The sequence below is a fragment of the Rheinheimera sp. genome (genome assembly GCF_036782235.1).
Classification (GTDB): Bacteria; Pseudomonadota; Gammaproteobacteria; order Enterobacterales; family Alteromonadaceae; genus Pararheinheimera.
On sequence record NZ_DAIPZL010000007.1, the window covers coordinates 1 to 161,861 of the forward strand.

Annotated in this window: 146 protein-coding genes, 2 tRNA genes and 1 riboswitch; of the genes, 74 read left to right on the forward strand and 74 right to left on the reverse strand. The window is 47.4% G+C overall.

Translation table 11 applies throughout. The features are described 5' to 3' along the window. Positions 1–274: 274 nt before the first annotated feature. From lon to ppiD, 3 genes are all read left to right on the forward strand, one after another. Positions 275–2,671, forward strand: coding sequence for an endopeptidase La (lon, locus tag V7P87_RS09530; protein WP_333797230.1), 2,397 nt, complete (start codon positions 275–277; stop codon positions 2,669–2,671). 211 nt (positions 2,672–2,882) lie between these two features. After that, complete coding sequence (gene hupB, locus V7P87_RS09535; RefSeq protein WP_031565609.1) at positions 2,883–3,155, forward strand: nucleoid-associated protein HU-beta; 273 nt, start codon at positions 2,883–2,885, stop codon at positions 3,153–3,155. Positions 3,156–3,358: 203 nt separating this feature from the next. After that, positions 3,359–5,275 (forward strand): peptidylprolyl isomerase, encoded by a 1,917-nt coding sequence (gene ppiD, locus V7P87_RS09540; RefSeq protein ID WP_333797231.1) that lies wholly within the window; start codon positions 3,359–3,361, stop codon positions 5,273–5,275. Between the two features lie 175 nt (positions 5,276–5,450). On the opposite strand, the gene V7P87_RS09545 is transcribed toward ppiD, so the two are convergent. Genes V7P87_RS09545 through pspF form a run of 6 tightly spaced genes read right to left on the reverse strand, consistent with a single transcriptional unit; the run spans position 5,451 to position 11,842 of the window. After that, a complete protein-coding gene (locus V7P87_RS09545) occupies positions 5,451–6,236 on the reverse strand; it encodes an ATP-binding cassette domain-containing protein (RefSeq protein ID WP_333797232.1) in 786 nt (261 codons plus the stop codon). Next, a complete protein-coding gene (locus V7P87_RS09550; RefSeq protein ID WP_296296518.1) occupies positions 6,229–7,227 on the reverse strand; it encodes a peptide ABC transporter ATP-binding protein in 999 nt (332 codons plus the stop codon). Before V7P87_RS09550 ends, V7P87_RS09545 begins: the two co-directional genes overlap by 8 nt. Continuing rightward, entirely contained in the window at positions 7,227–8,120 is an 894-nt protein-coding gene (locus V7P87_RS09555) for an ABC transporter permease subunit (RefSeq protein WP_296296517.1), read from the reverse strand. Before V7P87_RS09555 ends, V7P87_RS09550 begins: the two co-directional genes overlap by 1 nt. Before the next feature lies 1 nt (position 8,121). Then, on the reverse strand, positions 8,122–9,141 hold the full coding sequence (locus V7P87_RS09560) for an ABC transporter permease (RefSeq protein ID WP_333797233.1): 1,020 nt from the start codon (positions 9,139–9,141) through the stop codon (positions 8,122–8,124). Continuing rightward, on the reverse strand, positions 9,141–10,748 hold the full coding sequence (locus V7P87_RS09565; protein ID WP_333797234.1) for an ABC transporter substrate-binding protein: 1,608 nt from the start codon (positions 10,746–10,748) through the stop codon (positions 9,141–9,143). The genes V7P87_RS09560 and V7P87_RS09565 overlap by 1 nt, the downstream gene beginning before the upstream one ends. Next, entirely contained in the window at positions 10,745–11,842 is a 1,098-nt protein-coding gene (gene pspF / locus V7P87_RS09570; RefSeq protein WP_333797235.1) for a phage shock protein operon transcriptional activator, read from the reverse strand. Before pspF ends, V7P87_RS09565 begins: the two co-directional genes overlap by 4 nt. A 184-nt stretch (positions 11,843–12,026) precedes the next feature. On the opposite strand from pspF, the gene pspA reads away from it, so the two are divergent. The 15 genes from pspA to V7P87_RS09645 all read left to right on the forward strand — a co-directional run bounded on the left by pspA (position 12,027) and on the right by V7P87_RS09645 (position 26,048). Beyond that, positions 12,027–12,695: a phage shock protein PspA gene (pspA, locus tag V7P87_RS09575; RefSeq protein WP_296296510.1), complete on the forward strand. Its 669-nt coding sequence runs from the start codon at positions 12,027–12,029 to the stop codon at positions 12,693–12,695. 25 nt (positions 12,696–12,720) lie between these two features. After that, entirely contained in the window at positions 12,721–12,963 is a 243-nt protein-coding gene (gene pspB / locus V7P87_RS09580) for an envelope stress response membrane protein PspB (protein WP_296296508.1), read from the forward strand. After that, positions 12,950–13,360: an envelope stress response membrane protein PspC gene (gene pspC / locus V7P87_RS09585; protein ID WP_296296505.1), complete on the forward strand. Its 411-nt coding sequence runs from the start codon at positions 12,950–12,952 to the stop codon at positions 13,358–13,360. Before pspB ends, pspC begins: the two co-directional genes overlap by 14 nt. Before the next feature lie 45 nt (positions 13,361–13,405). After that, positions 13,406–14,782 (forward strand): YcjX family protein, encoded by a 1,377-nt coding sequence (locus tag V7P87_RS09590; RefSeq protein ID WP_333797236.1) that lies wholly within the window; start codon positions 13,406–13,408, stop codon positions 14,780–14,782. Beyond that, entirely contained in the window at positions 14,779–15,798 is a 1,020-nt protein-coding gene (locus V7P87_RS09595; protein ID WP_333797237.1) for a YcjF family protein, read from the forward strand. The genes V7P87_RS09590 and V7P87_RS09595 overlap by 4 nt, the downstream gene beginning before the upstream one ends. 132 nt (positions 15,799–15,930) lie before the next feature. Next, positions 15,931–17,136, forward strand: coding sequence for a methionine gamma-lyase (gene megL / locus V7P87_RS09600; RefSeq protein WP_333797238.1), 1,206 nt, complete (start codon positions 15,931–15,933; stop codon positions 17,134–17,136). 176 nt (positions 17,137–17,312) lie between these two features. Then, the gene (gene phhA / locus V7P87_RS09605; RefSeq protein WP_296296499.1) at positions 17,313–18,104 is read left to right on the forward strand and encodes a phenylalanine 4-monooxygenase; all 792 of its coding nucleotides are present in this window, start codon (positions 17,313–17,315) and stop codon (positions 18,102–18,104) included. A gap of 43 nt (positions 18,105–18,147) precedes the next feature. Further along, on the forward strand, positions 18,148–18,489 hold the full coding sequence (locus V7P87_RS09610; protein WP_333797239.1) for a 4a-hydroxytetrahydrobiopterin dehydratase: 342 nt from the start codon (positions 18,148–18,150) through the stop codon (positions 18,487–18,489). A 148-nt stretch (positions 18,490–18,637) separates the two neighbouring features. Further along, positions 18,638–20,200, forward strand: a complete 1,563-nt coding sequence (gene tyrR / locus V7P87_RS09615) for a transcriptional regulator TyrR (RefSeq protein WP_333797240.1) — start codon at positions 18,638–18,640, stop codon at positions 20,198–20,200. Between the two features lie 217 nt (positions 20,201–20,417). Then, complete coding sequence (hppD, locus tag V7P87_RS09620) at positions 20,418–21,491, forward strand: 4-hydroxyphenylpyruvate dioxygenase (RefSeq protein ID WP_260656244.1); 1,074 nt, start codon at positions 20,418–20,420, stop codon at positions 21,489–21,491. Beyond that, positions 21,484–22,623 (forward strand): homogentisate 1,2-dioxygenase, encoded by a 1,140-nt coding sequence (locus V7P87_RS09625; RefSeq protein ID WP_333797241.1) that lies wholly within the window; start codon positions 21,484–21,486, stop codon positions 22,621–22,623. Before hppD ends, V7P87_RS09625 begins: the two co-directional genes overlap by 8 nt. Before the next feature lie 64 nt (positions 22,624–22,687). Beyond that, positions 22,688–23,710, forward strand: a complete 1,023-nt coding sequence (locus V7P87_RS09630; protein WP_333797242.1) for a fumarylacetoacetate hydrolase family protein — start codon at positions 22,688–22,690, stop codon at positions 23,708–23,710. Between the two features lie 85 nt (positions 23,711–23,795). Further along, positions 23,796–24,434 (forward strand): maleylacetoacetate isomerase, encoded by a 639-nt coding sequence (gene maiA / locus V7P87_RS09635; RefSeq protein ID WP_333797243.1) that lies wholly within the window; start codon positions 23,796–23,798, stop codon positions 24,432–24,434. A gap of 199 nt (positions 24,435–24,633) precedes the next feature. Further along, positions 24,634–25,812 carry an HDOD domain-containing protein gene (locus tag V7P87_RS09640; RefSeq protein WP_333797244.1) on the forward strand — a complete coding sequence of 393 codons (1,179 nt, stop codon included), beginning with the start codon at positions 24,634–24,636 and terminating at the stop codon, positions 25,810–25,812. After that, complete coding sequence (locus V7P87_RS09645) at positions 25,809–26,048, forward strand: hypothetical protein (RefSeq protein ID WP_333797245.1); 240 nt, start codon at positions 25,809–25,811, stop codon at positions 26,046–26,048. The genes V7P87_RS09640 and V7P87_RS09645 overlap by 4 nt, the downstream gene beginning before the upstream one ends. 172 nt (positions 26,049–26,220) lie before the next feature. Here the strand turns inward: V7P87_RS09645 and V7P87_RS09650 are convergent, their stop codons facing one another. Both V7P87_RS09650 and gloB read right to left on the reverse strand, forming a co-directional pair. Further along, a complete protein-coding gene (locus V7P87_RS09650) occupies positions 26,221–27,816 on the reverse strand; it encodes a lytic transglycosylase (protein ID WP_333797246.1) in 1,596 nt (531 codons plus the stop codon). Between the two features lie 130 nt (positions 27,817–27,946). Continuing rightward, positions 27,947–28,726, reverse strand: a complete 780-nt coding sequence (gene gloB, locus V7P87_RS09655) for a hydroxyacylglutathione hydrolase (protein WP_296296481.1) — start codon at positions 28,724–28,726, stop codon at positions 27,947–27,949. Between the two features lie 62 nt (positions 28,727–28,788). On the opposite strand from gloB, the gene V7P87_RS09660 reads away from it, so the two are divergent. Beyond that, entirely contained in the window at positions 28,789–29,523 is a 735-nt protein-coding gene (locus V7P87_RS09660; RefSeq protein WP_296296480.1) for a class I SAM-dependent methyltransferase, read from the forward strand. Between the two features lie 59 nt (positions 29,524–29,582). On the opposite strand, the gene V7P87_RS09665 is transcribed toward V7P87_RS09660, so the two are convergent. The 3 genes from V7P87_RS09665 to V7P87_RS09675 form a co-directional block, all read right to left on the reverse strand. Then, the gene (locus tag V7P87_RS09665) at positions 29,583–30,029 is read right to left on the reverse strand and encodes a YaiI/YqxD family protein (RefSeq protein ID WP_333797247.1); all 447 of its coding nucleotides are present in this window, start codon (positions 30,027–30,029) and stop codon (positions 29,583–29,585) included. Further along, on the reverse strand, positions 30,013–30,597 hold the full coding sequence (locus V7P87_RS09670) for a GNAT family N-acetyltransferase (RefSeq protein ID WP_333797248.1): 585 nt from the start codon (positions 30,595–30,597) through the stop codon (positions 30,013–30,015). Before V7P87_RS09670 ends, V7P87_RS09665 begins: the two co-directional genes overlap by 17 nt. 311 nt (positions 30,598–30,908) lie before the next feature. Continuing rightward, positions 30,909–31,442: a DUF2058 domain-containing protein gene (locus V7P87_RS09675; protein WP_260656233.1), complete on the reverse strand. Its 534-nt coding sequence runs from the start codon at positions 31,440–31,442 to the stop codon at positions 30,909–30,911. A 148-nt stretch (positions 31,443–31,590) separates the two neighbouring features. Here V7P87_RS09675 and V7P87_RS09680 point away from each other — a divergent pair, with 148 nt between their 5' ends. Continuing rightward, positions 31,591–32,916, forward strand: a complete 1,326-nt coding sequence (locus V7P87_RS09680) for a DEAD/DEAH box helicase (RefSeq protein ID WP_333797249.1) — start codon at positions 31,591–31,593, stop codon at positions 32,914–32,916. A 285-nt stretch (positions 32,917–33,201) separates the two neighbouring features. Further along, positions 33,202–33,414 carry a cold-shock protein gene (locus V7P87_RS09685; RefSeq protein WP_031565533.1) on the forward strand — a complete coding sequence of 71 codons (213 nt, stop codon included), beginning with the start codon at positions 33,202–33,204 and terminating at the stop codon, positions 33,412–33,414. Between the two features lie 214 nt (positions 33,415–33,628). On the opposite strand, the gene dinB is transcribed toward V7P87_RS09685, so the two are convergent. Next, entirely contained in the window at positions 33,629–34,684 is a 1,056-nt protein-coding gene (gene dinB / locus V7P87_RS09690) for a DNA polymerase IV (protein WP_333797250.1), read from the reverse strand. A gap of 278 nt (positions 34,685–34,962) precedes the next feature. Between dinB and glyA the strand changes: the two genes are divergently transcribed. The 10 genes from glyA (at position 34,963) to V7P87_RS09740 (ending at position 45,267) form a co-directional block, all read left to right on the forward strand. Continuing rightward, the gene (gene glyA, locus V7P87_RS09695) at positions 34,963–36,216 is read left to right on the forward strand and encodes a serine hydroxymethyltransferase (protein WP_333797251.1); all 1,254 of its coding nucleotides are present in this window, start codon (positions 34,963–34,965) and stop codon (positions 36,214–36,216) included. Positions 36,217–36,284: 68 nt separating this feature from the next. Further along, positions 36,285–36,737 (forward strand): transcriptional regulator NrdR, encoded by a 453-nt coding sequence (gene nrdR, locus V7P87_RS09700; protein WP_260656230.1) that lies wholly within the window; start codon positions 36,285–36,287, stop codon positions 36,735–36,737. 3 nt (positions 36,738–36,740) lie between these two features. Beyond that, the gene (gene ribD / locus V7P87_RS09705) at positions 36,741–37,862 is read left to right on the forward strand and encodes a bifunctional diaminohydroxyphosphoribosylaminopyrimidine deaminase/5-amino-6-(5-phosphoribosylamino)uracil reductase RibD (protein ID WP_333797252.1); all 1,122 of its coding nucleotides are present in this window, start codon (positions 36,741–36,743) and stop codon (positions 37,860–37,862) included. 2 nt (positions 37,863–37,864) lie between these two features. After that, the gene (locus V7P87_RS09710; RefSeq protein WP_333797253.1) at positions 37,865–38,515 is read left to right on the forward strand and encodes a riboflavin synthase; all 651 of its coding nucleotides are present in this window, start codon (positions 37,865–37,867) and stop codon (positions 38,513–38,515) included. Between the two features lie 48 nt (positions 38,516–38,563). After that, entirely contained in the window at positions 38,564–39,673 is a 1,110-nt protein-coding gene (ribBA, locus tag V7P87_RS09715; protein WP_333797254.1) for a bifunctional 3,4-dihydroxy-2-butanone-4-phosphate synthase/GTP cyclohydrolase II, read from the forward strand. A gap of 158 nt (positions 39,674–39,831) precedes the next feature. After that, the gene (ribH, locus tag V7P87_RS09720) at positions 39,832–40,296 is read left to right on the forward strand and encodes a 6,7-dimethyl-8-ribityllumazine synthase (RefSeq protein ID WP_260656226.1); all 465 of its coding nucleotides are present in this window, start codon (positions 39,832–39,834) and stop codon (positions 40,294–40,296) included. Between the two features lie 9 nt (positions 40,297–40,305). Beyond that, entirely contained in the window at positions 40,306–40,719 is a 414-nt protein-coding gene (gene nusB / locus V7P87_RS09725) for a transcription antitermination factor NusB (protein WP_260656225.1), read from the forward strand. 28 nt (positions 40,720–40,747) lie between these two features. Next, positions 40,748–41,707 carry a thiamine-phosphate kinase gene (thiL, locus tag V7P87_RS09730; protein ID WP_333797255.1) on the forward strand — a complete coding sequence of 320 codons (960 nt, stop codon included), beginning with the start codon at positions 40,748–40,750 and terminating at the stop codon, positions 41,705–41,707. Continuing rightward, complete coding sequence (locus V7P87_RS09735) at positions 41,707–42,183, forward strand: phosphatidylglycerophosphatase A family protein (RefSeq protein WP_333797256.1); 477 nt, start codon at positions 41,707–41,709, stop codon at positions 42,181–42,183. The genes thiL and V7P87_RS09735 overlap by 1 nt, the downstream gene beginning before the upstream one ends. Before the next feature lie 27 nt (positions 42,184–42,210). After that, complete coding sequence (locus V7P87_RS09740; RefSeq protein WP_333797257.1) at positions 42,211–45,267, forward strand: diguanylate cyclase; 3,057 nt, start codon at positions 42,211–42,213, stop codon at positions 45,265–45,267. A 156-nt stretch (positions 45,268–45,423) separates the two neighbouring features. Here the strand turns inward: V7P87_RS09740 and dxs are convergent, their stop codons facing one another. The 3 genes from dxs to xseB are packed head-to-tail and all read right to left on the reverse strand — an operon-like array spanning position 45,424 to position 48,445. After that, entirely contained in the window at positions 45,424–47,295 is a 1,872-nt protein-coding gene (gene dxs, locus V7P87_RS09745) for a 1-deoxy-D-xylulose-5-phosphate synthase (protein WP_333797258.1), read from the reverse strand. Between the two features lie 15 nt (positions 47,296–47,310). Then, complete coding sequence (gene ispA, locus V7P87_RS09750; RefSeq protein WP_333797259.1) at positions 47,311–48,198, reverse strand: (2E,6E)-farnesyl diphosphate synthase; 888 nt, start codon at positions 48,196–48,198, stop codon at positions 47,311–47,313. Position 48,199: 1 nt separating this feature from the next. Beyond that, entirely contained in the window at positions 48,200–48,445 is a 246-nt protein-coding gene (gene xseB / locus V7P87_RS09755) for an exodeoxyribonuclease VII small subunit (protein WP_333797260.1), read from the reverse strand. A 190-nt stretch (positions 48,446–48,635) separates the two neighbouring features. On the opposite strand from xseB, the gene pomA reads away from it, so the two are divergent. The 3 genes from pomA (at position 48,636) to thiI (ending at position 51,980) form a co-directional block, all read left to right on the forward strand. Next, positions 48,636–49,406 (forward strand): flagellar motor protein PomA, encoded by a 771-nt coding sequence (pomA, locus tag V7P87_RS09760; protein WP_333797261.1) that lies wholly within the window; start codon positions 48,636–48,638, stop codon positions 49,404–49,406. An 8-nt stretch (positions 49,407–49,414) separates the two neighbouring features. After that, complete coding sequence (locus V7P87_RS09765) at positions 49,415–50,380, forward strand: flagellar motor protein MotB (RefSeq protein WP_333797262.1); 966 nt, start codon at positions 49,415–49,417, stop codon at positions 50,378–50,380. 136 nt (positions 50,381–50,516) lie between these two features. Next, positions 50,517–51,980 carry a tRNA uracil 4-sulfurtransferase ThiI gene (gene thiI / locus V7P87_RS09770; protein ID WP_333797263.1) on the forward strand — a complete coding sequence of 488 codons (1,464 nt, stop codon included), beginning with the start codon at positions 50,517–50,519 and terminating at the stop codon, positions 51,978–51,980. Between the two features lie 42 nt (positions 51,981–52,022). Here thiI and V7P87_RS09775 read toward each other — a convergent pair whose 3' ends face one another. Both V7P87_RS09775 and V7P87_RS09780 read right to left on the reverse strand, forming a co-directional pair. Beyond that, positions 52,023–52,919 (reverse strand): ketopantoate reductase family protein, encoded by an 897-nt coding sequence (locus tag V7P87_RS09775; protein WP_333797264.1) that lies wholly within the window; start codon positions 52,917–52,919, stop codon positions 52,023–52,025. Continuing rightward, entirely contained in the window at positions 52,919–53,293 is a 375-nt protein-coding gene (locus V7P87_RS09780) for a VanZ family protein (RefSeq protein ID WP_333797265.1), read from the reverse strand. Before V7P87_RS09780 ends, V7P87_RS09775 begins: the two co-directional genes overlap by 1 nt. A gap of 171 nt (positions 53,294–53,464) precedes the next feature. Here V7P87_RS09780 and V7P87_RS09785 point away from each other — a divergent pair, with 171 nt between their 5' ends. Together V7P87_RS09785 and V7P87_RS09790 are read left to right on the forward strand one after the other, a co-directional pair. Further along, entirely contained in the window at positions 53,465–53,947 is a 483-nt protein-coding gene (locus V7P87_RS09785) for a YajQ family cyclic di-GMP-binding protein (RefSeq protein WP_296296433.1), read from the forward strand. A gap of 84 nt (positions 53,948–54,031) precedes the next feature. After that, a riboswitch (cobalamin riboswitch) is annotated at positions 54,032–54,267 on the forward strand. A 35-nt stretch (positions 54,268–54,302) separates the two neighbouring features. Further along, positions 54,303–56,150 (forward strand): TonB-dependent receptor domain-containing protein, encoded by a 1,848-nt coding sequence (locus V7P87_RS09790; RefSeq protein WP_333797266.1) that lies wholly within the window; start codon positions 54,303–54,305, stop codon positions 56,148–56,150. A gap of 122 nt (positions 56,151–56,272) precedes the next feature. Here V7P87_RS09790 and msrA read toward each other — a convergent pair whose 3' ends face one another. Then, on the reverse strand, positions 56,273–56,809 hold the full coding sequence (gene msrA, locus V7P87_RS09795; RefSeq protein ID WP_333797267.1) for a peptide-methionine (S)-S-oxide reductase MsrA: 537 nt from the start codon (positions 56,807–56,809) through the stop codon (positions 56,273–56,275). Between the two features lie 261 nt (positions 56,810–57,070). On the opposite strand from msrA, the gene V7P87_RS09800 reads away from it, so the two are divergent. The 3 genes from V7P87_RS09800 (at position 57,071) to V7P87_RS09810 (ending at position 59,406) form a co-directional block, all read left to right on the forward strand. Beyond that, positions 57,071–58,105, forward strand: coding sequence for an NAD(P)/FAD-dependent oxidoreductase (locus V7P87_RS09800; RefSeq protein WP_333797268.1), 1,035 nt, complete (start codon positions 57,071–57,073; stop codon positions 58,103–58,105). Positions 58,106–58,195: 90 nt separating this feature from the next. Continuing rightward, a complete protein-coding gene (locus V7P87_RS09805; protein WP_333797269.1) occupies positions 58,196–58,918 on the forward strand; it encodes an SDR family NAD(P)-dependent oxidoreductase in 723 nt (240 codons plus the stop codon). A 110-nt stretch (positions 58,919–59,028) separates the two neighbouring features. Then, positions 59,029–59,406, forward strand: coding sequence for a PH domain-containing protein (locus V7P87_RS09810; RefSeq protein ID WP_296296423.1), 378 nt, complete (start codon positions 59,029–59,031; stop codon positions 59,404–59,406). A gap of 154 nt (positions 59,407–59,560) precedes the next feature. On the opposite strand, the gene V7P87_RS09815 is transcribed toward V7P87_RS09810, so the two are convergent. The 8 genes from V7P87_RS09815 to V7P87_RS09850 all read right to left on the reverse strand — a co-directional run bounded on the left by V7P87_RS09815 (position 59,561) and on the right by V7P87_RS09850 (position 69,364). Next, on the reverse strand, positions 59,561–60,262 hold the full coding sequence (locus V7P87_RS09815; protein WP_333797270.1) for a DUF5610 domain-containing protein: 702 nt from the start codon (positions 60,260–60,262) through the stop codon (positions 59,561–59,563). A gap of 40 nt (positions 60,263–60,302) precedes the next feature. Then, a complete protein-coding gene (locus V7P87_RS09820; RefSeq protein ID WP_333797271.1) occupies positions 60,303–61,277 on the reverse strand; it encodes a cobalamin-binding protein in 975 nt (324 codons plus the stop codon). A gap of 5 nt (positions 61,278–61,282) precedes the next feature. Continuing rightward, positions 61,283–61,915, reverse strand: a complete 633-nt coding sequence (gene cobO / locus V7P87_RS09825) for a cob(I)yrinic acid a,c-diamide adenosyltransferase (protein WP_333797346.1) — start codon at positions 61,913–61,915, stop codon at positions 61,283–61,285. A gap of 37 nt (positions 61,916–61,952) precedes the next feature. Then, a complete protein-coding gene (locus V7P87_RS09830; RefSeq protein ID WP_333797272.1) occupies positions 61,953–62,942 on the reverse strand; it encodes a FecCD family ABC transporter permease in 990 nt (329 codons plus the stop codon). Then, complete coding sequence (locus tag V7P87_RS09835; RefSeq protein ID WP_333797273.1) at positions 62,939–63,724, reverse strand: ABC transporter ATP-binding protein; 786 nt, start codon at positions 63,722–63,724, stop codon at positions 62,939–62,941. The genes V7P87_RS09830 and V7P87_RS09835 overlap by 4 nt, the downstream gene beginning before the upstream one ends. Positions 63,725–63,958: 234 nt before the next feature. Further along, complete coding sequence (locus V7P87_RS09840; RefSeq protein WP_333797274.1) at positions 63,959–65,014, reverse strand: nitrate- and nitrite sensing domain-containing protein; 1,056 nt, start codon at positions 65,012–65,014, stop codon at positions 63,959–63,961. A gap of 178 nt (positions 65,015–65,192) precedes the next feature. Further along, on the reverse strand, positions 65,193–68,303 hold the full coding sequence (locus V7P87_RS09845) for an efflux RND transporter permease subunit (protein ID WP_333797275.1): 3,111 nt from the start codon (positions 68,301–68,303) through the stop codon (positions 65,193–65,195). Between the two features lie 2 nt (positions 68,304–68,305). Then, complete coding sequence (locus tag V7P87_RS09850; RefSeq protein WP_333797276.1) at positions 68,306–69,364, reverse strand: efflux RND transporter periplasmic adaptor subunit; 1,059 nt, start codon at positions 69,362–69,364, stop codon at positions 68,306–68,308. A 225-nt stretch (positions 69,365–69,589) separates the two neighbouring features. Here V7P87_RS09850 and V7P87_RS09855 point away from each other — a divergent pair, with 225 nt between their 5' ends. From V7P87_RS09855 to V7P87_RS09870, 4 genes are all read left to right on the forward strand, one after another. Beyond that, entirely contained in the window at positions 69,590–70,258 is a 669-nt protein-coding gene (locus V7P87_RS09855; protein ID WP_333797277.1) for a DUF2982 domain-containing protein, read from the forward strand. 63 nt (positions 70,259–70,321) lie between these two features. After that, positions 70,322–70,657, forward strand: a complete 336-nt coding sequence (locus tag V7P87_RS09860; RefSeq protein WP_260656198.1) for a hypothetical protein — start codon at positions 70,322–70,324, stop codon at positions 70,655–70,657. A gap of 113 nt (positions 70,658–70,770) precedes the next feature. Next, positions 70,771–72,432 carry a DUF342 domain-containing protein gene (locus tag V7P87_RS09865; protein ID WP_333797278.1) on the forward strand — a complete coding sequence of 554 codons (1,662 nt, stop codon included), beginning with the start codon at positions 70,771–70,773 and terminating at the stop codon, positions 72,430–72,432. 178 nt (positions 72,433–72,610) lie between these two features. Next, a complete protein-coding gene (locus V7P87_RS09870; protein WP_333797279.1) occupies positions 72,611–73,303 on the forward strand; it encodes a DUF2884 family protein in 693 nt (230 codons plus the stop codon). A gap of 92 nt (positions 73,304–73,395) precedes the next feature. On the opposite strand, the gene V7P87_RS09875 is transcribed toward V7P87_RS09870, so the two are convergent. The 12 genes from V7P87_RS09875 to V7P87_RS09930 form a co-directional block, all read right to left on the reverse strand. Beyond that, complete coding sequence (locus V7P87_RS09875; RefSeq protein ID WP_333797280.1) at positions 73,396–74,478, reverse strand: succinylglutamate desuccinylase/aspartoacylase family protein; 1,083 nt, start codon at positions 74,476–74,478, stop codon at positions 73,396–73,398. Continuing rightward, entirely contained in the window at positions 74,478–75,383 is a 906-nt protein-coding gene (rimK, locus tag V7P87_RS09880; protein WP_296296399.1) for a 30S ribosomal protein S6--L-glutamate ligase, read from the reverse strand. The genes V7P87_RS09875 and rimK overlap by 1 nt, the downstream gene beginning before the upstream one ends. Positions 75,384–75,493: 110 nt before the next feature. Further along, positions 75,494–76,843, reverse strand: coding sequence for a magnesium transporter (gene mgtE, locus V7P87_RS09885; protein ID WP_333797281.1), 1,350 nt, complete (start codon positions 76,841–76,843; stop codon positions 75,494–75,496). Between the two features lie 157 nt (positions 76,844–77,000). Beyond that, on the reverse strand, positions 77,001–77,966 hold the full coding sequence (locus V7P87_RS09890; RefSeq protein ID WP_333797282.1) for a magnesium transporter CorA family protein: 966 nt from the start codon (positions 77,964–77,966) through the stop codon (positions 77,001–77,003). Positions 77,967–78,188: 222 nt separating this feature from the next. After that, the gene (locus V7P87_RS09895) at positions 78,189–80,039 is read right to left on the reverse strand and encodes a DUF885 domain-containing protein (protein ID WP_333797283.1); all 1,851 of its coding nucleotides are present in this window, start codon (positions 80,037–80,039) and stop codon (positions 78,189–78,191) included. Positions 80,040–80,121: 82 nt separating this feature from the next. Further along, positions 80,122–81,324, reverse strand: a complete 1,203-nt coding sequence (hemW, locus tag V7P87_RS09900) for a radical SAM family heme chaperone HemW (protein ID WP_333797284.1) — start codon at positions 81,322–81,324, stop codon at positions 80,122–80,124. Beyond that, positions 81,321–81,929 (reverse strand): RdgB/HAM1 family non-canonical purine NTP pyrophosphatase, encoded by a 609-nt coding sequence (rdgB, locus tag V7P87_RS09905; RefSeq protein ID WP_333797347.1) that lies wholly within the window; start codon positions 81,927–81,929, stop codon positions 81,321–81,323. The genes hemW and rdgB overlap by 4 nt, the downstream gene beginning before the upstream one ends. Positions 81,930–82,020: 91 nt before the next feature. After that, the gene (locus tag V7P87_RS09910; RefSeq protein WP_333797285.1) at positions 82,021–82,452 is read right to left on the reverse strand and encodes a DUF4426 domain-containing protein; all 432 of its coding nucleotides are present in this window, start codon (positions 82,450–82,452) and stop codon (positions 82,021–82,023) included. A gap of 2 nt (positions 82,453–82,454) precedes the next feature. Then, positions 82,455–82,754 carry a DUF167 family protein gene (locus V7P87_RS09915; RefSeq protein WP_333797286.1) on the reverse strand — a complete coding sequence of 100 codons (300 nt, stop codon included), beginning with the start codon at positions 82,752–82,754 and terminating at the stop codon, positions 82,455–82,457. Continuing rightward, positions 82,751–83,296: a YggT family protein gene (locus V7P87_RS09920; protein WP_333797287.1), complete on the reverse strand. Its 546-nt coding sequence runs from the start codon at positions 83,294–83,296 to the stop codon at positions 82,751–82,753. Before V7P87_RS09920 ends, V7P87_RS09915 begins: the two co-directional genes overlap by 4 nt. 115 nt (positions 83,297–83,411) lie before the next feature. Next, the gene (proC, locus tag V7P87_RS09925) at positions 83,412–84,230 is read right to left on the reverse strand and encodes a pyrroline-5-carboxylate reductase (protein WP_333797288.1); all 819 of its coding nucleotides are present in this window, start codon (positions 84,228–84,230) and stop codon (positions 83,412–83,414) included. Continuing rightward, the gene (locus V7P87_RS09930; RefSeq protein WP_333797289.1) at positions 84,223–84,924 is read right to left on the reverse strand and encodes a YggS family pyridoxal phosphate-dependent enzyme; all 702 of its coding nucleotides are present in this window, start codon (positions 84,922–84,924) and stop codon (positions 84,223–84,225) included. The genes proC and V7P87_RS09930 overlap by 8 nt, the downstream gene beginning before the upstream one ends. Positions 84,925–84,984: 60 nt before the next feature. Between V7P87_RS09930 and V7P87_RS09935 the strand changes: the two genes are divergently transcribed. After that, a complete protein-coding gene (locus V7P87_RS09935; protein WP_333797290.1) occupies positions 84,985–86,037 on the forward strand; it encodes a type IV pilus twitching motility protein PilT in 1,053 nt (350 codons plus the stop codon). Positions 86,038–86,048: 11 nt separating this feature from the next. Beyond that, entirely contained in the window at positions 86,049–87,176 is a 1,128-nt protein-coding gene (locus V7P87_RS09940) for a PilT/PilU family type 4a pilus ATPase (RefSeq protein WP_296297456.1), read from the forward strand. A gap of 117 nt (positions 87,177–87,293) precedes the next feature. On the opposite strand, the gene V7P87_RS09945 is transcribed toward V7P87_RS09940, so the two are convergent. Genes V7P87_RS09945 through rsmE form a run of 5 tightly spaced genes read right to left on the reverse strand, consistent with a single transcriptional unit; the run spans position 87,294 to position 90,276 of the window. Beyond that, complete coding sequence (locus V7P87_RS09945; protein WP_333797291.1) at positions 87,294–87,578, reverse strand: DUF1653 domain-containing protein; 285 nt, start codon at positions 87,576–87,578, stop codon at positions 87,294–87,296. Beyond that, positions 87,559–87,984: a Holliday junction resolvase RuvX gene (gene ruvX / locus V7P87_RS09950; protein WP_333797292.1), complete on the reverse strand. Its 426-nt coding sequence runs from the start codon at positions 87,982–87,984 to the stop codon at positions 87,559–87,561. The genes V7P87_RS09945 and ruvX overlap by 20 nt, the downstream gene beginning before the upstream one ends. Beyond that, the gene (locus tag V7P87_RS09955; RefSeq protein ID WP_260656181.1) at positions 87,984–88,553 is read right to left on the reverse strand and encodes a YqgE/AlgH family protein; all 570 of its coding nucleotides are present in this window, start codon (positions 88,551–88,553) and stop codon (positions 87,984–87,986) included. Before V7P87_RS09955 ends, ruvX begins: the two co-directional genes overlap by 1 nt. A gap of 12 nt (positions 88,554–88,565) precedes the next feature. Next, a complete protein-coding gene (gene gshB / locus V7P87_RS09960; RefSeq protein WP_333797348.1) occupies positions 88,566–89,525 on the reverse strand; it encodes a glutathione synthase in 960 nt (319 codons plus the stop codon). Between the two features lie 22 nt (positions 89,526–89,547). Beyond that, complete coding sequence (gene rsmE / locus V7P87_RS09965; RefSeq protein ID WP_260656180.1) at positions 89,548–90,276, reverse strand: 16S rRNA (uracil(1498)-N(3))-methyltransferase; 729 nt, start codon at positions 90,274–90,276, stop codon at positions 89,548–89,550. A gap of 93 nt (positions 90,277–90,369) precedes the next feature. Here rsmE and V7P87_RS09970 point away from each other — a divergent pair, with 93 nt between their 5' ends. Together V7P87_RS09970 and V7P87_RS09975 are read left to right on the forward strand one after the other, a co-directional pair. Beyond that, on the forward strand, positions 90,370–91,251 hold the full coding sequence (locus tag V7P87_RS09970) for an ABC transporter ATP-binding protein (protein ID WP_260656179.1): 882 nt from the start codon (positions 90,370–90,372) through the stop codon (positions 91,249–91,251). Positions 91,252–91,388: 137 nt separating this feature from the next. Beyond that, the gene (locus tag V7P87_RS09975) at positions 91,389–92,408 is read left to right on the forward strand and encodes an ABC transporter permease (protein ID WP_333797293.1); all 1,020 of its coding nucleotides are present in this window, start codon (positions 91,389–91,391) and stop codon (positions 92,406–92,408) included. A 69-nt stretch (positions 92,409–92,477) separates the two neighbouring features. Here V7P87_RS09975 and V7P87_RS09980 read toward each other — a convergent pair whose 3' ends face one another. Further along, on the reverse strand, positions 92,478–94,061 hold the full coding sequence (locus tag V7P87_RS09980; RefSeq protein ID WP_333797294.1) for an AbgT family transporter: 1,584 nt from the start codon (positions 94,059–94,061) through the stop codon (positions 92,478–92,480). On the opposite strand from V7P87_RS09980, the gene V7P87_RS09985 reads away from it, so the two are divergent. Continuing rightward, complete coding sequence (locus V7P87_RS09985; RefSeq protein WP_333797295.1) at positions 94,052–94,291, forward strand: hypothetical protein; 240 nt, start codon at positions 94,052–94,054, stop codon at positions 94,289–94,291. The genes V7P87_RS09980 and V7P87_RS09985 overlap by 10 nt on opposite strands. Positions 94,292–94,346: 55 nt before the next feature. Here the strand turns inward: V7P87_RS09985 and metK are convergent, their stop codons facing one another. Continuing rightward, positions 94,347–95,498 (reverse strand): methionine adenosyltransferase, encoded by a 1,152-nt coding sequence (metK, locus tag V7P87_RS09990; RefSeq protein WP_260656176.1) that lies wholly within the window; start codon positions 95,496–95,498, stop codon positions 94,347–94,349. Positions 95,499–95,838: 340 nt separating this feature from the next. On the opposite strand from metK, the gene tkt reads away from it, so the two are divergent. From tkt to V7P87_RS10040, 10 genes are all read left to right on the forward strand, one after another. Continuing rightward, the gene (gene tkt, locus V7P87_RS09995; protein ID WP_333797296.1) at positions 95,839–97,836 is read left to right on the forward strand and encodes a transketolase; all 1,998 of its coding nucleotides are present in this window, start codon (positions 95,839–95,841) and stop codon (positions 97,834–97,836) included. Positions 97,837–97,893: 57 nt separating this feature from the next. Further along, positions 97,894–98,946, forward strand: a complete 1,053-nt coding sequence (gene epd / locus V7P87_RS10000) for an erythrose-4-phosphate dehydrogenase (protein WP_333797297.1) — start codon at positions 97,894–97,896, stop codon at positions 98,944–98,946. Then, complete coding sequence (locus V7P87_RS10005) at positions 98,933–100,114, forward strand: phosphoglycerate kinase (RefSeq protein ID WP_333797298.1); 1,182 nt, start codon at positions 98,933–98,935, stop codon at positions 100,112–100,114. The genes epd and V7P87_RS10005 overlap by 14 nt, the downstream gene beginning before the upstream one ends. A 120-nt stretch (positions 100,115–100,234) precedes the next feature. Then, a complete protein-coding gene (fba, locus tag V7P87_RS10010; protein WP_333797299.1) occupies positions 100,235–101,299 on the forward strand; it encodes a class II fructose-bisphosphate aldolase in 1,065 nt (354 codons plus the stop codon). Positions 101,300–101,537: 238 nt separating this feature from the next. Further along, positions 101,538–102,311: a DUF3450 domain-containing protein gene (locus V7P87_RS10015; protein ID WP_333797300.1), complete on the forward strand. Its 774-nt coding sequence runs from the start codon at positions 101,538–101,540 to the stop codon at positions 102,309–102,311. Positions 102,312–102,317: 6 nt separating this feature from the next. Further along, positions 102,318–103,682, forward strand: a complete 1,365-nt coding sequence (locus V7P87_RS10020) for a MotA/TolQ/ExbB proton channel family protein (protein ID WP_333797301.1) — start codon at positions 102,318–102,320, stop codon at positions 103,680–103,682. Further along, positions 103,682–104,206, forward strand: coding sequence for a MotA/TolQ/ExbB proton channel family protein (locus V7P87_RS10025; protein ID WP_260656169.1), 525 nt, complete (start codon positions 103,682–103,684; stop codon positions 104,204–104,206). Before V7P87_RS10020 ends, V7P87_RS10025 begins: the two co-directional genes overlap by 1 nt. 13 nt (positions 104,207–104,219) lie before the next feature. Then, positions 104,220–104,621 carry an ExbD/TolR family protein gene (locus V7P87_RS10030; protein WP_333797302.1) on the forward strand — a complete coding sequence of 134 codons (402 nt, stop codon included), beginning with the start codon at positions 104,220–104,222 and terminating at the stop codon, positions 104,619–104,621. Position 104,622: 1 nt separating this feature from the next. After that, the gene (locus V7P87_RS10035; protein ID WP_333797303.1) at positions 104,623–105,243 is read left to right on the forward strand and encodes an energy transducer TonB; all 621 of its coding nucleotides are present in this window, start codon (positions 104,623–104,625) and stop codon (positions 105,241–105,243) included. Between the two features lie 2 nt (positions 105,244–105,245). Next, a complete protein-coding gene (locus tag V7P87_RS10040) occupies positions 105,246–106,502 on the forward strand; it encodes a tetratricopeptide repeat protein (protein WP_333797304.1) in 1,257 nt (418 codons plus the stop codon). Between the two features lie 196 nt (positions 106,503–106,698). On the opposite strand, the gene prsR is transcribed toward V7P87_RS10040, so the two are convergent. From prsR to V7P87_RS10055, 3 genes are read right to left on the reverse strand one after another with little or no spacing between them, the layout of a single operon-like run. Beyond that, complete coding sequence (gene prsR, locus V7P87_RS10045) at positions 106,699–108,093, reverse strand: PEP-CTERM-box response regulator transcription factor (RefSeq protein ID WP_333797305.1); 1,395 nt, start codon at positions 108,091–108,093, stop codon at positions 106,699–106,701. 25 nt (positions 108,094–108,118) lie between these two features. Beyond that, positions 108,119–110,155, reverse strand: coding sequence for an XrtA/PEP-CTERM system histidine kinase PrsK (gene prsK / locus V7P87_RS10050; protein WP_333797306.1), 2,037 nt, complete (start codon positions 110,153–110,155; stop codon positions 108,119–108,121). Continuing rightward, on the reverse strand, positions 110,148–110,897 hold the full coding sequence (locus V7P87_RS10055) for a S1 family peptidase (RefSeq protein ID WP_333797307.1): 750 nt from the start codon (positions 110,895–110,897) through the stop codon (positions 110,148–110,150). Before V7P87_RS10055 ends, prsK begins: the two co-directional genes overlap by 8 nt. 150 nt (positions 110,898–111,047) lie before the next feature. On the opposite strand from V7P87_RS10055, the gene V7P87_RS10060 reads away from it, so the two are divergent. The 4 genes from V7P87_RS10060 (at position 111,048) to V7P87_RS10075 (ending at position 115,054) form a co-directional block, all read left to right on the forward strand. After that, positions 111,048–111,905, forward strand: a complete 858-nt coding sequence (locus V7P87_RS10060) for a patatin-like phospholipase family protein (protein ID WP_333797308.1) — start codon at positions 111,048–111,050, stop codon at positions 111,903–111,905. Between the two features lie 84 nt (positions 111,906–111,989). Further along, the gene (locus tag V7P87_RS10065) at positions 111,990–112,850 is read left to right on the forward strand and encodes a PEP-CTERM/exosortase system-associated acyltransferase (RefSeq protein ID WP_333797309.1); all 861 of its coding nucleotides are present in this window, start codon (positions 111,990–111,992) and stop codon (positions 112,848–112,850) included. Positions 112,851–112,881: 31 nt separating this feature from the next. Then, positions 112,882–113,781 (forward strand): ThiF family adenylyltransferase, encoded by a 900-nt coding sequence (locus tag V7P87_RS10070; protein ID WP_333797310.1) that lies wholly within the window; start codon positions 112,882–112,884, stop codon positions 113,779–113,781. A gap of 379 nt (positions 113,782–114,160) precedes the next feature. Next, on the forward strand, positions 114,161–115,054 hold the full coding sequence (locus tag V7P87_RS10075; RefSeq protein WP_333797311.1) for a PEP-CTERM sorting domain-containing protein: 894 nt from the start codon (positions 114,161–114,163) through the stop codon (positions 115,052–115,054). 775 nt (positions 115,055–115,829) lie between these two features. On the opposite strand, the gene prsT is transcribed toward V7P87_RS10075, so the two are convergent. Both prsT and V7P87_RS10085 read right to left on the reverse strand, forming a co-directional pair. Next, positions 115,830–118,589, reverse strand: coding sequence for an XrtA/PEP-CTERM system TPR-repeat protein PrsT (gene prsT, locus V7P87_RS10080; RefSeq protein ID WP_333797312.1), 2,760 nt, complete (start codon positions 118,587–118,589; stop codon positions 115,830–115,832). Positions 118,590–118,677: 88 nt separating this feature from the next. After that, positions 118,678–118,914, reverse strand: a complete 237-nt coding sequence (locus V7P87_RS10085; protein WP_333797313.1) for a phosphopantetheine-binding protein — start codon at positions 118,912–118,914, stop codon at positions 118,678–118,680. Between the two features lie 162 nt (positions 118,915–119,076). Between V7P87_RS10085 and V7P87_RS10090 the strand changes: the two genes are divergently transcribed. From V7P87_RS10090 to V7P87_RS10110, 5 genes are all read left to right on the forward strand, one after another. Continuing rightward, positions 119,077–120,678, forward strand: a complete 1,602-nt coding sequence (locus tag V7P87_RS10090; protein ID WP_333797314.1) for an acyl-CoA ligase (AMP-forming), exosortase A system-associated — start codon at positions 119,077–119,079, stop codon at positions 120,676–120,678. Positions 120,679–120,707: 29 nt separating this feature from the next. Continuing rightward, positions 120,708–121,913: a pyridoxal-dependent decarboxylase, exosortase A system-associated gene (locus V7P87_RS10095; RefSeq protein WP_333797349.1), complete on the forward strand. Its 1,206-nt coding sequence runs from the start codon at positions 120,708–120,710 to the stop codon at positions 121,911–121,913. A 70-nt stretch (positions 121,914–121,983) separates the two neighbouring features. Then, on the forward strand, positions 121,984–124,260 hold the full coding sequence (locus V7P87_RS10100; RefSeq protein ID WP_333797315.1) for a VanZ family protein: 2,277 nt from the start codon (positions 121,984–121,986) through the stop codon (positions 124,258–124,260). A gap of 84 nt (positions 124,261–124,344) precedes the next feature. Beyond that, positions 124,345–124,902, forward strand: coding sequence for a GNAT family N-acetyltransferase (locus tag V7P87_RS10105; protein ID WP_333797316.1), 558 nt, complete (start codon positions 124,345–124,347; stop codon positions 124,900–124,902). Positions 124,903–124,966: 64 nt separating this feature from the next. Continuing rightward, complete coding sequence (locus tag V7P87_RS10110) at positions 124,967–126,115, forward strand: hypothetical protein (protein ID WP_333797317.1); 1,149 nt, start codon at positions 124,967–124,969, stop codon at positions 126,113–126,115. A gap of 60 nt (positions 126,116–126,175) precedes the next feature. On the opposite strand, the gene V7P87_RS10115 is transcribed toward V7P87_RS10110, so the two are convergent. Genes V7P87_RS10115 through V7P87_RS10125 form a run of 3 tightly spaced genes read right to left on the reverse strand, consistent with a single transcriptional unit; the run spans position 126,176 to position 128,720 of the window. After that, complete coding sequence (locus V7P87_RS10115; RefSeq protein WP_333797318.1) at positions 126,176–127,141, reverse strand: hypothetical protein; 966 nt, start codon at positions 127,139–127,141, stop codon at positions 126,176–126,178. Positions 127,142–127,143: 2 nt separating this feature from the next. Continuing rightward, positions 127,144–128,022, reverse strand: coding sequence for a hydrolase 1, exosortase A system-associated (locus V7P87_RS10120; protein ID WP_333797319.1), 879 nt, complete (start codon positions 128,020–128,022; stop codon positions 127,144–127,146). After that, positions 128,019–128,720: a glycosyl transferase gene (locus V7P87_RS10125; protein ID WP_333797320.1), complete on the reverse strand. Its 702-nt coding sequence runs from the start codon at positions 128,718–128,720 to the stop codon at positions 128,019–128,021. The genes V7P87_RS10120 and V7P87_RS10125 overlap by 4 nt, the downstream gene beginning before the upstream one ends. Positions 128,721–129,013: 293 nt before the next feature. Here V7P87_RS10125 and V7P87_RS10130 point away from each other — a divergent pair, with 293 nt between their 5' ends. After that, the gene (locus V7P87_RS10130) at positions 129,014–130,177 is read left to right on the forward strand and encodes a DegT/DnrJ/EryC1/StrS family aminotransferase (RefSeq protein ID WP_333797321.1); all 1,164 of its coding nucleotides are present in this window, start codon (positions 129,014–129,016) and stop codon (positions 130,175–130,177) included. On the opposite strand, the gene V7P87_RS10135 is transcribed toward V7P87_RS10130, so the two are convergent. From V7P87_RS10135 to V7P87_RS10230, 20 genes are all read right to left on the reverse strand, one after another. Further along, positions 130,178–131,203 carry a GNAT family N-acetyltransferase gene (locus tag V7P87_RS10135; protein ID WP_333797322.1) on the reverse strand — a complete coding sequence of 342 codons (1,026 nt, stop codon included), beginning with the start codon at positions 131,201–131,203 and terminating at the stop codon, positions 130,178–130,180. It abuts the gene before it with no gap. A gap of 141 nt (positions 131,204–131,344) precedes the next feature. Further along, entirely contained in the window at positions 131,345–132,277 is a 933-nt protein-coding gene (locus V7P87_RS10140; RefSeq protein ID WP_333797323.1) for a polysaccharide deacetylase family protein, read from the reverse strand. After that, entirely contained in the window at positions 132,267–134,075 is a 1,809-nt protein-coding gene (locus tag V7P87_RS10145; protein WP_333797324.1) for an asparagine synthetase B family protein, read from the reverse strand. Before V7P87_RS10145 ends, V7P87_RS10140 begins: the two co-directional genes overlap by 11 nt. 246 nt (positions 134,076–134,321) lie before the next feature. Then, entirely contained in the window at positions 134,322–135,743 is a 1,422-nt protein-coding gene (locus V7P87_RS10150) for an MBOAT family O-acyltransferase (protein ID WP_333797325.1), read from the reverse strand. Further along, positions 135,740–136,846 (reverse strand): SGNH/GDSL hydrolase family protein, encoded by a 1,107-nt coding sequence (locus V7P87_RS10155; RefSeq protein ID WP_333797326.1) that lies wholly within the window; start codon positions 136,844–136,846, stop codon positions 135,740–135,742. Before V7P87_RS10155 ends, V7P87_RS10150 begins: the two co-directional genes overlap by 4 nt. A gap of 26 nt (positions 136,847–136,872) precedes the next feature. Continuing rightward, complete coding sequence (locus V7P87_RS10160) at positions 136,873–137,829, reverse strand: glycosyltransferase family 2 protein (protein WP_333797327.1); 957 nt, start codon at positions 137,827–137,829, stop codon at positions 136,873–136,875. Further along, positions 137,819–138,724: a polysaccharide pyruvyl transferase family protein gene (locus tag V7P87_RS10165; RefSeq protein WP_333797328.1), complete on the reverse strand. Its 906-nt coding sequence runs from the start codon at positions 138,722–138,724 to the stop codon at positions 137,819–137,821. The genes V7P87_RS10160 and V7P87_RS10165 overlap by 11 nt, the downstream gene beginning before the upstream one ends. A 13-nt stretch (positions 138,725–138,737) precedes the next feature. Continuing rightward, on the reverse strand, positions 138,738–140,171 hold the full coding sequence (locus tag V7P87_RS10170; protein ID WP_333797329.1) for a lipopolysaccharide biosynthesis protein: 1,434 nt from the start codon (positions 140,169–140,171) through the stop codon (positions 138,738–138,740). Between the two features lie 33 nt (positions 140,172–140,204). Beyond that, complete coding sequence (locus tag V7P87_RS10175; protein WP_333797330.1) at positions 140,205–140,966, reverse strand: hypothetical protein; 762 nt, start codon at positions 140,964–140,966, stop codon at positions 140,205–140,207. After that, entirely contained in the window at positions 140,963–142,303 is a 1,341-nt protein-coding gene (locus V7P87_RS10180) for a putative O-glycosylation ligase, exosortase A system-associated (protein ID WP_333797331.1), read from the reverse strand. Before V7P87_RS10180 ends, V7P87_RS10175 begins: the two co-directional genes overlap by 4 nt. Before the next feature lie 79 nt (positions 142,304–142,382). Continuing rightward, positions 142,383–143,666: a phenylacetate--CoA ligase family protein gene (locus V7P87_RS10185; protein ID WP_333797332.1), complete on the reverse strand. Its 1,284-nt coding sequence runs from the start codon at positions 143,664–143,666 to the stop codon at positions 142,383–142,385. Between the two features lie 74 nt (positions 143,667–143,740). Beyond that, positions 143,741–144,865, reverse strand: coding sequence for a glycosyltransferase family 4 protein (locus V7P87_RS10190; protein ID WP_333797333.1), 1,125 nt, complete (start codon positions 144,863–144,865; stop codon positions 143,741–143,743). Further along, positions 144,855–146,063 carry a TIGR04063 family PEP-CTERM/XrtA system glycosyltransferase gene (locus tag V7P87_RS10195; protein ID WP_333797334.1) on the reverse strand — a complete coding sequence of 403 codons (1,209 nt, stop codon included), beginning with the start codon at positions 146,061–146,063 and terminating at the stop codon, positions 144,855–144,857. Before V7P87_RS10195 ends, V7P87_RS10190 begins: the two co-directional genes overlap by 11 nt. A gap of 11 nt (positions 146,064–146,074) precedes the next feature. Continuing rightward, positions 146,075–147,964, reverse strand: a complete 1,890-nt coding sequence (locus tag V7P87_RS10200) for an XrtA/PEP-CTERM system amidotransferase (protein ID WP_333797335.1) — start codon at positions 147,962–147,964, stop codon at positions 146,075–146,077. 1 nt (position 147,965) lies between these two features. Continuing rightward, positions 147,966–149,165 (reverse strand): TIGR03088 family PEP-CTERM/XrtA system glycosyltransferase, encoded by a 1,200-nt coding sequence (locus tag V7P87_RS10205; RefSeq protein ID WP_333797336.1) that lies wholly within the window; start codon positions 149,163–149,165, stop codon positions 147,966–147,968. A gap of 4 nt (positions 149,166–149,169) precedes the next feature. Beyond that, the gene (gene xrtA, locus V7P87_RS10210; RefSeq protein ID WP_333797337.1) at positions 149,170–150,666 is read right to left on the reverse strand and encodes an exosortase A; all 1,497 of its coding nucleotides are present in this window, start codon (positions 150,664–150,666) and stop codon (positions 149,170–149,172) included. Then, positions 150,663–151,874 (reverse strand): TIGR03087 family PEP-CTERM/XrtA system glycosyltransferase, encoded by a 1,212-nt coding sequence (locus tag V7P87_RS10215; protein WP_333797338.1) that lies wholly within the window; start codon positions 151,872–151,874, stop codon positions 150,663–150,665. Before V7P87_RS10215 ends, xrtA begins: the two co-directional genes overlap by 4 nt. 3 nt (positions 151,875–151,877) lie before the next feature. Then, positions 151,878–152,909 carry a FemAB family XrtA/PEP-CTERM system-associated protein gene (locus V7P87_RS10220; protein ID WP_333797339.1) on the reverse strand — a complete coding sequence of 344 codons (1,032 nt, stop codon included), beginning with the start codon at positions 152,907–152,909 and terminating at the stop codon, positions 151,878–151,880. 35 nt (positions 152,910–152,944) lie between these two features. Continuing rightward, entirely contained in the window at positions 152,945–153,793 is an 849-nt protein-coding gene (locus V7P87_RS10225) for an XrtA system polysaccharide deacetylase (protein ID WP_333797340.1), read from the reverse strand. A gap of 4 nt (positions 153,794–153,797) precedes the next feature. After that, on the reverse strand, positions 153,798–155,204 hold the full coding sequence (locus V7P87_RS10230) for a TIGR03013 family XrtA/PEP-CTERM system glycosyltransferase (RefSeq protein ID WP_333797341.1): 1,407 nt from the start codon (positions 155,202–155,204) through the stop codon (positions 153,798–153,800). A 184-nt stretch (positions 155,205–155,388) separates the two neighbouring features. Here V7P87_RS10230 and V7P87_RS10235 point away from each other — a divergent pair, with 184 nt between their 5' ends. From V7P87_RS10235 to V7P87_RS10250, 4 genes are read left to right on the forward strand one after another with little or no spacing between them, the layout of a single operon-like run. Further along, the gene (locus V7P87_RS10235; RefSeq protein WP_442967953.1) at positions 155,389–156,018 is read left to right on the forward strand and encodes an XrtA/PEP-CTERM system exopolysaccharide export protein; all 630 of its coding nucleotides are present in this window, start codon (positions 155,389–155,391) and stop codon (positions 156,016–156,018) included. 22 nt (positions 156,019–156,040) lie between these two features. Further along, positions 156,041–157,633, forward strand: coding sequence for an XrtA system polysaccharide chain length determinant (locus V7P87_RS10240; protein ID WP_333797342.1), 1,593 nt, complete (start codon positions 156,041–156,043; stop codon positions 157,631–157,633). After that, complete coding sequence (locus tag V7P87_RS10245; protein WP_333797343.1) at positions 157,630–158,559, forward strand: XrtA-associated tyrosine autokinase; 930 nt, start codon at positions 157,630–157,632, stop codon at positions 158,557–158,559. The genes V7P87_RS10240 and V7P87_RS10245 overlap by 4 nt, the downstream gene beginning before the upstream one ends. Then, positions 158,540–160,198, forward strand: a complete 1,659-nt coding sequence (locus V7P87_RS10250) for a hypothetical protein (RefSeq protein WP_333797344.1) — start codon at positions 158,540–158,542, stop codon at positions 160,196–160,198. The genes V7P87_RS10245 and V7P87_RS10250 overlap by 20 nt, the downstream gene beginning before the upstream one ends. Positions 160,199–160,259: 61 nt before the next feature. Here the strand turns inward: V7P87_RS10250 and V7P87_RS10255 are convergent, their stop codons facing one another. Then, positions 160,260–161,303, reverse strand: coding sequence for an XrtA/PEP-CTERM system-associated ATPase (locus V7P87_RS10255; RefSeq protein WP_333797345.1), 1,044 nt, complete (start codon positions 161,301–161,303; stop codon positions 160,260–160,262). A gap of 314 nt (positions 161,304–161,617) precedes the next feature. Between V7P87_RS10255 and V7P87_RS10260 the strand changes: the two genes are divergently transcribed. Together V7P87_RS10260 and V7P87_RS10265 are read left to right on the forward strand one after the other, a co-directional pair. After that, positions 161,618–161,693: transfer RNA gene (locus tag V7P87_RS10260), tRNA-Ala, on the forward strand. A gap of 13 nt (positions 161,694–161,706) precedes the next feature. Further along, positions 161,707–161,782: transfer RNA gene (locus tag V7P87_RS10265), tRNA-Glu, on the forward strand. Positions 161,783–161,861: the final 79 nt, after the last annotated feature.

The window sequence follows — 161,861 nt, forward strand, 5'->3', positions numbered from 1 at the left end:
CCCCCTTCTAGGGGGCCTTTTGCAAAGCCACCTCCTATGGAGGTGGTTTTTTACTCTGAACTCTGCACAACAAGTCTATCTCAGCAAAGCAGATTTTTTGCTATCCAAATGACCCCAAGGCGGCTTTGCTGCGTAAAAAAGCTTAGTAGCTGGGCAGTTGGCTGAAAACACAGATGTTTTCCATGCTTTTTTTAAACTGTGCATTGAAGTCACAATGAGCGCCCCCATATACTTTGTTAATCACGCCTGCAGTAATTAATTCGAGAGAGACTAAATGACAGAAGCAACAGTCGAACGTTTGCACATGCCGGTTTTGGCGTTACGTGACGTTGTCGTCTATCCCCACATGGTGATCCCATTGTTTGTCGGGCGGGCGAAATCTATTAAATGTCTTGATGCCGCCATGGACAACGAAAAACAAATTTTCCTGGTCGCGCAAAAAGACGCCACGCTGGATGATCCGGCAGAAGCCGATTTATTCCGTGTTGGTACAGTCGCCACTATTTTACAGTTATTAAAGTTGCCGGATGGCACAGTCAAAGTGCTGGTCGAAGGCGGTCGCCGTGCCCGGCTGGTTGATTTTACCGAAACCGAAAATCTGTTTATGGCGAATGTGGAGGTCATTCCAACGCCGGAAATGGACAGCCGTGAACAGGAAGTATTCGTGCGTTCTGCGGTCAATCAGTTTGAAGGTTATATCAAACTGAATAAAAAAATCCCGCCTGAAGTTTTAACGGCATTATCCGGTATTGATGACGCAGCGCGTCTGGCCGATACCATGGCGGCTCATATGCCGCTCAAGGTTGAAGACAAACAAAAAGTGCTGGAAATCATCGACGTGACAGAACGTCTTGAATTCCTGATGGCGATGATGGAAAGCGAAATCGACATTCTGCAGGTTGAGCGTCGCATCCGTGGTCGTGTCAAAAAACAGATGGAAAAAAGCCAGCGTGAGTATTATCTGAACGAGCAGATGAAAGCCATCCAGCGTGAACTGGGTGAGCTGGACGATACGCCGGACGAGTTTGAAGCCATCAACCGCAGAATTGAAGCGGCGCAGATGCCGGAAGAAGCCAAAAACAAGGCATCAGCTGAGCTCAACAAACTGAAAATGATGTCACCAATGTCGGCAGAAGCCACAGTGGTGCGCTCTTATATCGATTGGTTAACTCAGGTGCCATGGAAACAACGCTCCAAGGTGAAAAAGAACCTGGCTTTGGCTGAAGAAATTCTTAATGCAGACCACTATGGCCTGGATAAGGTCAAAGAACGTATTCTGGAATATCTGGCGGTACAACAGCGGGTCAATAAACTTAAAGGGCCAATTTTGTGTCTGGTTGGCCCACCGGGCGTGGGTAAAACCTCACTGGGTCAGTCTGTTGCTAAAGCAACGGGCCGTAAGTATGTGCGCATGGCGCTTGGTGGCGTGCGGGATGAAGCGGAAATCCGTGGTCACAGACGTACTTACATTGGTTCTATGCCGGGTAAAATTATCCAGAAAATGGCGAAGGTAGGCGTTCGCAACCCGCTGTTTTTACTAGATGAAATTGACAAAATGGCATCAGACTTCCGCGGCGACCCTGCAGCAGCCTTATTGGAGGTGCTGGATCCGGAGCAAAACTCAGCTTTTAGCGACCACTATCTGGAAGTCGATTATGACTTATCAGACGTGATGTTTTTTGCCACCAGTAACAGCCTGAATATCCCGGAAGCGTTATTGGACCGGATGGAAGTGATTCGTTTGTCGGGTTACACCGAAGATGAAAAGCTGAACATCGCCAAACAGCATTTGATCAATAAACAAATTGAACGTAATGGTCTGAAAAAAGGTGAGCTGACCATTGAAGACAGCGCCATTATCGGCATTATTCGTTATTACACCCGTGAAGCCGGGGTACGGAGTTTAGAGCGGGAAATTTCAAAGTTATGCCGTAAAGCCGTCAAACAAATTCTGCTCGGCAAGAGTGGTAATAAAGTGGTGGTGAATCAGGCCAATCTCGAGGAATTCCTCGGGGTGCAGCGCTTTGACTACGGCAAAGCGGAAGATAGCAACCGCATTGGTCAGGTAACAGGCCTGGCCTGGACTTCAGTGGGCGGTGATTTACTGACCATTGAAGCCGCTGCTGTGGTGGGTAAAGGCAAGCTTACCCACACAGGTTCACTCGGTGATGTGATGAAAGAGTCGATTCAGGCGGCGATGACAGTGGTCAGAAGTCGTGCTGAAACTTTACGTATTAATGAAGATTTTTACGAAAAACGCGACATTCACATCCATGTGCCGGAAGGCGCCACGCCAAAAGATGGTCCAAGCGCAGGTATTGCGATGGTCACAGCATTAGTGTCGGCCTTAACAGGCAATCCGGTGCGGGCTGATGTGGCCATGACAGGGGAGATTACGCTGCGTGGTGAAGTGTTACCAATAGGTGGCTTAAAAGAAAAATTATTGGCAGCACATCGTGGTGGCATTAAACGCGTTTTAATTCCTCACGATAACGTTCGGGATTTAAAAGATATTCCGGATAACGTCAAAGGGGATATCGAAATTTGTCCGGTGAAGTGGATTGATGAAGTGCTGGAGTTGGCATTACAGGAACCACCAACGGGTATGTCCGTGTTAAATGTGGAAAAAACCAGCGTAAAAGCTAAAAAAAGCCAAAAAAATGTGGTTTAGGGGCTTTTCAAACGCTCAGGCTGTGCTAATTTAGGGGCAGTTTCGTTGCAGCCCTTGTGTGACAAGGGCTGGCGGGACACCAAGAAATTTTCAAGTCCATTGTATTAGTGCTTGCAAGCGTTTCCGATGCTTGATATAACAAAGCCGACATTACAAGAATGTATTTACAATCTGGTTGTAGAAAATAATAACAATTGAAGGGGATGATATTGTGAACAAGTCTCAACTTATCGACAAAATTGCTGCTGGTGCAGACATTTCTAAAGCGGCAGCGGGTCGTTCTCTTGACGCGTTCATCGAAGCCGTTACTGAAGCTTTAAAGGAAGGTGACTCAGTTGCGCTGGTTGGTTTTGGTACTTTTGCAGTGCGTGAGCGTGCAGCCCGTACTGGCCGTAACCCACAAACTGGCGAGACGATCCAAATCGCTTCTGCGAAGATCCCTTCTTTCAAGCCAGGCAAAGCGTTAAAAGACAGCGTTAACTAAAACCTGAATGCTGTACCGGCGCGCTGGTACAGTAGCTAAGCTAAAAGAACAGTAAGGCTTGTATGACAAGCTGAAATGATAAGTGAGTTAAACCTTAGCGCGCATATCGACAGTTCCGTTACAGCTTCTATAAAAAAGGCGCATCTGTTAAGATGCGCCTTTTTTTTAAGCCCGTCATTGCCGTTAAAAGAGATGAAGCAAGCATGTTAGAAAAGATCAGAGAAGGTTCAAAAGGGATTGTTGCTCAGGTCATTCTGGGCCTGGTGATCCTGACATTCGCCGTGTCCGGCGTTAGCAGCTATTTTGCGAACAACAGCGATCAGTCTGTTGCAGTGGTCAATGGCGAAGAAATCAGCCGCGCTAAGTTTGAACAGAGTTATCAGAACGAACGTGCCAGAATGCAGCAACAGTTTGGCGATATGTTTTCATCGCTGGCCGCTGATCCTGAGTACATGAATAATTTCCGTAATTCAGTGTTAGAACGTTTAATCGACGAAACGCTGCTGAAGCAGCAGGCAGATGCACTCGGATTAAAAATCAGCGATACGCTGCTGAAAAAAACCATTACTGAAATGACCGAGTTTCAGGTCGATGGTGTATTTAATAACGAACGTTATAACGCGCTGTTACGTCAGAATAACCTGACACCAAATCAGTTTGGTGACATTCTGCGTGAACAATTTGCCCGTAATCAGTTGATGGTGGGTCTGGCTGGTTCTGAATTTGCACTGCCGGGTGAATTAAAAACCCTGATGACGTTACAACAGCAAAACCGTGACATTGAATATGTCACACTGAAAGCCAGCGACTTTGCCGCTAAAGTAGAAATTACCGATGAAAAGCTGAACGAATACTATCAGCTGAATCAAGCCGTTTATGCCACACCAGAGCAGGTGTCATTGCAGTATGTTGAGCTGAACAGCAGCGATTTGGCAAAAGCTATCGAAGTGTCTGATGCCGAGGTAACTGCTTATTACGAAGCCAATAAAGACAGATACCAGACTGAAGAGCGTCGTCGTGTCTCGCATATCCTGCTGGAAGCGGCTGAAGAAGATGCAGCAGTAAAAACCAAAGCGGAAGCGCTGTTAAAAGAGATCCAAGCCGGCGCTGATTTTGCCACAGTGGCCAAAGCTAATTCTGCTGATACTGTTTCTGCGGAAAACGGTGGTGATCTGGACTTTATCAGCAAAGGTGTGATGGAAGCTGAGTTTGAAGCAGCTGCTTACGCAATGGCAAAAGTAGGTGATCTGAGCCCTGTTGTGAAAACCTCTTTTGGTTATCACATTATCAAACTGACTGAAATTGAAGCCGCGCAAGTGAAGCCTCTGGCCGAAGTACAGGATGCAATTAAGCAGACGGTACAAAAAGAAAAAGCGGCTGAGAAGTTTGCTGAACTGCAGCAAAAGCTGGCTGAAGTAAGCTTTGAAGTGGCGGATAATCTGGAAGAAGCAGCAACTGCGGTAAATGCTAAAGTGCAAGAGCTGCCACTGTTCTCACGCGATACTGCCAAAGCGCCTTTTGCCGTACCAGCTTTCCTCGATAAAGTATTTAACGAAGAATTTATTGCTTCAGGCACCAACAGCGATGTGATTGCTCTAAGTGATGAACATGTGGTGGTGGTTCGGCTGGTTGAACATCAAAGCGCCAAAACCAAATCTTTTGATGAAGTAAAAGCCGAAGTGGTTAAAGCTGTGACAGCTGCAGAAAGCAGCAAGCAGGCTAAAGCCAAAGCAGAATCGTTGCTGGCAGTGTTTAACGAAGGCAAAGATTTACGTGCTCAGTTAACTGCAGATGGTTTAAAACTGGAAGTGTCAGCTGCCACACCACGTTTTGGCGGTGCTTTAGATGCACAAATCCGTACCAAAGCCTTTGAGCTGGCAAAACCTGTTGAAGCTAAGCCGATGTCGGTAGGGGTTGCAGAGTTGAGCTCTGGTGATGTTGCACTGGTTCTGGTCACTAAAGTGACTGAAGTTGCCGCTACCACAGAACCTGCAGTGGCAGAGTTGCAGCAGTTTGCCCAGCAAATGGGGCAGTCACATTTTGGTGCTGTACAGCAGGCGTTAAAAGCGCAGGCGGAAATAGTCCGTAAGCTGCCGGCTATGACCAGCGAAGATTTATAAGCGAGAGCTTATCAAACGAAAAACCGCCGTCAGGCGGTTTTTTTTCGGCTGTATAAGCCTGGCAGGGGATTATCACACACTTTGACAGGCCCTGACTGAGCGTTAAGCACCTTACAGCAGCGATGGCAGGGGTTTTATCTCCTTTAGCTGCTGCAGGCTTTTTTGTCAGTCAGCATTAATACTGCAAGCTGTTGATGAGTTTTCGGCTGTAGTCATGCTGTGGGTTGTTAAATACGTCGTTGGTCTGGCCATAATCCAGACTTTGCCCCTGGTGCAGTACCAATGTTTGGTCGGCAATATGGCGTACCAGCCGAAGCTGGTTGGTGACCAGCAAATAAGCCAGGCCGGTGTTCTGCTGCAGCTCCAGCAATAAATTGACGATCTGTGCGCGTAGGGAAGGGTCCAGGGCGGTCAGCGCTTCATCGAGGATCAGGATTTTCGGATCCAGGATCAAGGCCCTTGCCAGCGCCACCCGTTGTAGCTGTCCGCCGGAAAACATATGCGGATAATAGTTACCATGCTCGTTCAGCAGACCCAATAACTTCAGGGTGTCGGAAATTTTCTGCTCCCGTTGTTCCTCACTGAGCACAGTGCTGTATTTTAAAACATCATGCAGAATGTCGGATATCTTCTGATTTGGATTCAGGGAGCGGGCAGCATCCTGAAAAATATAGCGGATTTGATGGTTTGTCTTATGAAAATCACGGCAATTGACCACCTGACCTGCCAGTGTGATTTCACCGCTGTCCGGTTGTTCAATACCCACCAGTAGTTTGGCTAAGGTACTTTTGCCAGAGCCGGTTTCACCGACCACGGCCAGAGTTTCACCTGCTTTTAGGGTAAAACTGATATCACTTAATGCCTGAATGGTTTTATGCCGGAACAGTCCCAGTGCTTTTTGGTAACTTTTACTCAGATGACTGACCTTGATCAGATCACTGCTTTTTACCTGATCACTCATCTGCTTGCTCCTGCATTGGAAAATGGCAACTGTAATAGTGGTTTTGCAACCGCTCCAGCACAGGTGTTTTGACACACTCTTTACGGGCATTGGGACAACGTGGCCCAAGCCGGCAGCCAATAGGTAAATGTTGTAGTGTTGGAATACTGCCATGCAGAGCATACAGCTGTTGTTTAAAACCAAGCTCAGGCTGGAACTCAGGCACACTTTTAATCAGCGCATGGGTATAAGGGTGCAGCGGATGTTTTAGCAAGGTAGCGGTGTCGCCGGCCTCCACCAGCTGACCACAATACAACACACTCAGAGTGTCGGTATTGCGCGCTACAGTTTCAAGCTCGTGGCTGATCAGCAAAATAGAGGTGCCTTTGAGCTGATTAAAACTGGCAAGCAGCCTGAATAGCTGCGCCTGAGTGGTGCTTTCCAGCGCAGTTGTCGGTTCATCTGCTATCAGTAGTTTTGGGCTTTTGGCAATCGCCATCGCTATCATGATTTTCTGACAAACACCTTCCGACAACTGATAAGGGTAGCTGTTGAGCACTGCCGCATGGTCGCGGATCCCCACTTTGTGTAATAACGCAATGGCTCTTTTATTACGGGCATAACCACGCTGCCACCAGGACACACCTTCGAGCTGATGATCCGGGATAGCCTCAGCCAACTGTTCTCCAATAGGAGAGGTTGGATCCATGCTGCGGCTTGGCTCCTGATAAATCATCGCTATATCACGGCTGATAATACGGCGCTGCTCGTCGTAAGATAACCTGAGTAAATCCTGACCACACCAGTGAAAACGATCAGCCGATATTTTCCAGCGCTGATGCAAAACACCCATAATGGCTTTGGCGATCAGGCTTTTCCCTGAGCCAGATTCGCCAACCAATCCACGGATTTCACCTTCGCGTAACGACAAATTTACCCTGTCCACAGCCCGCACCAAACCATCCGGTGTTTCCAGCTCCAGCGTTAAATTGCGGATATCCAATAATTGCATCAGTTTTCCCGCCGTTTTTTCATCGCAACCCGCAGGCCGTCGCCTACCAGATTAACCGCCAGTACCGTGACAAAAATTAATAAACCTGGCAGTGCAACTGTCCAGGGGGCCAGATAGATGGAGTCCAGCGAGTCGGCAATCATAGCGCCCCATTCGGCTGTCGGAGACTGGGCGCCAATACCAAGAAAGCCAAGCGCCGCTATATCCAGCACTGCGGTGGAAAGTGCCATAGTGCCCATCAGCACTAATTGCTCCCAGGTATTGGGTAAAATCACGGAAAACAACAATTGTCGTTGATTGGCGCCATCAAGCCGGTAGGCCGTGACGTAATCCTGTTTTAGCTGTTGTGCGATAGCGTTGCGTACACCATGGATAAATTGCGGCAGCAGTGCCAGCATAATGGCCCAGATAGTATTAAGTAAGCCAGGCCCCAGCACCGCCACTATGACGATGGCCAGCAGCAACGAAGGAATAGTCAGGGCTAAATCTAACAAGTGGTTAAAAATACTCGATTTAACCCCTTTGCTCATGCCGGAGAGTGCCCCAAGTACCAGGCCAACCAACAAAGAACCCAACACTGCCAGAATGGCCAGGCCAAAGGTGTAACTGGCCCCCAGCATCAGTCTTGACATCAGGTCGCGGCCCAAATCATCGGTACCCAGCGGATAAGACACCATACCTGAGTCCTGCCAGGATGGTGGCAGCAGCAACAGCTGAGAATTCTGCAGGTAAGGGTCATGGGGTGTTAAAAAAGGCGTCAGCACCGCAAGTGCCAGCAAAATAACTAATAACACCAGGCCAAAAAACGCAAAATGTTGTGGTGCAAAGTGCTTCCACAATAACTTTAGCGGGCCTTTGTTGTGTTCCTCGTAATACAGCCGGAGTTTTTTCATATCAGAACTTCCTGGCCAGAGGGTTAAACAGCGTATGCATAATTTCCGTCAGCATGTTCACCAGGATCACCAAAGACGACACCAGCAGCACACCGCCTTGAATAGCTGGGAAGTTACGCTGATAAATACTGTCGATCAGCCAGCGGCCAATACCTGGCCAGGAGAAAATCACCTCGGTGATCATGGCAAGGGTGATCAGGGTGCTAAATTGCAGGCCCACCTGACGGGTCACTGGCAGTAGCGCATTGCGAAGGCCATGAGTGTACAACACCTGTAACCGGGTTAATCCTTTGGCTCTGGCGGTTTTAATATAGTTTTGATCCAGGACATCCAGCATCGAATCCCGGGTAAAACGGATCATCACTGTAGTGGGGTAGGTGGCAAGCACCACAGCAGGCAATAACATATGGCGGATAGCGTCCCACAAGGCCTGCTGCCGGTAACTCTGCTCGGACAATAAAATATCCGGCAACATAAAACCTGTTACGGTTGGAATTTCATACAAAACGCCCAGCCGGCCTGAGGTTGGTAACCAGCCAAGGCTTAATGAAAACACCATAATCAGCAGCAAAGCCCACCAGAAAATAGGCACTGAAAAACCAATCAGCGCCAAAGTGGAAATCACTTTATCCAGCCATTTATCTTTGCGAACCGCTGCGATAATGCCAAGCGGAATACCGACCAGCAAAGACAAAAACAGTGCATAAGCAGCCAGCTCAAGGGTGGCCGGCATCACCTGTAGCATCTCGGTTAACACATTCTGCTGGCTGGAAAAAGATAAAGCCCATTGACCTTGCAACAAACGTTGTACAAATAACAAATATTGCTGCAGATAACTCTGATCAAGCCCCAGCTGCCTGGTCAGCACCACTTCATCCGCCGGACTGATATTGCGCAGACCGGTAAAGTTTGACAGCACCTCACCGGGGAACAAATAACCCAGACTAAACGCAAAAATAGTCAGGGCTACAAAGACAAAAGCAAGTAAAAACAAACGCCTGAACAGGTAATGTAAAATCATCAGTGTTTTCCTGCCATTGCAAAATTAACGCCGCCATAAGGGTTAATGGCAACGCCGCTGACATTGCTGCTGCGCACCTGAAAACGCTTGGAATGGGCAATCGGCATCAGCGGCATCTGTTGTGCCTGATACTGCTGTGCCTGCAGATAAAAGGCCCGCCGTTCATTTAAATCTGCGGTATTCACCGCTTGTTGCAGCAGATTGTCAAAATGTTCGTCACACCAGTTGGCTCTGTTACTGCCAGACACTGCTGCAGCACAGCTTAATAATGGCCGTAAGAAGTTATCCGGATCGGCATTGTCGGCCGACCAGCCAATCAACACCGAGTCATGTTCAGCCTGAGTCAGTTTGCGTCTGAAGGTGTTCCATTCATAAGAAACGATCCGGGCTTTGACCCCAATCTGCGCCAGATCGGCCTGCATCAGTTCCGCCATTTTTAGTGCATTGGGGTTATACAACCTTTGTACCGGCATAGCCCAGATATCCAGACTAAATCCTTTGGCAAAACCCGCTTCTGCCAGCAGGGCTTTGGCTTTTTCCAGGTTGTAGGCTTCGGTGAGCTGCGGTTTTTGATAAGCCCATGAATTGGGAGGCAATAAGGAATCAGCCTGTTCGGCCTGACCAAAGTACACCGCCTGCAGAATATTCTGTTTATTCACAGCCAGTGCCAGTGCCTGGCGCACCTTTACATTATTCAGCGGTGGTTTTTGTGTGTTAAAAGCCCAATAACCCACGTTCATACTGGTTTGCACATCCACCACAAAATCCTGACGCTTTGACAATAGTTCCAGCTCTGCCAGTCGTGGAATAGGTGCCACATCACATTCATGGGTTAATAATTTGGCCACTCTTTTGGTGCTGTCTGGCACTATATCAATCACCAGTTGTTGCAGATTAGAGCCCTGGCGCCAATGCTGTGGATGGCGGTAATAACGAATTAAGACATCTTTTTGGTAGTGCCGGAAGAAAAAGGGTCCTGTGCCTACAGGCAGATGGTCAAGATCCGGCAGTTTATTTTCTGCCTGAAGCTTAGCGCCATATTCGGCCGACAACACAGCGGCAAAGTCTGTTGCCAGAGTCGACAAAAACGAACTGTCAGGTTTATTCAGACGAAACTCAACTTCGTACGGGGAAATCGCCTTGACTTCAGCCACCAGCTGGCGCCATTCCATACTGTCAAAATAAGGATATTCAGTGGCGGTCTGATGAAATGGATGTTGTGGCAACAAAATACGGTTAAAGGTAAAAACAACATCATCGGCATTAAGTGTGCGGCTGGGCTTAAAATACTCAGTGTGGTGAAAAACCACGTTTTCCCGCAGCTGAAACCTATAACTTAAGCCATCGTTGCTGACCAGCCAGCCGGTGGCCAAACCCGGCAGCAATTCGCCGGTTTGGGCGTTAATATCCAGCAACCTGTCATACAAATGCTGGCTGATGGCATCAATAGTAGTGCCTGAGGTAACCAGTTGCGGGTTAAAGCTTTCGGGTGAGCCTTCAACACAATACACCAGACCGGCACCGCCAGTATCATGAGGATCTGGCTGACAAGCGTTGGTGAGCAGGCTCGTCAGGCAGACTAAAGTCAGACGCTGGTAAATATTCATTGTTGACTGTCTAACAGTTTGTATTTTTTCATATAACCACGCAGCTGATGATAAGTCAGGTTCAGTGCTTCTGCCGTTTTTTTCTGATTGTACTGACAAGCCGCCAGCGCCTGTTTAATGAGCGTCACTTCAAACTGTTCCGACAGCTGTTTAAAGTCCTGGGTTTGTGAAAAATCAATCACATTTTGTGCTGGCGCCGGCTCGCGGCTTGGCGGCGCGGCATTATCCACCGAAGCCGGAGTTTTGGCTACTGCCACAACTTCGCTGGCAGTACTGACTCTGTCATTGGTTCTGACTCTGCTGAGGGGTCTGAACGGCGATTCAAAAGGGTCAAATAAAATCTGGTGCACCGGCACATAAGGGTTGTTGCTGCGATAGACACTGCGTTCCACCACATTTTTCAGCTCACGCACATTGCCCGGCCAGTCGTAGTCAAGCAGCATACGTTTGGCTTTTTCGGTAAAACCGCTGAAAAGCTCAAAATTAAGTTCCCGTGCCATGTTAATGGCAAAATGTTCGGCCAAAAGCAGAATATCTTCGCGTCGCTCGCGCATGGGCGGCAGGGTGATCACATCAAAGGCGAGGCGGTCTAACAAGTCAGCGCGAAACTCGCCGCGTTCAGCCATGCCGGGCAAGTCTTCGTTGGTGGCGCATATCAGTCGCACATCAACCTTAATAGGTCTGCTGCCACCAACCCGCTCAAATTCACCATATTCAATGACCCGCAGCAGTTTTTCCTGTACCAGGCCAGGTGTGTTCGCCAGCTCATCCAAAAACAGGGTGCCAAAGTTGGCTCTTTCGAACCGGCCTTCATGCCTTTTACTGGCGCCGGTAAAAGCACCGGCCTCGTGACCAAATAACTCACTTTCCAATAAGTTTTCATTCAGAGAAGCGCAGTTCAGTGTCAGATAAGATTGATCCCAGCGCTGGGATAAATAGTGCAAACGGGCTGCTATCAGCTCTTTACCTGTCCCCCGTTCGCCAATGATTAATACGGGTTTATTCAGCGGTGCTATTTGTGAAACCTGATCCAACACGTTTAAAAAACTGTTGGCTTGTCCAATAAGATTGTCCTGTTGAAGTGACCTGCCCATATCCCTGCTACTAATTGGTTAAATTTGCTAATTAGTAGTCTATTTCAAAATGAGCTTTTTCAGAAGAACTATCGAAAAATAAATAAATCTCAATAAAAACAAGTGGATATAACTTTTTTGCAAGTTGGCAAGAAACCTGAATAAGTAAAAGCGTAAAACACCGACAATTAATGAGGTAACTATCATGGGTATTTTCTCTCGCTTTTCAGACATCGTGAATTCAAACATCAACGCTTTATTAGATAAAGCGGAAGATCCGGAAAAAATGGTGCGCTTAATTATTCAGGAAATGGAAGACACACTGGTTGAAGTGCGTTCAACCTCAGCTAAAACCATCGCTGAGAAAAAAGAACTGCAACGTGTGGTGAACCGCCTGGAAGAAGAAGTTGCCGACTGGCAGGCAAAAGCTGAACTGGCTTTGTCAAAAAATCGTGATGATTTAGCCCGCTCTGCACTGGTGGAAAAACAAAAAGCAGCAGATCAGGCAACTGCAGTGACTGCAGATATCGCCAATCTGGATGCGCATGTCAGCAAATTACAGGACGAAGTCGCACAGCTGCAGGAAAAACTGGCTGATGCGAAAGCCCGTCAGAAATCGATGCTGATGCGCCAAAAAACAGTGGCTTCAAGATTAGAAGTTAAAAAATCGTTAGACAGCAACCGCTTAAACGATGCAATGTATAAGTTCGAGCGTTATGAGCAAAAAATTGACACACTGGAAGCTCAGGTTGAATCTTACGACTTAGGTAAAAAAACCTTGCGTGATGAATTTGCCGAGCTGGCCGCTCAGGACAAAATTGACTCAGAACTGGCTGCATTAAAAGCAAAACTGAATAACGACAATAACGCCTGATTATCAGGCGTTTGGGAGTACCAACATGGAAATTAACGAGTTTATTGGTATACCACTGATCCTGTTTATGATCTTTGTGGCACCAATCTGGGTCATCATGCACTATCGCAGCAAAAACAAAATGTCTGAAGGTTTGTCAGACAGTGAGTTGGCGCAGCTCAATGACCTGTCGAGCAAAGCGGAAAAAATGGCCGACCGTATTAAAACGCTGGAAGCCATTCTGGACGCAGAGTCGCCAAACTGGAGACGTGAGCATGAGCACAGTTAAAAAAGAATTGTTGCGGGATGACCGCAACGGCAAAATCGCCGGCGTCTGCGCCGGTATCGCCGACTACTTTGGCTGGGAGCTGTGGTTAGTCCGGGTGGTGGCACTGGCATCTGTGTTGCTTGGTTTTGGCAGCTTTTTACCAGTGTTGTATTTTGTCGGTTGGATAGTGCTGGAGAAAAAATCGGTGGCGGAGGCCCGAAAAGGTACGCCTCCTGTGCCAAAAGTAGACAGACCGGTCGAAGTGAAAACCCGGATCTGGCAACGGGGTGAAGCACCAAAACAAGCGCTGAACCATTTGCAGCAGCAGTTTGACCATATTGAGCAAAGACTGCGTGTGATGGAGCGTTATGTAACTTCGAGTAAATACCAGTTAAACCGCGAGTTTAACCGGCTCTGACAGCCACCTTCGGGTGGCTCCCATCTGGCGGCATCGGGAGGGCAGATGCAGATCTGGCAAGAGTTCCAGCAGCAAAGTCAACAATTTACCAAACGTGTATTTAATCGTCATCTCAGGCTCGGTGTCACAGGTTTATCAGGTGCTGGCAAAACAGCTTTTATTACCAGCCTGGTGAATCAGTTGACAGCACCTGTCGCCTCAGTGCAACTGCCGTTTTTCTCGCCATTTATCCAACAACGATATCTCGGCGGTCGCATTGATAGTTTGCAAAACATGCAAACCCCCCGTTTTCCTTATGAAAGCAATCTGCTGCAGTTACAGCAAGGGCAGTGGCCCGCTTCGACCAGCAGCTGGAGTCAGTTGTCGCTGAACCTGCGTTATAAAGCTGCCGGTGGTCTGGCAGCACAGCTCACGGATTATCGTTCGTTGCAACTGGATGTGGTGGATTATCCCGGCGAATGGCTGCTGGATTTGCCGATGTTGTCGCAGGATTACCAAAGCTGGTGCCAGTTCAGCTGGCAATTGTTTGAAAAACCACACAGGGCTGCTCTTGGCGCTGAGTTTGCCGCTTATTTGGCACAGCTCGATCTCAACGATGACTCCGAACAGCAGTTACAACAACTTACTAATAGATACAGTGAGTTATTGCAGAAATTTCGCAGCGAGAGTCATGCTTGCCTGTTGCAGCCTGGCCGGCTGTTGTTACCCGGCGAGCTTGCTGGCACGCCGCTGTTGCAGTTATTGCCGTTATTACCGTCGCAGTTGCAGCAGCCATCAAAATTATTAAGCCGGTTGCAGCAACATTACATCAGCTATCAAAAGCTGGTGATCACACCGTTTTATCAACAATATTTCGCTGGCATTGACCATCAGGTGGTGCTGGTGGATTGTTTATCTGCTTTAAACGCGGGTTATGACGTATTGCAGGAACTGCAACAGGCGTTAATGCTGATTCTGCAAAGTTTCCAATATGGTCCGACTGGTTGGTGGCGGCGTTTGTTTAAACCGCGCATCAGTAAGGTGTTATTTGCCGCCAGCAAGGCCGATCAGCTGACACCGGAGCAACATAAAAATCTGACCTTATTGCTGCAGCAGTTGTTGCAACAGCCGCTGCAGGATAGCCGTTATCAATATTGTCAGTCTGAGGCCATGGCGCTGTCAGCTGTGGTGTGTAGCGAATTTGGGCAGGTACAGACGCCAGAAGGAGCGCAGCCTTGTTTGCGGGGCATTGCCGCTCACAGTGGCGAAACTATAACGCTGTTCCCCGGTGAAGTGCCCTGGTCTATGCCGTCACCCTTGTTGTTTGCGCATCACCAGTTTGCTTTTCCGGCTTTTTTACCAAGACCAATGCCACAACAGGTGTTGCCGCATCTACGTCTGGATCAGGCACTGGAGTTTCTGATTGGAGACCATATGACATGACCGAACTAAAAAAAGCCGTGGTATTTGATGAAGCCGCTTTTAGCGCGCTGCAGGCAAAAGCGCCTGAGCAGCAGGCTTTGGCGCCGGCACAACAGTTTGAGCAAGCCGATTTTGCCACTGAAACCGCAGCGCCAGACAGCATTGAACCGCAGAAAACCTCAACACAACAGTTGTTTTGGTGGGGCGGCGCCCTGGCAAGTCTCAGTGTGCTGGCGCTATGGCAGTGGGGAACTTTTGTCGCCGACAGCTGGCAAGCCGGATTATTACAAGGCTGTCTGGTGTCGGCACTGACCTTTTTCAGCGCTGCACTGCTGGCCCGCTTTGGTTATCAGCAGTGGCGGCTTGGCCGCACTTTGCAGCAACGGCAACAATGGCGTTTGGCAACACAGCGGCTGGAGCAGTCAGTGCAGTTTGGTGAAGCCATGCCAATGTGTCAGCAGATCCAGCAAAGTATGCAGCAACAAGCCGTTGTTGACCCCTTGTGGCAACAGTTTAAGCAGCAGCACAAAGCCGAGTTTAGTGATGCCGAAGTGCTGAAGCTGTTTGACACTACTGTGCTGACGCCTTTAGACACGAAGGTAGAACAACAAATCCGTCAGGCTGCGATGCAAACCGGTGTTGCAGTGGCGCTGAGTCCCTTTGCGCTTGCTGATATGTTGCTGGTGCTGTGGCGTGGCAGTTTGATGCTCAGAGAAATTTCGTTGTTATATGGCGCTCCAATGGGCAAGCTGCGCAGTCTGCGCATGATAAAAAAATGCATCAAAACGTTGTTTTTTACCGGCGCCAGTGAGATGGCCATTGATGTTGGCAGCGATTTACTGGGCGCTGAACTTACCGGAAAGTTATCGGCGCGGCTGGGGCAGGGCGTACTTGCTGCTGTGCTGGTGGCAAGGCTTGGCCGTTTTGCCCAGCAGGAACTCAGGCCCTTACCGGCCAAAACCACAGAGCCCATGCTGCTGCGCCAAATTGCCAGCGATTTATTGAAAAAACTCAAACTAGGGACAACTGCAAACTAATTTTTACATCAGCGCATTTTTCACCATTGGATTTGCTGTAAATGCAGACAGACAGATGTCTGCATGCCTTGTGCTCTATATAACTAATTTGCTTTGATTAAAAATAAATCATCTAAGGCAGTATTTTTTGTTATGAGCAGTCAACAGCAGTTTAAGCACGCAGAAACCCAATGTATCCATGCCGGTAAAGTCAAAGACGCCCAATATGGCGCACTTGCTACCCCTTTATACCAAACCTCTACCTTTGTGTTTGACAGTGCCGAGCAGGGCGCTGCACGCTTTGCCGGTGAAGAGCCGGGTTTTATCTACACCCGGCTTGGCAACCCAACCACCCGCGAGCTGGAGTTAAAAGTTGCCGCCCTTGAGGGCATGCAGGATGCAGCAGCCACTGCCACCGGCATGGGTGCAGTGGCCGCTGCCACTATGGCGTTTTTGCAGCAGGGTGATCACCTCATTGCCAGTAAAGCAATTTACGGTTGTAGTTTTGCGCTTTTTAATCATCAGTTTGCCCGTTATGGCATTGAAGTCAGTTTTGTCGATATGACCGACCATGCCGCTGTGGCCGCTGCACTGAAGCCAAACACCAAAATGTTGTTTGCTGAAACGCCAATCAACCCGAATCTGGTGGTGTTGGACCTGGAGTTTTTAGGCAGTTTTTGTAAAAAATACGGCATTATATCGGTAATTGACAACACATTCCTGACGCCTTTATTGCAGCAACCAGCTCGATTTGGCATCGATATTGTGCTGCACAGCGCCACGAAATATCTGAACGGTCATGGTGACTTGGTGGCCGGTATTATTGTGTCTGATGCAGAAAAAATTCAGACCATTAAGCTGACCACGCTCAAAGATATGGGCGCAACCATCAGTCCGCATGATGCCTGGTTAATTATCCGAGGTTTAAAAACTTTGTCGGTACGGATGGAACGTCACTGCGCTAATGCGCAGCGTGTGGCGGAATATCTGGCTAAACATCCGGCGATAGACCAGGTGTATTACCCTGGATTACCCGAGCATCCCGGGCATCGTTTTATCGGTAAACAAATGAAAGCTGCAGGTGGAGTTCTTGCCTTTGAACTAAAAGGCAGCCTCGACGATGGCCGTTATTTTATCAATCAATGTCAGCTGCTGAGTCTGGCGGTCAGTCTGGGAGATGCGGAGTCGCTCATTCAACATCCGGCGTCTATGACCCACAGTCCTTACACTGCAGAAGAACGTCATGCAGCGGGCATCAGCGATGGGCTGATTCGCATTTCGGTAGGCCTTGAACATGTGGAAGACATTATTGCCGACCTGGAGCAGGCCTTGGTAAAGATGCAGCAACAGCAGAAATAATCGTTATTAATCAAAGGTATATTTTTTGATTTTGCATTTGCTGTAAAAAATTAATTACAAAGCTGCAGTGCCGATTTTGCCACCAATGATTAACAGCCGGATCCCAATCATCTAGGATCCGGCCATCAAAGCCCGCCATCAGAGTCCCGGGCAGAACAGAATCAACAGGTCGTAACATGAGTAAATATGTGTCAAAACAATCGGACGCCAATGGTTTTATCGCCTGGTCGGACGAAGAAAATGAAATCTGGAGTGCACTGATCAACCGTCAGTTGTCCTGCATTAAAGGCAAAGCCTGCGATGAATATATGGCGGGCCTGGAAAAACTTAATTTACCCACAGACCGCATCCCGCAACTGGAAGAAGTGAGTAAGGTATTGCGTGCCACCACAGGCTGGGAATGTGCTGAAGTGCCGGCGCTGATTAGTTTCGACCGCTTTTTTGAATTGCTGGCCAATAAAAAATTTCCGGTAGCAACTTTTATCCGCAGCAAAGAAGAATTTGATTATTTGCAGGAGCCGGATATTTTCCACGAAATTTTTGGCCACTGTGCCATGTTAACCCATCCGGATTTTGCTGAATTTACCCATATCTATGGCAAGTTAGGCCTGGCTGCGAGCAAAGAAGACAGGGTCTATCTGGCACGTCTGTACTGGTTCACCATAGAGTTTGGTTTATTACAAACCGACGATGGCCTGCGTATTTATGGCGGTGGTATTTTATCCTCTCCTGGCGAAACCCAATATGCCATGCATTCTGATATACCAGAGCGTAAAACACTGGATGTCATTGACGTGCTCAGAACGCCATACCGTATTGATATCATGCAACCTATTTATTTTAAAATTAATAAGATCCGTGACTTATTCGACATCGCTCAGCTGGATCTGATGGCGCTGGTGCAACAGGCAAGAGCCCTTGGTATGCATGCGCCTAAATTTGAACCCAAACAGAAAAAAGCCAGCTAAGCGCCGGTAATGACAAGATCAACAAGGACAACAGAGAAGCACCATGACTGAATTAGCTGTAATGAAATGTGAAGCCTGCCGCGCTGATGCACCAAAAGTATCTGATGCTGAATTACCTGAACTGATGCGTCAGTTGCCGGATTGGGTGCCGGTGGTACGAGATGGCATTTTGCAACTGGAGCGCAGCTACAAGTTTAAGAACTTCAAGCTAGCCTGGGCTTTTCACAATAAAGTGGCGCAAATGGCTGAAGAAGAAGGCCATCATCCGGCGTTGCTGCTGGAATGGGGCAAGCTGACTGTCACCTGGTGGTCGCATTCAATCAAAGGCCTGCACAAAAACGACTTTATCTGTGCCGCCAAAACCGACCAGTTATTGGCCGACTAAGGCTTTTATCAGCAATAAATAAAGCTGCTACGGCAGCTTTTTTATTGCCTGCAGCAAATTGTTCACAATAGTTTACAAAAATACTGGTCTGCCTTGCGCAGTATGCCGTATCATGAAGTATCCCCATCAGTAAAAGGTGTGAGAGACAATGCGTTTAGAGATCCACTGTCAGGACCGGCTTGGCATAGCGCAGGAAGTTCTGAATATTCTGGTGCATTATCAGATAGATTTAAGAGGCATCGAAGTTGACCCTGTGCTCGGACGGATGTATGTCGCTTTTCCGACCGTTGATTTTGAAAAGTTTCAGGAGCTGATGGCAAAAATTCGCCGTATTCCCGGCGTGGACGATGTCAAAACTACCGCATTTTTGCCTTCAGAGCGTGAACATAACGAATTATCCACTTTGCTCAAAACCCTGCCCGATGGCGTGATTGCTATCGACACCAAAGCCAATGTCACCATTATTAACGAAGCCGCATTACAAGCTTTGTCGGTAAATGCTGCCGATGTCGCCGGGCAGTCGCTGATGAACATGGTCAAAGGTTTTAACTTTTTACGCTGGCTGGAAAGTGACGATGTGCTGGCGCAAACCCGTCGGCTTGAGCTGCACGGTAAAAGATTTATCGCCGATATTCTGCCAGTGATGGTACCGGATGAATCTGGCCATGAGATTTTGGCAGGCGCTGTGATCAACCTAAAATCTGAAAGCCGGTTAGGCGAGCAGATGGTCGTGTTTAAAAAAGGTGATCAGGAAAGTTTTAACAGCCTGCAGGCCACCAGCAATGTGATGCGGCGTGTGGTGCGCGAAGCAAAAAAAATGGCTCAGCTCGATGCTCCTATTTTGATTGTGGGTGAAACCGGCACAGGCAAAGAATTGTTAGCAAGGGCCTGCCATGCGGCAAGCAGCAGAGCGGGTAAACCTTTTTTAGCGGTGAACTGCGCTGCTATGCCCGATAATGTTGCTGAGTCTGAGCTTTTTGGCTATGGCCCTAATGCCTTCCCCGGCACTGTTGAAGGCAAAAAAGGCATTTTTGAACAGGCCAATAAAGGCACAGTGTTTTTGGATGAAGTAGGGGAAATGTCCCGTGAGCTGCAAACCAAGTTGTTAAGGTTTTTGCAGGATGGCAGCTTCCGCCGTATTGCCGATGAAAACGAAGTGCGGGTTGACGTGCGGGTGATTTGTACCACGCAAAAAGATTTACCCGGTATGGTGCAGGAAGGCACTTTCCGCGAAGACTTGTATTACCGGCTGAACGTGTTAACCCTGGCCTTACCACCGCTTCGGGAGCGCAAACAGGATATTCTGCCGCTGGCGGAAGCTTTTATCAGTCGTTTTTCTGCCAGGTTGGGTCGTAAAGCACCACGGTTAACCGAGGACTGTGCGCAGTTTATTCAGCAATACCCATGGCCTGGCAATGTGCGCCAGCTGGAAAACGCGTTGTATCGTGCCGTGACCTTGCTTGAAGGGTATGAACTGGATAAAGAACAACTGCAGCTGCCGAGCTACACCAATGACTTTGGTTATCTGGAAAAAGACTTTGATGGCACTCTGGATGAAGCGGTAAAACGTTTTGAAGCCAATTTGCTGCGTAAGTTGTTTCCGGCTTACCCAAGTTCACGGCAATTAGCGAAAAAACTCGGGCTTAGCCATACTGCTGTGGCTAATAAACTGCGCGAATACGGTATTAACCGAAAGAGCGTAAAAATTTAATTACGCTTTGTGCGGTAATCTGTACTCTGATGGCGCCGGGATCCCATGATTCCGGCGTTTTTTTTACTGATTTCGGGAAAGTCGGTATTTCGTATAGCAAAGCGTACAAAACAGCTGTTTTTGCCGCTTTTACCCATCTGCAGCCGAACCCTTCCATTTTTAGCGGATAGCTTCAAGATATAAGGATAAAACAAGACCTTATCTTTGGAGTATGCTGATGTTTGACCCTATTAACCCTTTAGGAACCGACGGTTTTGAGTTTGTTGAATACACTGCAGCAGACGCAGAAGGCATCAACAAGTTAAAACAACTATTTGCCTCTCTCGGTTTTACTGAAGTTGCCCAGCATCGTTCGAAACAAGCCTGGTTGTATAAACAAGGTGATATCAATTTTATAATCAACGCCGAACCTAATTCTCAGGCTGAAGCTTTTGCCCGCGAGCATGGCCCAAGTGTTTGTGCTATGGCATTTCGGGTGAAAGATGCGGCAGCTGCACTGAAACATGCAGTCGCCAATGGTGCTAAAGAGTACAAAAACCAAATTGGCCCTATGGAGCTGAATATTCCGGCTGTGTATGGCATTGGTTCAAGTCTTCTGTATTTTGTGGACCGTTACGGTCAAAGCTCGGTGTATGACATCGACTTTAAATTTTACGACAACTGGCAGACCGAAATGTCGGCACATGGTGTTGGCCTGGAAGTGCTGGATCATCTAACCCACAACGTGCGTCGTGGTAATATGAATCTTTGGGCTGGTTTTTATGAAAAAATCGGTAACTTCCGTGAGATCCGTTATTTTGATATCGAAGGCAAGCTGACCGGCTTAGTGTCGCGTGCTATGACTGCACCTTGTGGCAAAATCCGTATTCCAATCAACGAGTCTTCAGACGATAAATCACAAATTGAAGAATTTATCCGTGAATATAAAGGCGAAGGTATCCAGCACATTGCATTAACCACTGAAGATATCTACAAAACAGTACGGACTTTGCGTGAACGTGGTATGGACTTTATGCCAACGCCCGACACTTATTACAACAAAGTAAATAGTCGCGTTGTTGGGCATGGTGAAGACGTGGACATGTTGCGTGAGCTGCGTATTCTGATCGACGGCGCGCCGGAAAAAGACGGCATTTTGCTGCAGATCTTCACCAAAACTGTGATTGGCCCGGTGTTCTTCGAAATTATCCAGCGTAAAGGCAATGAAGGTTTTGGTGAAGGTAACTTCAAAGCCCTGTTTGAATCCATTGAAGAAGACCAAATCCGTCGTGGAGTACTGGCAGATGCGTAAGTGGGCGTCCTTTCCGATTAAAGAAGGTAATGTGTCGCGTCAGGCACATGCCGACTTCCCTGAGCAGGCGATTTATGAGCGGGAAACCGGCCGCAGTGGTTTTTTTGGTCCGGCGTCACATTTGCATCATACCCATGCGCCAACCAGCTGGAGTGACTGGCAGGGGCCTTTGCGGCCACGGCTGTTTAACTTTAACCAGATTGGCGAAGATCAAAGCAATTCGCCGTGGTTAGTTCCAGATCTACTGCACAATGCCCATTGTAAAATGCGCACCTGGCGTATCAGCGAACCGATGGATTATCTGGTGCGTAATGCCGACGGTGACGATCTGCTGTTTATTCACGAAGGCAGTGCCGAGTTTTATTGTGACTATGGCCATTTAACTTTGCGTGATGGCGACTATGTGGTGATCCCAAGGTCGACCATGTGGCGCCTGGTACCAAATGAGCCTTTGTTTGTGCTGATGATTGAAGCGACCAATGATTCATACCAGCTGCCGGAAAAAGGTCTGGTGGGTAATCATGCCATTTTTGATGCCGCTATGCTGGATACACCAAAAATTGACGACGCTTTTAAAGCCCAGTACAGCGAAGTGGAAACCAAGGTTCAGATCAAACGCCATAATAAAATCTCGACAGTGACTTTCCCCTTTAACCCCTTGGATGCGATTGGCTGGCACGGTGATTTATCGGTGATACGCATTAACTGGCGGGATATCCGGCCATTAATGAGTCACAGATACCATTTGCCGCCATCAGCGCACACTACTTTTGTGGCCCAGCGTTTTGTGGTTTGTACCTTTGTGCCAAGGCCGATTGAAAGTGACCCAGGTGCGTTAAAAGTGCCGTTTTATCATAACAATGACGATTATGATGAAGTGCTGTTTTATCACGCCGGCGACTTCTTCAGCCGCGACAATATCGAACGCGGTATGGTGACTTTCCATCCGGCCGGTTTTACGCATGGCCCACATCCAAAGGCCTTCCAAGCTGGCCTTGAGTACCGGAAAAAGTTTACTGACGAAGTGGCGGTGATGCTGGATACACGCGATGCGCTGGAAGTAGGTCCAGCGGCTGAAGCGACGGAAAATCCGGATTATGTGAACAGCTGGAAAATTAAACCTGCCACCTGATTAAAATGCAGCCTGAAATCCGATTTCAGGCTGCCATCTCACTGAATTGATAGGAAATGTAGTTATGAAATTAGCCAGTCTGAAAAATGGCAGTCGTGATGGTCAGTTGGTGGTGGTCAGCCGCGATTTAAAAAAGGCAGTGGCGGTGCCACATCTTGCTGCCACTATGCAATATGCGCTGGACCACTGGTCAAGCCTGGCACCGGCTCTGGCCGAAGTTTATCAGGGCCTGAATCAGGGCTCAGTGCAAAACGAGTTTGTGTTTGACGAAGCCGCTTGTGAGTCGCCATTACCCCGCGCTTATCAGTGGGCTGATGGCAGTGCTTATGTGAACCATGTTGAACTGGTGCGCCGCGCCCGTAACTCTGAAATGCCACCAAGTTTCTGGACAGATCCGCTGATGTATCAGGGCGGTTCAGACGACTTTATCGGTCCACGAGATCAGATTGAAGTCGTATCTGAAGACTACGGTATTGATTTTGAAGGTGAAGTGGCCGTGATCACCGGCGATGTGCCCATGGCATGCACGCCGGAGCAGGCCGCCAGTCAAATTCGTCTGGTTATGCTGGTCAACGATGTGTCATTGCGTGGTCTTATTCCAAATGAACTGGCTAAAGGTTTTGGATTTTTCCAGTCCAAACCCGCTTCGGCCTTCAGCCCTGTTGCTGTGACCCCGGACGAGTTGGGTCAGCACTGGCATGACGCTAAACTGCATTTACCTCTGGTGTCGCATTTAAACGGCAAACTTTTTGGTAAACCCAATGCCGGTGTGGATATGACCTTTAACTTTGGTCAGTTGGTGGCGCATGCCGCCAAAACCCGTAACCTGGGTGCAGGCGCTATTATCGGTTCAGGCACAGTATCAAACAAGCAGGGCACTGACTATGGCACTTCGATTGACGAAGGTGGTGTTGGCTACAGCTGTATTGCAGAAGTGCGGATGATTGAAACCATTCGGGATGGTAAACCGGCCACAGCTTTTATGAAGTTTGGTGATCGCATCCGCATTGAAGTGCTGGACGAGCAGGGGCAGAGTGTTTTTGGTGCTATTGATCAACAAGTTGTGGCTTATCAGCCAGGCAGCTGAAACACAAAGATCAATAATGCAGACAAAAAGCTACTCTAGATGGGTAGCTTTTTGTTATGTGCGGTTTTTATTGCAGGAGCATGTTATGGAATTTTACAGTTACTGGCGTTCATCGGCAGCCTACCGGGTGCGTATTGCCCTGGCTTTAAAGGGCTTGCAGCCCGATACCCGTTATGTGCATTTGTTAAGAGAAGGCGGCGAGCAGCGTAGTGCCGATTATCAGGCGCTGAATCCGGCGCAACTGGTGCCCGTGCTGGTGGATGGAGATTTAAAACTGAATCAGTCGCTGGCCATTCTGGAATATTTGGAAGCGCTACACCCAACACCGGCCTTATTGCCCAAAGATTTAAAGCAGGCGATGCAGGTGCGCGCCGTGGCGCTCGATATTGCCTGTGACATTCATCCACTAAACAATCTGCGGGTGCTGCAGTATCTCACCGGGCCACTTGGGCTGAGTGAACAGCAAAAACTACACTGGATCCAACATTGGCTGCAGCAAGGTTTACAGGCACTGGAACTGCGTTTACAAAAAACCGCTGGCAGCTGTTGTTTTGGTGATGAAGTCACCTGGGCGGACATTTGCCTGATCCCACAGATGTATAATGCGGTGCGTTTTAGTCTGGATTTATCTGCATATCCAACCTTAAAACGGATTTATCAGCACTGCACCTCGTTGCCGGCTTTTATGAAAGCCTCACCTGAGCAACAACCCGACGCACAGTAATAAGCACATTTGCAGCGGCCAAATGGAGCGAGTGACCGCTGCTTTTTATCAGGATCTGCAGTGTAAAACAGGCTGGCATCCGGCCCTGACTCTGTGTTACAACAACAGTACAGTTGTCGTCGCAGCAAAGACTCTTAGCCGCATTGTCAGTTGAAGTTGGCTACAATCAAAAGAGTCCCGCCTTTGCCGGAGTTTCCTAGTGAATCAAGAACCCACTCAGGCTTTTGTAGCCATCCTGGTCGTGCCGGATCCGCTGGCGCAAGCCTCGCTCAGACATTTGCTGCAACAGTATCTGCCGGACTGGGTGTGTCATTATGTTGCAGATGCCAAAAGCGCCCGGCAATTACTGAAAACCGAGACCGTCACATTAGTGCTGACCGAATGGCTACAGCCGGAAGACAGCGGCGATTTGTTACTGGATTTTTGTTGTCGCCACAGTCCGGCAACAGTGCGGGTGCTGTTGTCGGATAAAAACACCGACACCTTATTATTGGCGACCAACCATGCAGCACAGCTCCTGCTGTCGTCACCGGTCAGCGATCAACAATTTATCCAGCTGTTTTTGCGGGTGCAGCAACTGTATAGCGGCAATTTTACTGCGCATAGCCGTTACCAGCTTGGCCAGATTTATTCGCTGCCGGTGCAACAGAATCACTATCAGACCTTGCTCCAGCTGTTAAATGATGGAAATAGCAGTACCCATGCACTGGCAACGGCTATTGCCCGTGAAGCGCCACTGGCAGCAAGGTTGGTACAAATTGCCAACTCCGCTTACCTGGGATTTAGCCGCCAGACCGTCGATTTGGCTGAAGTGGTGGTGCGTTTAGGTCGCTCCCTCATCAAAGCCGTGGCTTTTGCCGTGCAGTTGCATAGTCAGTATGAAGGTAAGATCCGCTCTGACTTGCATCAGCAGTTATTGCATGAGTCTTTTGAACTGGCCGGAATGGCAAGTCAGTTGGCCAAAACCCAGCAAGGCGGAGCAGCCCTTGCGGACAAGGCGTTTTTAGCCGGATTATTACAGGTGCTGGGACCTTTGGTGTTATTGTCGGCGATGCCGGTGCAATTACAGCATCTCACTGCAGAAGATATGTTTCAGGAGGGGATCCCTGATCACTGCCTGATCAGTGCTTATTTGTTGTTATTGTGGGGATTTGACCAGGATATCTGTGATGCCGTGATGTACCGGCTTAGCTTAAATGAAGTCGCAGAGCCTGGTTTATTACAAACCATTTTGCATCTGAGTTCTTATGTACTGATGTTTCGGCGTCAGCAACAGGACGACAGTTTGCCAACGCCTTGCTGGCACGCTTTGGCGCAGTTTAAACTGACTGACACCTTTTGCCGTTTACAGCAGCAGGTGACGGAGCCTGAGTTATGAAAGTTGTCTTACCAAAAAAATGGCTGAATGCCACCTTGTTTTATGTTGGTTGTGTGGGGCTTGTGCTGCAAGTTGCCGCAGCTTTGACCATTTGGTGGCACAGTTATGATCATCCCGGCATGCCCTGGTATATCTGGCTGGCACCTGTGATGCTGATTTGCTGGGGTTTGCTGCCGGCATTGCAATTGCAAAATGAGCATCCCGGCAAAAATGGTGAAGTCAGGTTAAAAGTTTAGTCCATCAGTCATTGGTTCTGATGTTTGGGGATTTTTAGTGGAAGTGATAAGCAAAGCCTGATGCTCAGATGCTGTTATAAAGTTGAGCCTAAAACCCAGGTCATTTGATCGGGTTCAAATCTCCAGATGTTAGCTTCGGGACAATAGCTTGCCCATCTCCCCAGTGTTGTGGTTATCTGACGCCTGACACTTTCAGTTTTTGTCCAGGTTGTAAGGTGCTACTTTCGCGCAGTGCATTCCAGCGGATTAAATCAGCAAGTTTAACTTTGTGTTTTCTGGCAATTTTATCCAGCGAATCACCACTTTTAACGATATAACTGGCTGTGTTTTCGTTTTTGTCTTTGTTCTTGCTGTTTTTGGCCAGGCTGATATTCGCTGTTGTCGGGATCAAAATCTTTTGTCCGGGTTTTAATGCTGAGCTTTTGGTTAACTTATTCAGTCTGGCAAGCTCCATTAAATCCACTTTGAACTCTCGGCTTAAATCCCAAAGATTATCCCCGGCTTTTACCTGATAAGAGTGGTGCTGTGACGGTTTTTTACCACCGGTTTTTTCGCTACCCAGATTGTCTGAGACCGCAAAGGAATCTGCTGAAGAACTGATGCCAGGTAAAGTCAGTTTTTGTCCTATTTGCAGTTGATCTGAGCTGAGTTGATTGGCTTGTCGCAGTGCTGTGACAGTGAGCTGATGACGTTTGGCAATGCTGCCAAGGCTGTCACCGGCTTTTACAGTGTAACTTCCTGTTGTTGCTGCAACTTTTTGTAATTTGAGCTGCCCGCTTTGGCTGTTAAACTGCGCCACTTTATCCAGCGGTAACACCAGTGAATAAGGACCGCCAGGCGCAGTGGTGCTTTTTCGAAAAGCCGGATTGAGTTTCCGAAGTTCAATTAAAGATAAGCCGGCCAGACTGGCTGCCTGAGCCATGTCCACCGGACCTTTGATGCTGGCAAAACCTATGCTGGGTTTGTTGGCAATATAACCCCAACGCACATCGTATTGTTCAGGCTTTTGCACCAAATCAATCAGTGCCAGCCATTTTGGCATATAGATAGTGGATTTTCTGGGCAGGTTCAGTGACCAAAAATCAATAGGCTTTCCAGCTTGCTGATTGCGCCGGATGGCTCTTTCGATAGTACCTTCGCCTGAGTTGTATCCGGCCACTGCATTCAGCCAGTCCTGACCTAATAGTTGATACAGATATTTCAGATAATCAAGGGTAGCTGCAGTGGATGCAATCGGATCTTTACGACCGTCATACCATTCATTGCGTTTGAGGCCAAAGTTTCGCGCTGTTTGCGGCACCATCTGCCATAAGCCTGCCGGGGCACCGGCTTGCGCCAGTGGATTAAAAGAACTTTCTACTATCGGCAATAATGCCAGTTCAACCGGCATCTTGCGTTTTTCCAGCTCAAGCACAATGTGATATAAAAAGGGTTCTGCTCTTCTGGACACTTCATCCAGCAGTTTTTGATGCCTTTTATAAAATGCGCGTTGTGCGCGGATGTCCGCATTGTCCGGCACTTTAATTTTGACTTGATGGCCAATCCGTTGCCAGACGGTGTCAAACTGAGAAAGTTGATGCTGTGGTGCTGCGGCAGAATAATCATCTGAAGTCGCAGGCTCTGCTGGTGTTATGTTATCCGCAGTGGCTGTATCTGATAGGGTCATATCTTGTTGCGGCTGTTGCGACGAAGTAGACACAGGGCGGGCCGCACAACTGACCAAGGTCAGCACCATCATCATCAACAGAATTTTTTTAAACACAACCATCAGCGAGCTACCATTTTTAATGCAAGTTAACTGTGGCGCCGGCCACTGCAAATACCGCCTTGTTCCCGCAACCAGGCTGCGACAAAAAGATCGGTATGTTACCTGCTCTTGAGGTGAATGCAAGTTTGGCTTAGTACCGATCTTTCCATAACCTTAAAAAACGGAATAAGTCGGCGCCGTTCTGTTGCTGCCAACGCTGTTGTAATGCCGGAATTTCACAGCGCAAATAAGGATTAATTTGCCGCTCTTTCTCAAGACTGGTCGGCAGTGTTGGCTGATTGGCAGCACGCCTGGTTTCACACCAGACCCGGTGTTCGACTATCGCGTTGTTGTCTGGTTCCACTTCCTTAGCAAATTGCAGATTGGCCAGGGTATATTCGTGGGTGCAATAAATTTGTGTGTTGCCTTGCAGTGTGTTGATTTTTCCAAGTGACTGGTACATTTGTTGATGTGTACCTTCAAATAAGCGGCCACAACCAGCGCTAAACAGTGTGTCGCCACAAAAAAGCACCGGCTCTTGTGCCTGAAGCTGACAAAAATAAGCAACATGGCTCAGCGTATGGCCAGGCACCGCCAACACGCTAAAAGTTAATTGCAGCTCTTGAACCACAAACTGCATCGTATCACTGACAATATGGCAATTTTTTAACTGATGCCTGGTTTTGTCGCGCTCACCGGCACTGATATACACTGCTAACTCAGGCCAGTGTTGTTGCAAAGCAGGAATGCCGTCCACATGATCCCAGTGATGATGCGTGACCAGAATGGCCACAGGCTCCAGCTGATGAGCTGTTAAAAAAGCAGTGACCAGTTCGGCGTCACCCGGGTCGACCAGTACAGCTTTGCCCTGGTGATGCAAACACCAGATATAGTTATCTTTAAATGCAGCTATGGCAGTGATATGGTACATCTGATTGATCTCTTTAGATTATTTTGTAATTCACCTGGTTTGGTAATAAGGGCGCCAGCACGATGAAACCTGCATTAAGCCGACATATCCCTGCCACAGTGCCGTTGCGCTGGACTGATTTTGCCAGTGGCAAGGCACTTTCGCAGCAGCTCGAAGCGCAGTTTAACTTGTGGTGGCCGCGGATCTTTGGTTACCACTTGTTAAAAGTTGGCGATCTGAGTAGTGCCCTTGATACCAGTGCCTGCAGCATTAAGCACCAGATCAGGCTGGCAACTCAAGCTGAACTCGCCACTGTCATGGCCGATCCTGATGATCTGCCCTTTATCGAACATGCAGTGGATGCCGTATTGCTGGCACATTGTCTGGAATATACACAAGATCCACATCATGTGATCCGTGAAGCTCACCGGGTGTTGATGCCGGACGGCTATCTGCTGTTAAGCGGCGTTAATCCTGTGAGTCTCTGCGGGCTGTTAAAACTCTGGCCCGGCCTGCAACATCGTTTACCCTGGACAGGACGTTTTTTTAGTATGGCGAGGGTCAAAGACTGGCTACATTTGCTTGGATTTGAGGTTTTGTACGAACAACGGCTGTTTTGCAGCAGCATGTTGTCGGAGAAAAACAATTTACCGGCCTTTAAACTGTGGGCAGAGCATCATTTACATTATTTTGGTTCAGCTTATGTGCTGGTTGCCCGTAAAAGAACCCTGCCGCTGACGCCGATTAAACCCAAATGGCAGCTCACCAATAGTTTTAACCCTGCTGTTAAAGGGGTAAGTGCAAGGCAACAGAGTTAACAGGCTGTTTCCTCTTGCTTGAAAAGTTGTTGCCTGCGGTGCGATGGGATAGTGTGAGCTTAACGCTTGCTGCTTAAATACTTATCCAGCGCATTACCAAATTTTTGTTTGTCTTTATTGTCCAAAGCGGCCGGGCCGCCACTGAGCATACCACTGCCGCGCAGCTCTTCCTGAAAATTACGCAGTGTCAGACGCTCACCAATATTATTTTTATCAAGCACGTCGCCTCTGGGAGTGATCACCAAAGCGCCTTTGGCAATAGCAGCTGCTGCCAGCGGAATATCCTGGGTGATCAACAAGTCATTGGGCAAAATGTCGGCGGCTATTTTATTATCGGCAACATCAAAACCAGAGGGCACATGTATAGCTTTAATCAGCGGACTTTTGGGCAGTGGTATAGGGTGGTTTGACACAAAAATCAGTGCTGTTGAGGTTCGTTCACTGGCACGGCATAACATATCGCGGCACACCTTGGGGCAGGCGTCAGCGTCAATCCAAATGGGCATGAGAAGGCTCCTGCATCTGTGACTCTTTTACACAATGCACCAAAGATCCTGAGGCTGTTGCTTTTAACTGCCATTGATTGGCGCTAAGCAGGGTTTTGGCTTGTTGATTATTCAGCTGCATAAATCGTAAATCCGGATGGCTGCTGCCCGGCTGTGGTTGTTCAACAAAACCCAGTTGCTGATAACAATGTGCGGCCAGCTGGTTGTGTTTAAACACAAACAATGAAAAATCAAGTTTGGGGTTTTGTTGTAATGCCCTTGCCATTAAGGACAGCAACAACACATAACTCAGTTGTTTGCCACGATATTGTGGTAACACCAGCAGGCGCGCCAGATGGTGTTTGCCAAAACGATCACAAATCTGACCAAAGCCCAGAGCTGTACCCTGTTGACTGAGTTGATAACTTTCAGTATCGGGTTTGTGTAACTGATGCAAAAACTGCAGTTTATTCACCGGGTAAACAAAACCCTCGCCACCCCATTGACTAAGCGCCGCTGCGCTATCAAAACAGCGGCTCAGGGCCAGGCAATCATCAATAGTGGCACTTTGCAGCAGATAATCCGACATGCTCAGAGTCCCCCACTGGCCCAGAATTGGTAGAGAACAGCTGAGACAGTTATCAAGAACAGCAGACAGGTCAGATACCAGCTCCAGCGATAGAAGGGCTGCTGATAAAATTTTTTGTCAGACCAGATCCAGCTCAGCAGTACCCAGGAAATAACGGCTGACAGTGCAAATACCAGTTGAAAGTTGTTATTTACAACGCTGAGCAATGTTGACACAGTGCCGGTCAGGGCCAATAACAGCCAAGACAACACAGTGATCTTCTTTTTATGGTGATTCAGAGCTGCATCTCCGTGCTGGTTCAAACCTTATGCTTACCACATTAAATCATCAGGGATCTTAAAGTCGGCATAAGGGTCGTCTTCCGGCAGCTGTTCATCCTGCTGGTTGAGTACCAATACAGCTTCAGGCAAGCGCTGTTGCACTTTTTCTGCGATCTGGATAGGGATCAGGTGATACTGTTCACCCACTTTAGCGATGGCAATTAAACCTTTGACCAGTTGCTGTTGTACTTTTTCACTGACGTAAATACGCTTCACCAGAGTACCGTCGGTAAAGTTAAAGGCAATTTCACCTTTATGCGGCAGACTGTTTAACTCAACAATTTGTTTCACCTGAGCGGCAAGTGCTTTTTTAGCGAGAGCTTCAGTTTTTTGCCGGTTCAGTTCCTGATCTTTGGCAATCTGAGCCTGCCTGCTTTGTTCGGCAAGAATTGCGGCTTCATTTACCACAACACCGTTTTTACCGGCCTGAACCCGCTCTTTGTGTTTTTCTTTTTTGATGGCATTGAGTTTTTTTGCATTACCCAGGCCAGCCTTGAGTAGCTGTTCCTGCAGAGATTTACTCATGGTCAATATCCTAAAAATCCGGAGAGGGCTTTATTGTTTCATGTTCTCTGCAAGTTGCAAAGTGGCGCAGTGCCGGTACAAATGCTGACGAGGTATCTGCATTTCGGTTATGCTATGCATGTTTTTTTATTCATAAAGAGAGTCTGCTTTGCCATTTCGCGATTTAAAACTTGACCCACGGATCCTCCGTTCTATCGAACATCTGGGTTTTACCCAGCCAACGCCTATCCAGCAGGAAGCTGTGCCTGCGGTGATGGTCGGTAAAGACTTAATTGTTTCGTCAAAAACCGGGTCAGGTAAAACGCTGGCATATTTGCTGCCAATGATGCAGCGCCTGTTAAAAAGCCGGCCTTTGTCACAAAAAGACGCCAGAGCTTTGATTCTGGCGCCCACCCGCGAACTTGCTTCACAAATTTATGCGCAGTTGCGTCTTTTTGTGGCCAACACCAGACTCAGCAGTGCTTTTATTGTTGGTGGTGAAAACTTTAACGATCAGGAAAAACTGTTAAAGCGTCAGCCCGATATTATAGTGGCAACACCTGGCCGTCTTGCTGATCATCTTGAGCATAAAAGCTTTTTTATTCAGGGGCTTGAAATGCTGATCCTGGATGAAGCCGATCGGATGCTGGATTTGGGTTTTATGCCACAGTTAACTGCCATCCATAAAGCGGCCAATCACAGATTGCGTCAGACATTAATGTTTTCGGCAACTCTCGATCACGCAGATGTCAACGAACTGGCATTATCATTATTAAAAGACCCATACCGGGTTGCACTTGGTGCAGGTTATGATCCGCACAAAGATATTCAGCAACTATGTTATTTCGCTGACAATCTGACGCATAAAGAAGCCTTGCTTAAGCACTTTCTGGCGACAGAACAAATCAAACAACTGATTGTATTTACTGCAACAAGAGAAGATACCGACAGATTAGCGCTTGTGGTTCAACAGGCTGGTTTTGCGGCTGTGGGTCTGAACGGCAAATTAACTCAGGCACAGCGCAACACTGTAATGCAGGCTTTTGCCACGAATAAATATCAGATTTTAGTCACTACGGACGTTGCATCCCGCGGCCTGGATTTGTTGCAGGTTTCTCATGTGATCAATTTTGATATGCCTAAACATCCTGAAGAATATGTACACCGTATTGGCCGTACCGGGCGGGCGGGACAACAGGGCAAAGCCCTGTCTTTGGTCGGACCAAAAGACTGGGATAGTTTTGTCCGTATTGAGCAGTTTTTACGCCGGCCATTAGAGATGGCTGTGGTTGAAACATTACCTGCTAAATTTGATGGTGCTAAGGCAAAACAAGCGGCACCTGCTGCTAAAAAGGTTGCTCCAGCAAAGCCAAAACGCAAAAAAGATGCGGCAACAATAACTTCATCCACAAGCGCAACTGCAGCTAAAAAGTCGCCGAAGTTTTTCCAGGGTGGGGATGATGGTTCAGCACCAATGAAGAAAAAACAAAAATAATCAAAGGTGTTTGTTTTTTATTCATTAAATGGTGCTACACTCGAGAAGTTATCAGCTCAAAAAACAGACGAGTATGGTAGCAACATATTGTTTGTTAAGCCTGTCTTACAAGCAATGGGTGCGGTCAGAATGCAGGGAATTTATTTTCTGCTCGAACAGCAATACCTATTGACCCGGTTATGAGGTTCACTGATAATGGGGTTGTAATATGTACTAGCTCGAACGTGGCCGGTAATATTTAAGTCGCCAGTTGTATGGCAAATATAGTTAAAGTAAGAGAATGTTATGTCACAATTAATTTCCGGTACCGTTAAGTGGTTCAACGAAGATAAAGGTTTTGGTTTCATCGAGCGTGAAGGCGGCAAAGACGTTTTCGTTCACTTCCGCGCTATCAACGGTACTGGTCGTCGTACTCTGGTAGAAGGTCAGAAAGTGACTTTCGAAGTAACTGAAGGCCAAAAAGGTCCTCAGGCTGAGAACGTAACTGTAGTTGCTTAATAGCAATATATAGTCAAAGTTTCTGTAAAGAGCCGGCTCAAGTAGCCGGCTTTTTGTTGGCTGTTATTTACGTAAAACGCAGTAGTTTTGAATATGTGGCAAATTCAGACATCTCCCCAGTTAAAACCAGTACTTGTTTATGGTGCGTCTTGTGGATAACCAGTTGTTTTATCAGTAAAAGAATAATGCGGGTAGGTCAAAGGCGCGAAACCAACTATTCCCAGTGCAAATCGAGTTGCGCTTGTTGTGCCGGTGATTTTAACCCGACATGAACCCCGACTAATCTGACCGCTTTACCTTCTCCCCGTTGCCAGGCTTCTGACAGCAGTTGTTCCAGCAGGGGTAAATCCAGTTGATGATGTTGTCTTTCGATGGTGGTCTGGCGAAAATCCTGAAACTTCAGTTTGATGCCAATTTTCTGGATATGGTTCTTGGCGTCACAACGTAATACTCTTTTGTGTAGTTTTTCATACAGTGTGTGCAACCATTGTTTACCTTGTAACTCTTGTTGCAGATCCTGACTAAAAGTGTGTTCTACCGCGATAGATTTGCGTTCACGCTCGGTTTGAACTTCGCGCAAATCATTACCCTTACTGCGCTCAATCAACACCTCGGCAAAACTGCCAAACTCTTTGATGAGAATTGGTAAACTCATTTGCTGAATATCACGGCACAAGTGAAGCCCTAACTTAGCCAGCCTTTCTGCAGTTTTCTGCCCAACCCCGGGAATTTTGCGCAGCGGTAGGTGTTCAACAAAAGCTGTTACTTTGTCAGGCGGCAGCACAAAAAGGCCATCGGGTTTATTTTCATCACTGGCAATTTTGGCCAGGAATTTATTTGGCGCCACTCCGGCTGAGGCTGTTAAGCCGGTTTCATGAAAAATAGTACGCCTGATATCTTCTGCAATCAGCGTTGCTGAACCTGAAAACAGTTTGCTGTCAGACACATCCAGGTAAGCCTCATCCAGCGAAAGCGGCTCTACTTTATCGGTGTATCTATGGAAAATGGCCTGAAGTTGTGTGCTGACCATCTTATATTTTTCCATATTCCCAGGCACCAGCTTCAGTTGCGGGCAGAGTTTGAACGCCTGGCCTGTTGGCATCGCAGACCTGACGCCAAAAGCGCGGGCAGGGTAGTTACAGGTGCTGATCACTCCTCGTTCGGTGCGGCTACCGCCTATTGCCAGCGGAATATGCCGCCATGCCGGGTTATCGCGCATTTCAACAGCGGCAAAAAAACAGTCCATGTCGATATGAATGATTTTACGCATTCTGAGCCACAACTTTTAGATATCTGTATATGCATACAGTTATTTTGTGCTGATTTATAAAACTGTCAAGACAAAAAAATAAGCCACTGAAATTTAGCCATTTTCAGATAGTGGATCTGACCCGATGCTGTGACGTATTAGTTAATCTAATGCAAGTTGGATGGATGGATGGCCATTTTAACAGTGCAAGCCGGCGTATTTCGATGTATGATGGCGCCCAGTTTTTTAGTCCGTTGATCCACAACTTAAAAAGCCTTTGTGCCGCCGCAGGAGTAAGCATGTTAAAGCGTGATATGACCATTGCCGGTTTTGACCCGGAATTAGCCAAAGCCATTTCCGACGAAACGCAACGTCAGGAACAGCATATTGAACTGATCGCCTCTGAAAACTATTGCAGCCCTCGGGTGCTGGAAGCGCAGGGGTCGCAACTGACCAACAAATATGCCGAAGGCTATCCACACAAACGTTATTACGGTGGTTGTGAGTTTGTTGATATTGCTGAAGATTTAGCTATTGCCCGTGCAAAAGAGCTGTTTGGTGCTGATTACGCCAATGTGCAGCCGCATTCAGGATCTCAGGCCAATGCTGCGGTATTTCTGGCTTTATTAAATGCCGGCGACACTATTTTAGGCATGAGCCTGGCCCATGGCGGTCACTTAACACACGGTGCTTCGGTCAGTGCTTCAGGTAAATTGTACAAAGCTGTGCAATATGGCCTGCATCCGGAAACTGGTGTTATTGATTACGACCAGGCAGAAGCTTTAGCCCTTGAGCATAAACCAAAACTCATCATCGCTGGTTTTTCTGCTTATTCAGGCATTGTGGATTGGCAGCGTTTCCGTGACATCGCCGACAAAGTGGGTGCTTATCTGATGGTGGATATGGCGCACGTTGCTGGTTTAGTGGCAGCTGGTTTATATCCAAATCCAATTTCAGTGGCTGACGTTGTCACCACCACCACTCACAAAACGCTGGCAGGCCCGCGTGGTGGTTTAATTCTGGCGCGTAAAAACGAAGAAATTGAGAAAAAGCTCAATTCAGCCGTATTCCCAGGTGGCCAGGGCGGCCCGCTGATGCACGTGATTGCAGCCAAAGCTGTGGCTTTTAAAGAAGCATTACAGCCTGAATTTAAACTGTATCAACAACAAGTGCTGAAAAACGCTGTCGCTATGTGTGACGAGTTTAAAGCCCGTGGCTACAAAGTTGTGTCAGGTGGCACGCAGAACCATCTGTTCCTGCTGGATTTGATCGACAAAAACGTCACGGGTAAAGATGCTGATGCAGCGCTTGGCCGTGCTCACATTACTGTGAACAAAAACTCAGTGCCAAATGACCCACGTTCTCCTTTTGTGACTTCAGGTTTACGTATTGGTACACCAGCTATTACCCGTCGTGGTTTTGGTGAAATCGAATCCCGTCTGGTTGCTAATTATATTTGTGACGTGCTGGACAATATGGGTGATGAAGCTGTGGTTGAGCGTGTAAAAGGTCAGGTTACTGAACTTTGTGCCCGTTTCCCGGTTTACGGCTGATTTGGCAAGCCGAAGTTAAAAAGTGATAATATGGCCGCAATTGCGGCCATTTTTTTAAGGAACACCCAGTGTTTTGTCCATTCTGCCGTGCAGACGACACCAAAGTCATTGATTCCCGCCTGGTTGCTGATGGCCATCAGGTCAGAAGGCGGCGCGAATGTGGTGCCTGTCATGAACGTTTTACCACCTTCGAAACCGCTGAGCTGGTGATGCCACGTATTATCAAAAGAGATGGTTCACGCGAACCTTATAACGAAGATAAGTTGCGCAGTGGTTTACAACGTTCTTTAGAAAAACGCCCGGTGCCAACCGAACAGGTTGAGCTTTTGATCAGTAAAATTGAGTCACAACTGCGCGCCACAGGCGAGCGGGAAGTGCAGAGTGAACTGATTGGTCAGCTGATCATGGACGGGCTGGTGAAACTGGACAAAGTAGCTTATGTGCGTTTTGCATCAGTGTACCGCTCCTTTAAGGATATCCGCGAGTTTGGTGAAGAGATTGCCAGGCTGGGGGATGACTAACGGATGTTTTCTGCAGCTGATGAAAAGTTTATGCACAGGGCGCTGGAACTTGCCGCCCTTGGTCGTTACACCACATCCCCAAATCCAAACGTTGGCGCTGTGCTGGTCAAAGAAGGCCAGGTGATAGGTGAAGGTTATCATCGCCAGGCCGGCGGTCCTCATGCCGAAGTGTTTGCACTGCGTGAAGCCGGCGAGAACGCCAGAGGCGCTACTTGTTATGTCACGCTGGAGCCCTGCAGTCATTATGGCCGCACGCCGCCTTGCGCCTTAGCACTTATCGAGGCCGGAGTCAGCCGGGTGGTGGTGGCGATGACAGATCCAAATCCACAGGTCGCCGGGCGTGGTATTACAATGTTACAGCAGGCGGGTATTGAGGTGCACACCGGTTTACTGGAAGCGCAAGCCCGTGCGCTCAATCCAGGCTTTTTACACAAAATGCAGTATCAGCACCCTTATGTACAGCTAAAACTGGCTGCCAGTATTGATGGCAGGACTGCACTGAAAAACGGTGCCAGTAAATGGCTGACAGGCAATGAAGCCCGCGCTGATGTGCAGCATTTGCGGGCACAAAGCTGCGCTATTTTATCAACTGCCGAAACCGTGCTTTGTGATGAGGCGCTGCTAAATGTGCGTGCCGACACTATCACGCCGCTGGAAAACGGCAGCCTGCGCCAGCCGCTTCGGATTATTCTTGATCAGAAATGCCGTTTAACAGGCGTTGAACCCTTGTTTTTGCAGGGGGGCAACATCATCTTGTTGCATCAGCAGCATCAGAACTGGCCTGAGTTACAGTTGCCAGCAGCCGCACAGGTACAGCGTCATGGCATCACTGTAGGCCAAGACGGCCGTTTTGACTTAGCGGCAGTGATGGCCTTTATCGCCACTTTGCCGGTTAATCTGTTGTGGGTTGAAGCCGGAGCGCAATTAGCCAGCAGTTTGTGGCAACAGCAACTGGTGGATGAGCTGGTGTTATATCAGGCGCCCGTGCTATTGGGGCCTGACGCGAGGCCTATGTTGCAGTTTGCTGAACTGACAGAAATGTCACAGGTACCAAGGCTCAATTGGTTTGAGATACAACAGTTTGGTTGCGACCTTCGTTTACGCGCCAAAGTGAAAGGACAATAACAATGTTTACCGGAATTATTGAAGCGACCGGCACTTTGCTGCAAATAACACCCAAAGGTTTGGATGTCAGCGTAAAAATTCAGAGTCAAACGCTGGATTTTTCCGATGTCAAACTGGGGGACAGTATTGCCAGCAATGGTGTTTGCCTGACAGTCACAGCTTTTGGTGCCGATTGGTTCAGTGCCGATTTATCCACTGAAACACTGAAGCGGACTTTGTTTGGCAGCTACAAAACCGGTCAGCGGCTAAATCTGGAAAAAGCGCTGTTGCCAACGACCCGTTTGGGTGGTCATCTGGTCAGCGGCCATGTTGACGGTTACAGCAGTGTCAGCCGCATTGAAAAAAGCGGCCGTGCCTGGCAAATTTTTATTAAAACCCCGCCAGAGCTTGCCCGTTATATTGCTGAAAAAGGTTCTATCACTGTGGATGGCGTGAGTCTGACCGTGAACGAGCTGCTGGCAGACGAATTTCGTTTAACCATAGTGCCGCATACGGCGCAGCAAACCACGTTAGAGCAGCTCGAAGCGGGCAGCAAAGTGCATCTGGAAGTAGATTTGCTGGCCCGATACCTTGAACGATTAATCACCGGCGCAGCTGCACCGGTTAAGTCCGGCGTGAGTCTGGAACTGTTACAACAACGCGGCTTCCTCTGAGCCTACAATCTGAGCCAACAACAGGGTGAAAACCCTCTTAGGTGAGTTATGCAATTAAATACGCCTGCTGAAATTATTGAAGATATTCGTAACGGTAAAATGGTCATTCTGATGGATGACGAAGACCGTGAAAACGAAGGTGATTTAGTGATGGCGGCCGATTATGTCACCCCGGACGCCATTAACTTTATGGCCACTTATGGCCGCGGCCTGATTTGTCTGACCTTAACCCGCGACCGTTGTAAGCAGCTGAACCTGAGTTTGATGGTGGACAAAAACAAATCGCAGTTTGCCACCGCTTTTACGTTGTCGATTGAAGCGGCAGAAGGTGTGACCACCGGCATTTCAGCGGCCGATCGTGCCCGCACTGTCAAAGCAGCAGTAGCCCGTGATGCGAAAGCGTCAGACATAGTGCAGCCTGGTCATATTTTCCCGTTAATGGCGCAGGATGGTGGTGTACTGGTGCGCGCCGGTCACACTGAAGCGGGTTGTGATTTAGCCAGACTGGCTGGTTTAGAGCCGGCCTCAGTGATAGTCGAAATCCTGAATGACGACGGCACTATGGCGCGCCGGCCAGACCTTGAAAAATTTGCTGCCAAACACGGCATTAAAATTGGCACCATTGCTGATTTAATTGAATACCGTAACCTGAACGAAACCACTATTGAAAAAGTGGCCAGCTGTAAATTACCGACAGCTGTGGGTGAGTTTGATTTAGTGACCTTTCGCGACACTATCGACAATCAAATTCACTTTGCGTTGGTCAAAGGTGAGATCAACCCTGAGCAGCCCACTTTAGTCAGGGTACATTTGCACAATACTTTCAGCGACCTACTGCTTGCAGATCGCGCAGCCAACCGCAGTTTTTCCCTGCACAGCGCAATGAAACGTATTAATGCCGAAGGCGGTGTGCTGGTGCTCTTAGGTAAACACGAAAGTACCGAAGAACTGATGGCAACAGTGCAGGCGTTTGAAGCTGAAGACAAAGGTGAAAAACCGGTCAGTGCGCCCTGGAAAGGCACTTCACGTAATGTGGGTGTGGGTTCACAAATTCTGGCCAGCCTGGGCGTGCGTAAAATGCGTTTATTAAGTCAGCCAAAACGTTACCATGCGCTGTCTGGTTTTGGTCTGGAAGTGGTGGATTACGTTTCGGAATAACAGCTATTTGTGCTGTGAATACAAAGAAACACTAGTCGGATGAGGCCGTTGTTGTGTTATCATATGCGGCCTTTTTTACCATCCGTATGAAATGATGTTGGCTATCAACGGCCATGTCCTTGCGATAACGCAAGGTTTAACAATAACGAGGATTACCCATGCAAGTGATTGAAGCTGGTTTAGCTGCCAAAGGTAAAAAGTTTGCCATTGTGGTGGCACGTTTTAATAGCTTTATCGTGGAGAGTCTGCTGGAAGGCGCAGTTGATACCTTAAAACGGGTGGGCGATGTTGCCGACAGCGATATTACCGTCGTGCGGATCCCTGGTGCTTTTGAGCTGCCACTGGCCGTACAAAAAGTGGCGCAAAGCGGCAAATACGACGCAGTGATTGCGTTAGGTGCTGTGATCCGTGGCGGCACGCCGCATTTTGAATATGTCGCCGGTGAATGTGTTAAAGGCATTGCTCAGGTGTCGATGCAACACAATCTGCCGGTTGCTTTTGGTGTACTGACAGTTGAAAGCATTGAGCAGGCGATTGAACGTGCTGGCACCAAAATGGGTAACAAAGGTGGCGAAGCCGCTATGTCTGCCCTTGAAATGGTTAATGTGTTAGCACAAATCTAGGATTTTTTGATGAAACCAAACGCACGTCGCCAGTCCCGTTCGCTGGCAGTCCAGGGGGTTTATAGCTGGCAAGTCAGCAAAAACCCAATTGGCGATATTGAACAGCAATTACTGCTGGAGCAGAACACTAAACATCTGGATGTAGGTTATTTTCAGGACATTCTGCGTGGTGTAGCTGTGAACTATGCCGTGCTGGATGAAGCGGTAAAACCTTTTATCGACCGTCCTTTTGAAGAAATTGACCTGGTGGAAAAAGCGATTTTGCGTGTGTCGGCTTATGAACTGAAGTTCCGCCTGGATGTGCCTTACAAGGTGGTCATCAATGAGGCGATTGAGCTCGCCAAAGCCTTCGCCGCCGACGACAGTCACAAGTTCGTCAACGGCATCCTCGATAAAGCAGTGAAGCTACTGCGACCAAATTGATGGAGAGCCGGCGAAAGTCGGCTTTTTTATGGGCGAATTTGAACTCATATCCGAATGTTTTAGTCAGGCAGGCCGCAGCAGAGCCGACGTTGTCCTTGGTGTGGGTGACGATGGCGCAGTAGTGCAAATCCGCGAAGGCTTTGATCTGGTGGTGACCACAGACACTATGGTGCAAGGTGTGCATTTTTTCCCTGATGTAGACCCGCGTGCGCTTGGCCATAAGCTGGTGGCGGTGAATGTCAGTGATTTGGCGGCCATGGGCGCCGAGCCTTGCTGGTTGTCGCTGGCCATTAGTTTGCCGGAAGTCAACAATACCTGGCTGCAGGCTTTTGCCGAAGGTTTAAGCGAAACCGCAGATTATTACAATTGCCAGTTGATTGGCGGTGATACCACCCGTGGCCCGCTGACCCTGACGGTGATTGCCAAAGGTTTGGTACCTAAAGGTAAAGCCTTAACCCGTGCCGGCGCTAAAGTGGGTGATTATATTTATGTTACCGGTACCCTGGGTGATGCCGCTTTGGGGTTAAAACTGGTGCAGGATCAGGTGGAAGTCAGTAAAAAACACCGTGCCCATATTCTGCAGCGTTTTCATTATCCAACAGCCCGGGTGGCCTTGGGTCAGGCGCTTCGCACTATTGCCAGCAGCGCTATGGATATTTCTGACGGTTTATGTGGTGACTTGCCGCATATTCTGAAAAGGTCGAAAGTGGGTGCCACTGTGGATGTGAATAAGATCCCGATGTCGCAGGCTCTCAAAGACAGTTGTGACTGGCAACAGGCGCTTCAGTGTGCTTTATCCGGTGGTGAAGATTACGAACTGTTGTTTACCGTGCCGGAGGATAAAAGGGGCTCACTGGAAGTGTTGTTATCCCCTTATGGTGTGCCTGTAACCTGCATTGGCCGTATTACCGGTGTGGCCGGAAAACTGGAACTGCGCCAGGGGGATCAACCTTTTGTCTACACGCATCAGGGATACCAGCACTTTTAATGAAAGCACATCCGTTTTTGCTGCATAAATGGCAACATTGGCTGGCGCTAGGGTTTGGCAGTGGTCTGTCGCCCAAAGCGCCGGGCACCTTTGGTACTTTGGCGGCGTTGCCTCTGGTGTGGCTGCTGGCGATGATATCGCCGCTCTGGGCTGCTGTTGCTATTGTTGCCGCTGCGTTGCTCGGTGTGTATCTGTGTGAAATGGTCAGTCGTGATATTGGCACTGAAGATCACGGCGCCATTGTGTTTGATGAAATTGTCGGTTTTGCCATCACGCTTTGGGCTGTGCCTTTTAACCTGCAAAATGTGCTGGTCGCTTTTGTGTTGTTCCGGCTGCTGGATATTGTCAAACCCTGGCCAATCCGTTGGTTTGACCGCAATGTGCACGGCGGTTTAGGTGTGATGATGGATGATATTGTCGCCGGAGTGCTGGCCTGCCTGCTGCTTCATAGTGTATGGTTACCGCTTCAATTGTAAAAACCGGTTAACCTGCTGCAGGTCGTTATGAATTCTGCCTCTTTGTTTTTGTTATTACTGCTTTTTTTCTCCGCAAGTCTCAAGGCGCAACAGCCGCAGTCTATCTACGATTACGATATTAAACAGTGGACTGCTGCTGATGGTTTATCCAATAACTCAGTGCGGGCTGTGACTCAGGATCAGCAAGGCTATTTATGGATAGGCACCTTAACCGGCCTGAACCGCTTTGACGGCAATAGTTTTGATGTTTTTACGTCGCAGGCCAACCGCCACCTGGTCAGCAATACCATTACCCGCTTATTAACCGACAGTAACGGTTATATCTGGGTGGGCACCCGCTCAGGCTTATCCGGTGTGAACAGCGCCACCTTAAAATTTGACCGTTACCCTATTCTCGGGGAAGTTACCGCCATAGTTGAAGTTGCACCGGACGAAATCTGGGTGGCCGCTGACAATCTGTTCCGTGTGAAAGAAGGCAAAATCAGCCGGGTGGAGCAGGTAAAAGAGCAGGTGAATCAGCTTGAAGTGACGCCAACCGATGTCTGGATCAGCAGTAGTAAATTTTTATATAAAATCTCCAGGGCAGGGCAGCTGGATAAACTGACACTGCCGCCGGACTTAGCTCAGCACCCGGTTTATGATTTGTTGTGGGAGCACGACAGCCTGCATCTGGCCACAGAACAAGGTTATTACCACGTTGGCGCCGATCAGCAGTTTCATCGTTGCCCTTTGCCGCAGCGCGATTCCAAAGCAGTGTATAAGCTGTTTCATGATAAACAGCAGGGTGATTGGGTATCAGGTTACAGCGAGTTATTCCACCGCCATCAGGGCCAGGACTGGCAGGTGATCAGCCGTGATGAGCTTGGCAGTTCCACTTTATTTACCGACATTTATCAGGACCGGCAGCAAAACGTCTGGCTTGGCAGTTTTGGTGACGGCATTTACCGTGCATCCAGAGGTAAAATTAACCGTATTGTCGGTAAAAACCAGCCTGATGAAGTGGTGCGCAGTGTTGCCGCGGCTGACGATGGCCGTTTATTGCTGGCATTACAACAAGGTCTGGGATTTCTGGATGCCAGCCAGCAGTTTTCTGCTATTACACTGCCCCACAACATCAGCCTTGGCACAGTGCAGGATATGCAGCAGGACGGCGAAAGCTGGCTGCTGGCCAGCGACAGCGGCGTGTACCGGCTTAATGTGCAAAGTGGCGAGCTGAAGCTACTGGACCCTCAGTTACAGGGGGTAAAATCCCGGGTGGTTAAACCCAGAGTGGCCGGTGGTTTCTGGATTGGCACCAGTGCCGGTATTTATCAGTATCAGCACGGTGAATTAAAAGTTTTTGCCGCCAATAACGAGCTTGAATCCACTGTTATTACCTATATTGCCGATCAGGGCGATAAACTTTTGATAGGCACCACCAGAGGTGGTTTTCAGTATCAGGGCGGTAAATTGTTGCGCATAGGCCTTGGCAGCCCGCTGTACAACGCTTATGTCAGCAGTTTGTTGTGGCGCAAAGACGGAACCTTGCTCGCCTCGACCATAGACGATGGCTTGTTTATCCGTCAGTTTGACGGAAAATGGCTGCAGTTTGATACCGCCAATGGTTTGCCCTTTGAACCTATTGTCAGTTTGTATGACGATATCCAGTCGGGTTATGTCTGGGCCAGTACCCTCAAAGGGATTTTCCGTTTTCATCCGGCCGATCTGGTACGTAACGATCAGAGCAAATCGTTATTTGAACAGGTGTTAACACCTTACGATCGCCAGCTTGGCACCGCACCTGGCCGTTGTTGTAACGGCACGGGTCATAGCAAAGTGGCAATGCTGGATCAGCAGCTGTATTACCCCACCTTAAAAGGCCTGGTGTCGGTGCCGCTGAATTTTAAAGGCGGTCCAACGACTACCAGCAGGCCGATGCTGCAGCAGGTGCTGTCACAGCAGCGTAGCTATGAAGTGCAGCCTGCGCAGAGCCGCCAGGTGATGGCCACCGACGAGCGCAATTTAACGTTACGTTACACGGCTGTTGATTTTTTAACACCAACAGCGCTGGAGTTCCGTTATCAGCTCAAAGGTTTTGATGCCGGCTGGCATTATGTCGGCAGCAGACGTGAAGCTATTTACACCAACCTGCCGCCTGGCAGTTATCAGTTCCAGCTGCAAAGCCGGCAAAGTACCCAAAGCTGGGAGTTGGCGCAGAACACCGAACTCGAGTTGGTGATCCCTAAACGTTTTGACGAAACCATTATTTATCGTGGACTTTGGCTGTTGTTGGCTTTGATCATTCTGTATGGTTTGTTCTGGCTTGGCCGGCGCAATAACCAGCTTAGGGAAGCGTCTTTAACCAAACTGGTGAAACAACGCACGCAGGAGCTGGAAAACAGCAATACCAAACTCAATGAACTCAATGAGCAGCTGTCGCAGTTGACCCATAAAGATCCGTTAACCGGCCTTCGTAACCGCCGTTTTATGTTTGAACAGTTGCCCAAGGACATAGAGCATTATCAGCGCAACCGCGAGTCGATGCTGGCGCAAAACAAATGTATTGCACTTATTCATCTGGATTTGGATAACTTTAAGCATATCAATGACAAATATGGCAACAGTGCCGGCGACAGTGTACTGCAGCAAATCAGTGGCTTGCTTATTCGTGAAACCCGGGGTTCGGATTATGTGGTGCGGTACGCCGGTGAAGAATTTATGCTGGTGCTCAGAGACGTACCGCAGGATCTGGTCAAGGAGTTTGCGCTTCGGTTAAACGAGCTGGTGGCGCTGGAGTCGTTTTTACTGCCGGATGGCAGGGCAGTGCGGCTCAATTGCTCTATTGGTTATGCTTTGTATCCGCTGGATTTGTTAGGCGGTCAGCTGATTGGCTGGGAAGTGTCATTGCAACTTGCTGAGTTGGCGCTGTTTCATGTTAAACATGCCGGGCGTAATGGGGTGGCAACTATTTTGTTTGACCAGCAGGTGGATGCTTTTGAGTTTGAAGACAGTAACCATATTGAAGCTCAGGTCGAAAAATTCCTGGCCGGCAGTGTGGCATGGTTTGATTTAACTTTGTGTAAAGTGGGTAAAGCCAATCCCTAAACTGGCAAAATGCCAGGCTGGCGTCGCAGCAAGCTCAAGGCAGAGCAGCGATAAAACGTCCATCACATAATTTACAGTGTTTGATGAGTCGCAAAGATAAAAAAGCCCGGTTAAAAACCGGGCTTTTTGGCAAATTGCGTGTTGTTTTAGTCGGCTTTATGCAGACTGTGGCGCAATAAACTGCTGAATACGCGACAGGATCCCGGCGCTATCCAGGCCAAGCTCTGCATACAACTCTTCCTGCGAGCCGTGACGGATAAACTGATCGGGTAACCCCAGATTCAGCAGTGCATAAGGCAAGCGCAGCGCAGCCACAGCTTCATTGACCGCAGAGCCGGCACCACCTGCGATAGCATTGTCTTCCAGCGTCACCAGTGTCTGGTGGTTAGTGGCCAGTTGCTGCAGCAGTGGTAAATCCAAAGGTTTGACAAAACGCATATCGACCAGAGTAGCATCCAGTGTTTCAGCAGCGGCCATGGCTTGATGTAGTAAAGGGCCAAAAGCAAGAATGGCGATGTTTTTGCCCTGGCGCACAGTGCGGCTCTGGCCTACAGGCAGCAAAGTCATGTTGTTTTGTGCTTCTGTGCCGTTGGCATAACCACGCGGATAACGTACTGCAGCCGGGCCTTTATGCATATAGCCTGTGTACAGCATCTGACGACATTCATTTTCATCCGAAGGCGCCATGATCAGCATATTCGGGATAGCCCGCATATAACTTAAGTCAAAAGCGCCCTGATGGGTGGCACCATCGGCACCAACAATGCCGGCGCGGTCAATGGCAAAGAGCACATCGAGATTTTGCAAGGCCACATCGTGTATAAGCTGGTCATAACCGCGCTGTAAAAAGCTGGAATAAATAGCCACCACAGGTTTTAAACCGTCAATGGCCATACCTGCGGCTAAAGTCACCGCATGTTGTTCGGCAATAGCAACATCAAAATATCTGTCCGGATAGGTTTTTGAAAAACGGACTAAATCTGAACCTTCGCGCATGGCTGGTGTAATAGCCTGCAACTTGGGATCCAGCGCCGCCATATCACAGACCCAGTTGCCAAAAATATTGGAAAAATTCGGCTTGCCGGCTTTTTTCGCCGGTGTGCCCTGGCTACTTGGGTCAAATTTGCTGACGGCATGATAACCAATAGGGTCCTGCTCGGCGGGGGCGTACCCTTTGCCTTTTTTCGTCACGACATGCAGCAATTGCGGGCCTTTGAGCTGACGCATATTACGGATGGTGTCGACCAGCGTCACTACGTCATGGCCATCAATGGGGCCTATGTAGTTAAACCCCAGCTCTTCAAAAAAAGTACCTGGAGTCACCATGCCTTTAAAATGTTCTTCGGCGCGGCTGGCCAGTTCATGCAGCGGCGTGCCGCTTAAAATCTTTTTGCCGCCTTCACGCAGGCTGGTATAAAAGTTACCCGATAAAATCCGGGCAAAATAACGGTTTAACGCGCCGACGTTTTCGGAAATCGACATTTCGTTGTCGTTTAAAATCACCAGCATGTCGGGTTTGACTTCACCGGCATGATTCAGCGCTTCAAACGCCATACCGGCGGTAATGGCTCCATCCCCAATTACAGCCACTACTTTGCGGTTTTTCTGTTCTGCTTTGGCGGCAATGGCCATCCCCAAAGCTGCGCTAATTGAGGTGCTGGAATGGCCAACGGTTAAAGTGTCGTATTCACTTTCTTCACGGCATGGAAATGGGTGTAAACCATTTAACTGACGAATGGTCGGCATGCGGTCGCGCCGGCCGGTCAGAATTTTATGCGGATAAGCCTGATGGCCCACATCCCAGATCAAACGGTCAAAAGGTGTGTTATAGACATAATGTAAGGCAACCGTCAGCTCAATAGTGCCCAAACCTGATGCAAAATGGCCACTGCTCTGGCTGACCGATTTTAACAAATAGTCACGCAGCTCGTGGCTCAGTTTGGCTAGCTGCTCTTGTGGCAACTGACGCAACTCTGCCGGCAGATTGGCTTTGGCTAACAGTGGGTAATCAAGAATATCGGGCGCCATAAACTAAAACCTTGGTCAAAAGCTGCGTGCAATTACGTAATGGGCAAATGCGCTGAGTTGTTGGGTGTCATAAGGTAACACAGAAAGCGCGTCTTTGGCTTGTGCAAAGAGTTGCTGCGCCTTGGCTTTGGCAACTTCTAAACCAAGCAAAGCCGGATAAGTGGCTTTATTGGCTTGTTGATCCGAGCCCTGGGGTTTACCCAGAGTGGCGGTGTCACCTTCGATGTCGAGAATATCGTCCTGTACCTGAAATGCCAGGCCCAAAGCTCTGGCATATTTCACCAGTGCGGCCAGTTCAGCTTCATCGCGTTTGGGGCTGCATAACCAGGCCATCTGTACTGCTGATTCAATTAATGCGCCTGTTTTCAGTTGATGCATGGCTTCAAGCGCTTCAACAGTCATGGCTTTGTTGGTATGGGCAAGGTCTATCGCCTGACCACCACACATACCGTTATAACCAGAATGCAGTGCCAGTTGCTGCACCATCAACAGCCGCTCTTTAAAATCCACCTGCTGATAGGGGTGGGCAGAGAGTACTTCAAAGGCAATGGCCTGCAGCGCGTCGCCGGCCAGAATGGCGGTGGCTTCGTTAAAAGCTTTATGGCAGGTTGGGCGACCACGGCGTAAGTCGTCGTTGTCCATGGCCGGTAAGTCGTCGTGGATCAATGAGTAGGTATGCAGACACTCCAGCGCCATGGCCGGTGCATCCAAATCATCCAGTGAAGCGCCCAGCATCTGGCCACAGCTGTACACCAGAAAAGGCCGTATTCTTTTGCCACCGGACAACAGACTGTATTGCATGGCCTGCAACAACTCAGCATCAGTATTGACTCTGGACTGCAATAGCGCAGCCATTTTTTGCTCCACCCTTTGCTGGTAGAGCGGTAACAGAGGTAACGCCACGTTATTCTCCTGCGGCCGGGGTAAAGGCAACCAGCTGCTCGCTGTTATTTTGTTGCAGCAGCATTTGCACTTTTTGTTCAGCAGTTTGCAGCTGTTGCTGGCTGGCGCGTGCCAGGGCAACACCCCGTTCAAATTGTTGCAGCGCATCATCAAGCGATAGATCACCTTGTTCCAGCTGCTGCACAATAGTCTCCAGCTCGGCGATCATCTGCTCAAATTGCTGCGGATTTGCTTGCTTTTTACTCATAATCCGGCCTTTTTAAAAGTGTGCGCAAAGTTACCTCAGAGCTTGGCTATGGTCAATCAGAATGGCGGTGGCGGCAACTAAATTTGAGTGACAACTTAAATATTTTTAAGCATTTACTGCTATTGGTCGATAACTCACTATAAGCTAAGATAAAACTGATATTTGGTTTGTACTTTTCGGGAGATTCGATGTGGATTTAGCAACCGTCATAGGTTTAGTTGCCACTATTGGCATGATGGTCTGGGCTATGTACCTGGCTGCTGCCGGCAATCTGGTGATGTTTTATGATTTTGTCTCCATCGTGATCGTTTTTGGTGGCACCGTCACAGTCATTATTACGAAATTTACTTTTGGTCAGCTTGGTGGCTCTTTTAAAGCCGCCGGAAAAGCTTTTATGTTTAAAAGTGAAGCACCAGAAGAACTGATTGAAAAAGCTGTGCAGTTGGCTGACTCAGCCCGAAAAGGTGGTTTTTTAGCGCTGGAAGAAGCAGAAATTCCCAATCCTTTTATGCAAAAAGGCATCAATATGCTGGTTGACGGCCATGATGCCGATGTAGTGCGTGGTACTCTGGAAAAAGACATTGACCTCACCTACAACCGCCACGGCCTGTATATCTCTATTTTCAAAAATATGGGTGACCTGGGGCCGGCAATGGGCATGATAGGTACTCTGGTGGGCCTGGTGGCGATGTTGGCCAATATGTCAGACCCTAAAGCGATAGGCCCCGCCATGGCCGTTGCTTTGTTAACAACTTTATATGGTGCAATTTTAGCGAACTGTCTCTGTATCCCCTTGGCCGACAAAATGGCCATCCGCAACGAAGAAGAAAAAATCAATAATCAGTTGATTCTGGACGCCATTATGGGGATTCAGGACGGTCAGAACCCAAAAGTGATTGAAGGGGTGCTGCGTAATTATTTAATGGCGGCAAAACGCGAAGCCAAAGCTGAAGCTGAGTAGGAGCGGATATGGCTGACTGTCCTAAATGTCCACCGCCGGGATTGCCCGCTTATATGGGTACCTTTGCCGACTTAATGTCTTTGTTAATGTGCTTTTTTGTGTTGTTGCTGTCTTTTTCCGAGATGGACGTACAAAAGTTCAAACAGCTGGCAGGGTCTATGGCTTTTGCCTTTGGTGTACAAAATAAAATTGAGGTCAAAGACATCCCCAAAGGCACCAGTGTGATTGCCATGGAATTTCGCCCCGGCCGGCCTGATCCAACGCCCATAGACACGCTACAACAACAAACTGTGGATATGACCCAGCAAACGCTGGAGTTTCAGGCCGGTGAAGAAGATTCAGCCGGCGGACGGCAAGAACAGCGCGAAGACAAAACCGGCGGTTTAAGTGACAGTCCGGATGAACAAAGCCAGGCCCAACCGGAAACCGAAACTGCGATGATGCAGGAACAGGTGAACGAAATGGTGAAAAAAATTGCAGAGCAGATGGAGCAGCAAATTCAGGATGGTGCAGTTGAGCTGGAGTCGCTTGGGCAGCAAATTATTATCCGTATTCGTGAAAACGGTTCATTTCCGTCCGGTTCCACTTTTTTGCAGCCACGTTTTAAACCTATAGTGCAGCAAATTGGCGCCATTTTAAAAGATATCCCGGGTGAAATTACCGTGTCTGGCCACACCGATAACGACCAGGTGTCGGATGAGCTGAACAGCAACAACTGGGAGTTGTCGGCAAAACGCGCAGTGTCGGTGGCCACTGAATTGTTAGAAGGCACAGGCCTGGAAAAAGACCGCCTTGTGGTGGTTGGGCATGCCGACACCAGACCTCTGGTGCCCAATGACACTGAAGCCAACCGCAAGCGTAACCGCAGGGTAGAAATTTCTATTATGCAGGGGAAAGCCAAAGAGTCGGCGCCTATTCAGTTACAGCCCCAGACGCCACCAGCCAGTCAACCGGCCCAGCCAAAACAAAACTGAGCACGGCAGCACATCCTTTTGATGTGCTGCCTCTTGTTGTTTTAGACCCAGCGCCGGGCAGCACCTTAGACAAATCTCTGCCGTTTTTAAGCAATGGCGTTATAATGCGCGCCAGTTTTTTGCCGGCAGCCCAGTTATGATTGAATTTATTGTTAAGTTACACCCTGAAATCTCCATCAAAAGTAAGTCGGTGCGTAAGCGCCAGACCATGCTGCTGGAACAAAATCTGAAAACCATTCTGCTACAACTGGACCCGTCCATTGTGGTGCGTAATCTGTATGACCATTTAACTGTGATGTCGCCACAAGGCGATGAGCTGCTTGCACAAAAAATGGCCGAACAGCTGCAATGTATTCCCGGCATAGTGCAGTTTGCCCAGATGCAGTCGTCAGAATTTAGCTCACTACACGATATTTTTGAGCAGGTGCTGGCGGTGTACCGTGACCAGCTGCATGGCAAAACCTTTTGTGTGCGGGTGCGCCGTCAGGGCAATCATGAGTTTTCCTCTATTGAAGCCGAACGTTATATCGGCGGTGGGCTCAACCAGCATATTCCAACAGCACAGGTGAAGTTAAAGCAGCCGGACGTGACAGTGCTGGTGGAAGTGCGCAAAGAAAAACTCATTATTGTGCGCCGTGCTTATCAGGGCATGGGCGGTTTCCCGCTGCCATCGCAGGGTGATGTATTGTCGCTGATTTCCGGCGGTTTTGACTCGGCAGTGGCCAGTTATCTGATGATCCGCAAAGGCCTTCGCACCCACTATTTGTTTTTTAATTTAGGTGGTGCCGCCCATGAAACCGGGGTGCGGCAAATGGCCTTTTATCTGTGGCAAAAATACAGTTTGTCACACAAAGTGAAGTTTGTTTCTGTTGATTTTGCCCCTGTGGTGACTGAAATTCTGGAAAAAATTGACAACGGCCTGATGGGCGTTGTGCTCAAACGTATGATGATGCGGGCTGCAACCACTGTCGCCGACAGCTTGAATATTAAAGCTGTGGTGACAGGCGAAAGTATTGGTCAGGTGGCCAGTCAAACCATCGTCAATTTAAACGTCATTGACCGGGTCACTGAGATGCTGATCCTGCGCCCTTTGGTGTATCAGGACAAACAGGACATTATTGATATAGCCCGGGTTATTGGCGTGGAAGATCTCGCCAAAACCATGCCGGAATATTGTGGTGTGATCTCCAAAAGCCCGACCATTAATGCGGTGCTGGCCGATGTCAACGCTGCCGAAGCGCGGTTTGATTTTAGTATTCTGGAAAAAGTCAGTCAGGACGCCAAGGTGCTGGATATCCGCACTGTGGAATATCAGGCCGGCCAGCAGGTGGCCACCATCGACACCGAAGCTGTGTTACCTGAAGGCGCTGTGGTGATTGATGTGCGTGCACCGGATGAAGCTGAGCGCAACCCGCTGCAACTGGCTAGCCATCAGGTGATAGAGCTGCCGTTTTATAAAATAGCTTCGGGTTTTGCCGAGCTTGCCAAAGACAAACAATATTATCTGTATTGTGACCGTGGTGTGATGAGCCGCTTACAGGCGCTGCTACTCAAAGAGCAGGGTTATCAAAACGTGGCTGTGTATAAAAAAGACAAATAACAGCGTTTTGTCACAACAGCCTGTGGTGATAACGGGCTGTTGTTACAACTGCCAGGGCGCGAGCTTTGCCGCCAGCGCCTGATAAAGCGCCTGATGCTCCGGCATCGCCAGCTGATGTGCTGTTGCCTGCTGCAATAAATAGCCGGTAATAGCACCAAGCTCGGTGCGCCGGCCTGCGCTAACATCCTGTAACATCGAGGAAAAGTTTTGTGCTGTATTGCTCTGCACTTGTTGCACCAGCTGATACAGCCTGTCCCCGCTAAAAAGCTGCCCACAGGCAGCCGCCACTTGCACAAACTCAGCCAGCAAAAGTTTGATCTGCGCCTGATACTGAGGTTGGTTTAATTCACCATTGCGGCATTGATGTAAAGCAGTGAGCGGATTAATCACACTATTGACCGCAAGCTTTTGCCATAAATAGGGCTGAATGTCGTCGACCAGTGTCAGTGGAGACAATGCCTGGGTGAGTTCAGCCGCTATCGGAGCCTTGCAATTACGGGCGGCGTCATTACAGGGCGCCAATATGGTGCTGCCCTGGCCACTGTGAATAACATGCAGCGCATGAGGTTTATAAGCGCCATGACTGGTGCTGGCAAACCAAAGTCCCTGGCCTGGTTTGAGTAAAGCGGCCACAGGTTCCAGCGTGCCCATGCCATTATGGCTAAGCACCAGCTGCGCCTCGTCTGTTAAATGGGGTAATAAAGTGTGCACCACAACAACAACGTCATAGGCTTTGACCGGCACCAGCACTTTGCTATAAGGGCCCTGGCTGGCATTTTGCAGCTGCATGGCAAAGTCGCGGCCACCGGCACTAAAACGATAACTCAGTGGCTGTGGTGTTTTTTGCCATAACAAAACGCTCTGGGCGCTGAGTAACCATCTGCTGGCCGCCAATAAGCCAATAGCGCCTTTACCCACCACCAGCCATGGCGCTGACATCAGCGGGCTCCTTCTGCTGGAGCCTGTTGAAAACGGCGCCACAGCGGCAGTTGCCACAACAGCAGTGCCAGTGCCAGACCGCCAAGATCAGCCAGAAAATCCCACCAATCGCCAAATCTGGTGGTGAAAAAGTGCTGCGCCAGCTCAATGGCGCCGCCGTAAATACCAAGCAATAACAAACCCGTGAGCACACGACGATAAAAACTAAGTTGCCACAGCAACATCAACAACAGAAAAATCAGGCCATGCATCAGTTTGTCATTGGGCATCCAGCCTGAGGGTAGGCCACTGACGTCTTTTAAAAATCCATAACTGCACACAACCAGTGCAAGCAAAAACAACAGACGAAAAAACCAGGGGCGATCAGGCAACATAAAAAATCCCGCAGAAGAAAAACGGCAAGGCTCGGATTATACGACCATTTTCGCTATAATCCAGCGCACCATAACCAGAGCTCATTGCAACGGGCGATGAGCAGAAGCCAAAGCGTGGATCTGATGGTGCCGCTTTGGGCCGGATCTGATTGAATTTTAAGGAGAGTCCCGATGCCTTCATTTGATATTGTTTCTAAAGTTGATTTGCAGGAAGTGCTGAACGCAGTGGACAACGCCAACCGTGAGCTGGACACCCGTTTTGATTTTCGTGGCATCAATGCCAAATTTGAATTAAAAGACAAACAAGTCAGCATGAGCGCCGAAGCCGAGTTTCAGCTGCAACAGATGAAAGAAATTTTTCTGGCCAAAGCGGTGAAACGTAACCTTGATGTGCGTTCATTTAAAGAAGAAGATGTGGTGCATTCCGGTAAGACTTACAGTCAGTTATTGTCGTTAAAACAAGGGATTGATCAGGATATGGCGCGTAAAATTGTCAAACTGATCAAAGAAAGCAAATCCAAGGTACAAGCTGCTATTCAGGGTGATGAAGTGCGGGTGTCTGGTAAAAAACGCGATGATTTGCAAGAAGCCATCGCCCTTATTCGTCAGGCCGACTTGGGCCAGCCATTCCAGTATCAGAACTTTCGCGATTAAAAATCCTCCGCACAGCCCTGGCTGCTGTGCGTTCTGGGAATAGCCATCTGGATTTCTATTGACAATCCGACCGCGGCCGCTACACTGTGGCCGCGTTTTTCAGGTGCTGTTGAAGCTTTGCTTGCAACAGTGAAACGGGAATCTGGTGAAACACCAGAGCTGCCCCCGCAACGGTAACATCATCAGCAATTTTGCTGTTTGTCTTTCACTGCCACTGTCTTTGGATGGGAAGGTATAAGACGAGCTGGGTGAGTATTGGCTTTAAGCCATACCAGCCCGGATGCTGCAGCCCGGAGACCGGCCTGAAAATTCATTCACCCAACAACACGCGGTGGGCGTGTCATCTGGAGTTTTCATGTTGAAGTTATCTGTACTGACCCTGGCTGTGGTCAGCTCTTTTGCCGTTGCGGCACAAGCCAACCCCGTTCAAACCAAAGCTGTTCAAACCAAGTCCGTTCAGACTAAAGCCGTCCAGGCCAAGGCTGTGGATGCAGAGCTTGAACACATCAGCATTTATGCCAATCGTCAGGCAAAAGCAGTCGCCGAAACCTTAAGCAGTGTCACTGTGATCAACAGGGATGAAATTATCCGCCGTCAGGTGCGTGATTTACCTGCGTTATTACAGCAAGTTGCCGGTGTCAGTGTGGCACGGGACGGTGGCCGTGGCCAAAACAGCAGTGTGTTTATCCGCGGTGGCAGTAGTGGTCACACTCTGGTGTTGTTAGACGGTGTGCGTATTGGCTCCGCGACTTTGGGTTATCAGTCGCTGGCCATGGTGCCGGTGGCATTAATTGAAAAAATCGAAATTATCAGAGGCCCCAAGGCTGCCTGGTATGGCTCTGATGCCTTAGGGGGTGTCATTGCTATTACCAGCCGTCAAGGCGACAAAACCGAGTTTAACGCCACTTTAGGCAGCAATAAGCTGGCGGAAGTCGGCTTGTCAGGCAGTCAGAAAAACGGCGACCTGACCTTATTTGGCAGCCTTGGCACTGCGATGGGCGACGGTTTTTCCGCCAAAATAGGCGGTGATCCGGATGATGATGGTTTTGAGCAAAGTTATCTTAATGCCGGTGCAGAGCTGCAAAGCAGTCTGGGTTTGTGGCGCTGGCAGTCGCAGCTAAACGACGGTTATTACGAATTTGACAGCGACTACGGTGGTGACAGAGCCGATACGCAGCAAGACTCGCATCAGCTGGACTGGAGCCTGAGTCAGGGCTCGCCGTCACATCAGCTCAAACTGGCGCACAGTGTCGACAGCGACATCAGTTATGGCCTGCAAAGCCCGGAGTCGTTGTTTAAAACCAAAAGAGATGAAGCGGCTTATCAGCTCAGTTACGCTTTATTCACGGATTGGACTTTATTAACAGGCGCCAGCTGGTATCAGGAGCAGGTGCTGAAAAACGCGCCGAATTATTCGGCCGATAGCCGCAACAACCAGAGTGTGTTTGCCGGTTTTGCTTTTGATAACAATCAATATTTGTTTGACGGTGCTGTGCGCCATGACAACTTCACCAGCTACGGCAATAAAAACACTTATCAGTTCAGCGCCGGTTATCATCTGAGCACTGATTTAATCGCCCGTTTTAGTCAGGGTAGCGCTTTTAAAGTGCCGACCTTTAACGACTTATACTGGCCAAAATACGGGAATCCGCTGTTAAAACCGGAAGAGTCGTTATCCCGTGAGTTGGGGCTGAATTATCACTACCACCAGCTGAGCCTGGATCTGGTGTTGTTTGATCGCGACCTGACCAATCTGATCCAACGGGGTCAGCAAAACACCAATGTGCTGCTGGCCAGCATTCAGGGGGCGGAGCTGAGCGCTGCTTTTGCTATCGACGATTTTGAGCAGCGCTTAAGCTACGGTTATCTTGATGGTAAAGATGAAAAAACCGGCCTGAAGCTGGTAAAACGTCCGGCGCATAAAGTCAGCTGGCTCAACAGCAAAAGTTATCAGGACTGGACTTTTAGTACCGAAGCTTTGTATCAAAGCCGCTCTTTCTCCGGCAAAGACTGGCAGGGCAAGCTGCAACCCGAGCTTGGCAGTTACCTGATTTGGAGCTTTGGTGTGGCTTATCAGTGGCAACCTGGTATCACCCTTCGTGCCAAGGTCGACAACCTGTTTGATAAAACTTATCAGACCAACCTGGGTTATCGTCAGGCCGGGCTGGAGTTTGTGCTGGGTGTACAAATGCTGGCGTTTTAACGCGGCCTAGCGCTAAACATCAGCGACACATCAGCGAAAAGCAAAACTAAAGCCGGGACCCTAAGGTTCCGGCTTTTTTTTGCAGCGGCAACAAAGCCGGTTGCAGCGGATCTGGTTGTGTCTTAGGCCTTTAACAAAGGTGCATATTGCTGGCGGAATTTTGCCAGTTTAGGCAACACCAGAAACTGACAATAAGGCTGCTGTGGATTGGCCAGCGCATACCCCTGATGGTAATTCTCCGCCGGATAAAAAGTGCTGAGTTTTTCCAGAGAGGTGACTATAGGTTGCTGATACACGCCTTGTTGTTCAAGCCTTTTAATGGCCGCTTTGGCACTTTCAAGCTGAACTTCATCAGCATAAAAAATCGCCGAGCGGTATTGAGTGCCAACATCATTGCCCTGACGGTTCAGACTGGTCGGGTCGTGCAGGAAAAAAAACAGCTCAAATATGGTTTGCAGTGAAATCACGTCCGCATCAAATTCCAGCTGTACCACTTCAGCATGACCGGTGTTGCCGCTGCAAATATCCCGGTAACTGGGATTTAAACTATGGCCGCCCATATAACCGCTGGTCGCCTGATGCACACCTTTGAGCATATTAAAAGCCGCTTCCACACACCAAAAACAACCTGCAGCTAAAGTGATATTTTGTGTTGTCATCTTTTTTCCTGCGCTAAAAGATTTGATCTGCAATTTTTATTTTGCCGTAGTCTAATCAGATTAACAGCAATCACCAACAAAGGCTGTAACAAGCAGCGCAGACCGGGTTGTCAGTACTGGCATTGTGGCCTGTACTTTGAGTGATCAGCAACAAGCCACTGCCAACATCAGCAAAAGTGCGCAGCTGGTACGCAGCGACGACAGATAAAGTTCAGTACCAGAACCAGGATACCCCCTGAGCGTGCCAACCAGGAGTCAGGTGTGAAAATTGCAATTATTGGGGCCGGCGTCAGCGCAGCAGCGGCCTGCAAAGAGCTGACAGCACAAGGCGCTACAGTTACTGTGTTTGAAAAAGCACGGGGGCCGGGCGGACGGATGAGCAGCAAAAGAGCACTCGCCGGTAGTTTTGATTTTGGCGCTCAGTATTTTACTGCACGCAGCCAGGCGTTTTTGGCTCAGGTGCAACAATGGCAGGCGCAAGGTCTGGTGCAGCGCTGGGAATTTGTGCCTTATCAGTATCAACAGGGTCAATTAAGACCCTCACCCGATGATGAAATCCGCTATATCGGTACTTCAGCCATGCATCAGATGCTGGCAGGGGAATTTGCAGGCGCCACACTATACACCGGCTGCAAAATTAACGAGCTGAGTTATATCTGCAGTAATGTCAGCAGCCAGAGTACAGGACAGTGGCAGCTCTGCTCTGAACAAGGTGAATGTTTTGGTGGTTTTGACGCGCTGCTGCTCACTTGTCCGCCGGAGCAGGCCAAACAGTTGCTGGAAGGCGCGCCTTTGTCACTGCAAATTCCGGAGCAGGCTTTGTCACCCTGCTGGGCCGTATTACTTGAATTGGCCAGTCCCACTCATCATGCCGCTCAGGGCATTTTTGTCCAGCAGGGCAAAGCACGCTGGATAGCCCAGCAATCGGCCAAACCGGGACGGCACAGTGCCAGATTACAACAAGAAGTAGCACAATCACCGGAGCAGTGGCTGGTGCACTTATCGGAAGACTGCAGTGCCGCTGAGCTTGAGACTATGCCGGAGCAAATCAGTGCGCTGGCCGCTGCCGAACTGAGCCGGGTGCTGGGGACGCAAGTACAGGTGGCTGCGGCACTTTGTCATCGCTGGTTATATGCCAGTTACAACAATAGGGTGCCACCTTGTGGTGTATTATTTGATAAAAAAATGCAGCTGGCGCTTTGTGGTGACTGGACTCTGGGAGGCCGGGTTGAAAACGCCTGGTTATCCGGTGTGGAAGCCGCCTGCAAACTGCTTGGCAAAGCGCACCACACCTGAACCTGCAGCTTCAAAACACATCACAGATGTTAAACAATACAGCCTATATCAGCCCTTGAGCAAAAAATCAGCAGGCAGGAATAACACCAGATGCAACAAAGACGTTTATTAGTGCTTGGCGCCAATAGCGCCATAGGCCAGGGGTTGCTGAGTTATGCAAAGCAGCAGGGCGCTTTAGTCGCCGGTGTTAGCCGAACGCCAGCGCCCGAAAGCGTGATGGTGGACGACTGGTTAGTGCTCGAGCTCCAGCAAGGTGAAGCTGCTGCTGTGTTAAATACTGTAGTTGCCGATTTTTGCCGGCAATTTCAGCCCACAGACATTTTTATTTGCCATGGTGTTTTACAGCAAGACAGGTTAAAAGCCGAAAAAACCATCCGTCAGCTGGATGAACAAGCAGCCTTGCACAGCTGGTGGGTCAATTATCTGTTGCCGGCTTTACACCTGCAGGCTTTGTTTGGTTATCTGCAACAGCATCCCTGCCGGGTGTTGGTACTGAGCGCTAAAGTCGGCAGCATCAGCGATAACAGTTTAGGCGGTTGGTACAGCTATCGCAGTGCCAAGGCGGCGCTGAATATGCTGGTGAAAACCTTGTCGATTGAACTTAGCAGGCTCAAAGCGTCAGCTCTTGTGGCTGCGGTGCATCCGGGCACCACTGAATCTTTATTGTCGGCGCCTTTTTTACGCAATATCCCGCCATCTCAGCTACAAACGCCGGCACAAACCGCGGCACGGTTATGGCAGGTTGCGACAGAGCTACAACCACAGCAGCATGGCAAGCTGCTGCACTGGGATGGTTCCGTTTTGCCTTTCTAGCGGTGGAGAGCAGGAGTGGGTGCTGGCTGCGCGGCTTGCAGAACTAAAGCTTGCTGCAAAGCGGTGGAGTCTCTATGCTGGTTTTTTCGCAACAAAGCAGGAGCAAAAACATGGGGATCCTCAGTGGTTTATTAGGCAATGCTGCCGAAATTGATGTTGCCGATGTGGAACAGGAGTTAGCCAGTATTCTCGCCGAAGGCGAAAAACTGGAGCAGGTTTTTAAAATCATCCGTGATCTGATAGTTTTTACCAATAAGCGGCTGATTTTTATTGATAAACAGGGGCTAACCGGCTCGAAAAAAGAATACATGTCGGTACCTTACCGCTCTGTGGTGCGTTTTGCGGCCGAAACCAAAGGCCATTTTGATCTGGAGTCAGATTTAAAAATCTGGTTAAGCAGCACAGAGCAGCCCATCAGTAAAACTTTTAATAAAGACGGCAATATTATGGCGGTGCAAAAAGCGCTGGCTACATATGTCTGTCGTTAAAGGCCTGGTTTGCCGGTTCGCCCATATGCTGCTTGTAACCGGGCAGCCAAGCGGGTTGGACGATAACAACATGCGGCTCAGCTGCTTAAACAAAGCAATAAAAATGCCGCAATCAAGCGGCATTTTTATTAAGTCTTTCTGACGCAAGGCCTCTTCAGTTTGTCCTATTTGTTCTCAGCGGTTCAGATGTTGCCGGTGTGCTGTTCTCTTTGGCTTTTTCCAGCGTCAGCTCTTTAAAGCTGGTTAAACCTTGTTGGATCAGCGTATAGGTGCTGTCGATATCTTCTTTGACTTTGCCCTGTAACTGTCCCATGCCATCAAGTACTTCCCGGGCTTCAGCAAAACCTTTGTCTATACCACCGCCAATTTTTTCCATAAATTGGCTCAGGGCATCTTCTTCAGTTAGGTCTTTGTTCTGCTGCCGGAACTGCTGATAAAAATTGGTGGCAAAAGCCACTATCCGATCCGCCGTTGCCTGTGGCGAGGTATCCTGATCCTGGGCATAAGGATTATTGCCAACACCGGGTTTATCTTTGTTGCGTGCTTCTGTGGCTCTGTCTGAGGCCTGCTCCGGCAATGGTGGTTTTTCACCATCGTTTTTCAGGTTTTTATTCACTGCGTTCAGCACAGTGCGGTACAACAAACCCAGAGATTTGTTGTCGGATTTTAAGCTGATATCAAGCTGACTTTGCAAAATAGTCTGATTCAGCTCCTGCCGGTTAGCGCGCGACATTTCGGCGCCAGTGGCCGGCCGGCTCAGTTCTGTCTGCCCCAGCTCTTTGGATTTGTCAGCTTTGTCATTTTTAATAACGTCATTACCACTGGCGTTGCTTGCAATATTAGGTTGGATCTTCATGTCGGGCCGCCTTGTTGGGTTTAGTTACACTATAGCCAGCTTATCGGCCGGCCCCTGGCAAAACTTGAGCATAAAATTGCCGGCTTTTTTCAATGTATTGGCAAAGCTCGCGCACACCGCCGAGGGTTCTTAAGCTGGCCCTGTGTAATAAATCGCTGTTGGGCTTGGCAAATTGTTGATATTCAACTGCTTTTACTGACGAAAATGCCTGCCAGTTAAATAAAGTACGGGGTTCATTTTCTGAGACCGGCTGAATAATTAACCAGGGGTTAGCGTTTAATACCTGCTCGGCACTGACTTGCGGGTATGGATTTGGGCCATCTGGCAGCACGTTTCGGGCCCCACAAATGGCCAGATGTTGCGCCGGCCAGGCTTTGTTGCCAATGCTCGACAGTGGGTTGTCCCAGATTTCGTAAAATACCGCCAGCTGTTGCTGCTGACTGTATTTTGTTTTTAATGCCTGAAGTTCAGCACGAAATTGTCCGGCAAGCTGCACTGCCTGTTGCTGACGGCCAGTCAGCTCGCCGAGCCTGAGTAAATGCAGCGCTATATCATCCAGCGTTTTGCTTTCAAAACTTTCAAGCTTTAAGCCAAGCTGTTGTAACCGCTCAATATCGGCAGCCGGCGTACCGCTTTGCCAGTACAACACCAGATCAGGTTGCAGACTGATGATGCTTTCCAGTGATAAGCCGGCATAATTGCCGACTCTTGGCAAAGCCCGAGCTGCTTCCGGGTAGTCGGCATGTTCGCTGGCGGCGACGATCTGGTCACCAGCGCCCAGGCTATATAAAAGTTCCACCAGATCCGGTGCCAGTACTATCAGCTTTAACTGCGAGGCGGGTTTTGTTGTTGAAGACTGCGTTGCAGATTCGGTTGCGGTATTGGCTGCAACTGGGCACGCAATCAACAACAGCATCAGTATTGATGTCAGCAATAAAGCTGGTTCTGTGAATAATGCCGGCAGCCTGAGCAAAGCCTGCGATTTGAATAGGCGGGCAGTAACAGTGTCAGTCATCGATGTCACCAGTCTATGCCTTGTTGTACTCGAATACCGGCGTCAAAAGCATGTTTAACCGACTGCACTTCACTGACAGTATCGGCCAGTTCAATCAGGCTGCGATGACAACCGCGCCCTGTAATCACCACATGCTGGCCCTGCGGGCGTTTATTTAGGGCATCAAGCACCTCATCCAACACAATATAGTCGTAGGTCAGCATATAGGTCAGCTCGTCCAGCAGCACCAGATGAATGGCCGGGTCCTGCAGATATTGTTTGGCTTGTTGCCAGACGGCTTGTGCTGCTGCCATATCCAGCGCACGGTTTTGAGTTTCCCAGGTAAAACCTGTGGCCATCACCGCAAAAGGGACACCATGGCTTTGTAATAAATCACGTTCGCCACAGGCCCAGCTGCCTTTAATAAACTGAGCGACCGCAGCGCGCATGCCATGGCCAACAGTGCGGCACACCATGCCAAAACCAGCGGTGGATTTACCTTTGCCATTGCCGGTGATCACCAACAGCAGGCCCTTGTCCTGAGTGGCTGCGGCAATTCGTTCATCCACTTTTTCTTTCAGTTTTTGCTGGCGCTGTTGATGGCGCTGCGCTTTTTGTTCAGTATCGCTACCGCAATCTGCAGCTGCACACTGCTGCATAGTGTTGTCAGAGTCGGTTCCGGTCATCATTTGGCTCTTAACCGCGTCTGCGGCTTAATAACAATAAAAAAAACAGGCTGCCGCAGGCAGAGGTAATGACCCCGAGCGGTAATTCCTGACTAGGCAGCAGAGTACGGGCGCCAGCGTCCACCCAGATCAGAAAAATGCCGCCACAAAGGCAGCTGCCAACAAACAAGCTTAGTGTTTGTGAGCCAAACAGCATCCGCACCAGGTGGGGCACCATCAGGCCAACAAAACCGATACCGCCACAATAAGCGACAATACTGGCAGTCAGGGCAGCTGTCAGCAGTAAAAATAACAAGCGCAAGGGTTGTACCGGTACGCCCAGACTTAATGCCGTTTGATCCGACCATAACATGGCGTCGAGCTGGCGACGGAATAACACAGCCAGCAGCAGACACAACAACAGGCAAGGCAAAATAAACCACAGTGGCTGATAACTGGCACGTGACAGGCTGCCCATCAGCCAGAACATCACCCTGTTGGCGGCAAATGGGTCATGCTGGTACAACAGCAGGGCAGTGACGGCACTGAATAAAAAACTAACCGCCACACCGGCCAGAATAAAATGATCAAGCTGCTGCCAGCGTGCCAGCAGTGCCAGCGCCAGCACCAGTGCGATGGCAAGCAAAGCACCGACAAAAGCCGCCAGCGGCAATGCGATCATCGACGCCGGAAAATACAGGCTGGCGACAGTAGCCCCAAGACCGGCACCGGCAATAACACCAAACAGATAAGGGTCTGCAAGCGGGTTACGGCTTAAATGTTGTAACAAAGCACCACTTAATGCCAGGCCAGCGCCTGCGACAAAACCGAGCAATAACCGTGGCAGGCGCAGCTGCCATAATAACTGCCACTGCAGAGGCTCTGTGCATTCGCTGCTCACACACAACCAAAGTTGCAGCCACTGCAAACTGACACTGCCGGTATTTAAACAAAACATAAAACTGCCGCCGGCAAGCAGCAGCAATAACAACCAACGCTGTGGCAGCAGAATGTTTGTCATGCACAGACTCCGGGCGCAAAAGTCAGACGCGGTTTGCCATCAAATGGATTGATATCCACCAGACAAGGACGACCAAATACGGCACTGATCAAAGGAGCGGTCAACACCTGTTGTGGTGTACCCAGCGCCACCACTTTGCCCTGATGTAACAGCAGCAGGCGGTCACAATAACTGGCGGCCAGATTTAAATCGTGAAAACTGGCAATCAAACTCAGTTGCAGCGAGCTCACCAGTTGCAGCAACTGGTGCTGATACTGAATGTCCAGATGATTGGTGGGTTCGTCCAGTAACAGTAGCGACGCTCTTTGCATCAGTACCCGGCCAAGCTGGGCACGCTGTAATTCACCACCGGACAAACTGACAAGCAATTGGTGCTGTTTGGCAACAAGACCCACTCTGTCCAGACACTGTTGCAGCAGGTCCAGATCTGTCTGATTATTGGTTTGCCAGAGTTTTTTATGTGGCAGCAGGCCAAGGAACATCAGCTGTGCAACTGTCATGGCCTGGGCTTGTTCAGTTTCCTGCGACAATAACGCCAGCTGCCTTGCTTTTTCCGTTCTGCTGTATTGCTGTAATGCTTTGCCGTGCAGCAGCACTGTGCCTGTTGTCGGCTGATAAAAACCCGCCAGCAGTTTTAATAAGGTGGATTTACCTGCACCATTGGGGCCAATAAAGCCTAAACGTTCACCAGCCCTGAGCTCAAAACTCAGGGGTTCTAAAGTCCAGTCACCTTGCCAACAAAAACTCAGTTGCTGACAACTCAACACTGTTTCAGTGAGCATGCGTAGCCCGCAGGTAAAAAAATCTGTGAGGCGGCTGAGATTCCAGATTGGCGAAGCGGGTCATGGCTTTTTTTTTTAATCGGCTGAGGATGGCTGGCAGTCTAACAAAAAATCATTATCAAGGCACGGACAGCACAATGAAATTCACATCAGAACAAGGTGTTGGGACAACTTGCCGGCAGCATTGTTCAGAGCGCGGCCTGGTTCTTGTTCTTTACCGTGCCTAGTAGTGTTTTAACCCTGCTCAATCTGGTGCTGAAAAACGCCTGGCAAGCTTTGTTGTGGCTGTTGATTTGCTGTAGTGATGTTAAGCCTATGCATCCGCCACAGGATAAGCAGTAGCAATAACAGCATATACTTTTGATGTAACTTCAGTTGTTGTACTGCCTGTTGTCCAGTTTGCCGGGCAGTGGCAAGCTCCTGTTGCAGCAAAACCTGAAGTTCCAGTTGCAGTTGATACAGTTGATTGATGTTGTCACTCGACAGGGAAAACCACAAAGCCGGAGCCACTGAAAATTGCTGGTTCAGAGCTTGTTCCCGCACTTTAGTTAATTGCCGGTAGGGCAGCTGTTGTTGCCAGTTTTGCCACTGCTGCAGCACAGCCGCAGGACTGAGTTCTTCAAATGTACTTTGATGATCCTGAAGTTCGTTGATGACAAACACATAATTTTGATATCTGGCTGCGCTCATTTCCTGCTCTGCCATGGCAATATGCAACATGGCGCGCTCCAGGCCTGAGCGTTCAATCATTTCGGTCAGTTGGCTGATGGCGCTGCTGTGTTGCTGCCACTCCAGCGCGCCGTCTTGTTGCAGCAACTGAACATATTGCAGCAGAGGTTTGATGATAGCGCTGTATGCTTTAATTATCACGGCACCATCGGCCGGAGTCGATTCCAAACCGTTGTATAACACCTGCTGGCGCAGTGCAGTTAACGGATTTTGCGCCAATAACCGCTGCATTGCCGACAGTTCAGGTATAGTCTGCTGTTGTAACGCCACTGTCAGATCGCGCCAGGCGGCATCGGTCAGCAAATATTGAATATGTAGCGCAGGTTTATATGGCAAAGAGGGGGTCACCTGACCTGCACTTAAGCCACGTTCAGTTTGCAGGTTACGGATAAGCCTCTGTACAGGTTCAACCCAGGGAAGTAGCTCTGTGGTTTGTCTATGCTGAAGTTCCTGCTGTTTGTATTGCTGCCACCAGGTCAGCGTCAGTAGCAGATAAACACAACACCACAATAAAGCCAGCCAATAAAGCCAATGCACCCGGTTCAGCGGTATAAAAGCCATCCCTGTTATCCTGAAAATACGTTCCTGTGCAAAGCATAGTTTGTGCCTGAAATATATCCAGTCTTTTGTCAAAGATGGCGGGGGGCTTTAATCACTGAGCCCCCTGAAAGCAGCACAAAAGATAAAAAAACGGCAGGGGGTTAGCCTGCCGTTTTAGGGTGACACTCTTGTCAGCATTTTAAGATGGCTGTTCAGTGTCTGACGCGCGTTGCAGCGCCTCCAGTTCGTTGCTGATACTTTCCGGCGAGCGGGTATTACGCGCCAGAGCTACATAGGCCACAGGTACCACATACAAGGTGAGTAAAGTGGCAAAACCAACACCGGCACAAATTACCATACCTATCACCATCCGGCTTTCAGAGCCTGGGCCTGAGGTAATAATCAGTGGAATACTGCTCATGACGGTGGTAAAGGCGGTCATGGTAATTGGACGGAAACGCTGCACTGAAGCCTGTTCAATGGCCTGCATAAATTCAACACCGGCATCACGCAGCTGATTGGCAAATTCAACAATGAGAATGCCGTTTTTGGCGACCAGACCGATAATCATCACCAGACCGATCTGGCTGTAGATGTTTAGTGTCATGCCAGCCAGATACAAACCACCCAAAGCACCGGCCAGGCCAAGTGGCACCGTTAGCATGATCACCAGCGGGTGAACAAAACTTTCGAACTGCGCCGCCAGTACCAGGTAGGTGATGATGAGCGCCAGTGCAAAAATTAATATGGTGGATTCACCGCTGTCTTTAAACATCAGCGACTCCCCCTTGTATTCAATACCCACATTACCATCAATTTCGCTGCGCACTGTTTCTTCAAGGAAAGTCAGCGCTTCGCCCAGACTGTAACCGGGCGCCAGGTTAGCGGAAATCGTAATGGCGCGCATTCTGTTATAACGATTCAGCGTCGACGAAGTAGCCTCTTCGGTGAGCGTCACCAAGTTATCCAGTGGAATAAGCTGATTAGAGCCGCTGGAGCGCACATAAACGTTGGAGATATTGCCGGGTTTACTGAAGTCTTCGTCAGCGCCTTCCAGAATCACGTCGTATTCCTTACCACGGTCCAGGAAAGTGGTGACACGACGTCCACCCAGCATAGCTTCCAGTGCTCGGCCAACCACACCCACTGAAATCCCTAAGTCGGCAGCCCTCTCGCTGTTAATTTCCACCAGTACCTGCGGTACTGTTTCTTTATAGTCGTGATCAAGCATCAGCAGATTCGGGTTTTGCTGCGCTTTTTTCAGGACTATATCCCGCCATTTAGCCAGCTCATCATAGGTATTACCCTGCAGGACAAATTGTACAGGACGGCCACCACCACCTCGGCCACCGCTTAAACCACTGCGCTGGTTAATAAAAGCACGTACATCAGGCAAGGCATTCAGTTTACCGGCAATTTCGGGCAGCAGCTCTGCGGTGCGGCGCTGGCCGTTGTGCCAGTTTTCGCTGCCGACAATGGCCATACCGCCGGTGTTGCCAAAACCTGGAACCCGGATAAGCAGCCTGTTTAACTCACCTTTTTCGTAGTAGGGCAGCAGAATATCTTCAATCAGCTTCATGTTTTTGCTGTTGCTCTGATAACTGGCGCCTTCCACCGGGCTCATCATGACAAAAAAGGTCCCTCTGTCTTCAGCGGGAGCCAGTTCTTGCGGGATCAGTTTTAATAAATAAGCGCTGGCAACAAAACACAGTAACAATAACAGCATTGTGGGCCATTTCTGCACTGTCACCTGTTGCAGCTGACGGCGATAACCATGTTCAATTTTGCTAAATACTTTATGGATGAGAGCGCTGAAGGCACTTTCTCTTTTGTCGTGTTTAAGCATCTTGCTGCAGAGCATGGGTGTCAGCGTTAAAGCCGCAACGGCAGAGAAGGCCACTGCAGCGGCAACGGCGAGCGCAAATTCAGTAAAAAGTTTGCCCAAATCCCCCTGCATAAACACCAGCGGCACAAAAACTGAAATTAGTACCAGGGTAGTGGCTACAACAGCAAAACCAACTTCCCGTGCGCCTTTGTATGATGCCAGTAGTGGATGTTCACCCTGTTCAATACGGCGGTAAATGTTTTCTAGCACCACGATAGAGTCATCCACCACCAGACCAATGGCCAGTACCATTGCCAATAACGTCAGCAGGTTAATTGAAAAGTCCAGCGCATAAAGCACAGTAAAAGCACTGATAAGGGCGACAGGCACTGTGACGGCCGGAATAAAAGTGGCGCGCAGGTTGCCAAGGAAAGAAAAAATGACCACCACCACCAGCACCAGCGCTATACCCAGCGTGACGTACACCTCACGGATAGATTCGGCGATAAAGACTGACGAGTCGTAACCCGGCTCTATGGTCGTTCCCGGGGGGAGAGTGGCTTTGATACGCTCGGCTTCTGCCCGGGCGGCTTTCACAACATCCAGCGTATTGGCTTTGGACTGTTTGATAATGCCGATACCCAAGACGTTCTTGCCGTCGCTTCTAAATTCACTTTCTTCGTTTTCGGAAGCCAGTACCACCTCGGCCACTTCACCTAAGCGCACCAGATAGTTGTTTTCACCCTTTTTCACAACAAGGCGGTTAAAGTCTTGCTGGGTTTTATAGGTACGCACCACCCGCACAATAAAGTCGCGATCCTGAGATTTGATATTGCCGGCCGGTAGTTCAACGTTTTCATTACGTAGTACGTTTTCAATGTCCTGGACTGTAACTCCCCGTGACGCCATGGCGTCTTTGTCGAGCCACATTCGCATCGCATATTTACGTTCACCACCAATCTGCAGCCGTGCTACCCCATCGACCACAGAAAAACGCTCAGTAATAAAACGGTCAGCGTAGTCGGTGAGTTCCAGATTGGTCATGGTTTCACTACTGAGTAAAAACCAGGCAATGGTGTCATCGTCACTGTTAGCCTTAAAGACTTCCGGTGGTCTCGCCTGATCCGGCAGATTGTCCATCACCCTGGAAATTCGCTCGCGCACGTCGTTGGCTGCAGCGTCAATATCCCGGTTGATATTAAACTCAATAGTGACATTGGAGCGGCCAACCCTGCTGTTGGAGCTGATGTTTTTAATGCCTTCCACGCCGCTGATCATGTCTTCAATCGGCTGGGTGATTTTCGATTCAACAATTTCGGCAGAGGCGCCCGGATAGTCGGTGCTGATAGTGACTACTGGTGAATCGATGTCCGGGAATTCACGAAGTGGCAGCATACTGAAACAAACCACACCAAAAATCACCAGCACCAGATTCACCACAGTGGCAAATACCGGCCTTTTTACGGAGACGTCAGATAACCACATGATTATTGCTCCAAGCGGCTGATGGTGACGCCAGGACGCAATTTTTGCGTGCCTTCGGTGACAATTTCATCCCCTTCGGCCAAACCTGATAACACCTCGACACTGCCCGGGATGCGTTCACCCAGTTCTACTTCGCGCTGTGTTACTTTGTTTTCTGCGTCGACCACAAACACATAATGTTTGTTTTGCAGTGGCACTATGGCTTTTTCCGGAATTTGTAACACCTGACTTTTCGCCAGTTCTACCTGAACATTCAGCAGCATGCCAGGGCGTAGTTTAAGCGACTGATTGGCGACCACACCATGCACTTTGATGGAACGGGTTACAGGGTCGAGTCTTGGATCCAGTGCTTTAATTTCACCGGCAAATACTTCGTTACCATAAGCTACGTTGGTAATGCGAAGCGCAAGGCCTGGAGTTAAACTCGCCATATAACGCTCGGCGACATTAAATTCAACCCTGATAGTGGAAATGTCATCCAGAGTAGTCAGCACTGTACCAGCACTGATAAAGGCACCCTCACTGACCTGACGTAAGCCAATCAGGCCGTCAAAGGGCGCACGGATCACCATTTCATTTAATCTGGCTTGTACTGCATCCAGCTGTGCCTGAGTGGCGTTAACCTTGGCTTGTTGTTCATCTAATAATGAAATGGCGCTGGCCTGGGTCTGGGTTAAGTTTTTTAACCGTGCCAGCTGGCGTTTTTGCTCTGCTAATAAGGCTGCCAGCTCGTTGACTCGGGCTTTTTCTTCGGTGTCGTTAAGCTGAGCAATAATTTCGCCTTTTTTCACCTGCGCCCCTTCGCGGATTTGTAACAAGGTCAGGTAATCGCTGGTGGCGCTAACAATTTTGGCCGAGTCATAAGCGAGTGCAGTACCCAATGCTTTCACTTCCCGGCTCAGTGGTGCCATGGCGACTTTGGCAGTGCGGACGTTATTTTCCAGACCGCCGCCTGCTCTTTTAGCTGGTGCCCCATTTTGCGTAGAAATAACTAAATAACCAAGAAAGCCGCAAAGCGCTGCTAATAATATCCAAATCAGGCGGTTTTGAGTTTTTGGCACTTTGACTCCGTTGTATATCAGTAAAATTTAATCTCGGGTATTGTATGGAAATACATCCAGCCTGGATGTTGAAGTTATCGCAGCTGCGCAGGCGTTGGTCGTATAGATGGAGTGAATAATGGCAGATAAACCTTGTGAACGATGCCGGATGATTCGTTTTTATCTGGTGTGGACTATTCTGATGACAATATTCACCTGGTATTATCTGGACCTCTAGGAAAACAAATGCGGTATTTATTCCGGGATCAAAGCGCCAAAGGCGGTGTGCCGTTATTGTTAGCATCATCTCTGGTGTTATTGCTGTTGATCCTGCTGTTTTCATTGGTGCCTGAGCTGACTTCGTTACAGGGCTGGGTACTGCTGTTTTTGCTGTTAGGTGCCGGCCTTTTTTTAGGTTATGCCAAAACCACCGAACCTTTTTATGCCGTTGAACTTTGCCCGCAGGGTGTGAAATATCATCATCGCAGAGGCAGTTGGGTGTTGCCATGGCAAGCGTTTTTATACGCCAGGGTTGCACAATTGTCCGGCAAAGATGAAGCTGCTTATGTAGGTTTTAAAGTCACTGATTATGATAGTTTTTTAGTGCAGTTGCCGCCGCGCCTTGCCGTGAAATTACTGATGGAGCAACGCCATCTGTTGCTGGCTGCGCTGGCGTCAGATTGCCCGGATGGAACCTGTGCCAGCACCATGCTGACACAGCATACAGAGTTCAGTACAGCCAAAGCACGTTATCATGGTGTGCAAGCGATGTTTGCCGGACGGATGCAACATCTGGCGGTGTTATTGGGGGCTGAACTTTTTATCCCAACCACAGTGTTGCCGGTAGAAGCGGCTGAGTTTTGCCGAACTGTTAATCAAAGCCGCTTGATCTATCTGAAAAAAACAGCAGCCTAGACACATTTTTCCTGCTGTATCATAATGCCAGCATTAAGCAGGCACACAATGGTGAATCATCCTATGAGCAATTATGAAAGACCCTTTTTGGTTAGCGGCCGCAATACGATAATCCACAAACAGAAAAAGCTGGATCTGATACTGATCAACGACGACCATGATCCTGTGGTTATTGTATCACGCACCGGTGTTAAACTCTTTACTGAAGAAGTGCCGTCCAGCCGGGCAGAAGCCAAAGAACGATATATGGATCTGGTTGATATCGGCAGTTCTGATGTATTTGGTGAAAACAAAACTTTGTTGTTTGTGCAGGCGCTGAACAATAAAGAGTACAAGATTGATTACAGTAAAGCTGGGACCGATTTATTTATCCGGGTTCATCAGGAAAATTACATCTGATAGGCCCCTCAAAATGCCCTGTGGTAGTACGGGGCTTGCCTTTATGCTGAAAATTTGTTTCAGTATCAATCAATCTAAGTTATAGATGTGATCTGGCAGTGAACTCTATCCGCATGCAATTTAGCCGAAATGACGACACCATTCTGGTGGAAATCGCCGTTTCATTGTCGCCCCTATCCGGTGCTCAGGTGCTGGAGGCGTTAAATGCTGCGGGTTACAGCCGCTGTTTTGTGCTGACAGAACAAATAAACCAGCTGCTGGCCGATTATCAGACAGTTCAGTCTGACATCAAACTGCAAAAACGCCCCGATGGTTCCCGTATTCAGCGCAAAATTGCACTGCGCAAAAATGCCGAACTCAAACTTGAAATAGCCGCAGATGCCATGACGGCAACTGCATCTGTCACTGCCGCCTGGGGCGGTAGTCCGGTGTCTGCCAACGATTTAGTGAAAGCGGCTCAGGATTACGGCATTCATTTTGGTTTCCAAAAAGATCAGATAGTTCAGCTGGTGACTGCCGCCAGCAGGGCGGAACCTGGCACTGTGACCAGTCAGGTTATTGCCATTGGCCGCATTATGGAGCCCGGCTTAAACGCCAGGTTTGAACCTTTGGTTGAAGGTATGTCCTCACGTAGTAATAAACCGGTAGTGCTGAGTCAGAGCAGGGTAGATTTACGTGATTTTGGCGTGATACCGGCTGTAGTGGCCGGTCAGCCTGTAGTACGGCGGTTACCGCCCACCAAAGGGGTGGATGGTATTAACGTGCGCGGTGAAATTACGCTGGCACCACCTGGTCAGCCTTTGGAATGGAAACCAGGTGAAGGGGCTGAAGTGAGCCCTTCAGATCCAGACTTGTTATTAGCCAGCCGCGATGGGATGCCTCGTGTGCTCGAGGCTGGTGCCGCTGTTGATGAAGTATATACCGTTAAAAAAGTCGATTTATCCACCGGTCATATTCAGTTTAAAGGCGCAGTCATCGTCAACGGTGACGTGACCGAAAGTATGAAGGTCATAGCAGGTGGTAGTGTATTTATCAAAGGTACTATGGAAGGCTCATTGATAGAAGCCGGCGGTGATGTTTCTATCGGTGGATCTGTGATTGGTCACCAGTTGAGCACTGAAGACAATGACGAAGAGTTGTTCAGTACAGTGGTAAAAGCTAAAGGCGATATCCGTTGTACTCTGGCGCAGTATGCTCAGATTGATGCTGAAGGCGATTTTCACGCCAGTAAACAAATTAACCACTGTAAAGTGTCTGCCCGCATGGTGGTGGCAGGCCCCGAAGACAAACTAACCGGCAAAGTGGTAGGTGGCAGTTTTTATCTGGATTTGGGCATTAAAGCCGGTGTGCTGGGCTCGCCTTCAGAAAGTTCACTGAAGCTAGATCTGAACCGTCGTATTGACCCTGTGGTTGAAAAACAGCAGGCGCTACGCCAGAACGTATCCGCTATTAAACTTGAAATGGAACAAATTAAACAAGGCATTGACGAGCTGAAAAAGCTGGAAAAATCTGATGCCACCAATGAGCATATCAACGCTTTTATTGAAGAATTTGAAGCGCAAAAAGCAGTGGCTGTTGCTTTAATTGAAGATATTAAACGGCTGGAGCAACAAAAACTCACCCTGATGAGTGAAGCTGCAGTATTGGTGAAACAACAGTTATACGCCGGTGTTGAAGTGCTGCTTGGCACGGAACGGTTATCCACCAAAAGAGAGCACGGGCCGAGTTTAATTAAAATTGTTGATGCTGCGCTGAAACTGGATCCACTTGTGTAATACAACTGAAAGACCAACGCAGCTTCTGCTGCGACGTCAGCCGGTGCTTCTGTACCGGCTTTTTGTTATGCTGCAAAACAGTTGTTTTTCTGAATCGCTGCCGGGGTAGCAATTGCAATTTTTCTGCTGCTTTATTCTGCTGTTTTTTTCCACTGTTGCGACTGCCAATGAATGTCAGATGGCATTTCGGCACGGCATTCTGATTTCACCGGATCAAATCCGCGTCCTGACCGACGACAGAACCCAATTTCAGATCAATCAGGACCAACAATTATTTATTCAGGGTCAGTGGATCACCTTGTCGCCTGAAAACACAGCTTTGCTTGCGCAATACAGTCAGGGCATGCGCAAATTTGTACCTCAGGTGGTGGCGATAGCGGTAGACAGTGTTGAGCTTGGTTTATCGGCCATTGAAGGCATGCTGATTGGCGTTGGCAATGAAAGCCAGCAGGAAGAATGGCAGGCACTGGTGCGCGAAACCACTTATCAGCTGATGTCGCGTTTTGTCCGCAGTGGTGAGCATTTTTATCTGGCTCCACAAAGTTTGAATGAAATGGATGCATTTTTACATGGTGAACTCAAGGACAACCTGACGGCACTGGCGAAAAATACCGTTGGTGCAGTGTGGGGCGCTTTGCGTGATGCCTTACGCCAGACCGATGATAACTTTGAACGCAGTGAAAGCCAGGACTGGCAAAGTGTAGAGCAGCTCATCAGCAAAATTAATCTGGGTCTGGATGCCAAAGCAGAAGAGCTGGAAGATAAATCTGTGTTGTTTTGTCAGCGTTTGCGTGAACTGGATGACATTGAAACCCAGCTGCAGCAGCAGGTACCTAAGTTAAAAGATTATGATGTGGTGATTGCTAAATAGCTGTTCACTATCTCGGATAACAGTGCACAACAATACTTGGCAGAGCCATGTATCACACAGCTCTGTTGGTGAAGCCAGCTGTTGCAGGTGCTTTACACTAAACCAAACTCGCCCCCCAGTACGGCTGGCATGGCGCTGTCCACTTCGTCGCTGATAGCGTCAATGGTTTTTTCTGCCTCATCCAGTGCACTGACTTCGGCAATATGAAACAAAGCTTCACCTTCGTTGATAAGCGGTAAGTTATTGCGGCCAATAATAATACCGCTAAAAGTTGCAGTTACCGCTACTTCAAAGTCGGAGTAGGGCGAATAGATATGTGCCAGTACATCTCCGGTTTCGACTTTCTGCCCCAGGCCAAAATAATATCGGGCGATGCCGTCATGCTCGGCCCGCACCCAACTACTTTTTTTCGAGAATAACGACTGGGTTTTTTCCTGTTTGCGTAATGACCTTAACATACCCAGGCTATGCATCACGTTGACAATACCCCGAACGCCAATTTTGATTGACTGTTCGTCAAAACGCAGTGCTTCCCCGGCTTCATACAAAATAATCGGAATACCCAGATTATTGGCGGTACCCCGCATAGTACCATCGCGGCTGGCGGCCTTGATAATAATGGGCGCGTTAAAACTCTCGGCCATTTTTAACGACACTTTGTCGCGCGACGTGGCGCGTACCTGTGGCAGGTTCGAACGGTGAATAGCCCCCGTGTGTAAATCAATGACATGGGTGCATTTTTTTAGAATGCGATCGGTAAATTGCCAGGCCATCCGGCTGCCCAGAGAGCCTTTTTCGCTGCCGGGAAAACTGCGGTTTAAATCGCGTCTGTCGGGTAAATAACGCGACTGCTGCACAAAACCATAAGTATTCACAATGGGCACTACCACTAGGGTACCGCGTAAACTGTTAAGTTTGGGCAGCTTTAATAAACGCCGGCAAATTTCGACCCCGTTAATTTCATCGCCATGCAACGCGGCGGTGATCAGCAGCACAGGGCCTGGTTTTTTACCGTGAATCACATGGGCGCCGATATTCAGCTCAGTGTGGGTGTACAGTTTACCAAAAGGAATATCCACCACAGCTCTGCTGCCGGGCGCAATGATGCTGTCGCCAAACTCAAAAGGCTCAGCCAGTGGCTGCGGTGCAGCGCGGGTCAGATCGGATTCAGTCATCAGCTTTTATCCATCATTTTTTGTTGCGCTCGCAGCACCTGTTGCTCCAGATACTCAATCATGGCATCGGCCACATCGACTTCACTGGCCGCTTCAATGCCTTCAAGCCCTGGCGAGCTGTTCACTTCCATCACCACAGGTCCATTGTTTGAGCGCAGAATATCCACACCTGCCACATTGAGTCCCATACAGCGTGCCGCCTTGATGGCAGTTTGCCGTTCGGCTTTACTGAGTTTGACTTTGGTGGCGGTGCCGCCCCTGTGCAGATTAGAGCGGAATTCACCTTCTTTGGCCTGACGTTTCATCGCCGCCACCACTTTATTGCCAATGACAAAACAACGAATATCAGCGCCTTTGGCTTCGCGGATGTATTCCTGTACCAGAATATTGGCGTTGAGTCCCATAAAAGCTTCAATGACACTTTCGGCGGCGGTGCGGGTTTCGGCCAGCACCACCCCAATGCCCTGGGTGCCTTCCAGCAGTTTGATCACCAAAGGTGCGCCGCCCACCATTTCAATTAAATCAGGAATGTCACCGGGTTTATCGGCAAAACCTGTGATAGGCAGGCCAATGCCATCACGTGCCAGCAACTGCAAAGAATTCAGTTTATCGCGGGCGCGGCCAATAGCTGCAGCGTTATTCAGGCAATATACGTTCATCATTTCAAACTGGCGCAGCACGGCACTGCCATAAAAAGTAATAGAAGCACCAATACGAGGGATCACTGCGTCATAACCTGTTAGAGCTTCACCCCGATAGTGAATAGACAAGGCATTGTGGTTGATATTCATGTAACACAAAATGGGATCTATCACGTCCACCTGATGGCCGCGTGCGACTGCGGCCTCCACCAGCCTTTTGCTGGAATAGAGCTCAGCGTTGCGTGATAACAAAGCGATCTTCATGCAGACTCCAAAGCAGAAATAGCGTGCCGCCTTCTTGCTGATATTGTAGTGAGGCTTGGGTCAAATAAAAGGAAAGTTATTGGTTTTCTGACGTTTTTTGTGTTTGTGCTTTAAGGCACTAGTAGCAGGCTGCCCAATCCTAAAAATACAAAAAAGCCAATCACATCTGTGACAGTGGTCAGAATGACAGAGCCGGACAGCGCCGGGTCTATTTTGGCTTTTTCCAGCCAGACCGGGATCACCACACCGGATGCAGCAGCCACCAGAATATTGATAATAATGGCCATGCCAATGACGGTGCCGATAATCATATCGCCAAACCAGAAATAGGTGACAACGGCTATCACCGCAGCCCAAAGCAGGCCGTTGAGCAGACCAACCCCCAGCTCTTTACGCAATAAAGTCCAGTAAGTTTGTGGCGTGAGCTGGCCTAAAGCCAAACCTCGGATGATCAACGTAAGGGTCTGACTGCCGGCAATACCGCCCATACTGGCCACTATTGGCATCAGTACCGCTAGTGCCACCACCTGTTGCAGCGTGGCTTCAAACAGGCCGATAGTCCAGGCGGCTAAAAAGGCGGTCAGCAAATTAATGCCAAGCCAGACAGCACGACGTTTGGCACTACTGAGCACAGGCGAGAACAAGTCTTCGGTTTCGTCTAAACCTGCAGTGTGCATAAACTGGCTTTCCAGACTACGGCGCACGTTCTCCAGCGCTTCACCTATGGAAATACGGCCAAGCAGCTTGCCTTCATCATCAATGACCGCAAGGGCGGTATAACCAGAGCGGGCGACTATATCCGAGCCCTGATCCAAATCCATCACACCTTCCACCACAGGGGCGTCGTTGTCGATAAACTCAACCAAAGGCAAGTGGCTGGGTTGACCCAGAATATTGGTGGCAAGTAATAACCCGACATAACGGCCGGTCCGGTCAACTACCATCAGGGCGTCATGATATTCGGCGTCTTCATTGAGTTTTTTAAACAGCCTGATGGCATCCCGTACTTTGGCGTTATTACGGATGGTTAAGACGTCGTGGTCGGCATAACGGCCACATTGCTCGTCGGTGTAGGCAAGAGCGGTGGCCAGCCAGAGTTTTTCGCTGGCATCGAGTTTAGAGCAGGCTTCCTGATACACTGCGGCCGGCAGCTCGTCCAGCATTTCAATCAGATCGTCAACGTCCAGCCGCTCAACCAGCGCCGACAGTTCAGCGTCATCCAGTTGTTTAAAGATGTTTTCACGCGCGTCATCGCGCATGTAAGTCAGGGCGTGGATTTGTTCGTCGGCATGCAGGCTTTGCCAGGTGCTGATCCGCTGTTCCAGCGGCATCGCCTCCAGCGCAACAGCAATTTCTTCCGGTTCCAGCGCACTGAGTTTCAGGCCAAGCTGTTCAACTTCCTGCTCGTCGAAGCTATCGCGCACGATTTCTTTGATATCCAGCAGTTGATTTTCAGCCATGCCCACCCCGTGCAACCCGCATTTTGGCAAAGGCCAAACCGGTGATAAAAAGAGGCGCGATAATACCGCAGCCAGCCTGTTGTTTTATAGTCAATTCAACGACATTTTTGCGATTTTTTTTGAAAAAGCGCCAAGGATTAACTGCGGCCTGACACCATTACCACCAATGTTTAATTTTAAAACCCAGCATCATGGCAAGGGCCAGCACAGCCATACCAGCCAATGTCCAGTAATAGCCAAATTCCATCTGTAGTTCTGGCATATTCGCAAAGTTCATACCGTAAACCCCGACAATAAAAGTCAGTGGAATAAAGACGGCCGATACCATGGTCAGCAGTTTCATTCTTTCGTTAATTTGATGGTTTGATGTGGACATATAACCGCTGACTAAATCCCCCAGCTGGTCGTAGTACATCTGCGTCATACTGTGTAACCGTTCAAACTTTTCATAAAAGTCACGTAATTCTACTTGCTGGAACTGGGTTTTCAGTAAGTGTTCGCGCTCCTGCAGCAATAAATCGGCAAACATTTCTTTTTGATAAGCTAGGTTGCGGTCCAGTTTTCGAAAAACTGAACGATAACGCATAATTTGCGCCATTTTATGGTCGTCACCATGATGCAGCATGGCATCTTCAAATTCGCTGAGTTCATCCTCAAAGTTGATTAGTTTTTCCAGATAACTGGCGGAAACACTATGGATATAAAGTTTCACCCAGTCGGTAATAGGTAGCATAGGCCTATTAACATCAAAAGACGGCAAAACGTACGGGTGATCCTGCTCTGGCAGCTGACATTTATACAACAGAACCTGATTGGAAAATAACAGGCTCAGCTGGGCATGGCCCGGATAATCACGAAAATCTTTACCGGCGTATGCCCGTAAAATCATTAAGGTAAAGCCGTTCGAACTTTCTAGTTTGGGAGGGTGACGTTCACGCAGATAGTCTTCAGCTATTTCCGGATGAATGCCAAAATCTTTTAATAACTGCTGTTGTTCCAGATAACTGGCCTGGGATAAATCGACCCAGAGTTTTTCGTCACCGTGCAAAGGTAACTTCAGCAAACTGCGGTCGCCATGTTGCCACTTTTCACTCTGCGGATCATAAAGATGCAAACTAATCATCTGAATTTCCAATAGGTTGTTTAGCCGGAGCATACGCAATAGCGTGCTTTTGATGCAAGCTTATTCAATGGTATAACCGCAGTGGCTTTTTATCCGGCGTGAATTGTCTGCAATTTGATTTGTGCACCGGCTTTTTGTGTTGGCATCGCCGGGGGCCCTGAGGGCTGTGCATAAAAAACGCCGCATTGATGCGGCGTTTTCAGTTGAACAAATGACTTAACCTTATACCTGTTTTGTCCTGATATAGTCATCCACCAGCATTTCCAGTACATCCAGCGGCACAGCACCGTTTTTCAGCACCACGTCATGGAATTCGCGGATATCAAACTTGTCACCCAGTGCCGTTTTGGCTTTTTCACGCAGCTCAACAATTTTGATCATGCCAATTTTGTAAGCGGTTGCCTGGGATGGCATCACAATATAACGTTCAATGGCGTTTACCTGCTCAGAAGCAGCGTTTGGTGTGTTTTTCGCCAGATAAGCAATAGCTTCTTCACGGGTCCATTTTTTCGCATGGATACCAGTGTCAACCACCAGACGGCAAGCACGCCACAGCTCCATCGCTAAACGGCCAAAGTCAGAGTAGGGGTCCTGATACATGCCAATTTCTTTTGGCAATAACTCAGTGTATAAACCCCAGCCTTCGATATAAGCGGTGTAACCACCAAAACGGCGGAACTTAGGTACGTTTTCCAGCTCCTGTGAAATGGCAATTTGCATATGGTGACCCGGAATACCTTCATGGTAGGCCAAAGCTTCCAGTTCATATTTGGGCATGCCTTTCATCCGGTACAGGTTGGCATAATAAATGCCAGGGCGTGAGCCATCCATTGACGGCTGTTCATAAAAAGCTTTACCTGCCGATTGTTCACGGAAAGGCTCTACAGCTTTTACCACCATATCGGCTTTTGGTTTCACCAGGAACAGCTCATCCAGTTTGCCTTTCATTACGTCAATCACGCGGGTGGCTTCGGCCAAATAAGCCGCTTTACCCTCGGCATTGTCCGGGTAATAAAACTGCGCGTCTTCACGCATAAAGGTAAAAAACGCCTGTAGATCACCTTTAAAACCAACCTTCTGCATGATGGCGTTCATTTCAGCATGAATGCGCGCCACTTCCGAAAGTCCAAGCTCGTGGATTTGGTCCGCTGTCATGTTGGTGGTGGTGGTGCGTTTGAGGGCATTGTTATAAAAATCGCTACCGTCTTTAAAACGCCAGACACCATCGTCGGTACCAGCTTTGGTTTCAAGTGCGGTTAAGTGGTTGATTAAATGCTCATAAGCAGGTTTTACACTGCTGACCAGCGCCACTTCTGCTTCTTTTATCAGCAGTTGTTTAGCGGCTTCATCAATGCTCAGTTTATTGACTTTGCCGCGGAAATCTTCCAGTAAAGTGCTGTCCGCACCTTCGCTAAATGGCGCGCCTGTGATCACATTTTTACTGGCGCTGATAGCATGCGGAAACACAAATTTTGGTGGAATAATGCCAAGAGCAGCCCTTTTTTCCAGTTGTACTGTAACCTGCTGGAACAAAGGTAAAATGCCATTTAAACGGGCAATATAAGCTTTGGCGTCGGCTTCGTTGTCGATGCTGTGCTGATTGATCAACAGCGACGGCACCATAGAGTGGTAACCGTACATCTGGTTGATTGGATAGTTGTATAAACGCCATTTGTCGTCGGCAATTTCATCTTCCAGCTGCTGTTTAAACAGCTGATAACTTAACTTGCTTTGTGCATCCAGCGCTTCAAAGTTAAAGCTTTTTAACTGCTCAAGCTGGGCTTTGGTCAGCGCCAGTTCTTTATCGGCTTGCTCGTCGGTAAAAGCATCCCATTTGTCATAGTCTTGTTTAATACCAAGGCCTGTCAACGTGGTAGGGCTCAGTTGTACCTGCGCCATAAAAGCTTCTTCGAAAAAAGCATTCAGCTTTTCACTTTCGCTTTGTGCTGCCGCAGTGCTTTGTGGTGCCGCCGCTGTTGCTGTGGTTGCAGTAGTTTTTTGTTCGGCCGGCGAACAGGCGCCAAGCAGTGCCAGAGTGACAGCCAGTGCCAGGCTTGATTTACTTAGTTGCATCTTGGATTCTTCTTTTTTATCAATAGTTTGTTGTTAAAAGTGGATGGTGTTTGTCTGGCGCTATGGCAAACACAAACAGCATTTATAAAAATAATTCCAGCAAATCATTCAGATAACGAACCCCCTGGTTTGTTATTTGTGCGCTCTGGTGTTGCAGGCTAACTAATCCTAATTGTTCGGCCCGTGCAAGGGGGGCGGTAATTGTTGCGACAGAAAGCCCGGTATATGCGGTAAAGTCTTGCAAAGGGCAGGGTTCAAGCAATCTGAACCTGTTCATAAAAAATTCAAAAGGCAAGTCTTCGGCGCAGACCAGAGTGCGGCTGTCGAGGTAGGCCTTGGTGAAGTCCATATAACCTTTGGGGTGTTTCACTTTTACGGTCCGGATAATATGTCCGGCATCCGGCAGGGTAATTTTGCCGTGCGCGCCACAACCAATCCCCAGATAATCGCCAAACCGCCAGTAGTTCAGATTATGCCGGCACTGATAACCTGTTTTGGCATAAGCTGAAGTTTCGTACTGCTGATAACCGGCTGCGGTTAACAGCGCATGGCCTTGCTCCTGAATGTCCCACAGAATATCGTCTTGCGGCAGCACCGGGGGTTTAGAGGCAAAAGCGGTGTTGGGTTCAATGGTAAGCTGATACCAGGAAAGATGGGGCGGGTTCAGCTCAATCGCCTGAGTTAAATCAGATAAGGCATCCTGAATATTTTGCTCGGGCAAACCGTGCATTAAATCCAGATTAAAACTTTGTAAGCTGCTGTGTGTTATCAGATCACTGGCAAGACGGGCTGCGTTTTTGGCTTCATCACCTTGGTGAATACGGCCAAGGCGGCTCAGTTTGTCGTTTTGAAAACTCTGCACCCCGATTGAAAAGCGGCTGACCCCGGCTTTGACGTAACCGGCAAAACGTTCCGCTTCAACAGTGCCTGGGTTGGCTTCCATGGTGATTTCAATATCGCTGGCAAAACTGATGCGCTGCTGTACACCCTGCAAAATGGCGTGAATCCCTTCAGCACTGAAGACACTGGGTGTACCACCGCCAATAAAAATGCTCTGCAGTTCACGACCTTGCACATAAGCGAGATCTGCATCTAAATCAGCCAGCAGATGGCTGATATATTCCTGCTCCGGTATACCTTGTTTGACGGCGTGTGAATTAAAGTCACAATAAGGGCACTTCTGAATACACCAGGGAATATGGATATATAAAGACAGCGGCGGTAATACCAGCATTGGAGCAGGCTCTGGCAACAAGGCAGTGGATTGTGGCTGCATTGGGCTCATTGGCCACTCCGTTGTTGCCACTGTTGCTGTAATAACGCCAGTGCTTTGCCTCTGTGGCTAAGCTGCTGTTTGTGCGCTTTTTCAAGCTGTGCTGCAGTTTTGCCAAGTTCAGGCAACCAGAACACCGGATCATAACCAAAACCATGGTTACCCTTGGGTTCAAAAGCAATCTCACCTTGCCAGACACCGTGACTGATAAGCGGTGTTGGATCGTCAGCATGACGCAAATACACCAGCACACAATGAAACTGCGCCTGACGCTCAAGAGCAGGCACTGCAGAGAGTTTTTCCAGCAGCAGTTTGATGTTATCTGCATCGGTGGCGCCAGAGCCGGCAAAACGGGCAGAATAAATCCCAGGGGCGCCACCGAGTGCGTCCACTGCCAGCCCCGAGTCGTCGGCGATGGCGGCTAAACCTGTTATGGCTGCAGCATGACGGGCTTTTAAAATGGCATTTTCAATAAAGGTTAAACCTGTTTCATCGGCATCAGTGACGCCAAGGGAAGTCTGGGTGACCACTTCACAGCCCCAGGGCGCGAGCATGTGACTGAGCTCAGCCACTTTGCCGGCATTGCCGGTTGCTAAAACAATTTTTTGTGTCATCAGTGTTGTTCGATCCAAAACAGAAACCGGCATCGCTGCCGGTTTATTGACATTGTGGAATGTCGATTATTGCCCGGGCAAACGCCTGCAGCCGTTATTCGACGTAAAAAGTGTGTTCAAATTTCAGCTGCTGGTTCTGGTTACCCTGACGGATATCAATAACAAAACTAAGCCGCTCTTCGTTGCGATAGGGCAGTTGTGCCAGATAATAAATAGCGTCGCCTTCGGTTACCTGGGTAAAGTTCAGCGTTTTTTGCTGACCTAACAGATTTTTTGCACTGCCGGACAGTGTCACTTGCTGCGCTTTCTGATCGCTGCTGTTTAACACCGAAATATTCACCAGGCCATTAAACTTACTGCGTTCAATCTTGTAGTTACCGGCAATGGCCGGCTCAATTAAGGTGGACGGCATGGCAATGTAATGTACATCCCAGGCACCCAGTTGTTTTTTTTGCTCGGCCTGAACCGGGCTCGCCACGGCGGCAAACAGCAGCAGTGCTGGCAGCATAGCAGTGAATAATTTCATGTTTAATGCTCCTTCAAAGCAATGGAAACAAGCTCGGGCGGCAGCTTAAAAGGCGCTTTAATCAGTACCTGTTTATGCCGGCTGAGCTCACCTTTGAGTAATTCAATCTGACTTTTACTGACACCAAAGAGTTTAGCCAACAACTTCAGCACATGGGCATTGGCTTTGCCATCGACAGGCGGAGCTGTAATGGCCAATTTAATTTCGTCACCATGTAAACCGATGATTTGATCGCGGCTGGCTTTAGGCTGCACATATAGCTGTAACAGCAAATCGGCACCACGATAACTCAGTGCTGTCACAACAAAGTTTTCAACAGGTTTTGTACCAAAATTTCCAGAAATTGCAGGCCCACCAGCAATACCAGTACCGACATATCCAAACCGCCAACAGGTGGGATCACCCGGCGGATTGGATTTAACAAAGGTTCGGTCAGCTGGTGCAGCAAATGCTCCATCGGGTTACGGCCTTGACTGAACCAGCTCAGAATAGCGCGGATCACCACCACCCAGAATAATAAACTGAATGCTTCTTTGATCAGCACTGCAATGGCGCCAAACAAGGTGGTGCCGGCACTGACACCGCCAGACAACAATAATTGCATAGTGATCACTTTACCTGTGGCGACCAAAAGCGCCAGCACCAGTGAAGAGGTGTCCAGTTTGCCGATACTTGGGATCAGTCTGCGCATTGGGATCAGCAGTGGATTGGTGGCTTTAACCACAAACTGGCTGAGCGGGTTATAAAAATCGGCTCTGGCGCTTTGCAGCCATAACCGCAGCAAAACAACCATTAAATACAGATTAAACAAGGTACTGATTAAAAAGAAAAACGCTTCGTTCATGCGATATTCCTGTTCAAAGGCCGGTACCGGACTTTATGTGGTTGCCGGCACAGGTTTTCAATTGATGACTGGTGATTATGACAAAATTCAAATATTTCAGGCGGTAATCCGCCTGTTACAGGGTTTTGGCCATTTCTTCAGCTCTGGCAATGGCTGCTTTCATGGCTTTTTCGACTAAAGCTTCCAGCTGGCCCTCACGGAACGTTTCGATTGCCTGATGCGTGGTGCCGCCTTTACTGGTGACCTGCTCTCTAAGCTCAGCAAAACTCAGTTCAGACTGAGAAGCCAATGTGGCCGCGCCCAGCGCAGTTTGCGCTACCATAGCGCGGGCCTCGGCGGGGGCAAAACCAAGTTGCTGTGCTGTCTGTTCTATCGCCTGCATAAAATAGAAAAAATAAGCAGGTGCACTGCCGGTGACGGCAATAATGTCGTTGATTTGGCTTTCCTGCTGCAGCCAGCAGGTCAGGCCACAACCGGTAAATAATTGATCAACAAAAGACTTTTCATAATTAGACAAGCGGTGCGGGAATAATCCGGTCACACCTAACCCCACTTGCGCCGGGGTGTTTGGCATCGCACGCACCAGTCGTACTTCATTTCCCAGCCAGCGTTGGTAATGGGCGACGGGTAAACCTGCGGCTACTGTGACAAATAATTTTTCGTGAATTTCCGGTGCGCCGACCAATAACGCCTGACAAACCTCGGCCATGATTTGTGGTTTTACACAAAGCACTATCACATCGGCCAGTTTGACGGCTTTGATGTTGTCGGTGGTGACTTCAATACCAAAATCTGCAGCCAATGCTGCTAATTTTGGCGTGGTTGGATTCGTTGCGATGATATTTGCTGTTGGATAACCTTGTTTTACCAGGGCTGCAATGACAGCGCGCGCCATATTGCCGGCGCCAATAAATGCGATGGTATTTTCATTCATAAAGATGCGTTTCCCGCGCGCCAAAAATGGCTGTGCCTAATCTTATCATAGTTGCCCCGTATGTCAGGGCTTGTTGCCAGTCGTCTGACATGCCCATCGACAACTGTGTTGCTTGTGGAAATTCCTGTTGCAGTGTTTTGGACAGCTGCTGCATAGCGGCAAAGGCCGCGCTATTGTCATGTTCAATGGCCGGAGCCGGAATGGCCATCAAGCCACAAAGTTCAAGCCGCGGCAACATCACCATTTGCCGTGCCAGCGCAAGCACATCTTGTGGCATCACTCCTGCTTTGCTGGCTTCACCGCTGATATTCACCTGAATCAGCACCTTGAGGGGGGCCATGTCCAAAGGGCGCTGCGCGGATAATCGTTCAGCAATTTTCAGCCGGTCGACACTATGTACCCAATGGGCAAAACGGGCGATGTCACGAGTTTTGTTTGACTGGATAGGGCCAATAAAATGCCATTCTATATCAGTCAGATGGGCAAGTTCAGTGGCTTTTTGCACGAGCTCCTGCACATAGTTTTCGCCAAAAGCTTTTTGACCGGCCTGATAAGCGCTGAGCACCATAGCGGCCGTTTTGGTTTTACTGACGGCGATTAATTGTGCAGTTGGGATCACTGAAGGGTTTTTCTGCCGAATTTCTGCCATCTGGCGGTAGGCTGAATTCAGTCGTTCTGCTATGTTGTTATCCATTAAAGCCTGACTTATTGTGGTTTTTTCATTCATTTCTGGCAAACAGGAGTACATTTTGTCATGGATATCACCGAATTATTAGCCTTTAGCGTACAACACAAAGCTTCGGATTTGCACTTGTCAGCCGGTGTGCCACCGCTGATCCGGGTGGATGGTGATGTACGCCGTCTGAATATTCCGCCGCTGACGCATAAAGATGTCCATGCGTTGGTGTACGACATTATGACCGATAAGCAGCGTAAAGAATACGAAGAACGTTTAGAGTCGGATTTTTCCTTTGAAGTCCCAGGTCTGGCGCGTTTTCGTGTTAACGCTTTTGTGCAGAACCGCGGTGCTGCTGCAGTGTTTCGTACCATCCCCAGTGAAGTGTTAAGTCTGGATGATTTAGGCACTCCTGAAGTATTCAGAACCATTGCGGAGAACCCACGTGGTTTAGTGTTGGTAACAGGGCCAACAGGTTCGGGTAAATCCACCACACTGGCGGCTATGGTGGATTACATCAATACCACTCGCCATGACCACATTCTGACCATTGAAGATCCTATCGAATTTGTGCACCACAACAAATTGTCGCTGGTGAACCAGCGGGAAGTGCACCGTGATACCTTAAGTTTTTCCAACGCGCTACGCTCAGCACTGCGGGAAGACCCTGATGTAATTCTGGTGGGTGAATTGCGTGATTTGGAAACGATTCGCCTTGCCATGACTGCGGCGGAAACAGGTCACCTAGTGTTTGGTACCCTGCACACCACATCAGCGCCAAAAACTATCGACCGTATTATCGACGTATTCCCTGGCGAAGAAAAAGCCATGGTGCGTTCTATGTTGTCGGAGTCGCTGCGTGCAGTTATTTCACAAACCCTGCTGAAAAAAGTAGGCGGTGGCCGGGTGGCAGCACATGAAATTATGGTGGGTTTACCCGCTATCCGGAACCTTATCCGTGAAGACAAAATTGCTCAAATGTACTCCGTTATTCAAACCGGTGCAGCGCACGGTATGCAGACCATGGATCAGTGTTTATTAAACCTGGTGAACCGTGGCCTTATTACCAAGCAGGACGCTATGGCCAAAGCACAGGATAAAAACGCTTTTGGTGCAATGGGCCGGATTTAGGAGTTGTGATGATGGATTTGGTTAAACTGCTGCAAAAAATGGTGGATGCCAAGGCATCTGACATGTTCGTGACCGCAGGTATGCCGGTAGCGGCAAAAATTAACGGTGAATTGCTGCCAATTGATGATACACCGTTAACACCGGAAGATTCGCTGCAGATTGTGCTTGCAGCGATGAACGAAAAACAAAAAAACGAATACCTGACCCATAAAGAATGTAACTTTGCGGTGGCCAATGAAGCGGGTCGATTCAGGGTATCGGCATTCTTTCAGCGGGATCAGGCTGGCATGGTCGTGCGTCGTATTGTCACCACTATCCCCAATGCCGACGATCTGGGTTTGCCGCCGATTTTAAAAGAAATCATTATGTCCAAAAGGGGACTGGTGCTTTTTGTCGGTGGTACAGGCACTGGTAAATCAACCTCTTTGGCTGCGTTGATTGGCTATCGGAATAAAAATGCCCGGGGTCATATTTTAACCATCGAAGATCCGATTGAATTTGTGCACGATCATCAAAAAAGCCTGATCACCCAGCGTGAAGTGGGTATTGATACTGAGTCCTTTGATGCGGCACTGAAAAGCTCTTTACGTCAGGCGCCTGATGTTATTCTGATTGGTGAGATCCGTAGTCAGGACACTATGGAATATGCCTTGTCATTTGCTGAAACCGGTCACTTATGTATCGCCACCTTACACGCTAACAATGCCAACCAGGCCATTGACCGCATCATGCACCTGGTACCCAAAGAAAAACACGGTAAGTTGTTGTTTGATTTGTCATTAAACCTGCGTGCTATAGTGGCGCAGCAACTGATCCCAACACCGGACGGTACCCGCCGTATTGCTGCTATTGAAGTGCTGCTCAATTCGCCTTTGGTGGCCGATTTAATCAAAAAAGGTGAAATTGACGAAATCAAAGCGGTGATGAGTAAATCGCGTGAGCTTGGCATGCAAACCTTTGACCAGGCGCTGTACGATTTGTATCAGCGCAATCAAATCAGCTACGCCGATGCACTGCACCACGCTGATTCACCGAATGACTTACGTCTGATGATTAAACTGCGCAATAACGAAACTTCGGGAGCAGGTTTCCTTAGTAATGTCACTGTGGATGGCTTGACCAAACCTGACGATCACTAAACATTTGTCGTATTAAAAAGGCAGCCTCGGCTGCCTTTTTATTGTGATCTGCTGCTACTTTGTGGCTAAGCTGGCTTCAAACCCTAGGTAACAAAAAAGCGTTTTACGGAATAACACTTATAGACCCGCGGGTTTTTCAGTGCCGATAAACTGAAATCTGGCCACTTCTTCACCCTGAATACTGACATTTTCAGTAAACATCTGAAGTGGCCTCACCCAGAGATCATAATTACCATACAAAGCACGATACACTGCATAAGGCTGCTGCTCTTCACTGTGGGTGGCAATAGCGGTCAGCTGGTACAGCTGACCTTTGTAATGGCGGTAATAACCCAAAGGTACAGTGCCGTCACCGTGATCCAGCGTGGGTGCAAAACCGTCGTCAGGCAGGATGATTGTCAAAGAAGCTCTCCAGTATCAATTTGGCCGACCAGCAATCAACAGCATCTTTACTGAGTTTTTTAAAACCACCCTGAGCGAATAAATCGGCGCGGGCGTCGACCGTGGTTAAACGTTCGTCCTGAGTCAGCACCTTTACGCCAAAACGGCCATGCAGTCTGTTGCAGAACTTATGTACTCTGGCGGTAAAAGGCTGTTCAGTGCCGTCCATATTCAGTGGTAAACCCACCACCACAAAAGCAGGTTGCCATTCGGCCAGCAGTTTTTCGATTTGTGTCCAGTCTGGTATGCCGTCCTGCGCCTTCAGCGCTTTAAGGGTGCTGGCACTGCCTGTCAGGCGCTGACCGACTGCCACGCCGATACTCTTTAAACCATAGTCAAAAGCTAAAATATTGCCGCTGTCATTCATCAGGCGTGTCCTGCATCAGCACTTAATTGCCAGGCCTGGATGCCTAACTTTTGAGTGGCTCCCTGCCATTTTTCGGCATGGCATAAGTCAAAAATAATCTGGTTGTCGGCCGGAACCACCAGCCAGGAATTATCAGCCAGTTCCTGCTCCAGCTGACCTGCGCTCCAGCCGGCGTAACCCAAAGCCAGAATAAACTTTTCCGGTGCGTTGTCGGAGGTGAGTTGCTCCAGAATGTCTTTAGAGGTGGTGACCATCAGCTCATCGGTCAGTTGCAAGCTGCTGGCAAAACCGGCTTTGGGGGTATGCAGTACAAAACCTCTGTCATGTTGTACCGGGCCACCGGCGCACACTTGTGCATCTGCCGCTTTGCTGTTGGCATCAAACTGAATATCCAGTTGCTTTAATAGCTCAGCCACTTTCAGTGGCATCGGATGATTCACCACAATGCCCATGGCACCTTCAGCATTATGCTCGCAGATATAAGTGACACTGCGGCCAAACATCGGGTCGTCCAGCGAAGGCATTGCAATTAACAGATGGTTTTGCAAACTTTGCAGAGTCTCAGTCATCAGTTACTCCAGTCAGGCTTTTTGGGTGGCCACAATTTGTTCTATCTGGTCGAACAGCAGTCCGGTAATACTGACAGGGAAGGCCGCTTCAATTTCCCTGATGCAGGTTGGACTGGTGACATTAATTTCAGTCAGTTTGTCGCCGATAATGTCCAACCCGACAAAAATCAAGCCTTTGGCTTTTAAGGTGGGCCCTACAGCACGGGCAATAGCCCAGTCACTTTCAGATAAAGGCCTTGCCTCACCACGGCCGCCAGCAGCTAAATTACCGCGGGTTTCACCACTGGCCGGAATACGTGCCAGGCAGTAGGGCACAGGCTCGCCGTTAACCACCAACACCCTCTTATCACCGTCTTTAATGGCCGGAATAAAACGTTGGGCCATGGCATAACGGCTGCCGTGTTCGGTCAGGGTTTCAATAATGACACTGACGTTGGCATCGTCTGGTTTTAACCGGAAAATAGAAGCGCCACCCATGCCATCCAGTGGTTTTAAAATCACATCCTGCTCTTGCTGGTAAAAGGCTTTAAGCCTTGCTGCGTCGCGGCTCACCAGGGTTTTTGGCGTATGCTCGGCAAACCAGCTGGTATAGAGTTTTTCGTTGGCATCACGCAGGCTCTGCGGTTTGTTGACAATTAAAGTGCCTTCGTCTTCCGCTCGCTCCAGAATATAAGTAGCGTAGATATATTCGGTGTCAAAAGGTGGATCTTTTCGCATCAGAATGACGTCAAGCTCAGACAGCGCAATATCCTGCTGACCAAAAAACTGATACCAGCTGTGCGGGTTTTGCTCCACGCTCAGAAGTTTTGTGCTGGCTCTGGCCTGGCCGTCCAGCAGATACAAGTCGGCCATTTCCATATAGTGCAGTTGATAACCACGGGCCTGTGCTTGCAACAACATGGCAAAACTGGAGTCTTTTTTTATATTAATGGCCGAAATCGGGTCCATTACAATGCCGAGTTTTAACAAAATCTGTTCCTTCTGAAAAAGGTTGTCAGGCTAAATCACCCATCTGCAGCTGCAAGGCGCTGATGGCGGTTAATGCTGCGGTTTCGGTGCGAAGCACCCTTGGGCCGAGCTGCACTGCAACAAAACCGGCTTTGCTGGTCTGTGCCACTTCATGGTCACTAAAACCACCTTCAGGGCCTATCACCAGCCGCACTGCAGTCACAGGTGTTAAGGTCTTAATGGTGTCTTTGGCCCAGGGATCCAAGGTCAACTTCAATTCATTTGTTGGCTGCGCCAGCCATTTGTCCAGAGAAAGTGCCGGATGCACTGTTGGCACTACACTGCGGCCACTTTGTTCACAGGCGCTGATCGCAATTTTTTGCCACTGGTCAGTACGTTTTTGCAGCCGCTCGGCATCCAGTTTAACGCCACATCGTTCGGTAAAAAGCGGCGTAATTTCGGTGACACCAAGCTCCACTGCTTTTTGAATGGCAAAATCCATCCGGTCGCCCCGTGAAATGCCCTGACCTAAATGAATACGCAGCGGCGACTCCACCGGATTTGACTGGCTGGAGATGACTTTCACCCGCACCTGTTTTTTGCCGCTTTCAATGATTTGCGCCTGGTAATTCAAACCATCACCATTAAATAACTGCAGTTCGGCGCCAGCTTGCATCCGAAGCACCCGGCCAACATGGTTGGCGGCGTCTTCGGCAAGTTCAGTTTCAGTTCCCGGCTTGAGCGTGCCAGGCTGGTAAATTCTTGGGATGCGCATACAGGCTCCGGCAAAATAAAAGTGCTATGGTAGCAGGCAGGCGCTCTGAAGGGTATAACATAAGTCCGGGAAAATGCGCCAGTGAGGCCGATCATGAAAGTTGTGTTGGAAGTGCGTGATCTGAAAAAACATTATGCCGAGGTGAAGGCAGTCGACGGCATCAGTTTCAGCGTGCAACAAGGTTGTTGTTTTGGTTTGCTGGGGCCGAATGGCGCAGGCAAAACCACCACCATTGAGATGCTCGAAGGGCTGGTCAGTGCCGACAGCGGCGATATTTTTTATCATGGCTATAAAGCCGGCAAAGAGCACTTTAGTCAGTTGGGGGTGCAGTTTCAGCAAACGGCGCTGCAGGACTTTTTAACGGTCAAAGAAACACTGGAGCTTTTTGCCGCATTTTACGACCAGCCGGCCGATCTGCAGCAGTTGATTCAGTTATGTGATTTAACCGAATTATTGCACAGGGATCACCGTAAATTGTCCGGTGGTCAACGTCAGCGGTTGCTGCTGGCGTTAGCGCTGGTGAATAACCCGCAAATCATCTTCCTGGACGAACCAACCACCGGGCTTGACCCCCATGCCAGACGCAATTTCTGGCAGTTGATTAGGCAAATTAAACAGCAGGGCCGCACCATTATTTTAACGACCCATTACATGGATGAAGCCGAGCAGCTTTGTGATGAAATTCTCATCATGGATAAAGGCCGCATTATTGCGCTCGATACGCCACAAGCCTTGCTAAATCAGCATTTTAGCGGTGCACTGATAAGATTGCCAGACCGCGGGCAGCAGCCTGATTTGCCCACTGACGCCAGCCTGAGCCGCAGTGGTGGTTATTTGCAAATCAGTAGCCCTGATATTGAAAAAACGCTGACTATGCTGCTGTCACAAGGCATTTCACTGGAAGGACTGTTGATTAAATCTGCCAATCTGGATGATTTGTTTTTGAAGCTGACCGGCCATAGTCTGTCGGCCTGAAGCATCACTGTACAGGCCAGAGCAAAAAGCAAAAAAGCTTGATGCTGATGTTGAACTAGGACGTGCAGCTTAGATGATTGGCTTATAGAGCTGCAGTGTTATTGTCGGGCAAGCCGTTTATTAAGTGGAGTTATATCATGCATCTGCGACGTTTTTTCGCTGTCCTCAAAGCCCGTAATCTGGAGTTCTGGCGCGACAAATCAGCCCTTGCCTGGAATTTAATTTTCCCTGTGCTGCTGGTGGTTGGTTTTGCTGTGATGTTTGGCAACAGCAATAAAGCCGAGTTTAAGCTTGGGGTATTACAACAAGCGGCCACTATTGATATGCAGAGCCAGCCATTTTTGCAAACCCGCTATCTGGAGTTTGTGCCTTATGCCGATTTAGGGCAGGCGCTTAAAAAACTGCAGCATCATCAGCTGGATTTACTGGTGGACTTTTCTGGCAAAAAGTATTGGCTCAATGACAATTCTGCCAAAGGTTATCTGGCGGAAAAGCTGCTGCTGCAACAACTGCCGGATGCCAGCAAAGAGACGGTCAGTGGGCGACAGATCCGTTATGTCGACTGGGTGCTACCCGGTATTCTTGGCATGAATATGATGTTCAGCTGCCTGTTTGGGGTGGGGTACGTGCTGGTGCGTTACCGGAAAAATTCGGTATTAAAACGTTTGCAGGCCACACCGCTGACGGCACTGGAGTTTGTCAGTGCCCAAGTGTTATCAAGGCTTGGTATAGTGCTACTGATCGCCGGCATCATTTATATTGGCTGCGACCTGCTGTTTGATTTTGTGATGCTGGGTAGTTATGCCGATTTATTGGTGGTTACAGTGCTGGGCGCCATGGCGATGATTTCGTTGGGTTTATTGATTGCCAGTCGTTCCCGCTCTGAAGAGCTGACCGGAGGTTTACTGAATATGGCCAGCTGGCCGATGATGATTTTATCCGGCGTCTGGTTTAGCCTGGAAGGGGCACCCAAGGTGTTGCAGTGGCTGGCGGATTTATTGCCGCTGACCCATTTAGTGGCGGCTGCCCGTGCCATTATGACGGATGGTGCGACTTTAGCGGACTTACATTACCCGCTGAGCGTACTGAGTGTTATGACAGTGTTGTTTTTGTCGTTATCGGCCTGGTTATTCCGTTGGCAGGGTGATCAGCGCTAACAGCCATCCGGTTTTATTTACCACAAAATAACACAGGCGCTTAAAGCGCCTGTGTTATTTAAAGCTGGTTTAGCCGTTACTGGCCGGGAAACTGTAACTCGAACCTATACCAAGGGGTAAATCCAAGGCCCAGAAGCCCAGAAGGAAGGTAGTCCAGAGCACCAGTAAGGTGACAGAAAAAGGTAACATTAAGGCTATCAGGGTACCGATACCAGTCGACTTCACATATTTCTGACAAAACACCACAATCAGCGGGAAATAGGGCATCAATGGGGTGATAATATTGGTTGACGAATCGCCCACCCGATAAGCGGCCTGGGTCAGATCCGGCGACACCCCGAGTTGCATCAGCATAGGCACCATCACAGCACCGATCAACGCCCATTTGGCCGAAGCTGAGCCCACCAGTAAGTTCACCATGGCAGTTAACAGCACTATGCCCATCAGCGTAACGCCCATCGGCAGCGCCATTTCTTTTAACGCATTGGCACCTTTAATGGCAAAAAGGGCGCCGAGGTTTGACTGACCAAAAGCATAAATAAACTGGGCGCAGAAAAACGCCATCACAATGTAATAACCCATACCACTCATGGCTTTACTCATGCCCTGAATGACATCACGATGATTTTTTACAGTGCCTGCGACATAACCATAGACCACGCCTGGCACTAAAAAGAACACTAAAATCAGCGCTACAATAGACTGCATTAAAGGTGCAGTGCTGTGCGTTAAAGTACCGTCAGTGCCGCGCCAGGCTGAGCCTTCCATTGAAGCAGATACAATCAGTGCTGCTGCTGTCAGCAACATGGCCAGCATGGCAAAACGTAAACCTTTGCGCTCTTGTGCTGTTAAATCTTCCATCGTTGGCAGGCTGGCTGGATCGCCGTCAACCACTGTGGCCTTGAGGCGGGGTTCAATCACTTTGTCGGTTAAAAACCAGCCGATCAGAATAATTAAAAATGCAGAAGCAGTGGTAAAAAAGTAGTTATTCAGTGGGTTGATCACCAGGCTGGCAGCAGCAGGATCAGCAGATAAACGCGCTGAAGCCTGGGTTAGGCCGGCAAGCAGCGGATCCAGGCTGCTTGGCACAAATAAAGATGCGGAAAAACCACCGGACACACCGGCAAATGCAGCAGCTATACCCGCCAGCGGGTGACGGCCGGCCGCATAAAAAATCACAGCGCCAAGTGGGATCACCAGCACGTAACCTGCATCAACAGCCACATGGCTTAAAATACCCACAGCAACCAATACAGGGGTCAGCAGCATTTTAGGGGTAAAAGATAAAATAGAACGTAAGCCAGCATTAATAAAACCGGTATATTCAGCGACACCCAGACCCAACATAGCGACCAGCACCACACCCAAAGGTGGGAAACTGACAAAGGTGCTGACCATTTTTGCCATAAAACCGGTAAAGGCGCTGCCATCCAGCAAGTTGATGATCTGAATAGGTTGACCTGTTCTTGGGTCTATTTCACTAAAGCTCACGCCCGATAAAGCCCAGGAAATCACCCAGACTGCCAGCATAAATAATGCAAAAAGCACCGCAGGGTCGGGCAGTTTATTGCCAACACGTTCGATGGTATTGAGGCTACGGTCAAGCCAGCTATTGCGCGAGTGCTCAGTGGCCGGTGAAGTTGGTGCAGACATATTTTTTCCTTTTAAGTGGTGCTGCAGAAGTCAGTGGTTATTATTTTTCGGCGTCAGTTATAAAAATATCTGGGGCTGAACGCAACAAAAAACTGCCATTTGTGAATAGCTTGTATGACATCATCGGCTTGTTGCTGGGGCTTGATGCCAGAGTTACAACAGGCGCTCACAGGGAAAAACCTTGTATTGACTCATGCAGTCAAAACCTTCAGACAAACAAATTTGCTTAAAAAAAAGGAGAGCTAAGGCTCTCCTTTTTTAGCAAAGCGATTGAAGTCCGCTTGATTACAGACCAGCGTCGGCGCGCAGCGCTTGTGCTTTATCTGTTTGCTCCCATGGGAACTCGTTACGGCCAAAGTGACCATAAGCTGCAGTCGCACGGTAAATTGGACGCTCCAGTTGCAGCATTTCAATCAGGCCATAAGGGCGCAGATCAAAATGACGGCGAATCAGCGCAATTAATTGATGCTCTTCGAGTTTACTGGTACCAAAAGTTTCCAGGCTGATTGAAGTAGGTTCAGCCACACCAATGGCGTAAGACACCTGAATTTCACAGCGTTCGGCCAGGCCAGCAGCCACGATATTTTTTGCCACATAACGGGCAGCGTAAGCGGCTGAACGGTCAACTTTAGACGGGTCTTTACCAGAGAAAGCACCACCACCGTGACGCGCCATACCACCGTAGCTATCCACGATGATTTTTCGGCCGGTTAAGCCACAGTCGCCCATAGGGCCACCGATGACAAAACGGCCTGTTGGGTTGATAAAAAACTTGGTGTTTTTGCTTAACCATTCAGCTGGCAGCACAGGCTTGATAATGTGCTCCATCACAGCTTCACGCAAATCCGGGGTAGAGATAGTGTCGCAGTGCTGAGTTGACAGTACCACAGCATCAATACCCACAGGTTTGCCGTTTTCATAAATAAAAGACAGCTGAGATTTTGCATCAGGACGTAACCAAGGCAGAGTGCCATCTTTACGTACTTTGGCCTGTTGCTGTACCAAACGGTGAGAATAGGTTATAGGCGCTGGCATTAAAACGTCAGTTTCATTGCTGGCATAACCAAACATTAAACCCTGGTCACCGGCGCCCTGATCACGAGGGTCTTTTTTATCAACACCCTGGTTAATATCAGGAGATTGTTTACCAATAGCACTTAATACAGCGCATGAATTGGCATCAAAGCCCATGTCAGAATGCACATAACCGATGTCGCGGATTGTGCTGCGGGTTAATTCTTCAATATCTACCCAGGCCGAAGTTGTGATTTCACCGCCAACCAGCACCATACCGGTCTTAACGAAAGTTTCGCAGGCGACACGGGCTTTTGGATCTTGCTCCAGAATGGCGTCCAGTACCGCGTCAGAAATCTGGTCAGCGATTTTATCCGGATGTCCTTCAGAAACAGATTCAGAGGTAAAAATGTGTTGTGCCATGTAACGTGTTCCACAAGTTGGTTGTTAATGCGCCAGGCGCTGGAATTTTGGGCTGCGTATTCTAGAGAAAGTAAAATGCCATTGCCAGCACTTTCTGCCGCCCGGACGTCTTTCATGCTGTCACTATACGCCTTATTGCAAAACCGGATCAAAAGTATTGCGAATAAACTGCTGTTTGAAGATTAAAATTTGCCAACAGCCGGTGGCTCTGGGAAAATACCGCCGAACTAATGCCACCATGTAAAAAAAGCAGCGCAGCACAATTATTTGCCGTCAGAGCAACTCTGCGTGAAGTACACCATATCCGGATAATGATCTGACAATAGTAGCAGGAGTGACAATGCCATCTCGTAAACAACTCGCCAACGCCATCCGTGCCCTGAGCATGGACGCAGTACAAAAAGCCAAATCAGGTCACCCTGGTGCACCTATGGGCATGGCGGATATCGCCGAAGTATTGTGGCGGGATTATTTAAACCACAATCCACAGGATCCGGGCTGGCCTAATCGTGACCGATTTATCCTCTCCAACGGCCACGGCTCTATGCTGTTGTACTCTTTGCTGCATTTATCTGGTTACGATTTATCAATTGACGACTTAAAACAGTTCCGTCAGTTACATTCAAAAACGCCGGGTCACCCTGAGTATGGTTATGCCCCAGGTGTAGAAACTACCACTGGTCCTTTAGGTCAGGGGATTACCAATGCTGTGGGTATGGCGATTGCCGAAAAAGCACTGGCGGCACAATTTAACCGCCCTGGCCACGCCATTGTTGACCATTACACTTACACCTTTTTAGGTGACGGCTGTTTAATGGAAGGTGTGTCCCACGAAGCCTGTTCTTTAGCCGGTACTTTGGGCCTTGGCAAACTGGTTGCATTTTGGGATGACAACGGCATTTCGATTGACGGTCATGTAGAAGGCTGGTTCACCGACGATACCCCAGCCCGGTTTGAAGCCTACGGCTGGCATGTGGTACGTAACGTCGATGGTCACGATTCAGAAGCGGTGCGTGCTGCCATTGATGAAGCCCGTGCTGTTACCGACAAACCAACATTAATCTGCTGTAAAACCATTATAGGTTATGGCTCACCGAATAAATCAGGCAGCCATGACTGTCACGGTGCACCTCTGGGTGATGCGGAAATAGCCGCCAGCCGTGAGTTTTTACAATGGGAACATGCGCCATTTGAAATTCCGGCCGACATCTATGAAGGCTGGAGTGCTAAAGCCAAAGGTGCTGCTGCACAACAAAGCTGGCAACAACAATTTGCCGCTTATGCCGCCGCATATCCTGAGCTTGCCGCTGAGTTGTCACGCCGTTTAGCCGGCGAATTACCAGCTGACTGGCGCGAAAAATCTGATGCTTATATTGCACAGTTGCAGGCAACACCGGCAGTGATTGCCAGCCGTAAAGCTTCACAAAATGCATTAAACGCTTTTGGTCCGTTATTGCCGGAAATGCTGGGCGGCTCTGCCGATTTGGCGGGTTCTAACCTGACACTCTGGTCAGGCAGCAAAGGCGTGAGCAATGAAGACGCCAGCGGCAATTACCTGTATTACGGTGTCCGTGAGTTTGGTATGTCGGCCATCATGAATGGTATTGCACTGCACGGTGGATTTATTCCTTACGGCGCTACTTTCCTGATGTTTATGGAATACGCCCGTAATGCGGTGCGCATGGCCGCATTAATGAAACAACGGGTGATTTTTGTTTACACCCACGATTCGATTGGTTTGGGTGAAGATGGTCCAACGCACCAGCCGGTGGAACAATTAGCTTCACTGCGCGTAACGCCAAACCTGATGAACTGGCGCCCGTGTGACCAGGTGGAGTCTGCAGTGGCATGGCAAGCAGCCATTGAACGCACTGAAGGTCCAACCACATTAATTTTCACCCGGCAGAATTTGGTGCAACAGCCGCGTACTGCAGAGCAGCTGGCCAATATCCGTCGCGGTGGTTATGTGCTGGTGGATTGTGCCGGCACGCCAGAGCTGATTTTTATCGCCACAGGTTCAGAAGTGGAGCTGGCAGTTCAGGCTGCAGCTCAGTTAGCTGCCAAAGGTAAAAAAGTGCGTGTGGTGTCAATGCCGTCAACAGATGTGTTTGAAGCCCAGGACGCCGCTTACCGCGAAACTGTACTGCCATCTACTGTCACCAAACGTGTTGCTGTTGAAGCCGGTATTGTCGACAGCTGGTACAAGTACGTTGGCCTGAACGGTAAAATTATTGGCATGACAGGTTTTGGTGAGTCTGCACCAGCCGAGCAGCTGTTTGAGTATTTTGGTATCACCACCGACAAAGTACTGGCTGCCGCCGAAGAGTTATTGGGTTAATCCCAACCAATAAAAGGGGCATTTTGCCCCTTTGCTTTAACTGAATTTCGGAACAGCATGACAATTCGAGTTGCAATCAACGGTTTTGGCCGCATTGGCCGCAATATTTTGCGGGCCATTTATGAAAATAAGCTGGAGCAACAGATCCGGGTGGTCGCCATTAACGAACTGGCAGACGCACCTGGCATGGCGCATTTACTGAAATATGACAGCTCCCATGGCCGTTTTCATTTTCCGGTGGAACTACAAAACCAAAGTCTGCTGGTTGCCGGCGAGCCAATCGCTTTATTCCACAAGGAAAACCCGGCGGATTTACCCTGGGCTGAGCTTAACATTGATGTGGTACTTGAATGTACCGGTGTTTTTTCCAGTCGTGCCGACGCTATGTTGCATTTAACAGCGGGAGCTCAAAAAGTATTGTTTTCACATCCGGCAGGGCAGGATATTGATGCCACGGTGATATTTGGGGTGAATCATCAGCAATTAACGCCAACGATGCGGGTGGTTTCGGCCGGTTCCTGCACCACCAATTGCATAGTGCCGGTGTTGAGTGTGCTCGATGATGCCTTTGGTGTTGAAAGTGGCACTATTACGACTATTCATGCTTCCATGCACGATCAGCAAGTAATAGACGCTTACCATCCGGATTTGCGTCGTACCAGAGCGGCCAGCCAGTCGATTATTCCGGTCGATACCAAGCTTGCCCGCGGTATTGAACGCATTATGCCGCATCTTGCCGGTCGTTTTGAAGCCATTGCGGTGCGGGTGCCCACCCTGAATGTCACGGCGATGGATTTAAGTGTCACTTTACATCAGGACGTGACAGTTACAGCAGTGAATGCTGCTTTGCAACAGGCTAAACATCAGCTGTTACCGCAAATTCTTGACTACACCGAAGAACCTTTGGTGTCGGTCGATTTTAATCACGATCCACATTCCTGCATTGTGGATGGCTCACAGACCAGAGTCAGTCATAAAAGGCTGGTGAAGTGTCTGGTGTGGTGTGACAACGAGTGGGGTTTTGCCAATCGGATGATCGACACCGCCATCGCCATGATGCAAGCCGAATCTATTCATTTTTCAGAAGGAGTTTGTCATGTCAGTAATTAAGATGGCCGACCTGGATTTAGCCGGTAAACGTGTGCTGATCCGGGAAGATTTGAATGTGCCGGTAAAAAACGGCAAGGTCACTTCGGATGCCCGTTTACGCGCAGCTTTGCCAACTATCGAGCTGGCACTGGCCAAAGGCGCAAAAGTGATGGTGTGTTCACACCTGGGCCGACCGGAAGAAGGTGTGTATGACGCTGAGTTTTCGATGCAGCCGGTGGTGGATTATTTAACATCTGCATTAAAAGCGCCGGTGCGTTTAGCTGCTGATTACCTGAACGGCATTGAGCTGGCGGACGGTGAAGTGGTTGTGTTTGAAAACGTGCGTTTTAACAAAGGCGAAGGCAAAAATGACGAGGCACTGTCGCGCAAGCTGGCTGCTTTATGTGACGTCTTTGTGATGGACGCTTTTGGTACAGCTCACCGTGCTCAGGCCACCACCCATGGTGTCGCGCGTTTTGCGCCAATCGCTTGCGCTGGCCCTCTGCTGGCAGCTGAACTTGACGCTTTAGCCGCAGCACTGAAAAATCCAAAACGTCCTCTGGTTGCTATTGTTGGCGGTTCCAAAGTTTCGACTAAACTGACAGTGCTTGAGTCTTTATCAACAGTGGTTGACCAGCTGGTGGTTGGTGGTGGTATTGCCAATACTTTTATTGCGGCAACTGGCGCTAATGTTGGTAAGTCTTTGTGTGAAAACGATTTAATTCCGGAAGCCCAGCGCCTGATGGCAGCTGCCAAGGCCAATGGCGGTAATATTCCGGTGCCAACAGATGTGGTGACAGGTAAAGCCTTTAGCGAAGACGCTGTGGCGGAACTGAAACCAGTCAGTGCTGTTGCAGCTGACGACATGATTTTTGATATAGGCCCAGACAGCACTGCTGCTTTGGTCAATATCCTGAAAACCGCCGGCACTATTGTCTGGAATGGCCCTGTTGGCGTATTTGAATTTGACCAGTTTGCAGCCGGCACTAAAGCAATAGCCGAAGCTATTGCACAAAGTGATGCTTTTTCAATCGCCGGCGGTGGTGACACTTTAGCTGCCATTGATAAATACGGTGTTGCAGAGCAAATTTCGTATATTTCGACCGGCGGTGGTGCTTTCCTCGAGTTTTTAGAAGGCAAGGTGTTGCCTGCTGTTGAAATTCTTGAGCAACGCGCAAAAACTGTGTAAAAACATTGATAAATAATCAGCAGTGTCAAACATCATGACCAGAAATATCTGGCACTTTGCAAAGACGAAGACCTTTGACCTGCTGCATCACCTGTTACCCTACTGTAAAGAGAGACAACTATGGCTTTAATATCGTTACGTCAGATGCTGGATCATGCGGCGGAATTTGGTTACGCAGTACCAGCCTTTAACGTCAACAACTTAGAACAGATGCGCGCTATTATGATGGCGGCTGATGCCACCGATAGTCCGGTGATAGTGCAAGCCTCTGCCGGTGCCCGCAAGTATGCAGGTGCACCATTTTTACGCCATCTGATCCTGGCTGCAATTGAAGAGTTCCCGCATATCCCTGTGGTAATGCATCAGGATCATGGTACTTCGCCAGCCATCTGTTTACAGGCCATTCAACTTGGTTTTTCATCCGTGATGATGGACGGCTCTTTGGGCACTGACGGTAAAACGCCAACAGATTATGCATATAACGTTGATGTTACCCGTCGTGTGGTTGAGATGGCCCACGCAGGTGGTGTGTCTGTGGAAGGGGAGTTAGGCTGTTTGGGAAGTCTGGAAACAGGTGCCGCCGGTGAAGAAGACGGTATTGGTGCTGACTGTGTGTTAAGTCACGACCAGATGCTGACTGATCCGGAAGAAGCTGCTCAGTTTGTTAAAGCAACAGGTGTAGATGCTTTAGCCATTGCTTGTGGTACTTCACATGGTGCCTACAAATTCAGTCGTCCGCCAACAGGCGATATTCTGGCGATTGATAGAATTAAAGAAATTCACGCCCGTATTCCGGACACCCACTTAGTGATGCACGGTTCTAGTTCAGTGCCGCAAGAGTGGCTTGCAGTTATTAATGAGTTCGGTGGCAAAATTCCGGAAACTTATGGCGTTCCGGTGGATCAAATTCAGGAAGGCATCAAACATGGCGTGCGTAAAATCAACATCGATACCGATTTACGTTTAGCTTCAACCGGTGCAATTCGCCGTTTTATGGCACAGCACCCGGCAGAGTTTGATCCGCGCAAGTATTTGCAAGCTTCTGTCGTTGCAATGACAGAAATTTGTAAAGATCGCTACCAAGCCTTTGGGGCAGCTGGTCAGGCGTCAAAAATCAAAACCATTTCTTTAGAGAAAATGGTGAAGTTATATGAGTCGGGAAAACTAACACCGAACATTAAATAAGCGGAAAAATGAATGACTGTTTAAAAATTAATACGCAAATATTTAAACAGTAATTCAGGGTAAAAATGCAAGCGGAATTTGTTGCAAAACATTTGCGAACGGGGGTTGCCGTTATATTGACAACCCCCGTTTTTGCTGCAATGATGCGGGCGGTTTACCCTCTAACCAGGTCATGTTTTATTACAAACAGACCTTCACTATACAGGTTACGTTAATCAGCAATTATTGGTTGGGAACTATGTCTAACAATAACATCCGTAAAAGCCTGATCGCATCAGCATTCGTTGGTGCCTTCACTCTCGTAAGTGGAGTTGCGTCAGCAACTACTTTGGCTGAGTTGCAAAAAGCACATGCACAAACTGCAAATGCTTCAGCTCAGTCTCAGGAAAAAATCAACAATATCTACGATCAGTCGCAAGAACTGCTGGCTGATTATCGCGCTCTGGTTGAACAAACCGAAAACCTGAAAGTATACAACGATCACGTTGCTAAACTGGTTGCTGATCAAAACGAGTCGCTGGCTTCTTTAGACAAGCAGATCGGTACTATCGAAGGTACCAAACAAGGTATCGTGCCATTAATGTACAAAATGGTGGATACACTGGAAGCTTTCATCAAAGCTGATATGCCGATTGACGTAACAAACCGTTTGGCTCGCGTACAGCGCCTGCGTGACGTCATGGGCAACTCAGCTGTCAACACTTCAGAAATGTACCGACTGGTTATTGAAGCTTACCAAATCGAAAAAGATCTGGGCACTTCACTGGTAACTTATACCGACAAACTGACAGTTGATGGCAATGAATTAACTGTGAACTACGTATACGTAGGTCGTGTAGCGCTTTTAGCTCAATCTCTGGACGAAAAACAAGCCTGGATGTTCAACAAAGCATCAGGTCAGTGGGAAGCTCTGGGTCAGGAATACCTGGAATCTACCAAGTTTGCGATTCGTGTAGCTGGCAAACAAGCTGCCCCAGAATTGTTAAAACTTCCAGTGTTAGCAGCGGAGTAAGAATAAATGAAGAAAGTGTTTAAAGGTTTAGTAATTGCAGCTGCGATGACTATGTCTGCTGGCGTATGTTTAACTGCTGCTGCAGATACTGCGAAATTAGATCAACTGTTAGAACAGGTCAAAAAAGACCGTTTATCTGAAGGTAAGATTGACCAAGCTCGCGAACAAGAGTTTTTGTCTGACCGTGCTGATAAACAAGCTCTGTTAAACAAAGCAAAAGCTGCGTTTGCTGCAGAAGAAGCCCGTGGCAAATCTTTAACTCAGCAGTTCGCTGATAACGAAGGCAAACTGGCCGCTAAAGAGCAAGAGTTGCAAACAGCTCAAGGTACTTTAGGTGAGATGTTCGGTATCGTTCGTGGTTCAGCTACTGAAACTATCGGTGCTATCGCGACGTCAAACATCAGTGCTCAGTACAAAGGCCGTGAAGAATTATTGCAGAAATTATCTGTAGCGAAAGAACTGCCTACAATCAGTGAGTTAGAAGAGCTGTGGATTGCTCTGCAAACTGAAATGACTGAGTCAGCTAAAGTATCTAAGTTCTCAGGTGAAGTTGTTGCGTTAGATGGTAACAAAGCAACTGCCAATGTTGTTCGTGTTGGTTCATTTAACCTGATTTCTGACAACGGTTACCTGGTGTATAACGCTGACACTAAAGAAATGCAGCCGTTAGCAAAACAACCAGACTCACATATCCTGTCTGCTTCACAGAAATTCGCTTCAGCGCCAGCTGGCCAGGTGACTCCTGTGTATGTGGACCCAACAGGTGGTGCTTTATTACGTCTGAAGACACAAGAAGCTACACTTTCTGAGCAGTACCACCAAGGTGGTGTGCCAGGTTATGTTATTACTGCATTATTAATTTTCGGTCTGTTAATTAGTGCTGTTCGTTACGTAGCCCTGACTTCTGCTTCTTCGAAGATCAATGCTCAGCTGAAAAACCTGTCAAACCCAAATACGAACAACCCACTGGGTCGTATTTTGAAGGTTTACCACGACAACAAATCTGCTGATGTTGAAAACTTAGAGCTGAAACTTGACGAAGCTATCATGCGTGAAACTCCGTCTATCGAAAAAGGTATCGGTATTATTAAACTGATCGCTGCTGTAGGTCCGTTACTGGGTCTGTTAGGTACAGTAATCGGTATGATCGGCGCGTTCCAAGTAATTACACTGTACGGAACTGGCGACCCGAAAATCATGGCTGGTCAGATTTCAATGGCGTTAGTAACAACTGTTCAAGGTCTGTTATGTGCTCTGCCGTTGCTGTTTATCCACTCTATGTTACAAACTAAATCAAACTCAGTCCTGCACATTCTGGATGAGCAAAGCGCTGGTATCATCGCTGCTCATGCGGAGAAGGAGAAAGCGTAATGCATAGCCTGATAGAGCTTTGGGAATCTGTCAGGGATTTTATCGCTACCGGCGGCGATGTTCTTTATGTTGTCGCCTTCGTGCTCTTTGTGATGTGGGTTTTAATCATTGAGCGCTTTTGGTTTATTACTCGTGAATATCCGGTACTGCGTGACAGAATCATCGCAGACTGGAATGCACGGAGCGATACAACCTCATGGTATGCGCATAAAATTCGTGATGCGTGGGTTTCAGAGGCGTCGACCAAACTGAATGAAAGGGTAAATGTAATCAAGACTTTGGTTGCAGTATGTCCGATGGTTGGTTTGTTAGGCACTGTGACCGGTATGATAGCCGTATTCGAAATTATGGCGGTGCAAGGTACCGGTAACCCAAGACTGATGGCGGCAGGTATTTCTATGGCAACAATCCCGACTATGGCCGGTATGGTTGCAGCATTATCTGGCGTGTTTGTAACGTCCAAATTGGAAGGTAAAGTCAAGTCAGCAGTTCATGAATTGACTGACAGCTTGCCGCATCATTGATAGAGAGTAATTTATGGCACGTAGAACTAAACGTGAAGCCGAAGAGGCAGCAATTGACTTAACGCCAATGCTGGACGTTGTATTCATCATGCTGATCTTCTTCATTGTAACGACATCGTTCGTGAAAGAAGCTGGTATTGACGTAAACCGTCCGAAAGCAACAAAACAAATATCTAAACCATCTGCAACTATCTTCGTTGCAATCCGTGCAAACGGTGAAATTTGGTTAGATAAACGTGCTGTTGATGTGGAACGTGTTGGCGCTACTATCGAAAAGCTGCTTGCTGAATCACCAACAGACACTGTAATCATCCAGGCTGACAAAGAAGCGAAGCATGGTGTTGTGGTTTCTGTAATGGATCAGATCAAGATAGCTGGTATCGATAAGATCTCGATTGCAGCGGAGAATAAGTAATATGGCAAGGTTATTACTTTCACTTATTATTGGTGCGGTAATAACGTTTTTCCTGTACGTATTGATGGCATTCCTTGTAGGTGGGGATGGTACATTCACCAATGCTAAAAAGGATAATATCGTTATTGAGATAAACTCGCAGCCGCCTGAGTCAAAAGCTCAGACGCGGACGCGGGTGCCGCCACCACCGCCACCGCCGCCGCCAGAGCCGCCAAAGCAGCAGATCGTATCTGAATCAAATACGAATGATGCCAGTTCTATTGGCTTTAATGCCCCAACTGTTGATGTTGGTGGTGTTAGCACAGGGCTTGGTGATCCGTCAGCTGCGATGATGCGTGATGGTGATGCAACGCCGATAGTACGTATTGAACCAAAGTATCCGGTTCAGGCAGCTCGTGATGGCATTAATGGTTGGGTGCAGTTACGTTTTTCAATTATGGAAGACGGTAGTGTTGATGAAATCGAAGTTATCGATGCTCAACCTAAGCGTGTATTTGACCGTGAGGCGATTCGTGCGCTGAAGCGTTGGAAATACTCACCCAAGATTGAAAACGGTAAAGCTTTGAAGCAAACAGGCCAAAAAGTACAACTTGATTTCAATCTTGATCAGGCTGGGGGTTAATCATGAAATTGAATAAACTGACATCAGCTTTGGTCGTATTCGCAACAATCGGTGCTATTTCGTTGCCAGTAAGTTCAGCGTATGCAGCACCGGATGCGGCAAAGATTGCTGAGCGTAAGGCTCGCAAATCACAAGCAGTCGGCGAGAAAGTCGGTAAGGCGATAGGTAAAGCTTACGAGCTTTACAGTGCAGATAAAATTTCTGAAGCTATTGCCGTGCTCAGTGGTATTGAGCCAACAGCAGCTTTTGATAAGGCATATTTATACAAGTTTTTAGGTACTCTATATGCGGAGAAGGATCCTGCAAAAGCGCTTAAGATGCTTACAGATGCTGCGAAACTTGATGTATTAAGCTTTAATGACCAGGCGCAATTGTACCGTACTATTGCCGACCTGAACTTAGGTGCAAAGAAATATCAGGAAGCATTAAACAACTATAACAAATGGATGGATTTCACAGGTGAAACCAACCCAGATGTTTATATGCGTATTGCGAACTGTTATTACGAAATGAAGCAGTACAACAAAGTTATTGCGCCTGCAGATGCTGCGATCGCTCTGATGAAGACTCCGAAAAAGGATCCTTACATCATGAAGCTGGGTGCATACTATGAAAACAAGCAGATCAAAAAAGCGATTGAAGTGCTTGAGACCATGGTTGTTGTATTCCCGGATGATAAGCAATGGTGGGTACAGTTAGGTAACTTTTATAACCTGGACGAACAATACGGCAAGGCTCTTGCCGCTGTAGATCTGGCTTATAAACAAGGTTATCTGAAGACTGAGAATGAAATTAAGTTGTTGGCCAACCTGTACAACAACAATAACATTCCCCACCGCGCCGCAGCGTTGCTTGAAAAGCATATGAAAGCCGGGTTAGTGAAGAAAGATCGTAGCGTACTGAGTAGTATCGCGAGTTCTTACAATTCATCCCGTGACTTTGATAAAGCAGCTTTTTACTACGGTGAATTGGCCAAGCTGGAAAATGACGGTGAGTTCTACCGTCGCCAAGGCTTGTCTTATTTAATGGCTGGTAAACAACCTGAGGCTACTGCTGCACTGCAGAAAGCACTGGAAGTTGGTGTGAAAGATAAGGGTAAGGTACATACAGCCCTGATAGAAGCATATTTCTACCAAGCCAAGCTGAAAGAAGCTTACCGTCATGTTGAGTTGGCTCGCGCCAATGGACAAGAAAAAGTTGCTAATAGCTGGGGTCCGTATATTAGAGAAAGAGCCAGTAAAAAAGGCATTACTCTGTAAGATGCTCCATAATAAAAAAACCCGCTTCGGCGGGTTTTTTTATGGTCGCGTTAAAACCACCTCAGATGGTGAGCAGTATCATACTGGCTTAAATGTATTGAGAACAAATCCAAAGCTATATAGTGGTGGCATTCCCATAAAATATCTGGCAATGCCACATCACGGAGTGAATAAAGCGGTAATTTCTGGCCGGCCGTCAAAGCTCTTCGGTGTTTGGCAACGAAGTATCTGTGTCACCAAGTGAATTACGCAAATCCAGCATCTTGTATTTATCAATCAGTGCATACAAAGTGGGGCGGGTTACACCAAGCAAATCCGCAGTTTTTGACAGGTTTCCATTGGATAAGTTGTAGGCATGACGTATTGCCTGTGTTTCAGCTTGCTCACGGACCTTTCTCAAAGTTAACGGTGCAAACTTGCCAGCAACATCAGCCTGCAAGCCTAGATCTTCGGCACTGATAAATTTGTTGTCAGCCATAATAACGGCGGATTTTAATTTGTTCTGTAATTCACGTATGTTGCCAGGCCAACGATGTCCTAACATGGCGTTAATAGCATCTTCAGTAAAGCCCTGAATATTAGTATTAAATTCGTTGTTAAATTTCTGCAGTAACGACTTTGCAATTACGATAATGTCCTGTCCTCTATTACGCAGCGGTGGAATGTTTAAGGTGATTTCGCTGACACGGTAGAATAAGTCTTCGCGAAAACTTTGTTCAGCAACCATTTCGGCAAGGTTGCGGTGTGTTGCACAAATGACACGAACATCAACTTCGATTTCATTACGTCCGCCTACGCGCTCAATAACCCGTTCCTGTAAAAAGCGTAACATTTTTGCCTGAAGTGCCAACGGCATATCGCCAATCTCATCAAGCATCAAAGTGCCGCCATTGGCGGTTTCGATTTTGCCCAGGGTAGTTTTGTGTGCGCCGGTAAAAGCGCCTTTCTCGTAGCCAAAAAGTTCACTTTCCAGCAGGTTGTCCGGTATTGAAGCACAGTTAATCGCAACAAAAGGTTTGCCGGCTCTGGGACTTTGTTTGTGAATAGAACGGGCAAACACTTCTTTGCCGGTGCCACTTTCACCAAGTAACAAAGTAGTGATCTCGGTGGGGGCGATTTTTTCCACCATACGGCAAGCTTTTTGAATGGCTTCGCTATTGCCGATAATATCCTGGCTTTTATAGTTCGCTGCTTTCAGCGCCCTGTTTTCCGCTTCTAATTCCGCAAGACGAAATGCACGGCCAACGATGATATTTAATACATCAACATCAATAGGTTTTTGATAATAATCATAAGCGCCAAGTGCAACGGCCTGCAGTGCGTGTTCAGTATCTGTACTTCCGGTAATAACGATTACTTTGGTATCTGGGTTGTGCTGCAGAATTTCAGTCAGGCAGGCGAGCCCTTCTGATGCATTGGTTGGATCCGGCGGCAGGCCCAGATCCAATGTGACCACTGCAGGCTCGTAGCGACGCACTTGTTGTAGTGCAGATAAACGGTCATCGGCAAATACAACTTCGTAGTCAGTCAAACTCCATTTTAATTGTTTCTGAATACCCAGGTCGTCATCAATAGCTAACAATGTTTTCATATCACGTTCCGTGTAAAAGTTTCGCTTAGTTTAATGGAAGCCGGATGCTAAAGGTAGAGCCAATCGTAAGCTTGCTTCGTACCGTTAAGCGCCCGCCATTTTGTAGAATGAAGTTTTGTGCATCATAGGCGCCTATACCCATTCCCGCATTTCCTTTTGTGGTATCAAAAGGTTTAAAGAGGCGATCGCGAATAAATTCTTCGCTCATGCCACAGCCGGTGTCGGTGATTTCAAGCTGCATAAACTGATCGTCGCAGTCCAGCGTCAGGGTTACTGAGCCCTGCTCTGGTGTTGCCTGTTGTGCATTGTCGACCAAATGGAAGATTACGTTTGCAAAGCGCTCCGAGTCTATCAACAATTCGCAATCACGCTTGATTTGCAAAGCTGGTAGTGGTGTATGAGTCTGGCAACGTTGGCTGAGCAGGGTGCTGAGCATGCTACCGACTTTCACCCTGGCAAAGCGTTCAGTTCCGGCTTGTTTGTTAGTCAGTTGCGACAACATATTATTCAGGCGCTGTTGCATTGCTTCTATAGTGGTAAAAGCGTCGTCAACAAACTCCGGGTTATGGCGATGCCGCTCTGCATTCTTCAGTAACATATCTATCTGAGCTTTAATGTTTTTTAAGTCGTGTACCACAAAAGCTGACATACGGCTAAATGCAACAAACTGAGCGTTTTCAGACAGTTCTTTACTGGCTTCACTCATAAATAAATAACTGCTGATTTGCTCTGAAACTGCGCTCATATAATCGCGCAGTTCCCAGTTCAGTTTCAGCTTTTCATTCACTTCGGGTTTTAATAGGCAGCAACCCCAGAGCCGGTTTTTTTGCTGAATGGGGACTAATAACAAGGAATTGCTCTGAGTTAGGCCTGCCTCTGACAGCAATTTATTCACATGTTCGTCCTGTTTATCACTAAAATCCAACAGCCAGTACTTATGATTAAATTCACGTTGATAAGCATGTGTTAGTTTTAATAACTGTGGGTTTGGTTGATATACCTGCGTATGGGCTAACAGTATTGTGGTGTCATCCTGGGCAAATTTTATTAAAGCGCCATGGCTGTATCCAATGGCCTGGCACCAGGCTTCAAGACACACCTGAGGTGCATTCTGATCAACAATTTCAATCTGTTTCAACTGACGGCTTAGTTCTACCCATTTCAGTCGATAGTCAAAGGTATTGGCGAAAAAATGTTTTTCAATGAAGACCTTGGATTTACGTCTAATGCTGTTTGAAAACAATAAAACAGACAATACCACACAGCCGCAGACTACAAAGACCACCTGTAGTAGGGTGGTCCAATCCCCACCAAAATAGCTCAGATAATAACCGACAACGGCCAACATACAGAGGTAAATGCCAGCACCAAGAACCATTGAACTTTGCAATACGATATCGCGTGACACATAAACATTAATGCCCCACGACTTGATGCGTTTAACGGCAATGACCAAAAAGGGCAGCATCATCACATGCACGTAACCACGAGCTTGCCAGGTTTGACGATTTACTTCTCCCAGTAAGGCCGCTTCAGCCAGCAAGTAAAAATCAAAAAGCACACTGCCAGCCACTGCAATCACCAGAGGCTTAAACTGCCATTTCTGAATACCGGCCTGACGATATATTGCCTCCACCATTGCCAGCAGAATAATGGTCAGGATAAGGGCTGCTAACAACTGCATTTGTGTGCTTACAACAAGACCTGCACCAAGCCAAACAACAAAAGCCATCAGCACAAGACGTAGTTTAGGTTGCCACATTAGCTGGGTGACTTTTTGTTCAGTGCGGCTTAAAGCAGAGAATAAAAATAACGCCAAACTGTATTTCTGCAGATTTTCCAGAAAAAACGAAAGATATGTACTAAAGGGCAGAACCTGAGCACTACTGTTGATGTAAGCCCAGCCAATACAAACCAGAGTATAGATACTCAGTAGTGTTTTCTGCGCATTATTGGTTTTTACGGTAAGTAATAATGCCCAGAATAACAGGTAACCTAAACCCGCTAACCAAAAGCCATAACGACCAAACTCAAGTGTTGCCGGGATAAAAACTTCAGTCATTATTCTTTGCCATTAACTGTTTTAAATGTTTAACCGGGATGGCAAAAGCGATACCACTTGGATCGCTGAGCACAGCTTCGCGGCTTGCTTTTACCAAAACCATGTTAATCACTGCCACAACTTTGCCATCGGATTGTCGGTACAAAGCGCTGCCGCTGTTACCCGGGTAAGCAGTGCCGTCAAGCTGGTAAACCGGAAAAGGTTGTTGCAACTGGCGTAATGTTCTGGGGTTAAGCGCGGTTGAGTGGTCTGCCGGTATCGCGATAGGTGTGACTGCGCTAATAATAGCTCTGTGGGTTGCCGGATAAAGGCCAAGAACAGCCGTGATCGGGTAGCCAGTAAAAGCAACTTCAGTGCCTTCGGCAATAATGTCTTCCTGAGCAAGTTCCAGATAAGGCAAGGTAGCGCCAATATCCAGCAGCGCTAAATCGTGCTCCCGACTGGAGCGAATATCCTTGATCTGATGTATCTGTGGTTGGCTGCCATGCCCGGACAGCACAACGTAACTTTCGTTTTTGCTGATATCAGGCAGCTTTTCAATCACATGGTAGTTGGTTGCGATTCTGTTACCTGGCGCAACTGCAAAACCACTACCGATTAATTTGAACCTTGGGGCTGATGTCGGGTTATATACAGCGATGGCAACAACAGCAGGTTTTACTTTAGGTATCAGGCTGCTCAACTCTGTTGCCTTTAATTCCGACATGAGCAACAGCAAAATTAACAGAATGATCCTTATCATGTTTTATCCTTATTCACTCAGCCAAACAGAGGTTGTAACAGTGTAACTGCAGTGTTCAGTGCTGGAAATGAAATTCGCAACTTTAGTAAATTCGATCATACTAATCCTGACTGTCAGACGGCGTTCGCAACAGAGGAGTTAAAGATGTCGTTGCACACAGAACTCACCACTAAAGAAATTGTGCCTATTTTTTCAGGTGGTGGAACCCGGTTACCCTGCTACATTGGTATCCTGAATGCTTTAGCTGAACTTAATTTAGACTTTAAACATGTGGTCGGAGTTTCTGGTGGCAGCATAGTGGCTGCCTTGCTTGCCTCTGGTAAGACAATGAAAGAAATGAAAATGTTGGCTCTCGAAACAGATTTCAAACAGTTTCGTGGATTCTCTCTGTTAAACCTTTTACGCACAGGCGGACTTTCCAGTGGTGACATTTTTGAACAATGGATAGATAATCAACTGGAAGGTCAAACTTTCAGCGATATGAAACTGGATTTACACGTTCTGGCAACAGATATTAACGGTGGTGGTCCTGTGGTGTTTAACAGGAAAAACACACCGGATTTAAAAGTCTCTGTTGCAGTGCGGTACTCGATGTCTATCCCCTTGCTGTTTTCTTTTAAGACGTTTGAAAATCATGTGATGGCTGATGGAGTCATTCTGGCTGAAGATGCGTTACATCAGGATTGGTCTAACCATGGCGTTCCTGTTATTTGTTTTCGGCTCAAAAGTGAGAGTGAACACAGGCCAGTGCCCAAACGCAGATTTTTGCCACTGGTGTCCTATGTGCTGATGTTGATCCAAACTTTTATGAATGCGATGTCGCGTGAGTATGTGCATGCCCAGTATTGGCACAATACGATTGTGATCAACACCGGCAATATATCATCAGTGAAGTTTGACATGACCAGTGAAGAAAAAGAACGGCTGTATGAAATTGGTTATATCACGGCATTTTCAGTGATCCCAATCAAGTTGAAGAGTTATATTTTTGAAACTGCAGTACGATAAATCATAATGTCTGAATGTTTTGTAGTATAAACAGGTTCAGTTAATTTACAGTTGTAACTGAGCTTTCTATAAACGGGGAATTTTATGAAACAGCTGAAGAGCTTAGTGGATAAGCCAATCATCGGTGGTATTGTTAAAAAGGCAATTTCTTCGCTGGCCAGTAATGAAGCAAACTCCATTTCCGAGCATTTTTCGATGTATTTAAAACCACAGATTGCAAAGTCTGATGATCTTAGGCGAGAGGTTTATAAGCTGAGACATCAGGTCTATTGCGAAGAACTTCATTTTGAAGACGTGCGCCAGGGATATGAAGAGTTCGATGAATTTGATCCCAGAGCTATCCATTGTTTTATCCGGCATTTGAGTTCTGACCAACTGGCAGGAACCGTCAGGCTGATTACATCAGCTAACGCTGAGCAGTTGTTGCCGATGGAAAAGTTCTGTCTGCATGCAGTGACGGACGCAAAACTGCATCCGAGGAACTTTGCCAGAAATGAAATTTGTGAAATGTCCAGATTGGCAGTGCCTGCTGCGTTTCGTAAACGTCAAATCGATAAGTTTGCCGGGGTAGCAACGGGTGCCATTGATGAAACAGTGTTTTCGGCAACTGAACTCAGATGTTTTCCTTATATTGCTATTTGTCTTTATATGGCTGCTGCGGCCATGTCATACAAGACAAAACGTTACCATACCTTTGTGATGATGGAACCAAGGCTGGCCCGCAGTCTCAGTTTTGTTGGCATAAATTTTATTAAAATAGGCGATACCATAGAATTTCATGGTCAAAGAGCTCCATATTACATAGACTCAAGAACGTTAAAAAAATCAATGAGTTCAGGTTATCTGAAGTTGCTTGAGGCTGTAGAGTACGATCTGTTTCATACCGAAACGCAAAAAGCCGAATCTGAAGATGGATATTTTGGTGCTGTACTGGCAATAGTGTGACTGTGACGGTTAACTGCAATGGAGTGGTCTGGTGACAGAATATAAGTTTGATTATAACGAAGCCTTTTCCAGAAATATCGGCTGGGTCACGGCGGAAGAGCAGCAAATTTTGCGCAACACCAAGGTTGCCATAGGGGGGCTCGGTGGCGTTGGTGGTGATCATGCTATTGTCTGCGCCAGATTGGGTATATCCCGTTTTAATATTTCTGATTTAGACACCTACGATGTGCCAAATTTTAACCGTCAAGCCGGTGCCTCTATGCTGACCTTGGGCTTGCCTAAATCAGAAGTTATGGAACAAACACTGCGCAACATCAATCCTGAAGCCCAGATCCGTAACTTTAACACCGGGATCAGTGAAACCAATATTGAAGAGTTTTTAGACGGCGTTTCCGTTTACATTGATAGCCTTGATATTTTTGCGTTGGAAATCAGAAGAAAGGTTTTTCAGCGTTGTTACGAAAAAGGCATTCCATGTATTACGGCCGCCCCGATGGGGATGGGCACAGCTATGCTGGTATTTATGCCAGGTGAAATGACTTTTGAAGAGTATTTTTGTATGCAGGATACGCCTGCAGGTGCAAGCGAGGCGCAAAAGCAACAGATTTTCAGCGACAACATTATGCGTTTTGTTATTGGTGTTTCACCGTCAGTGCAACAACGTCATTATCTGGTTGAGCGTAGTTCAGTTAATTTTTTCAAGAAGAAAGTTCCGTCAACTTGCATGGGCATTTCACTGGCTGCCGGTGTACTTTGTACCAATGTGCTGAAAATTATTCTGAAAAGAGGTGAGGTTATTTATGCGCCAAGAGGGCTGCATTTCGACGCTTACCGCAACAAACTGATTAAAACCTGGCGCCCTTTTGGTAACAAAAATCCGCTACAGAAATACATGTTCTGGCGACTTAAAAAAATTCTGCAAATGAGCTGATGCTATGCCAGGTGACACGGGAAACGACTAATATCTATCGGAACCAAAAAAGCCAAACGACAGTTTGGCTTTTTTATTGTGAATATTTTCTGCTCCCTGGCAGCGCGGCCGCAATGCTGTTTTGAGCCTGGCTTTTGACAGCTGGTTTTTGTGGGCGTTAAAGAAGCGCTATGCACAAATCTGCCTGCCAACTCCTATACAGTAGTTGTTTATCAGTGCAACGGAACATCAGTGATTTCACTGTCAGGATTTTTTTCACCTATATCTGTTCACTTAATTAAATTCAATTAAAACAATGGTTTAATATGTGGCACACATGTTGCTTTATGTGTAAAGACAGACACAGATACGACGCCCCGGATTTACAGGAGAGTAAAATATGAAATTTAAAGCTTTAGCCCTCGTAGGTGCATTATTAGCAGCTCCAGTGGTTGCCCAGCCAATCTACATCAATATCGGCGCAGATTACGGTGGAAACGCAAACTATGTTGGCGATACCAATAAAACAGGCTGGTTAGATGAACTTCAGTTTAACTACAACTCATGGTCAAAAGTGTTTGATTCAAACGGTAATATGACCATTGATGCAGGTGATGTAATTACTTCATCAGGTGGCTTGTTAGGTTCTGGTTTTAATAACTTTGCCGGTCTCTATGGTAATAACTCAATCAGCTCATTTTTACCACAACAGTTTGGCGCTTTTGGCCCAAGCAACAACGGTTATAAAAACGGTTGGGAGTTAAGTTTTGGTTTCAATAACCTGACTGGTGTGATTGATGGTTTTGGTGGTGTGAATTGGGTTAGTGGTACTATCTCTTTCTACGCTACTACCAATGTAGGTGCTTGTGCAGCTGCAAACAACATTAATTGTTTCACCCGTTTGTTTGATATGAACGTAACCAACGGTGGAAACATTCCTAGCGCCACTATCCTGAATGGTTATCTGTCTAACTTCAACACATCTCAAAGCATCAACGGTGTGATTGCAGGTGACATTTTTAACACAATGTTCGGTGGTAGCAACCAGTCGTTCCGTGCTATCCACGATACATTAGCATTGACTGGCCAACAACAAAACTTCCAGTTTTTAGTTGACCAAAACGTAGCTGCATTACCAGCGGTAACAGGCTATGACCCGGTGACTAAAACTTTCACTTTAGCACGCGCATTGCACGATGGTTCACTGGCGTTTAACGTGCCAGAGCCAACGTCAATCGCTATCTTAGGTTTAGGTTTATTGGGCTTAGGTTTAAGCCGCAGAAAACAAGCTTAATAAGCTATAAATAAAAGAACCGGCGTAAGCCGGTTTTTTTATTTTCTGTTATTGTCAGTTTAAAGCCACCTCCTATGGAGGTGGCTTTTTATTTAATCTAACTATCTCTTACAGGGGGGCATTAACAATATTACCACTGAGGTATTCTCCATGTTATTTTATTTTCCTTATATGGGAAAGTCAGCACACTAAATTATCTGGATCATCTTTAAAGCGTCTTGTTTTTACTGAGATGACAAATCTGAACAAAAGAAGCTGAGCAACCGTCAGTTTAACAAGTACAAAGCGGCTAAGGTAAGGCAAATAACAAAACACTCTCTTTTATAGAGACTGGTATTTCTTAATGATGCTTATAAATCAACTAATTTTTAAAAATAAGAGTTTCGGATAAATATTTAAAGTTGCAAGCCAGAGCAAAAAATATAACCGAAGCTATTTGTTATAAACAAAGCTGCGCTAGTTTTTATTCTTTATATGGCTAAATCCTACCGTTAGCACAGTGTGATCTGCATTTTACGAGCTTTGGCTGAACAATCATTTGATGTATAGGCAGGGATTCTGGAGTACAGTATTACTTAAATACAATTTGCCGTGGTTCAATCACTGCAATAATGAGTGAAGGCATGCATCTTGACATGATGGGATTATTCGTCGCGACGACGGTAACTGCTTCAGTTAACCAAAGGCAGCTGGTATCCGAAGCGATTTGACCGGCAAAAAAAAAGCTGCCTTATAGCGGCAGCTTTTTGTTTTAAGAAAAGGGTAAGTGCTTTAATTACTGGGCTTGGGCTTCCAGTTCAGCTTTAAGTTTCAGCTGAGCCTCATCTGCATTTTCAATAGTGCTCAACTGTGCTAACGCTTTGTTTTTCTGCCCATTTTTAATCAGCGCTTCAGCATGGTGCAGTTTCACATCGACACTGTTGGGGCGAATTTCAAGTGATGTTTCAAAAGCAGCTTGTGCCTCAGCCAGTTTGCCTTGCATTAATAAAATCTTACCTTGAGTATCCAAAACGTCCGGGTGGCGCGGTGCCAGTTTCAACGCTTTTTCAATATGCAGTGCAGCTTCGTCGATGTTACCTTGCTCGGCCAACAACCAGGCATAGTTGTTTAACACTACATAGTCGTTGGCATTTTTGCTCAGCAGTTGCTGATAAGTTTTTAACGACTCTTCAGGTTTTTCCGCCAGCATATAGTTGGCATATAAGCCTTGCAGCGTCGGGTTTTCGCCATGGGTGTCCAAATGTTGTTTTACCATGGCCGCTGCAGCGGCCAGTGATTTTTGTGAAGCGGTTAGCTCTGCCAGTGCAGCTAATGCCGCAGGATTTGGCTCTTGTTGATAACTTTGCTCAAATGCATTCATTGCTTTGCTGGTTTCACCAGCTTGCGTCAGTAGCCGGCCTTTAAGGTACAACACATTGGGTTTGTTATTTTCTTCGTCACCCAGCAGGGCGATAGTGGCTAATGCACCTTTATAATCTTTTAAATCAGCCTGATAAGACGCTTTACTTCTGAGCAGTACCTGGTTGTTAGGGTTCTTTTTCAGATGCTTATCAACAATTTCAATGGCTCTTGCCATTTCAGCGTTTTGCGCCAGAGCATTGGCATAAGACAACTCCGCATCAACGGAGTCAGGATTTTTTTGTACCCACTCACGTGCAACACTCAGCACCTGTTGTTTGTTTTTCAGTTCAGCATGAGCATTTAACAATAAAGCCCAGTACATTGGCGGTTTATCTTCAAACTTAGCGGCAGCATCTGTCAGGGTTGCAACTGTGGCTGCAGCTTTATTTTCAGCCAGATAAATAGCAGCCGTCGTCAGGCGAATGCCATTGTTATCGGGATGGGATTTGAGCATTTGTTCAGCCCTTGCTACTGCTTTACCGGCCTCATTCTGGGCTTTGCTCACCGCATAATATTGAGACAGGGCAGGTACATAAGTTGAGTCTGCCTGCAGCGCTTTTTCTAAAAGCTGAGCCGACTTTGGTAAATCTTTTTCTTTAATGGCAACCATGGCCTGCAACATCATTGTAAATGGGTTATTCGCACTGAGAGCCTCGGCTTTGGCCAGCATTTCTGTTGCGCTCTGATTATTGTTCTGCAATAAGTCCACATAACCTTTCAGGTTGTATGCCAGAAGGGCAGATTTTTCATCTTTCAGCCATTGATCGGCAAGCGCGCGGGCTTTATCAAACTGACCCAAACGAATATAGGTTTGCGCCAGAATAATCCGCGTTTTATCCTGCGTTGGGTCTGCTTTGAGAATATCTTCCAGCTCCGACACACCTTGTTCCCGCAAGCTGTCTACCCCCAGTTTGACTGTAGCCATAATGGTGCGGGTGGCGTTGTCGGTTGGTTTGGTTTGATCATATTTTTCAATCAGTTGCTGTGCGGCCGTTAAAGAGCCTTGTTTCAGCAGCTGATAAGAAGTCGCCGCAATCATTTTGTAGTCGGCATTGGTAATGTCTTTTTTGATTAAACTGGCGCTCACTTCGTCAGCGCGGCCTGCTTCCAGCAATAAGCTGGCGTACAGGGTTTCTAGTTCAGGATTAGCCGACAATAAATTTTTAATGGCATCAAGGTGCGCCAGCGCCTGGCCTGGTAAGTCGAGATTGATCGCACTTAAAGCAGCCAACAAGCGGGTGCTGCTGTCTTTCATACCGGCGTTAATAGCACGCTCGGCATGGTCTTTGGCCTGGTTATAATCTTTTTTCTCGTAAAGAGAAACGGCTTTTAAGTAGTTGGCCAGCGGCTGATTTGGATAACCTTTTAAAATCAGGTTCAGCTCAGTATCTGCTTCATCAAACTTTTCCAGCTCAACCAGGCTTTGGCTTAACATCAGTCGTGCAATAAAATCACGTGGCATCAGGTTGTTATATAACCGGAAACTCTCCACCGCCGGCGCGTGTTGGCCAAGCGACTGTTGTAATCTGGCTTTGATCAGCAGTGCTTCGCTGTACAGCGGGCTGGACACTGTCACCTGTGCAATCAGCGTAAGCGCAACATCTAGTTTTTCAGCGGCAATTTGCAGGTAACTTTGGGCAATAGCAGCAACATCGGCATTACGCTGTTGTTGCGCCAGTTCATCAAAATAGCTGAGCGCCTGATCTTTATTACCCGATTCCAGTTCGACCAGAGCACGGTATAAATTCAGATAGTCATGCTGGGATTCGCTGATGTCTTTGTCGTTGGCAAAAAGCTCAAGAATAGGTTTGTTGTCTTTTGCCGCGTAATAACTTTTAAACAGCGGTACTGCCACCACTTCTTTGCTGGCGCCTAACGACAAAGCGCGGTCCAGCTCCTTGGCAGCAGCCAGTACATCACCTGTTTTCAGATGCACTTTACCAAGTGCCAGCCGGTAGTCTTTGTTCTCCGGCTCTTGTTGCACCGCAGATTTTAATTCAATGATCGCGGAAGGGTAGTTGTTGTTTTGCATGAACTTTTGCGCGTCGGCATAATGCTCTGCACTGTCTTTTTTACTGCATCCACTCAAAAGTGCCAGCATAACGGCAGTGGCGAGCAGGCTGGTTTTTTTCATAAAACTACACTCCGGGTTAACTCAGCTTTGCTGAGTGATTATCCTTAAATCTACGGTACTTGTGTTCAGGCCTGATAAGGCTGGGGCCTCAGGCTTGTTTTGTTGCAACAAAAGCTAAAAGTGAGCCAAAAGTTTCAAATACTTCAGCGGATATTTCATCGTCATCGACGTGAATACCCAATTGTTCTTCCAGGGCTGTGATCACGCCAATCACCGCCATAGAATCAAATTCGGCAATAGCACCCAATAAACCGGTGTCGGTGTGATAATTTTTATTAATTTGCAAAACAGAATTGAGAATATCGGTAAGTAACTGATGTGTCATGGGTCGATCCTTGATTACGGCGTTAATATCAACAAATCACTGACATAAGCTGCTTTTACATCGAACAAATGAAATCTGTCGGTAAAATACTGTCGGCTTTCTGTTTAAAGTGATTTATTATTGCACACAAAGGGATTAAATGTGAATTGTCTTCAGGGTCATATGATTAGTAACCTCCACGATATAGTGCTGCAAGGCGCTTTGCAGTTTCCGGCGCGAACTGCATTAAAATTTAAAAAAGAATCAGTCACTTATTCAGAGTTCGCAGAAATAACTGCAGCTGCGGCAGGCCGTTTTATTCAGGCTGGACTCAGTCGACACCAGCGTCTTGCAGTTTATTTGCCCAAACAATTTGAAACAGTCAGCAGCTTTTTTGCAACTTCGCGCTGTGGCGGCGTTTTTGTGCCGGTAAATCCAGCTTTAAAGCCATTACAAGTGCAACACATTTTACAAGACTGTAACGTGCGGATTTTAGTTACCAGCAAAGACCGTTATGAAGTGTTGGCCGAATCTTTAGCCTTATGTGAAGACCTGCACACAGTGTTACTGGTGGACGTGGCTGCTGACTTTGTGCAGCAACAGGGCCATCTGCATATTGCCGCTTTTCATCGGCCCCATGTGACGCCAGCAATGCTGAACGAGCGGGTGGCACCCACTGATGCCGACATGGCCGCCATTTTGTATACCTCAGGCAGTACAGGTAAACCCAAAGGGGTGGTGCTCACACACCGCAATATGATAGTGGGGGCACAAAGTGTCTCCAGCTATCTGGAGAATAAACCAGAAGATGTGATCCTGGCGTTATTGCCGCTTAGTTTTGATTATGGTCTCAGCCAAATCACCACCGCCTTTTTAACAGGCGCCACTGTGGTGCTGCTGGACTTTTTCCTGGTGCAGGACGTAGTGCGGGCGATAGAACAACATCAGGTGACAGGACTTGCCGCAGTGCCACCACTCTGGGCACAGCTTGCCAAAGCCAAGTGGCCTGAAGGTGCCGCAGATTCAGTGCGTTATATCACCAACTCGGGGGGGGCTATGCCAGATGCACTGCTAACCCAGTTGCAGGGTATTTTTAGAAAAGCCGCGCCTTATCTGATGTATGGTTTAACTGAAGCCTTCCGTTCCACTTATTTACCGCCGGCCGATTTGCCCCGTAAAAGAGGTTCTATGGGCAAAGCTATTCCCAATGCAGAAATTGTGGTGGTACGCGAAGACGGCTCTTTATGTGGCCCGAATGAACCCGGCGAGTTGGTGCACCGCGGGCCGCTGGTCAGTTTAGGTTATTGGAATTCACCGGAAAAAACCGCTGAACGTTTTAAATTTGATCCAGTGATGCCAAAAGGTGCGTTGCTGGCGCCGATGGCGGTGTGGTCGGGTGATACCGTCAAGTATGACGAAGAAGGCTTTTTGTATTTTGTTGGCCGGCGCGACGAAATGATTAAAACCCTGGGCAACAGGGTGAGCCCAACCGAAGTGGAAGAAGCCGTTTATGCGCTGGATCCGGCTATTGTGGATGTAGCTGCACTGGGTATTCCGCATCCGGAACTGGATCAGGCCATAGTGGTGCTGGTGGCGATGCAACATCAGCAGCAGGTCGACACCAACGCTTGGTTGTTACAGCTGAAAAAAGCGCTGCCATCTTTTATGGTGCCCAAAGTGTTGCTGCAAAAAGACAGCCTGCCCAAAAATGCCAATGGCAAAATTGACCGTAAATTACTCTCCGGTGAGTACCAGCATTATTTTTCTGAAGGACAAAATCTGTGAATGCGCCAGCCGTGCCTCAACATGAATTGATGAACCAGTTTGCCGTAGAAGGGCAGCAGCTGCTGCTTGGCGGCATGAGCATGACTCAAATAAGCCAGGCGCTTGGTAATGAAGTGTTTTACGCTTACGACCGCAAGGTGATCAGTGCTCAGGTGCAGAAGTTTCGCCACTTTATGCCGTCACGTATTCATTTACATTATGCAGTGAAAGCCAATCCTTATTGGCCTGTAGTGAACCATTTACGTGCTTTGGTGGATGGTTTTGATGTGGCTTCACAAAAAGAAATGCTGCTGGCCATTCAAACCGGCATGCCGGCCAAAGACATCAGCTTTGCCGGCCCTGGTAAAGGCGACGCTGAGCTGCGTTCGGCCATCGAACTTGGTGTTACTTTACATGTGGAATCGGTGGGGGAGCTCAATCGTATTCACGCCCTGGGCCTTGCGGCAGGTAAAACGCCGCAGGTAGCGCTTCGAGTCAACCCGTCTTTTGAGCTGAAATCGTCCGGCATGAAAATGGCCGGTGGCGCCAAACCCTTTGGTATTGATGAAGAGCAGGTGTTTGCCTTATTGGCGGATTTTTCCGCTTATGCGGTGAAACTGCGTGGTTTTCATATTTTTTGTGGTTCACAAAACTTAAAAGCTGAATCGCTGATTGAAGCCCATCAGCTGACTTTTGCATTGGCCGCTAAACTCAGCGCCGCTTGTCCTTATCAACCAGAAGTGATTAACCTCGGCGGTGGCCTGGGGATTCCATATTTTGCCGGCGAAAAACGGCTGGATATTGCCGCTGTGGGCGCTTCATTAACAGCGCTCACCGAACAATATCAGCAGCAACTGGACGGTATTGAACTGGTGATTGAGCTTGGCCGTTTTCTGGTGGCTGAAGCAGGTTTATATGCCTGTAAAGTGCTGGATAAAAAGCAGTCGCGTGGCACCACTTATCTGGTCTGTAACGGCGGCTTGCATCATCATTTATCCAACTCCGGCAACTTTGGTCAGGTTATTCGCAAGAACTATCCGGTGGCCATTGCCAACCGGATGGGCCAAAGTGACACAGAGCTGGTGACAGTGGTTGGCCCGCTTTGTACGCCGCTGGATATTCTGGCGGACAGGATGGAGCTGCCCAAAGCCGAAGTGGGCGACTGGGTAGTGGTGTATCAGTCTGGCGCATATGGCGCCACGGCCAGTCCACAGGACTTCCTTGGCCATCCGGCAGTGGCGGAAATATTGTTGTAACCGGGACTTGTTTTAAGGCAAACGGGCAGTGCAACAGGACGTTGATACAAATCAAATGCAGGAGCCGCAAGTGACACAACTGGATTTTTCAGGTTCAAAAACACTGGCTTTTGCGCTGACACTGCTGTGTAGCTTATTTATCATCTATGGAAGCTGGCTGCCTTTTACCTTGTCGGGTGTTGATTTAACGCAAGCCTGGCAGCAGTTTCTGCAGTTATGGCAACAAGAAAGCACTTCATTTAGTGGTGTTGATTTTGGTACCAACATACTGCTAACGATACCACTGGCTTTTTTTGCTGCTGCCTGGCTGCAGCAGTTAAAGCCTTTTACGCTGCGATACCCCCTTATTGTGCTCTACTGCCTGCTGCTGGCATTTGTTGTTGAACTTGGCCAACTGATGTTCAGCGGCAGGGTCGCTTCACCTTATGATGTGCTGGCTCAGGGCATCGGTGCTGTACTTGGCCTGTTGTTGTGGCATCAGGCCGGACAGGCTATCTGGCCTTTGTTGAGTCAATTAACCCATGAAATAAGTAGCGGCTCAGTCTGGTACCGGCTCGCCATACTCTATGCTGTTGTTTTTTTTGTGTATAACGTACTGCCGCTTGATCTTACGTTAAATCCGGAAGGGATTTACGACAAATGGAAAGCCGGCAAAATTCTGTTGTTACCTTTTCAATATAAAGACGGTCCCTGGTTTGAAATCAGTTATGCCGTGATATCTGATGTGGCGGTCTGGCTGCCACTTGCTTATTTTGTGTTAAGGGCAAGCAAAGTGCACCAGCCAGCTGTGCTTTATGTCGCCCTGTATTCGGTTGTTACAGAGATAATCCAGCTATTTGTGATGTCCAGAACCACAGACATTGGTGATGTGATTTATGCATTATTAGCCGTTACAGCGTTAAAAATGTTGAAGGTACAACGGCAGGAGCAACAACAGAGGGGGGAGCCACAGCACAATACAACACCAACGCCAGGGACCGCTGCCTGCCAACAGTCTTCATTGTTTTTTATCTTAACGGCCTGGGCAGTCTGGAGCTGTGTTTTACTAATAGTATTCTGGTTTCCATTTAATTTTTCAACTTCCCATATCAAGGCCAAAATCACTTTTGAGCAATGGTTCAGCATGCCTTTTACAGAGTTGTTTCGGGACAGCCTGTTAACAGCCGTGTCCACAATGTTGCAAAAGACTCTGTTGTTTGCACCTTTAGGTTGGTTGCTGGCTATGCTGCGACTGCGCTGTACCACTCTCTGGTTGGTGGCTGCGGTGTTATTGGTGGTCTGCCAGATAGTACTGATTGAATTGGGGCAGATCTTCTTGCCAGATAAATTTTCTAACCTGACTGACGTGATCATCGCTGTTGTGGTAGTGGGTCTTACTTTTGTTGTTGGTCGTTTTTTTATACAAGATAAACAGGTTTCACCGACCGCAGTAAAACCTGTGGTAGTTCAGCTACCGCACCACAACTACATAATTACTGCAGTTAAATTTGTACTGACAGTAGTCGTTTTCGTGTATTTGGGCCGTCAGTCTTTTATTCCATACAACATTCGTGAGCTGGTAGGTGCCGGACAGCTATGGCAGGCTCTGATGGTTACTGCAGCTTTTTTCCTTTGTTTTAGTTTTTGGTCAATCAGGCTACAACGTCCACAAAGACCTGGTCTGTTACAGTTGCCGTTCCTGCTTTTTGTGCATAGCCAACTATTTTACTGGTTGTTATACGTGGCAGTGCCGCTTGAAGTGTTGCAAGACATAGTGGGAGCCTCGCACTGGCAATTTTTTCCTGCACTTGAGATGGCGTTACGTTTTTCGGCTTTTTTCTTGATGCTGCAACTGCCATTACTGCTGAACGCTATCCTGGATTGTGGATATAAAAGGTTATTGCTGCCGCTATGGATAGTGCTCTGGCCTTTTGCTGTGTTGATATGGCACTTGGTTGTAGTTACCTATGCAATTACCGACAACATTACCGAGCTGCTGACTGAAAATGGCGTTTGGTATAGTTCAATACTCTTGTGGTTATGGCTACAGAGTCTGTTGTTTTGCAGCCACTGGCTCAGTCATCTGGCTAGAGAATTAAGTATCAGAATAATTCTCACGAGGGGGGCACTGCTTGTTGCTGTTGTTTATTTTTCGTTTTCATTAATTTCCATGGCACTTGAAAGCCATATTTATAAATACAATCAGAGTTTTAGTGCTTTGCAGTTCTTATTAAGCCCGGACAGGAAAAACTACTTGTCATTAGATGGGGTAATGTTTAACTACTATGTAGCTGTAATTACAGTGATATTTTCTGTTTTGTGGTTCAAATTAAGTCTGAAATCTGTTGTTGATGAAAAAGTTGAGTGAATACGCGCCGCTATTAACAGTTCGCTACTTAGCGTTCTGTTTAATATGTTATTACCAAGTAAAGCCGTCTAAGGTGTTTAACTGATGATTAAAAATATTCTGATTTCAATCAAAAATTTTTTTCTGGCTGATTTTGAGTATTACAAAATATTTTCTGCTAGTGCCTCTGTTAAAGATGGTAGTTTGTTCCAGAATAGCGATTTTTCATTTTCGAGTGTTGTTGATGAGTCGTTGATAAAGAATAACCGGCACACTGAGATTAAGAATAATCACGCTTCAATTAATCATGAATCGCGATGTTATGGTGTTTTTAAAAACGATGAGCTTGTTGCAAGCTGTTATGTATGGAGTGGTGGTTTTTATAACAGAGTGCGGGGGTTTTTACCTTTAGCGCCGAATGAAGCAGAATTAACCTTTCTGGTGGTTGTGAAAGAACTGCGTGGTGCAGGTATCGCAGCAAAACTCATTGATTTTGCAAGAGCTGAAGAGGGTAAGCTTGGGACATCGAAAATTTATGCCCGTGTCTGGCATTCTAATATCAGTTCGGAGCGCAGTTTTATAAAGGCTGGTTGGATTAAAGATTTTTCAGCTATTAGTTTTCGACTCAGACCTCTTGCGAAAAAATTTGTATTTAAATGTTGAACGTATTCAACGAAAGTGCAATTTTGTTCCTTTTGACTTTTAATGAGATAAAAAGATTATATTCATGCAGGGAAATAAAAAGAAAGTTCTTCTCGTTGGTCAAATATCCCCAACGACTACAGTTGTATTTAAAACTTTTAGTTTACTTAGTCATATAGATTTTTATTACATTGATATTAACTGTCAGTCAGCAGGCTCGTTTAAAGGTTTGCTTGGCGACTTTTGTTGGCTTGAATACAAAAAAGACTGGCTTGAAGCTGTCAAAAATTTCTCAGAGTCATGCGAGGAGCTGTACGTTGTATGCGTTTCCTATGACGTAGCAAGAAGAATATACGCTCTTGAAAAAAGCAATATTAAAATGATGTATGCATCTCCATCTGTGATTGATATTGCTCAAAGTAAAAAACTTCAGAATGAATATGCCCAGCAATCAGGCTTCCATCTGTTGAATACCTATTATAGCAACGAAACAGGGTTTGAACCTGAGCAGTATAAATATCCTCTTGTTGTAAGACCGGTTTCTGAACAGAATGCCGCTGATTTTAAAGTGGAAATTGTATACAAGGCTGATGAACTTAAAACGCTTGCAACCAAATGTGACATTGTTGCGCAGACATTTGCCCGAGGCATGAAAATTGTTATTCACGCTTCTCGTTGCAGTTCAGGGGCGATTTCTCAGTTTCATTTTAGCATTCCAATAAGTTATGCCGGTTTTACCGTCAGGATGGATAGGTGTGCTCTGATTTCACAATTGGTAAAACCAGTAGAAACTATGTTGAAGCTTATTGATTATGTCGGGGTTTGCCATTTTGAGGTGATAGAAGAAAACGGACAGTTTTATTTTCTCGATTTAAATTTAAGGCTTGGTGGTACCACAGGGAAGGTTGCTAAACTTGGCTACAATGAGTGTTTCGAATTGCTGAGGATCAATCATATCGCTGCTGAGCCAATAACACAGTGGACTGCCGGGCATCATCAGCACACTGTGGTGAGCAAAATTGCTCTGATAAAGGCCATTGTCGCGTTATTCAGAGGGCAATGGAAACAAACGGATTATCCGCACCTTCAAGGCTACAAATTATTTTCGTGCTTATTAAAAAATATTATTACTGGCTCTGATGAAATATATAGCGCTGGCAACGCCAAAATAGCCAGTTATTTTTTACTCGATTACATTTCACGTTTTTTAAAGTTAATAAAAATTAAAAAATAGGCCATCAGTGTAAAAAGGCTTGGGAGGGCTTTGCATTTCATGGATGCAAAGTCATGACGGCTATTTGTATTTACTACGGATAATTTGTTCAAATTTACGCTGCACGCTGTAAAACGCATTTAATGACAAAATTTCAGGGCTGATATTGTTAGCTGCCCGATAGTCTGCAATTCCGGTCACATTAAATTTGTCTTTATTGTCGGCCAGGTAACTGGCAAGGCGATGGAGGTTTTTAATCAGCTTATGGTCTGGTGCAGATCGTTTTGCCCCCAGTAATTCAACACTGTGCGATAAAATAACAAAATCAGAATACCCCTGATGAAAGGCCTGAAGCAGTAAGTTTTGTAACTCTTTATAAGTACAGGCGGTGAGTTGTGTGTGTCTCAGACGATGGCCGGCCGTTTTGTATACCGTCATTGGAATTTCGTTGATTAGACCATAAGTGAAAGGTGTTCTCTGCAAAAGCTCAGCTGTGGTCGGTAGGGTATTACCATGTGCCGGCATCGACGGATTGAAGCTTGAATCTATAAAAATTTTATTTCTTTCAAGCGCAGTCAGTGTAGCTGCATTTGCAGAAAAACTGCCGGCCCGGAAAGCTTGTACAGCAGTACCTGTTTCACTTTCCAATAAATTTTTTGCCTCTTTTATAATCAGAGACTGCTCATCAACATTAAATTCGCTGAGTAGATACCGATTGCTAAAGTCAATATCATAAAATGGGTTTGGATCATGCTTAAGCCATTCGGGGTGAGCGTGTAGTTGGATATCATTATTGCCCAGGCGGCATATGTCGATCGTTTGACGAAGGTACTCATGACCAAATACCCGGCTAAACAAAGGTTCTATAAAACAAACCGTTGTAAGCCCAACGCTGTTAAATACATTGAGCTGATAAGGTAAACCAAAATCACCCTCAGGGGTTTTACCAAGAATATAGGTGTTATAGGCTTTACTTAATGAATCAGCGTCAAGTTTCCATTGTTCTGTCCACACTTCAACATCGATAGTGATGTAAACATTCATCATGTTCATCCCTGTGACATGTCTTGGTTGTGCTGATGGACAAAGGTTGTTGTGATTTGCTCTACTTGCTGCCGCCATGCCTGAGTTGAGAAGGTGTGGTTAGCTGCTGCCAGATGATAATGCTCAGCCTGTTGCAACAGTCGCTGCCACTGCAGATCTTGCTGGCATAAATCCAGAAATTCGCGGGCTGTCATATCCTCGCCACTGGTGATCACACAAACTTTGGCGGCTAGCTTAGACCAGCTTTGTTGCATATGCAGCACGTAATTTTGTTCGTTGCTTGCGGTCAGTTCTGTGGTTTGTCCGGGCGATTTTTGGTTTGCTTTTTTTAAATTTTGCCAAAGTGACAACACACTTTGCAGCACATTAAATTTGCCAGACAGCAGCTTTTGCCAGAATTCTTTGTTGGTCAAACGTTTCAGATAATAATGTTTAACCATAGTCTTAGCGTAGCTTTGTTGTTGTCGCACCCAAGGGTTCAGCAACACCAGACCACTTACCCTTGGATCCGGCTGCTGCCGTAATGCCAATAAAATTGCGCTGGCGCCATCACATAAACCCCAGAGGACCACAGACGTCAGCTGGGGTTGCAGGGTAAAAAACTGGTTGATTGCGGCATGAATATCAGCGCTTTGCTGGTAAAAGGTTGTTGTTTCGCCAGTGCTGTCGCCCATACCACAGACGTCAAAACGAAAAGCCGGAATGCCAGCCGCAGCTGCAGCTCGGCACATTTTGACAAACTGCCGGTGGCTGCCTACCCGATATTGCGGGCCGCCAACAACAATTAATAACCCTGTTGTACCGGATGCCGGGCTGACAATGCCCACCAAAGTTGCTGAAGATAAGTTCTGGCAACGCTGAAACTGAATGGCTTGTTCTGTCATGCTGTTACGCCTGTTAAAAAGTCGATACTGCTGGCAATCAATTCAGGGCTTTGTACCAGCTCTGAAGTGTTCCACCATGCCGGGCCCTGCAGTAACTGAAACTTTGCGGCAAAACACTGTGACAGTTGGGCCATGCCTTTTTCGCAGACTGGACTGATATTGGGTAGCATGGAGGTTTCCAGCCATAACAACGGTACTTGCCGGTAAATCGCAGGTAAAGCGGAGATGTCCTGCAGTAGCGAAATACTGCGGACAAGATGCTGGCTAATAGGGTAACCCGCTATCTCAACAATGCCTTCATTCAGTTGTTGTTCCAGCTCTTTTTGTGATGTTTTATTGCCAACAGCCATTTGCTCGGCAATTTTTAACCGGAAGAGCTGCTGTAAAAATATACTGCTTTGCAGATAAGGTTGCCATAACACAACGCTGTTAAGCGGTAGTGGCAATTCCGTTGTTGCCAATAGATCAAATAGTTGCAAAGCACCAAATCGTGATGCAACCAGGTTCACTTTTTTATAACCGCGATCTCGCAGCTGCTGGAGTAATAACGTCAGATCCTGCCGCCAGTCAAGCACTGAAACCTGATCTAAATCGCCATCGCTGTCGCCTGTGCCCCAGGCGTCTGGCAGAAAACTATCCTGTCCTTGTCCAAGCAGACCTGTCATCAACTGACGACTCAGATGCCTTGATTTATTCATTTCCTCGGCAAAGGGGGCGAGCAAAAGAGTTACGGTTTGGGATTGGTTGACGTTCAACATAGTGCGCAAAAAAATGCGGCGTGTTGCAAGCTGAATAAAGCTACTTTCCATAGTGGTGATCATAATTCCGGTTTTGCCGTTATCTTTGAAACAAGCAGAAGTGCTGACACTCCAGGAGTATGGCAGCAATATACACGAGAATATGATAATGTTCAGCGTGTTAAATGAGCCGAGCCAAAAAATGTGAACAGCTCATCTGCAGTTGTTGTTTCTTTTCCTGCTGGAGTTTTGTAATGCAAAGGATTGAGTTTTCATCACCGCTGGCAAATGCCCGTAATTATCAACCTGCACAGATCAAAGTTGAGCCTCAACTGCCTTTTTCCCATTTGCGGTGTTTTAGCGCTTCTGTGCTAAAAGACCTTGGCCTGCAGTTTTTCCGCAGTGGGCGCGGCGCTTTGTATGCTGCAGCTATGCAGCTAAAAAAGCCGGGGGAGAATATTGTTTTATTACCAGCCTATCATTGTCCGGCTTTGGTCGAACCATTTATTGCCGCTGGCTATCAGATAGAGTTTTACCCCTTACAGCCAGATCTCACAGTGGATATGCAAGCTTTACAAGCCTGTATCACTGTCGATACAACCCATTGTTTAATGGTGCGTTATTTCGGTAACTCATCAGAAGTAAGTGCAAATCTGGCATGGCTTCAAAGCCTGGGTTTAACTACTTTTGATGACTGCGCCCATGATTTACAGTCGTTCTTGCATACTGAGCTGGCGGCTGATGCAGCTATTTGCAGTGTAAAGAAGTTTATCGCCAGTTCAGACGGCGGTGCTTTAAGGTTAAAAGTAGCGGCAAGTGTTCATTTACGCTCTGTACCGCTGCGTCTTGAGCTAAAAAATATACTTCGCACTTTTTTATCCGCCTGGCAAAAAAAGCGCAGCCAGCAAACAAGGTTAATGCCTGTGGCTGAGAATAATAAGGGGGTAGCTGCATCCGACAATGCCAGTAACATTATTGTGGAACCAGTACAGACGCAGAGCCCGCAAAAACAACAATTCCGATATTTCCAAAGCAAAGATAAAGAGCAAAGCTGTTATTTGCTGACCAAATGGTTATTTGCCCATACAGATTTGGTTGCAGTATTAGAAAAACGACAGCGGCATAGTCAGCTGCTGTTGTCGGGACTGGCAAAATCCCCACTCGGGCAGTTATTGTGGCAACAACCTCATGAATCTTTTGCGCCTTACGTCATTCCGTTTTTATTAAACGACAGCAGCAGTTTTGATTTGCTGCGCAAAAGAGGGTTGCAGATATACAGATGGGAAGAGCTGGCAACGACAAATTGTGTTGTAAGCCAGAATTATCGTCATAAGTTAATTCAAATTCCATGTCATCAAGATCTGACTATAAGCGATATTGGTTATATTATTGAATGTTTTATGTCAATTGTACCATAGCTAGTCATTTTTTGGGGGGGCTTGTTTATCTTTTGCTGATTTAAATGCAGCTTTTGCTTTAATGCATAAAATACAGATGAAACCTTTGATGGTTTTTTTGTTATATGCTTTTACTCCAAATAGCCCTCTAGAGCATGTCATCCAATCTGCTTTGTATTTATCATCGCCAGTTAAAAAATCAATGTTAGTTACTTTATCCTCAACTATTACATGATTGAACATCGCTTCCATAAGTATGGACCCTACGCTTTCACTGCGAAGTGAATTATCATATGATAGTTTAAATATGTATGCGGTACTATTATAAATAAACCAGATCTGTGCCGCTACAGCTCTGCCATTACATTTTAGTATACCAATTCTTAGATTTCCCTTTGTATTTTCTTCTTTTGCAATACAGTTTATAAAATCAGTATATGGCTCATTATTCTTCCAGCTTCTATTGTATACGTCATGATAATCACTTAAAAGCTTGTTTACTTCTGATTCATCTGCTTTTGTAGATATTTCTACCTCGCATTCACAATCCCTAAATAGCTTATTTTTTTTGCTTTTAAGAATGTTCTTCATTTTTGATGATCTCAGATTCCAGAACTCATCTGCACTTGATATATCTGGATGTGTCCAGTTCGTATTTGATTGATATTTCTCACAAAAAAAATTTTTTCCTTCAAGAACCGCTATTACTGAATCAGCGTTTTTCTCCGACAATGGATTTAAATCAATCAGGTCAAATCTATTTGTATCTTCGATACTTTTGTAATATGAAGATATTCCTTTATTTTCTAATGCGTCGCCAGCTGTTTCAGGTAAAAACTCGGGGCTATAAAAGTTTGTTAAGCTTCTTAATGTTCTTAACTTTAAAAACAGAAATTTTGTTGAAGTTATTATGTGAGGAAGCTTCTGGTTGTTGCATTCTAAATCTAGTCGCTTCCTATCAGGAAAAACGATGCGAGCAAGCGTATCAAACCAAAACTTTGTCAGAAAAAATGGAGATTTTTGATTGTCTGCGGCGATATTTTTCATTGTTAAATTCTTCATGTTGGTTTTTTTATTTTGCTATTGTTTATTTACGATATATAGCAATTACATTTATCAAAGCATTTATATATTTATTTTTTATTCTTAATGCAGAAACTCCAATGAATGCGTTTACTGATTAAGTGATCATGACAAGTAATTTTTAAGCAAATGGAGATGAAATTTCAGCGGACTGCCGTCCCAGGGGGCGAAGCGTTTTAACTTATACAGGTTCGAATCTGCAGTTGAAAAACCTCTGTTGGTCACAACGGCGGATTGAAATCCGGCTGCGGCCACAAGATGCATAGTTTCGTCATCAAAATCTCTGCCTTCCACACCATTTGGATAAGCAAAATGCACTACGGGGCATTGTAATAATTGCTCTAACCCCGATTTACAACGGCTTATTTCTTGTTGTTGTTCAGAAGGGGTCAGGCTTTTTAGAATTGGATGATTATGAGTATGAGCCCCAATAGTGATACCTTGTGCGGCCAATTCTTTAATTTGTGTTGTGCTCATCATACGGGATGGATACTCGCTGGCACCGTTGAGCTGGTATAAATTATCCACTTGTTGTAAACGTGTGCGAACGGGTAAATATTTCAACTGGTTGATAAGCTGCTGTGCGGCATGTATCCTGCTCGCCCAATCAGTGAGCTGCAACTGACTTTGTCCGGTTTGCAGTATTGTACGCTTTTGGTCTGCACATAAATCCTGAAGGCGGTCATTCCACATATTCTCACCCTGACTAAAGGCCGTAGCGATGTAGACAGTGGCTGGAACTTTGTGCCTGGCAAGAATGGGAGCAGCAACGGTAAGGTTATTCAGGTAACCGTCATCAAAAGTTACACAAATAGCATTGTTCGGCAATCTGTTATCTTGCAGACGCTCTAATGCTTCGCTCAGTGATAAGGGCGTAAAATAACGCCTGATGAGTCGCATTTGCCAGTCAAAAGTTGCAGCATCAGGCTCAGTCGGGCGCATTGGGTCTCGTTGTTGGACGACCTGATGGTACATCAGTATGGTCAGTTTGCCAGAACTGAGCATGCCAGAAGTTAATTGTAAAAACTTATGCAGCATCAGGTTTACTCTGTGTTTGCTGTAACCAAAGTTCCAGGATCAGCATAATCCAAATTAATTCACCGTAATAACCAGAATGTCCGCTCTGGTATATCTGCAGTGCTTCATCAATAAATTCCGCTTTAATGATGTTTCGCGTTTTGAGTTGGTTCAAACTCTGCCGGGTTAGTTGTTGCAGCGCAGGTTGCTCTTTCATCCACACTCCAAAAGGCAGGCCAAAGCCATGTTTGCTTTTGGCTAAAGTGGCATCTGGCAAAAATCCGCGGAAACTGTTTTTGTAAAAATCACGCAGTTTGTTACCCGGCAATTTTAATTCTGTGGGTACTGTGCAGCTAAAATCTACCACTTCTTTTTCAAATAAGGGATAACGAACTTCGACTCCGGCTTTGTGGCACATGCTGGTGACTTTAACAAAGTCATTGTCCGCAAGCGTAAATTTCCAGTCCAGATACATCATACGTTCAACCGGATGCTCAGATTTGCAGGCATGATATCGGGCTCTTTTTGCTGCGGCAGGTGCCCGCACATCTACCCTGGCAAGAAACTCAGCGCAAAACATCTGATCTAATGCAAAACGATTTAAAAAGTTGTAGCTGTCTAGCCGGTCTGGCAGAGGGACATTTGCCTGTTCAACATAACTTTTGGCTTTATTAACCACAGGTAATTTGGCCAGAGGCGTTTTTAACAACAATTCCAGCGGTGAGCGGATAAACCCAGGCACCTGCTGATACACTTCAAAAACTTTTTGCTTGGCATAACGTTCGTTGCCGGCAAAAATTTCGTCGCCACCATCGCCGGCTAGCATGGTGTCTGCACCATGCGATTTGGCAACTCTGGCACAAATAAAGGCAGCCATAGCGGAAGAATTGCCAAAAGGCTCGTCAAAATAACCTGCAACATCAACAAAGTTGTCAACAATTTCAGTGGGTTGCAAGTAGTGTACATGATGGTTGCTACCGAAATGTTTGGCGGTAATTAAGGCATACTCGGTTTCGTCATATCCTGTGGCATCAAAACCTATCGAAAAAGTACGGGCTCCGGGCTGATTTTTGCACAAATAACCGCTGACAGTTGAACTGTCCAGGCCACCGCTTAAAAAGGCGGCGTTGTTTGGCGTTATATTGCGCTTTACGGCCGTACCAATAGCTTCGCGACACTGCTGCTGCAGTGCAGTTTCCTCAACCTTTGTTGCTGAGTAGGCTGGTATATACAATTCATGCTGCTCTGTACCATTGACACTATGTTGCAGCTCTGATGCTGGGGGGAGTTTGTTCACCTGCTGGAAAATGGTGTCGCCTGACGGAATACAATGGAAAAAGAAATAATTAAAAATTGCCTGCGGATTAAGAGCGAGACTGCTAGCTGCCTGATGTTTTAAGTTGTCGCTAACCCAAAGCACAACAGGTTCTGCATGAGGCTGGTGGCCACTGCCAAGGTGATAATAAAGTGGTATTGAAGCTACATGATCGTTGAGTAACAGCACTGACCCATCGCGATTATCCAATACTACCAGACTGAAAAAACCGGCAAGTTGCTGATAATAGTTTGCGGGTTTTGCCAGCAATAACTGTAATACCCAGTTGTAGTCGGGGAAGGCTGCATAATCTTCACCGTAACGGCGGATTCGGCCTTGCAGTAATAATACGGCCTCTGCAGTTTCAAATTTCTGCAGTTGTTGCTGGTGATAAAAACGAAAAATTTTAGTGGAGGATCCTGCGTTCAGATGATATTCGACAAACTGACCGGTAGAGGGGGAACTTTGACAACTGTTGGTCGGATTAAGGCTTTGGATCCACATATAAACTTCGTTATCCCTTCAAAGTATTTACTGGCGCTAACTTACCTTTTTTCCAAAGATTTGCATAGCCGCAGCCAGGAAATAAAGAGGCGGTAAAGAGGGCGCTACGACCTGAAAATTATTGTGAAACAAAAGTGTATAGTTTGGGCTGCCTGCAATTTAACCAGTGTATAACTCACGAAATAGATTTAATAGTTGAGTATTTGTCAGAAGCTTGGCCTTATACAATTGGAAAATTTCGGTTTGTTAAAACTGAAAATACACAAAAGCCGGTGTGCCGGTGACCAAACTATATAAAATACCCAGTAATGCTGCAAAGGCGCCGGATTGCAACCACAGGGGTTTTTTAGCACACCAATTGATAGCTTTTATGCTCAGTGCCGGTTTTACGTAATGCAATTGCACGGCTACTGCCAATATCACTAATGGCCATAAACTTATTGTTGTTGATGGCATGTTCAGATTTTGACTTACCGCAGTCAGATAAAGCCAGGCTGCCGATAAATCTTCGGCACGAAACAAAATTCTGGACAAAGCAACAAACTGAAACACAAGGAAAATTCTGCACAGATAACCAAAACCGTGCTCTGCGAGTGGCGGTAGGCCAAGTAACTTTCGTCTGTTCCGAAAGTATCTTTCGATACAAACAACACTGCCATGAAGAAAACCATACAAAATGAAATTCCAGCCGGCACCGTGCCATAGTCCAATCAGGACAAAAGTGATCATTAAATTCAGGTAAACATAACCATACTGTGAGCCTCCCAGAGAAAAATACAGATAATCGCGGAAAAAACCTGACATCGACATATGCCAGCGCTGCCAGAAATTTGACACGCTGTCGGCTTTATAAGGCTGGTTAAAGTTCTCCGGCAATCTGAAACCAAGCAGTTGTGCCAGCCCCCGCGCGATATCGGTATAAGCGGATAAATCCATATAGATCTGCAAGCTGTAGGCATAAACAGCCAGAAGCAGAAAGCCTGAGCTGTATGCGGATGGGTTATCAAAAGCAGGATTGACCAGATGCAATGCTAACTGATCCGCAAAAATGATTTTTTTAATCAGACCACGACAAACCAATACCAGACCTTGCTCGGCGGGTTCCTGATATTGCTTTCTGCTGTCGCTGATCTGCGGTAACAGCATACTGGCTCTGGTAATTGGGCCAGACAATAATGTTGGGAAAAAAGAGACAAAAAGAGCGAAGTTGTTGAACGATTTGCACTCTGTGATTTTTCCGCGATAACAATCAATGCTGTAAGAGAGACTTTGAAAGGTAAAAAAGGAAATACCGATAGGAAGCAGCAAATCCATGAGTGGTAAGTCGGCTTGGATACCTAGTACCGACATAAATTGTGCAAGGGAAACGATAAAAAAATCGAGATATTTAAAGGTTGCCAATACAGCAAGATTGACTATGACAGTGGCAAAAAGTGCAAAACGACGAACACGAAGCTGGCTTGCCCGGCATATGAATCGGCCAGCATAAAAGTTGCTCAGTGTGGCAAGCATTAACAATGCCGCGAATCGCCAGTCCCAACTCATGTAAAAATAATAACTGGCAAACAAAAGCAGCAGATTTCGCCATTGATGGCGATGACGCAGCAGATAACCAGCCCAAAGTAACAGCAAAAAAAAGACTACAAAATGAAATGACTGGAAGATCATTGTGTGGCCACTCCAAACATCTTATTGCGGATAATGATTTCGCTGAGTTTTTCAGCAAGCAGCAGTTCACCTTTGTAGTTGAAGTGGGTTGCGTCAACAAAGTACGCTCTGCCACCGGGCAATATTTGTTCCACGTCGAGCACGGGAAAATTAAATTCTTTGGCGATCTGTTTAATTCTCAGATTATGCGCTTCATACAGACGGTGCAAATCGGCTAATTCGAAACAAGCATTGTAAAAGCGGGCAGTTTCAGAAAGTTTCATTTGCTCTGCAACTGGTTGTTCCTGGCGATAAGCCTTGGTGTTGGTTAGAACCAACACTTGTTTTTGCTGCAGTTTGGCACTTGTTAATAAAGCCCGGAATGACTGCTCAAAAGCGGAAAAGTCCAGATTGTCAGGATCGATTTTTTGACCAGTGCTGGCTTTAGGGCGTAAGTGCACGGTGTTTTTAAGAATTAACTCTGGGGTCAGTAACCATGAGGGCATTTTTAAGTGGGGCAGCTGTGCCGTTAAGGTACTCTTTTTACTGTTATTTTGTTTGCAATAACCTGCAAAATCATTATTGCCGGTGTATAGCAAGTATCCATCCGGCTTGTAGTGCCGACCAACATAATCGAGCATCAGCTTTTGTTGTCTCAGCGAATAGCCGGGGATGCCCGCATTAATGACTTCTACCTTCTTGTTCAAAGATTGTTTTTGCAGCAATTTTTCCAGCAAGGCTGACCCGGTTTGTTGATTATTTATGGCGTAAGCGCCCATCACAGTTGAGGCACCTATATAAACCAACCGGATAGTGTCAGCAGGTTTGGGGTGCGAAACCGGCGCGTTTCGGAGACCTTCGGCGTTACTGATAACTTCTGATTCTTTGCCTTTAAAGTGGCTGTTTGGGCGTAGAGTTAATAAACCAGATACCGGATGTGTGATATATCGAGTTTCATTGGTGAATAAGTTCAGGACACTCTGGCCAAACTTTAAATGCGAGCGCACCTGCAGTGCGATCTCCGTGAGTAACAACAGAACAACAGTGACGGAAATAATCTGCAGGCTACGTTGAAGTGATAAATGGTTTGATGTTGGAACTACCTCTATGTTGGTTTTTTCCATGGCTCAATGACCTGTTATCAGATTGTTTAAACTTTTTTAGTTAATACTCTTTGATAAAGGAAACCGAATTGGCTACAGGCTAAATACAGCATCGATTTCAGACAATAATTTGGATGTTTTACGCTGTTGATAAACGACAGCCTTGCTTTATCGCGGTGTCCAGCCCAGAAACTTTGATAACCATAGACAAAATGCCGCTGAGCCACATACTGTCGATATATACTTTCAGGTAAACAGCTGCCATCCGGACTACACAACCCATATTTTTCAACAGCAGACTCTAGCACTAGTAAACTATAGTTTTTGTCATGCACCTTGCGGGTGACACTTTGCAAGTTGGCGCGATAAAGTGCATATACTTGTTTGAGTTTGGCAATCTTCCCTATTCTTGACAATCGCAGCCAATAATCGTGATCTTCGCCTACCCGCAAGGTTTCATTAAAAAAGCCCGCTTGATCAACAACTTCCTTCTTAATGACCAGGCTTATGGTGTGGATTACTGAATCTTCCAATAAGGGCAAATACAGCCAACCTGATTTATCCTGTTGTAATTCCAGACTTTGGCCGGTCTGTTCACAGGGAATAAACTGGTCTGTACTGCGGCCATCCCAGACTGACCAGCTGCAATAACAGGCAATATAATCGGGGTATTGTGCTAAAAACGCCAACTGAGCACTGAGTTTGCCTGGAAGCCACAAATCATCGCTATCTAAAAAAGCAATATAATCGCCGGTCGCATGACGTATGCCATTATTGCGGGCAGCTGCAGGTCCTTGATTGGGCTGACTGACAACTTTGATCTGCTCGCCGTAGCCTGCAAGTACTTCCAGACTGTTATCCCTGGAGCCGTCATCTACCACAATCAGCTCAATATTGGGGTAGTCCTGTTGTAACACACTGTCTACGGCCTGACGTACATAAGCCGCATTGTTATAACACGGCATCACAACGCTGACTTTAGGGGGGGGAGTATTAGCCTGCATAGCGGCCTCTGAGTTCTGCAGCTTTTTGTAATAGCCTCTCCGTATTGTGTATTAACCTGTCATCTTCACTTAAAAACATCTGTTGTTTTGCGCTGAGTTGCTGCAGAGCCACAATGCAACCCTCAACCCTTTGTTGGCTTGAGCGGGCAATGGGCGCTTCCTGCCAGTGCTGTTGCCAGAGTGGTGTGTTGTGCAACAGACGTTTGATTTTGTGTTTCACGGTATCTTTCAGGCCAAAGAGCTCGTCCCCACGGTATACGGCGGGTAAATGATTAAACTCAGCTTTGACACCGACCGAATCTAACCAGTCTTGCCACTTAAATTCGGAAATATGTGGGTAAGCTTTAGCCGGAGTCCAGGGGACACGGAAGGCATCGGCCAGTATGGCGCCATGCATCGCTTCAGTAATCAGATGTTTGCTTTGCTTGATTTCGGCAAAGACCTGTAAAAATGACTGTCTGGGATCAATAAAATGCACTCCGGCCTGTGCGCAAATATATTGCCAATCGCCCAAATGTGCGCTGTGGCAGTGCGGCATATAAGAAGTTTGGTAACGTTTTTCCAGAGACTCATTAAAAAACAACGGTGTCAACATTGCCGCATCAGTAATGGCGGTCTCGGGGGGCAAGCCTAGCGCTTTTGCGGTGCGTGGACCTCTCACACAACTGAATGTCCAGTTTTGATTGATGGCAGGAAGTTCCCCATAACCATGGCCGGATCCAAACACAGTTACTTTATTAGCTTTGGGAATACGGTGATTTAATAAAGTACCCACACCAACCAGCAACTCTTGCTCATTATCATCAAGTAAGTCTGGAAATAATTGACCAAATAACCAGGGATTTAAATCATCACCAAAGTTACCTTTTGGGTCTTTAAAGTAATAAAGTTTCATAGATATCCATAAATCAAAGTCTGAACTTTGATGCTTCCAGCAGTTGAGGGCGGTTAAGTAACCAGGATAATAAAAGGTAAATCAGTGCACCAGCAACGGATTTTAACAACAGCAACACCAGATGATGCAAGTGTTCAGGTAACAGATACGCAAGCGAATGAACTGTAGCTAATGTCAGGCCTGCCAGCATCGCTGGGCGTAGCACACAACCGGCCAACAGGCCAAAAGGGATATTGGCTTTGCGGGTTGATAGGGTTAATGCAAAGGCCAATATCAGAGGTGTTGCCGCAACCCAGGCTAACGCCAGAGCAGTCAAGCCATAAGGTGCCACTATATAAAATATCGTCCCCACAACCAGACAAGAAAATGTTACATGCTGTAAGCCAGTTTGCGGGTGGCCAAGTGCTTTAAGAAGGGGCGAGAAGAGATTACTGACAATACGAAAAGGCACCGTTAGCAGAATGATCTGCAATGCAGCAACGGCTGGCAACCAGGAAGTACCGAGCAACAGATAAACCAGCTCCGGAGCAACTGCACTAAAACCAAAAAATAATGGAAACATGGCAAAACTAATCATGCGCAAGATGTAACTAAAAATTCGCTGACATTCGCTGGGATTATGTTTGATGTTGGCGTACATGGGGTAAGCAACTTCGTTCACCAGTGGCATAATTTTCACCATTGGTAATAATGCAAGATGCATAGCCAAAGCGTAATAACCGAGGGTTTGGCTATCGATCTGATTGCCAATAACCAGAATATCAATTTTCATAAACAAGCCAAACAGCAAGCTCGTTGCAGCCACAGTTATGCCAAATTTAAAGGGTGACCACATACCGGCCAGGTCAAAAGCTGGCAGATATAGTTTTCTGAGTATCAGGTTATATCCAACAGTTCTGAGCAAAGTGTTGAGTAAACTGGCGATGATAAGCGACCAGAATCCAAATCCAAGATATGCTAAAGCAAGAGATAAAAATGCAGTAGTTACAGCTGCAAAAAGGTCAATTTTCCCCCGGGATTTAAAGTCCATATTCCTGGCAAGAATACTGGATGATAAAACAAGCCAGGGGCTGAACATAAATACCAACGCACTAAAACGAAGCACCAGCGTAAGTTCAGGTTGCTTATAATACGCAGCAAAGTAGGGTGCCAACACCAACAACATCACACACATAACGCCAGTTAACAGCAGCAATAAACTTAATACTTTTCGGTTAAATTGTTCATCTGCTTCGGTACGTTGAATAACAACATCTCCTAATCCCGCCGAGCAAAATAGCATCATCAACATAAAAATGATTTCAGTTAATGCAACAATGCCGTAGTCAACCGGGGACAGGTAGCGGATCACTATTAATGAAATAAGCCAGGTAGTGATCTGTGACATGCCGCGAAGGTACAAAGTCCATTTAAAAGCGTCCCTCGCTCTATTTAATGCAGATGTCATGATTTGGGTCTCATTATCAAGCTCGCAACAATATCACAGTGAGTGGCCTTGTTTTGCCAGCATGTTTTTTAACCCCGGCAGCGGGTAGCCGTTTGCGTATGCGATTCTTGCATGGCGCTTTGCATTTTCAAAATCTCTGACTTTTAAATAATAGATCCCAAGAAAATAGTTCAAATCTGCTGACTTACGTTTAAATGATTCTGGGGCCGAATTGAGAATCACAATGGCTTCTGGTGTTTTACCTTGTTTATCTACTTGCCGGGCAGATTCGATATAAGCAGGTAGGTAGTTAGGCGCTTCCTGAATTAAATTGCGCAACAATACAGCGCTTTTTTCGTGCTCATTTACAGAAAATAATGCTCTGGCCATGTTGAGCTGTACTTCACCAAAGTATTGGCTGTCGGGTTTGATATTCCGTGAAGTAAATGCGATCTCAGCGAGTGCTCTTTTATAATTCGATTGCTGGACATTTTTGTCAGCAGTTTGTTGTGCTCTTTTTAAATGGACCAAACCAGCACAGTAGTGCCAGGCTCCACCGGCTTGATCCGCAACTTTGTTTGCTTGTTTTAATTCACTCTCTGAAAACCTGGCAGCATAGCCCAAACGCCTGCCTATACTGGTGCTGGCGTAAAACAACTGACAATGCCGTTGTAGCTGAGAGAATTCTTTTTCATCAATAACCACACCAAATGCTGCAGTTTTAAACGAAATGCATAATAAAAATAATACCAGTGTGGATCCTGTGAGTCGTTTTATAACCATAGTTAAGTCCACTGCATATATGTTGTTTGTCATACTGAACCTGCAATCTGACGGGTATTTACATAAGAAGGGTTGTTTGTATTTTGTTTACTTATTTCACGAAGAATAAAATTACAAACAACAACCAGTCCAATTACTGCATATATTAAGTCGAAATAAGCAAGGCTAACATTCATGCCGGTGATGCAGTAACCGACAATAGAAACGTTTAGTGCTGAGCAAAAATTTTCTAACCAAGGTAACTGGTGTATTCTTGCTTTTCTCTGGTTAGCACGATTTGCCAGAAAACATTTAGCGAGAATAATTAAAAATAATAATAATCCGACAAAACCGTGGTCGCCCAGCACTTGCATATAGATATTGTGTGCAGCTTTAGGGGCTAAGTTAACGGGGATTTCGGGAGTTTCAATAGGCCCAAACCCTGGTGTATAAGGCGCATAATATCGCCACAACATCGGATCGGTGACAGCCTTGTAGCCCGCACCTGTTAATGGATCATCCAACGCAATCAGGGCGGAGATTTTCCAGGCCCAGAGCCTGCCAATAAAAGAACTGTCTTCGGTAGCGGCTGTACTTACTGTGGATTGTCGTTCACGCCATTCTTCCGGTGTTTGATGATATAAAAGGGGGAGCAGGGTGAATGCCAACAATGCCCAAATGAGTTTTTTGTCACTTTTTAACCAGGCTGCAATTGCAATAATACTTAGACCAATAAAGCCGCCTCGTGAATAAGTGCCAATAACAGCGACGATATTTAATATGGCAAGAAACCATAATCCTTTTTTCACTAATTTGTTTTCTGTGACAGAAATCAGAAAAAATACCAGTGGCAAAGACATATTGATGGCAACGGCTAGATCGTTACGGTCAATTATAATACCGGCTCGCCCAACAATTTGGTGGCCTCCGCCAGACAATAGAAATTTTACAGCCTCCATACCAGCGTAAGAGGATATGGATAAGACAATACACCAGACAAAAGTGATGATTTGGTGTTTAGTACGTAAAATTAAAGCTGTAAAAATAAACAACAATGCCGTTTTGACATGCTCGATATAATCTTGTGTTACATTTTCTGAATTAATAGTGTCCTGTGCCAAAGTTGATATAAGACACTGTATAAGGAAAAGGATAATAAAAAAACCAATGCTGCCTATCGATAATTTTTTATCTTTAAATGCAAAAAGATAGGAGATAAAAGTGACGATAACTATCGTAAAATTCATCCGCAGGCTGGTGGAGAAACCAAAAGCCCATTTGGTGGGGGCTGTTAAGGCTATCCAGATCCAGGCGGAAACACCGAGATAAGGTTTTTTAAACGAATAATAAATGGCCATAAAAAAGAAGGCGACCAGCAGAATGTCACGCATTAGTTGTCATCCTTATTGGCTGACCAGCGAAACAGATAGATCACCGCGACAACAACGGCAAGCAAATAAAGCTGGTCTATCATAATGCCGTTACCTTACTTATAACATACCGGTACTTGCCTGATTTTTCGGGGGCTATTTCGGACACATATTGAATTTTAATCTCAACGTCCTGGCCCAAACGCTGTTTTAACTGCCGGATAATCGATTGTTCGGTTGTTTCCTGAAGCTGGTGATTGGCAGTAACGATTTGTACTTCAGTATATTGCAGGCTGTGCTGAACGATTTTAAATCCGTCGATTTCTGCGATGTCACGCAGGATATAAATCAATGCAAGGCCGTGCATCATAGTGCCGTCAGCTGCCACTACAAAATCGGTGGTTCGGCCTTCGAGTTGTTCCAGTAAAGGCAAACCGCGGCCACAACTGCAACTTTGGGTGGATAAAGCCGCAATATCGCCGGTGCGGTAGCGCACAAAAGGGAACTCGGAGGTGGCGAGGTGAGTGACCACAATTTCCCCCTGAACACCTTTTTCGACCGGTTTGCCTTCGCGGTCAACAATTTCAACCACTATTTCTTCCGCGCTGATATGCATGCCGCCTGCGGGGCATTGGTGGGCAATAAAACCGGCATCGCGGCCGCCATAACCATTGGCAACGGGGGCATTAAATACCTGCTCAATCAGTTCACGCTGGTAGGGGTAAAGGCGTTCTGATGTAACAAACACAACCTGAATGCCAAGACCGGTTAAATCAATCTGATGTTTAACGGCGCTTTGTGCAATCAGGTGAAACACTGAAGGGTAACCAAACAACATTGTTGGTTTGGTGTCTTGTATTTGTTTAATAAAATCAAGGAGCTTTGCTTCGGTTAAATCAAAGGCCGGAATAAGGGTGGAGCGAAATAGTTTATCGCGCCAGATTTTAATCTTGTCTTGTTTGGTGAGTTCAATAGGGGAGCCCCAGGCCACAATTTCTTTATCACCGATATCTACATTCCACCAGCGGGTGGCGCGCCATTTTGCCGCCACATCATGAGAAACACGCTCGTTCCCCAGCAAAAATACCAATGGCTGGCCGCTGGAGCCGCCGGTATTAAAGCGTTTCAGCGGGCCGGCATTGTCGGCTTTAAAGTGTTCAAAATGGTTGCGGATCACATCTTTGGTTAAAAATGGCAGTTTAGTTAAGTCAGCAGCAGTGCAGATATCATCCGGTGTTAACGAAAGTTTTTTAAACAGTTCGCGATAATAGGGCACATGCTTGTAAATGCTTTGAATAAACGCCTGTAGTCTTTGTGACTGAATGCTGGCAATGTCACTGCTGCTTTGCCACTGGCTTTGTTCAAGGCGCTTAAACTCTTTCACGGTGTGGTGATTTTTCAACCACTCGTGAAGGGGAAACAATAGCCCGGCTACCAGCTTTGTATATAAAGAAGTGCTCATTGTGAACCTGCCTGATTGCGGGAGCTGATTGCTGTCTGGTATGTATGAAACAGGGCCTGGCTGACACTTGACCAGGCAAAACGGGCAGTTTTTGCCAGGCCATTTTCTATCAACTGTTGACGCAGCCTGTTGTTGGTTAAGATTTCGACGGCGTGCTGGCTGAAAAGTGCCGCATCACCGGGTGGCAATAGCACAGCATCCACACCGTCAGAGACTAAATCCGGAATACCACCCACATTGCTTGTTAATACCGGTATGCCACAAGCCAGCGCTTCAATCACAGAATTAGGGCTGTTATCCACCAAACTCGTATTAAGCATTAAATCTGCACTGCGATAAAGCTCAGCCATCTGGTCGGCATGGAGCCGGCCGAGAAAATGCACTGAATCGCTGATTTTTAATTCCTGGCAAAGTGCTCTGAGTGCATGTTCTTCCGGGCCAGAACCTGCCACCGACAATGTTGCCTGAGGGAAGCTGGTTTTGAGCAGGGCAAAAGCACGAACTGCGGTGGCAATGTCGTAAATAGCTTCAAGATTGCGCGTCACAATAAGATGAGGTTTTGCCGGGATCACTGTGAGTTTGGCATTTAAATCAGCGGCCGGATAAAAGCGTTTTTGTTCCAGCACATTGGGTATCACAACTGCATCAGTGGCAAATTCAGCAAACACACGGCGTAAATAGGCCGAAGGCACCACTACAGCACTACAACGGCGCACCGAGGGGCCAACCACAGACCAGGCCCCTTCGAAAAACTGTTTGGCATGGCCACCACGATAATTCATCACCATAGGTTTTTTGCGCCAATGGGCAATCCAGATAGCGGGCGCTGCAAATAAATGCCAGGACCAGCCGGAATTGGCCATTAAATGACAAACATCAGTTTGGCCTATGGCCCGGTATAAATGCAGCAGATAAGGCAATAAACGAAACAAGGCCCGAAGTCCCGGTATTTTTCCGATAAAAGACGGTTGATAAGGCGCGTTGACAGCCACCATGCTGACAATGGCGCCTTCCTGCTCCAGTAATAATTTCAGCTGACGTGTTTGATTGGCCATGCCACCGGCTGGCGGTGGAATAGGGCCAATTAAACAAATCCGCAGGCCGGCGAGCTCATTTTGCATGGCAAAGCCTTTGATAAATGGCCTGATAAGGGCCGCAGGATTGTTGCCAGTTCCTTACATTCTCTACAAAGTTGCGGCCATTTTGTCGGATTTGTGGCCATTGCTCCGTAGCATTTAATAATTCAACAGCAGTAGTGCTTAATGCGTTCACATCATCACTTTGAAATAACCAACCGGTTTTACCATGCTCAATCAGCTCGTGATGACCACCCACATTAGATGCCAGCAGCACCTTGCCCTGAGCCATTGCTTCCAGCGGCTTTAACGGCGTGACAAGTTCAGTCAGGCGCATTGATTTACGCGGATACACCAGTAAATCGACCAGACTGTAATAGCTGTTCACCACACTGTGTGGCACCCGGCCCGGCATGATCACATGCCGCTCCAGCCCCAGTTCGCGAATTTGTTGCTCGAGCGCTTGTTGCTGCGGGCCACCACCCACCAGTAATAACACGGCGTCCGGCACCTGCTTTAAAATGGCCGGCATAGCCGCTACCAATAAATCCAGCCCTTCATAAGCATAAAAAGACCCGAGAAAACCCAGTACCTTTTTACCTTGCAGGCCAAGTTTTTCTGCCAGCTGCTGGTCTTTCTGGTTAATCAACTGAAACTGTTCGACATTAACTGCATTAGGGATAGGCGTAATTTTATCGGCTGCTATGCCACGCGCGACCATATCTTTGCGTAAACCTTCACAAATGGTGGTGACAGCATCGGCACCTTTGAGCACATATGTTTCCATGGCTTTGGTCAGGCGATAGCGTAAATCGCCTTCTCTACAGCTGCCGTGATCAACTGCAGCATCTTCCCAAAAAGCCCTTACCTCATACACTACCGGAATACCGGCCGCTTTACCGGCAAGCAGGGCTGCCATGCCGTTCAGTGCAGGGGAGTGCGCATGAATCAGATCAGGTTTTTCCAGTGCAATCACCTCCAGCAAACGTTTTTTCATCGCCGGAATAAAGGCCAGCTGGTTAATCACCGGCAATCTGGCCCACCAGCTTTGTGGTGCCTGAGTGCGGTAGAAAGTTAAAGCATCCACTGTTTCTATCGGTTGTTGGCATTCACCTTGTTTGGGGCTGGTGACATGACAAGTCTGAAAACCCATATTGGCTTGTTGCTGCAAAATAGCGCGAGAGCGGAAGGTATAACCACTGTGCAGCGGAATTGAATGGTCGAATAAGTGCAGAATTTTCATATAGATATGCCTTATTCCAACCTTAAAAAGCCATCAAACATCATTAAGGTCCAGAGTGATGCACTGTTGTCTTTTAATCCGCTGATATGATCTTTCACTAAACGTTTTAATTGAGCGGGGTCAAAAATACCACAGCCGAGCATACGCTCTGATAAGACGCTGTCTTGTAATTTTTGCTGTAGCGGCCCACGGAACCAGTCGGCTAATGGTACAGAAAAGCCCATTTTTTTGCGGTACAACACATCATGCGGCAGATGAGGTTCCATCAGTTTTTTCAAACTGAATTTACCCACACCCTGTTGCAGATTGGCACTTGATTCAAGCTTAAAAGCCCATTCAATAAATTTATGATCTAAAAAGGGCACCCGCACTTCCAGTGAATGCGCCATTGAAGCACGGTCGACTTTTGTGAGGATATCGCCCACTAAATAAGTTTTTAAATCAAGGTATTGCACAGTTTTTAACGGGTCTAACGCTTGAGTGTTTTTCTGATAACGGCGGAATACTTGCAGCGAATTGTACCCATTGAGCTTTTGTTTAAAGTCAGCGGAAAACAGCTTTTCACGCTCGTCAGCGCGCAAAATAGAGATAGAGTTGTGATACCCCTCAACCGAGTCCATCGCCATCGACTGAAAAGTGGTTTTGGCACGCAGAAATTTCGGCGCCCAATCAAGTTTTGGGTACAACTTGCCAAGTGGGGTAAAAATGGCTTTACGCAGGCCAAGTGGCAACAGGTTGCGCACTTTATCTTCATGTAAATGCATATTGTAACGACGGTAACCGGCAAACACTTCGTCACCGCCATCACCGGAAAGCGCCACTGTTACTTTTTTACGCGCCATCTGGCAAACCCGGTAAGTGGGCATAGCCGAGCTGTCGGCATAAGGTTCGTCATAGAGCGACGGCAACATATCGATCAGCTCAAAATCGTTTTGACTGATCACCTGCACACTATGGTTGGTGTGGTAACGGTCAGCCACCATCTGGGCAAATTCGGTTTCGTTAAAAGTGGGTACGTCAAAACCAATGGCGCAGGTGTTCACCGGTTCACTTTGTAATTGCGACATCATGGCAACTACTGCAGATGAGTCGACACCGCCGGATAAAAAGGCGCCAAGCGGCACATCTGCCACCATCCGGATGCCAACGGCTTCTTTAAACCGGGTTACCAGCTCGTTTTGGGCTTCTGTGGAGGTGACATCATTGTTCCACTCTGTCGGAATATCCCAATATTGCTCCGGCTCAGGCAGGCTGGTCATGCCAGGGGTTAACAACATGCGATACCCTGGTTCAAGCTTAAAACAGTGCTGATAAATGGTATAAGGTTCAGGCACATAACCAAAAGTGAAATAGTCTTCAATGGCGGTATGGCGCAGTGTGCGGTCAAATTTTGGATGCTGCTTTAATACTTTTAACTCAGAGCCAAAAATAAACTCATTGCCTGGCAATAAACTGTAAAACATCGGTTTTACGCCGAGCCGGTCACGGGCCAAAAACAGGCTCTGCGCTTTTGCATCCCAGATACCAATAGCAAACATGCCGCGAAGATGATGCACACAATCCACACCCCATTCGCGCCAGGCATGCAGAATAGTCTCGGTGTCGCCCTGACTGATAAATTGATAACCCTTGGCCTGCAGCTCTGTGCGCAGTTCTTTAAAGTTGTAAATTTCGCCATTAAATACCACACAAACGCTGTTGTCGGGCGTGCGCATCGGCTGAGGGCTGCCATCAAGGTCGATAATAGATAAACGGCGGTGCGCCAAACCAACACCGGGCGCAAAAAAATAATCACCGGCGTCCGGACCCCGATGCAACTGGCTGTCGTTCATCTGCCTTAAGGTGTCGGCATCGGGTTGTTGTTGGCTAGTCGGAAAATAAATGCCAGCGATTCCACACATGTTAAATAAGATCCTTGTTACTGACTGACTGATAAAGCTGATGGTAGCGCTGCACCATGCTATCGAGACTAAAGTTGTTTTGGCAGTGGTTTTTCACCAAAACACTGTCTTCCGGATACCGTTCCGGGTGTTTTATATAAAGTGCCATACAATCGGCAAGTTGTTCCACATTATTACTTTCGAATAAATGACTGCTGTGATGGGCGGGTAATAATAATTCCGGATTGCCACCAACTTTTGAAGCGATTACCGGTAAGCCGCTGGCCATAGCTTCAAGGATAGTATTTGAAATGCCTTCGGCTAGAGAAGGCAATACAAACACCTGCATTTGACTCAGCATCAAAGGAACGTTATTGCTGTTGCCTGCAAAAACCACCGCATGCTGCACATTAGCGGCAATGGCCCTTTGTTCAAGACTCTGTCGCAGTGCGCCGTCACCAACCAGCAATAAACCTAACTCTGCGGCTCTATCCGGGTAACGTTGGCAGAGCAGAATAAAAGCTTCGAGTAATAATTGTTGGTTTTTTACTGCTGCCATACGGCCTACTGTGCCAAACACCAGTTGTGATGGCTGAAAGCGCCAGGGCAGTGTTTGCTGATTGTCCGCAGTTGCACTGTTTTTCTCAAAGCGGCTTAGGTCAACACCATTACAAATACGATGCACACACCGCTGCGAAACGCCGATCACTGCCGTTAAATAATGTTCTGCTTCGGATGACAAGGCGACAAACTGGTGCACAAAACCTTTTAACAATCGGCGCAACTTTTGATAGCGCAGGTTGGTGCCACCGAGATCGCTGACATCCCAGCCATGTTCACCATGCAGTCGTAACGGAACCCGTAGCAGCGCTGCGATAAGCTGGCCTTCCATGGTACTGAGGTTGCGACTGTGGAAAACATCGGGTTTTAACTGGCGTAACAGCTTGGTTAAACGCCAGAACAGCGCGAGATCAGTACCGTCCTGTTTGGCAATATCAAAAATGGCAACGTTGGCAGTGCGGATGCGGGCGAAAAAAGCCGGATCGTAACCTTTTTGGCAAATGATGCTGTGGCGGTATAAGCCTTCAGGTAAATGATTGATCAGGTTGACCACACCATTTTCCAGGCCACCGGTATGAAAACCCCACACATAATGCACTATATGTAACTGGTGTTGTTTGTTTCCAGGTGCTGCGTCCTGCTCTGGCTGTGAAGACGGCATAAGCTTATCCGCCATGGGGTGTTTCCCATTGTTGTAATCTTGTTACAGCGCTTTGCAGCTTTTGATCATCTGCGTTCAGTTCGGCTTGCACAGATACGGCATTAAACTGGCCTGCGCCAGAACTACCACTCAATAAAGCAACAGTTTGTGCCAGTTTTACACGCCAACTGCTCACTGTTGTCTGGTCGCCGACCTGATACCAGTAGAGGACAGTGCGGGTGGAACCACTGAGACTCTTCAGGGTGATAATTTCTGCTTCTAACCCATTGTGCAGCCAGGGGCGCCGCGCTGTGATGGTCCAGTGTTTGTCTTTAAACAGTTTGTTGCTCCAGCTCACCAGCTCACCTTTTTGCTGGCGGTGAGCATATTCAGCGCGGAAAAACTCAAAGCCATCTGCCGCTTTTAATAAACTCTGTTTTTGGCTGGCGACAAACGCAATACCCCAGTCCGAATCGGGTACTGGTACTACATCTGAAGCAATCAGGGCTGCAGAGGGGGCGGCAGGCACGGGAGTCAATGGCAGACTCAGCCGCCACAGCATAAAACCGGCAAAAAGTGCGGTCAGGTAACCAAATTGCGCCAGAGTAAATCCTTGCCCCTTGGTTTTGCGCTCTGTTGTCTGTGCTGTGTTGTCGTTTGGGTTGCCGGCGCTGGATTGAGTGGTCGGTTTATTCCGGTTTTCTGTGGGTAAATCACTGAATTTACCACCCAGCCAAAACATGATCATTAGCACCAGACCAAAGACCAGCCAGCCGTATACATAATGGTCATCACCAAAGCCATAGGCCATATTCGTTTGTTCGGCGATATAGATCAGCAGGAAAGCACGCAGACCATTAGCCAGTACCGAAAATAAAATCAGCGCCAGTAGGAACAACAGTTGCCGCACGAAACTCAGGTAGGTCAGATGGGCGTACAGAGTGCCAATCGCCAGAGATGTAATTAAAAAGCGCAGACCAGAGCAGGCGACAGCCACTTCAAAGTGTCCCACCGGCGTGGTCAGATATAAACCTTCACGAAACACCGGAATTGCCGCAAGATGTAAAAACCATACCGATAAATCTGCGGTGATATTCTGCAATAAGGGATGTAACTCTTCGCCGAAGGGCAGCATAAAAATCAGATAAAACACAGCGAACTGGTGATGTTTAGCCAGGCGTAATCCCATCCAACCGGCCAAAATCAATTGCAGGCAAACAATAGCGGCAAGTTGGGCCAGGGCGCCTGTATCTGAAGCAAATCCAATCAGCCACAAAAACAGCAGTGGTACCAGCAAAATAAGTAGACGCCAGTCGGCTTTAGGAAGATCCTGAACATCCGTCTGACGACGGTACAATAACCATAATACAATCACTGGAATAAAATAGGCGTGACTGTATGTATCGGAACCCTGCCAGACAGATTCCAGCTGCAGCAGGGTAGGCCAGAACAACAAAGCCCAAAGAATCAGCGTTGCTGCAAGCAAACCCCATGATGTCTTGCTGATGGCAGATAGCTTCATGCTTCAGTAACCAGCTGTTGCAAGGGGGCAAGTGTAGCTTGCCAGGTAAAGTTTTCGATAACCCATAGTCTTGCCCCTATGTCGTCAACTGGATTTTGCAGTAAATCCATACAGTACGCGATAAAGGTTTCTGCTGAGTCTGTCTGACGCAACCAGCACGACTGGGGTGCGTTGATACCTTCCATTGCCATGTCTGTCGCAACCACGGCTTTATTCAGCGACATGGCTTCAAGCACTTTGTTTTGAATACCACGGGCGATGCGAAGTGGTGCTACTACAAACAATGCCTGCTGGATATAAGGGCGGACATCTTTGACCCGGCCTGTCACAACAATATTGTTTTTTAGTGCTAAAGCTTTGACTTCTGCAGTAGGATTACCGCCGGCAATAATAAAATGCAAGTCCGGCTGCGCCGCTACTAAAGCTGGCCAAACTTCATCGGCAAACCAGCGAACCGCGTCCACGTTTGCCCAGTAGTCCATAGCGCCGGTAAATACCAGGTAGCGTCTGTTTAACGGAACTTCTGTTTCTGCGACTGTAGCTGCTTGTTCAGGAGCAAAAAAATCAACATCAACACCATTGAGCAGATGTTTAATTTTATCACTGCAGCCGGTCGGCATCAGAGAGCGGAATAACTGTGCTTCATCTGGAGAGACAAACAAACTATGGTTAAAACGTTCACAGTATTTTTGTTCGGCCTGTTGCAGTTTGTTGTGTTCTCGCTGATACACCCATTTCATCAGTCCCTGATGTGATTGCGCGTACTGCCGCCATTTATCTGAATCCACATCAACAAAATCGATCACCCGGTGTAAATGGCCATACTGTGGTTTATCAACATACTGCGCCATTGCTGACGAGAAAATAAAAACGTTATTGATCTGATGCTTCTCAATGGTTTTATCAACCCAAATTTGCATTCTGGCATCAAAATAATAGGGTTCGGTAATTGCCTTGCCAGTTAAAAAAGATGTTAAACCTTTCAGCTTGGCCAGCGTTTTGTGTTGTGGCAGACATTTAAACTCTGAGCACCAGCTTGTGAGCCTCTGCTGATATTGCCAGTCGTACTCATCATCCACAAAACACCCCAGATACACCTCAAAGTATTCTGCCAGTGCTTTAAGCAGATTAAAGGAGCGGATCTTATCGCCTTTATTCGGAGGGTAAGGAATGCGGTGGCATAAATAAAGGAGCTTTGGCTTTGCCATCTTTTACCCCAGATAATGCGCAAGTTTAGGGCCCAGCCAGCGGCTGACCGCCAAAGGCAGTTTTTGCCACATTTTGATAAACAACTGATATTTCGGGTTGTTTGGGCTGAGGTTGGAAAGTTCAGTGGCGTTAATCAGCTTAAACTGATAATGCAATAACTGATGTTGCATGCCCCAGTGCTTTTTATAACTGTAAGCGCCGGAGTCGATTTTGCTGCGGCCAAAATCATAAAAAGTGCAGTTTTTATCTTTTTTGGCATGACACATCAGCTGGTAATACATCAAATCGTTACTTTTCAGCTCGCGTGCCACGGGTTTACCGCCGCCGTAGTAGGGAAGTACCTGATTTTTATAATAAAAATTAAACACAGATGACACAGCTTCGTGGCCATTTCTGATGGTCAGAATTTCAGTCTGTTCAGGGAATACCTGCTGTAGTGCATCAATCAGCTGCTTACTGAATACCGGCGTACCGAGGTTGCGCAGGCTTTCGGAATAAATAGCGTAAAAGTCCTGATTGTCGCTGTCGAGCTGCCAGCTCATTTCTGTTTGCAGGGCTTTGCGAATAAGCGCCCGTTGATTCTTTTTAATAGCGGCCAGAATGGCCGCATCATCGTCGGCCAGTTCACAGCCAAAAGTGGCGTGTTGGCTTCGGGTCAGCCAGTCATTGTCCTGGGGATCGCGGTAGCGCAGTTCAACGTGATCAACACCCAGTTCACGGCCAATCTCAATGGCTTTTTGCTCCAGCGCACGTCGTACTTCGGGGGCGCCAACAGCGCCGCCATAAACACAGAAGGGGGTTGAAACCAGCACATTGCCAAAAAGTTTGCTTTTTACCCAGGCCAGCGGCAGTACACCAACAATCCTACTTTGCTCTGTAGCATATAAATAGTAGGTTGGGTGGCCCATGCTTTGCTGCAACACCAGTTGCCAGCCGCAAAGATGAAAAAAAGTACCGTCCTCGTGTTGGTCAACAAAGCTGTCCCATGCGCTGCGCATTGGATCATCCAGGGCTAAAGTGTTGATCTGATACATCTAAATCCTTTAGTTGTGTTTTTATTGAATTTATTTCAGCGCTTTAGTGTGTCCTGATACACCTGACCCAAACTGCTCCAGTGGAAATCAGTCAGCAGGCGATCCAGTTTGTCTTCCATTTTGTCCAGATTGACATAATGCCGGAATCTGGATTTGCGACCAGCGCCTGCCACTCTGGGCTGCGCCGGATCTATTTCCCAGGGGTGGAAATAAAACATATAAGGCATTTGGTCGTTATGTAAAAACTTACTGATCAGCTTTTTACTGAGCCAATACGGCATTAAGCGGAAATAACCACCACCGGCAATGGGTAACTGCCGGCCGTATATGTTCAGGGTTGGCATTGGGATTTCCCAAATCCCTTCCGGGCGCAGATAAGGCTGCTGTGGCCAGTCCGGTACCCCGTATAAATCATGTTTTACCGGATAAGTGCTGGAACTATATAAATGACCGGCCTGTTTAAGAATTTCGAAGGCCCATTCACTTTGTTTGTTAATTGAAAAACTAGGTGCACGATAGCCAATAACAGCTTCACCGGTCAGTTGTTCCAGAATGTCTTTAGCTTTGACTATATCAGCGGTAAATTCGGCCTGGCTTTGCTGATGCACGCGGGTATGGGCATAACCATGGCTAGCCACTTCATGACCCCGGCGTTTCACTTCTTTGACCAGTTCCGGAAAACGTTCTGCGACCCAGCCGAGAAAAAAGAACGTGGCTTTGGCGCCATTACGGTCAAACTGATCCAGCAGTTGCCTGGTGTTGCGGTCAACCCTTGGCTCCAGACCATGCCAGTCAGTAGGCTTGATATTGTTTTCAAAAGCGGCGACATGGAAATAGTCTTCTACGTCCACCGTTAAGGCGTTTAATTTTGGCAATAATGTCATCGATTTAACGCCCTTTGCCAAAAAGGACAATTTCAACGGTACGGATCAGAATAACCAGATCAAGCAGCAGGGTACGGTGTTTGATGTAATACAAATCAAACTTGAGTTTTTCCTGGGCATCTTCAGTGGTAGAACCATAAGGATACTTCAGCTGTGCCCAGCCGGTTAAACCTGGTTTTACATTATGACGCTGATTGTAATACGGAATTTCTTTGACCAGTTTTTCCACAAACTCTGGGCGTTCCGGTCTAGGACCAACAAAACCCATATCACCAACAATAATGTTAAACAGTTGTGGCAGTTCATCAATACGGTATTTACGGATAAAACCACCAATTTTGGTCACGCGGTCATCATTGACAGTGGCCCATTTGGCGCCATTTTTTTCCGCGTCAGCTCTCATACTGCGAAACTTCAGAATATGAAAGGGTTTGCCATCGATGCCAATACGGATTTGTTTGTATAACACTGGGGTACCGGTACGGCGGCCGTCATCAAGATAAATGGCAAGGGCAGTGATCAGCATCAGCGGCCACACTACCAGTAATACACAGATTGCCAGCAAGGCGTTTAAGCGGTGATCCAGACTGGTTTTAAATCTGTGGTTCATTTCAAAACCATTGGAGTAAATGACCCAGCTTGGATAAATCAGGTTCACTGCAATCTGGCCGGTTTCCTGCTCAATAAAATCGAGGATTTCGATAACATCTATGCCTCTTGTTTTACATTTGAATAAATGTTCAACAGGCAACATATTGCGTCTTTCATCACAAGCGATGACTAATTGTTCAATTTCATGCTCACAGGCATATTCGTACAAATTATTTTTGTAATCAAAATGTATCGTTCTTGCTTCAGGAATGTGACCAGGTTGGTCGCCATCAATAAATACAAAACCATGTACTTCGAAGTTTCTTTTATCGACGTTACGACGCATACGTCGTTCAATAATTGAAGCCCTTTCACCTGAACCTAATATCATCACTTTGCGGCGGCTGATTTTAGTAATGTCATGATACTGGAACAACATGCGAAAAGAGGTGAGGGTAAGCATTGACAAGAAAGAAGCGGTAAGGCTGTAGGCCAGCCCTAAGTGTAGAGAAGGCACTATGCTAAAAATGACCAGCTCCAGCAAAATACCGGCCAGAATCAAGGTGATAACAACGCGTTTAAAAACACCACCCGTGTCTTCACGCAGTTTTTGGTCATAAAGGCCAACAGAAAGTGCACACAACATCACGCTGCCGGTAAAAAGGACAGCATTAATGGCAGCCAGTTCCTGGTCAACCGGCTGAAAAAAAGAGTAGATGTACGAGGCTAGCAGGCTGGAAACGAGTAATAACAACATTTCCCCAAGTAAAAATAACTTATCAGCCAGCGTATTTTTCCCGAATCGAACAGCCTTATTCATTCACACTTCTTCCTGAGTCTGAAACAACAATTTCAGTTTTAAAATTTGTCCACTTGACTAAGTGAATTTGCTGGAGAAGTATACGCTTGTGTGAATAAAACTGAAATTAATTTTTTATGTCTGCAGCCACATCGTTGTAAAATTCGGTTATATTACAAACGCATTAGCAATAAGGACGCAATATATGAATGCAAAGTTAGTTTTGGCTCAAATCTTCGCCATTGGCGCGATGCTGGTGCTGCAGGGCTGTAGCAGTAATCAGTTAGCGCCTGCCACAGTTCACAATTCATTGACAACAAAAGTTACCGATTACAAATACCTGATTGGCCCCAACGATACTGTTAACATCTTTGTCTGGCGCAACCCTGAGTTGTCCGGCTCATTTATCGTGCGCCCAGATGGTCAAATTACGACATCTTTAGTTGAAGACATAGCCGTTGCCGGTAAAACTCCAACTCAGTTGGCGCGTGAAATGGAAACCATTTTGTCTAAGTTTATCCGCGACCCTGTGGTCACAGTATCGGTGAATGGTTTTGTCGGTCCCTATAGTGAGCAGGTTCGTGTTATTGGTGCAGCTGCCCAGCCCCAGGCTTATCCGTACCGCCAATATATGACGCTGCTTGATTTAATGATCGCCTCAGGTGGTTTAACTGAGTTTGCCAGTGGCAATAGTTCCAAACTGGTTCGTACCGTCAATGGTAAACAGGTCAGTTATGAAGTGAAACTCGACGATTTGATCCGTGAAGGCGATATTTCCGCCAACGTGGATATGTTGCCTGGTGACATCGTAATTATTCCGGAAGCTTGGTTCTGATTGTTGTCGCTGGAGTAGTTCGATGAAGGAATTAAACCTTGCAATAGAGATGTTGCTCATCTATTTACAGGGAGTTTGGTTAAGGCGCCGTTATATTGTCATCACCGCCTGGGTGATTTGTCCTATTGGCTGGTTGGTGGTATTTAATATGCCACCGACTTATGAAGCCAACACCAAGTTATATGTAGAAACCCGCTCTATTCTTGATCCGGCGCTGCAGGGGTTGACTATCAGAACCAACCCGGATGAAGAAATTCAGCTGATGGCCAGAACACTGTTAAGCCGGCCAAATCTGGAAAAAATTGCCATGGCAACAGATTTGGACGTCACGGTCTCTGACCGGCAATCTTATGAAAATCTGATAGACGGTCTTCAGAAAAATATAAAGCTGTCCTCTGCTGGCCGCGAAAATATTTACGTCATTTCTTATACCAACGCATCCCCGCAATTGGCAAAACGCCTGGTGCAGGAAACGCTGAATATTTTTGTCGAAAGCAGGGTGGGTAATGCCGCAGCAGATAACAAAAAGACCGCAGAGTTTCTCGACAGCCAGATTAAAGAATATGAAAGCAGGCTTGAAGCTGCTGAAGCACGTTTGTCTGAGTTTAAGAAAAACGAGCTGCTGACAGGTCCGACTGCTGATACCGGTTTTTACGCCCGGATAGAAGCAGAAAAACAACGTCTGGAAGAAGCTCAACTGCAAATGCGCGAGCTTGAAGGCCAGCTAGCTTCGGCACGCCGCCAGCTAGAGGGGGAAGATCCGGTGATGTTTGACTACAGCACAGGGGCTCCAGCCGGATTCAGTTCACAATACGACGAGCGGATCCGTGCGCTACAAAACCAGATGGATGCTCTGCTTATCCGCTACACCGAAGCGCACCCTGACGTAGTTGAAACCAAAAAGCTGATTGAAACTTTAAAGGAGCTTCGTAACGCTGATATCGCTCAGTTGGAGCAAGTAGCGGCATCGTCACCCGGTACAGCCAGCAGTCTAAATCAGAATCAGGTGTATCAGGAGTTGAAGCTTAATGTGGCCCGTCTGGAAAATGAAATGGCTTCTGTCAGTGTGCGGGTGCGTAATTATTCGGAAAAACTGGCACAGCTCGAATCCCAGCGTAATACCATTCCGGATATTGAAGCAAAATTTACCGGTTTAAACCGTGATTATGAAATTACCAAAGCCAAATATGAAGAGTTGTTAAGTAGACGCGAAGCGATTGATTTATCTCAAAAAGCAGATGAGTCGCAGCAAGATGTGCAATTTAAGATTATCGAACCTCCTCATGTACCGATGAAGCCATCCGGACCACCGCGTGTGCTGTTTTACACTTTGGTGTTGTTTGGTGGTATTGCTGCCGGTGTCTTTATGGCCTTTGCCCGCAGCCAATTGCAGCCTGTGGTTACAAGTGCCTTGCAGCTGAAGACTATTTCCGATTTTCCGGTATTTGGTCTGGTGTCTCATACCCAAAAAGCGACCTTACTGCGGCAGAATAAAAAACATCTGGTGTATTTCCTTGCGCTGAGCGGCATGTTGTTATTCAGCTATTGCCTCTTGGTAACCAATGAAATGGTCTTTGGTTTTACCGCCAAACAATTATTGGGACGGTTGTTATGAGCACAATAGAAAAAGCTCTGGATAAACTGGGGGCGATGAACCCGGCAACAGCTGAACCTATCGCTGAAAACAGCACAACAACTCAAAATGCTGAACCCGTCAAAGTCTCTGCGGTTGCACCGTCTGATTCTCCTAACGAGCAGTCGGAAAACAGCGAAGTAGCTGCTGTAGTTGCTGACACTGCGACAGCGCCGAAGCTGATGCTGAATATTGACCTTGCAAGCCTCAGTGAACGTAATTTTGTGTCAATGGCTACAGAACGGCGGCTGATTTATGAAGAGTTTCGTGTAATCAAACGCAAACTGATTAATAACGCCTTTGGCAGTTTAAGCAAAACCTTGCATCATCCGAACCTGATACTGGTCACCAGTAGCAGGCCAGGTGAAGGTAAAACTTTTACATCGATCAATCTTGCACTCAGTATCGCGCTGGAACAGGATAAAACAGTGCTGTTGGTTGATGCGGATGTGCTGCGTCCGAATGTGTCCAGGACGCTGGAGATCTCAACACAGCTGGGTTTAACCGACTATCTGAGTTCAAATGACGTTGATGTTTCTGACATTATGTACAGTACTAATGTTGAACGTCTGAAGATTATTACCGCAGGTAAACCCCATCATTTATCCACTGAACTACTGGCCAGTGACAAGATGATGGAACTGGTGCAGGAGTTTGCATCCCGTTATCCGGATCGGATCGTGATTTTTGATGCGCCGCCTCTGCTTGGTGTCAATGAGACTTGTGTAATGGCTGGTATGTGTGGTCAGGCCGTTGTGGTGCTAGAAGAGAATAAAACCAAACTCAATGAGCTTGATAAGGCGTTGAGTTTATTGCCAAAAGAACTGGCTGTTGGTTTTGTGATCAATAAAGCATATTACAGTCGTGATAAAGGATATGGCTACGGTTATGGATATTATGCGGAATAACAAAGTGCGTTCTGTCAGCATTGGTGGGGTCTTGTCCTTGCCTTTGCTGGTTTTGAGCACACCCGTGTTCAGTGCTGTGGATGTGATCCCCAGCCTGACACTGGAAACACATGCATACCGGCTTAAAGCGGCAGACAATGGCACAGATCGGGGTCTGGCGCAGACCCTGGCTCCGGGGGTCAGTTTTAGGTACGACAATCCATGGCTGCAATCAGCGCTGAATGTAGAACAAAAAGCTGTGGTCTATCGGGATGAGCAAAGAGACAACGAAAGTTATACTGACTTTCGGCTGACTAACAGAGCCAGTTTCCTGCGAGATCAATTGTCGTTACGTCTTGGTGCAGGCCAGTCCTATCGCGCTGCAACATCAAATGTATCCCGCTATGTGGATGAAATTACTGCTGGCGGCGATATGGCCAAGGTGCAGACCAAAGAAGCCGGCGCAGGTTATCGCTTTGACCCTTATAACTGGTTGAACGGCTTTGTAGATGTGAACGCCAGTAAAGCCAGTACGGACAGAAGTGTTTCTGTACTGTTTGATGATGACCCCTTTGCAGGTACAGGTATTGATAACGAAGTGCTCAGTGGCAGTGCCGAAATCAAGTCCCGTAACCGCGCCAGTAAGTTTTTTTATGGTTTTCGGACCAATGGTCAGAAAACCAGCCGGGAATTTGGTGAAGATCTGTATAACAGACGCGGCAATGCTGTGATTGGTGTGCCGTTTTTCTGGCGGGTTGCCATGATAGCGCAGGGCAGTTTTGAAAGTAACAGTGGCCTTGAGTCTTTAAATTCACGGTTTGCTAATTACCGCAGTTTTCAAAGTGTCGGCGGCGGTTTTGAATGGAGTATCTCAGACCGCTCCTGGTGGAATGTCACTTACAACAAAATTAATAACTTCCTTGGTGAAAGTGAGTATGTCGGTACGCAGTTTAATTTTCAGCCATCAAGGCGTACAAAGTTAAGCGGAAGTCTGGATAAAAGGTTTTTCGGCCGTACAGCTGAGCTTTCCGGCAGTTATAACCTAAAACGCTTTACAATGGCGGTTCGGGTATCTGACAGCGTGAATTCCTTACTGGCATTAAATGCCGGCGACGCCGAGTTTGGTTTGTTTGTGTGTCCGCCCGGAGTAACGCCCGGTTTGGCTAGTTGTTTCCAGCCACCTACAGCGCAATACCGGCCGCAGCCGGGGGAACGTTATTATAATATCCAGTTGCCGGGTGAAGATTTAAACGATACTTTGGTGGTCAGACGCGCGGTGAATTACAACCTTGGTTATGACTTCAGCCGCTTGAAGCTGCAGTTGCAACTGGGTGAACGTAGGGACATCTATCTGGAGCAGGATGCTGAATTGCAGGACAGATCGGCCTCGCTCAATGTCAACTGGCAACTATCCAAACGCAACAGCCTGACAGCAACTTCGTCTTATTCAAAACTTAAGTTTGATGGCGATGACGGCCTCGGTAACAGTCTTGGTAACAGACAAGGCACTCAAGCCAGCAACTCGCTGAGTTTTAACCGTCAGATCAATCCTCAGCTTACTGCTGGACTGACAGCAAGGCATACTGAAATTGATTACCAGGGGCGTGAGCTGGATTATCAGGAAAACAGATTGTCTTTTGATATTAAATTTAATTTTTGACAGAGCAGGCAAACAGCAAAAAGGCAGCTAAGGCTGCCTTTTTGCTGTTTGCCTGCTCTGTTTAGTTGTTGTCTTTATCCAGTTTTTTCATCACTTGCTGATGCTGCTGATTCAGCAATAGATCAAGCTCTTTGGCCATCTTAATTTTGTGCTCTAATGAACTATCCAGCAGACCTGACAATTCATTGAGCATGGCATGGTATGGGTTTTGTGGCTGCGTAACTGTGTTGGTACTTGTGTTGATTGTAGCGGTCGCTGCAACGGGTAGGGGCGACACTTGCTGTGGTGTCTGTTGTGCCACTTCACCACGGATCTCCTGAATAACGTCCTGAACATCCTGCGCCGTCAGCAGGTTTTTGTCTTCTAAAAAGCCAAAGAGTAAAACCCTGTCCATCAGGTTATTAATTTTGCGTGGAATACCCTGGCTAAATTGATGAATCAGCGCAAAACAAGCCGTATCAAGCAGTGGACGACTCACGCCTGCCTGAGCGATACGATATTCAATATAAGCCTGGCAGTCTTCCGGAGTTAAGGCCGACAAATTGGATGAAGCAATAATCCGCTGCCTGAATTGCTCCATCTGTGGTGACTGGATAATGGCGTTCAGCTCATTTTGCCCAAGCAAAAAACTTTGCAGCAAAGGTTTACCAGCCAACTGAAAATTGGACAACATCCGAAGTTCTTCCACCGATTCCAGCGGTAGATTTTGCGCTTCGTCCACGATCAACAAAGCTCTTTTATTCTGCTGATGTAATTGGGTTAAGTAATTAGAAATGGCTTCCAGATAAGCTGCTTTATTATTGTCTTTGACGTTCAGCTGAAATACCGAAGCTATCATGCGCAGCAAGTCGTCCGGGCTAAGCTTAGAGCTGACAATTTGTCTGGCAATAATACGCTGATGGTCCAATTTGCCGAGCAGCTGATTGGCAATAGTGGTTTTTCCAGTCCCCACATCGCCGGTGATCACAATAAAACCTTCCCCCTGGCTTAAGCCATATTGCAGGTAGGCGAGGGCACGTTTATGCAACTTGCTGGCAAAAAACCATTGCGGATTTGGCGTGAGTTGAAATGGCCGGTCGTGAAATCCGTAATACGCTTCGTACATCAGTGACTATCCCTAAGGTTGCGGCAACTTAACAAACTGTGCAGCAAATTTACACAGTCAAAAACAGCTGAATCATATCACAGCAGGGGCAAAAATCCGGCAAATTTGTGTCTATCACCATCGGCAGATTTGTGCAGAAAAATGCACCGATGCTACTGTTTTTGCGCGCATTTTCGCCGTCATGTTTAAAAAATGCCCGAACAGATTCTGCTTTGGAAAAAAGTATTGACACATATAGGTATGCCTCATAGAATGCGCCTCGTCTTGTGAAGCAACGCAGTTAAGCGATTAAGTGTGTGCTAGCAATATCGTGTGGGGCTATAGCTCAGCTGGGAGAGCGCTTGCATGGCATGCAAGAGGTCAGCGGTTCGATCCCGCTTAGCTCCACCAAAATTTACGATGTGTCCCTTTCGTCTAGAGGCCTAGGACACCGCCCTTTCACGGCGGTAACAGGGGTTCGAATCCCCTAAGGGACGCCAATACATTCACCGATAACAGCACTGTGTCCCTTTCGTCTAGAGGCCTAGGACACCGCCCTTTCACGGCGGTAACAGGGGT

Coding starts and splice junctions, on each gene's coding strand:
- lon (WP_333797230.1), top strand. CDS start 275: ATGACAGAAGCAACAGTCGAACGTTTGCACATGCCGGTTTTGGCGTTA.
- ppiD (WP_333797231.1), top strand. CDS start 3,359: ATGTTAGAAAAGATCAGAGAAGGTTCAAAAGGGATTGTTGCTCAGGTC.
- V7P87_RS09545 (WP_333797232.1), bottom strand. CDS start 6,236: ATGAGTGATCAGGTAAAAAGCAGTGATCTGATCAAGGTCAGTCATCTG.
- V7P87_RS09550 (WP_296296518.1), bottom strand. CDS start 7,227: ATGCAATTATTGGATATCCGCAATTTAACGCTGGAGCTGGAAACACCG.
- V7P87_RS09555 (WP_296296517.1), bottom strand. CDS start 8,120: ATGAAAAAACTCCGGCTGTATTACGAGGAACACAACAAAGGCCCGCTA.
- V7P87_RS09560 (WP_333797233.1), bottom strand. CDS start 9,141: ATGATTTTACATTACCTGTTCAGGCGTTTGTTTTTACTTGCTTTTGTC.
- V7P87_RS09565 (WP_333797234.1), bottom strand. CDS start 10,748: ATGAATATTTACCAGCGTCTGACTTTAGTCTGCCTGACGAGCCTGCTC.
- pspF (WP_333797235.1), bottom strand. CDS start 11,842: ATGGGCAGGTCACTTCAACAGGACAATCTTATTGGACAAGCCAACAGT.
- pspA (WP_296296510.1), top strand. CDS start 12,027: ATGGGTATTTTCTCTCGCTTTTCAGACATCGTGAATTCAAACATCAAC.
- pspB (WP_296296508.1), top strand. CDS start 12,721: ATGGAAATTAACGAGTTTATTGGTATACCACTGATCCTGTTTATGATC.
- pspC (WP_296296505.1), top strand. CDS start 12,950: ATGAGCACAGTTAAAAAAGAATTGTTGCGGGATGACCGCAACGGCAAA.
- V7P87_RS09590 (WP_333797236.1), top strand. CDS start 13,406: ATGCAGATCTGGCAAGAGTTCCAGCAGCAAAGTCAACAATTTACCAAA.
- V7P87_RS09595 (WP_333797237.1), top strand. CDS start 14,779: ATGACCGAACTAAAAAAAGCCGTGGTATTTGATGAAGCCGCTTTTAGC.
- megL (WP_333797238.1), top strand. CDS start 15,931: ATGAGCAGTCAACAGCAGTTTAAGCACGCAGAAACCCAATGTATCCAT.
- phhA (WP_296296499.1), top strand. CDS start 17,313: ATGAGTAAATATGTGTCAAAACAATCGGACGCCAATGGTTTTATCGCC.
- V7P87_RS09610 (WP_333797239.1), top strand. CDS start 18,148: ATGACTGAATTAGCTGTAATGAAATGTGAAGCCTGCCGCGCTGATGCA.
- tyrR (WP_333797240.1), top strand. CDS start 18,638: ATGCGTTTAGAGATCCACTGTCAGGACCGGCTTGGCATAGCGCAGGAA.
- hppD (WP_260656244.1), top strand. CDS start 20,418: ATGTTTGACCCTATTAACCCTTTAGGAACCGACGGTTTTGAGTTTGTT.
- V7P87_RS09625 (WP_333797241.1), top strand. CDS start 21,484: ATGCGTAAGTGGGCGTCCTTTCCGATTAAAGAAGGTAATGTGTCGCGT.
- V7P87_RS09630 (WP_333797242.1), top strand. CDS start 22,688: ATGAAATTAGCCAGTCTGAAAAATGGCAGTCGTGATGGTCAGTTGGTG.
- maiA (WP_333797243.1), top strand. CDS start 23,796: ATGGAATTTTACAGTTACTGGCGTTCATCGGCAGCCTACCGGGTGCGT.
- V7P87_RS09645 (WP_333797245.1), top strand. CDS start 25,809: ATGAAAGTTGTCTTACCAAAAAAATGGCTGAATGCCACCTTGTTTTAT.
- V7P87_RS09650 (WP_333797246.1), bottom strand. CDS start 27,816: ATGGTTGTGTTTAAAAAAATTCTGTTGATGATGATGGTGCTGACCTTG.
- gloB (WP_296296481.1), bottom strand. CDS start 28,726: ATGTACCATATCACTGCCATAGCTGCATTTAAAGATAACTATATCTGG.
- V7P87_RS09660 (WP_296296480.1), top strand. CDS start 28,789: ATGAAACCTGCATTAAGCCGACATATCCCTGCCACAGTGCCGTTGCGC.
- V7P87_RS09665 (WP_333797247.1), bottom strand. CDS start 30,029: ATGCCCATTTGGATTGACGCTGACGCCTGCCCCAAGGTGTGCCGCGAT.
- V7P87_RS09670 (WP_333797248.1), bottom strand. CDS start 30,597: ATGTCGGATTATCTGCTGCAAAGTGCCACTATTGATGATTGCCTGGCC.
- V7P87_RS09675 (WP_260656233.1), bottom strand. CDS start 31,442: ATGAGTAAATCTCTGCAGGAACAGCTACTCAAGGCTGGCCTGGGTAAT.
- V7P87_RS09685 (WP_031565533.1), top strand. CDS start 33,202: ATGTCACAATTAATTTCCGGTACCGTTAAGTGGTTCAACGAAGATAAA.
- dinB (WP_333797250.1), bottom strand. CDS start 34,684: ATGCGTAAAATCATTCATATCGACATGGACTGTTTTTTTGCCGCTGTT.
- glyA (WP_333797251.1), top strand. CDS start 34,963: ATGTTAAAGCGTGATATGACCATTGCCGGTTTTGACCCGGAATTAGCC.
- ribD (WP_333797252.1), top strand. CDS start 36,741: ATGTTTTCTGCAGCTGATGAAAAGTTTATGCACAGGGCGCTGGAACTT.
- V7P87_RS09710 (WP_333797253.1), top strand. CDS start 37,865: ATGTTTACCGGAATTATTGAAGCGACCGGCACTTTGCTGCAAATAACA.
- ribBA (WP_333797254.1), top strand. CDS start 38,564: ATGCAATTAAATACGCCTGCTGAAATTATTGAAGATATTCGTAACGGT.
- ribH (WP_260656226.1), top strand. CDS start 39,832: ATGCAAGTGATTGAAGCTGGTTTAGCTGCCAAAGGTAAAAAGTTTGCC.
- nusB (WP_260656225.1), top strand. CDS start 40,306: ATGAAACCAAACGCACGTCGCCAGTCCCGTTCGCTGGCAGTCCAGGGG.
- thiL (WP_333797255.1), top strand. CDS start 40,748: ATGGGCGAATTTGAACTCATATCCGAATGTTTTAGTCAGGCAGGCCGC.
- V7P87_RS09735 (WP_333797256.1), top strand. CDS start 41,707: ATGAAAGCACATCCGTTTTTGCTGCATAAATGGCAACATTGGCTGGCG.
- V7P87_RS09740 (WP_333797257.1), top strand. CDS start 42,211: ATGAATTCTGCCTCTTTGTTTTTGTTATTACTGCTTTTTTTCTCCGCA.
- dxs (WP_333797258.1), bottom strand. CDS start 47,295: ATGGCGCCCGATATTCTTGATTACCCACTGTTAGCCAAAGCCAATCTG.
- xseB (WP_333797260.1), bottom strand. CDS start 48,445: ATGAGTAAAAAGCAAGCAAATCCGCAGCAATTTGAGCAGATGATCGCC.
- V7P87_RS09765 (WP_333797262.1), top strand. CDS start 49,415: ATGGCTGACTGTCCTAAATGTCCACCGCCGGGATTGCCCGCTTATATG.
- thiI (WP_333797263.1), top strand. CDS start 50,517: ATGATTGAATTTATTGTTAAGTTACACCCTGAAATCTCCATCAAAAGT.
- V7P87_RS09775 (WP_333797264.1), bottom strand. CDS start 52,919: ATGTCAGCGCCATGGCTGGTGGTGGGTAAAGGCGCTATTGGCTTATTG.
- V7P87_RS09780 (WP_333797265.1), bottom strand. CDS start 53,293: ATGTTGCCTGATCGCCCCTGGTTTTTTCGTCTGTTGTTTTTGCTTGCA.
- V7P87_RS09785 (WP_296296433.1), top strand. CDS start 53,465: ATGCCTTCATTTGATATTGTTTCTAAAGTTGATTTGCAGGAAGTGCTG.
- V7P87_RS09790 (WP_333797266.1), top strand. CDS start 54,303: ATGTTGAAGTTATCTGTACTGACCCTGGCTGTGGTCAGCTCTTTTGCC.
- msrA (WP_333797267.1), bottom strand. CDS start 56,809: ATGACAACACAAAATATCACTTTAGCTGCAGGTTGTTTTTGGTGTGTG.
- V7P87_RS09805 (WP_333797269.1), top strand. CDS start 58,196: ATGCAACAAAGACGTTTATTAGTGCTTGGCGCCAATAGCGCCATAGGC.
- V7P87_RS09810 (WP_296296423.1), top strand. CDS start 59,029: ATGGGGATCCTCAGTGGTTTATTAGGCAATGCTGCCGAAATTGATGTT.
- V7P87_RS09815 (WP_333797270.1), bottom strand. CDS start 60,262: ATGAAGATCCAACCTAATATTGCAAGCAACGCCAGTGGTAATGACGTT.
- V7P87_RS09820 (WP_333797271.1), bottom strand. CDS start 61,277: ATGACTGACACTGTTACTGCCCGCCTATTCAAATCGCAGGCTTTGCTC.
- cobO (WP_333797346.1), bottom strand. CDS start 61,915: ATGCAGCAGTGTGCAGCTGCAGATTGCGGTAGCGATACTGAACAAAAA.
- V7P87_RS09830 (WP_333797272.1), bottom strand. CDS start 62,942: ATGACAAACATTCTGCTGCCACAGCGTTGGTTGTTATTGCTGCTGCTT.
- V7P87_RS09835 (WP_333797273.1), bottom strand. CDS start 63,724: ATGCTCACTGAAACAGTGTTGAGTTGTCAGCAACTGAGTTTTTGTTGG.
- V7P87_RS09840 (WP_333797274.1), bottom strand. CDS start 65,014: ATGGCTTTTATACCGCTGAACCGGGTGCATTGGCTTTATTGGCTGGCT.
- V7P87_RS09845 (WP_333797275.1), bottom strand. CDS start 68,303: ATGTGGTTATCTGACGTCTCCGTAAAAAGGCCGGTATTTGCCACTGTG.
- V7P87_RS09855 (WP_333797277.1), top strand. CDS start 69,590: ATGCGGTATTTATTCCGGGATCAAAGCGCCAAAGGCGGTGTGCCGTTA.
- V7P87_RS09860 (WP_260656198.1), top strand. CDS start 70,322: ATGAGCAATTATGAAAGACCCTTTTTGGTTAGCGGCCGCAATACGATA.
- V7P87_RS09865 (WP_333797278.1), top strand. CDS start 70,771: ATGCAATTTAGCCGAAATGACGACACCATTCTGGTGGAAATCGCCGTT.
- V7P87_RS09870 (WP_333797279.1), top strand. CDS start 72,611: ATGGCATTTCGGCACGGCATTCTGATTTCACCGGATCAAATCCGCGTC.
- V7P87_RS09875 (WP_333797280.1), bottom strand. CDS start 74,478: ATGACTGAATCCGATCTGACCCGCGCTGCACCGCAGCCACTGGCTGAG.
- rimK (WP_296296399.1), bottom strand. CDS start 75,383: ATGAAGATCGCTTTGTTATCACGCAACGCTGAGCTCTATTCCAGCAAA.
- mgtE (WP_333797281.1), bottom strand. CDS start 76,843: ATGGCTGAAAATCAACTGCTGGATATCAAAGAAATCGTGCGCGATAGC.
- V7P87_RS09890 (WP_333797282.1), bottom strand. CDS start 77,966: ATGATTAGTTTGCATCTTTATGATCCGCAGAGTGAAAAGTGGCAACAT.
- V7P87_RS09895 (WP_333797283.1), bottom strand. CDS start 80,039: ATGCAACTAAGTAAATCAAGCCTGGCACTGGCTGTCACTCTGGCACTG.
- hemW (WP_333797284.1), bottom strand. CDS start 81,324: ATGAGCCCAATGCAGCCACAATCCACTGCCTTGTTGCCAGAGCCTGCT.
- V7P87_RS09910 (WP_333797285.1), bottom strand. CDS start 82,452: ATGAAATTATTCACTGCTATGCTGCCAGCACTGCTGCTGTTTGCCGCC.
- V7P87_RS09920 (WP_333797287.1), bottom strand. CDS start 83,296: ATGAACGAAGCGTTTTTCTTTTTAATCAGTACCTTGTTTAATCTGTAT.
- proC (WP_333797288.1), bottom strand. CDS start 84,230: ATGAATGAAAATACCATCGCATTTATTGGCGCCGGCAATATGGCGCGC.
- V7P87_RS09930 (WP_333797289.1), bottom strand. CDS start 84,924: ATGGATAACAACATAGCAGAACGACTGAATTCAGCCTACCGCCAGATG.
- V7P87_RS09935 (WP_333797290.1), top strand. CDS start 84,985: ATGGATATCACCGAATTATTAGCCTTTAGCGTACAACACAAAGCTTCG.
- V7P87_RS09940 (WP_296297456.1), top strand. CDS start 86,049: ATGGATTTGGTTAAACTGCTGCAAAAAATGGTGGATGCCAAGGCATCT.
- ruvX (WP_333797292.1), bottom strand. CDS start 87,984: ATGAATGACAGCGGCAATATTTTAGCTTTTGACTATGGTTTAAAGAGT.
- V7P87_RS09955 (WP_260656181.1), bottom strand. CDS start 88,553: ATGACTGAGACTCTGCAAAGTTTGCAAAACCATCTGTTAATTGCAATG.
- rsmE (WP_260656180.1), bottom strand. CDS start 90,276: ATGCGCATCCCAAGAATTTACCAGCCTGGCACGCTCAAGCCGGGAACT.
- V7P87_RS09970 (WP_260656179.1), top strand. CDS start 90,370: ATGAAAGTTGTGTTGGAAGTGCGTGATCTGAAAAAACATTATGCCGAG.
- V7P87_RS09975 (WP_333797293.1), top strand. CDS start 91,389: ATGCATCTGCGACGTTTTTTCGCTGTCCTCAAAGCCCGTAATCTGGAG.
- V7P87_RS09980 (WP_333797294.1), bottom strand. CDS start 94,061: ATGTCTGCACCAACTTCACCGGCCACTGAGCACTCGCGCAATAGCTGG.
- metK (WP_260656176.1), bottom strand. CDS start 95,498: ATGGCACAACACATTTTTACCTCTGAATCTGTTTCTGAAGGACATCCG.
- tkt (WP_333797296.1), top strand. CDS start 95,839: ATGCCATCTCGTAAACAACTCGCCAACGCCATCCGTGCCCTGAGCATG.
- epd (WP_333797297.1), top strand. CDS start 97,894: ATGACAATTCGAGTTGCAATCAACGGTTTTGGCCGCATTGGCCGCAAT.
- V7P87_RS10005 (WP_333797298.1), top strand. CDS start 98,933: ATGTCAGTAATTAAGATGGCCGACCTGGATTTAGCCGGTAAACGTGTG.
- fba (WP_333797299.1), top strand. CDS start 100,235: ATGGCTTTAATATCGTTACGTCAGATGCTGGATCATGCGGCGGAATTT.
- V7P87_RS10015 (WP_333797300.1), top strand. CDS start 101,538: ATGTCTAACAATAACATCCGTAAAAGCCTGATCGCATCAGCATTCGTT.
- V7P87_RS10020 (WP_333797301.1), top strand. CDS start 102,318: ATGAAGAAAGTGTTTAAAGGTTTAGTAATTGCAGCTGCGATGACTATG.
- V7P87_RS10025 (WP_260656169.1), top strand. CDS start 103,682: ATGCATAGCCTGATAGAGCTTTGGGAATCTGTCAGGGATTTTATCGCT.
- V7P87_RS10030 (WP_333797302.1), top strand. CDS start 104,220: ATGGCACGTAGAACTAAACGTGAAGCCGAAGAGGCAGCAATTGACTTA.
- V7P87_RS10035 (WP_333797303.1), top strand. CDS start 104,623: ATGGCAAGGTTATTACTTTCACTTATTATTGGTGCGGTAATAACGTTT.
- V7P87_RS10040 (WP_333797304.1), top strand. CDS start 105,246: ATGAAATTGAATAAACTGACATCAGCTTTGGTCGTATTCGCAACAATC.
- prsR (WP_333797305.1), bottom strand. CDS start 108,093: ATGAAAACATTGTTAGCTATTGATGACGACCTGGGTATTCAGAAACAA.
- prsK (WP_333797306.1), bottom strand. CDS start 110,155: ATGACTGAAGTTTTTATCCCGGCAACACTTGAGTTTGGTCGTTATGGC.
- V7P87_RS10055 (WP_333797307.1), bottom strand. CDS start 110,897: ATGATAAGGATCATTCTGTTAATTTTGCTGTTGCTCATGTCGGAATTA.
- V7P87_RS10065 (WP_333797309.1), top strand. CDS start 111,990: ATGAAACAGCTGAAGAGCTTAGTGGATAAGCCAATCATCGGTGGTATT.
- V7P87_RS10075 (WP_333797311.1), top strand. CDS start 114,161: ATGAAATTTAAAGCTTTAGCCCTCGTAGGTGCATTATTAGCAGCTCCA.
- prsT (WP_333797312.1), bottom strand. CDS start 118,589: ATGAAAAAAACCAGCCTGCTCGCCACTGCCGTTATGCTGGCACTTTTG.
- V7P87_RS10085 (WP_333797313.1), bottom strand. CDS start 118,914: ATGACACATCAGTTACTTACCGATATTCTCAATTCTGTTTTGCAAATT.
- V7P87_RS10090 (WP_333797314.1), top strand. CDS start 119,077: ATGATTAGTAACCTCCACGATATAGTGCTGCAAGGCGCTTTGCAGTTT.
- V7P87_RS10095 (WP_333797349.1), top strand. CDS start 120,708: ATGAACCAGTTTGCCGTAGAAGGGCAGCAGCTGCTGCTTGGCGGCATG.
- V7P87_RS10105 (WP_333797316.1), top strand. CDS start 124,345: ATGATTAAAAATATTCTGATTTCAATCAAAAATTTTTTTCTGGCTGAT.
- V7P87_RS10110 (WP_333797317.1), top strand. CDS start 124,967: ATGCAGGGAAATAAAAAGAAAGTTCTTCTCGTTGGTCAAATATCCCCA.
- V7P87_RS10115 (WP_333797318.1), bottom strand. CDS start 127,141: ATGATGAATGTTTACATCACTATCGATGTTGAAGTGTGGACAGAACAA.
- V7P87_RS10120 (WP_333797319.1), bottom strand. CDS start 128,022: ATGACAGAACAAGCCATTCAGTTTCAGCGTTGCCAGAACTTATCTTCA.
- V7P87_RS10125 (WP_333797320.1), bottom strand. CDS start 128,720: ATGAATAAATCAAGGCATCTGAGTCGTCAGTTGATGACAGGTCTGCTT.
- V7P87_RS10130 (WP_333797321.1), top strand. CDS start 129,014: ATGCAAAGGATTGAGTTTTCATCACCGCTGGCAAATGCCCGTAATTAT.
- V7P87_RS10135 (WP_333797322.1), bottom strand. CDS start 131,203: ATGAAAAATATCGCCGCAGACAATCAAAAATCTCCATTTTTTCTGACA.
- V7P87_RS10140 (WP_333797323.1), bottom strand. CDS start 132,277: ATGCTGCATAAGTTTTTACAATTAACTTCTGGCATGCTCAGTTCTGGC.
- V7P87_RS10145 (WP_333797324.1), bottom strand. CDS start 134,075: ATGTGGATCCAAAGCCTTAATCCGACCAACAGTTGTCAAAGTTCCCCC.
- V7P87_RS10150 (WP_333797325.1), bottom strand. CDS start 135,743: ATGATCTTCCAGTCATTTCATTTTGTAGTCTTTTTTTTGCTGTTACTT.
- V7P87_RS10155 (WP_333797326.1), bottom strand. CDS start 136,846: ATGGAAAAAACCAACATAGAGGTAGTTCCAACATCAAACCATTTATCA.
- V7P87_RS10160 (WP_333797327.1), bottom strand. CDS start 137,829: ATGCAGGCTAATACTCCCCCCCCTAAAGTCAGCGTTGTGATGCCGTGT.
- V7P87_RS10165 (WP_333797328.1), bottom strand. CDS start 138,724: ATGAAACTTTATTACTTTAAAGACCCAAAAGGTAACTTTGGTGATGAT.
- V7P87_RS10170 (WP_333797329.1), bottom strand. CDS start 140,171: ATGACATCTGCATTAAATAGAGCGAGGGACGCTTTTAAATGGACTTTG.
- V7P87_RS10175 (WP_333797330.1), bottom strand. CDS start 140,966: ATGACAAACAACATATATGCAGTGGACTTAACTATGGTTATAAAACGA.
- V7P87_RS10180 (WP_333797331.1), bottom strand. CDS start 142,303: ATGCGTGACATTCTGCTGGTCGCCTTCTTTTTTATGGCCATTTATTAT.
- V7P87_RS10190 (WP_333797333.1), bottom strand. CDS start 144,865: ATGCAAAATGAGCTCGCCGGCCTGCGGATTTGTTTAATTGGCCCTATT.
- V7P87_RS10195 (WP_333797334.1), bottom strand. CDS start 146,063: ATGAAAATTCTGCACTTATTCGACCATTCAATTCCGCTGCACAGTGGT.
- V7P87_RS10200 (WP_333797335.1), bottom strand. CDS start 147,964: ATGTGTGGAATCGCTGGCATTTATTTTCCGACTAGCCAACAACAACCC.
- V7P87_RS10205 (WP_333797336.1), bottom strand. CDS start 149,165: ATGCCGTCTTCACAGCCAGAGCAGGACGCAGCACCTGGAAACAAACAA.
- xrtA (WP_333797337.1), bottom strand. CDS start 150,666: ATGAAGCTATCTGCCATCAGCAAGACATCATGGGGTTTGCTTGCAGCA.
- V7P87_RS10215 (WP_333797338.1), bottom strand. CDS start 151,874: ATGGCAAAGCCAAAGCTCCTTTATTTATGCCACCGCATTCCTTACCCT.
- V7P87_RS10220 (WP_333797339.1), bottom strand. CDS start 152,909: ATGTATCAGATCAACACTTTAGCCCTGGATGATCCAATGCGCAGCGCA.
- V7P87_RS10225 (WP_333797340.1), bottom strand. CDS start 153,793: ATGACATTATTGCCAAAATTAAACGCCTTAACGGTGGACGTAGAAGAC.
- V7P87_RS10230 (WP_333797341.1), bottom strand. CDS start 155,204: ATGAATAAGGCTGTTCGATTCGGGAAAAATACGCTGGCTGATAAGTTA.
- V7P87_RS10235 (WP_442967953.1), top strand. CDS start 155,389: ATGAATGCAAAGTTAGTTTTGGCTCAAATCTTCGCCATTGGCGCGATG.
- V7P87_RS10240 (WP_333797342.1), top strand. CDS start 156,041: ATGAAGGAATTAAACCTTGCAATAGAGATGTTGCTCATCTATTTACAG.
- V7P87_RS10245 (WP_333797343.1), top strand. CDS start 157,630: ATGAGCACAATAGAAAAAGCTCTGGATAAACTGGGGGCGATGAACCCG.
- V7P87_RS10250 (WP_333797344.1), top strand. CDS start 158,540: ATGGATATTATGCGGAATAACAAAGTGCGTTCTGTCAGCATTGGTGGG.
- V7P87_RS10255 (WP_333797345.1), bottom strand. CDS start 161,303: ATGTACGAAGCGTATTACGGATTTCACGACCGGCCATTTCAACTCACG.